At 39.5% G+C, this 230686-nt stretch carries 208 protein-coding genes, 4 tRNA genes and 1 other RNA gene (1 of these 213 only partly in view); 109 read left to right on the forward strand and 104 right to left on the reverse strand.

Annotated elements, in window-relative coordinates; genetic code table 11:
- Positions 1-237 precede the first annotated feature (237 nt).
- The 6 genes from BGO42_RS16475 to BGO42_RS16500 form a co-directional block, all read right to left on the reverse strand.
- The gene (locus BGO42_RS16475; RefSeq protein WP_286749533.1) at positions 238-450 is read right to left on the reverse strand and encodes a hypothetical protein; all 213 of its coding nucleotides are present in this window, start codon (positions 448-450) and stop codon (positions 238-240) included.
- A gap of 172 nt (positions 451-622) precedes the next feature.
- Entirely contained in the window at positions 623-1240 is a 618-nt protein-coding gene (locus BGO42_RS16480; RefSeq protein WP_273243747.1) for a DUF6705 family protein, read from the reverse strand.
- Between the two features lie 125 nt (positions 1241-1365).
- Positions 1366-1986 carry a DUF6705 family protein gene (locus tag BGO42_RS16485; RefSeq protein ID WP_177735704.1) on the reverse strand — a complete coding sequence of 207 codons (621 nt, stop codon included), beginning with the start codon at positions 1984-1986 and terminating at the stop codon, positions 1366-1368.
- An 11-nt stretch (positions 1987-1997) separates the two neighbouring features.
- Positions 1998-3539, reverse strand: a complete 1542-nt coding sequence (locus BGO42_RS16490; protein ID WP_273243749.1) for a hypothetical protein — start codon at positions 3537-3539, stop codon at positions 1998-2000.
- 509 nt (positions 3540-4048) lie between these two features.
- On the reverse strand, positions 4049-4282 hold the full coding sequence (locus BGO42_RS16495; protein WP_286749534.1) for a hypothetical protein: 234 nt from the start codon (positions 4280-4282) through the stop codon (positions 4049-4051).
- A 17-nt stretch (positions 4283-4299) separates the two neighbouring features.
- Positions 4300-5466 carry a THUMP domain-containing class I SAM-dependent RNA methyltransferase gene (locus BGO42_RS16500; protein WP_273243751.1) on the reverse strand — a complete coding sequence of 389 codons (1167 nt, stop codon included), beginning with the start codon at positions 5464-5466 and terminating at the stop codon, positions 4300-4302.
- A 187-nt stretch (positions 5467-5653) separates the two neighbouring features.
- On the opposite strand from BGO42_RS16500, the gene BGO42_RS16505 reads away from it, so the two are divergent.
- The 7 genes from BGO42_RS16505 (at position 5654) to BGO42_RS16535 (ending at position 10054) form a co-directional block, all read left to right on the forward strand.
- Positions 5654-6385 (forward strand): class I SAM-dependent methyltransferase, encoded by a 732-nt coding sequence (locus BGO42_RS16505; protein WP_273243753.1) that lies wholly within the window; start codon positions 5654-5656, stop codon positions 6383-6385.
- Between the two features lies 1 nt (position 6386).
- Entirely contained in the window at positions 6387-7085 is a 699-nt protein-coding gene (locus BGO42_RS16510) for a ZIP family metal transporter (RefSeq protein ID WP_273243754.1), read from the forward strand.
- Positions 7086-7220: 135 nt separating this feature from the next.
- Positions 7221-8036 carry an N-acetylmuramic acid 6-phosphate etherase gene (gene murQ / locus BGO42_RS16515; protein ID WP_177735716.1) on the forward strand — a complete coding sequence of 272 codons (816 nt, stop codon included), beginning with the start codon at positions 7221-7223 and terminating at the stop codon, positions 8034-8036.
- A gap of 21 nt (positions 8037-8057) precedes the next feature.
- Positions 8058-8285, forward strand: a complete 228-nt coding sequence (locus BGO42_RS16520) for a DUF6095 family protein (RefSeq protein ID WP_177735718.1) — start codon at positions 8058-8060, stop codon at positions 8283-8285.
- Between the two features lie 2 nt (positions 8286-8287).
- Positions 8288-8863 carry a DUF1572 family protein gene (locus BGO42_RS16525; RefSeq protein WP_273243757.1) on the forward strand — a complete coding sequence of 192 codons (576 nt, stop codon included), beginning with the start codon at positions 8288-8290 and terminating at the stop codon, positions 8861-8863.
- A complete protein-coding gene (locus tag BGO42_RS16530) occupies positions 8860-9231 on the forward strand; it encodes a DNA topoisomerase IV (protein WP_177735722.1) in 372 nt (123 codons plus the stop codon). Before BGO42_RS16525 ends, BGO42_RS16530 begins: the two co-directional genes overlap by 4 nt.
- Positions 9232-9283: 52 nt before the next feature.
- Entirely contained in the window at positions 9284-10054 is a 771-nt protein-coding gene (locus BGO42_RS16535; RefSeq protein WP_177735724.1) for a TerC family protein, read from the forward strand.
- A 32-nt stretch (positions 10055-10086) separates the two neighbouring features.
- Here the strand turns inward: BGO42_RS16535 and BGO42_RS16540 are convergent, their stop codons facing one another.
- From BGO42_RS16540 to ychF, 6 genes are all read right to left on the reverse strand, one after another.
- The gene (locus tag BGO42_RS16540) at positions 10087-12732 is read right to left on the reverse strand and encodes a DNA gyrase/topoisomerase IV subunit A (protein WP_177735726.1); all 2646 of its coding nucleotides are present in this window, start codon (positions 12730-12732) and stop codon (positions 10087-10089) included.
- 40 nt (positions 12733-12772) lie between these two features.
- Positions 12773-14629 (reverse strand): DNA topoisomerase IV subunit B, encoded by a 1857-nt coding sequence (locus BGO42_RS16545; RefSeq protein ID WP_177735728.1) that lies wholly within the window; start codon positions 14627-14629, stop codon positions 12773-12775.
- A gap of 107 nt (positions 14630-14736) precedes the next feature.
- A complete protein-coding gene (locus BGO42_RS16550; RefSeq protein WP_177735730.1) occupies positions 14737-15042 on the reverse strand; it encodes a hypothetical protein in 306 nt (101 codons plus the stop codon).
- A 6-nt stretch (positions 15043-15048) separates the two neighbouring features.
- Positions 15049-15735 (reverse strand): TIGR02117 family protein, encoded by a 687-nt coding sequence (locus BGO42_RS16555; protein ID WP_273243761.1) that lies wholly within the window; start codon positions 15733-15735, stop codon positions 15049-15051.
- 75 nt (positions 15736-15810) lie between these two features.
- Entirely contained in the window at positions 15811-16338 is a 528-nt protein-coding gene (locus BGO42_RS16560; protein WP_273243763.1) for an NADPH-dependent FMN reductase, read from the reverse strand.
- Positions 16339-16450: 112 nt separating this feature from the next.
- A complete protein-coding gene (gene ychF, locus BGO42_RS16565) occupies positions 16451-17545 on the reverse strand; it encodes a redox-regulated ATPase YchF (protein ID WP_273243765.1) in 1095 nt (364 codons plus the stop codon).
- Between the two features lie 182 nt (positions 17546-17727).
- On the opposite strand from ychF, the gene BGO42_RS16570 reads away from it, so the two are divergent.
- Complete coding sequence (locus BGO42_RS16570) at positions 17728-18267, forward strand: hypothetical protein (protein WP_273243767.1); 540 nt, start codon at positions 17728-17730, stop codon at positions 18265-18267.
- Between the two features lie 46 nt (positions 18268-18313).
- Here the strand turns inward: BGO42_RS16570 and BGO42_RS16575 are convergent, their stop codons facing one another.
- Positions 18314-18664 (reverse strand): 4Fe-4S dicluster domain-containing protein, encoded by a 351-nt coding sequence (locus BGO42_RS16575; RefSeq protein WP_177735740.1) that lies wholly within the window; start codon positions 18662-18664, stop codon positions 18314-18316.
- Between the two features lie 60 nt (positions 18665-18724).
- On the opposite strand from BGO42_RS16575, the gene BGO42_RS16580 reads away from it, so the two are divergent.
- The 7 genes from BGO42_RS16580 to BGO42_RS16610 all read left to right on the forward strand — a co-directional run bounded on the left by BGO42_RS16580 (position 18725) and on the right by BGO42_RS16610 (position 23813).
- Positions 18725-19783: an acyl-CoA reductase gene (locus tag BGO42_RS16580; RefSeq protein ID WP_273243769.1), complete on the forward strand. Its 1059-nt coding sequence runs from the start codon at positions 18725-18727 to the stop codon at positions 19781-19783.
- Positions 19784-19849: 66 nt separating this feature from the next.
- Entirely contained in the window at positions 19850-20251 is a 402-nt protein-coding gene (locus BGO42_RS16585) for an LNS2 domain-containing protein (protein WP_177735744.1), read from the forward strand.
- An 8-nt stretch (positions 20252-20259) separates the two neighbouring features.
- Positions 20260-21330, forward strand: a complete 1071-nt coding sequence (serC, locus tag BGO42_RS16590; RefSeq protein WP_273243771.1) for a 3-phosphoserine/phosphohydroxythreonine transaminase — start codon at positions 20260-20262, stop codon at positions 21328-21330.
- A 23-nt stretch (positions 21331-21353) separates the two neighbouring features.
- Positions 21354-22319 (forward strand): D-2-hydroxyacid dehydrogenase, encoded by a 966-nt coding sequence (locus BGO42_RS16595; protein ID WP_177735748.1) that lies wholly within the window; start codon positions 21354-21356, stop codon positions 22317-22319.
- 49 nt (positions 22320-22368) lie between these two features.
- A complete protein-coding gene (locus tag BGO42_RS16600) occupies positions 22369-22926 on the forward strand; it encodes a DUF937 domain-containing protein (RefSeq protein WP_273243774.1) in 558 nt (185 codons plus the stop codon).
- Positions 22927-23028: 102 nt separating this feature from the next.
- On the forward strand, positions 23029-23475 hold the full coding sequence (locus BGO42_RS16605; RefSeq protein ID WP_273243776.1) for a DUF6146 family protein: 447 nt from the start codon (positions 23029-23031) through the stop codon (positions 23473-23475).
- A 32-nt stretch (positions 23476-23507) separates the two neighbouring features.
- Positions 23508-23813 (forward strand): DUF6787 family protein, encoded by a 306-nt coding sequence (locus BGO42_RS16610; protein ID WP_177735754.1) that lies wholly within the window; start codon positions 23508-23510, stop codon positions 23811-23813.
- A gap of 27 nt (positions 23814-23840) precedes the next feature.
- On the opposite strand, the gene BGO42_RS16615 is transcribed toward BGO42_RS16610, so the two are convergent.
- Together BGO42_RS16615 and msrA are read right to left on the reverse strand one after the other, a co-directional pair.
- Entirely contained in the window at positions 23841-24134 is a 294-nt protein-coding gene (locus BGO42_RS16615; RefSeq protein ID WP_273243778.1) for a hypothetical protein, read from the reverse strand.
- A gap of 46 nt (positions 24135-24180) precedes the next feature.
- A complete protein-coding gene (msrA, locus tag BGO42_RS16620) occupies positions 24181-24825 on the reverse strand; it encodes a peptide-methionine (S)-S-oxide reductase MsrA (RefSeq protein WP_273243780.1) in 645 nt (214 codons plus the stop codon).
- Between the two features lie 161 nt (positions 24826-24986).
- Here msrA and BGO42_RS16625 point away from each other — a divergent pair, with 161 nt between their 5' ends.
- Positions 24987-25649, forward strand: a complete 663-nt coding sequence (locus tag BGO42_RS16625) for an ABC transporter ATP-binding protein (RefSeq protein WP_177735760.1) — start codon at positions 24987-24989, stop codon at positions 25647-25649.
- Positions 25650-25686: 37 nt separating this feature from the next.
- Positions 25687-26451: a TIGR02757 family protein gene (locus BGO42_RS16630; RefSeq protein ID WP_273244131.1), complete on the forward strand. Its 765-nt coding sequence runs from the start codon at positions 25687-25689 to the stop codon at positions 26449-26451.
- A gap of 127 nt (positions 26452-26578) precedes the next feature.
- Here BGO42_RS16630 and BGO42_RS16635 read toward each other — a convergent pair whose 3' ends face one another.
- The 3 genes from BGO42_RS16635 to BGO42_RS16645 form a co-directional block, all read right to left on the reverse strand.
- Positions 26579-28048, reverse strand: a complete 1470-nt coding sequence (locus tag BGO42_RS16635; RefSeq protein WP_273243783.1) for a serine hydrolase domain-containing protein — start codon at positions 28046-28048, stop codon at positions 26579-26581.
- A gap of 152 nt (positions 28049-28200) precedes the next feature.
- Positions 28201-29142, reverse strand: a complete 942-nt coding sequence (locus BGO42_RS16640) for a helix-turn-helix domain-containing protein (protein ID WP_273243785.1) — start codon at positions 29140-29142, stop codon at positions 28201-28203.
- A gap of 319 nt (positions 29143-29461) precedes the next feature.
- Positions 29462-29926: a glycosyl-4,4'-diaponeurosporenoate acyltransferase CrtO family protein gene (locus BGO42_RS16645; protein ID WP_273243787.1), complete on the reverse strand. Its 465-nt coding sequence runs from the start codon at positions 29924-29926 to the stop codon at positions 29462-29464.
- 491 nt (positions 29927-30417) lie between these two features.
- Here BGO42_RS16645 and BGO42_RS16650 point away from each other — a divergent pair, with 491 nt between their 5' ends.
- The 6 genes from BGO42_RS16650 to rlmH all read left to right on the forward strand — a co-directional run bounded on the left by BGO42_RS16650 (position 30418) and on the right by rlmH (position 36756).
- Positions 30418-31473 (forward strand): HEAT repeat domain-containing protein, encoded by a 1056-nt coding sequence (locus BGO42_RS16650; RefSeq protein WP_177735766.1) that lies wholly within the window; start codon positions 30418-30420, stop codon positions 31471-31473.
- Positions 31470-32924: a glycosyltransferase family 2 protein gene (locus BGO42_RS16655; RefSeq protein ID WP_177735768.1), complete on the forward strand. Its 1455-nt coding sequence runs from the start codon at positions 31470-31472 to the stop codon at positions 32922-32924. Before BGO42_RS16650 ends, BGO42_RS16655 begins: the two co-directional genes overlap by 4 nt.
- Positions 32911-34173 (forward strand): YaiO family outer membrane beta-barrel protein, encoded by a 1263-nt coding sequence (locus BGO42_RS16660; RefSeq protein ID WP_273243790.1) that lies wholly within the window; start codon positions 32911-32913, stop codon positions 34171-34173. The genes BGO42_RS16655 and BGO42_RS16660 overlap by 14 nt, the downstream gene beginning before the upstream one ends.
- Positions 34174-34277: 104 nt before the next feature.
- Complete coding sequence (locus BGO42_RS16665; RefSeq protein ID WP_177735772.1) at positions 34278-34661, forward strand: response regulator transcription factor; 384 nt, start codon at positions 34278-34280, stop codon at positions 34659-34661.
- 69 nt (positions 34662-34730) lie between these two features.
- Positions 34731-36212 carry an XAC2610-related protein gene (locus tag BGO42_RS16670; protein WP_273243792.1) on the forward strand — a complete coding sequence of 494 codons (1482 nt, stop codon included), beginning with the start codon at positions 34731-34733 and terminating at the stop codon, positions 36210-36212.
- A gap of 70 nt (positions 36213-36282) precedes the next feature.
- Positions 36283-36756 carry a 23S rRNA (pseudouridine(1915)-N(3))-methyltransferase RlmH gene (rlmH, locus tag BGO42_RS16675; RefSeq protein WP_177735776.1) on the forward strand — a complete coding sequence of 158 codons (474 nt, stop codon included), beginning with the start codon at positions 36283-36285 and terminating at the stop codon, positions 36754-36756.
- On the opposite strand, the gene BGO42_RS16680 is transcribed toward rlmH, so the two are convergent.
- Positions 36750-37394, reverse strand: a complete 645-nt coding sequence (locus tag BGO42_RS16680; RefSeq protein WP_246297010.1) for a hypothetical protein — start codon at positions 37392-37394, stop codon at positions 36750-36752. The two genes, rlmH and BGO42_RS16680, sit on opposite strands and share 7 nt — an antisense overlap.
- A gap of 3 nt (positions 37395-37397) precedes the next feature.
- A complete protein-coding gene (gene folP, locus BGO42_RS16685; protein ID WP_273243795.1) occupies positions 37398-38219 on the reverse strand; it encodes a dihydropteroate synthase in 822 nt (273 codons plus the stop codon).
- A gap of 111 nt (positions 38220-38330) precedes the next feature.
- Between folP and BGO42_RS16690 the strand changes: the two genes are divergently transcribed.
- The 6 genes from BGO42_RS16690 (at position 38331) to BGO42_RS16715 (ending at position 44031) form a co-directional block, all read left to right on the forward strand.
- A complete protein-coding gene (locus BGO42_RS16690) occupies positions 38331-38873 on the forward strand; it encodes a DUF1599 domain-containing protein (protein WP_177736454.1) in 543 nt (180 codons plus the stop codon).
- A gap of 61 nt (positions 38874-38934) precedes the next feature.
- Positions 38935-40035 (forward strand): BT_3928 family protein, encoded by a 1101-nt coding sequence (locus BGO42_RS16695; protein ID WP_273243797.1) that lies wholly within the window; start codon positions 38935-38937, stop codon positions 40033-40035.
- A gap of 12 nt (positions 40036-40047) precedes the next feature.
- Entirely contained in the window at positions 40048-41124 is a 1077-nt protein-coding gene (locus BGO42_RS16700) for an ABC transporter permease (RefSeq protein ID WP_273243799.1), read from the forward strand.
- Between the two features lie 60 nt (positions 41125-41184).
- On the forward strand, positions 41185-41685 hold the full coding sequence (locus BGO42_RS16705; RefSeq protein ID WP_273243801.1) for a TlpA family protein disulfide reductase: 501 nt from the start codon (positions 41185-41187) through the stop codon (positions 41683-41685).
- A complete protein-coding gene (gene tpiA, locus BGO42_RS16710; protein ID WP_273243803.1) occupies positions 41685-42437 on the forward strand; it encodes a triose-phosphate isomerase in 753 nt (250 codons plus the stop codon). Before BGO42_RS16705 ends, tpiA begins: the two co-directional genes overlap by 1 nt.
- Before the next feature lie 151 nt (positions 42438-42588).
- Positions 42589-44031, forward strand: coding sequence for a hypothetical protein (locus tag BGO42_RS16715; RefSeq protein WP_273243805.1), 1443 nt, complete (start codon positions 42589-42591; stop codon positions 44029-44031).
- Positions 44032-44136: 105 nt separating this feature from the next.
- Here the strand turns inward: BGO42_RS16715 and BGO42_RS16720 are convergent, their stop codons facing one another.
- The 14 genes from BGO42_RS16720 to BGO42_RS16785 form a co-directional block, all read right to left on the reverse strand.
- A complete protein-coding gene (locus tag BGO42_RS16720) occupies positions 44137-44841 on the reverse strand; it encodes a hypothetical protein (RefSeq protein WP_273243806.1) in 705 nt (234 codons plus the stop codon).
- The gene (locus tag BGO42_RS16725) at positions 44831-45442 is read right to left on the reverse strand and encodes a hypothetical protein (RefSeq protein ID WP_273243808.1); all 612 of its coding nucleotides are present in this window, start codon (positions 45440-45442) and stop codon (positions 44831-44833) included. The genes BGO42_RS16720 and BGO42_RS16725 overlap by 11 nt, the downstream gene beginning before the upstream one ends.
- A gap of 36 nt (positions 45443-45478) precedes the next feature.
- Positions 45479-46375 carry an ATP-grasp domain-containing protein gene (locus BGO42_RS16730; protein WP_273243810.1) on the reverse strand — a complete coding sequence of 299 codons (897 nt, stop codon included), beginning with the start codon at positions 46373-46375 and terminating at the stop codon, positions 45479-45481.
- 208 nt (positions 46376-46583) lie between these two features.
- Positions 46584-46979 (reverse strand): ExbD/TolR family protein, encoded by a 396-nt coding sequence (locus BGO42_RS16735; protein WP_177735794.1) that lies wholly within the window; start codon positions 46977-46979, stop codon positions 46584-46586.
- On the reverse strand, positions 46979-47683 hold the full coding sequence (locus tag BGO42_RS16740) for a MotA/TolQ/ExbB proton channel family protein (RefSeq protein WP_177735795.1): 705 nt from the start codon (positions 47681-47683) through the stop codon (positions 46979-46981). The genes BGO42_RS16735 and BGO42_RS16740 overlap by 1 nt, the downstream gene beginning before the upstream one ends.
- Positions 47684-47861: 178 nt before the next feature.
- A complete protein-coding gene (gene secDF, locus BGO42_RS16745; RefSeq protein ID WP_177735796.1) occupies positions 47862-50819 on the reverse strand; it encodes a protein translocase subunit SecDF in 2958 nt (985 codons plus the stop codon).
- A 139-nt stretch (positions 50820-50958) separates the two neighbouring features.
- Positions 50959-51894: a malate dehydrogenase gene (mdh, locus tag BGO42_RS16750; RefSeq protein ID WP_273243813.1), complete on the reverse strand. Its 936-nt coding sequence runs from the start codon at positions 51892-51894 to the stop codon at positions 50959-50961.
- A gap of 152 nt (positions 51895-52046) precedes the next feature.
- Positions 52047-53987, reverse strand: a complete 1941-nt coding sequence (gene gyrB, locus BGO42_RS16755) for a DNA topoisomerase (ATP-hydrolyzing) subunit B (protein ID WP_177735798.1) — start codon at positions 53985-53987, stop codon at positions 52047-52049.
- A gap of 219 nt (positions 53988-54206) precedes the next feature.
- Complete coding sequence (gene asnB / locus BGO42_RS16760; protein WP_273243816.1) at positions 54207-55826, reverse strand: asparagine synthase B; 1620 nt, start codon at positions 55824-55826, stop codon at positions 54207-54209.
- A gap of 273 nt (positions 55827-56099) precedes the next feature.
- Positions 56100-56354 carry a DUF6576 domain-containing protein gene (locus BGO42_RS16765; protein ID WP_177735801.1) on the reverse strand — a complete coding sequence of 85 codons (255 nt, stop codon included), beginning with the start codon at positions 56352-56354 and terminating at the stop codon, positions 56100-56102.
- Positions 56355-56383: 29 nt separating this feature from the next.
- Positions 56384-58012, reverse strand: a complete 1629-nt coding sequence (locus BGO42_RS16770; protein ID WP_273243818.1) for an amidohydrolase — start codon at positions 58010-58012, stop codon at positions 56384-56386.
- An 11-nt stretch (positions 58013-58023) separates the two neighbouring features.
- On the reverse strand, positions 58024-58473 hold the full coding sequence (locus tag BGO42_RS16775) for a hypothetical protein (protein ID WP_273243820.1): 450 nt from the start codon (positions 58471-58473) through the stop codon (positions 58024-58026).
- A gap of 125 nt (positions 58474-58598) precedes the next feature.
- Positions 58599-60353, reverse strand: a complete 1755-nt coding sequence (locus BGO42_RS16780; protein ID WP_273243822.1) for a porin family protein — start codon at positions 60351-60353, stop codon at positions 58599-58601.
- A 41-nt stretch (positions 60354-60394) separates the two neighbouring features.
- Complete coding sequence (locus BGO42_RS16785) at positions 60395-63409, reverse strand: tetratricopeptide repeat protein (protein ID WP_273243824.1); 3015 nt, start codon at positions 63407-63409, stop codon at positions 60395-60397.
- Between the two features lie 195 nt (positions 63410-63604).
- Between BGO42_RS16785 and BGO42_RS16790 the strand changes: the two genes are divergently transcribed.
- From BGO42_RS16790 to BGO42_RS16810, 5 genes are all read left to right on the forward strand, one after another.
- On the forward strand, positions 63605-64288 hold the full coding sequence (locus tag BGO42_RS16790) for a cell division ATP-binding protein FtsE (RefSeq protein ID WP_177735810.1): 684 nt from the start codon (positions 63605-63607) through the stop codon (positions 64286-64288).
- A 6-nt stretch (positions 64289-64294) separates the two neighbouring features.
- Positions 64295-65026, forward strand: a complete 732-nt coding sequence (locus BGO42_RS16795; protein WP_273243826.1) for a glycosyltransferase — start codon at positions 64295-64297, stop codon at positions 65024-65026.
- Positions 65019-66326, forward strand: a complete 1308-nt coding sequence (locus BGO42_RS16800) for a hypothetical protein (protein ID WP_273243828.1) — start codon at positions 65019-65021, stop codon at positions 66324-66326. Before BGO42_RS16795 ends, BGO42_RS16800 begins: the two co-directional genes overlap by 8 nt.
- Before the next feature lie 108 nt (positions 66327-66434).
- Entirely contained in the window at positions 66435-67319 is an 885-nt protein-coding gene (locus tag BGO42_RS16805; RefSeq protein ID WP_273243830.1) for a glycosyltransferase family 2 protein, read from the forward strand.
- Between the two features lie 8 nt (positions 67320-67327).
- Positions 67328-68251 (forward strand): glycosyltransferase family 2 protein, encoded by a 924-nt coding sequence (locus tag BGO42_RS16810; protein WP_273243832.1) that lies wholly within the window; start codon positions 67328-67330, stop codon positions 68249-68251.
- Here the strand turns inward: BGO42_RS16810 and BGO42_RS16815 are convergent.
- Both BGO42_RS16815 and BGO42_RS16820 read right to left on the reverse strand, forming a co-directional pair.
- Positions 68237-68647, reverse strand: coding sequence for a sugar 3,4-ketoisomerase (locus tag BGO42_RS16815; protein WP_177735820.1), 411 nt, complete (start codon positions 68645-68647; stop codon positions 68237-68239). The genes BGO42_RS16810 and BGO42_RS16815 overlap by 15 nt on opposite strands.
- Positions 68640-69485 carry a glycosyltransferase family 2 protein gene (locus tag BGO42_RS16820; protein WP_273243834.1) on the reverse strand — a complete coding sequence of 282 codons (846 nt, stop codon included), beginning with the start codon at positions 69483-69485 and terminating at the stop codon, positions 68640-68642. The genes BGO42_RS16815 and BGO42_RS16820 overlap by 8 nt, the downstream gene beginning before the upstream one ends.
- Before the next feature lie 44 nt (positions 69486-69529).
- On the opposite strand from BGO42_RS16820, the gene BGO42_RS16825 reads away from it, so the two are divergent.
- Positions 69530-70684 carry a glycosyltransferase family protein gene (locus BGO42_RS16825; RefSeq protein ID WP_273243836.1) on the forward strand — a complete coding sequence of 385 codons (1155 nt, stop codon included), beginning with the start codon at positions 69530-69532 and terminating at the stop codon, positions 70682-70684.
- A 19-nt stretch (positions 70685-70703) separates the two neighbouring features.
- On the opposite strand, the gene BGO42_RS16830 is transcribed toward BGO42_RS16825, so the two are convergent.
- The 5 genes from BGO42_RS16830 to BGO42_RS16850 all read right to left on the reverse strand — a co-directional run bounded on the left by BGO42_RS16830 (position 70704) and on the right by BGO42_RS16850 (position 76877).
- Positions 70704-72518, reverse strand: coding sequence for a S8 family peptidase (locus BGO42_RS16830; protein WP_273243838.1), 1815 nt, complete (start codon positions 72516-72518; stop codon positions 70704-70706).
- A gap of 2 nt (positions 72519-72520) precedes the next feature.
- Positions 72521-73450 (reverse strand): hypothetical protein, encoded by a 930-nt coding sequence (locus tag BGO42_RS16835; RefSeq protein ID WP_273243840.1) that lies wholly within the window; start codon positions 73448-73450, stop codon positions 72521-72523.
- A gap of 82 nt (positions 73451-73532) precedes the next feature.
- Positions 73533-74783, reverse strand: a complete 1251-nt coding sequence (locus BGO42_RS16840; protein WP_273243842.1) for an O-antigen translocase — start codon at positions 74781-74783, stop codon at positions 73533-73535.
- Positions 74784-74805: 22 nt separating this feature from the next.
- The gene (locus tag BGO42_RS16845) at positions 74806-75903 is read right to left on the reverse strand and encodes a DegT/DnrJ/EryC1/StrS family aminotransferase (protein WP_273243844.1); all 1098 of its coding nucleotides are present in this window, start codon (positions 75901-75903) and stop codon (positions 74806-74808) included.
- The gene (locus tag BGO42_RS16850; RefSeq protein ID WP_273243845.1) at positions 75900-76877 is read right to left on the reverse strand and encodes a GNAT family N-acetyltransferase; all 978 of its coding nucleotides are present in this window, start codon (positions 76875-76877) and stop codon (positions 75900-75902) included. Before BGO42_RS16850 ends, BGO42_RS16845 begins: the two co-directional genes overlap by 4 nt.
- Positions 76878-77012: 135 nt before the next feature.
- Here BGO42_RS16850 and BGO42_RS16855 point away from each other — a divergent pair, with 135 nt between their 5' ends.
- Entirely contained in the window at positions 77013-78803 is a 1791-nt protein-coding gene (locus BGO42_RS16855; protein ID WP_273243847.1) for a T9SS type B sorting domain-containing protein, read from the forward strand.
- Here BGO42_RS16855 and BGO42_RS16860 read toward each other — a convergent pair.
- Positions 78800-79411 carry a trimeric intracellular cation channel family protein gene (locus BGO42_RS16860; protein WP_177735836.1) on the reverse strand — a complete coding sequence of 204 codons (612 nt, stop codon included), beginning with the start codon at positions 79409-79411 and terminating at the stop codon, positions 78800-78802. The two genes, BGO42_RS16855 and BGO42_RS16860, sit on opposite strands and share 4 nt — an antisense overlap.
- 40 nt (positions 79412-79451) lie before the next feature.
- Positions 79452-80195 (reverse strand): RDD family protein, encoded by a 744-nt coding sequence (locus tag BGO42_RS16865; protein WP_177735838.1) that lies wholly within the window; start codon positions 80193-80195, stop codon positions 79452-79454.
- Positions 80196-80222: 27 nt separating this feature from the next.
- On the opposite strand from BGO42_RS16865, the gene BGO42_RS16870 reads away from it, so the two are divergent.
- The 17 genes from BGO42_RS16870 (at position 80223) to BGO42_RS16950 (ending at position 102038) form a co-directional block, all read left to right on the forward strand.
- Positions 80223-81203: a stage II sporulation protein M gene (locus BGO42_RS16870; RefSeq protein ID WP_273243850.1), complete on the forward strand. Its 981-nt coding sequence runs from the start codon at positions 80223-80225 to the stop codon at positions 81201-81203.
- Positions 81187-82131: a hypothetical protein gene (locus tag BGO42_RS16875; RefSeq protein ID WP_273243852.1), complete on the forward strand. Its 945-nt coding sequence runs from the start codon at positions 81187-81189 to the stop codon at positions 82129-82131. The genes BGO42_RS16870 and BGO42_RS16875 overlap by 17 nt, the downstream gene beginning before the upstream one ends.
- Complete coding sequence (locus BGO42_RS16880; RefSeq protein WP_177735844.1) at positions 82112-82873, forward strand: DUF4129 domain-containing protein; 762 nt, start codon at positions 82112-82114, stop codon at positions 82871-82873. The genes BGO42_RS16875 and BGO42_RS16880 overlap by 20 nt, the downstream gene beginning before the upstream one ends.
- Positions 82873-84066 (forward strand): DUF4350 domain-containing protein, encoded by a 1194-nt coding sequence (locus BGO42_RS16885; RefSeq protein WP_273243854.1) that lies wholly within the window; start codon positions 82873-82875, stop codon positions 84064-84066. Before BGO42_RS16880 ends, BGO42_RS16885 begins: the two co-directional genes overlap by 1 nt.
- A 1-nt stretch (position 84067) precedes the next feature.
- Entirely contained in the window at positions 84068-85087 is a 1020-nt protein-coding gene (locus BGO42_RS16890) for an AAA family ATPase (RefSeq protein ID WP_177735848.1), read from the forward strand.
- Between the two features lie 37 nt (positions 85088-85124).
- Positions 85125-86456 carry a DUF58 domain-containing protein gene (locus tag BGO42_RS16895; protein ID WP_273243857.1) on the forward strand — a complete coding sequence of 444 codons (1332 nt, stop codon included), beginning with the start codon at positions 85125-85127 and terminating at the stop codon, positions 86454-86456.
- Between the two features lie 25 nt (positions 86457-86481).
- Complete coding sequence (locus tag BGO42_RS17975; RefSeq protein ID WP_177735852.1) at positions 86482-87699, forward strand: porin family protein; 1218 nt, start codon at positions 86482-86484, stop codon at positions 87697-87699.
- A gap of 164 nt (positions 87700-87863) precedes the next feature.
- Positions 87864-88661: a TrmH family RNA methyltransferase gene (locus tag BGO42_RS16905; RefSeq protein WP_273243859.1), complete on the forward strand. Its 798-nt coding sequence runs from the start codon at positions 87864-87866 to the stop codon at positions 88659-88661.
- Positions 88662-88679: 18 nt separating this feature from the next.
- Positions 88680-90224 carry a serine hydrolase gene (locus BGO42_RS16910; protein WP_273243862.1) on the forward strand — a complete coding sequence of 515 codons (1545 nt, stop codon included), beginning with the start codon at positions 88680-88682 and terminating at the stop codon, positions 90222-90224.
- 128 nt (positions 90225-90352) lie between these two features.
- Positions 90353-92572, forward strand: coding sequence for a RelA/SpoT family protein (locus BGO42_RS16915; RefSeq protein WP_177735858.1), 2220 nt, complete (start codon positions 90353-90355; stop codon positions 92570-92572).
- Between the two features lie 188 nt (positions 92573-92760).
- Positions 92761-93210, forward strand: coding sequence for a Fur family transcriptional regulator (locus tag BGO42_RS16920; protein ID WP_177735860.1), 450 nt, complete (start codon positions 92761-92763; stop codon positions 93208-93210).
- Between the two features lie 59 nt (positions 93211-93269).
- Positions 93270-94541, forward strand: a complete 1272-nt coding sequence (locus BGO42_RS16925) for an adenylosuccinate synthase (protein ID WP_273243865.1) — start codon at positions 93270-93272, stop codon at positions 94539-94541.
- Between the two features lie 127 nt (positions 94542-94668).
- On the forward strand, positions 94669-96324 hold the full coding sequence (locus BGO42_RS16930) for an OstA-like protein (protein ID WP_273243867.1): 1656 nt from the start codon (positions 94669-94671) through the stop codon (positions 96322-96324).
- Positions 96325-96372: 48 nt separating this feature from the next.
- Positions 96373-97560 (forward strand): aspartate aminotransferase family protein, encoded by a 1188-nt coding sequence (locus BGO42_RS16935; protein WP_273243868.1) that lies wholly within the window; start codon positions 96373-96375, stop codon positions 97558-97560.
- A 118-nt stretch (positions 97561-97678) separates the two neighbouring features.
- Positions 97679-99082: a tetratricopeptide repeat protein gene (locus tag BGO42_RS16940; protein ID WP_273243870.1), complete on the forward strand. Its 1404-nt coding sequence runs from the start codon at positions 97679-97681 to the stop codon at positions 99080-99082.
- A 72-nt stretch (positions 99083-99154) separates the two neighbouring features.
- Entirely contained in the window at positions 99155-99907 is a 753-nt protein-coding gene (locus BGO42_RS16945; RefSeq protein WP_177735870.1) for a shikimate dehydrogenase family protein, read from the forward strand.
- A gap of 241 nt (positions 99908-100148) precedes the next feature.
- Positions 100149-102038 carry a DUF349 domain-containing protein gene (locus BGO42_RS16950; protein WP_273243872.1) on the forward strand — a complete coding sequence of 630 codons (1890 nt, stop codon included), beginning with the start codon at positions 100149-100151 and terminating at the stop codon, positions 102036-102038.
- Between the two features lie 43 nt (positions 102039-102081).
- Here BGO42_RS16950 and BGO42_RS16955 read toward each other — a convergent pair whose 3' ends face one another.
- From BGO42_RS16955 to proS, 7 genes are all read right to left on the reverse strand, one after another.
- Positions 102082-102222, reverse strand: coding sequence for a hypothetical protein (locus BGO42_RS16955; protein ID WP_273243874.1), 141 nt, complete (start codon positions 102220-102222; stop codon positions 102082-102084).
- An 11-nt stretch (positions 102223-102233) separates the two neighbouring features.
- Positions 102234-104033, reverse strand: a complete 1800-nt coding sequence (gene typA, locus BGO42_RS16960) for a translational GTPase TypA (RefSeq protein ID WP_177735873.1) — start codon at positions 104031-104033, stop codon at positions 102234-102236.
- A gap of 145 nt (positions 104034-104178) precedes the next feature.
- Positions 104179-104433, reverse strand: coding sequence for a 30S ribosomal protein S20 (gene rpsT, locus BGO42_RS16965; protein ID WP_177735875.1), 255 nt, complete (start codon positions 104431-104433; stop codon positions 104179-104181).
- 42 nt (positions 104434-104475) lie between these two features.
- Positions 104476-104547, reverse strand: a tRNA-Glu gene (locus BGO42_RS16970).
- 43 nt (positions 104548-104590) lie between these two features.
- Positions 104591-104662, reverse strand: a tRNA-Glu gene (locus tag BGO42_RS16975).
- 43 nt (positions 104663-104705) lie between these two features.
- Positions 104706-104777, reverse strand: a tRNA-Glu gene (locus BGO42_RS16980).
- A gap of 91 nt (positions 104778-104868) precedes the next feature.
- The gene (proS, locus tag BGO42_RS16985; protein ID WP_273243878.1) at positions 104869-106347 is read right to left on the reverse strand and encodes a proline--tRNA ligase; all 1479 of its coding nucleotides are present in this window, start codon (positions 106345-106347) and stop codon (positions 104869-104871) included.
- A gap of 101 nt (positions 106348-106448) precedes the next feature.
- Between proS and BGO42_RS16990 the strand changes: the two genes are divergently transcribed.
- From BGO42_RS16990 to rimO, 3 genes are all read left to right on the forward strand, one after another.
- The gene (locus tag BGO42_RS16990; protein ID WP_177735879.1) at positions 106449-107534 is read left to right on the forward strand and encodes a hypothetical protein; all 1086 of its coding nucleotides are present in this window, start codon (positions 106449-106451) and stop codon (positions 107532-107534) included.
- A gap of 32 nt (positions 107535-107566) precedes the next feature.
- Complete coding sequence (locus BGO42_RS16995; protein ID WP_273243880.1) at positions 107567-109093, forward strand: OmpP1/FadL family transporter; 1527 nt, start codon at positions 107567-107569, stop codon at positions 109091-109093.
- Between the two features lie 154 nt (positions 109094-109247).
- Positions 109248-110564, forward strand: coding sequence for a 30S ribosomal protein S12 methylthiotransferase RimO (gene rimO / locus BGO42_RS17000; RefSeq protein ID WP_273243882.1), 1317 nt, complete (start codon positions 109248-109250; stop codon positions 110562-110564).
- Positions 110565-110736: 172 nt separating this feature from the next.
- Here the strand turns inward: rimO and BGO42_RS17005 are convergent, their stop codons facing one another.
- Positions 110737-111141: a DUF1573 domain-containing protein gene (locus BGO42_RS17005; RefSeq protein ID WP_177735887.1), complete on the reverse strand. Its 405-nt coding sequence runs from the start codon at positions 111139-111141 to the stop codon at positions 110737-110739.
- Between the two features lie 169 nt (positions 111142-111310).
- Here BGO42_RS17005 and BGO42_RS17010 point away from each other — a divergent pair, with 169 nt between their 5' ends.
- Positions 111311-112570, forward strand: a complete 1260-nt coding sequence (locus tag BGO42_RS17010; RefSeq protein ID WP_273243883.1) for a sensor histidine kinase — start codon at positions 111311-111313, stop codon at positions 112568-112570.
- On the forward strand, positions 112570-113259 hold the full coding sequence (locus tag BGO42_RS17015) for a response regulator transcription factor (RefSeq protein WP_273243885.1): 690 nt from the start codon (positions 112570-112572) through the stop codon (positions 113257-113259). The genes BGO42_RS17010 and BGO42_RS17015 overlap by 1 nt, the downstream gene beginning before the upstream one ends.
- A 16-nt stretch (positions 113260-113275) precedes the next feature.
- Here BGO42_RS17015 and BGO42_RS17020 read toward each other — a convergent pair whose 3' ends face one another.
- The gene (locus BGO42_RS17020) at positions 113276-114619 is read right to left on the reverse strand and encodes a T9SS type B sorting domain-containing protein (RefSeq protein ID WP_273243887.1); all 1344 of its coding nucleotides are present in this window, start codon (positions 114617-114619) and stop codon (positions 113276-113278) included.
- A gap of 221 nt (positions 114620-114840) precedes the next feature.
- Here BGO42_RS17020 and BGO42_RS17025 point away from each other — a divergent pair, with 221 nt between their 5' ends.
- The 3 genes from BGO42_RS17025 to BGO42_RS17035 all read left to right on the forward strand — a co-directional run bounded on the left by BGO42_RS17025 (position 114841) and on the right by BGO42_RS17035 (position 119990).
- The gene (locus tag BGO42_RS17025) at positions 114841-116871 is read left to right on the forward strand and encodes a tetratricopeptide repeat-containing sensor histidine kinase (protein WP_273243888.1); all 2031 of its coding nucleotides are present in this window, start codon (positions 114841-114843) and stop codon (positions 116869-116871) included.
- Positions 116871-117632, forward strand: a complete 762-nt coding sequence (locus BGO42_RS17030) for a LytR/AlgR family response regulator transcription factor (protein WP_177735901.1) — start codon at positions 116871-116873, stop codon at positions 117630-117632. Before BGO42_RS17025 ends, BGO42_RS17030 begins: the two co-directional genes overlap by 1 nt.
- 96 nt (positions 117633-117728) lie before the next feature.
- Positions 117729-119990, forward strand: coding sequence for a T9SS type A sorting domain-containing protein (locus BGO42_RS17035; protein WP_273243891.1), 2262 nt, complete (start codon positions 117729-117731; stop codon positions 119988-119990).
- A 63-nt stretch (positions 119991-120053) separates the two neighbouring features.
- Here BGO42_RS17035 and BGO42_RS17040 read toward each other — a convergent pair whose 3' ends face one another.
- The 4 genes from BGO42_RS17040 to rpmH form a co-directional block, all read right to left on the reverse strand.
- Entirely contained in the window at positions 120054-122252 is a 2199-nt protein-coding gene (locus BGO42_RS17040; protein ID WP_273243892.1) for a B12-binding domain-containing radical SAM protein, read from the reverse strand.
- An 82-nt stretch (positions 122253-122334) separates the two neighbouring features.
- Positions 122335-123291, reverse strand: a complete 957-nt coding sequence (locus BGO42_RS17045; RefSeq protein WP_273243894.1) for an ion channel — start codon at positions 123289-123291, stop codon at positions 122335-122337.
- Positions 123292-123456: 165 nt separating this feature from the next.
- The gene (gene carB, locus BGO42_RS17050; RefSeq protein WP_273243896.1) at positions 123457-126309 is read right to left on the reverse strand and encodes a carbamoyl-phosphate synthase large subunit; all 2853 of its coding nucleotides are present in this window, start codon (positions 126307-126309) and stop codon (positions 123457-123459) included.
- 102 nt (positions 126310-126411) lie between these two features.
- Positions 126412-126573, reverse strand: coding sequence for a 50S ribosomal protein L34 (gene rpmH, locus BGO42_RS17055; protein WP_026979292.1), 162 nt, complete (start codon positions 126571-126573; stop codon positions 126412-126414).
- A gap of 259 nt (positions 126574-126832) precedes the next feature.
- Between rpmH and BGO42_RS17060 the strand changes: the two genes are divergently transcribed.
- Together BGO42_RS17060 and BGO42_RS17065 are read left to right on the forward strand one after the other, a co-directional pair.
- Complete coding sequence (locus BGO42_RS17060; RefSeq protein ID WP_177735931.1) at positions 126833-127348, forward strand: DUF2892 domain-containing protein; 516 nt, start codon at positions 126833-126835, stop codon at positions 127346-127348.
- A 149-nt stretch (positions 127349-127497) separates the two neighbouring features.
- Positions 127498-128199: a TlpA family protein disulfide reductase gene (locus BGO42_RS17065; protein ID WP_273243908.1), complete on the forward strand. Its 702-nt coding sequence runs from the start codon at positions 127498-127500 to the stop codon at positions 128197-128199.
- Here the strand turns inward: BGO42_RS17065 and BGO42_RS17070 are convergent.
- Positions 128196-129092 carry a lytic transglycosylase domain-containing protein gene (locus BGO42_RS17070; protein ID WP_273243910.1) on the reverse strand — a complete coding sequence of 299 codons (897 nt, stop codon included), beginning with the start codon at positions 129090-129092 and terminating at the stop codon, positions 128196-128198. The genes BGO42_RS17065 and BGO42_RS17070 overlap by 4 nt on opposite strands.
- 9 nt (positions 129093-129101) lie before the next feature.
- A complete protein-coding gene (locus BGO42_RS17075; RefSeq protein ID WP_177735938.1) occupies positions 129102-129773 on the reverse strand; it encodes an alpha/beta fold hydrolase in 672 nt (223 codons plus the stop codon).
- Between the two features lie 147 nt (positions 129774-129920).
- Here BGO42_RS17075 and BGO42_RS17080 point away from each other — a divergent pair, with 147 nt between their 5' ends.
- A complete protein-coding gene (locus BGO42_RS17080; protein WP_177735940.1) occupies positions 129921-130202 on the forward strand; it encodes a GNAT family N-acetyltransferase in 282 nt (93 codons plus the stop codon).
- Between the two features lie 57 nt (positions 130203-130259).
- Here BGO42_RS17080 and mtaB read toward each other — a convergent pair whose 3' ends face one another.
- Positions 130260-131588: a tRNA (N(6)-L-threonylcarbamoyladenosine(37)-C(2))-methylthiotransferase MtaB gene (mtaB, locus tag BGO42_RS17085; protein WP_273243913.1), complete on the reverse strand. Its 1329-nt coding sequence runs from the start codon at positions 131586-131588 to the stop codon at positions 130260-130262.
- A gap of 170 nt (positions 131589-131758) precedes the next feature.
- On the opposite strand from mtaB, the gene BGO42_RS17090 reads away from it, so the two are divergent.
- The 4 genes from BGO42_RS17090 to BGO42_RS17105 all read left to right on the forward strand — a co-directional run bounded on the left by BGO42_RS17090 (position 131759) and on the right by BGO42_RS17105 (position 135943).
- Positions 131759-133378, forward strand: coding sequence for an ABC transporter substrate-binding protein (locus tag BGO42_RS17090; RefSeq protein ID WP_273243915.1), 1620 nt, complete (start codon positions 131759-131761; stop codon positions 133376-133378).
- A 59-nt stretch (positions 133379-133437) separates the two neighbouring features.
- Complete coding sequence (locus BGO42_RS17095) at positions 133438-134109, forward strand: response regulator transcription factor (RefSeq protein WP_177735947.1); 672 nt, start codon at positions 133438-133440, stop codon at positions 134107-134109.
- Between the two features lie 2 nt (positions 134110-134111).
- Positions 134112-135404 carry a sensor histidine kinase gene (locus BGO42_RS17100; protein ID WP_273243916.1) on the forward strand — a complete coding sequence of 431 codons (1293 nt, stop codon included), beginning with the start codon at positions 134112-134114 and terminating at the stop codon, positions 135402-135404.
- An 86-nt stretch (positions 135405-135490) separates the two neighbouring features.
- Positions 135491-135943 carry a PepSY-like domain-containing protein gene (locus BGO42_RS17105; protein WP_177735955.1) on the forward strand — a complete coding sequence of 151 codons (453 nt, stop codon included), beginning with the start codon at positions 135491-135493 and terminating at the stop codon, positions 135941-135943.
- A gap of 58 nt (positions 135944-136001) precedes the next feature.
- On the opposite strand, the gene aspA is transcribed toward BGO42_RS17105, so the two are convergent.
- The 3 genes from aspA to BGO42_RS17120 form a co-directional block, all read right to left on the reverse strand.
- Positions 136002-137393 (reverse strand): aspartate ammonia-lyase, encoded by a 1392-nt coding sequence (aspA, locus tag BGO42_RS17110; protein WP_177735958.1) that lies wholly within the window; start codon positions 137391-137393, stop codon positions 136002-136004.
- Between the two features lie 151 nt (positions 137394-137544).
- The gene (locus BGO42_RS17115) at positions 137545-138720 is read right to left on the reverse strand and encodes a GlmU family protein (protein ID WP_177735961.1); all 1176 of its coding nucleotides are present in this window, start codon (positions 138718-138720) and stop codon (positions 137545-137547) included.
- Between the two features lie 106 nt (positions 138721-138826).
- Entirely contained in the window at positions 138827-139078 is a 252-nt protein-coding gene (locus BGO42_RS17120) for a type B 50S ribosomal protein L31 (protein ID WP_177735964.1), read from the reverse strand.
- Positions 139079-139315: 237 nt separating this feature from the next.
- On the opposite strand from BGO42_RS17120, the gene BGO42_RS17125 reads away from it, so the two are divergent.
- From BGO42_RS17125 to BGO42_RS17145, 5 genes are read left to right on the forward strand one after another with little or no spacing between them, the layout of a single operon-like run.
- Positions 139316-139846, forward strand: a complete 531-nt coding sequence (locus BGO42_RS17125) for a DUF4199 domain-containing protein (RefSeq protein WP_177735967.1) — start codon at positions 139316-139318, stop codon at positions 139844-139846.
- Between the two features lie 8 nt (positions 139847-139854).
- On the forward strand, positions 139855-140811 hold the full coding sequence (locus tag BGO42_RS17130; RefSeq protein WP_177735970.1) for a glycosyltransferase family 2 protein: 957 nt from the start codon (positions 139855-139857) through the stop codon (positions 140809-140811).
- 32 nt (positions 140812-140843) lie between these two features.
- Positions 140844-142571 (forward strand): phospho-sugar mutase, encoded by a 1728-nt coding sequence (locus BGO42_RS17135; RefSeq protein WP_273243920.1) that lies wholly within the window; start codon positions 140844-140846, stop codon positions 142569-142571.
- A gap of 2 nt (positions 142572-142573) precedes the next feature.
- Positions 142574-144400, forward strand: a complete 1827-nt coding sequence (locus BGO42_RS17140) for an ABC transporter ATP-binding protein (protein ID WP_273243921.1) — start codon at positions 142574-142576, stop codon at positions 144398-144400.
- A 10-nt stretch (positions 144401-144410) separates the two neighbouring features.
- Complete coding sequence (locus BGO42_RS17145) at positions 144411-145115, forward strand: hypothetical protein (protein WP_177735979.1); 705 nt, start codon at positions 144411-144413, stop codon at positions 145113-145115.
- Between the two features lie 3 nt (positions 145116-145118).
- On the opposite strand, the gene BGO42_RS17150 is transcribed toward BGO42_RS17145, so the two are convergent.
- From BGO42_RS17150 to BGO42_RS17160, 3 genes are read right to left on the reverse strand one after another with little or no spacing between them, the layout of a single operon-like run.
- Positions 145119-145841 carry a hypothetical protein gene (locus BGO42_RS17150; protein ID WP_177735981.1) on the reverse strand — a complete coding sequence of 241 codons (723 nt, stop codon included), beginning with the start codon at positions 145839-145841 and terminating at the stop codon, positions 145119-145121.
- A 47-nt stretch (positions 145842-145888) separates the two neighbouring features.
- Entirely contained in the window at positions 145889-148360 is a 2472-nt protein-coding gene (locus tag BGO42_RS17155; RefSeq protein WP_273243923.1) for a TonB-dependent receptor, read from the reverse strand.
- Positions 148344-150062 (reverse strand): M23 family metallopeptidase, encoded by a 1719-nt coding sequence (locus tag BGO42_RS17160; protein WP_273243925.1) that lies wholly within the window; start codon positions 150060-150062, stop codon positions 148344-148346. Before BGO42_RS17160 ends, BGO42_RS17155 begins: the two co-directional genes overlap by 17 nt.
- A 190-nt stretch (positions 150063-150252) precedes the next feature.
- On the opposite strand from BGO42_RS17160, the gene BGO42_RS17165 reads away from it, so the two are divergent.
- The 4 genes from BGO42_RS17165 (at position 150253) to rny (ending at position 152622) form a co-directional block, all read left to right on the forward strand.
- Positions 150253-150543: a coiled-coil domain-containing protein gene (locus BGO42_RS17165; protein ID WP_177735987.1), complete on the forward strand. Its 291-nt coding sequence runs from the start codon at positions 150253-150255 to the stop codon at positions 150541-150543.
- A gap of 8 nt (positions 150544-150551) precedes the next feature.
- The gene (locus BGO42_RS17170) at positions 150552-150845 is read left to right on the forward strand and encodes a cell division protein ZapA (protein WP_273243926.1); all 294 of its coding nucleotides are present in this window, start codon (positions 150552-150554) and stop codon (positions 150843-150845) included.
- Between the two features lie 55 nt (positions 150846-150900).
- A non-coding RNA gene (ssrS, locus tag BGO42_RS17175) (6S RNA) lies at positions 150901-151006 on the forward strand.
- Between the two features lie 50 nt (positions 151007-151056).
- Positions 151057-152622, forward strand: a complete 1566-nt coding sequence (rny, locus tag BGO42_RS17180; RefSeq protein ID WP_177735993.1) for a ribonuclease Y — start codon at positions 151057-151059, stop codon at positions 152620-152622.
- 81 nt (positions 152623-152703) lie between these two features.
- On the opposite strand, the gene xerD is transcribed toward rny, so the two are convergent.
- Entirely contained in the window at positions 152704-153603 is a 900-nt protein-coding gene (gene xerD / locus BGO42_RS17185) for a site-specific tyrosine recombinase XerD (protein ID WP_273243928.1), read from the reverse strand.
- An 89-nt stretch (positions 153604-153692) separates the two neighbouring features.
- Between xerD and BGO42_RS17190 the strand changes: the two genes are divergently transcribed.
- On the forward strand, positions 153693-154280 hold the full coding sequence (locus BGO42_RS17190; RefSeq protein WP_273243930.1) for a porin family protein: 588 nt from the start codon (positions 153693-153695) through the stop codon (positions 154278-154280).
- A gap of 52 nt (positions 154281-154332) precedes the next feature.
- On the opposite strand, the gene BGO42_RS17195 is transcribed toward BGO42_RS17190, so the two are convergent.
- From BGO42_RS17195 to BGO42_RS17205, 3 genes are all read right to left on the reverse strand, one after another.
- Positions 154333-154881 carry a porin family protein gene (locus BGO42_RS17195; protein ID WP_177736002.1) on the reverse strand — a complete coding sequence of 183 codons (549 nt, stop codon included), beginning with the start codon at positions 154879-154881 and terminating at the stop codon, positions 154333-154335.
- 241 nt (positions 154882-155122) lie between these two features.
- Positions 155123-157582, reverse strand: a complete 2460-nt coding sequence (locus BGO42_RS17200; RefSeq protein WP_273243932.1) for a T9SS type A sorting domain-containing protein — start codon at positions 157580-157582, stop codon at positions 155123-155125.
- A gap of 150 nt (positions 157583-157732) precedes the next feature.
- Positions 157733-158320, reverse strand: a complete 588-nt coding sequence (locus BGO42_RS17205; protein WP_273243934.1) for an outer membrane beta-barrel protein — start codon at positions 158318-158320, stop codon at positions 157733-157735.
- Positions 158321-158492: 172 nt separating this feature from the next.
- Here BGO42_RS17205 and BGO42_RS17210 point away from each other — a divergent pair, with 172 nt between their 5' ends.
- The 3 genes from BGO42_RS17210 to BGO42_RS17220 all read left to right on the forward strand — a co-directional run bounded on the left by BGO42_RS17210 (position 158493) and on the right by BGO42_RS17220 (position 162127).
- Positions 158493-159047, forward strand: a complete 555-nt coding sequence (locus tag BGO42_RS17210; RefSeq protein ID WP_177736010.1) for a porin family protein — start codon at positions 158493-158495, stop codon at positions 159045-159047.
- Positions 159048-159154: 107 nt separating this feature from the next.
- On the forward strand, positions 159155-159568 hold the full coding sequence (locus tag BGO42_RS17215; RefSeq protein ID WP_273243935.1) for a type II 3-dehydroquinate dehydratase: 414 nt from the start codon (positions 159155-159157) through the stop codon (positions 159566-159568).
- Positions 159569-159643: 75 nt separating this feature from the next.
- Positions 159644-162127 (forward strand): DUF5686 and carboxypeptidase regulatory-like domain-containing protein, encoded by a 2484-nt coding sequence (locus BGO42_RS17220; RefSeq protein WP_273243937.1) that lies wholly within the window; start codon positions 159644-159646, stop codon positions 162125-162127.
- Positions 162128-162171: 44 nt separating this feature from the next.
- Here the strand turns inward: BGO42_RS17220 and BGO42_RS17225 are convergent, their stop codons facing one another.
- The 4 genes from BGO42_RS17225 to BGO42_RS17240 all read right to left on the reverse strand — a co-directional run bounded on the left by BGO42_RS17225 (position 162172) and on the right by BGO42_RS17240 (position 165354).
- Positions 162172-162942 carry a sulfite exporter TauE/SafE family protein gene (locus BGO42_RS17225; protein ID WP_273243939.1) on the reverse strand — a complete coding sequence of 257 codons (771 nt, stop codon included), beginning with the start codon at positions 162940-162942 and terminating at the stop codon, positions 162172-162174.
- Between the two features lie 67 nt (positions 162943-163009).
- Positions 163010-164317 carry a UDP-N-acetylglucosamine 1-carboxyvinyltransferase gene (gene murA, locus BGO42_RS17230; RefSeq protein ID WP_273243940.1) on the reverse strand — a complete coding sequence of 436 codons (1308 nt, stop codon included), beginning with the start codon at positions 164315-164317 and terminating at the stop codon, positions 163010-163012.
- Between the two features lie 14 nt (positions 164318-164331).
- A complete protein-coding gene (locus tag BGO42_RS17235) occupies positions 164332-165057 on the reverse strand; it encodes a DUF4290 domain-containing protein (RefSeq protein ID WP_177736020.1) in 726 nt (241 codons plus the stop codon).
- A gap of 12 nt (positions 165058-165069) precedes the next feature.
- Positions 165070-165354 carry a DUF493 family protein gene (locus BGO42_RS17240; protein ID WP_177736467.1) on the reverse strand — a complete coding sequence of 95 codons (285 nt, stop codon included), beginning with the start codon at positions 165352-165354 and terminating at the stop codon, positions 165070-165072.
- 147 nt (positions 165355-165501) lie between these two features.
- On the opposite strand from BGO42_RS17240, the gene BGO42_RS17245 reads away from it, so the two are divergent.
- The 5 genes from BGO42_RS17245 to BGO42_RS17265 all read left to right on the forward strand — a co-directional run bounded on the left by BGO42_RS17245 (position 165502) and on the right by BGO42_RS17265 (position 170077).
- The gene (locus BGO42_RS17245; RefSeq protein WP_177736022.1) at positions 165502-166041 is read left to right on the forward strand and encodes an AAA family ATPase; all 540 of its coding nucleotides are present in this window, start codon (positions 165502-165504) and stop codon (positions 166039-166041) included.
- Between the two features lie 63 nt (positions 166042-166104).
- Positions 166105-167997 (forward strand): RecQ family ATP-dependent DNA helicase, encoded by a 1893-nt coding sequence (locus BGO42_RS17250; RefSeq protein WP_273243943.1) that lies wholly within the window; start codon positions 166105-166107, stop codon positions 167995-167997.
- The gene (gene fmt, locus BGO42_RS17255) at positions 167997-168944 is read left to right on the forward strand and encodes a methionyl-tRNA formyltransferase (RefSeq protein WP_273243944.1); all 948 of its coding nucleotides are present in this window, start codon (positions 167997-167999) and stop codon (positions 168942-168944) included. The genes BGO42_RS17250 and fmt overlap by 1 nt, the downstream gene beginning before the upstream one ends.
- Positions 168945-169122: 178 nt before the next feature.
- Positions 169123-169398 (forward strand): HU family DNA-binding protein, encoded by a 276-nt coding sequence (locus tag BGO42_RS17260; protein ID WP_136402359.1) that lies wholly within the window; start codon positions 169123-169125, stop codon positions 169396-169398.
- 118 nt (positions 169399-169516) lie between these two features.
- Positions 169517-170077 carry a YqgE/AlgH family protein gene (locus BGO42_RS17265; RefSeq protein WP_177736029.1) on the forward strand — a complete coding sequence of 187 codons (561 nt, stop codon included), beginning with the start codon at positions 169517-169519 and terminating at the stop codon, positions 170075-170077.
- On the opposite strand, the gene BGO42_RS17270 is transcribed toward BGO42_RS17265, so the two are convergent.
- A complete protein-coding gene (locus BGO42_RS17270) occupies positions 170074-170913 on the reverse strand; it encodes an aminotransferase class IV (protein WP_273243948.1) in 840 nt (279 codons plus the stop codon). The two genes, BGO42_RS17265 and BGO42_RS17270, sit on opposite strands and share 4 nt — an antisense overlap.
- 52 nt (positions 170914-170965) lie before the next feature.
- Complete coding sequence (locus tag BGO42_RS17275) at positions 170966-171358, reverse strand: START-like domain-containing protein (RefSeq protein ID WP_177736033.1); 393 nt, start codon at positions 171356-171358, stop codon at positions 170966-170968.
- Positions 171359-171506: 148 nt separating this feature from the next.
- Between BGO42_RS17275 and BGO42_RS17280 the strand changes: the two genes are divergently transcribed.
- The 7 genes from BGO42_RS17280 to BGO42_RS17310 all read left to right on the forward strand — a co-directional run bounded on the left by BGO42_RS17280 (position 171507) and on the right by BGO42_RS17310 (position 179516).
- Positions 171507-171580, forward strand: a tRNA-Met gene (locus tag BGO42_RS17280).
- A 455-nt stretch (positions 171581-172035) separates the two neighbouring features.
- Complete coding sequence (locus BGO42_RS17285; protein ID WP_273243951.1) at positions 172036-173328, forward strand: SIR2 family protein; 1293 nt, start codon at positions 172036-172038, stop codon at positions 173326-173328.
- A 3-nt stretch (positions 173329-173331) separates the two neighbouring features.
- The gene (locus tag BGO42_RS17290) at positions 173332-175071 is read left to right on the forward strand and encodes an ATP-binding protein (protein ID WP_273243952.1); all 1740 of its coding nucleotides are present in this window, start codon (positions 173332-173334) and stop codon (positions 175069-175071) included.
- Between the two features lie 2 nt (positions 175072-175073).
- Complete coding sequence (locus BGO42_RS17295) at positions 175074-176921, forward strand: AAA family ATPase (protein ID WP_273243954.1); 1848 nt, start codon at positions 175074-175076, stop codon at positions 176919-176921.
- A gap of 3 nt (positions 176922-176924) precedes the next feature.
- The gene (locus BGO42_RS17300) at positions 176925-177941 is read left to right on the forward strand and encodes an HNH endonuclease (protein ID WP_273243956.1); all 1017 of its coding nucleotides are present in this window, start codon (positions 176925-176927) and stop codon (positions 177939-177941) included.
- Positions 177941-178657: a hypothetical protein gene (locus BGO42_RS17305; RefSeq protein ID WP_273243958.1), complete on the forward strand. Its 717-nt coding sequence runs from the start codon at positions 177941-177943 to the stop codon at positions 178655-178657. Before BGO42_RS17300 ends, BGO42_RS17305 begins: the two co-directional genes overlap by 1 nt.
- 4 nt (positions 178658-178661) lie before the next feature.
- The gene (locus BGO42_RS17310) at positions 178662-179516 is read left to right on the forward strand and encodes an abortive infection system antitoxin AbiGi family protein (protein ID WP_286749589.1); all 855 of its coding nucleotides are present in this window, start codon (positions 178662-178664) and stop codon (positions 179514-179516) included.
- A 131-nt stretch (positions 179517-179647) separates the two neighbouring features.
- Here the strand turns inward: BGO42_RS17310 and BGO42_RS17315 are convergent, their stop codons facing one another.
- The 11 genes from BGO42_RS17315 to BGO42_RS17365 form a co-directional block, all read right to left on the reverse strand.
- The gene (locus tag BGO42_RS17315; protein ID WP_273243962.1) at positions 179648-180463 is read right to left on the reverse strand and encodes a hypothetical protein; all 816 of its coding nucleotides are present in this window, start codon (positions 180461-180463) and stop codon (positions 179648-179650) included.
- A 4-nt stretch (positions 180464-180467) separates the two neighbouring features.
- The gene (locus BGO42_RS17320) at positions 180468-181463 is read right to left on the reverse strand and encodes a hypothetical protein (RefSeq protein ID WP_273243964.1); all 996 of its coding nucleotides are present in this window, start codon (positions 181461-181463) and stop codon (positions 180468-180470) included.
- Between the two features lie 245 nt (positions 181464-181708).
- On the reverse strand, positions 181709-182209 hold the full coding sequence (locus BGO42_RS17325; protein ID WP_273243966.1) for a hypothetical protein: 501 nt from the start codon (positions 182207-182209) through the stop codon (positions 181709-181711).
- A gap of 89 nt (positions 182210-182298) precedes the next feature.
- On the reverse strand, positions 182299-182502 hold the full coding sequence (locus BGO42_RS17330) for a hypothetical protein (protein WP_273243968.1): 204 nt from the start codon (positions 182500-182502) through the stop codon (positions 182299-182301).
- A 114-nt stretch (positions 182503-182616) separates the two neighbouring features.
- The gene (locus BGO42_RS17335) at positions 182617-183366 is read right to left on the reverse strand and encodes a hypothetical protein (protein WP_273243970.1); all 750 of its coding nucleotides are present in this window, start codon (positions 183364-183366) and stop codon (positions 182617-182619) included.
- 103 nt (positions 183367-183469) lie between these two features.
- A complete protein-coding gene (locus BGO42_RS17340) occupies positions 183470-184144 on the reverse strand; it encodes a hypothetical protein (RefSeq protein WP_177736036.1) in 675 nt (224 codons plus the stop codon).
- On the reverse strand, positions 184141-185796 hold the full coding sequence (locus BGO42_RS17345; protein WP_273243972.1) for a hypothetical protein: 1656 nt from the start codon (positions 185794-185796) through the stop codon (positions 184141-184143). Before BGO42_RS17345 ends, BGO42_RS17340 begins: the two co-directional genes overlap by 4 nt.
- A gap of 2 nt (positions 185797-185798) precedes the next feature.
- The gene (locus tag BGO42_RS17350) at positions 185799-186413 is read right to left on the reverse strand and encodes a hypothetical protein (protein WP_273243974.1); all 615 of its coding nucleotides are present in this window, start codon (positions 186411-186413) and stop codon (positions 185799-185801) included.
- Complete coding sequence (locus BGO42_RS17355) at positions 186413-186949, reverse strand: hypothetical protein (RefSeq protein ID WP_273243976.1); 537 nt, start codon at positions 186947-186949, stop codon at positions 186413-186415. Before BGO42_RS17355 ends, BGO42_RS17350 begins: the two co-directional genes overlap by 1 nt.
- A gap of 16 nt (positions 186950-186965) precedes the next feature.
- Positions 186966-188177 (reverse strand): ankyrin repeat domain-containing protein, encoded by a 1212-nt coding sequence (locus BGO42_RS17360; RefSeq protein WP_273243978.1) that lies wholly within the window; start codon positions 188175-188177, stop codon positions 186966-186968.
- 94 nt (positions 188178-188271) lie between these two features.
- On the reverse strand, positions 188272-188838 hold the full coding sequence (locus BGO42_RS17365; protein ID WP_273243980.1) for a hypothetical protein: 567 nt from the start codon (positions 188836-188838) through the stop codon (positions 188272-188274).
- A 737-nt stretch (positions 188839-189575) separates the two neighbouring features.
- Here BGO42_RS17365 and BGO42_RS17370 point away from each other — a divergent pair.
- The 3 genes from BGO42_RS17370 (at position 189576) to BGO42_RS17380 (ending at position 199005) form a co-directional block, all read left to right on the forward strand.
- The gene (locus tag BGO42_RS17370) at positions 189576-193601 is read left to right on the forward strand and encodes a RemA C-terminal-like gliding motility protein (protein ID WP_273243982.1); all 4026 of its coding nucleotides are present in this window, start codon (positions 189576-189578) and stop codon (positions 193599-193601) included.
- A gap of 82 nt (positions 193602-193683) precedes the next feature.
- Entirely contained in the window at positions 193684-198225 is a 4542-nt protein-coding gene (locus tag BGO42_RS17375; RefSeq protein WP_273243983.1) for a DUF8202 domain-containing protein, read from the forward strand.
- 96 nt (positions 198226-198321) lie between these two features.
- Complete coding sequence (locus BGO42_RS17380; protein ID WP_273243985.1) at positions 198322-199005, forward strand: carboxylesterase family protein; 684 nt, start codon at positions 198322-198324, stop codon at positions 199003-199005.
- Between the two features lie 37 nt (positions 199006-199042).
- On the opposite strand, the gene hisS is transcribed toward BGO42_RS17380, so the two are convergent.
- Complete coding sequence (gene hisS / locus BGO42_RS17385) at positions 199043-200416, reverse strand: histidine--tRNA ligase (RefSeq protein WP_273243987.1); 1374 nt, start codon at positions 200414-200416, stop codon at positions 199043-199045.
- A 243-nt stretch (positions 200417-200659) separates the two neighbouring features.
- Here hisS and BGO42_RS17390 point away from each other — a divergent pair, with 243 nt between their 5' ends.
- Positions 200660-201901, forward strand: a complete 1242-nt coding sequence (locus BGO42_RS17390) for an ABC transporter permease (RefSeq protein WP_177736065.1) — start codon at positions 200660-200662, stop codon at positions 201899-201901.
- 5 nt (positions 201902-201906) lie between these two features.
- Here the strand turns inward: BGO42_RS17390 and prmC are convergent, their stop codons facing one another.
- Together prmC and BGO42_RS17400 are read right to left on the reverse strand one after the other, a co-directional pair.
- Positions 201907-202761: a peptide chain release factor N(5)-glutamine methyltransferase gene (gene prmC, locus BGO42_RS17395; protein WP_177736068.1), complete on the reverse strand. Its 855-nt coding sequence runs from the start codon at positions 202759-202761 to the stop codon at positions 201907-201909.
- 1 nt (position 202762) lies between these two features.
- Positions 202763-203248 (reverse strand): GNAT family N-acetyltransferase, encoded by a 486-nt coding sequence (locus BGO42_RS17400; RefSeq protein WP_273243989.1) that lies wholly within the window; start codon positions 203246-203248, stop codon positions 202763-202765.
- Between the two features lie 141 nt (positions 203249-203389).
- Between BGO42_RS17400 and ribD the strand changes: the two genes are divergently transcribed.
- From ribD to BGO42_RS17415, 3 genes are read left to right on the forward strand one after another with little or no spacing between them, the layout of a single operon-like run.
- Positions 203390-204433, forward strand: coding sequence for a bifunctional diaminohydroxyphosphoribosylaminopyrimidine deaminase/5-amino-6-(5-phosphoribosylamino)uracil reductase RibD (gene ribD / locus BGO42_RS17405; protein ID WP_273243991.1), 1044 nt, complete (start codon positions 203390-203392; stop codon positions 204431-204433).
- Positions 204426-205025, forward strand: a complete 600-nt coding sequence (locus BGO42_RS17410) for an HAD family hydrolase (RefSeq protein WP_177736078.1) — start codon at positions 204426-204428, stop codon at positions 205023-205025. Before ribD ends, BGO42_RS17410 begins: the two co-directional genes overlap by 8 nt.
- A gap of 9 nt (positions 205026-205034) precedes the next feature.
- Entirely contained in the window at positions 205035-205643 is a 609-nt protein-coding gene (locus BGO42_RS17415; RefSeq protein WP_273243993.1) for an IMPACT family protein, read from the forward strand.
- 16 nt (positions 205644-205659) lie between these two features.
- Here BGO42_RS17415 and BGO42_RS17420 read toward each other — a convergent pair whose 3' ends face one another.
- Complete coding sequence (locus BGO42_RS17420; protein ID WP_177736084.1) at positions 205660-206070, reverse strand: acyl-CoA thioesterase; 411 nt, start codon at positions 206068-206070, stop codon at positions 205660-205662.
- A gap of 192 nt (positions 206071-206262) precedes the next feature.
- Here BGO42_RS17420 and dnaA point away from each other — a divergent pair, with 192 nt between their 5' ends.
- Genes dnaA through BGO42_RS17435 form a run of 3 tightly spaced genes read left to right on the forward strand, consistent with a single transcriptional unit; the run spans position 206263 to position 208884 of the window.
- Positions 206263-207690: a chromosomal replication initiator protein DnaA gene (gene dnaA / locus BGO42_RS17425; protein WP_177729791.1), complete on the forward strand. Its 1428-nt coding sequence runs from the start codon at positions 206263-206265 to the stop codon at positions 207688-207690.
- A 4-nt stretch (positions 207691-207694) separates the two neighbouring features.
- Entirely contained in the window at positions 207695-208162 is a 468-nt protein-coding gene (locus BGO42_RS17430; RefSeq protein ID WP_177729793.1) for a low molecular weight protein-tyrosine-phosphatase, read from the forward strand.
- A complete protein-coding gene (locus tag BGO42_RS17435; protein WP_177729795.1) occupies positions 208159-208884 on the forward strand; it encodes an SAM-dependent methyltransferase in 726 nt (241 codons plus the stop codon). The genes BGO42_RS17430 and BGO42_RS17435 overlap by 4 nt, the downstream gene beginning before the upstream one ends.
- Here the strand turns inward: BGO42_RS17435 and BGO42_RS17440 are convergent.
- The 5 genes from BGO42_RS17440 to dapF form a co-directional block, all read right to left on the reverse strand.
- Complete coding sequence (locus BGO42_RS17440; RefSeq protein WP_286749596.1) at positions 208881-209555, reverse strand: peptidoglycan-binding protein LysM; 675 nt, start codon at positions 209553-209555, stop codon at positions 208881-208883. The genes BGO42_RS17435 and BGO42_RS17440 overlap by 4 nt on opposite strands.
- A 64-nt stretch (positions 209556-209619) precedes the next feature.
- Positions 209620-210621 carry a DUF2279 domain-containing protein gene (locus tag BGO42_RS17445; RefSeq protein ID WP_273244000.1) on the reverse strand — a complete coding sequence of 334 codons (1002 nt, stop codon included), beginning with the start codon at positions 210619-210621 and terminating at the stop codon, positions 209620-209622.
- Between the two features lie 3 nt (positions 210622-210624).
- On the reverse strand, positions 210625-211665 hold the full coding sequence (gene mltG, locus BGO42_RS17450) for an endolytic transglycosylase MltG (protein ID WP_177729799.1): 1041 nt from the start codon (positions 211663-211665) through the stop codon (positions 210625-210627).
- A 13-nt stretch (positions 211666-211678) separates the two neighbouring features.
- Positions 211679-212209: a GNAT family N-acetyltransferase gene (locus BGO42_RS17455; RefSeq protein ID WP_273244003.1), complete on the reverse strand. Its 531-nt coding sequence runs from the start codon at positions 212207-212209 to the stop codon at positions 211679-211681.
- 19 nt (positions 212210-212228) lie between these two features.
- A complete protein-coding gene (gene dapF, locus BGO42_RS17460; protein WP_273244005.1) occupies positions 212229-213014 on the reverse strand; it encodes a diaminopimelate epimerase in 786 nt (261 codons plus the stop codon).
- Positions 213015-213214: 200 nt separating this feature from the next.
- Here dapF and BGO42_RS17465 point away from each other — a divergent pair, with 200 nt between their 5' ends.
- The 3 genes from BGO42_RS17465 (at position 213215) to BGO42_RS17475 (ending at position 217255) form a co-directional block, all read left to right on the forward strand.
- Positions 213215-214609, forward strand: a complete 1395-nt coding sequence (locus BGO42_RS17465) for a trypsin-like peptidase domain-containing protein (RefSeq protein ID WP_273244007.1) — start codon at positions 213215-213217, stop codon at positions 214607-214609.
- Positions 214610-214747: 138 nt separating this feature from the next.
- A complete protein-coding gene (locus BGO42_RS17470) occupies positions 214748-216199 on the forward strand; it encodes a glyceraldehyde-3-phosphate dehydrogenase (RefSeq protein ID WP_177729807.1) in 1452 nt (483 codons plus the stop codon).
- Positions 216200-216292: 93 nt separating this feature from the next.
- Positions 216293-217255, forward strand: coding sequence for a D-2-hydroxyacid dehydrogenase family protein (locus BGO42_RS17475; protein ID WP_273244009.1), 963 nt, complete (start codon positions 216293-216295; stop codon positions 217253-217255).
- Positions 217256-217403: 148 nt separating this feature from the next.
- On the opposite strand, the gene BGO42_RS17480 is transcribed toward BGO42_RS17475, so the two are convergent.
- Positions 217404-219668, reverse strand: a complete 2265-nt coding sequence (locus BGO42_RS17480) for an aconitate hydratase (protein ID WP_177729811.1) — start codon at positions 219666-219668, stop codon at positions 217404-217406.
- A gap of 343 nt (positions 219669-220011) precedes the next feature.
- Positions 220012-221127: an acyltransferase family protein gene (locus BGO42_RS17485; protein WP_273244012.1), complete on the reverse strand. Its 1116-nt coding sequence runs from the start codon at positions 221125-221127 to the stop codon at positions 220012-220014.
- A gap of 36 nt (positions 221128-221163) precedes the next feature.
- Between BGO42_RS17485 and BGO42_RS17490 the strand changes: the two genes are divergently transcribed.
- The gene (locus tag BGO42_RS17490) at positions 221164-222300 is read left to right on the forward strand and encodes a hypothetical protein (protein WP_273244014.1); all 1137 of its coding nucleotides are present in this window, start codon (positions 221164-221166) and stop codon (positions 222298-222300) included.
- Between the two features lie 82 nt (positions 222301-222382).
- Here BGO42_RS17490 and BGO42_RS17495 read toward each other — a convergent pair whose 3' ends face one another.
- From BGO42_RS17495 to BGO42_RS17515, 5 genes are all read right to left on the reverse strand, one after another.
- Positions 222383-222751, reverse strand: coding sequence for a hypothetical protein (locus BGO42_RS17495; protein WP_273244016.1), 369 nt, complete (start codon positions 222749-222751; stop codon positions 222383-222385).
- Positions 222752-222802: 51 nt separating this feature from the next.
- A complete protein-coding gene (locus BGO42_RS17500; protein ID WP_273244018.1) occupies positions 222803-223756 on the reverse strand; it encodes an AAA family ATPase in 954 nt (317 codons plus the stop codon).
- A gap of 81 nt (positions 223757-223837) precedes the next feature.
- Complete coding sequence (locus BGO42_RS17505) at positions 223838-225205, reverse strand: peptidylprolyl isomerase (protein WP_177729822.1); 1368 nt, start codon at positions 225203-225205, stop codon at positions 223838-223840.
- On the reverse strand, positions 225189-226040 hold the full coding sequence (locus tag BGO42_RS17510; protein ID WP_177729824.1) for a hypothetical protein: 852 nt from the start codon (positions 226038-226040) through the stop codon (positions 225189-225191). The genes BGO42_RS17505 and BGO42_RS17510 overlap by 17 nt, the downstream gene beginning before the upstream one ends.
- 3 nt (positions 226041-226043) lie before the next feature.
- Entirely contained in the window at positions 226044-228011 is a 1968-nt protein-coding gene (locus BGO42_RS17515; protein WP_273244021.1) for a peptidylprolyl isomerase, read from the reverse strand.
- A 245-nt stretch (positions 228012-228256) separates the two neighbouring features.
- Between BGO42_RS17515 and BGO42_RS17520 the strand changes: the two genes are divergently transcribed.
- Together BGO42_RS17520 and BGO42_RS17525 are read left to right on the forward strand one after the other, a co-directional pair.
- Positions 228257-229846, forward strand: a complete 1590-nt coding sequence (locus BGO42_RS17520; RefSeq protein WP_273244023.1) for a peptide chain release factor 3 — start codon at positions 228257-228259, stop codon at positions 229844-229846.
- A gap of 172 nt (positions 229847-230018) precedes the next feature.
- Positions 230019-230255, forward strand: coding sequence for an Fjoh_0651 family PID-CTERM protein (locus BGO42_RS17525; RefSeq protein ID WP_273244024.1), 237 nt, complete (start codon positions 230019-230021; stop codon positions 230253-230255).
- 37 nt (positions 230256-230292) lie between these two features.
- Here the strand turns inward: BGO42_RS17525 and BGO42_RS17530 are convergent, their stop codons facing one another.
- A complete protein-coding gene (locus BGO42_RS17530; protein WP_273244026.1) occupies positions 230293-230514 on the reverse strand; it encodes an Fjoh_0651 family PID-CTERM protein in 222 nt (73 codons plus the stop codon).
- A gap of 60 nt (positions 230515-230574) precedes the next feature.
- Positions 230575-230686: the 3' portion of a beta strand repeat-containing protein gene (locus BGO42_RS17535; RefSeq protein ID WP_273244028.1), read on the reverse strand. It continues 3077 nt past the right edge of the window; 112 of the gene's 3189 nt are visible here — the last part of the coding sequence; its start codon lies beyond the right edge, outside the window; its stop codon occupies positions 230575-230577.

A 230686-nucleotide genomic window follows, 5' to 3' on the forward strand; every position in this document is an offset into this window, starting at 1 on the left:
ATCTAATTTATTTTGTTGTAATTTTCTTATATATTTTAAATTATTTAAAATTTTTCATACTTTTTTCAAGTCTACCAACAAATCATCACTAATAATTACAAATAAAACACCCGTTAAAATAACTGTTGTATTTGCTTACAACACCTCATAAATTCACAATACGTTATATTAAATCCATAAAAAAATCCCGACAGTAGTACTATCGGGATTTTATATCGCTTTAAAAGCCCTGGCTTTTTATTTAATCTCTCGGATACCTTTTATAAAAATCCATTTCATAAAAAGTTTTTCGCCGTCATTGGTTTTAACAGCCTGAAATTTTGGTGCCAGCAAGGTTGATACTACAAAAGCCGTAACCGGAATCCAGAATCCCTGCAGGTTGGTATAGGCGTCTATTAAAAAACGAAACAATATAAAACAGCAAATCCTGTTAAATCCAAGTGCCGACAAACGGTTCAAAATACTTTTGAGTGTCTTTAAAGTAGTAACGTATTTTACGGTCTTTTTGGGTGTTTACAGTATAACGATCTTTTATAGAAACGATTTTTTCCTGTGATGTACACGAAAATAAAAACAATACCAATAAAAATAGTAATCTTTTCATCCGGAGTAATAAGAATTTCTAATTCACCTTTGTTAATGTGACGTTGGTCGGTATTGTAAATGTTTTTGGCTGATCCATCCCACGCATTCCTTGGGGTAAGGTAACTTTCCATTGTGCCGTATTTGGATTAGCAGGATTTATTCTCATATCCAAATCTCCCATTACTCCTGTTGGATATGCAGGATTTACCGGGCCGGTAACGTCAAAAATATTCCCGTTCATAATATGAGGTTGGACTGGCTGATTTGCTATTACTATAGTCGGCCATGGTGTAATTGAATTGCCAATGTTTTTTTGTGAGGTATAAATTATCTGCTCGTTCGGCTGACCGTAATTTTGTACAAGCTTGTAATGCCCTCGCAATTCGTCTGTATAATATTTCGGGGCTTCCTCAGTATAATCAACTTTGGTTTCTTTCCAGAACCGTATAACAAAGGTTTGATTGGCGTTCTGGTAAATCCATGTGCCGATAAATGGCGTAAAATAGTTGTTGATGTCCTTGTAGTAATAAATGAATAAAGAGCTTTTTTTGAAGTTCGGATTATAGTGTTGCCGCATTTCTTCCACTTTTTCTACTTGGGCATAAGAGAAAGAAGCAACAAATAATAGCAAACCAAGACTGAATATTTTTCTCATGGTGTATATGTTTAATTTGGACATGGTTTTTTAATTATGTTTGATGTCTTGCTTTCAAGTTCCAGTTTTTGGAAATATTTCATCAACTTTAAATAGCTCAAAAAATTTGGGCTAACTTTATATATCTAATTGACCTTTGTTAATGTGACATTGGTTGGTATTGTGAATATACCTGTATTAGCCGAATTATGAAGACCGGACGGAAGTGTAATATTCCATTGCGCGCTGTTTGTATTGGATGGGCTGATACTCATTTTAAGTATGCCTTTTAAACCAAGTGGATTATCATCCGTATAAGGTGTATTCACGTCATAAATAGTACCATCCAAGAGATATTGTTGTAATGGCGCACCAAATATAATCGTCACCCAAGGGGTTATTGAATTTCCTGCATTGATTTGAGATGTATATATGATTTGTTCATTTGTAGCCCCATAATTTTGAACCAGTTTGTAATGTCCGATCAATTCATCCATGAAATATTTTGAATTACCACTGGATTGATAAAGTACCTTTTCCTGCTTAGTGAATTGCACAACAAAGGTTTGACTGCCGTTTTGATAAATCCACTTACCTATGAATGGAGTAAAGTAATCATTAATATCCTTATAGTAATAAGTGAGCAGAATACTCTTTTTAAAATTGGGATTGAAATATTGGCTAATTGCTTCAATTTTTTCCTGTTGTGCCTGTACGGACAAAGAAAAAAGAAAAAACAACACACTAAATTTAAATATTTTTTTCATAATTGAATATTTTAGTTGGAACAAGGCTTTTTAATAATATTTGATGTTTTGCTATCAAATTCCAGTTTTTGAAAATCTGAAAATGTTGCATCAACTTCAAATAAATTAAGTCCTAACTTGGCTTCTTTTATAAACTCTAAAAATGATTTTTTATCATCTTCGACATTTGAATTTACTTTAATGGTTCCATTGGCTCCATAATATTTTTTAAATAGTTTTTCCATTTCTGCAATTTTTTTCATGTCCAGTATGGTTCCTTGTGCATTGGTGCGTGGATACCTAAAACTGTCAATACAGAGTGTGCAATCAATTGTAAGAGCATATCTTGTTCCATCTGCTGTTATAACATAGAAAACAAAATCACCTGTATCAATTTTATCATTTTGTACCAAGCGACTTAAAACAGCCATATCATCCCACGAAAATATAGAATATGTGCCGTTTCCATTTCCTCCGTATGCATCATGCGTATGTGCCAGCATCACGTATTTTTGACTTGGATTCATATTAATATCAATCATACCGCCAATACCCTGCGGAATTGTCTGTACGGGATTGGATGTTTGTGTTGTTGCTGATTTATCAATAAATATGCCGTTTTCGTTACTTTGTGATGTTGTTCCTGCAAGGTCGATAAGTTTTTCTTTCAGGTTCGGAAATTTTTCCAATTGCTTCGTAATCGTTTTGCATCCTGACGGTGGAGCAGTACTTTCAATTTCGTCTAATATGGGTGTTGTTACAACTGGAGGATTTGTATTGCTATTACTACCTCCGCTTCCGCCGCCGGAATGACCACCCCCGGTATTTCCACCTGTTGAGCCGCCATCACCACCCAAGCCGCCGCCGCCAAAACCACCGTCCCCCGAACCACCTGCACCACTATTGCCGCCACCGCCTATAGACATACTGCAATCCACAGTCGTAACTGAAAAAAGGTGACTTGAGTCATTGCAATACTGTGTAGCTACATGCGGTTCTGTTGACCCTCCTGCTGTCCATGCCTGATTGCACATCCAAACAGTTGCCGTTACGCAATTTAATTCTTTTGCAGTTGGCGTGATGTCATATTCAATCTGCTTAATATTGACCGTGCCTTTGAAATGAAAAGAATGATGTTCCTCACTTGGTGTTAATGGTACTGTAGGTGTGTATTTGACAAGATACGCATTCGCCTGATTCAATGAATCCATACTAATGACAAGGTTTTCAAAAAAAGTGGGATTGCTGATTTCGCGTTTGATCTGAAATGTATAGGTGGTATATGCATCGTCCTGAATCACTTTAGCAATATCAGGCATAATCGAAAATCCGTGTGCATCTTCCATAACAGTTTTTTCGATACTTCCTTTTTTCTGTTTCCCTTTATTTAGTTTTGAAAGGGCTGTAATAAATTGTTCTTCTTTCAGCAGCATATCAAACGTACTGTTTCTTATGCTTAGCTTTTCCTGATAGCTTTTCTTGTTGATTGCATCCCGTTCCAGTTCGCAACCGAACAGGACAAATACAATCAAAATCATTACAGGAAAACAGGCGTGTAATTTTCTATGGCTCATTTTCTTAAATTATTAATAATCGCAAATATTATGTTTCTCCAGATAAAAATATTTATGGCTTTCCGTAAAATGTTGCAATACGTATAAAAATACGTATTTATAAGCATGCGTCTTACGGACTTTTGGTGTTTTATTTACGGATATTGATGCTATAAAACGATGTATTTATGACCTGGATTTTCGGTTTAGCTCTAAAAAGAAATAATTTAAAATGCAAAACGGATATATCGGTCTATACGTGTCTATAGTAACCAGTCTGTATGAAGTTGAGGGTGATACAAAACAATTCGCCTCCTGCCAGTATTAAAATCAGTCAGGTTAAGAATAAAAACCCGATTATAAAAAGTATCGGGGTTTTCGTTTGAATAGAGTAATGAATAATTTCGATTGTCTTCAATAACATTTCAACATATAATTACAAACTATTTATAAAAAGTTTTGAAGATAAAAACAAAAATCCCGACAGTAGTACTATCGGGATTTTATATAACTTTAAAAGCCCTGGCTTTTTATTTAATCTCTCGGATACCTTTTATAAAAATCCATTTCATAAAAAGTTTTTCGCCGTCATTGGTTTTAACAGCCTGAAATTTTGGTGCCAGCAAGGTTGATACTACAAAAGCCGTAACCGGAATCCAGAATCCCTGCAGGTTAGTATAGGCGTCTATTAAAAAACGAAACAATATAAACAAAACAGCAAATCCTGTTAACTGAAATATAAAAGCTTTTACTTGTGGTTTCATAGCCATACTATAGGTTTTTATTCGTTATTCTGATTTTGAAATTTTGTTCTTTTACTGCCTTCATACATTTCATATTTTACGAAACGGGTTTCCAGCTTACCGTTAAACAGCTTGATTTTACGCGAAGGTTTTAAACCTACGAATTTCAGGGCTTCAATATTAGCGGTGATAAACCAGGCGTGTGTTCCCGGGTAATTTTGCTTTAAGGTATCGCCGATTTCCCTGTAAAAACGTTCCATGTCGATATCCAGTCTTTCGCCGTAAGGCGGATTGAACACCATGTGCAACGGTCCGCGGGTTTCTTTTTCGGTTTCAAAAAAGTTTGCCTGCGAAATGGTTACATAATCATCCAGGTTGGCATTGATGATATTGTCTTTTGCTTTGGCAACTGCCGAAGGCGCCTTGTCGTATCCTTTGATTGTATAATGAAATTCCCGGGTTTTTTTCATCAGGGAATTCATAATCTGATCGAACAAATCATTGTCCCAGTCATTCCAGCGTTCGAAAGCAAATTCCTTACGGTTAATGTTTGCCGGAATATTACAGGCAATCATTGCTGCTTCTGCCACTATGGTACCACTACCGCACATCGGGTCTAAAAAATCGCCCTGCCCTTCCCAACCGGAAAGCAACAGCATTCCTGCTGCCAGTACTTCATTGATAGGAGCAATATTCGTTGCGGTCTTGTATCCTCTGTGGTGTAACGAATCCCCGGAACTGTCTAAAGCAACCGAGCACTGGTCGTTTTGAATGTGAATATTAATTCTCAGATCCGGAAAATCCTTGTTGATATTCGGACGTTTTCCGAATTTTTCACGAAACTGATCCACAATAGCATCTTTTACTTTCAGTGATACAAACTGCGAATGGTTAAAATAATCCGAATGCAGGGTTACATCCACAACAAATGCCTGGTGAACAGACATATACTGCGACCAGTCAACACCCTGAATTCCTTTGTACAGACTCTGTTCGTTAAACGCACGAAAATGATAAATCGGTTTTAAAATCTTTAAAGCCGTGCGCAACGCCAGGTTTGCCTTATATAGGAAGCCTTTATCTCCGACAAAACTAACCATACGGGTTCCCTGTTCCACTTTCTGCGCTCCAAGAACCGTTAATTCTTTGGCTAATATTTCTTCAAAGCCAAAAAAAGTTTTGGCTACCATTTTAAAGTCTTTCATTCTCTACTAAAATTCCTATAAACAAATCATAATTTCAAAATCAAATACTGCAATTTTGGAATTACATCCGCAAAAATACACTAAATTTGTTGGCTTGTGTAAAACTTATTACACTTTCGTTTACCACACTCAATAATTATTAATTTTAATTAGTACGCTGATTAAACTATTTTGAAATTCTAAAAAAATGCAAAAAGATACAACTACCTGGTATGCTTCCTGGTTTGACACCCCTTATTATCACATACTGTATAAGGATCGTGACTACTCTGAAGCGCAAGTATTCATGGATAACCTGACCCACTACCTTAACCTGCCGGAAAATGCTAAAATCCTTGATTTAGCCTGCGGTAAAGGACGTCATTCGGTTTATCTGAATCAGCTGGGTTATGATGTGACCGGAGCCGATTTATCCGAAAACAGCATTAAAAGCGCTTCCCAATACACCAACGACACGCTGCATTTTCAGGTACACGACATGCGCCTGCCTTTTGAACAAAAATTTGATGCTATTTTTAATCTTTTTACCAGCTTCGGCTATTTTGAAAGTGATGCCGACAACCTGACTACGCTACAGGCAATTAAAGACAGCTTATCGGAATATGGTTTTGCCGTTATTGATTTTATGAACGTAACACATGTGGTCAATAACCTGGTGCCGGAAGAAATAAAAACAGTGGAAGGCATCGATTTCCACATTCAGCGTTATGAAAAGGACAATCATATTTATAAAGAAATCCGCTTTGAAGACAATGGCGAACAGTTCCATTTTACAGAAAAAGTAAAGGCACTTACACTTGCCGATTTTGAAGCCATGATGGAAGAAGCCGGTATATTCTTACTGGATGTATTTGGCGATTACAAACTGCGTAAATTTTTAAAAAACGATTCCGAACGACTTATAATGATTTTCAAATAATATGCTATACTTAATTCCTTTACTATCGGTAATTATAGGGTATGTTGCGGCAACCTTTTTCCGTCCGAAAAATAAACAGAATCTAAAGTTATTATTAGCGTTCAGCGGCTCATTCCTGCTGGCGCTGACGGTTTCCCATTTGCTGCCGGAAGTTTATGAAGCCAGCAACCATGCCCACGAAGGCCACGATCACGCCCACAGTCCTGTCGGGATTTTTATCATGATCGGGATTGTCTTCCAGATCGTACTGGAATATTTTTCGAAAGGTGCCGAACACGGGCATGTTCACGGACATGAAACCATGCACCACATTCCGTGGTCGTTATTCATCAGTTTGTGCTTACACGCCTTGCTGGAAGGTTTACCGGTAAGCCATCACCATGATCTAGCCTGGGGAATTGCCATTCACCATTTCCCGATAGCGATTATATTAACCACCTTTTTTATCAATTCGCACCTGAATAAAACGGCCATCTTTATTTTCATGATGGTATTTGCCTCCATGACACCACTGGGAACCCTTTTAGCAGGATATTTACCGTTTATCAGCGAATATTACAGTCAGATTACCGCTATTGTAATTGGTATCTTATTCCATATTTCGTCCACTATTATTTTTGAAAGCAGCGAAGGCCATAAATTCAATATGGCTAAGTTAACGGCCATTATATTAGGGATAATCCTGGCTTATTTTATGTAAATTTGATAACTGGTAATAAAAAGGCAATAAGCAATAAATAAAAGGCAAAAGCAATAAGCAATGGGCAAAGGGCAATTAACCCTCTTGTTAGCCTGATCAATAAAATATAGCAATACTATTAATTTCGTTTCACCAATGTCATTTACACGCATCACCGAGCAAGCTTCGAAATATGAACATTTAGAAAAAATGTCCGTTTCGGAATTACTGACAAACATCAACAACGAAGACAAAACCGTTCCTTTGGCTGTTGAAAAAGCCCTGCCGCAAATTGAAGTTCTGGTAACCGAGATTGTTGCCAAAATGAAAAACGGCGGCCGTTTGTTCTACATAGGTGCCGGAACTTCCGGCCGTTTGGGAATTGTGGATGCTTCCGAATGTCCGCCAACTTTTGGCGTTCCTTTCGACCTGGTCATCGGATTAATAGCCGGTGGCGACACTGCGATCCGGAAAGCGGTGGAGTTTGCCGAAGATGACCGCGAACAGGCCTGGAAAGACCTGTCAGAATGGAACATGACCGAAAACGATGTCGTGATTGGCATTGCCGCTTCGGGAACGACTCCTTATGTAATTGGCGGCCTGGAAAAATGCAATCAGCTGAATATTACCACCGGATGCATTACCTGCAACCAGGGAAGTCCTTTAGCCGAAACGGCAAAATTTCCTGTTGAAGTTGTTGTAGGGCCGGAATTTGTTACCGGAAGCTCCCGTATGAAAGCCGGTACTGCACAGAAACTGGTTTTAAACATGCTTTCTACCGCAACGATGATTCAGCTGGGCAAAGTGAAAGGCAATAAAATGGTGGACATGCAGCTGAGCAATCACAAATTGGTAGACAGAGGTATCCGGATGATTATGAGCGAGATTAATGTTACCTATGAAGAGGCGCAAAAACTGCTGGAAGAACACCAGAACGTCCGCAAAGCCATTGACAATTACAATCGTATTTAGCGAAACTTAACACACAAAATCATGCATACCAACAAAAAAGTATTAAGCAGAGGGATCCGGTATCTGGCCGGAGCCTTACCGTTACTGTTTTTAGGACCTGTTATTATCAACAGCTCTTTTAAAAATCAAAATAATCCCTTGTTTTATCCGGTACTTGGTTTGGGGATTTTAGTTTGCATTACCGCAATGTGGTTTATGTTTTTGGGACTGCGAACCATTACCAGCAGCATGTTTGATAAAGAATCATAATCATGGAAATCAACAGCAACTATCTGGAAAGTGTCAAAAAACAGTTTCTATACTACAAGACTATAGGCGAAAAAGCCATGGAGCAGCTGGAACCGGAACAATTCTTTGTTTCTTTAAATGACGATACCAATTCCATTGCCATGATTGTCAAACATCTTTCCGGCAATATGCTTTCCCGATGGACCAACTTCCTGACCACTGATGGGGAGAAAGCGTGGCGCAACCGTGATGAAGAGTTTGAAGAATCGGTTATGACCAAAGAGGAGTTACAGGCAGCCTGGGACAAAGGCTGGAATTGCCTGCTCGACACTTTAAACAGCCTGCAGCCGGAACAGCTTTCGGAAATTATCTACATCCGCAATGAAGGGCATACCGTTACGGAAGCGATCAACCGTCAGTTAGCCCATTATCCTTACCATGTTGGACAAATTGTTTTTTATGCTAAAATGCTGAAAAAAGGAAACTGGGACAGTCTTTCGATTCCTAAAAACAAATCCAACGCCTATAATGCCGAAAAATTCTCCAAAGAGAAAACCATACGAAACTTTACCGACGAAGAGTTAAAAAAATTACAATGAAAAAAATAGCACTACTTTCTTTTATTATTGTTTTTGTTTCCTGCTACAATCAGGAACGTAACTGCAAGGATTTCCGAACCGGAAAATTTGAATTTTCCCAGGAAATAGACGGCAAACACATGACATCCGTATTTGAAAGAACCGACAGCCTCCAAATCGAGACCTTTAATGGAAAAACCGACACGGCTTCCGTTCGCTGGACCAATGATTGTGAATTTGTCCTGCAAAAACTGCATCCGAAGAACATGCAGGATAAAAAAGCCATCAGTATGAAAATACTGACTACCAGCAACAAAGGCTATACTTTTGAGTACTCTTTTGTGGGCGATCCAAAAAAACAGAAGGGAACTGTAACAAAAATCGATTAATTTACGTTTAACAGCTGTATTTTAAACCAAAACCAAATAACAAAAAACTAAAATGGAAGTATTCTTAAATCCGGATGCGTGGATCGCTTTATTAACTTTAACATTCCTTGAAATCGTATTGGGTATTGACAACATTATCTTTATTTCGATCGTTACCGGAAAATTACCGGAAGAGAAACGAAAAAAAGCTACCCGGATCGGATTGTTCTTAGCCATGTTCATGAGAATAGGCTTATTATTCGGGATCACGTTGCTAATTGCCATGAAAGAACCTTTATTCAGCGTAAACTGGGGCTGGTTTAACGGGCATTTTACCGGTCAGGCGCTTATTTTATTATTAGGAGGTTTATTCCTGATTTATAAAAGTACCAAAGAAATCCATGAAAAAGTGGACCATAAAGGGGAAGAAGAGCACAACATCAAAACGGCTGCGGCCAAATCGTTTGGAAATGTTATTTTCCAGATATTACTGATTGACCTTATTTTCTCTGTAGACAGTATCCTTACTGCTGTAGGAATGACAAACGGTCTTAACGGTGCCTTAGTTATTATGATTACTGCGGTAATTATCTCTGTCGGGGTGATGATGCTGTTCGCAGTTCCTGTTGGAAACTTTGTGAACTCAAACCCTTCCATTCAGATTCTGGGACTGGCATTCTTAATCCTTATCGGTTTTATGCTGATCACGGAAAGTATGCACTTATCGGAGGCTACATTAGCCGGACAGCACATTGGTGCGGTTCCGAAAGGCTACCTCTATTTTGCCATTGCTTTCTCGCTGGCAGTAGAATTTGTCAACATGAAAATCCGCAAACGCAAATAAAAAATAAAAGCCCTCAATTGAGGGCTTTTTTATTAGTCTAACGTCAGCGTAATCTGACCGTCGTCTTCCAATTGTACATTTTCATCCGATAAATCTTCTTCGCCGCGAACTTCAATCTCTTCCGGGATTTCTTCCGCCGGCGGATCATACGGCAGCGATTCCAGCAGGTTAACCTGTTTGAGCTTGTCTGTCGTTAGCTGGTTCCCTAAGGCTTTTATACCTTTTACCGCAATGAACTGCTCCAGGTCGATCGTCTGGTTCTCTTTCTGAACACCTTTTACTTTTGCAAAAACAATCTCTGCTACCGGTCTGTAATCGGTCGAAACAATTTCCAGCTGCGAGTTAGGATGCTCGGAAATAAACACCTCTTCTTTATTTTCGTTTTCAATCAGGAATCGTTTCACATAATAGCGTTCCTTTTCGCCGTCATAATAAATTGCCGAAACCGGTTTTTTAGGAACCCATTTTTCGAGTACCACCATATCTTCATCAAAATGCGTGGTAAGCTCCGGTACGATGGTTTTTAGTTTTCCGGACTGATTGATGATCAGCAACCGGTCATTCGGACGGAATTCTCCTAAAAGCTCTCCCCTGCCATCGACATTCAATCGTTGTACGGTATCGTCAAACCAGATGCGTCGCGGTTTTAAGGTGGAAATGCCCTTTTCTTTCAGTTCTATTTTTTTAATCGGATATTTGGTAACGGTATTTCCTTTACTGCCCCGTCCTTTTATGGTCAGGGTTGCAAAATCCAGATCGAATTTCAGTTTTTTAATACTGCCCACCTGACGCAGCAATACAGTCACTACTTCGGCCTCTCCATTCGGATTGTGGGAGAAGTACAACACCTGCGATCCTTTCGTTTCATTCGTTAGATCATACATTTTATCACGGGTTACCCCGGAAACATTAAAACGTTTCACATAGGAAGGCCCGGATTTACCATCGCGGTAAATCATGTTGTATATTGTCCTTTTATCGTTTTTGTCGAATACCGCCACGTGAATAATGTCTTTCCCGATAAACTTTTTATCGTCTACTTTGGAGATCATCATGTTACCGTCGCGAAGGAAAACAATCACATCGTCAATATCGGAACAATCCGCAACATACTCGTCTTTTTTAAGTCCGGTACCAATAAACCCTTCTTCACGGTTTACGTATAGTTTTGTATTTCGAAGCACTACTTTCGTAGCTTCAATGGTGTCAAAACTGCGAATCTCGGTCTGGCGTTCTCTTCCTTTTCCGTAACGCTCTTTTAATCGGGTAAAATAGGCAATCGTAAAATCGATCAGGTGTTCCAGATCATATTTTACCTGTGCGATATCTCCTTCCAAAGCTTCGATCTTTTCCTGTGCTTTGTCAATATCGAATTTCGAGATACGCTTGATCCGGATTTCCGTTAAACGAACAATATCTTCTTCGGTTACCGCGCGTTTCAAATGGGTAACGTGTGGTGCCAGCCCTTTATCGATGGCTTTAATCACACCATCCCAGGTTTCTTCTTCCTCAATTAAACGGTAAATCCTGTTTTCGATGAAAATACGTTCCAAAGAAGCAAAATGCCATTGTTCCTCAAGTTCCTCCAACTGAATTTCCAGTTCTCGCTTGAGTAATTCTACCGTTCTGTTTGTTGAGATTTTCAACATTTCAGAAACACCGATAAATAACGGCTTGTTATCCTGGATCACACAGCCTAAAGGCGCCAGAGATGTTTCACAGCCGGTAAAGGCATAGAGCGCATCAATTGTTTTATCCGGTGAAACACCCGGCGGAAGATGGATTAATATTTCAACATCGGCAGCCGTATTGTCTTCAATTTTTTTAACTTTTATCTTCCCTTTTTCATTCGCTTTTAAAATACTGTCAATCAGTGTTGTGGTATTGGTCGAAAAAGGAATCTGGGAAATAACCAGTGTTTGTTTGTCTAATTGTGAAATCTTGGCACGTACGCGTACACGCCCGCCCCTAACACCATCGTTATAGGCCGACATATCGGCGATACCTGCCGTTGGAAAATCCGGATACAGGGTAAACGGTTTTCCTTTTAATATTTTTATCGAAGCATCGATCAGTTCGTTAAAGTTGTGCGGCAGTACTTTTGTAGAAAGACCTACGGCAATACCTTCACCACCCTGCGCCAGCAGCAACGGGAATTTTACCGGTAAATTGATCGGTTCGTTACGACGTCCGTCATAGGACAGCTGCCAGTGGGTAATTTTTGGCGAATACAATACTTCCAATCCGAATTTACTGATACGGGCTTCAATATAACGCGAAGCTGCCGCACCATCGCCGGTCAGGATATTTCCCCAGTTCCCCTGCGTGTCGATCAGCAAATCTTTCTGACCAATCTGTACCATCGCATCACCAATACTCGCATCTCCGTGAGGGTGATACTGCATGGTATGCCCTACCACATTGGCAACCTTATTGTAACGCCCGTCATCCAGCTCTTTCATAGAGTGCATGATACGGCGCTGTACCGGTTTAAAACCGTCTTCAATTGCCGGAACTGCACGTTCCAGGATAACATAGGAAGCATAGTCCAGAAACCAGTCTTTATACATTCCGGTTACTTTCGTAATCGTATCGTTATCAGTTGTTTCCTGATTATTATAAAACTGTTCCCCTTGTGACTGCCCTTCTTCTATTGGATCTAAATTTTCTTCGTCCATTTATATGCTTAATTCAAAATTGAAATTTGAAACTCGATTTTTATTTATCCTCAACCACGTCCAATTCTACTTTCAGGTTTTTAATGATAAATTCCTGACGATCGGGTGTATTTTTCCCCATATAGAATTCCAGTAATTTTTCTATGGATGTTGCTTTATCCAGCATTACCGGATCCAGACGGATGTCTTCGCCGATAAAGTGTTTGAACTCATCCGGAGAAATCTCTCCCAATCCTTTAAATCGGGTTATTTCCGGTTTCGGTTTTAATTTTTCTATCGCGGCTACCCGTTCGTCTTCACTGTAACAATAAATTGTTTCCTTTTTATTACGCACCCGGAATAACGGCGTTTGCAGAATATACAAGTGTTCCGCTTTAATCAGTTCGGGAAAGAATTGCAGGAAAAACGTGATGAGCAGCAAACGGATGTGCATACCATCGACATCGGCATCGGTAGCAATTACAATGTTGTTGTACCGCAGGTCGCCCATATCTTCTTCAATGTTCAAGGCTGCCTGAAGCAGGTTGAATTCTTCATTTTCGTATACGATTTTCTTAGTCATCCCATACGAGTTCAGCGGTTTTCCACGCAAACTGAATACCGCCTGCGTATTCACATCCCTTGATTTGGTGATGGAACCCGATGCGGAATCTCCCTCCGTGATAAACAGGGTACTTTCCAGATAACGCGGATTTTTAATATCGGTTAAATGCACGCGGCAATCGCGTAGTTTACGGTTGTGCAGACTGGCTTTTTTCGCACGGTCCTTGGCTAATTTCCGGATTCCGGAAAGTTCTTTACGTTCTCTTTCCGCCTGTAGAATCTTGCGCAGTAACAAATCGGCTACTTCCGGGTTTTTATGCAGGAAGTTATCCAGGTTTGTTTTTACGAAATCATTGACATAGGTACGTACCGACGGTGAATTTGGCCCCATATCGGTCGATCCCAGTTTGGTTTTGGTCTGCGATTCGAAAACCGGCTCTTCAACTTTTACCGAGATAGCCGAAACAATGGATTTCCGCACATCGGACGCTTCAAAGTTTTTATTGTAAAATTCTTTGATCGTTCGCACAATAGCTTCACGGAAAGCTCCTAAGTGGGTTCCTCCCTGAGTGGTATTCTGTCCGTTTACGAACGAATAGTATTCTTCTGAATATTGTGTTTTACTGTGGGTTAATGCGACTTCAATGTCATCCCCTTTTAAGTGGATGATCGGGTAGATCATGTCTTCTTCCGAAATGGTTTCTTCCAGTAAGTCTTTCAGACCGTTATCCGAATAGAATTTTTCGCCATTGTAAATAATGGTTAATCCGGTATTCAGGTAACAGTAGTTTTTAAGCATTTTAACAATATACTCGTTACGGTACTTGTAATGCTTGAATATGGTTTCATCCGCAATAAAGGACACTTTTGTTCCTTTGCGTTTGGTTGTTTCTACAATCTCTTCTTCCAGCGTTAAATTTCCGGCAGAGAATTCGGCTGCTTTCTGCTGGTTGTCGCGGACAGATTCCACGCGGAAATAGTTGGAAAGGGCATTTACGGCTTTGGTACCAACCCCGTTCAGACCTACCGATTTCTTAAACGCTTTGGAGTCATATTTTCCCCCGGTATTCATTTTCGAAACAACATCGACCACTTTACCCAATGGAATCCCACGACCATAATCGCGTACCGTTACCATTTTGTCCTTTACCGTGACTTCAATGGTTTTTCCGGCGCCCATTACAAACTCGTCGATACAGTTGTCAAGAACCTCTTTCAGAAGAATATAAATACCGTCATCAGGTGAAGATCCGTCCCCAAGTTTTCCGATATACATTCCGGGACGCATACGGATATGCTCTTTCCAATCGAGTGAACGTATATTGTCTTCGGTGTACTGATTTTGCTCTAGCATAAAGAAATTTTGGATTTTCTGCTAATATAGCATTTCTGCCGAAAAAATGAAAGAGCGCAGCAATAAAGTTATCAAACAGAATTTGTAAACAACTGATTCTCTGACAATCAAAAAAGCTTCAGATCAAAAGCTACTAAAGATAGTATAAATATTACAAAACAGAATAAAATCGGAATTCCCGCAAGCAAAATCCATAGCATTTTAGGTTTTACCTCATCCGATTTTGCAATTTCCAGCGTTGTGGTCACGGAAGCAAAAACCGAAAGAAACAACAAGGCATATCCTAAATAAACACCTGTTTTATGTATCCAGTTGTACTTTATGTTATATTGAAAATCTGCGCCCAGAAAATACGCGATAAAACTGGCTATAAACAGCAACAGTATGTTTCTGATATTTTTTTTAAATTTCATAGTATATTAGTTATAATGGCAAAATATTCCCTTGTCATAAACGGTCCACCAGCTTGCCTTCTGCCGTGCCGCTTTTAAAGCATTATTTGCCCAGGTATTACAGGTATAAAACAGGTTATAAGCACCGTTAGCTTCATAAAAAGCATCGTTTTTGCCGTAGCTCCGATGCTGTATCCAGAGTACTTTTTCGTTCGCATCCCGCTGAAAACTACCGGCAATATAAGCAACCAGCTGCCGATAATCTTCTTTGGACAGCATTATCTTTTTACAGTCTTCCCCTTCCATCATTTTCTTATAAAAAGTGGTGTGCATAGCCGAACTTCCCAGGTTAAAAACAGCATTAAAAGCCGTACCGGCTTTTAAATCGGACCATTCGGGCGTATCCAGGTAAAACCCTTTATCACCCCATCCGAAAGCCAGGTAATTCATAATACTATCCTTAGATCTGGTTTGCCGGAAAGACACTTCTTTTGTCCAGTCCCTGACCTCATTTTTTACCGGTACCACGATATCCGTATGCACCCCATTGGTCAGTATATAAACAGCGATATCCCGCTGTCCGTTAGCCGCTTCCGTATCGTTAACAGTAATCCGGGACAATACCAATACTGCTATGACATACAGCAATAGAAATCCTGTGATTCCGGCAACTGTCCAGCCCAAAATCCTGAGGCATTTTTTAAATACAACCATTCCTGATAAAAATCCGGTTTTGTTAATACTATTTCACTATTACAGGAAATACTATCAAATTAAAGACCATTTCTATTAAAAACTGAATTCTTTTACAATGTCTTTAATCTGGTTATCAAACAACGGATTGGAGATCTGCTTTTTATCTACATCGAAATTTTCATAAAAACCCGGTAATGAAAATGTTGCCACGATATTGGCGCCATATCTCGGCAGGCTGTTTTTGGCTATTTCCAATACACTTGCCCCACCTCTTGCACCCGGAGAAGTCGCCATGAGCAAAACCGCTTTTTGCTGAAAAACATCTTTAAGCTGACGGGAACTCCAGTCAAAAATATTTTTAAACGCTACGGAATAATTACCGTTATTCTCGGCCAGTGAAACCACGATCATTTCTGCAGAAGCCAGCTTCTCCAAAAAATCCGTTGCCAGTTGCGGCTTCCCTATTTCCTGCTCTAAATCGACACTGAATACCGGCAGGGCATAATCGTTTAAATCAAGTACCTCAACAGTTGCATCTTCAAACAAATTTGCAACATAGGTTACCAGTTTCTTATTTATAGAGTTATGGCTGTTACTGCCAGCGAAAGCGATAATTTTCATAGGTATATTTTTTTCCGTCTAAAATTACTAAAATTAGCCATACCGATTTCAGCAGACGCCATAAAAAAAGCGAAACAATTGTTTCGCTTTTTATCTTATTTTACTCCGTTAATTAGACATTAAATCTAAAGTGCATTACATCACCGTCTTTAACGATATATTCTTTTCCTTCCACTCTTAATTTTCCGGCTTCTTTTACTTTTGATTCCGAACCAAAGGCTACATAATCATCATAAGCAATAACCTCAGCACGGATAAATCCTTTTTCAAAATCAGTGTGAATTACTCCGGCTGCTTTTGGTGCCGTGTCCCCCACGTTGATCGTCCAGGCACGTACTTCTTTAACACCAGCCGTAAAATACGTCTGCTGGTTTAACAATTTGTAAGCCGCACGGATCAATACTGACGAACCCGGTTCTGTTAAACCTAAATCTTCCAGGAACATTTTGCGTTCCTCATAGCTTTCCAATTCTGTAATATCCGCTTCCGTTCCTACTGCCAGAACAATAACCTCCGCATTTTCATCCTTTACCAGTTCTCTAACCTGATCTACATAACTGTTTCCTGTTGCCGCAGAACCTTCGTCTACATTACATACATATAAAACCGGTTTTGCCGTAATCAGCTGAAAACCTTCCATTAAAGCCTCCTCATCATGATTTTGCGGTACAACTGTACGGGCAGATTTCGCTGCCAATAATGTTTCACGGATCCGGGTTAGCAATGCTTCCTCAACCTGCGCTTCTTTATTTCCTGTTTTTGCTGCTTTTTTTACTTTTTCCAAACGTTTTTCAACGGTATCCAGATCTTTCAGCTGCAATTCGATATCAATTGTTTCTTTGTCACGGATAGGATTTACATTACCGTCTACGTGAACGATATTATCATTGTCAAAACAACGCAAAACGTGTATGATCGCATTACACTCGCGGATGTTTCCTAAAAACTGGTTTCCTAAACCTTCTCCTTTACTGGCTCCTTTTACAAGACCGGCAATATCCACAATATCCACTGTAGCTGGCTGTACACGCTCCGGCTTCACTAATTCCTCCAATTTTTCCAATCTCGGGTCCGGAACATTTACCACACCGATATTCGGTTCAATAGTACAAAACGGAAAGTTAGCACTTTGTGCTTTTGCATTCGACAAACAATTGAATAAGGTTGATTTCCCAACATTAGGTAATCCTACGATTCCAGCTTTCATGTATATGAGTTTTTAAAAGTCTGCAAATATATTGATTATTAGCCAAACTTCAACCTACTTTTATTTTAACATTTTATTGGCAAAAAAACGTTTTTTTATAAATTTTTTAATGCAAATTGTTTAATATTTCCGTTTTTAAAGCTTATATTTGTTAAATAGTAACCTTAAAATAAAAAAATATTATGAAAAGATCAATTTTAAGTTTAATAATACTATTCTTCTCTGCGGGTATATACGCCCAAAACACAAATGTTCAGTCTGAAGTTAAAACAACCGTAAGAACAATAAAGGATTCTGAAGGCGAGAAAAAAATCGTTAAAACCGAGGAATTAGAAAAAGTTCAGGATGTTGAATTAAAAGATGCCAATTCCAAATCTTTAAACAAAGAGATGCAGTTAGGACCAACTCAGGTTGTTTCTAAAGTTAAAGTTACTGTTGACGGTGTTACCCGTTATGTAGATGTAGACCGCTCTGCTTATTACACCTACAAAGGACAGAAATACCAGGTATTGCTTGATAAAGTGGGATACACTATTATCAATCCGGATACCAAAAAACAGTTGGCAGTTCTTAGAGAAACGTCTAACAATACGTATATTGTAAAAAATAAAAACAAAATTTCCATTGGCCATTTTGATGCCAACGGTGATTTGATCATGGAAACATACGATGAAAAAGCCGATACGGTAACGTTTGAAAAAGCAGAAATCATTCGTAACTAATCCGGAAAGCATAAAAAAAGCCTCAAGAAATCTTGAGGCTTTTTTTTTATTCGTTATGCAAAAAGGATTGTCGCTGTAAAAGTGTTTCATCACTTTCCACATGGTTATCATCCGGAACACAGCAATCCACCGGACATACTGCCGCACATTGCGGTTCTTCGTGAAAACCTTTACATTCCGTACATTTGCCCGGAACAATATAATATATATCATCCGAAATGGGCGTCTGTGCTGCTTCCGCATCCACTTCTGTTCCGTCCGGAAGCACTATTTTACCGGTTAATTTGGTACCGTCTTTATATCTCCAATCGTCTGCCCCTTCATAGATAGCCGTGTTTGGACACTCAGGCTCGCAAGCCCCACAGTTGATACATTCGTCTGTTATAATGATTGCCATAGCTAATTTTATTATTTTTGCACAAAATTACAATCAAAACCATTCATAAACAAGCCACTCATGACACAAAGCGATAAAAAAACAAGTTTTATTGAATTAGGAAAGTTTTTAAATCAGTTTTCGATAAACGGAAATGAGCAAAAACCGAATGTGAAGAACAACGCCTTATTCTATGATAACTTTATCACACTAATTGAATTATCGCAATCCCATAATGGCTGGTTCACTCCGGAACAGGTTTATTTTGCAATACAGTCATGGGCAGAAGCCCTGACCGAAGAACAGCTTGACAAATGGTTGTCCCGCTATGATTTCACTGCCGTAAAACCCAAAACGGTGGGCTTAATTCTTGCCGGAAACATTCCGCTGGTTGGCTTTCATGATTTCTTGTCGGTTATCCTGTCCGGCCACAAGGTTTTGATTAAAACATCATCCAACGATCAGAAGCTGCTTCCTTTTTTAGCCGGTTATCTGATTGCCATACAGCCGGAATTAGCCGATTATATCACTTTTACAGATGGGAAACTGGAAAATTTCGATGCGGTAATCGCTACCGGAAGCAACAATACGGCCCGTTATTTTGAATACTATTTTAAAGACAAGCCGAGCATCATTCGCAAGAACAGAAATTCCGTTGCTATTTTAAACGGAAAGGAAAGCAAAGAAGACCTGATCGGGCTTGGTGAAGATATTTTCCGTTATTTCGGCCTGGGCTGCCGTAACGTTTCGAAATTATTTGTGCCGAAAGACTATGATTTCACGCTTTTCTTTGAAGCCATGTATGAATACAGGGATGTTATCTATTATGAAAAATACACCAACAATTACGATTATAACAAGGCGGTTTTTCTGATGAGCGGCTTCAAACTTCTGGACAATGAATTCCTGACAATCAAGGAAGATTCCAGCTATGCCTCTCCTATTTCGTCTGTTTTCTATGAATATTACGATTCCATTGCTGCTTTAACAGAGAAACTCAACTCCGAAAAAGATCAGCTTCAGTGCATTGTATCAAATAGCATTATTGAGGATAGTGTTATTTTCGGGCAAACCCAGAAGCCTAAACTTTGGGATTATGCAGATAATGTGGACACGATTGCTTTTTTAATAAAAATCTAACTTTCTCGTTTTCTTTTGTGATTAAGATTATTTTTTTTAGGAAATTTACAGTCTTAAACACACTCAATGCAACTAGAACACAAAAACAATGTTAGTCCTGTACTCAAAGACGGGATTAAGAACTATCTCATTGATATTGACGGTACCATTACCGACGATATTCCCAATGAAGAACCTGAAAGAATGGAAACTTGTCTTCCTTTCCCGGATGCTCTTGAAACAATCAACAAATGGTATGATGAAGGTCATATTATCTGTTTTTTCACCTCGCGCACCGAAGAACACCGTGAGGTTACGGAAAAATGGCTGATAAAGCACGGTTTTAAATACCACAGTATCCTGATGGGCAAACCCCGGGGCGGTAATTATCACTGGATTGATAACCATCTGGTTAAAGCCACCCGTTACAATGGTAAATTTACCGATTTAGTAGACAAAGAAGTCGTTATTCAAGTTTTTAAAGATTAGTTTCCCCAATGAAAAAACACAATTACAGCGCAGGTCCCTGCATTTTACCACAAGAAGTTTTTCAAAAAGCATCACAAGCCGTTTTAGATTTTAACAATACCGGCTTATCCATATTGGAAATATCCCACAGAAGTAAAGAATTTGTTGCCGTTATGGAAGAAGTAAGGGCTTTGGCTCTTGAACTTTTAGGCTTACAGGGAAAAGGCTACCAGGCTTTGTTTTTACAGGGCGGTGCCAGTATGGAATTCCTTCGCATCCCGTATAACCTGATGAAAGTAAACGGAAAAGCATCCTATCTGGATACCGGTACCTGGGCAAGCGGCGCGATTAAAGAAGCCAAAGCTTTCGGAGAAACGATTGTCACAGCGTCTTCAAAACCGGAAAACTACAATCATATTCCCAAAGACTATACTATTGCTGCCGATTCGGATTATTTTCACTGTACCAGCAACAATACCATTTTCGGAACCCAAATGAAAATGTTCCCGGAAACATCGGTTCCGGTGGTATGCGACATGAGTTCCGATATTTTTTCCCGTACAATCGATTTTTCAAAATTTGACCTGATTTATGCCGGCGCCCAGAAAAATATGGGACCAGCCGGAACTACTCTGGTTGTTGTTAAAGAAAGTATCCTGAACCATACCGGCCGGGCCATTCCTAATATCCTGAACTATCAGCAGCATATCGACAAGGAAAGCATGTACAACACGCCGCCGGTTTTTTCTATTTACACTTCTTTATTAACACTGCAATGGCTTAAAAACCTGGGCGGAATCAGCGCTATCGAAAAAGTAAATGAAGCCAAAGCCGCTTTATTATATGGCGAAATAGACCGCAATCCGTTATTTAAAGGAACGGCAGTTACCGAAGATCGTTCGATCATGAATGCGACTTTCCTTCTGGAAAATGACACGCATAAAGAACTTTTCGACAAACTGTGGAAAGAAGCCGGAATTTCCGGATTAAACGGTCACCGCTCCGTAGGCGGATACCGTGCTTCCATGTACAATGCCCTTCCGCTGGAAAGCGTACAGGTTTTGGTAGACGCCATGAAAGAATTAGAAAGAATCGCTTAAAAAAATTAACGACATTATTTACAATGAAAGTATTAGCTAATGACGGCCTTTCGCAGAGCGGTATTGACGCTTTGGAAAAAGGAGGCTTTGAAGTAATCACAACAAAAGTTGCACAGGAACAGGTTGCTAATTACATTAATAAAAACGAAATCGACGTACTGCTGGTTCGCAGCGCGACAAAAGTACGCCAGGATATTATCGACAATTGCCCGACGCTTAAAGTGGTGGGCCGCGGCGGTGTAGGTATGGACAATATAGACGTTGCCTATGCCCGCGAAAAAGGAATACACGTTATCAACACACCCGCTTCTTCTTCGGAATCTGTAGCAGAACTGGTATTTGCACATTTATTTTCCGGCGTTCGCTTTCTTCACGATGCTAACCGGAACATGCCGCTGGATGGCGACACTCAGTTCAATAACCTAAAAAAGGCGTATGCAAACGGAATTGAACTACGTGGCAAAACGATCGGTATTATCGGCTTCGGCCGCATTGGCCGTGAAGTTGCCCGTATGGCTTTAGGTTTGGGTATGAAAGTGATCGCAACCGATAAATATGTGGATGAAGCGACCATTAAAGTGGACTTTTACAACGGTCAGTTTATCAATGTGGACATTGAAACCGAACCGATTGAAGATGTTCTGAAACATTCCGATTTTATCAGCCTGCATGTACCGGCTCAGGATACCTATGTTATCGGGAAAGCAGAATTTGACCTGATGAAGGAAGGTGTCGGCATCATCAATTGCGCCCGTGGCGGTGTGATCGATGAAGTCGCTTTAATTGATGCTTTGGATGACGAAAAGGTGCTTTTTGCCGGATTGGATGTTTTTGAAGAAGAGCCTACTCCTGCTATCCAGGTTTTGATGAATCCTAAAATTTCACTGACGCCCCACATTGGTGCGGCTACCATTGAAGCGCAGGAACGCATCGGTACCGAACTGGCAGAACAGATTATCAGTTTATTAAAAACAAACTCACAATCTTAACAGAACGTTTTTTTGTTTACATTTGATAACCAACTATAAATCAAACGATATGCTTGAACAATTAACCCAATTAGTACAGCAATACGGAGGCAATGCCATTGTAAAAAACAATGCCGTTCCTAACGAATTAAACGAAAGCGTGATGGCTGAAGCCGGCAGTTCTATTTTTTCGGGATTACAGAAAATTGCTTCCGAAGGCGGAATTGACCAGTTAGCCGGTTTGTTCCAGGGCAACAATGCTTCGTCCGGTTCCAATCCTGTTGTTCAGAAATTATCCGAACAGTTAACCGGCGATTTAGGCCAGAAATTCGGTTTGAGTACCGAAGCGGCTTCCGGTGTGGCAGGCAGTTTGATCCCTAATGTATTAGGCTCCTTAGTGAACAAGGCGAAGGATCCGAATGAACAAGGGTTTCAGATTTCGGATATTGTTAACGCTATTTCCGGCGGAAACGGCAGTTCCGGTTTGATGGACGCCATCTCAAAATATGGCGGGCAATTTGGCCTGGACCAGAATAACGACGGAAAAGTCGATATGAGCGATGCCATGGCTGCTGTTAGTAAAAAAGGCGGTATTGGCGGACTTTTAGGAAAATTGTTCGGTAAATAAGCAAAACACATACGTTTCAAAAGCCTGGCATACGCCAGGCTTTTTTGTTAAAAAAATAGCGTTTCCGCATCTTTTTGGTAACTTTATAGGAAATTCTGTCTTATGAAAAACTTTGGTATCATCGGAATTATCGTTTTATGCATTGGCGTGTTCAGTTGCAGTACACCCAGGCAGCCTACCGGAATATCCCAAACCGGAACTGTCGCAGCTGCAGCGAACAACGACACGATTCGTATTGCTAATGACGAATTGCAGTATGAAATCATCATTATTGATCCCGGTTTTAATTCCTGGCTGATCGGCAGAGCGAAACCGAGAGGATTTTACACCCAAAGCTATCTGGAAAGCCGCAACATTCCGTGGGTAACCGAATGGAATACCCATGTGATTTCCCCCAGAAGAGGACAGGAAGATTTATTCCAGATGGCTATTGATTACAGAAGCGGTACCGATTACGGCTATGAAGTGAATTATATGCTTTATAATTATTTAGTCTATTTCCAATTAAAAAACAATATTCGGCTTGGAGTCTTTGCTCCGCGACCATAAAAGTTGTATTTTTGAGCCTATTTCTAATAGCCATGGAAAAATTAAAACAGCGATGGGGTGTTTCCTCTAACTTTCAGATAGTCATCATCTTTATTGTATTTGCGATAACCGGATCAACAGCGTCTTATCTTTCAAAACCGTTAGTAGAATGGCTGGGTATCACCAAAGACAATTTAACGCCGTGGCTGTACTGGCCTTTGCGGCTTATCATCATACTTCCGGTTTATAAAGTACTGTTGGTGATCATTGGAACGCTCTTCGGGCAGTTTACTTTTTTCTGGAATTTTGTAAAAAAAATGCTCCGTCATATGGGACTCGGGTTCCTTTTCAAACAATAAAAAAGAGGCTTTGCAGCCTCTTTTGTTTTATTCCTGTTTTTTAATCATATACGTATAAATCCACGTGAGTGTAAATGTGGGAATAAAGTCCAGTCCGGGCATTAACTCTTCAACAAAAGCAAAGATACCTCCTACGGTTCCCACGGTTCCTTTATACATCCTTGCCAGCAAAAATCCGGCTACAGGCGCCCATGCGATGTCTACAAATTCTCCCAGAAAAGGAAGTAAATACGTCATACAGCCGATGGCATCAAACAAAATGCTGAGCATTAGTTTCTGCTGTTTGCTGTCGGAAGCCGTTTTAACCTGAATATCAGACATTTTATAGTATTAATTTACAGTTAATAACGCAAATTCGATGCCAAAATTATTTCAGCTTCGACGGATAGTTTTTGCGGAGCTTTTCCAGCTTCGGATTAATGACTGCCATACAGTACGGCTGGGACTTATTCTGGTTGTAATAATCCTGATGGTAATCTTCTGCCGGATAGAAAATACCGGCTTTGGAAATGGCAGTTACCACGTTTTTACCATAAATTTTCTGGTCATTCAGCAGTTTTATAAAATTTTCAGCCGCATTTTTCTGCGCTTCGCTGTTATAGAAAATCTCACTTCGGTACTGCGTACCCACATCGGCACCCTGACGGTTTAATGTTGTGGGATCGTGCGTAGCAAAAAACACTTCCAGAATATCGTCATACGAAATCAGCTTAGGATCGAAGGTAATTGCAATGGCTTCCGCATGTCCGGTTGTTCCGGTGCAGATTTCTTTATAGGTTGGATTTTTAAGGGTGCCGCCGGTATAGCCGGAAACCACTTTTTTCACTCCTTTTAACTCCAGAAAAACAGCTTCTGTACACCAGAAACAACCTCCGGCTACCGTAGCCACTTCTAATCCTTTTTGTTCATCCATAATTTCAATTTCTTTGTTTTTTTCTGCTGAAAGTTTTTTTTCTTTGGATTGACACGAAACCGCCGTCAATGCAAATAATAAGGCAAAAATACTTTTCATAACGTTACTTTTTATCAAAATTAACCAATTAAAAAATCCAATTTTGTTTGTTAACGAAACTTTATGTTCGCCGGCTACCGGTTTCCATATCTACGGAATAATATCCCTGTTTAGATTTCTTTTTACTCAAAATCTTTGTTTCTTTGTACAAATTCCAGAAAATGATACAGGCAAAAAACATTCATAAATATTACGATAAACTTCATGTATTGAAGGGTGTGGATTTACACATTCAAAAAGGAGAGATTGTTTCCATTGTTGGGGCTTCCGGTGCCGGAAAAACGACCTTATTGCAAATTTTAGGCACCCTGGACAAACCTACTGTTGAAAGCGGAACTTCGCTGATTATCAACAATGAGGAGGTTTTAAAAATGAATGACAAAGCACTTTCCAGATTCCGCAACCTGCAATTGGGCTTTATTTTCCAGTTCCATCAGCTGCTGCCGGAATTTACAGCTTTGGAAAACGTTTGTATTCCCGCTTTTATTGCCGGAAAAAACAAACAGGAAACAGAAGAAGAAGCGACCAAATTGCTGAATTATCTGGGATTGTACCACCGCATGCACCACAAACCGGGAGAACTTTCCGGCGGGGAACAGCAGCGTGTTGCCGTGGCCCGTTCGTTAATTAACAAGCCTGCCGTTATTTTTGCCGATGAACCTTCCGGAAACCTGGACACTCATTCTGCCGAAAACCTGCACCAGCTTTTCTTTAAGTTACGGGATGAATTCGGACAGACATTCGTTATTGTTACCCACAATGAGGAACTTGCCAATATGGCCGACCGGAAACTCGTGATGGTCGACGGTTTAATCAGTAAATAGCCTTCAAATGTCGACAATCAATACCGGTACATTGCCTATGGATTTTTTGGAATTGCAGTCTTTTTTAAACGAAAAGGTGGCTTTATACAACAATCCTGATTTTATTGAAAGCGATCCGGTGCAGATCCCGCATTTATTTTCGCTAAAAGAAGATATCGAAATTGCCGGCTTCCTGAGTGCTACCATTGCCTGGGGAAACCGCAAAATGATCATTAAAAATGCGCACCGCATGATGGAACTGATGGGCAACTCGCCGTATGATTTTATCATGAGCCATACCGATGAGGATATCGCAAGGCTTGAGAGCTTTGTGCATCGTACCTTTAACGGAAAAGACTTTGGCAGTTTTGTAAAAGGATTGCAGCACATCTATAAAAATCATGGCGGTCTGGAAGCTGTTTTTTCAAAAAATCAGGAAGAAGACAGTCTGCAAAAAAGCATACACGAATTCAAAAAAGTTTTTTTTGAAATAGAACATTTGCCACGATCACAAAAACACATTTCCGATCCGTTAAACAATTCCGCAGCCAAACGCATCAACATGTACCTGCGCTGGATGGTTCGCCAGGACAATAAAGGTGTCGATTTAGGAATATGGAAAAATATTCCGCCTGCTAAACTTTCCTGTCCGCTTGACGTACATTCAGGAAACGTAGCCCGGAAATTAGCCCTGCTTTCGCGAAAGCAAAACGATGGTAAAGCATTGGCAGAACTCGATTTAAATCTTCGAAAAATGGATCCTCTGGATCCTGTAAAATATGATTTCGCTTTGTTTGGATTAGGCGTTTTTGAAGGGTTTTAACAATACAACAAAAGACTTAAACAATTACGTTTAAGTCTTTTAGAAATAAAACCAAAATCACTCAATGAGCGTTTTATACGCCATAAAAACATAACAAAACGCTCATTATCAAATCTTGGTGCAACAGTTATTTTACTTTAGCATCCAGTTCAACTTTAGCATTCAGATTATTTCTTGTTAAAATAACGGAATGTGGTTTTCCATTATTGAATTCGAACTTTAATACGTTCGGATAATCTACAATTTTAAATAACCCGTTTTTCAGATAAAGCAATTCATTATCATTTTTTCCTTTAAAATGTTCTAAAATTGGCGATTCAACATAAAGACGGTTATTTCTTTCTACTATTTTGGTTTCCATTCCCTGCTGGTAAAGGAAATCGTCATACGTTCCGATTAGTTTTTCTTTTAAACTCAAGGGTATTTCCTGAGTCGCTTCATCAGGCGTTTTATTGTTCCAGTCCATCAGTGTCAGAATCTTTCTTTGAGTATGATTCATCACAGGAATACGATTCGGTTTTTCACCATTCGCAAGAAACACAAAGCCGTTTCCATCTGTCATAGTCGCAAAAACACTACCTCCAACTCCGGTATTGGAACCGTTACACATAAACCAATCGTAATTATTATAACCACCGGACTTTTGCCAGCCGTATCCCCAGCCGCCAACAGCATTTTTTAAAGCGGTTACTTCCGTTACTTTTTTTGCAACACTATGAGAAATCACTTTGTTATTTTTATTGCGCAAAGCATTTTGTATCTCAATAGCAAGTTTTGCTAAATCACCCGGTGTAGACCATAATCCTGATGCTGCAACTTGCGGCGTGATTGGCAAGCCTGTTTTAATAACTTTTCCATCTTTATCGTGAACCATCGCTACATTTTTCAGAAATCCATTCTCATCAGGCTGTATCATTGTTGTATTTTTCAGACCAAGAGGTGAAAAAATATAGGTTTGCGCAAGTTCCGCAACAGGTTTCTCAAAAGTGTCTTCTAACGCCATCTGGATAATTACATAACCGCCGCCGCTGTAATTCCAGTCGGTTCCGGGCGTAAACAGGAATTCAATTTCTTTATTATACCTTGGTATCTGTCCTAAAAGACTTTGTTTTATGGTTGGAATTGTTTCCCCTTCATAATGGTCTTCAAATCCACTCTGACTTGTGCCCGCTGTATGATTAAGAAATTGTCTCCAGGTTGGGCTATTATTTTCAGTAAACCTGCTTTTTGGCAAATGCCAGCGTTTCAGGTAATTGTCTATAGGAGTGTCTAAATTAATTAATCCTTTCTCTTCCAGTATATGACAAAGAAGTGCTGTTACTGGTTTTGCAATTGATGCTGTAGAAAATGCCGTGTTTTCATCGATCTTTTCTTTAGAATCAATTGATTTCACCCCAAATTGACTGGAATAGACAATGTTATAATTTTCAAAAACAACAAGGCTAAATCCTGCCAGTTTATATTTCTCCAATTGCTGTTCAATTTTCAAACTATCGGTAAGAAAGCTATAGTCCCGTTTTTTTGAGGATCCTATATGGGTCGTTTGACATCCGGAAATTATTACTAAGAGAGTCAGTAAATAAATAGTTGTTTTCATTGTATCGTGTTTTAGTTAAAATTTTATTTCGATACAAATATGTGGCGGAAACGAAAACTATGCGACCGAATAAAAACAGTCGAACGCATTTGTCCGGAAAAATAAGTACGAGTAACTCAAAACAACCGTACGAATAATTACAAAAACCTGTTTTACAAACCCTTACGATAAGCCGTAGGTGTATTACCGGTGTGTTTTTTAAAAGCCGTATTAAAAGAAGATTTGGAATTAAAACCTACATGGTACAGAATTTCTAAAATAGTCAGCTTACTTTTTGTAGCATCTTTTAAAATTTCCATCGCATTCTCGATGCGATAGGTATTCACGAAATCGTAAAAATGCTGTTCTAATTTATGATTGATTAAAAGCGACAACTCCCGGACAGGAATTTCAATATCTTTAGAAACATCCTGAATTGTTAAAGAAGGATTGAGAAATGGTTTTTTTTCAAGCATATACTTCTTTAATTTAAGCAACTCTTCATCATACTCTTTTTCATTTACCGTTACCTGCTCACTCTTTTTTTCTTCCGAAATGATATCCTTGACCAGTTTTAGTTTTGAATCTATATTCCGGAACAAACCGGGATTGTTCAGTGCTTTATATAAGTACCAGCAAATGATAAACAGCTGGAATAACAAGAGTCCGATTCTGATCCACTCGGAGATGTTTGGATAATCCGAAAATTTAAAAATGTTTTTTACAAGGGTAATCAGGTATAAAACAGTCAGCACAATCGTAAACTGAAACAACCAGTTATAGGAATTGATGTTTGTGCCGGCATTATTTTCAAGATATAGTTTTTTGGTTTTTCGTAATATCATAAAAACGGCAATCATGTATACCACAACCTGAATATGAAATAGAATATGCGTGAGCTGTAGTTCGATCATATCCTGACGATGCTTCAGAAAACTAATTTTAGAAGCAAGGTCTACCGTGTAAAAACGAGGCAGCAAAATTCCATTTACAATTAAAAACGGAAGCAGGTGTATTGCATCTTTTGGCTTAAGCTTAAAATCGGAATAACTAACCGATAACACATACAGATAAAAAACAGGAAGCTGCAGAAACGCAAATGTATTTTTAAGCATGCCCGGATTTGAAGGATTATTAACCACTAAGCTTAATAAAGGATCAATGCTATCCAGTGCGGTTAGTAGTAAAAAAACAGCAAAAAGAGTGTTACTTATCTTGTGCTTTGTTTTCACTGTAAGCAGAAAAAAGACAAGAAATAATGAAATGAACAAGGAGATTATCGTCACAATAATTAATACATTAATCTTATCATTCATTTTTTATTTTAATATTAAAAGGTTCATAAATATTGTTAGCGTTGCCGTTTGGCGATGTAGCGGAAACCGGTGTTAATTTGTACAAATGCTTAACAGAAGTACTCCTACCTCCTGCCGGCTACAGTTTTCCCATCAGTTTGTCAATTCTTCTTTTATTTTCCTGTTGCAATAAAGACGGATATAAATTCATCAATATATTAACGATCATAATAACCAAGCCAAATAAGTAGTAGGAATTCCAGACTTTCACTAAGGCGAAAACAGCGACAAAACCAAATCCGATTAAATGGTCTATTTCAGAAATGGTCATTTCATTCCGTAAATTATTTAATTCGGTCTTTTCAATTTTCTTTTTCAGCTTCAGTTTCTGATTGAAAAATTTAAAAAATGTATTCTTTACAATCCACTTGAAAATGCCAAGTCCAATAAACTTGTTCCATTTTTCATTTTCAATGAAATTCAGATTTGACAGGCTTTTATTGTAGTATTCCGTTTTTCTTAAAACAGCATTTACAGCCATTCCCACTATCCAGGAAATAAACGTTATGGCAATACCAAATGTCAGATATTTATATATCATCATTTTAAAATTGAAGCTAATTTATATACACCAAACAACGCTTCCTGTAATAAACCCATTCGTGCGATAGATTTATAAAGGTTCCTGCGTTTTATTGTTCCAAAAATATTCAAAAAAAAAATGGAACTCATCAAAAGGCATCTTTTATTTATAAATATTTTTCGTACTTATATTTGTATAAATATTACGATCAATCAAGGATTTATCTTGCTTTACAACAAATTGAAATGTTCCGGAATTGCCTCTATATTGATCCGTTTAAAAGTGGTAATATCTAAAAAACCGTTTCATCTGTAACAAAGCCTTTTCTTAACTCACAATATATTCACAAATAAGTAAAATCTTTCAATTTCATATTTTCACCAACGGCAGTATGTCTTATTCATTTCCAGTAAAATAGGGCGTTCCGCTGTATAATTCAGGGCTTTTTAGAAAATTTTAACGCCGGAAAACGCTAAAATTAACTATCTTTGCCGCTCACCTAAATTATTAGTTTGGAAGTATTTAAATACTATTTAATTAACTTTTTAGTCCCCGTTTTAGTTCTGTTTCTTATTATTGTAATAACGGTAACGATAAGCGATCGTATTGCCTATGGCTATAACCGGCAGTACCGGAAAGCCATAAAACAAAAGATAAACGATTTCCTGACGGAGCTGCTTTTTACCGATGCCGAAAACTACGACAGCCGGATTGCCGCTTTTAAAAAAGAAATCCCGTTTCGCAAGGCCTGGTGCAAAAGTATGGTGACCAACTGTATCATTGAACTGAAACAAAACATCAAAGGCGAAGTAACCGCTCCAATCCTGGATATTTACAAAAGTTTCGGCCTGCAGCATTTCAGCAAAAAGCTGATTCACAGTAGCCGCTGGTATGTGAAATGCAAAGGAATTTACCATTACCAGATCCTGGAATATGAAGAAGGAGAAAATTACGTTAAAAAATTCCTGGATCATAAAAACACGATACTGCGTTCGAATGCCTTTATCGCTTTTATTTCCCTGACTTCAAAAAAACTGGATTTTTTAAGCACCTATCCATACGAGATCTCGCTTATTGATGAGCTGAAAGTAATGGACCTGCTCCATCATAAAAAGTTCCCGATTCCTAAAAACATCAAGGACTGGATTACGGCCCAAAACCCATCTATCGTGAAATTAGGCATCCGTTTTATGGTGTATTACAACTATACAGCAGAACAGGAGGCATTATTGGAATTACTGAACTCCGAAAATAAAATGATCCGGCAGGAAGTTATTATTGCCATCAAGGAACTGTATCTTCTTGAAGCCGAATCCAGGCTTATCGATCTGTTCGGCAGTGAGGATAATGCTAATAAAATTGCCATTTTGCAGACTCTGGCTGTTATCGGCAGTTCCAAAACCATTGCCTTTATAGACGATTACCTGCACCGATCCATTAATGCCGAAACAAAAATACACGCCGTAAGAACATTGGATGCAATCGATTCTTCTTACCTGAAATCAAACTTCAAAGAAAATTTTGAGGTCATTAAAATTAAAAAACACGTTAAAAACCCTTACCTATGATTTCGAGAGTTTATTTGGAGATTTTCGAAAATTTCTACGAAACATTTGTCGCGGTTTTTTCGTCCAGTTATATACTGTTTTACCTCTTTCTGGCGATATTGTCCTATTTTGCCATTAAGAAACACCTTAATGCCAAATATTTTATTCATGACGATTTATTGGTAAAATCCAATAACATGATTGGTGTTTCGGTAGTGGCTCCGGCTTATAATGAAGGGGCTACCATTGTTTCCAATGTAAAATCCCTGCTTTCCCTTACCTATCCGAATTTTGAGGTGATCATTGTAAATGACGGCAGTAAAGACGACACCTTAGAAAAACTCATCCGTGAATTTCAGCTTGTTAAGGTCGATTTTTACTATGAAGAAAAAATAAAAACCCAGAAAGTTTACGGCCATTACAAATCTACCAACCCGATTTATTCCAAATTGCTGGTAGTGGACAAAAAGAACGGAAAAAGTAAAGCCGATGCTTCCAATGCCGGGATTAACTCTGCCAAGCATCCGCTATTCCTGTGTACCGATGTGGATTGCATTTTAAAGAAAGACACCATTATCAAGCTGGCAAAACCGTTCATGGAAAGCAAGCGTAAAGTGATCGCAACCGGAGCCGGTATCCGGATTTCCAATTCCTGCGAAGTAAAAGACGGTTTTCTGGTTAAAATCCATTTCCCGACCAATTGGTTCGCACGTTTCCAGGAGCTGGAATATGTTCGTGCATTCCTGTTCGGAAGAATGGCCTGGAGCCAGATTAACGGGCTGCTGCTTGTTTCCGGCGGACTGGGGATGTTTGACAAGGGAGTTGCCGTTGCAGCCGGCGGTTATTGGCACAAATCACTGGGGGAAGACATGGAGTTAATTACCCGTATGCGTAAGTATATGTATGACACCAAACAAAAATTTGCCATCAAATACATTCCGGAATCCCTTTGCTGGACCGAAGTTCCGGCTTCTGCCAAGGTGCTGATCCGCCAACGCAGCCGATGGGCAAGAGGACTGGTTCAGACCCTTTACATTCACCGCACCATGTTTTTCAACCCGAAATACGGAAGAACCGCTTTCCTGGTACTGCCCTATTTCTTTACGTTTGAGTTCATGGTTCCCATCCTCGAAGTTTTGGGTATTTTCTCATTATTAATAGGCTTTTACATCCTGGATATTGACTATATTTTTCTGTTTTACATTACTTTATTTGTATATTTATTCTATCTGATACTAACCCTGGTTTCTATCTTTTTAGATGAAATATTGTATCGCAATTATGCCAATTTAAAAGAGATACTGATCCTGATCGGAATGGCTTTTATAGAGCCTTTTGCTTACCATCCGGTAAACATTTATGCTTCCCTGAAAGGATATTGGCAATTTTTCAGACAGAAAGAACAAAAATGGGGTGATATGCCCCGACTGGGTTTTAAAAGTGAAACAACAAAAGAGCATGAAACAAACTAAATTTTTCAGGATACTTTTTATAACTGTTTTTATTTTCACAGCCGGTAAAACCATGGCTCAGAAAATCGATACAGACAGTTTACTGGCGCGTACCGCCAAAGAAATCAATCCGAATAAAAATTATACCGAAGCCATCCGAAAAGCGCAATTGGGAATCAAATTAGCGCCGGATTATCTCGATTTCCATTTATTACTGGGACGCGCTTACCAGCTGACGCAGGCAGTTGACAGTGCCCGGTTTTACTATCAGCACGTGCTTGCCAAAAATGAAAAATATGAAGAGGCTTTCGGCTACCTTACGCAATTGGAGATCGATGCCAGGAATTACACCGCTGCCGAAAAAGTAGCAGACCGGGCAATCGAACTGTATCCGGAAAATAAAAATTACTATTTAAAAAAACTGGCCATCTACCAGTTACAAAAAGAGGATGACAAAGTTCATGATTACCTGAAAGTGCTGGAAAAGAAATTTCCTGCCGATGCCGGTATCAGACAGCAGTTATTCCTGATGGACACCAAGAACAATACAGACCGCATTGGTGTGAATTACAGCCTGACTGTTTTTGACCGTGCCGGTGTAGGTCCGTGGCACCTGGGAAGTTTGCAATACATCCGGGAACGCAAATGGGGCTCACTGATCGGACGGGTAAATTATGCCAATCGTCTGTCTGAAGGCGCTTCCATAGCCAACGGTGTACAATATGAAGGGGAAACCTATTTCTTTACCGGAAAGAATGCCTATTCCTATGCCGGAGTGGCCTATAGCGACGATATCGTTTTTCCGAAATGGCGACTGGGTTATTCTTTTTACTACAACTTTAAAAAAGGCTGGGAGGCTGATTTAGGCATCCGCTACACCCAGACCATAGACGAAAATCTAAAGGCTGCCGTTATTGGTGTCGGCAAATACCTGGGCTCCTACTGGCTTAATTTAAGAACCTATATTCAAAACCAGGACAGCAAAGTATACCCGGCTTTTACGCTGACTTCCCGTTACTATTTCAATACGCGATTTGATTATGCCACCGTGTTACTGGGTTACGGTACTTCTCCGGATGAACGATCCATACAAGGGCAGCTGGAACAGCGGATTGCGTTGAATTCCTATAGAATCGGAGCCGGCTATTACCGCGTTTTCGGGGAGCATTACCTGACCGGCATACTGGTAAATTACAACAACCAGGAATATGCACCGGGACGGAAACAAAACGAAACCGAAATCAACTTTAGCCTGCAATATCGTTTTTAATGCACTAACATTATGTTAATTAACAAAAAAGCGCCCTCCTTTACGTTAATTAGCTATATTTTTGCAAAAAATAAAACCACAATTATTTTTAACAGATTTACCCCATGAGTTCTGTAAAGAAAATCTTAATTGTCGAAGACGACAATCTTACTATTAATATCCTTGAGTTTATCCTCAGAAAAGAAGGTTACAGCCTGACGATAGCCAAAGATGGTGCTGAGGCTATTGAAAAAATCCCGTCCTTACTACCCGATTTAGTCATTACCGATGTAATGCTTCCTTTTAAATCCGGGCTTGAGGTTACTAATTTTGTAAAAGAAAACTACAAAAACATTCCGGTTATCATCCTTTCCGCTTTAGGAGAAGAAGAAAATACGGTTACCAACGGTTTCAAGTTAGGAGCCGACGATTTCATTGCCAAGCCATTCAATCCGAAAGAACTGATCCTTCGTGTTAAAAGACTGATTATCATTGAGGCGGAACGCTAATTCTTAGCATTTACAGTACACTAAAAGATTCCTTTTTAGTATCTTTATAGTACTATATCCGTAAATGCCATGAAATCATTTTTATACTCATTCTGCCTGCTTTTTATTGCCTTTTCCGCTTTTTCTCAAATACCCGCTTCCGGGATTTACCGCATTCAGGAATTAAGTGCTGTTCCTTCTAAAAAATCCGTCTATCGCGATTATACTTCGGTTACCTATAATGCCATGCACATTCCCGGTTTTACAGAAGCAAACATTCAGCATGCCATAGTAGCGGTAGATTCCCTTAAAAAACAATTAAAGATCCTTTTTATTATTGATCCGGAAGTTCCGTATGACGGACAGACCGATCTGGGATTTGCCACATTAAAAGACGGCAGTCAGCAACAGTTACATTACACCCTGGGAGGTCTTTATACCACACTTAAAGACACCACACTGACGAATTATTCCGCCGACCAGAACTTTAATTATCACTATTGGCGCGACGCCTGCTATTTCAGGCTTTATCCAAATACTTTCCGGATCGGAGCCTGCCGGGTTCCGCTGAAAAAAGGGGACTATTACGACCAAAACAATACACTTGTACAGACAATCACTCAGGATACGATTGTCACGCCAAAAGGCAAAACGGTCGAACAGCGTTACCACCTGACGATCAACCAGCCTACCGAAAAATTCGAACAACATACCGGTTTCAATCACCGTTTTATTGATATCCTCAGAAATAACGATACTCTTCAAGTGCCGGTATACCAGCACCGCAGCAATACCGGACCTAAAATCGGCAGTCTTAAATACGGTGACTATATGGCTGTAAAAGAAGCCGATGACGATTGGTTCAGCGTGAGTACGTTTACGCAAAAAACAGAATGGGATGACAGTCCGGTAGGGCGATATTTATATGATCAGCAACCGCAATACCGCAGCTATTTAGTGGAAACAAACGGCTATATCCTGAAAGATGACATGTACCCTTCACACTGGGTTGTTCAAAATGAAAAAACAGCCGATTATTATTTCTTTGTCAACACCACGACAGATACCGCCGAAGAAGACATGCTGCTTCCTATTGCGATCAAAGTAATGGATACCAAAACCAACAAACGGGTACAGCAATTCGACATCGCATGCGGAATCAGTTATTCCGGAGAGAACATCAGCGGATTTATCCGTTTAATCGATTGTAATTTTGACGGTTATCCCGATATCCTCACCAACGCTTACACTGGCGGAGCCGGCCCGAACAATACCTCCAACATCTTTATCTTCAATCCCAAAACCAAACAGTTCGAATTTGATGAAATCCTTTCCTACTTACCGCAGTTGCAGATTGACAGCAAAACCAAAACAATACTATCTTTTTACCGGGCCAGTGCCGGAACTCACGGAACAGAGCATTATAAATACCGGAACGGAGAACTGGTCAAAGTGTACTTCTATGAAGAATCCTTTTCCCTTTCTGAAGATAACACCCTTGAGATAACAGAGGAAAAACTGGTTAAAGGCAAATGGATAAAAGCTGCCAGAAAAGTTCACATCACGAACTAAACCAACGATTTTACAGCAGGAATATGGTTCAAGACCAACTTCTTTATATTTTTGCAGAAATACCGCTAAAATGAATATAAAGCTTCTTGCTATTGGCAAAACCGACAACAAGTCCCTGCAGATTTTAATTGACGATTATATCAAACGTTTGTCGTTTTATATCAAATTTGACCTGGAGATCATTCCGGATATCAAAAATGTTAAAAACCTATCGGAAAGCCAGCAAAAAGAAAAAGAAGGTGAACTGATATTAGCGCGGCTTTCGGCAACCGATCAGCTGATTTTACTGGATGAAAACGGGAAAACGTTTTCCAGTGTCGGTTTTTCCGAAGAGTTGCAGAAAAAGATGAATTCCGGTGTTAAAACCTTAGTATTCGTTATTGGCGGTCCTTACGGATTTTCCGAAACAGTTTACAAAAAAGCACAGGGAAAGATATCGCTTTCTTCCATGACCTTTTCGCATCAAATGGTGCGCCTGTTCTTTATTGAGCAATTGTACAGGGGTTTTACCATTTTACGCAACGAGCCGTATCACCATCAATAAACATACTCCTTAGCCGAAAACGTAACATTGTTCAGTTTTAAACCAGCCAGGAATATTTTATCGGTTATATAAAATTCATACGGTAGTTCTTTGTCAAAATGCAGGTAAATAACAATGGGTTTGTCACTGTAAAAATGCTGCAGGCTTTCCTTAAAGGTTGACAGTTTCAAATCACTGCCGTTACAGGTCAGCTTATTGTGTTTGTCAAATCTTACAATCAGAGTAGCCGCCTGCTGGTCTTCAAATTCTTTTTGTTTTTCCAGAGAATAAACCACTTGGGTAAAAGGAATAAACGCCATATTCTTACCGATACTATCGGCATACGAATAATAGTTTTCCTTTTTGTCTTTACCGCTTTGCTGCCCTTTTCTGTTTTGCAGTTTGATCACTTCCGGCAGCACCTGTTTCAACGGAAGACGCTTGTCTACATTGAACACCCAGTTTGTAGTGGAAATAATGGTCTGTTTGTCTACTTCGGCTATCGTATCGTTGCCTTTCTTCTGAAATAAAATATAAATCGGAGAAATATCTTCGATATCCTTAACCAGTGTTGTATTCGATTTGGGTAACAAAATCTCTTTGTCCTTTCCGCAGGACAACAACATCAAAAACGCTAAAATCATTCCGTATTTCATCATATCTTATTGTATTTTACCAACCAGTTGTATGCATTCCATTGCTTCTTTAACATCGTGAACCCTCAGAATTTTTGCTCCTTTCAGCAGGGAAACCGTATTCAAAACGGTGGTTCCGTTCAGTGATTCCGCTGGAGTAGTATCCAATGTTTTATAAATCATCGATTTCCGGGATATTGCCGATACTAAAGGTAATTCTAAAATCCGGAATAATTCCAGTTTTTGCAGTACTTCATAATTTTGTTCCACGGTCTTGGCAAAACCGAAACCGGGATCGATAATAATATCGTTTATACCCAGACTTCTGGCCCGGGCTATCCTTTCGGAAAAATACAGCAGTATTTCCTTAACAATATCGCTATATTCCGTTAGCGAATGCATCGTTTGCGGCGTACCCCGCATGTGCATCATGATATACGGAACCTGTAAGGCTGCCGCCGTTTCCAGCATTTTTTCGTCCAGCAAACCGCCGGATATATCGTTAATGATTGCAGCACCATGTGCCACACCTGCTTCGGCTACTTTAGCCCGGAAAGTATCGATCGAAAGTATTGCTTCCGGAAACCGGCTGGTAATTAAACGAACCACCGGAACAATACGGTCAATTTCTTCCTGTTCTGTTACAAAATTGGCATTCGGACGGGACGAATAGGCACCGATATCAATAAACGTTGCACCTTCAGTAAGCATTTTATCTACCTGATTTAAAAAATCAGCGTCGCTTTTATATTTTCCACCGTCAAAAAACGAATCGGGCGTACTGTTTAAAATCCCCATACATTTCGGGGAAGTCAAATCAATAAGTTTACCTTTACAGTTGATTGTCATTTAATTACAATTTGATTTCAGGAAAGAAAGGCCGTTCCGGATTTAGTATTTCCTTTCGTCTGAAAAAAATCCTTATTTTTGAAAAAATTATCATACAAAGATATACAGAAAATGAGCAATACTTCTCAGGAATTTGATAAGGTTATTACAATTTGCAGAAATCTATACAGCAATAAAATGAAAGATTACGGAAGTGCGTGGCGCATATTGCGTTTGCCTTCCCTGACTGATCAGATTTTTATTAAAGCCCAGCGAATCCGCAGTCTTCAGGAAAATGAGGTTCGAAAAGTCAATGAAGATGAAACCTCTGAATTTATCGGAATCATCAACTATTCGATTATGGCTTTGATTCAGCTGGATTTAGGCGTTGCCGACCAGCCGGACCTGGATGTTGACAAAGCGGTTGTCCTGTATGATGAAAAAGTAAAGATCTGCAAAGAACTGATGGAAGCCAAAAATCACGATTATGGTGAAGCGTGGCGCGATTTGCGGGTGAGCTCGTTAACCGATTTGATTTTACAGAAACTGCTGCGTGTGAAGCAGATTGAAGACAACAAAGGTAAAACTCTGGTTTCCGAAGGTATTGATGCCAATTACCAGGACATGTTGAACTATGCTGTTTTTGCGTTAATCCATTTGGGAAAAGCAGCTTAAAACGGATGGCTTTACAATGCCTTCCAAATCCAACCGAATACACTAATTTTTAGATACCGTTATGAAATATTTAGTTTCCTTTTCACGCCTGTTCGTCGGCATTTTATTTATCATATCCGGCTTAATAAAACTAAACGACCCAATGGGGTTTTCCTTCAAGCTGGAAGAATATTTTGCTGAGAATGTCCTGAATATGCCTTTCCTGATTCCCTACGCTTTAATCATTGCCGTTTTTGTAGTGGTTTTTGAAGTGGTTCTGGGTGTCGCGCTGCTTCTGGGCTTTAAACCGAAATTTACCATGTGGAGTTTGCTGCTCATGATTGTCTTCTTTACTTTCCTGACCTTCTACTCTGCTTATTTCAACAAGGTAACCGATTGCGGTTGTTTTGGAGATGCCCTGAAACTGACACCGTGGGAATCCTTTACTAAAGATATTGTACTGTTAGTATTCATCCTGATTTTATTCTTTAACCAGAAACTGATCAAACCGTTGTTTAGCAGTACTGTTGGTGCACTAACCGTATTTGTGAGCTATTCGCTGTGTTTGTTTATGGGTTATTACGTACTGAACCATTTACCGTTAAAAGATTTCAGAGCCTATAAAGTAGGAACCAACATTCAGAAAGGAATGGAAATTCCGGAAGGCGCTCCGCAATCAGTCTATGAAATGAATTTTGTATACAAAGTAAACGGAGCGGAACAGACTTTTACAGACAAACAGCTGATGAGCCTGCCGGCCGGTGCCGAATTTGTTCGTCGTGACGATAAACTGATCTCTAAAGGATACGAACCGCCTATTCACGATTTTTCCATTGAAAAAGACGGGGAGAATTTTACCGAAGCCATGCTGAACGAGCCAAAACTGATTATGTTTATTTCTTATGATCTGACCAAAGCAAATGCGGAAGGCTTAAAAAGAGTGGAAGCATTCTCTAAAGAAGCGGCAGCAAAAGGCTATAAAGTTATTGGTATGACTGCTTCAAATGATGAAACCATCCAAAAAGCAAAAGCCGATAACAAATTAACGTTTGACTATTATTTCTGTGATGGTACCGCTTTAAAAACGATTGAAAGAGCAAACCCGAGCATTGTTGTTCTCGAAAAAGGAACCATCGTACAGAAACTGCACTGGAATGACATTGCCGATGTTGTTTTGAAATAAAACAGCATTTACATGATACAATACCTGTTCCATAAAATCGGATATGCACTGTTAACACTTTTCGGAGTGATAACAGTCATATTCTTTTTATTCAATGTCCTGCCCGGCGATCCGGCACGAATGATGCTCGATCAGAATGAAAATTCAGAGCAGCTGGCACTGGTTAAAAAGAAATACGGTTTCGACAAACCGGTTGGAACACAATACCTTTACTATCTGAACGACTTGTCCCCCATTTCGTTTCACAGCAAAAACAGCGATGAGTACACCTTCCTTTCCGAAGGAAAATACAATGCTGTTTCCCTGTTTGCCATTGGCAGCAACCAGGTGGTTTTAAAAACCCCTTATTTAAGGGAAAGTTTCCAGAAAAGCGGAAAAAAAGTATCGCAGGTTATCGGAGATACCCTGCCCAATACGGTAGTTCTGGCTTTCTTTGCCATTGTGATTGCGATCGTTATCGGGATCATACTGGGTGTGGTTTCCGCCATTTATAAAGATACCTGGCTGGACCGTTTTATTGCTTTGGTGAGCACTTTAGGAATGAGTATTCCTTCTTTTTTCAGTGCTATCTTATTTGCCTGGTTTTTTGGTTTTCTGCTGCACCGCTATACGCATTTAAACATGACCGGAAGCCTGTATGAAGTAGACGATTTTGGAAACGGAACTTATATTCAGTGGAAAAACATTATACTGCCGGCTGTTGTTTTAGGAATCCGCCCTTTGGGTGTTGTGATTCAGCTGATGCGAAACTCTTTACTGGAAGTCATGAGCCAGGATTACATCCGTACCGCCCGCGCCAAAGGTTTAAGTGAAATCCGCATTATCCGGAAACACGCGCTGAAAAACGCTTTAAACCCGGTGGTTACCGCTATATCCGGCTGGTTTGCCTCCATGTTGGCCGGAGCCGTTTTTGTCGAATATATCTTCGGATGGAACGGCCTTGGAAAAGAAATTGTTGATGCCCTGAATACCCTGGATTTACCGGTAATTATGGGTGCTGTTCTGGTTATTGCGGCAACTTTTGTCGTGATCAACATCCTGGTAGACATCATTTATGCTTATCTGGATCCGAAAATCAAATTACAATAACATTTTCTTCACATAAGATTTTATACTTTTATAGCTGAAATAAATTTTAAACCCCATTTTATGAGAAACATAATTGCCTTCGTTTTAACTTTGTTTATGACAATTGGCTGTACCAATGCACAAACACCGAAAGAATTCTCCAAAGAGAGTCTGGATTACAAAATGGTTACCCCGGAGGGTAGCGAGATCAGCTTTAAAGATGTTTTAAAGAAATACAAAGGCAAAACCGTAGTGGTTGACGTTTGGGCTTCCTGGTGCCCGGACTGTATTAAAGGCATGCCGAAAGTGGTGAACCTACAAAATGAATTTACAAATGTAGTGTACCTTTTCATTTCTGCCGATAAAACACCGGAAGCCTGGAAAAAAGGTATTGAAAAATACAATGTAAAAGGAGAACACTACCTGTTAACCGACGGTATGAAAGGTGCTTTTGGCAAATCGATAAAACTGGACTGGATTCCCCGCTATATGGTAGTGGACAAAAAAGGAAAAATTGCGTTATTCAAAGCTATTGAAGCTGACGATGAAACGCTGATTACGACATTAAAAACTTTAAAATAATGAGACATAGTATTGTTGCAGGAAACTGGAAAATGCACAAAAATGCATTTGAAACCGAAGACTTATTAAACGAATTAATCGACAAACTTCCTGCTGATAAAGAGGTAGAGATTATTGTTGCGCCAACGTTTGTAAACCTGGCTTCGGCCGTGCAACATTTAGAATTCACCAATATTGGCGTGGCTGCACAAAACATGCACCAGGCAGAAGGTGGTGCTTTTACCGGCGAAATTTCTGCCGACATGTTAAAAAGCATCGGTGTGAGCACCGTGATACTGGGGCACTCCGAAAGACGTGCTTATTTCCATGAAACGGATGCGTTATTAGCCAATAAGGCCGATACAGCCTTAAAACACGACATGCGTATTATTTTTTGTTTTGGAGAAGAACTAAAAGACCGCCAAAGCAAGCAGCATTTCAATATTGTTGAAAACCAGCTGAAAGACGGTTTGTTCCATCTGGATGCCAAAGCCTGGGAAAACATTGTACTGGCTTATGAGCCGGTTTGGGCTATCGGAACCGGAGAAACAGCAACACCGGATCAGGCTCAGGAAATGCACCAGTTTATCCGTCAGACCATAGCCGACAAATACGGCAAGGAAGTGGCAGAAAACGTATCTATTTTGTACGGTGGCAGCGTTAAACCGGAAAATGCAAAAGAAATTTTCTCGAAACCGGATGTAGACGGCGGACTGATTGGCGGTGCGGCATTAAAAGCTGACGATTTTGCAGCGATAGCCGGCGCGGTATAAAGACCACTCAAAATACAATATTAAAAAACACTCGTTATTCGCGAGTGTTTTTTTTTTCGTTATTTCTACATATAAATCAATATGTTATGAAATTTTATATCCTATATTTGGTGCTTTAGTTATTATCCTCAATTAATCCTAAAATCCAAACATGAAAAAAATTATTCTTCTCCTTCTTTTATGCCCCCTGATTTCTTTTTCCCAAAAGATCAAAACAAAAAAAGACCGTGTTCAGATTGATGAAAAAGAAGTTGCCATCCTGAAAGACCAGGTTCGTGACCAGTATGAATTATTCGACTTAAACGGCGCAAAACAATTTACCGTGGAATACAAAGGTATGTCGGAAGGGCAAACCATTATCAACCAATGGCTGCTTGTTACTTCTGCCGACGGTTCCCAGCAAACAGAAATCCCTTATGAGGTATTGATCAATTCGTTGAGCCCAACGAAAATAGTACTGCATTTACTAACTGCTAAATACGGCTTATTTGACGCTAACGGTTTCAACAAACAGAAAATAGAGGCTTTCTTTGCTACCAAAAGAGAAAGCATCAGCGATAAATCCCTGAAAGCAAAAGTAGAAGCGGTGGCTTCCAAAAAAGACAAACAGGATAAAATAGCTCGATACAAACCATTTGTTAAAAACGACGGTACGATCCTTTTTGGCGGAACAGCCGGTACCACTATTGTAGGAAAAGCAATTTCGTCTGGCTATACCGCTTTTGGCAGCAATAACACCATCAGCATTTACGATCTGGACAACGTTCTGGTGGCGACGGCTAATGCTACCGGTAATGCCAATAATGATGTAAACGTAACCCTGTTTAACGACAGTAAGTTTACCTATCAGGCAGAAAAGCGTTTTGGATCGGATAATACCATTTTCATCAAAGACCTTGTAGGCGAACTGGTTTACCGCGATATTACTTTAGGACATCAGGCGAAAACCTACAACCGCAACCTGATGAATGAAAAAATAAAGCTGGCGAAAGACCGGAGTAAAAACATTTACAACGTGAAAGGGTATGCCATTGATGAAAAAGGGGTAAAATACAGCGGTACGTTAACCGCCCAGTTTGAAAAACTGGATATTAACCAGACCGGCGATACACAGGTAGTGGATGCTATTGACAATTATGGTAAAAACGTTTCGGTTAAATACCTGAATGAAAAAGGAAAAGAGCGTACCATTACCCTATCGGCAAAAGACAATACTACATTTTATGTTATCAATGAAGACGGTACTGAAACCCGTTACCAGGGCATGAAAGTAAAAGGGGATGCCATGAAAAAGTTATCGAACGCGATGTCATTGGGTTTTAACAATGCTTATTTCTACAAAACCTTATACACCAGTAAAGACAACACTCTTTTGGTGGATCCGGTTGAAGAAGACCGTTTTGTAATCCGGTTAAAGAACAAGGATGTGGGTCAGATGATCGACAAAAGAAACAACGATAAATTGTCGACAGAACTGGCAGAATACCTGTCCGGTTGTAAAAAGTTAGCTGCAGAGATTAAAAATGGTGCTTTTGATTTGAAAAACACAGAAAATCTTATTAATATTGTTAACGAATACAATGATTGCAAATAAAAAATTAACACCCTCCTGAAAAACGCCCGTAAATACGGGCGTTTTTTATTAAAAATACAATTTCATTTATCGGAATTTCAGAAAACAAAAACCCTCGTTCCCTATTTATTCTGAGAAAAGGAAGAACGGTTTTTCAAAAGGGTTTTTCATCTGAAAATCTGCCGGCGGCAATGCGGCTTCCTTTTTTGTTTTATACAAGGCTATATTTTTTAGTGTAACGGCACCGTTAACCGCAAAACCAAATTTCCCTCCTGCTTTAAGAATCGCAGCCGCATCGGTATACACTATTACCGCTTCGTTATTAAGCCATACAAACAGCTGGTTTCCGGCTTTTTGAATTTTCCAGCCCAGCCAGCGGTATTCCATCAGGAATTTCACCTTGGGAAGTTTCCCGATATTTCCGGTACTTTCAATATATCGTGTTGCAGGATGCTTATACAGCGAACGATCTTCTATCGCTACCCGATCTTCAAGCTGGTTTAACAATATCCCCACATATTTTTCTTCGTGAAGGTTGGCAATCACTTCAAACAAATAGGCATTTGGATCGACTAAGGTCGAAAAGGTCAGGATATAATTCTCGGGTAGTGTTTTATTACTGACTAATATTGCCCACTCTTTGTTACGGGTTCCGATAACCGTCCCTTCTTTAACCTGCCAATCGCCATTTACTGTATTCCATTTTTTGCTAAGCTGCTGCTTTGTAAAGTTTTCCTGAAAGACACTCCTGGTTTGTGCTCCGGTGTTCTGTAAACCGGTAATCGCGAGTATCCAAAACAACAGGACGGTAATTTTATTGCTATTTTTCATTTTCATTGGTATTGTTATATCTTACCGGTCTAACCAGGTATTTTTCTGCAAATGTGGTGATATCAAAATCTTTAAAGCTCAGGGTACCAAATTGCGCTTTCACGATATTACCAACTTCCGGTGAGTAGAATGCTTCCAGATATAACATTCCGTCTTTTTGATCCGGGCTGAAAACAGCAAAAAACTGACCTTTATTGAATACGTTGTAAAAGATAACGACATCCTGACCCGCACGCCCTAATCCGCCTCCTGTACCGCCAAAAGATGGCATCGGGCGGTATTCCCTGTTAAACATCTTATCATTGCTTGCAATTTCTTTCAATTCTCCGTTTACAAGCTGTAACAGCAGGGCTTTTGCTCCGCCTCCTTCCCTGACCTGTATGGACAGGTAGTAATCCTGAAAATCACGCGGTGTGTATTTCAAGCAAGAAAGTCCAACATAACCTTTTGCGATATGCCTGTCAAGCATTGTTTTTATACTTTCCTGTCCCCGTGTTTTATTTACGGTACCCAAAAGCATCGCTAACAACAATAGTTTTCCAGCACTTTTTGAAAATGCTGACGGAACACTAAAAAAGCTGTTCCTGATTAGTTTCTTCATCTTCATTATTCTTTTCTTTATTCATAAACTATTTCGCTATGACAATGCCATTAGCGCTTCATAATACAATGCTAAGCCTTCCTGATGTTTTTCCAGAAACAGGAACGGTTCGATCAGTTCCAATTCCATTAACAAAAAGGTTCCGTTTGCAATAATACCATCCACACGGGCATACAGGCATCCTTTTGCAAATTTATCGACATATTGCTGTGCCGTTTCAATGTACTGTTTATCGATTGCCTCGTCATGGATCGTGCCGCCGTAATAATGCTGTATTCTAAAGTCGCCCGACTTTGGTTTTTTTACAATACAATGGCTGTATTTTCCGTTAAAGAACAAAAAGGACCACTCGCCTTCCGTCTGGATTTCTTTCATAAAAGGCTGCGCAATAAAAGCTTCCTCCGCTAACAGGGCATGACCGTCTTTCTGGATCGACGCACAATTTTCCGGAGTAATCACCATCGTATTTTTCGCTCCGGCACTGATGCAGGGTTTGAAGATAATTTTATCAGTGTTAAAGTGTCTGAAAAACATTTCAAAATCCGGTTTTTCTCCTTTTTCTATAAAAAGAGACGGAATAACGCCGAGCCCGGCAGCGGCAATATCGTTCAGATAATGTTTGTCGCTATTCCATTTTACAACGGTGTACGGATTGAGTATTTGTATGCCAAGGTTGTGCAACCGGTCTAACCAGGCTGTAAATTCCCGGATCTTGTCGTGATAGTCCCAGGGCGCTTTCAGAATAACCGTTTTATAATCTGCCCAATTCACCTTAGAATCGGTCCATATTTCGCGGGTAATATCCAGCCCTTTTTCCTGCAGATAGTGTAATAAAAGTGTGTCTTCATCTGCAACATCTGCCGTTATATAGCGTTGCTGAATTTCATAACAAACGTAAGCTATTTTCATATTGTCTTCCTTAATAGTAAGCATTAAACGGAGTATTGTATGGTTTTAAACACTGCCATACGGCTACCTGTCTCCACCTATAAAGTTCTGACATTTTTTGCTATTTTATACGTTTTTTCTATAAAAAAGCGGTTTCAGGATATGCATTTAACGGAAGCGGTTTCCGGTTCTGTAACAGAAAAAAAAGGATACCATTCTAAAATAAAAAAATCCCGTTTAAACGGGATTTTCTTTAGCTTTTTGCTGTGGCAATTACAAATTTGAGTTTGTTCCGCACACCTATCTGTAACAAGTCCACCAGGTCCTGAACCTGTAAATTATACGGTATTCTTACTACTATGGTCTGTTCTTTCTGTGTCCCAAGCTTTTCCAGCAGCTTTGTTTCCAGTTCCTCAAACGGCACTTCCTGTTTGTCTACAAAATAGTGCTTGTCTTCGGTTACGGAAAGGCTGATAAACTGCTTGTTCGTTGTTTCTTTTGCTTCTGCTTTGGGCAGCATCAGATTGATAACATTCGGATTTGCCAAAGTGGAGATAATCAAAAAGAACAACAGTAAAAAGAACATAATATCACTCAAAGCAGAGGAAGCTACTTCGGCGTGAAAACGTCTGTTTCTTTTAATTCTCATTATTTATTCGGCTGTTGAATTATATTAATAAACTCTAATCCCTGACGTTGTACATTTAATGAAAAATGGTCGATCATCATATTGAAAAAGTGATAGGCTGCATACGCAATAACCCCAACAATTAATCCTAAACCACTACTGATCATTTTTTCATATAAACCACCTGAAATATTACCGATACTGATATTTTCAGTAATGGAGATCGTATAGAAAATTTTAATTACCCCGGAAATCGTTCCGATAAATCCTAAGATTGGCGCAATACCGGCTACAATACCCAGGTATCCTAATTTCTTTTCCATCAACCCCATTTCAATATTGGCGCTTTTTTCAATGGCCAGATCTATTTCATTAATCGGACGCCCGATAGTGTTCACCCCATTCTTAAGAACGGTTCCGTAGGCTGTATTTGATTTTTCACAGATCATCGCTGCCGACTGTATATTACCGGAGTTCAGCTGGTATTTTAATTCATTAAGCAACGAATTGTCCATTTTGGTTTGCTTCTTAATGTATAAATATCGTTCGATGATGATATAAAGTGTCAGGAAGAAAAGAATGAAAATGGGAAGTACCATGACCCCGCCTTTCATGATCAGCTGGAAAAAATTAACCGATTCAACCGCTGTATTGGCTACTACTGGTTCATTTACAACTGGTTCGGCGGAAACAGGATTAGCTTGCAATAAAAAATTAAAAATCATGTTTTATAAGTCGTTTTATTTGGGTTAAATATAAGTATTTGCTTTTTAAAATAGCAACTACTATACCATAAATAACGAAATTTAATGCCAAAGCGTATTTTTCCGTTTAAAAAATTTCACATACAAAAAGAGCCCGTATAAAACGGGCTCTTCTATTATTGATAAACGGAATACGTTATTATTCTTCCGTTTTGTTGTGACGAACTTCAATTTCTTCTCTTTCTTTCTTCGTAACCGTATCACAAAGAACCGGTGTAGCGATGAATAATGAAGAATAAGTACCCACTGTAATACCCACTAACATTGCAAAGATAAATCCACGGATTGACTCACCTCCGAAGATGAACATGATTAACAATACCAAGATCATTGTTAAAGATGTATTGATTGTTCTGGACAATGTAGTATTAATAGAGGTATTTACGATATCGTTGAAATGTCCTTTCGTATTACCTGCGATATACTCACGTACCCTGTCGAATACAATTACGGTATCGTTCATCGAGTATCCGATTACTGTTAGAATCGCAGCGATAAAGTGCTGGTCCATTTCCATGTGGAATGGCATGAATTTATAACAGAAAGAGTAGATACCCAATACGAAGATAACGTCGTGTGCTACCGCTGCAATAGCTCCTAATGAGTACTGCCATTTTCTAAAGGAAACCATTAAGTAAAGGAATACAATTGCCATTGATCCTAAAACTGCCCAGTAAGAGTTTGTTTTAATATCGTCTGAAACTGCCGCACTCACTTTTGAAGCCTGTAATACCCCGATTTTCTTACCGTCGAAAGTATTGATGAATTTGTCATACGTTAAGTCCTGAGAATAGTATTTCTTCAAGGCGTTGTATAATTTTTCATTTACTTCTTTATCAACTTCAGAACCGGTTTCCTGTACTTTATATTTCGTTGTAATTTTCAGCTGATTTGCATCACCGAATACTTTTGCTTCCGCACTACCAAAAACTTCTTCTTTCGATAAAGCATCTGCAATTTCAGAAGGCTCAATTACTTTTTCAAATTTAACCTGGAATGTTCTACCTCCTACGAAGTCAACACCTTCATCCAATCCGTTAATCGCGAACGACACACAGCTTAATACCACTACTAAACCAGAGAATAAATATGTCCATTTTTTAATTCCTAAGAAATCGAAATGGAAGTTTGTAAACCAGTTTTTAGTAATTGATGTTGAGAAATGCAATTTATCACCTCGGCTAACGCTCCAGTCTAATAACATTCTTGTAATGAAGATCGACGTAAATAATGAGGTAATAATACCAATTAATAATGTTGTAGCAAATCCTTTAATAGGTCCTGTTCCAAAAATCAATAGTACTAAACCGGTAAGGATGTGTGTAACGTTTGCATCGGTAATAGACGACATTGCTCCTCTCCATGTGAACGAGAACCGAACGGCTTCATCTAACGATTTTCCAAGCCTTAACTCTTCTTTTGCTCTTTCATAGATAATGATGTTCGCATCCACTGCCGTACCCATCGTTAATACGATACCTGCAATACCCGGTAAGGTTAATACCGCACCTAAGCTTGCTAAAATTCCGAATAAGAACAATAAGTTAACGATCAAAGCAATGTTTGCAAACCAACCTGCTTTTCCATAATAGAATACCATCCATAGGGATACTAATAATAAACCTACTAATGAGGATGTAATACCGTTATCGATAGCTTCCTGTCCTAATGACGGACCTACCACTTCCGATTGTACAATTTCTGCAGAAGCCGGTAATTTACCTGCTCTTAAAATGTTTGCTAAGTCTTTTGTCTCAGCTACGTCGAATACACCTGAAATTTCAGAACGTCCTCCTGCAATTGGTCCTGAAGATACTCCCGGAGCAGAATAAACGATGTTATCTAAAACAATCGCAATATTACTTTGTTGTGTATATGCTTTTCCTGTTAGTTCTTCCCATTTTCTTGCACCGGTTGCATTCATCTGCATTGTTACAGACGGGCGACCCATCTGGTCAAATGATTCTCTTGCATCCGTAATAACACCACCACTCATTGGAGGAATACCTTCTCTGTTTGCTTTTAAAGCATACAATTCAATTACGTTTGGTGATTTAGGGTTTAATTTACCCCATGCAAAACGAACATAACGTTGCTCTGCCGGTAATAAAGAACGGATATCATCTCTTTTTAAATAAGAGTTGATTTTTGCAGTATCTTTAGGATTAAAGTAAGCCAATACCGGGCTTCCCTGTTGTCCTCCACCTACAGCCAAATCCAATAAAGGATTGTTTCCTTTTTTAGCTGCTGCAGAATCTTTTGCTTTATTGGTTAACAATGAATCGATATCTGAAGTTTTTGGTGCTTCTTTCGTTTCAACTGTTGCTTTTTCTGTTTTTTTCAGTACTTCATTAGCTGCTAAAAGGAAGTTTCCGATTTCGTCAGACTTGTATGTTTCCCAAAATTCTAATTGTGCAGTACTTTGTAATAATTTCTTAATACGATCTACATCTTTTGCTCCCGGAAGCTCTACTAAGATTCTTCCAGATTCTCCTAATTTCTGGATATTAGGCTGTGTTACTCCAAATTTGTCGATACGCTCTCTTAATACTCTAAAAGCACTTTCTACAGACTCGTCAACTTTTTTTCTAAGTACTGTTTTCACCTGAGCGTCGGACATATCAAATTTGATTACATCACTTAAATTTCTGTTTCCAAAAATTTCCGGTGAAGCCAATTTTGTTGTTCCGTTTGCCTCTTTGTCAAAAGCAACGAAGAAAGCATCCAGATAACTTTGGTTTCCTTCTCTGTTTTTAGTTGCTTCAGCAATCGCTTTATTGAAAACTGGATTTTTTGAATTATTCGCCAATCCTTTCAATACGTCTTTAACTGAAATTTGAAGAATTACGTTAATTCCTCCTTCAAGGTCAAGACCTTTGTTAATTTGTTTAGCTCTTACTTCATCAAAAGTATGACCTAAAAAAACTTTTTCTTTACTAATAGAATCAAGGTAAGACAATTCTTTCTTAGAATCGCCATTAGCAAACGCCTTAGCCTTGCTCTCGATATTATTGGTAACAAATGTGAAGGAAAGTTGGTAAATACTTACCAATGCAAAAAGTATTGCAAAAAATTTAATGAGTCCTTTATTCTGCATTATTACTAAAAATTAATTATTCATTTTTTTCAAAAACGAGCAAATATATAATTTACCAAAAGATTAACCAATTAATTTGCTAATATTATCAAAAAAAAAGACTGCTTTCGGCAGCCTTTCGGTATTTATGAATGAATGTTTATACTAAAACTGATTTTAAATCGGCGTTCATCGCACGAACCGCATCGGCACTCTTGGCAAAAAGTGCTTTTTCGGCATCATTTAATGCGATATTCACAATTTCTTCTACACCGTTTTTACCGATGATACACGGAACACCGATGCAAATATCCTGCTGACCGTATTCTCCTTCCAGATATACCGAACAAGGAATCATTCGCTTCTGATCATTCAGAATACTGTCTACTAAAAAGGCTACAGAAGCTCCCGGTGCATACCAGGCAGATGTTCCCAGCAATCCTGTTAAAGTCGCTCCGCCTACCATAGTATCGGCCGCAACTTTATCCATCACATCCTGAGCTAAAAAGTCGGAAACCGGACTACCGTTGTAAGAAGCCAGACGGGTTAACGGAATCATCGTCGTATCGCCGTGACCGCCTATTACCATACCCTGAACGTCATTTGACGGCTTATCCAAAGCTTTGGACAAATAATATTTAAAACGGGAACTATCCAGCGCACCACCCATACCAATGATTCTGTTTTTTGGCAATCCGGTAGCTTTCAGCGTTAAATAAGTCATCGTATCCATAGGATTGGAAACCACTACAATAATGGTATCCGGAGAATATTTCAGTACATTTTCCGCAACCGATTTTACAATCCCTGCATTAATCCCGATTAATTCCTCACGGGTCATTCCCGGTTTTCTAGGGATTCCCGAAGTAATCACCACAACATCACTTCCTGCTGTCTTCGAATAATCGTTTGTACTTCCTGAAACTTTTGTATTAAATCCTGTTGTTGTGGCGCATTGCATGATATCCATCGCTTTACCTTCGGCAAAACCTTCTTTGATATCCAAAAGAACCACTTCGCTTGCAATTCCTCTATAAGAGATAACGTCCGCACAAGTCGCTCCTACATTACCTGCGCCCACTATTGTTACTTTCATAATATTCTAAATAAGTATTAAATTAATATGTTTTTATTGAGAAAACCAATATACAAATTTTATGTACGCAAAACACATAACCCCAAAAAAATACCGGTTTTTTTAAACAAAAAAGGATGTCATTTTCTGACACCCTTTTTTCTATTCTTTCACTAAGCATCAATCTTAGCGTAAACTGCATTTTTCTCAATAAATTCTCTACGAGGCGGTACTTCATCACCCATCAGCATCGAGAAAACCCTATCGGCTTCCGCCAGACTGTCAATAGATACCTGACGCAGCGTACGGAATTCCGGATTCATGGTTGTTTCCCATAATTGCTCCGCGTTCATCTCTCCAAGACCTTTATAACGCTGGATATTGGTTCCACCGTTCATTCTTTCTGAAATTTCATCACGCTGTGCATCCGTCCACGCATATTCTTTTTTGGTCCCTTTTTTCACCATATATAAAGGTGGGGTAGCAATATATACATAACCGTTTTCGATAAGCTCCTTCATATAACGGAAGAAGAACGTTAAAATAAGTGTAGAAATGTGACTACCATCAACGTCGGCATCACACATGATCACTACTTTATGGTAACGTAATTTTTCAAGGTTCAACGCTTTACTGTCTTCAGCAGTACCAATGGTCACCCCTAAAGCGGTAAATATATTTCGGATCTCTTCGTTTTCAAATACTTTGTGATGCATTGCTTTTTCAACGTTCAGGATCTTACCACGCAATGGTAAAATCGCCTGGAAAGCACGGTCACGACCTTGTTTTGCCGTTCCACCCGCCGAGTCTCCCTCGACAAGGAATACTTCACATTTTGCCGGATCCTGCTCAGAACAGTCGGATAATTTACCCGGTAATCCGCCACCGCCCATAACGGTTTTACGCTGCACCATTTCACGTGCTTTTTTAGCAGCATGACGTGCCTGTGCAGCCAAAATTACCTTCTGAACAATTATTTTCGCATCATTAGGATTTTCTTCAAGATAGTTTTCCAACATTTCTGCTACCGCCTGACTTACCGGCGAAACCACTTCTCTGTTTCCTAATTTTGTTTTGGTCTGTCCCTCAAACTGAGGTTCCGAAACTTTAACCGATACAATTGCTGTTAATCCTTCACGGAAATCATCCCCGGAAATTTCGAATTTTAATTTTTCTAATAATCCGGATGCATCCGCATATTTTTTAAGGGTTCTTGTCAAACCGCTTCTAAATCCCTGTAAGTGCGTTCCTCCTTCGTGTGTATTGATATTGTTCACGTAAGAGAAAATGTTTTCAGAATAGCTGTTGTTGTAAATCAGCGCCACCTCAACCGGAACTTCTCCCTTATCGGTTTCCATACTGATCACATGCCCGATAATAGGCTCTCTGTTACCATCTAAAAACTTAACAAACTCTTTTAAACCTTCTTTGGAATGAAACGTTTCTCCGGCAAAATTCCCGTCTTTATCCGTTTCTCTTCTGTCAGTAAGTGTGATTGTGATTCCTTTGTTCAGGAAAGACAATTCACGCATACGTGCCGCCAAAGTATCATAAGAGTACTCTGTTGTTTGTGTAAAAATGGTTCTGTCCGGTTTGAAGGTAACGATAGTACCTCTTTTTTCGGTTTCCCCTATTTGTTTAACCGGGTAAACGGCTTTACCTCTTTCGTATTCTTGCTCGTATATTTTTCCTTCTCTGTGAACAGTTGCACGCAAATGATCGGATAATGCATTAACACACGATACCCCAACCCCGTGTAAACCTCCGGAAACTTTATAGGAATCTTTATCAAATTTACCTCCTGCACCGATTTTCGTCATGACAACTTCCAATGCAGAAACACCTTCTTTCTTATGAATATCAACCGGAATACCACGACCGTTATCTTCAACGGTAACGGAATTATCTTCGTTAATGGTTACGTGTATAGTATCACAATGTCCAGCTAATGCCTCATCGATCGAGTTATCCACAACCTCATAAACCAAGTGGTGAAGACCTCTCGTTCCTACATCGCCAATATACATTGAGGGACGCATTCTAACGTGCTCCATCCCCTCAAGGGCCTGAATACTGTCTGCTGAATAATTGTTTTTCTTTACTTCTTCGCTCATAATTTATTTTCTAAAAAATGTAATTTTTCGTCTAACGAGCAAATATATGAAAACGCAGAGGATAATACACTAAAAATAACCCACATTAGGGTGTAAGTTATCAACAAAAAGGGTTTATAATCCTTAAAAAAGTCCTGTATTCCGCAATTCCCGAAATAAAAAAACGCCGGCAAATTACCGGCGTTTTTCAAACAAACAAACTAATCACATATGAAAAGATCATACTTCGGCTTTTACCGTTGCAATCGTAGGATCGGCTTTAACGTGAGCGGTATTCGCCCGTCCGCTCGGATCCTGATTTTCCTGCCATTTCGGTATCCATTTACGAACTGTTTTAGCAGCACTCGCCTGAGGGAAATGCTTGTGAAAAATGGTTCTGTAGAAATACGCTTCTTTGGTGGCCGGTGTGTTGTGCGGAAACAATTCCGCGGCTTTTTCCATTTCCTGATCGGTTACCCGGGCAGAACCGTAAGCAATCAGCTTATCGATCCAGTTGTAGCCCACCCCGTCTGAAAACTGTTCTTTCTGACGCCATAAAACACTTTCCGGCAGATATGGTTTTTCAGGAGTATCAAAGGCTTTTCGCAAAATGTATTTTTCAACACCGCCATAGGTCGCCGGTTGTTTTTCTTCCGGTTTTATTTTGATGGCAAGGTTTAAAAAGGCTTTGTCTAAAAACGGCACTCTCGCTTCCAGTCCGTGTGCCATGGTCGACTTATCCGCTCTCAGCAAATCGGCAGTAGCCAGTTTCTGAACTCTTTCAATCGTTTCTTTCTGAAAATCCACAGCCGAAGGCGCGTTCCGGAAATACAGGTAGCCCCCAAAAATCTCATCGGCTCCTTCTCCTGACAGCACTACTTTGATCCCTTTTTCGGTTATGGCTCTGGAAAGAAAATACATAGGCGTACTGGCTCTGATGGAGGTCACATCATACGTTTCAAGATGCCAGATCAGGGTATCCAGTATTTCAATTCCTTCTTCTATGGTAAAATAGATTTCATGGTGTTCGGTTCCGAGGTATTCCGCTACCGCTCTTGCTGCAATTACATCGGGTGCATCGGCATCCAGCCCGATCGAAAACGAATGCAGTTTTTGTCCGCCGGCTTCCTGTATCAGCCGGGAAGCGATGGATGATGTCAGCGAGGAATCCAAGCCTCCGGAAAGCAATACACCTATCGGCACATCACTCATCAGTCTTTTTCGAACCGCTTCCGTCAGTGTTTCGCGGATTGCTTTTAAATCCAGTTTTTCAACCGCTTTGGTATGGTCTTCCCATTGCGGCTGATAGTATTTTACAAACCCGGTTTTAGGGGAATAATAATGTCCCGGCGGAAAGGCGGCAAACGACTTGCACTGGTCTGCCAATGCTTTCATTTCGGAAGCAAAATAGATCGCCCCGTGTGCATCAATCCCGTAATATAACGGCTTTACGCCCAGCGGATCACGCCCGGCTATAAAATCATCGCCATCAATAACCACAAAGGCAAAAATTCCGTCGAGCATATCGCAAAATTCATAGCCGTATTCTTCATAAAGATGTACAATCACTTCCGAGTCGGAAGTTGTGCGGAAAGTATGGTGCTTTAAAACAGTATCACGCAGTTTCTGGTGATTATAGATTTCCCCGTTGTGAACCATCCACGCCGAACCGGTTCCCTGAATGGGTTGTTTTCCGGTATGCAAATCGACAATCGACAAACGCTCATGACTTAAAAAATGTCCTTTTTCGGTAAGGTGTAAATCACTTTCATCCGGTCCGCGATGGGACATTCTTTTCGACAATTGCTTTACCAATGCCGCTTCTGTCCCTTTTCCTATAACTGCTAATATCCCGCACATAACTTTATCTTTAATTGGTTATTATTACGAAACAAAATTGCCTTTATTAGTTTTAATTAAAAAGTAAAAATAATTATATAGTTATAATTTAAAACCAAAATAAGGTATTTAGAGTTAAATCAAAACATAAAGCATTCTTTACGGTGTGTTTTGATTATAGATTATAATTTACTCCTGCCCGGTTCCGGGTTCACTTTAGTGTTTTTAAAATCAAAAAGCCCGGACAATCGTCCGGGCTTTGGCTATTACGGGGTTATTTTCCGTCAAAAGGATTTATTTTAATGTTTTGGAATAGTCTTCCAGCAGCTTCTTTTCGTCCGCATGGAGCGACTCCATTCCTTTCCGGCTTATTTTTTCAAGTATACGGTCGACTTCTTTTTGTTTGCGTACTTTTTCGGCATTATACCGTTCGTCAATGGTATAGTTCCGTTCCTCCGTATGCTGTTTCACAGAAGGATTTTCTTTATTTTTCTTCATAAAGAAATAGGTCACGCCCGAAAAAATCAAAATGATCGTTAATGTTATCATGTCTTTTGTAAATAAAATAACCGCACAATTTATTTCACCTGTTTTCCTTGTACAAAAGTGTTTACAGGTTGTACATACGGAATTCCGTCAATATCCATGGTCATAATGTCCACATCAAAAATAACAAAGTCCGCCCATTTTCCTACTTCCAGGCTTCCTTTTTCGTTTTCTTCAAAATCCGAATAAGCCGCCCAGATGGTCATTCCTTTTAAGGTTTGCTCCCTCGTTAGCGCATTTTCCATCTGAAATCCGTTATCCGGAAAGTTTTTCAGGTCTTTACGCGCCACTGCGGCATAGAACGTGTACATCGGGTTTACTTCTTCAATCGGGAAATCTGTTCCCAAAGCTATCAATCCGGCTTTTTCAAGCATGGTTTTATAGGCATACGAATATTTCAGCCGTTTTTTCCCCAACCGGTCTTCTGCCCAGTACATATCGGAAGTGGCATGCGTAGGCTGCACGGAAGGAATGATTCCCAGCTTAAAATAGTCGAAATCCTGTTCTCTCATGATCTGGGCATGTTCTATTTTCCAGCGGCGATCCGGTTTTCCTTCCAGTACTTCTTTATAGATTTTCAGCAATACCGTATTGGTAGAGTCGCCAATAGCATGGGAATTCATCTGGTAATCGGAACCGGCAATTTGTTGGGCTATTTCCCTGATGGTCGGAATTGGCGACAGCAATGCTCCAAATTGTTTCGGCTTGTCGGAATATGGCAGGTGCAAACAGGCTCCTCTGGAACCCAATGCGCCATCGCCCATAAATTTAAACGAACGGACATTCAGTTTGTCTGTTCTATAGATTCCCAATTGGGTATAATGGTCCACATTTTCGCGGGTAGCCATTACCATTGCATAAATGTTGATGTCCAGAATTTTTTCCTGCTGCAGACTGTCGATCAAATCAATCACTTCCCGTTCCAATCCGGCTTCGTTAATGGTGGTCAGCCCGTATTTGAACATTTCTTTCTGAGCATCTACCAGAGCGCTGATCTGCGTTTTACGGGAAGGTTTCGGAATAATTGCCGAGATCAGTTCCATCGGGTTGTCTACCAGAATCCCGGTGAGTTTACCGTCTTTTATTTCGATCTGTCCGCCCTGGGTTTTGGTTTTGGTTGTAATACCTGCCAGTTCGAGTGCTTTGCTGTTAACAAGCATGGCGTGTCCGTCAATTCTGGTGAGCACAACCGGTATATCGGGAAAGTGTTTATCCAACAGTTCTTTTGTTGGAAACTCCTTTACTTTCCAATCGTTCTGGTCCCATCCTCTTCCCAGAATAAAGGTTTGTTTTTTCTCTTTTTGAAAAGCCAGGATACGGTCTATAATTTCCTGATAGCTTTGCGTTCCTCTCAGGTTAACCGCCTGCATGTTCATCCCCAGTCCGTAAAAATGGGCATGCGCATCATAGAATCCGGGATAGATGAATTTATCTTTGGCAACGATGACTTTCTTGGCACTGAATTTTTTAGCGATATCCGCTTTGTTTCCGATTGCAATTATTTTTCCGTCTTTTACCGCTAATGCTTCCGCCAATTGGAAGTCTTTATTTACCGTATAGATCTTCGCATCCGAAACAATTAAATCGGCTTCCTGCTTTTTTTGCGCATTTACCAGGGTTGTGACTGCACAAAAGGCAGCTATAATGTATTGTATCTTCATTCTTATTTTATTTATGCCACACTTTCGATAGTGTACCGGGAAGTATTGATTTCAAAGGTTTCGCCAACGGCTCCGCCCATCAGTTTATTCCCTAAAGGCGATTGGGGTGAAAGGGCAATAACGGTCGTGCCGTCTATGGTTATTTTGGGCAGTGCCGCACTCATAAACAGGTACATTCCGTTTGCTTTAATCAGGCTCCCTACAGTTATTTTAGCGGTTACCAGTGTACCGTCTATTTTTTCAAGGATGGCTTTCTGGCTGATGGCTTCCTTGAGTTTTGCACTTAATTTTTCCTGTTCCAGATGCATCATGGACAGGGCGGTTTCGTGTTTGTCTCCTGCAGATCCTTTGGCATCATTTTGTGCATCTTCTGCCAATCCGGAAATCATGTCCCGAAAAACATCGATTTTGTCCTGTAATAAAACGATATGGTGTTGGAGTATTTTTTGTTTGAATGTCATTTTCAGGTATTACGGTGAAATACAAAGAAACAAAATATCTGATTTATTTTCAGGGAATCGCTTTAAAAACAAAAGTCCTGTAAAGCATCGTGCTTTACAGGACTTTCCGTAGTATATTTTCCGGTTTAGAAATCGAATTTGTAGCTTGCCCCGATCAGGAACTGGAATCCCTGTACCGGATAGTTCAGCCAACGCTGGTAATTCTGGCTTGCCAGATTATTCGCTTTCAGATAACCCGTAAGGCGTTGGTTGTGTTTGTAACCTACGTGGGCATTTAAGTCAAAATAACTATCCAGTGTTACCGTTTTAACTGTAGGCTCCGTTAGAGCGATGTCATTGTACAGGAACTGGTCTTTGCGTTCTCCAACAAAGAATATGTTGGTTCCGGCATACCATTTTTCAGTGATATTAAAATCGAAATCGGCTCCTACTTTAACTGCAGGCATATTCCATGCTTCCTGCAAATCGGTTGTAAAACTGTTGAAGGTACCGTTAATACCAAATGTTACGTTTTTAGAGAAGTCCATTTTCAATTCCCCGAAGAAGCTGATGGTTTTTAGCTTATCGTAAACCACTCCAAATGAGTTTCCGTACACATATCCTTCGGTATTGGTGTTCGCAGTGTCGTAAATATTGCTGGTAAAAAAGGCTTTATCATCGTCACTTTTATAGGAACCTCTCACGTTATAGGCTACATTATTTGCCAGTTTTCCTTTTAATCCCACATAGATATCATATTGCTCACTTGTGGGTGCAATAACTAAGTTAGGAGCTACAAACTGGTTTTCGCCTACAAAATCGGCATAGGTGTTTTGTTTTAATCCGCCTTCCGCTCCGGCATAGGCAATCATTACATCGCCAACAACTTTATAGGATGCTTTTACCTGCGGATAAATATAGAATTTACCTTCACTTTCGTTATTCAGTTTACCAACATTGTAAAAAAGTCCGGCACCGGCCTGTACCGAAAGGTCGCCCTGCTGCAATAAGATACTTGGCTGTACTCCAAAATTCAGGTAGCTGTATTTCATTTCGCTTTCCGGAAGGTTGTAATAGTCTTTTTCAAAATTTCCGCCCACATAATCCACTACAAAATCGGCTTTGAATTTCTGGTCTTTGAAGTCAAAGTCAATTGACGGCTTTACAAAAAAGCGGTTTTCCGCACTTCCTTTGGCATCCCAGAATCGTTTGAATTGTAACGATGCTTCGTTGAAGTAGCTGTCTTTCATGCCCAGTCTTGCGCCCAGAGTTAGTGTTTGGTACGTTTGCTGTACATTCACACCGGCCATTGCCGCTTCATCAAACGGCAGGAAATCAGTTGGCAAGCCATACCAATTGTACAGTTGATGCTGGTACCCCAGATCGGCATTCCAGTTAAAATCCCGCTGCTTGCTTCCGTAAGTAAGGTCCAAAGATGTTTTGGAATATTTGTCATCCAGAATCACATCTTTAATACCACCCTGTGAAGACAGGTGGCGGAACATTCCGGCCACATATTCGGTATTGCTTAGGTTCTTCGTTACAAACAATTCTCCGTTCACCGTAGCGTAGTTTCCAAAGCCCAATGTAGCGTAGTTGTTGTACAGTTTTTCTTTTTGCGCTTTGTCCACACCTGCCGCTTTTCCTTTGGATGGCGTAAAAGTGGACGCTACCGGAAAAGAGAAAATGTTGTACTGGATTTCTTTTTTCTGAGTATTGTCTTCATCCTCAATTGTCGGGGTTTCCTTTACTTTAAAAGCATCCGATATTGTAGGCGTATAGGGTTTTACTACGTTTACCACTTCTGTTCCCAGGTTTTCATCTTTTTTCTGAGCAAACAGGGCTTGCCCTCCTGTTAAAAGTAGTATTACTGCGATTTTATATTGAAATGTCTTTGTCATATTTTGAATATTTACTATTAAGACGCTGTTTTTTTACAGGCTTAATTGGTAATTGATGAGTTACGTTTTGCTTCTTCCGACTTAATAAATGTTAGTTCTTTATTGGCTTCATCCACTACATCCTGGTAATTGGCGAAGTTTTTCACCACGCTTTCCAGTATGTAGGTTGCCTGGAAACTGTCTTTTAATCCGTAAAAGTTCTTAGCCATAATAATCAGTCCTTTTGCTCCAAAATATTTGTATCCGGAATAGTCTTTCGCCAGTTTCTGAACAGCAGTATTGGAGGCTTCAAATTTTCCGTCTTTGTTTTTAAAGTAGGCATCATAATACAAGGCTTCCGCTGCCAGTTCTCCTTTGGCAATGGTCAGCAATTTTGCATAGGCTACTTTTGCTTTTGTCTCATCATTGGATTTGATAGCCGAACGTGCCACGATAATCTGGGCATCACTTTTAATTCTGTCTTCTATTTTGGAGTTTGCCAAAACTTTATCGGCATAAATTACCGCGTTCGGATAGTCTTTTTGCTCGTAATATGACTTCATCAGGTTGGATTGGGCAAAAGTGACGTTTTGCGGGAAGTCTGCTTCCGTTTCCAGTCGTTTTAAAACCGGAATCGCTTTTGCGTAATCGTTTTTCTTCAATACGATTTCCGATAGTCTTGCCAGGGATTGTTCGGTAAATTCGTTACGGGATTTTCCAATTACATATTCGTAGTTTGGAATGGCGTTATTGCCTAAACCTTCGGCAAAATAAGCCTGTGCCAGGTAGAAATTGGCTTTCAGGGCCGAAATTCCGTTCGGGAAATTCGCCAGATAGCTTGTAAATCCGGAGATTGCCGGTTTCAGGTTGTTTTGCAGGTATTGTTTTTCGGCTGCTTCATAGGATGTTTTATCCAGATCGGCATCGGTTACGTCCACAAAATCCAGTGTTTTTACCCAGGTTGCATATTCGTCTACTTTTCCGGTATCTACATAGATCAAACGGGCGGTGGAAACGGCTTCCAATGCTTCCGGTGTTCTCGGATATTCGGCAACTACTTTTTTCAGTTTTGTTAATGCCTGCTGGTCTTTTTCGGCGTTATAGTAAATCAGTCCCTGTCTTAAGATCGCTTTTGCAGCATACGAACTGGTTTTATAATCCGTAATCAGGCGCTCGTATGCCTGCAGCGCTTTATCGGTATTGTTAAGCGTTACATAGGTATTTCCTGACTCATACAGGGCATCATCGGCATATTTAGAATTTGGATAAGCTTTTAAAAAGGCGTTCAGTTCTTCTACTTTTTTATCATTTCTGGAAACAAATCCGTATGAAATGGCTTTCTGGAAGTAGGCATAATCCGCATCCACACTTTTCAGGTCGATTACCTTATTGTAGGCCTCCATAGCCGGCCAGTATTTTGTTGTCACGAAATAGCTGTCACCCATTCGCAGATAGGCGTCATTTAAACGAACCTTATCGTCTTTGGCCATATTGATGTATTCCTGGAAGTATTTTGCCGCCTGTTCGTATTCTTTCGTTTTGAAATAGGTATAGGCTAAATCGTAATTGGCATTTTTATATTCGGGTGTGCCTTTTGCTTCCGCACTCCCTAAAAACTGTTTAAAACTGATCAATGCCTCACTAAACTGATTCAGCACATATTCCGTTTCCGCTTTCCAGAAAGTTGCCCGTGTGGTAAATTTAGCATCTCTTTGTTCTGCGATTGATTTTTTGAACAGCGCCAGCGCTTCATTGTAATTTCCGTCTGTATACAGCTCCAATCCCCTGTAAAACGTTACTTTCTGATACGCCAGTTTGTTTTCCGGAGTTTTGCTCTTTTCCAGCAGTACCAAAGCTTCTTTATAGTTTTTGGATGTGATATACGAGTTGATCAGCAGGGATTCTATTTCCTGTTTATAGGAAGTATTCGGGTATTTGTTCAGATACGCCATCAGTACTTCCGGCACACTTTGGTACGGGTTCCCGATATCGTAGCTCAGTTTGGCATAATTCAGATAGGCATCTTCCTGGATCTTGGTATCAAATTCCATTTCGGAGGCATTTTTGAATGCATTTAAGGCCTGTTGTTTTTTATCGGTTTTCAGATAACTTTCTCCCAGATGGTAGTATGCATTTTGCGCTACGACATCCTGGCCGTTGATGATTTTATTGAACTGCGCAATGGCATTTTCATAATCTCCGGCTTTGTAATAGGCATACCCCAGCTGGTAAAAATCGGTGTTGTTCCACTTCCCTTTTTTTCCTTTGTATTCCAAAAGGTACGGAAGGGCTTTATCATACTGTTTCAGGTTGAAATAGCTTTCGCCGATAATTTTGGACAGTTCGGATTTTTCGTTGGCATCCGATTTTGACAATTGCGGGATACCCAGATCGATCGCTTTCTGAAAATTGCCCAGTTTAAAGTTCATATCCGACTGAAAGTAGGACATTTTCTCTTTGTATTTATCTTTATCGGCTACCTGGTCGAAATACTGATTGGCATCTTTATAGTTATCCGTTTCATAGGCCATATAGCCTAAATAGTACTTCGCCTGCGAGCCGTATTCTTTGGAATTAACCACTTTATTGAAGTATTTTTCGGCTTCTTTTTTATTTTTTGCGGTGAAATAGCTGTATCCTTTCTGGAAATTGTAGCGTTCCTTATCGCTTACTGTCATGGCATTTTCATCCACTTTATCAAACCATTTCAATGCCTGAACATAATTTCCCTGGTCAAAATAATAATGGGCCACTTCAATATAGGCCTGATTTTGTTTGGTACTCGTTGGATAGTCTTCTACAAAATCTTCCATTAACTGGTCTGCTCCTGTCTGTTCCAGTCGAATCGCACAATTAGCGCTGTAGTAAGCACAATCCGCTTTTACATCGGTGTTTGCATTGTTGCTTTTCACCCGGTCAAAAAGAATCTGAGCCGCCTGATATTGTTTGTCTTTATAAAGCGTTAACGCTCTTTGATAATCGACTAAATCATGGGTATAGATGTTGGATTGTTGTGCAGCAAGATTCATTGCACCTAATGTGAGAGAAATAAATAACAGCCTATCTAATTTTCGCATTGTTTCTTTTTTTAAAAATCAAATATATCAAAATATACTTGTATTAACGTGGGTCTACTTTTGTTTATTGCAAGAGTTTCCCACAAAAACCAAACCAAATAAATTCTTTCAAAAATAAAATCGGCTTAATTTTTATTTTAAATTTTGATTGAGTATGTTTACTTATTACTTTTACCAAAATAAAACATTCTGATTATGTCGCAAACGATTCTTTCCCTAAAAGATGTAACTATTTATCAAGAAAATAATGTGGTTTTAGCCAATGTGAATCTCGATGTAAAAAATGGTGATTTCATTTATATCATTGGAAAAACAGGTTCCGGGAAAAGTAGTTTTATGAAAACGTTATATGCCGATCTGCCTTTAACGGAAGGTGAAGGAACGATTGTAGACTATGATCTGAAGACTTTAAAAGAGAAAGATATTCCTTACTTAAGACGTAAGTTAGGCATTGTTTTCCAGGATTTCAAATTGCTTCCGGACCGAAATGTTTTTGACAATCTTGAGTTTGTTTTAAAAGCAACCGGCTGGATTGAAAAAGAGGAAATGCGGGTACAGATTGATGAAGTGCTGGACAGAGTGGGCATGAAAAATTTCAGTAAAAAAATGCCGCATCAGTTATCCGGAGGAGAGCAGCAGCGTATTGCAATTGCAAGAGCATTGCTGAATGATCCGGAATTAATCCTTGCCGATGAGCCTACCGGAAATCTGGATCCTCAAACGAGTGTGGAAGTGATGGAAGTTTTAAAGAAAATCAACCAGAACGGAAAAACAATCCTGATGGCTACCCACGACTATGCTTTATTGATGAAATACCCGTCTAAAACACTGAAATGTGAAGACCAAACGTTGTTTGAAGTAGTTCAGAGAACGGTTTAAAATATCATGAAGATACCCAAAGCATTATTGATAATCCCGTTTTACAATGAAAGCGAGCGCATTGCAATACATGACTATACCACGGCCTTTCAGGAATATGCTTCAACCGATTTTTTATTAGTTAATGACGGCAGTACCGATACTACTGCTTCCGTTTTAATGGCTTTTCAGCAGGCATACGCTAATGTGAGTACACTGCTTTTGCCGGAAAATGCCGGAAAAGCAGCAGCAATCCGCACCGCTGTTCTGAATGCGCCAACGGATCAATATGCCTATATCGGTTATCTTGATGCCGATTTAGCCACACCCATAATGGAACTGATTAAAATGCTTGCCTTTGCCGGTGAAAATCCGGAGTATCATTTTATTATGGGAAGCCGTATTAAAAAAATGGGAAGCCAGATTGTACGCTACCAGTACCGTCATTATTTCGGACGTGTTTTTGCAACAATTGTCAGCAATTTTATTTTAAAAACGCCCATTTACGATACACAGTGCGGTGCAAAAATAATCGAGCAACAGTTAGCCGTACAATTATTCGAACAGCCGTTCCTGACCCGATGGCTTTTTGATGTGGAACTGCTTTTACGGTATAAAAAAGGGAATAAAAATTTCACCAACCAGGTATATGAATACAGTTTAAATACCTGGATTGAAAAAGGAGCCAGTAAAATTACCCTGAAAGATTTATTCGGCTTTCCTTTTCAGCTGCTCAAAATTTACCAAAAATATGATTAAAAGGCTTTTAAATCTTGCTTTAAAAAATCCCGTTAGTGCTTTGATCCTGTCGGGTATTTTAATCCGTATTTTTATTATCAGCCTTTACCAGCACATTACCATATTTCCCGATTCTGAAGGGTATATCGAATTAGCCAATCTATTGGCAAACAACCAGCTTTCCGGTTATAACGGACAAAGAAGCCCGGGATATCCGTTGCTTTTGGTATTGGCCGGAAATAGTTTAAGTCTTACCGTTTTACTGCAATTTATACTTGGTATTTTCAGCTGCATACTGGTTTACAGGAATGTACTGCTTTTAAAGTTCAGCCCTGAGAAGTCGTTTTTTATAGCACTGTTCCTGAACAGTATTTTACATGTACTTTTTTATGAAACGGCAATCCTGACCGAATCCCTCACTTTTTTCGTAATCACGTTGATTTTCTATATTTTCCTGAAGTATTTTTTTGAGAATTGTTCGTTAAAAATGATGTTTTTGCTGAGCTTTTTGTTTGGTTTCCTGGTACTGATCAAGCCTTTTTATTTTTTCCTGCCTTTTCTTTTTTATGCTTTTTCTGTACTGAAAGGTTTTACACTCCGCCGGATCATCAACAAAAGAATCGTTATCCTGATCTTTCCGCTGATGTGTTTCTTCGGCTGGTCCTATGTCAATAAAATCAATACCGGTTATTTTGTTCCTACAACCTTTTACGGCATAAACATTGCGCAGAACTGTGTGCATTTTGCCGAAAAAACGCCTGATAAATACAAAACAATCCGCGATATCTACGTGAAGCACCGTGAGATCGCCAAAAAAGAGAACAAAGATGTTTCGATGAGCATCTGGTATGCTTACGACGAGCTGATTGCCACGACCGGTTTATCTTTTGTTGATTTATCCTATCAGTTAAACGAATTCAGCAAAGAAGCCATTCGCGACAATCCGAAGGAATATTGCTACCAGGTACTGGTTTCCTGGGCCGATTTCTGGAAAGTAGATATGTACTGGAATTACCGCGATTTTAAAGTTCCTTATTCCAACAAGTTTTTTATTAGCATCTGGTATATCCAAAGTACGGTATTGCAGTTCCTGAAAATTGCTTTTATACTGCTCATTCCCGTTCAGCTTTATAATTTCCTGCGCAACCGGAAAATAACACATGAACTGGTAATTACCCTGATCATTTTATGTACATCAATCCTGCAGGCAATTGTAACCTACGGAACGAATGCAAGGTTCAGCTATCCTTTTGAGTTTTTAATGGTACTGGTCGTGTTTTTGTATTTCGAGAAAAAGAAGTTTAAAATCAAAGCCGGATAATCCGCAATAGCGTAAAGTCTTATCGGCAGCCTGTTCTTTCTCTTTTAGTGGCCCGGATTATTAAAAAAAGTCCTTTATTTGTAAAATTATCGTCCATTACCATTCATCATGCTCTCAATACTTATCCCAATATACAATTATGATATCAGCAAATTAGTTGACGCTATTGCCGGACAGGGAAAAGTCATGAATATTCCCTTCGAAATAATCGGTTGGGATGATTGTTCCAATGATGAAAACAGTACCGCTAAAAACAGTTCTTTAGCAGACAAATATTCTTGTTTCCGTTATTATAAAAATGAGAAAAACTTAGGCCGTACGTACACCCGTAATTTACTTGCTGAAAAAGCAGAATACAACTGGCTATTGCTGCTTGATGCTGATGTATTGCCGGTTTCGGACACTTTTCTGCTAAACTATATCAATGCGATCAGTAAGTCTAACGATGTGGTTTTCGGAGGCTACCAATATGCCCGTACACATGATGATGCCGCAACACACCTGAGATGGAAATTCGGTACTTACCGGGAGTCGCATACTGCTATTGTCAGAAATGAACGGCCTTATCATTATATCTTTTCCGGAAACCTGATGATCCGCAAGGCTGTTTTTCGTTCGATAGCATTGCCCAATGAGAATTTTTACGGTATGGATAATTATTTCTCCTACCAGCTCTACAAACAGCAGCGAACTGTTTTTCATATTGACAATCCGATATGGCATTTAGGATTAGAAAAAAATGAGGTGTTTTTCTCGAAATCACTGGAATCCGTTAGAATACGAAAACACTATCTCCCTGAGTTAGCCGGGAATGAAGATATCAATTCGTTATTGAAAAACTACCGCATGCTGAAACGTTTTTACCTTGACGGCATTGTTAAATTAGGCTTTTTGCTTACGGAACCGCTGCTAAAAAAAATGATTTTAGGGAAGAAATCAAACCTGTTCTGTTTTGACTTATACCGTTTGGGTTATATTTGTTCTTTAAAGTGATTCCGGGCATGGCTTTTTTTTCGATAATCATACCGCTCTACAACAAACAGGACTATATTGAAAACACCTTAAAAAGTATTTTCAATCAGACCTTTACTGATTTTGAAATCATTATTGTTAATGACGGCTCTACCGACAACAGCTATAATCTTGTCCAATCACTATCCGATAAAAGGATACGATTATTTTCTACTGAAAACCGCGGTGTTTCTGCGGCCAGAAATTTTGCCATGAGCAACGCTACAGGAGAATATTTTGCCTTTATGGATGCCGATGATTTCTGGTATCCGCAGCATCTGGAAAAAATTGCCTATACCCTATCAAAATACAATCACCTGAGCGTTTTTACGACCTTACTGGAAGTGGAAACCCGAAATGGTGTTTTTCCCGGCAATTATACTCATCTTTCCGAAGCCGAAATCCAGGAAGTCGATTTATTTGAAACCAGTCTTGCCCGTACTATTCTATCGGGTTCTACAACTGTTATCCATAAAAATGTCCGTCAAAAAATAGGCCCTTTCAACGAACAGTTGTCTAACGGTGAAGATACCGAGTACTGGATCCGTATAGGATTTAACTATAAAATAGGGGTTTACAATGCCATTACCGCCCGGCACGTTTATGTATCCGGAAGCTTGTCCCATCATACCTTTGATATGAAAAAGCATTGCCATTTTGAGCAGTTTGCCGAAATGGAAAAAAATAATCCGCCGGCCAAAAAAATGATCGATATCAATCGTTTTTCATTAGCCCTTCAATGCAAGATCAATCGGGACATTGAAAACTACCGCATGCTGACAAACAGCATTAACAGGGAAAGTCTGTCGGCGAAACAGCGTTTGTTGCTGCGCCTTCCGCCGCAAATATTAGTTTTACTACAGCAGTTCAAAGGGTTTCTGGAACGAAAGAATATCCGTTTAACGGCTTTTTGATTCCAAAAAGTCCTTGTATTCGCGTATATAATCTTCTTCGGCAAAAACATCGGAAGAAACCACCAGGCATATTGCTCCTGAAGAAAAATTTTCCAGTTCACGCCAGATACCTTCCCGGATCAGCAGGCCTTTATCCGGTCTGTTTAGCGTTACTTTTTCCTTGTGACTGCCATTATCCAGAACCACGTCAAAACTGCCGCTAAGCGCTATTAAAAACTCTTTTTGCTCAATATGCGAATGTCCGCCGCGATATGCCCCGCTCGGAACATCAAACAGATAATAGATACGCTTTACTTCAAACGGTACCGTGTTTTTCTCAATAACCGCAAGATTCCCTCTGGGGTCTGTTATTTTAGGAATATCGATAAATACTGCTATGGGTGTATTCTTATTCATATACTTTATCTGCTTTCGTATTAAGGAGAAATTTATAGTCTTTAATTCCTCTTAAACCTACTAAAAATTTTGATTTAATCTGTGCTAATGGGGTATAATTTTTCCGGATCAGGAAGAACATATACTTTAGAAGATAGTAATAGGCGCCAAAACCAAACCGTTTGTAAAATCCGGCCATTTTCGCATAGATCAGCCTGTCGGAAGCCACCGCATCACTGGAAGAATAACTTTCATGCACAACAATGGTTTCCGGGCAGAAAAACAGTTTCAAACCGCTATAAAATGCCCGGCGAAGAAAATACAGCGTTTCGGCATCTTCAAATTTTGCTCCCAGACCAAACCACTCGTTATACACACAATTCTTTGCCTGTAGCGCCTCCCGGTTTGCCGTAACTTCAATGGACAGTATTTTATTGAGCTTCCGGCTGTTCAGTTCCTTCCCTTCTGCCGGGTATTTACTGTACAGTTTACCCTCTTTGGTCTGGGTCCGGAAACAGATAATGGAAGCTTCTGTATTGTTATTATAAGCCTGAATGATCTTTTGCTGAAAATTTTCCGGGTAAATCACATCGTCATCGGCAATCAGCACAATTTTTCCAAGCGCGTTTTGAAGTGCCAGATTACGGCTTTTTGAAAGTCCTCTTTCAAACGAATTGATCACCCTTACATTTGGATAATCGGAGTGTAGCAAACAGTTTTCATCCGTCTGATTAACAATCAGCAGCCGAAAACCGGTATAAGAAGCAAACGGAAACAGCTGATTTAAGAAATCCAGTGAATTGCGATTCATCGTGGCAATCAAAATTTCTAAATCTTCATTTTTAAATGCGTTCTCCAATTTGTTTTTATATTTACACAAATATAAAAATTTCTACATCGGTAATGAAAATACTTTTAATTGGCGAATACAGCCGGCTTCACAATTCTTTAAAGGAAGGACTGTCTGCTTTAGGACATGACGTTACTTTAATCGGTTCCGGAGATAATTTCAAAAATTATGATGTAGATTTTTCGCTCCGCGCTCAGTTTACAACCCGTTATTGGGTAGTCCGGAAATTCAAGAATGCGGTTTACCGGTTTACCGGTTTCGACCTGGAAAAGACCGAACGGGCCATCCGCTTTTATTTTCTCCTGCCCAAACTAAAAGGTTTCGACCATATTCAGCTGATTAATTCCGATGCGCTTGAAACACATCCCAAAGCAAGTTTATGGCTGTACAAAAAGTTGTTCTCCCAAAACAGGAACAGCATTTCCCTTTTGGTTTGTGGTGATGAAACAGCTGTGAACGACTATTTGCTTAAAGACGAACTCCGCTATTCGGTATTAACCCCCTATCTGCAAGACCGTTCGTTACAAAAACAGTTCGCATTTTCTTTAAAATACACCCGTCCCGATTACCGGAAAGTATTCAACTGGCTGACAACTCATTGCAATAGCATAATTGTTTCCGACATGGATTATAAGATTCCGATGGAAGCAATGCAGTATTCCGTTGCTTTTATTCCGAATCCGATCAATACCGATACCCTTTTATTCCGGGAAAACGAGATCAGCGGCAAGGTGGTCATCTTTTTAGGGATCAACAGGCTCAGTTATATCAAAAAGGGCATTTCCTATTTTGAAGAGGCATTGGCTATTATTCAACAACGATTCCCGGAACAGGTGGAACTGCTCATTACCGAAAACGTTCCTTACAGTACCTATATCAATTCCTATAACCGCGCCCATATCGTACTGGATCAGGTTTACGGATTCGACCAGGGATATAATGCTTTGGAAGCGATGACCAAAGGAAAAGTGGTCTTTACCGGAGCCGAAACAGAGTTTACTGCCTATTTCCACCTCCATGAAAAAGTAGCGATCAATGCAACGCCTGATGTTGACGAGCTCGTAAATGAATTAACCTGCCTGATCCAAAATCCGGAAGAGATTAGCGCAATTGGAAAAAGAGCCCGTTCTTTTATTGAAAAGGAGCACCATTATAAAATGATTGCTGAAAGGTATATTTCCGAATGGAAAAAAAAGAAAGAGAAGTAAATTACTTCTCTTTCTTTCATTATTTTTTCATGAATTTAATTGTTTCATTATAACTATCACCCAGCATTTTTACCAAATACATTCCGGCAGATAAATTAGAAACATTTACGTCAAAAGTTGTCCCCTTTTGTACAGAACTGTAAACTAATTTTCCATAAATATCATAAATTTCTAAAACAACTTCCTCTTTTGTTTCTGAACTTAAACTAATTGTAAAAGAGCCGTTATTTGGATTAGGGTATAAATTAGTTAAGTTTCCTAATCCTGTATTTACATTTTTATCAAGATTACGCTGTTTTGGATTTATTTGTGTTGGCACATTACAGATTTCATTAACAGATTTCACTTTCAAGTCAACAAATCCTGTACTACCTGGATAATAATCGCCACTTAAAATTTCAATATTATTTCTAGAAGTAAAATCAAGTGTTGCATTACCGGTGACATAATTATCCTGCATCTTAATTTTATAAGGGGCTGTCCTTAGATTAAAATCCCATCTATCAATTATTCTATTCTTTACCTCAACCGTCCCCAAAGGTAATCCCATATCTTTTGCCATTTTTACTGCTTGGTAAGCATCTAATCTTCCTGCTCCTAATCTCCCTAAGTATGGTAAGTTATCTGGAATCGTATCATTTTTAAAAGCTGTCAATTTTAAAATACTTTCAATTTCATCTGGAAAAAGACACGGATTAATCCCAAACATTAAACCAACGGTACCGGTAACCATAGGTGCAGAAAAAGAAGTTCCTCCTCCATAAGCATAAGTTGCCGTATTATTTGAATAGGCCCCTCCGGTTAATATGTTTCTACCTGGAGCTGATAAATCCACATTAATATTATGGGTTCCGTTATAAGGAGGATATGGGTTCAAATGTACATCTTTCCAGTTTTTAGGCTCCGTTCCCGCTGTACCAATATTAAATTCATGCCCAACAACTGTTACAGAAATAACATGATTTAATGATGCCGGATAATGATCTATATCCGGGCCAAGAGAACAGCTATGCTGTCCATTACCAGCAGCAGCAACAAGTACAACTCCACTATTCCAAACCTGATCAATTATTAATTGCCCATATTGAGACTCTAAAGGCATTTTATTACAGCTCCCCCAACTCATATTAATGACTCTTGCTCCACTATTTGCGATAGGGATAAGTGCTGAAAATCCCTCCCCAGATTTTATAGTTGCGTTAAATCCCATCGCTGCCATCCCGATACCATTATCTGTCGCCGCGCCAGCAATTAGTCCTACCTGCGTTCCATGTCCCATTGATAAAGCTGAAGGATTGGATCCAATTACATTAACGCTTTTTCCCAACAGATCTTCATGGCTCACGTTCATCTGTTCCGCTATACCAATAGCCACATTATTTGCCTTAGAGATGTCCCAAGCTTGGGGAGCACCAACAAAACTAAGTTCTGGCTGTGCCATCGCAGAACTTCCAGAAACCACCATATCATTTGGAATATACAATAGTTCAATAGGCCTTATCGCTTCATGTCTGCCAAAATAACTACTGTAATCAGCTTCAATTTTTTCAATTAAAGCAGGATTGCACCCAATTACATATACAACTTTCAGTAATTCGCTATTTGCTCCTGGAAACGCCAGTTTAAAATCCGTTACTGTATAATTGCTGAATAATTCTGTTAACGTTACATCTTTAAAGTTTAAAGAGATTTTTCCATTTTGTGCAATTACTTTAGGTACATTATTGAGATTCGGAATCTCAAGATAATAAGCCTTTATTTCTTTATCGCCTTGTGAATATAAATCTGAGGTAATAAAAAATATAACTAAAAATATTAATAAATGCTTTTTCATGATTAGTCTTTCTTTAATTGACTTTTCACAGCTTGCAATTCTTTATTCATTTCAATTATATACAAAGTAAGTTCCTCTACTTTTTGCAGTAATAATTTATTCATCTCACCTAATTCTATTCCATTTTCTTCTACCTCTTTAGCAGATGGGATATCTTTTAAATGTCCTTTTTCTTTAATATGTTTTTCCACTTGTTGCAAAGTAGGTAAATTATAATCCGACTCAAAAACATAATCTGCCCAAGTAGTATATACTTTTACCCTATGTGCTCTTACGGCTCCATTAACCGATAACCTGTAAGTATCAACACCATCAGTGAAATTACTAGACCCAATTCCTATATTAGCATCAGTTAATATATTCCCTTCAATTTTTGAGCTTCCTCTAACCACAAACTTATGTTGTGGCAAATAATCTCCAAAACCACCTATCACTACTCTCGAATTTGTCTTAGGAAAATGCATATATACATTATCATTTCCATCTTCAAAAATTTTCATTGTTTCCTGTTGCGCTTTATTCAACATAATCATCTGGGTATTCCCGCCTGTTTCAGCAATAAATCGGTACCTTCCAAAATTACCTCTATCTTCTATACCAAAATAAACCGACGATTTAGTATCAAAATTGGATTTAGGAAAATCAAAATATTTTAATGTTCTCCATGTTGTAGATCCGTTAACCAATTGACCAAAATTCAATACAGAAGATTTATAAAATCTTTCATCTGCATTTATAAAGTTTTGTCCGTCAGGTAAATTTTGATCTGCAGTCACTGAAGTGGCTCTAACATTTCCAATCACCTCTAATTTTGATTGAGGAGAAGTAGTTCCTATTCCTACGTTTCCATTGATTGGAAAAACATTATTCTGTGCTTTCAAAACCGATACAGACAACACATAAATCAAACTAATAAGTAAATACTTTTTCATTTTTTTTTATTAAGGTTAGTATCACAAATAAACTTAATATTTCAAACAAAAAGCACAAAATGAGAATATTTATACATTAATATTAGCGTTTATTCCTAAAATAAACACCCAAAACACATAAATAAACAAAATACGTTATCGTATGCCCTATAACCACTCCTTTGATGCCAAAAGCGTTGATACAGTAAATGCTGGCGATATAAAGAATCAGCAGTGAGGTAATCTCGGTAATAATAAAATCCCTGGTGAGCTTTTTTGCAAAAAACTGCATACCCAGGATGAGCGAAGCACCTTTAAAAAAGTCACCGGCCAATTGCCAGAAAAACAATTCGGAAACCGGTTTAAAATCAGCTGTAAACAGCAGGGTAATCAGAAAATCCTTTAACCCGTAAACCAGTAACAGTCCTAAACCAAACAACGGCATAATGGTTTTATAATAGCTCCAAAACACTTTTTTCGTTTCGGTATTATTTTGTGCTTCAACCAGTTTCGGCAAGAAATACACCGACAATAAAGTCCCGATAAACATTAAATAATAGGACGATATCCGGCTTATTGCTTCCCAATATCCGGCTTCTTTGATCCCAATCGTTTCAATAACATTATTCCGTATTGCCAGATACACCAAAGGTCCGGCAAAGCCCGAAACCAATGTCATTAAAGTATAAGACGACATTAACCGGATAACTCCGGAATCAAATGACCGGTAAGTTATATTTTTCAGAAACGCATATTCTTTATTGATGTAATAAAACGAAACGAAAAACAGTAAAGACGGTGTGAGCACAACCGACAATAAAGCCCCGAAAGTCCGGAACTGGCTGATCAGCACTACAGATAACAGCAATCCGATCAGGTTTCCGAATATTGCGATATAAATCACCCGTTTAAACTGCCCCAGACCATTAATGATCGAAACCAGCAATACATTCACTATATACCAGGGCAAGGCCAATGCCAGAACCTTAAAAATGGCTTTATATTGAAAACTGCTTCCAAACAAACGGGTATTCCAGTAATCTGCTCCGAAAAACAAGAGTAAGCTGATTGCCAATGCGGTAAACACCAAGGTTATAAAAACCGTTGAAATGATCTTTTTCAGCGCCTCATTATCCGCTTTATTTTCGGCTACATATTTTACCGTTCCGTTTTGAAATCCAAGGGTAGCAACCGTTTCTATTGACGACAGGAAGTTCCGGAGATTCCCCACGAGCGCCATGCCGTTCGGGCCTACGAAAACAGCAATAATTTTTGAAGTAATCAGTCCTATGCCTATTTTCAATAATACGCTGATGCTGTTTAAAGAGGTTACTTTAAACAAGGTGGACTTCAATATTTCTTTGTTATACCGCAAGCTAATATTGGTTTAACATCTGAATAATATGTGTAATCTCCGTATCGGTCAAAGCCGAATGGAGCGGGATACTCAAAACTTCCCGGTGTATTTTTTCGGTGATCGGGAAAGACAAACCATGAAACTGCGGCAATGCTTTTTGCTGATGCGGCGGAACCGGATAGTGTATCAGTGTACCGATACCGTTTTCCTTTAAATATGCCGCCAGCATATCCCGGTTTGCTGTTTGCACAACAAACAGATGAAAGGCATGATTTTCAGAACCGTCATAATAAGGCAACGCAATTTTCGGGTTGTTAATCTCCGCCAGATAGCGCTTTACGATTTTTCTTCGTTGCTGATTTTCGGCATCAACAGCAGGTAATTTTATATTTAAAACGCCGGCCTGCAATTCATCCAAACGGCTGTTTACGCCTATAAAGTCGTTGATATATTTCACTTCCGAGCCGTAATTACGTAAAGCGGAAATCATCTTAGCCAGGGCTTCATCATTTGTAGTAACCGCACCGGCATCGCCCAAAGCGCCCAGGTTTTTCCCAGGATAAAAACTAAATCCGGCAGCATGACCGATATTACCCGCTTTCTTTCCGTTTAAAACGGCACCATGCGCCTGGGCTGCATCTTCAATGACCAATACGTCATGCTGTTCCGCAAGTTCCATAATCCGGTTCATATCCGCCAATTGCCCGTACAGGTGAACCGCTAAAACGGCTTTCGTTTTCGGGCTGACCGCTTTTTCCATCGCTATCGGGCTGATGTTGTATGTATCCGGATCGGGTTCTGCCAATACCGGAACCAGATCCGCCTGCAAAACAGCTAAAATACTGGCGATATATGTATTCGCCGGTACGATAACCTCATCCCCTTTCCGGAGTTTTCCCAATTCGATATACGCTTTTAAAATAAGCGTTAAAGCATCCAGTCCGTTTCCAACGCCTATGCAGTATTTCACACCGCAGTAGGCTGCAAAACCGGCTTCAAATGTTTTCACTTCATTTCCTAAAATATACCATCCGCCTGCTAAAAAAGATTCGAATTTCTCTTTCAGAAGCGGTTCATAAGGCTGGTTTATTTTTTTGAGATCTAAAAACGGTATCATATTAGTACGTTGTCAAGATTAGAAAAATTGGCGGTATTCACTTTATAGAAATTCTGAACAATCGTTCTGGCTCCAAAACTTTCTTTCCAGAAGGATAAGCCCTGATTGATATTTTTCCCCTGGTTTTCGTTGGAAATACCAAAATCAAAATAGTTTTTATTATGGAACACGCTTGTCAGCAAATAGTGGTGCAGGAAATCCAGGCTACCCGACTCATTTTTAGTTTCATTACCCGATATATATTGCAGATGCGCAACTTCCGGTGTTTCAAATACGGTAGTTCCGGCTACAAGCTGCTCTCCGGAATACACATTAAACTGCCGGATATTCTGAGGGAATTTCGCCTGTAAACCGGTTATTTCTTCCAAAGAATGCACAGGTTTTGCGCCGTGTTTTTTTTGCAGATTGGGTACCAGTATTTCGTTCCAGAACGATTCAAAACCGGTTGTTTCTTTTACTATCAATTGATTTTTCACCCCTTTTGCCACTCCTTCTTTCCTTCCTTTATCCAATCTGACCGGGTTGTTCATCTGTATTACCGCCATACTGTCTCTTCGAATCAGTTCGGCTTCAGTCAGAAACAATATGTATTCCAGTTCTTCCGAAGGATATGCCGTATAAATGTGGGGCAGTATTTTTAAATAAAGTGTGGCAATCCCGTTTTCATGCAGAAATTGTAAAACCGCTTTAAAGATCTTCAGGATTTTTTCCAGTTTCAGTTTATCGGAATAAACCAGTCCGCCATAGGTTAACCCCTGATGGGAATGCAGTACATTACCGGTAATATTAGCCGGCAAAACAGCAACAAGTTTTTCTTTTTCGAAAACCAATAAGGAATGGTCTTCAAACCGGTCCTGATGGTATTCCATAAAATCACGGTGAAAAAGAAATGTGGCATTCTTGGCCTGATTTATAAAATCATTCCATGCAATAAAATCTTTTTTACTGTATTTTCTTATAATGTAATTTTCCACGCAAGTCCTATAAACTTTGGAAATGTACTACTTTTTTATGAATTTTTTGTTTTAGAATTCATCCATTTTACAACATATTAGTATTTTGGTATTCAAATAATTAGTATTTTTAGAACCATTTAATTGCTAATTAAAATGCCGGTGATAAGACAATTACACCTTATTATCTTATTTCTTTCCTTGTTTTTACCTGATTCCGCAAAGAGTCAGGACATCAGTCTGTACCATCAATTCAACGGACGTTATGACTTTACATTTATAGGCAATACCCTGAATCCGCAGGAGAATTCTTTTCAGACTGTTCCGGCGGTTTATACCACCTCATCGGCCAGTTTAAATTTAGCACCCGGAAATAGTATTAAAAAGGCATATCTGTATTGGGCAGGCTGCGGTCCGGGAGATTTCAACATCAAATTAAACAATCAACCCATCACTGCCGACCGGACATTCAGCCATGAAAGAACCACATCGGGGATTACATTGGGCTATTTCAGCGCTTTTAAAGACGTGACCACATTGGTACAGCAGTCCGGAAACGGCGAATATACTGTATCCGACCTGGATGTATCGGACTATATCGCTGCTCATTTTCAGCGAAAAACAAACTTTGCCGGCTGGGCCATCATCATTGTTTATGAAAACAGCAGTCTCCCGTTAAACCAGTTAAATATTTATGACGGTATGCAGGCTGTTCCGGACATCATTAACATTACCCTTTCCAGCCTGAATGTAATTGACAATCAAAATGCCCGGATCGGGTTTTTAGCCTGGGAAGGCGATAGGGATATTGCTGTGAACGAAACCCTGCGCATTAATGGTAATGTACTGAGCAATCCGCCTTTAAATCCGGCAAACAATGCTTTTAACGGCACAAACAGTATCACCGGCAGTTCCGTGCTTTACAATATGGATCTGGACATTTATGATATTCAGGACAATATTCATGTGGGCGATACCACAGCAGCTATAGAACTGACTTCCGGCCAGGATTTTGTAATGGTAAATGCCATCGTTACCAAATTAAACAGCCAGCTTCCCGACGCTACGGTAAGCATTGACGATATTGGCCTGACCTGTAATTCCAGAGCGGTAACCATAGATTTTACCGTTTACAACCTGGAAAGCACCAATGCGCTGCCGCAGGGAACCAAAATTAAGATCTATGCCAATGACAATCTGGTTGGTACTTTTGCCACCCTGCACGCTATCCCGGTAGACGGACAGGAAAGCCAGTTGGTAACCGTTCAGATTCCCGAAACCGTTTTTTCGCCTTTCGATTTGAAAATCGTGGTAGATCCGGATGAACAGGTTATAGAAATTAACGAAGACAACAATACTTTCCACACCAGTGTTACAACAATCATATCGCCAAAAATCAATACTCCGGAGCCTTTAAAAGTCTGCAATAAAGGTATGGGTTCCGGTTATTTTGATTTTTCAGATTATGAAAATATCGTCAAAACCAATCCCAATCAGACTGTCAGCTTCCATGAGAGCAGTGCCGATGCGGAAAATAACATCAATCCGATAACAAATACGTTTCATTATTTTGTAGCCCATGCCCCTAAAGAAATCTTTGTGCGCGTTACAGATGAAAACTGCCACACCATTACTTCTTTTACACTAAACACCTATAACTGCCCTCCTAACGTCTATAATGCCGTATCGCCAAACGGAGACAATCTTAACGACACCTTTTTTATTGACGGGCTGCGTAATATCTTTTTGAATTTTGAGCTTTTTATTTACAACCGATGGGGTAAATTAGTATGGAGCGGCAATCATGCTTCCGATGACTGGAGCGGTTTTATTAAAGACGGCGTAGGACATCAACTGGCTCCGGAAGGAACTTATTTTTATATCTTAAAACTAAACGACCCGGATTATCCCGATGCGTTAACGGGGTATTTATACCTTACGCGTTAGCGGTTTTCCTTGTGCTCCAGAGTGGGCAGCGACCATTGGAATTTTACAGCCATTAACCGGATAACGATAATCACAACGGAAGTGGTCAGATACAACACATCCTCGGCTACATTCCATTTTTTTAAAAGAAAGAAAACAACACCGCCAATAATACAAATGGTAGCATAAATCTCTTTTCTGAAAATTACCGGAATGTCATTGCACAGAATATCCCGGATAACACCGCCGAAACAGGCTGTCATCGTACCCAAAGCGATACAAATAATGGGGTGAAGATGGATCGCAATCCCTTTTTCGAGTCCGATTAACGTGAAAACACCCAAACCGACCGTATCAAACAGGAATAAAGAAGTTCTTAATTTGTCCAGACTTTTCCGGAACACTAAGGCTAAAAAATACCCTAAGGTAATCATGTAAACATAGTCCAGATTTTGCATCCACCCTACAGGCGTGCGTCCAATAAGGACATCCCGCAGCGTACCGCCGCCAACAGCGGTAACAAAGGCAATTATAAAAACACCAAACGGGTCCATTTTTTTATTCATTGCCGTTAAGGCTCCGGATAAAGCAAAAGCCATAGTCCCTAAAATATCAAGTAGCTGAAACATTCTTTTCTTTTTATTATTCTTTGATAAGCACCAATACTGCCTACATATTACGGGTGTAGTAGTTGTAGTCTTTTAAAATTGTTCGTATAAAATCACTGTCGTTCCCGGACTGGCTTTTTATTCCGGCAACCGATTCCACTTTTTCCCTTAATTTGTATATAATATTAAAGTCTTGCCCGCGTAAAGCCGCTTCAAAGGTTTCTTTAATAATCCGGACGTCATTATCCGAAAGTTTGATCACCAACGGATATGTCGGCACATAATCGTTATCGATTTCCTGCAGGATCGTATGATTGATATTGACATTTTGCTTTAAGCTGATCACCGCTGTTCCGGCAGCCATATCGCCCAACCGCTGGTTCTTTTTAGTCGCTACAATTGCAATCAGCCCGATAAGGCCGTATCCGATACTGAATTCTACAATACGAAAAAGCCAGCGCATTAAGTAATCGCCAAAACCAGCCTGATAGCCGTCAATCTTAATGACTTTAATTTTCAGGATCTTTTTACCGAACGTCTGCCCTTCCATCAGGCTTTCCTGTAGTAAGGAATACAGCATTACCGGCAGTGCAAAAAGCATGATCACAGCTCCTTTCGTCCACATATCCGCATTTCTCAGAAATTCACTAATGCCCAGCCAGTAAAAAAAGATATAAAAAACGGCAATACCATACGCTATTTTAATAACCGTATCCAGAATTTGCGCAACAATCCGGTCACCCACGGAAGCAGTCCTGAAACTTATATTAACATTTTGCGTAGTAACTATTGATAATTCTGACATATTTTATATTTTAGCTGTTTGTGAATTATGAGAGAAGTTGCGTTTATAAAACAAAATAAAGAAAAATGGCTTGAATTTGAGCAAGCAATCTTCGGTAAATCTAAAAAAAATCCGGATGAGCTGGCCAGTTTGTATATTCATTTAATGAATGACCTCTCCTATGCACAAACGTACTATCCTAAAAGCAAGACCGTTGTTTACCTGAATTACCTGGCTTCTCAGATATACCAGAAAATTTACAAGACCAAAAGAGAAGAAACGAACCGGCTGGTTTATTTCTTTAAAACCGAAGTTCCGTTACTTGTTTACGAATACCGCCGTTACCTGCTTTATGCCTTTATCCTGTTCTTTATGAGTGTGGGTATCGGAGTGCTTTCGGCTCAAAATGACGCTACTTTTGTACGACTGATACTGAGTGATGGCTATGTCAATCAGACCCTTGAAAACATAAAAGACGGAAATCCCGTTGCGATATACAAAAGCGGCAGCAACTGGTCGACCTTTATCGGGATCACCATAAACAACCTGATGGTGGGCATGCGCTGCTATATTTACGGGATCTTTGCCGGTATCGGTACCTTTTTTGTACTGATCCAAAACGCCATTATGCTGGGTTCTTTCCAATACTTTTTTTATCAGGAAAAAGTATTTTGGGAAAGTGTACGCGGTATCTGGATTCACGGCGCAATGGAAATTTTTGGTATCGTGATCGAATCAGCCGCCGGTTTTATTTTGGGTGCCAGTATCTTATTCCCGAAAACGTTCTCCCGACTGAATTCTTTTAAAACCGGTTTTAAAAACAGTCTGAAAATATTCCTGAGTACGATTCCTTTTACCATCGCAGCAGGATTTCTGGAAGGTTTTATTACCCGTTATTCCATCGATATGCCCAGAGCATTGAATGTCCTGATCATTGTAGGCACGCTGGCGCTTATTTCATATTATTACCTGATCTATCCTTTTATTCTCCATAAAAAACACCATAGAAAACATGTTCCAACTTTTTAAACGAAGAAATTTCAGTGAATTTGTAGGTGACACGTTTACCTTTTTTAATCTTTACGGGAAACATTATTTCAAAAACTACCTTATCATAAACGGCGGCTTACTGCTCATTTTATTAGTATTGGTTTATTTTGTGTCGCAAATTTTCTTTGAAGGATTTTTTTCCAATATAAGCACCGGATTTTCAGACAACCAGCTGGATGCCATTATCAATAACAATATCGGATTGTTTATCGGCTCCGGAGCCTTCGCAATGATACTGATCCTGCTCATCAGCTTACTCAGCTATACTTATCCTGTAGTCTATTTAAACCTGTCTGAGAAAAACACTGCTTTTTCAACAGGGGATATTGTTAATGCCATTAAAGCCAAAACCGGTAAGGTAATAACCTTTTTCCTGGCCTCACTGGTCATCGTCTTCCCGCTTCTGGCAATCGGGCTTGCCCTGTGTTTTGCCCTGATCTTCATTATCATCGGGATACCGATAATCATGATTTTTATCCCGGCTTTTATCAGTTGGTATTCGTTAAGTTTTTATGATTACCTTTCAACAGACAACGGTTATTTTGAATCCCTGGGAAGAGGATGGAAAATGATGCAGCCGAAAATATGGCATGTGGTTGGCTCCACCATCATCATGTATATCATTATACAGGTCGCTATGGGAATTATCACCATGATTCCTTACGTTATGGGTGTTGCCTCGATATTTACAGATCTGGATAATCCCAATGCCGTACCGAATCCCGAAAAATTTTCCTTTTTTATGATGATGATGGTTCTGGTAATGGTACTTTCCATTTTACTGAACTTTATTTTTCAGAATCTGCTTCTCGTTAATCATGGCATCGTTTATTATAGCCTCCGGGAAGAATCGGAAAACAATACCCCAAAAAGTGAAATTGATTTGATTGGAACAGACCGTGAATAAATTCATCGCATACATATTACTTTTCTTTCTTTGCTTACCGCTTTCGGCACAACCGAAAACCGGAACGAATGCTGCTGTGGTAAAAGAAACAGCTCCGGTTCGGATCGATTCTTCGGTGACCACAATAATACCGTTTAAAAAAGATTTTAAAGAACATTACCAGGGCGACGATTTTCAGTATGAAACAATTGTAAAAGAGCCTACCGTTTGGGATAATTTTAAAGCCTGGCTGCTGCATTGGCTTGAACGCATCTTCTCCTCAGGCATAAATGGCAGAAACTTAACGGCTTTTGAGATCATCGTTAAAATCCTGGTTTTTGCAATCATTATTTTTATCGTTTACCTGATCGTTAAAACAATCCTTAACAAAGAAGGGAAATGGATTTTTGGAAAATCATCCAAAAAGAAAATTACCACGGCCAATATCACGGAAGAAGACATTCACAATATCGATTTTCAAAAAATGATCCGCGATTCCAAGAACAAACAGGATTATCGTCTCAGCATCCGGTACTATTACCTGTGGCTGCTAAAACGACTGTCTGACAGAACGCTGATAGAATGGGACATCGAAAAAACCAATTCCGACTACCTGTATGAACTTAAAGACGAAAAGCTCCGCCAGGATTTCAAATACCTGTCGTATATCTATGACTACAGCTGGTATGGTGAATTTGAGCTGAATGAAGCGGTATTTGAAAAATCGGAAAAAGCATTCGTAAACACAATAAATTCCATCTGATGAACAGGACACTGAAAATATATATCGCATTTTTGGTACTGATTATCGCTGGAATAATCGCTTTGGATACCAACCGGTCAAAACCGATCAACTGGGCACCAACCTATGCCACTCAGGACAAAATTCCGCTGGGTTTATATGTCCTGGATCACGAGATCAAAGATTTATTTCCCAAACAGAAGATCGAACGTTTCGGGACTTCCGTTTATGAATATTTTGACCCGAAATACAATTTTGCCGATTCCACCTATAACGCCAAAGGAACCGTCCTGATCATTGCCGAAGGAAGTGATCTTGACCCGACTTCGACAGATGAATTATTATATTTTGTCGATCACGGAAATACGGCTTTCCTGAGTATGAAAAGCTTTCCGGAAAAAATTGCCGACACTTTAAAATTCAGCCTGGAGAGCGATTTTGCTTTCGCAGATAAAATAAAATTCAGCCTGACCGCTAAAAATGTCAGACAGCAGTCATTTGAGTTCGACAGAGGAGCCGGCTCCGTATATTTTAATTCCATTGACACCTTAAGTACCCAGATATTGGGTTATCAGGAAACCAATGCCGTAAAAACGGTTAACTTTATCAAGGTACCTTATGGAATGGGTTATTTTTACCTGCACACACAGCCCACTGCTTTTTCAAATTACAGTTTGCTGAAAGGCAACAATGCGGCTTATTGTGCTGCAATACTGGGAAAAATCCCAAAAACAGGAAGCCTGTACTGGCAGTCTTACAGCTATAACGACAACAATATATCCAGCTCACCGATGCGCTACATCCTGAGTCAGCCCGCTTTAAAATGGGCCTGGTATCTTTTCCTTATCGGCATGCTGATCTTTATGATTTTTAACGCCAAACGCCGCCAAAGAGTCATCCCGATCAAAATACCACTGCAAAATACCACTGTGGATTTTACAAAAACAATTGGTAATTTGTATTTACAGGAAGGCAATCACCACCTGATCATTGAAAAAAAGATCATTTATTTCCTTGAAAAAGTGCGCAATGACTATATGTTGGATACTTTTGATTTAGACGAGAATTTTATACAGCGCCTGCATCAGAAAACAGGAAAGGACAAAGCCCTGATCGAAAATGTTGTCCGATTGATCAAAAAACACAGAAATCATTTAGAAAGCTCCCAAAAGGACGTTATCGAAATCAGTAAAGCAATAGAAAAATTAAAGTAATATGGATACTTTTGACAATAATCACACCGAGCAAACCGAACAAACTGAAAATGTAAATTTCGGGACACGACTGGATCTTACCGCTCTTTTAGAGAGTGTAAACAATATTAAAAAAGAATTGGGAACGGTAATTGTCGGTCAGGAAAAAATCATTGACCAGCTTTTAGCCGCGATCCTTTCCAACGGTCACGTTTTATTGGAAGGTGTTCCGGGCGTTGCCAAAACAATTACGGCAAAATTGCTTTCCAAAACGCTGGATCTGGGTTTCAGCCGCATCCAGTTTACACCGGATTTAATGCCTTCTGATATTTTAGGAACTTCTGTTTTCGATTTGTCAAAATCGGCTTTTGAGTTTAAAAAAGGACCTGTTTTTTCAAATTTCATCCTGATTGACGAGATCAACCGTGCCCCGGCAAAAACACAGGCGGCACTTTTTGAAGTTATGGAAGAACGCCAGATAACCATTGATGGCAAAACCTATGTCCTGGATACGCCGTTTTTGGTAATTGCAACCCAAAACCCGATTGAACAGGAAGGTACCTACCGTTTACCGGAAGCACAGCTGGATCGTTTCCTTTTCAAAATCAATATTGATTACCCTAATCTGGACGAAGAAATTGCCATTATTCAACGGGAGAATGTATTGCAGGACCGAAACAAACTGGAATCGGTTAAACAGGTGGTCATTAAAAGCGATATCCTGAATTATCAGAGCCTGGTAAAACAGATTATCATCGAACAAAACCTGATCGAATACATTGCCAAAATCGTGATGAATTCCCGTGAAAATGCCTTTTTATATCTGGGTGCTTCTCCCCGTGCTTCCATTGCCATTTTAAACGCTTCGAAAGCTTTTGCTGCGCTTCGCGGACGGGATTTCGTAACGCCGGAAGACATCAAAGAAGCCGCCATACCGGTATTACAGCATCGTGTGGTCGTTACACCGGAACGTGAAATGGAAGGTATTACCAGTACCGAAATTATCCGACAGATTGTCGATACCGTTGAAATTCCGCGATAAACCTTAGTTTCGTTTTTTAATTTATACAGCAGCAGCCTTGAATTTCTTTAAAAAGTTATACCTCAACAATCTCTTTTTCTATATTCTGTTAGGAATCATAGTAAGCTTTGTGCTGGCCTATTTTTTCCCGGCCCTGTATCGTGCCTGCTGGCTGTTCCTGCTCATACTGGCTGCTTTTACCGGTATTGACATCCTGCTGTTATTCACTGCCAGACAAAACATAAAGGCCTCACGGCAAGTTCCGGAAAAACTTTCTAACGGAGACGATAACACCATTACCATAAAACTGAGAAACGACTATTCTTTTCCCGTTTCCCTGAAAATAATTGATGAAATCCCTTTTCAGTTCCAGGTTCGCGACTTTGAAGTTAACCGAAAACTGCTTAGCAGTCAAAAAGATCAGTTTCAGTATTTTTTACATCCAACGGAACGCGGAGAATATTTTTTCGGCAACCTGAATATCTATGTTGCCTCGCCTTTGCGATTAATCTCCCGCAGGTTTGCCTTCGATCAGCATCAGCAGGTTCCTGCTTATCCTTCGTTTATCCAGCTGCGCAAATATGATCTGATGGCTTTTTCCAACAACTTATTCCAGTATGGTGTCAAAAAAATACGCCGTATCGGGCATACGATGGAATTTGAACAAATCAAGGAATACGTACAGGGTGATGATATCCGGACGTTAAACTGGAAAGCCACAGCCAAAAGAAATCAGCTAATGGTCAACCAGTTCCAGGATGAAAAGTCACAGAACGTCTACATGGTGATCGATAAAGGCCGTGTGATGAAGATGCCTTTTAACGGCTTAAGTCTGCTGGATTATGCCATTAATGCCACACTGGCTTTATCAAATGTCATCTTAAAAAAACACGACAAAGCAGGAATGCTTACTTTTTCCAAAAAGATTGAAAACCGCGTTATTGCAGAGCGCCGGCAGTCGCAAATGCATCTGATCATGGAATCGCTTTACAATATCAAAACCGATTTCTTTGAAAGTGATTTCAGCCGGTTATATGTGGATATTAAGAAAAATATCAGCCAGCGAAGCCTGATTGTCCTGTATACCAATTTTGAAACACTGGATGGCTTGCACCGCCAGCTTCCATACCTTAAAGGAATTGCCAAAAGCCATTTACTGGTTGTGGTATTCTTCAACAATACCGAATTAAACGAATTAATCAATAAGAACATCACCAATGTTCAGGATGTTTACGACCAGACTATCGCTGAAAAATTTGCTTTTGAAAAGCGTCTGATTGTAAACGAACTTAAAAAATACGGTATCTATTCTGTTCTAACCCAGCCGGAACACCTAACCTTAGATACCATCAATAAATACCTGGAAATTAAATCAAGAGGAATACTATAAATAACAATTAAATTAAATCTAAACCATGAAAAAAATTTTAGCAATTACATTACTGCTACTTACAAGCGCTTCAATCCATTCTCAGATACATTTTGAAAGTGGCTACATCATTAGAAAGAACAATGAAAAAGTTTCTTGCCTGATTAAAAATTTAGACTGGAGAAACAATCCTAAAGAGATCGAATACAAATTAGGCGACAATCCGGAAATTAAAAAAGAGAATACCACTACCGTCAAAGAATTCGGATTAACCGGCCATAAAGTAAAATTTATCAGTGCTACGGTAAAACTGGATCGTTCTTCGGAAAAATTGAATTCTTTGGGCAGAGACAGAGCGCCACAGTTCAGTACCGAAAATTTATTCCTTAGAGTACTTCTTGAAGGCGATGCCAATTTATACCTTTTTGAAGATGAAAATGCTTATAAATTCTTCTACACCCATAACAATTCGGAAGTAGAACCGCTGATTTTCAAATCTTTTTTAAATACAAATTTAGAAATAGACACTAATGACCAGTACAAGCAGCAATTGTGGATGGATTTAAAATGCGAGGGTATCAGCATGAAAGATGTGAACGTACTGAAATATGAAAAAAACAGCTTAATTTCTTTCTTTGAAAAATACAACAAATGTAAAAACCCTGCTGCAGCAGAAGCTACAAGCTTTAAAGAAGAAATTGTACGACCAAATCCTTTCCATATGTCAATCAGACTTGGTTTAAGCAATTCCATCCTTAAAACGGAAAGTATTGCCACGCAATATGGTTATCCGAATATTGACTTTGGAAGCAAAATTTCGATCCGGATCGGGGCTGAATTTGAATATGTATTGCCATTATACCGTAACAAATGGTCCATTATAGCAGAACCTAGTTACCAGTCGTATAAATCGGATGCTACAACAGCAGACGGAAATCATACTGTAGATTACAAATCTTTTGACATTCCGGTTGGTGTGCGTTATTATTTATTCTTAAACGATGACTCTAAAATGTTCTTCAATGGAGTATTCAGTTATAATATCGATTTAGGATCGAAATTAAACTATACGATTTTCAGAAGACCATTGGAAGCAGACGTTAAACCGGACTATAATTTTGCCATCGGTGTGGGATACAAATTTAAAGACCGATACAGCTTTGAGCTGCGATATGCCTTAAATCGTGACTTAACCAATGAAGACCGTGTTTGGGAGAACAAATTCAACTCAACCTCTTTTATTTTAGGATATAAATTATTCTAAAAAATACTATCCTATAAAAGATACCTGTTATTCCTCCGGGTATCTTTTTTTATGAAAATCCTTACTTTACAATAACTGTATGTAAAAAAATATCATTTTGTGATTTTTTTAGTCTTAAAAATCAAAATATAGTTAAATTTACCATCCATTTAAGTGACCAGGCATTGAAACAAATAAGCAGTATTCAGAATCCTTTTATCAAGTCTTTAGTACAATTACAGGAAAAAGCAAAAGCACGAAAGCAATCCGGAACCTTCCTTATTGAAGGGCAAAGAGAGATCATGCTGGCTCAGAAAGGCGGTTATGCAATACAGACGGTACTGTTTCTGCCCGACATTATCACTCCGGAAGAAATCTACCGGCTAACCCATACGGATATCGAGATTATTGAAATCTCCAGAGAGGTGTACCAAAAACTGGCCTACCGCGACACTACCGAAGGTATTATTGCTATTGCCGAATCTAAAAATCTGGCTTTATCCGCTTTAAAATTAAAAAAGAACCCGTTGATTCTTGTGGCGGAAGCGCCTGAAAAACCGGGAAATATCGGTGCTCTTTTGCGCACAGCAGATGCAGCCAATCTTGACGCCGTTATTATCGCCAATCCCAAAAGCGATCTATACAACCCGAACATCGTTCGCTCCAGTGTGGGCTGTTTGTTTACAAGACAGATCGCTACCGGAACGACAGCAGAAGTAATTGCTTTTTTGCAGGAAAAAAATATTGCCATATATTGTGCTACCCTGCAGGATTCCACTTCCTATCATACCCAGGATTTCACCACGGCAACCGCGTTAGTTGTGGGAACAGAAGCAACCGGTCTTACCGATGACTGGCGAAACGCCAGCAAGCAAAACATTATCATCCCGATGCAGGGAGAAATTGACTCTATGAATGTATCCGTTGCTGCTGCCATTCTCATTTTTGAGGCCAAAAGACAACGAGGATTTAATATTGAATAAAAAAATTAACCATTTACTATGAATAGATTTTTCTTTTTACTGTTAACAAGCTTTTCGATTGGTGCCCAGATTACGACACCTGAAATCGACGAATTGGTAGACAAAACACTTACAACTTTCGATGTACCCGGAATTGCCGTAGCTGTAGTAAAAGACGGAAAAATAATCCATTCTAAAGGATATGGTGTCAAATCCATCATTACCAAAGAAAAGGTAGATGAAAATACCCTTTTTGGTATTGCCTCAAACAGTAAAGCTTTTACCAGTGCCGCTTTGGCAATCCTGGTAGATGAAAAAAAACTGGACTGGGATGACAAGGTCAAAAAATACATCCCGGAATTTAAAATGTATAACGATTATGTGACCAATGAATTCACCATTCTGGATTTGTTGACACACCGCAGCGGTTTAGGCCTTGGCGCAGGCGATTTGATGATCTGGCCGGACGGTCATAATTTTACGCCTCAGGATATCGTGAACAACATCCAGTACCTGAAGCCGGTTTCCGGTTTCCGTACAAAATACGATTACGACAACCTGTTATATGTTATTGCCGGAGAAGTCATTGAAAAAATAAGCGGGCAAACCTGGGCGGAATTCATAGAACAACGCATCATGAAACCCCTTGCCATGAACAACAGTGTGGGTACCTGGTCCCGGTTAAAGGACACCACCAACACGATAGTTCCCCATGTGCCTATTGACGGAAAACTACAGGTGATCAAACGCTATAAAAGCCCGATACTGGACGCTGCAGGCGGAATTTATTCCAGCGTGAACGACATGAGCAAATGGGCTATGGTACAATTGCAAAAAGGGAAATACGGCCCGAATAAAGAAAAGCAATTGTTCAGCGAAAAAGAACACACCGAGATGTGGACGCCGCAAACCATTTTACCCAATAATACCACGCCTCCTTACAATACTTTATTCAAAGCCTACGGTTTGGGCTGGCAGTTAAACGACGTAAAAGGAAAATTACAGGCTTCCCATACGGGCGGACTGGAAGGTATTGTAACCCAGGTTACCTTAATTCCGGAATTACAGCTTGGCATTATCGTATTCACAAACCAGCAATCCGGTGCAGCTTTCAATGCGATTACCAACACTATTAAAGACAGCTATCTCGGCATTCCCTATATTGACTACGTGACCAAATACAGCCATCAGAAAATGTCCAGCGAAGCCGAAGCGGATAAAGTAACCGATGAAGTATGGAGTACTGTCGTAAAAAACAAAAAAGACAAAAAGATCAAAATCGATGATAAAAAGCTCATCGGTACCTATAAAGACAACTGGCTGGGTGAAATTTCGATTGAGAAGAAAGACGGAAAACTATGTTTTATCTCCAAACGCTCTCCTCAGTTATCCGGTGAAATATTCTTTTATAAAGACAATACTTTTGCCGTGAAATGGTTTAACCGCTATTTCCATGCCGATGCTTTCATGTACCTGACTTTCGATAAAAACGGGCAATTAAACAACATTAAGATGGATGCCATATCGCCGTTAACCGATTTCAGTTACGATTTCCAGGATTTAGACTTTAACCGTATCAAATAACACCAAAGCACTCTTTTCAGGGTGCTTTTTTATTCCTTCAGGCTTTAACGTATTTTATCGAACAATCGGAGTTTCCCTCTTGCAAAAGTCAATTCTTTACATTAAATTTAGGAATTGAATGAATTGTTATGACAGAGATTGATTTAGAACAAGAAAATAAAGCCATCGCCCGCGAATACAAGGAACTTCTTCGCATTAGTTACCAAACCCTTACCGAAGAAGACAAAAAACTGATACGCAAGGCTTTTGACGTTGCTGTTGATGCCCATAAAGACCAGCGTCGCAAATCGGGAGAAGCCTATATCTTCCACCCTATTGCCGTTGCTAAAATTGTGGCCTCCGAAATCGGTCTGGGTGCCACTTCCATTGCCGCTGCTTTAATGCATGATGTAGTTGAAGACACAGACATTACCGTTGCCGATATCGAAAAGATGTTCAATCCGAAAATTGCCAAAATTGTTGACGGATTAACCAAAATAGCAAAAGTAAAAACCGATCAGGAAATTTCGATGCAGGCGGAGAATTTCCGTAAGATGCTGCTGACCTTAAACGATGATGTCCGGGTAATTTTAATCAAAATTGCCGACCGTTTGCACAACATGCAAACAATGGAAAGCATGGTCGATTACAAACAGGCCAAGATCGCTTCCGAAACCCTGTACATATACGCCCCTTTAGCGCACCGTTTAGGACTTTACAACATCAAAACCCAGCTTGAGGATTTAGGACTAAAATATACCGAACCGGATGTTTACATGGATATTGTAAGCAAAATGAAGGAAACCAAAGAAGAACAGGAAGCCTATATCAAGTCCATTTCCGAGATCCTGAAAAAATCCTTAGACGAAGAAGGAATAGAATACACGATGAAAGGCCGTCCCAAATCCATTTACTCCATCCGGAGAAAAATGCTGGTTCAGGGCGTTACCTTCGATGAAGTATACGACAAATTCGCCCTGAGAATCATCTACAGATCCAAACCACAGGAAGAGAAATTCCTGGCCTGGAAAATCTATTCCATAGTGACCGATCACTACCGCCCGAGCCCGAGCCGTTTGCGTGACTGGATTTCTTCTCCCAAATCAACGGGATATGAAGCCCTGCACATTACCGTGATGGGGCCAAAAGGCCGCTGGGTGGAAATTCAGGTGCGAAGCGAACGTATGGATGAAATCGCCGAAAAAGGATATGCAGCCCATTACAAATACAAACAGGGCGCTACGGAAGAAAACGGGTTGGACGTTTGGCTAAACCAGCTGAAAGAAGCACTCGAAAATTCCGAAACCAATGCTGTTGATTTTGTAGAAGACTTCAAACTCAACCTGTATTCCAAGGAAATATACATTTTTACGCCAAAAGGAGAAATCAAATCCCTGCCCAAAGGCGCCACTTCGCTTGACTTTGCTTTCAGCATTCACTCCGAAGTGGGCATTCACACCCGTGGTACCCGGGTTAACGGTAAATTAGTACCGCTCAATCACGTATTAAACAGCGGTGACCAGGTAGAGATCATCACCTCGCCGAACCAGAAACCCAGCCCGAACTGGCTGGACTATGTGACCACATCGCGCGCCCGTAATAAAATTAAAAACGTACTCAACGAGAGTACCAAAAAAATTGCCGAAGACGGAAAAGAATTACTAACCCGAAAATTGAGACATTTAAAGATTGCTTTAAACGAGTCCTCAATCAACGAACTGGTAAACTACTTCAAACTGCAAACCAGTCTGGATCTCTTTTACCGTGTGGGTGCCGGATTAATAGACAACCAGCAGCTCAAAGATTTTGCGGCACAAAAGAACAATACGTTAATCAACTTTTTCAAAAACAAAATCAAGCGTTCGCCTAATGTTCCGTCTGAACAAATACACCGCAACGAGATCATCAAAAACTATGACCTTTTAGTTTTTGGAAAAGAACAGGATAAATTAGATTACAAACTGTCCACCTGCTGCAACCCTATTCCGGGTGATGATGTATTTGGCTTTATCACCATTAACGAAGGTATCAAGGTTCACCGGAAAGACTGCCCGAATGCCATCAGTCTGCAATCCAATTTTGCCTACAGGATTATTCCGGCCAAATGGATTGATTCGTCACAGGAAGAATTTAAAGCCGTGATCAAGATCACCGGTATGGACACTTTAGGACTAACCAATGAGCTGACAAAAGTTATCTCCAACCAGATGCACGTGAACATCCAGAGCATTGCGCTGAGCGGAGAAGCCGGAATATTCAACGGACAGGTTACCGTTGTGGTACAAAACAATACCATCCTGAAAAAATTAATTGACAATATTAAGAAAATAGACGGTATTGAAAAGGTAACACGCGTCCACAAAAATTAAACTACAAAACGATTCGTATTCTTAAAATAAACACCTGGATTCAACACCAGGTGTTTATTTTTATGATTACGCCTTCCGGTTTCGTTAATAAAAAACTAAAATTTTCACCTCAGTCAACATTACTTTACGAAAACTTTAATCTCCAAAAAATAAAACTTATCTTTGCGGGTATTTCATATTAAACCATAATGGAAAATAATAAAAATCAAGAAATTGTAAAAAACGTATTCACGAAATATCTTGAAGAAAAAGGGCATCGCAAGACGCCTGAGCGCTATGCTATCTTACAGGAAATTTACGACAGTGCCGAGCATTTTGACATTGAATCGTTATACATCAAAATGAAAAATAAAAATTATCGTGTGAGCAGAGCAACGCTTTACAACACGATCGAATTATTATTGGAATGCGGTTTAGTGAGAAGACATCAGTTTGGACAAAATCAGGCACATTACGAAAAATCGTATTTTGACAAACAGCACGATCATATCATCATGACCGATACCGGTGAAGTGATCGAATTCTGTGATCCAAGAATACAGACGATTAAAAAAACCATCGAAGAAATTTTTAATATTGAAATCCACAACCATTCTTTATACCTGTATGGTCAGAAAAAGAAACATACGGAAGAATAATTTTTTCACACGCATACGACAAATAACTATATAAACACAAAACAACAAACAACAACGGAATGACTGTAGATTTGCTACTAGGATTACAGTGGGGAGACGAAGGAAAAGGAAAGATCGTTGACGTACTCACTTCAAAATACGACATTATTGCTCGTTTTCAAGGCGGACCAAACGCCGGACACACATTAGAATTTGACGGAATTAAACACGTTTTGAGAACCATCCCTTCCGGGATTTTTCACCAGAACTCCATTAACATTATCGGAAACGGTGTTGTTATTGATCCTGTCGTTTTCCAAAAAGAACTGGAAGGTCTGGAAAAATTCAACATGGATATCAAATCCAGATTGATTATCTCCAGAAAAGCACATTTAATTTTACCAACACACCGTTTACTGGATGCTGCTTCGGAAGCCTCAAAAGGTAAGGCCAAAATCGGTTCCACCCTAAAAGGGATCGGACCGACCTATATGGACAAAACCGGAAGAAACGGATTAAGAGTAGGTGATATTGAATTGGCAGATTTTAAAGAACGTTACCGGACTTTAGCAGACAAGCACGAAGCGATGATTTCGTTCTATGATGTAGACATGCAGTACAACCTTCAGGAACTGGAAGACGAGTTCTTCGAAGCGGTTAAAGTATTACAGACACTAACTTTTGTGGACAGTGAGGAATACCTGAACAAAGCCATGAAAGAAGGAAAATCCATTTTGGCTGAAGGCGCTCAGGGATCACTTCTGGATATTGATTTCGGAACGTACCCGTTTGTAACGTCTTCCAATACTACTGCTGCCGGAGCCTGTACCGGATTAGGAATTGCTCCTAACAAGGTAAAAGATGTTTTCGGTATCTTCAAAGCCTATACAACCCGTGTTGGTAGCGGACCTTTCCCGACAGAACTTCATGACGAAATCGGTCAGACAATGGCCAGAGTTGGTAATGAATTCGGTTCGGTAACCGGAAGAGCACGTCGTTGCGGATGGTTAGACCTGGTAGCTTTAAAATATGCCGTTCAGGTAAACGGGGTTACCCAGTTATACATGATGAAAGGCGATGTACTTTCCGGATTTGACACCTTGAAAGTATGTACCGGATACAACTACAAAGGCGAAGTAATCGACCATTTACCTTACAACATCGAACCGGAAAACGTAACACCGGTATATGTTGAGAAAAAAGGATGGAAAGCAGACCTGACCGGAATGACTTCATACAAAGAATTACCATCAGAATTAAAAGAATATATTGAGTTTATAGAGAAAGAGGTTGAAGTTCCTATTAAAGTGATTTCGGTAGGACCGGACAGAACCCAGACAATTCATAAATAATCCATAAAAACGCTCTCATCCGGGAGCGTTTTTACTTTTTAACCCTTCTTTATTTATTTAATAAATTATTCTTAATTAAAAATCCTATTCGTAGATTTTACTTAAATTTGGCACAAAATTTCACACTTTGAAGCAATTATTTTTATTCCTTATAAGTTTCAGCTTTTTGTGCACAACGGTTACTGCACAGCAAAAAAAAACCATCCAGATCATCCATACTGATTTTACCGACAGTAATCAGAATGAAATACCGGGTGCTTCAATTCTTACAGGAAATGTTCAGGTGGAACACGATGGTGTTTTGATTAACTGCAACAAACTCTACTTCTTCAAAGATCAGAATTATGCCAAAGCCTTTGGTAATGTGGTTATGAACCAGGGGGATACCATTTATATGAACAGCCGTTATGCCGAATACAACGGCAATGAAAAGTTCGCCTATGCTTCGGGCGATGTTTCACTGCGCTCTCCGGAATCTACCTTAACAACCGACACCTTAAATTTTGACCGGAATACCCAGCAGGCATTTTACAACTCTTACGGAACGATTATCAACAAGGAAAATACCCTGAAAAGTAAATCCGGACGTTATTATTTAAACGAAAAGAAATACCAGTTCCTTACCGCTGTTACCGTAACCAATCCGCAATGCGTCATCAAATCCAATCACCTGGACTTTTTCGACAATTCCGGGCATGCCTATGTTTTCGGGCCTTCTACGATTACCAGCAAAGAAAATGTCATCTATACCGAAAGGGGATTTTATGACACCAAAAAAGATATTGCCACTTTAACCAAAAATTCCACGATAAAATACAACAACCGACTCATCAAAGGCGATAAGATATTTTATGACCGGAAACGGGAATTTTCTTCTGCCACCGATAATGTCAAGATTACCGATACCATTAACAAAATGATCATCAAAGGTCATTATGCGGAAGTCTACAAAAACCAGGATTCCATGTTTATCACAAAACGGGCCATTGCATCCAGTTTTGTTGAAAACGATTCGGTTTACATTCACGCCAAAAAGCTGATGATTACCGGAAAACAGGGAGAACGTATCATTCGCGGTTTCAGCAATGCCCGTATTTACAAAACGGATATGAGCGGAAAATGCGACTCTATTCATTCCAACCAGAAAAAAGGATTAACCCAGATGATCGGAAGACCGGTTCTCTGGAACAATGAAAACCAGATGACCGGTGATGTAATTCATCTTATCGGAAACAACCAAACCGAAAAACTGGATTCCCTGAAAGTATTGAATAATGCTTTTATTGTCCAGAAAGACACCCTTGGCACCGGATACAACCAGGTTAAAGGACAGGATCTGTTCGGCAAATTCAAAGACAACAAACTTTCCACTGTTGATTTAATCAAAAACACGGAAAAGATATACTACATGTATAACGACAAAAACGAGCTGGAAATGATCGACAAAGGCGTAAGCAGTAAAATACACCTGGAACTCGAAGACAACAAGATCGTTTCCATGACTTCCATTGTTAATCCGGAGAGCGAAAGCTACCCACCCGACCTGTTTCCGGAAAATGCCCGGAAATTAAGAGGATTCGTGTGGCGCGGAGACGAGCGGATAAAATCGAAAGAAGAGATCTTTCCACCGGAAGAGAATCTCATCGATGAAAAGATTCAGAAACAAAGTGCTGCCAAGGATCTGGAAAATGAAACACCGATGGAAGCCCGTAAAGAAACGCTTGAATATGGCAAACCGGTAAAAAAAGAGAACGCCAAAACAACGAAGAAGACGAAGAAATAAACCAGCAATTGCGGTTTCAAAAATCGCAGCTGACAATGCAAGAGTATCATGATTAAAGATTTCCATAAATACCAGGCACAAACCTCTCCCTATCCATTGGGAATGGAAGTGTCCCACGCCAAAGGTGCTTACATTTACGACACCAGCGGAAAAAAATATTTAGATTTCGTAGCCGGCGTTTCGGCCTGCACATTAGGACACCAGCATCCGCGCGTAACCAACGCCATTAAAGACCAGCTGGACAAATATGCCCACGTAATGGTTTATGGAGAATATGCACAGGATCCTGCTGTTGCTTTATGCAAATTGCTGGCAGCAAACATGCCGGAACAGCTTAACAAAACATACCTGGTTAACTCCGGAACGGAAGCCACCGAAGGCGCTTTAAAGCTGGCCCGGCGGGTAACCGGAAGAAGCCAGCTTATTTCCTGTTTTAACGCATACCACGGGAATACGATGGGTTCGATGAGCGTTATGGGATTTGAGGAACGCAAACAGGTTTTCAGACCTTTAATTCCGGATGTGGATTTCATCACCTTTAACAACGAAGAAGACCTGCAAAAAATAACCACCAAAACTGCCGGAATCATCCTGGAAACCATTCAGGGTGGTGCCGGATTCATACAGCCTTATGACGGATTCCTGAAAAAAGTCCGCGAACGTTGTGATGAAGTTGGTGCGATGATGATACTGGACGAGATCCAGCCCGGTTTCGGAAGAACCGGAAAACTGTTCGGCTTTCAAAACTACGATATCGTTCCGGATATTGTGGTAATGGGCAAAGGTATGGGCGGCGGAATGCCTGTGGGCGCTTTTACAGCCAATGAAAAACACATGGACCTGCTGAGCCATGATCCTAAACTGGGACACATCACCACTTTTGGCGGGCATCCGGTAATTGCCGCTGCCTGTCTGGCAACCTTACAGGAACTGGTGGAAACCGACCTTATGGAACAGGCACTCGAAAAAGAAAAACTTTTCAGAAAACTACTGGTACATCCGCTTATCAAAGAAATTCGCGGAGAGGGCTTAATGCTGGCTCCCATGACAGAAAGTCCTGAAATTACCAATAAAATTATCTTTAAATGTCAGGAAAAAGGACTGATCTTATTCTGGTTATTGTTTGAAGGCTGCGCTATTCGCATTACTCCTCCGTTAACCCTTACAAATGCTGAAATAGAAGAAGGGTGTGGCATCATTATTGAAGCTATGAATGAAGTAATGAACGAAGGCTAGAGAACACGGTAAAAAACAAATAATTGTTAATTAAATTGTTCACAACAAATAGCTTTCATTTCTAAAAAGCAAATAAACCTTTCCTAATTTTAATAAGGATAATTTAAACAAAAGGAGTATGAATTTGAGTCACGAGGAAGAAGAAAATAGTTTATCCTTATCAAAGTTCGAATCAATGTTGAAAACCAACAAGGTATTCTTCTTTGACTCCGAAGAGTTTGAAGATATCATTCTTCATTATCTCGATACGGGTAAAATTAATTTAGCCAAAAAAGCCCTTAAACTAGGCTTGGAGCAGCACCCAAAATCCACCGGTTTAAAACTGGTTCAGGTAGAACTTTTAGTTTTTGACGACAAACTTGAAATAGCCGAAAAATTATTAAACGATTTGTATGCTATTGAACCGACCAACGAAGAAATCTACATTCAGAAAGCCAACATTTATTCCAAAAAAGATCAGCACGACAAAGCCGTTGAACTTTTAAAAGTCGCCCTTAAATATACCGATGATTATGCGGATGTCTATTCGCTGATTGGTATGGAGTACCTGTTCATGGACGATCTGGAAATGGCAAAAGAGAACTTCATTAAATGTCTTGAAAACGACACAGAAGACCATTCTGCCTTATACAATGTCGTGTACTGTTTTGATTTCCTGGATCAGAACGAAGACGCTATAAATTTCTTAAACGGGTTTATTGACCGCAATCCGTACAGCGAAGTGGCATGGCACCAGCTCGGACGTCAGTATTACACCGTAAAAAATTATGAACAGGCCGTTCGTGCCTTTGATTATGCCACCCTGATTGACGATAGTTTTCTGGGTGCTTATTTAGAAAAGGCAAAAGCTCTGGAAAAATTAAAAAAATACCAGGAGGCCATCGATTGCTATAACATTACCATGGAGCTTGACGATCCTACTTCCTTTGCCCTGTTGCGCATTGGAAAATGTCACGAGCGTCTTGGCAATACCGATATTGCTTTACAGTTTTACCTGAAAACGGTACATGAAGATCCGTTATTGGATAAAGCCTGGATTGCGATCACCGATTTTTATATCCGTCAGAAAAATTTCCAGAAAGCGCTGTACTATGTTAACAAAGCTATTGGAATTGACAACGAGAACAAATTGTACTGGAAACGCTACGGGGCGATCAACAAACAATTAAGCTTCTTTGAAGAGGCCGAATACGGCTACCGAAAAGCGGTTGAGTTTGGCGATTACCAGTTAGACACCTGGTTGTTCTGGGTAGACATCCTTCAGTTTTTAGGAGAATTTGAAAGTGCTGTACAAACCTTATTACAGGCTTCCGAATATTTCCCGGAAGAATATGAAGTAGAATACCGTCTTGCCGGATTATACTATATGCTGCACGACGAGGCAAAAGGAAAAGTTCACCTTAGCAACGGTTTGCGCTTAAACTTCAACAACCGCACTGTATTGGAAGAACTGTTCCCGGTGGTGTGGAACACAAAAACAATACAATCTCAAATAGAGAAGTATCAGAAATTAAACGGATAATCCGGTTCCAAATACCACTTTTTCCTATTATCTTTACGGTTAATTATTGTATTAATTGACCGTTTTTTTATTATGAAAAAATTAAAGAAAAGGAGATTTGGATTGCTCGGAAAGAATATCAGCTATTCTTTTTCAAAAAAATACTTTACCGAAAAATTTTCAGTTTCCGGATTAGAGAATTGCAGTTATACCAATTTTGATGCTGAAACCATCAATGACTTCCCGGCCATCGTTTCCGGTACAAAAAACCTGAAAGGAATGAACGTTACCATTCCTTATAAAGAAGCCGTTATTCCTTTTCTGAAAAAAACATCCAAAAATGCCACCCTTATCGGCGCTGTCAACACCATACGGTTCAACAAAAAAGGAGAAGCAAAAGGATACAATACCGATTTTTACGGTTTTAAAAAATCGCTAAAACCCTTACTGAAAAAACACCATAAAAAAGCATTGATCTTAGGAACCGGCGGCGCCAGTAAAGCCATTGCTTTTGCGCTGCAGAAATTAAAAATAGAATACGATTTTGTTTCCCGCAATGCATCGGAATGCGAGTTTTCCTATTCCGAGCTGAATCAGGATGTTTTTAACGAATACCAGATTATCATCAACACCACACCACTGGGCACTTTCCCGAATATTAAGGATTGTCCGGAACTGGATTATACGCTTTTTACCGATAAGCACATCGCTTTCGATCTGGTCTACAATCCGGAAGAAACCGAATTCCTGCGTCTTGCAAAAGAACAGGGCGCCAAAACCAAAAACGGTTACGACATGCTGGTCTTTCAGGCAGAAAAGGCCTGGGAAATCTGGAATAACAAATAAAACAAAAGGCTGTCCGGACAGCCTTTTGTTTTATACGGCTGTCACGGTCCGGTTAACGCCTCTGCCCAGCATTCCTTTTATAGTCTCCTGATAGTCATCATCTTCCAAAAGCACGAAAAATAAGGCGTTATTCTGCTATTTAAACAGAAAAATAAGCACTTTTAGGTAACTTTCTTTTGAATTATCCACTTGCTTTTAGTATCTTTCCACTCAATTTATGTTAAACTTAAGCATTTCAACAATGTTAGAAGAAAAGAATGATAACCTGCCGGAGGCAGATGGACAGGAACAAATTACAAACGAGGAAAACGTTCCTACCGTAAATCAATCCGCAATTGAAGCGATTGAAAGTACGAATGCAGAAGAAAGCGAAGACGCTTCTATTTCTGAAGGACACGATATCCCAATGCTCAACTATGAAGCAATGTCAATGGAAGAATTGACAGCGGAACTTGAAAAATTAGTTTCGAATGAGAAAGTAATGTCCATCAGAAATCACGTCGAAGAGATCCGTAAAGATTTTATGGCGAAATACACGCATTTTATTGATGAGAAGCGTGACGAACACAGCCATGACAACAATGGAGATGTTTCGGATTTCGATTATCACTTTCCTTTAAAGAACAAATTCGACAATATCTACAATAAATACCGGGATTTTAAAAATCAGCACTTCAAACAGCTGCAAAACAATTTAAAAGGCAATCTTGATAACCGTCTTGCAATTATTGAAGAACTAAAAAGCCTGATCGACAATCCTGCCGAAAGCATTCAGGAAACTTTAAAAACAGTTAATGAACTGCGTGAGCGCTGGAAAAACGCCGGACCAATACCACGGGACAAATATAACCACGTTTGGAACAACTTCCATTTTCATATTGAGCGTTTTTACGATCACCTGCATCTGGACAGAGAAGCCCGCGACCTGGATTTCAAACACAATCTGGAGCAAAAACAGAAAATCATTGCCCGTGTTGAAGAACTGGTTAATGAAAGTGATGTTTCCAAAGCATTCCGTGAATTACAATCGTTACACAAAATCTGGAAAGAGGAAATCGGACCGGTATCGCGTGAGCACCGTGAAGAATTATGGAACAAGTTTAGCGACTTAACCAAACAACTACACGACAAACGGGAAGCCTTATTAGCGAAGGCAAAAGAAAAAGAAGAAGAAAACCTGATCAGGAAAAGAGAAATTATCGCTCAGATTGACGGTATCGCTAACGAAAAGATAACAGCACACAGTGCCTGGCAGGGTCAGATTGACAAAATAGAAAGCCTGAGAGCCGCTTTCTTCCAAACCGGAAAAGTTCCGCTGGAAGTAAACGAAGACACCTGGGCGGCTTTTAAAAACGCCGTACGCAATTTTAACGCTCAGAAGAATTCTTTCTACAAAGACATTAAAAAAGACCAGCAGGACAACCTGAATAAAAAACTGGCTTTAGTGGAAAAAGCGAATGCCTTGAAAGAAAATGAAGATTTCAACGCTACGACGCCAATCATGAAACAGATCCAGGAAGACTGGAAAAAAATAGGTCATGTGCCTAGAAAATACTCCGACAGCGTATGGAAAGATTTTAAAGATGCCTGCAATCATTATTTTGACCGCCTGCACGCCAAACGCAACGAAGCAAACTCCGAAGAGATTGAAGCTTTTGATAAGAAAAAAGACTATCTGGAAAGCCTGAAAGACTTCCAGCTAAGCGGTGAACACAAAACCGATCTGGACGCTATCAAATTACACATAGAGAACTGGAAAACTTTTGGAAAAGTACCGCATGCCCGCAGACATATCGAAGGCAAGTTCAACAAAATACTGGATGCCCTGTTTGACAAATTAAGCTTATCTAAAAAAGAAGCGGAAATGGTTAAATTCAACAACCGTTTGGAGCAGCTGGCAGAAAGTGACGATTCCAGAAAATTAGAGAATGAGCAGATCTTCATTATGCGTAAGATTGATGAAGTACAAGGCGAAATTTTCCAATTGGAAAATAACATCCAGTTTATCTCGAATGCCAAAGCCGACAATCCATTTGTAAAAGAAGTTTACAAAAACATCGACCGCCACAAGGAAGAATTAAAAACCTGGAAAGACAAGCTGAAACAAATCAGAAGCCTGAAACAGGAATAAAACAAAAAGCCGGATATTAATCCGGCTTTTTTATTTCACAACCTTATTTCCCGCCATTCCGTCCGTTTTCTTTTCCGTTAGCATTACCGTCAGCAAAACGTATAAAAACAATCGTACCGGAACCGTAAACAACCACAAATAAAAAAGCCGCTTTAAAAAAGCGGCTTTTTTTATGATATGACAACTATTATTAGTTTAGTCTATTTTGAAACGTTTTCTATCGTTTTCGTTTAAGTAAATCTTACGTAAACGGATCGATTTTGGCGTAACTTCAACATACTCATCTTTCTGGATATACTCCAAAGCTTCTTCTAATGAGAATTTGATAGCAGGAATGATTCTTGCTTTATCATCTGCTCCTGAAGAACGTACGTTTGTTAATTTTTTCGTTTTGGTAACGTTAACAACCATATCATCACCACGGGAGTTTTCACCAATTACCTGTCCTTCATAGATATCCTCGTTAGGATCTACGAAAAACTTACCTCTGTCCTGTAATTTATCGATAGAATAAGGAATTGCTTTTCCGTTCTCCATAGAGATCAAAGATCCGTTTGTACGTCCAGGAATCTCTCCTTTGAATGGTTGGTATTCCAGGAAACGGTGTGACATAATTGCTTCACCGGCAGTAGCTGTAAGCAATTGATTTCTCAATCCGATAATACCACGGGATGGAATATTGAATTTAATGATCATACGCTCCCCTTTTGGCTCCATGCTTAACATTTCACCTTTACGAACCGTTACAAATTCTACCGCTCTACCGGAAACGTTTTCTGGTAAGTCGATTGTTAATTCCTCGATCGGCTCACATTTAGCACCATCAATTTCTTTGATGATTACCTGTGGCTGACCAATTTGTAATTCATATCCTTCACGACGCATTGTTTCAATCAATACAGACAAGTGCAATACACCACGACCGAAAACTAAAAATTTATCGGCACTGTCTGTTTCATTAACACGAAGTGCTAAGTTTTTCTCTAATTCTCTGTTTAATCTGTCTTTAATGTGACGGGAAGTTACAAACTTACCTTCTTTACCAAAGAACGGAGAGTCATTAATTGTGAACAACATACTCATTGTTGGCTCATCAATTGTAATAGACGCTAAAGCTTCCGGATTTTCAAAATCAGCAACAGTATCACCAATTTCAAATCCTTCAAGACCTACGATAGCACAAATATCTCCTGCCACTACCTGCTCTACTTTCTTTCTTCCGATTCCTTCAAAAACGTGTAATTCTTTAATTTTAGATTTGATAATCTTACCATCTCTTTTCACTAAAGATATATTCATTCCTTCTTTTAATTCTCCTCTTTGTAAACGACCGATAGCGATACGTCCTGTAAAGTTAGAGAAATCCAAAGAAGTGATTAACATCTGCGGAGTACCTTCAGATACTTTCGGGCTTGGAACGTGCTCCAAAACCATATCCAATAAAGGCTCAATGTTTTCAGTCTGATTTCTGAAGTCGGTTGACATCCAGTTATTCTTTGCAGAACCATAAACTGTAGGGAAGTCTAACTGCCATTCCTCAGCTCCTAATTCAAACATCAAGTCAAATACTTTTTCATGAACTTCTTCCGGAGTACAATTCTCTTTATCAACTTTGTTAACTACCACACATGGTTTTAAACCTAAATCGATTGCTTTCTGCAATACGAAACGAGTTTGCGGCATTGGTCCTTCAAAAGCATCCACCAATAACAACACACCATCCGCCATATTTAATACACGTTCTACCTCACCACCAAAATCCGCGTGGCCTGGAGTATCGATAATATTAATTTTGGTTCCTTTATAGGTAACGGATACGTTTTTAGAAGTGATGGTAATTCCTCTTTCACGTTCTAAATCGTTGTTGTCAAGAATTAAATCTCCTGTGTTCTCGTTTTCACGGAACAACTGACAGTGATACATAATTTTGTCAACCAATGTTGTTTTACCGTGGTCAACGTGAGCGATAATTGCAATGTTTCTAATAGAAGTCATAAATAATTTTTGTGGGTGCGAAATTACAATTTATTTTTTATATAAACACACTAATTTTTAAGCAGTTAGCAAAAAATAACAAAATGATAACAACAAAAAAAGCCCTCATGAAAGAGAGCTTAGTTATATTTCTGTCTAAACAACCTTATGCTAATTTAGCAACGTGCTTAGTTAATTTTGATTTTAAGTTAGAAGCTTTATTATCATGGATAATATTCTTCTTAGCTAATTTATCAATCATTGATACTACAGCAGACAACTTAGCAGAAGCCTCTGATTTATCAGTTGCAAGACGCAAAGCTTTGATTGCGTTACGAGTTGTTTTATGTTGGTATCTATTTAATACTCTTTTCTTTTCGTTGCTTCTGATTCTTTTTAAAGCTGACTTATGATTTGCCATTTTCTTAAATTGATTTAAGTCTTTTTACATTTCTTTTTTTCGTAGTCCGTAGGGGAATCGAACCCCTGTTACCAGGATGAAAACCTGGCGTCCTAACCCCTAGACGAACGGACCATTTTGTTTCAATAAATTTCGTATTAACCGCGTAATACTTTCGTAGTCCGTAGGGGAATCGAACCCCTGTTACCAGGATGAAAACCTGGCGTCCTAACCCCTAGACGAACGGACCGTAATCTCAATAAAAACCGTATTAATCGCTTAATACTTTTTTGTAGTCCGTAGGGGAATCGAACCCCTGTTACCAGGATGAAAACCTGGCGTCCTAACCCCTAGACGAACGGACCTTTATTGCTTTATTGCGGATGCAAAAGTACAACATTTTTCCAATCTCGCAAGAACAACTTTATTTTTTTTTACTTTTTTTTCACTTTTTTTCTAATAAGCCTTGGCAAACAGCACTCTACCTTTTGAAGGAGAACCTGTAAAAACACAAATTCCTTCCTCTTCTTTACGATCTAACGCGATACAACGTATTGTTGCCTTCGTAAGTTCTTTAATGCGTTCTTCGGTAGCAGCTGTCCCATCCCAGTGTGCAGACACGAATCCGCCCTTGTTTTCAAGAACCTCTTTAAACTCCTCAAAACTGCTCACTTCCGTGATATGCGTATCTCTGTAATTCAGGGAACGGGTAAACATTTCCTCCTGGATTGTCTCCAACAGGTTCTGTAAATACCCGGCAATACCTTCTTTAGAAACCACTTCTTTTGTTAAAGTATCCCGTCTTGCCACTTCGTAAGTTCCGTTTTCCAGATCATTCGGACCAATAGCAATACGCACCGGCACTCCTTTCAATTCGTACTCATTGAATTTCCATCCCGGTTTATGCGTCGTTCTGTCGTCATATTTAACCGAAACCTTCAATTTGCGCAATTGCTTCACCAGGTCATTAACCTGAGCGGAAATCGCCTCTAATTGCTCATCGGTTCTATGTATAGGCACAATCACCACCTGGATAGGCGCTAAATTTGGCGGTAAAACCAATCCGTTATCATCGGAATGCGTCATTACCAAAGCCCCCATTAAACGGGTCGAAACCCCCCATGAAGTACCCCAAACGTGCTCCAGCTTTCCTTCGGCATTTGAAAACTTAACATCAAAAGCTTTAGCAAAATTCTGTCCTAAGAAATGGGAAGTTCCTGCCTGTAACGCTTTTCCATCCTGCATTAAAGCTTCAATACAATAGGTTTCTTCTGCTCCTGCAAAACGTTCTGTTTCCGTTTTCACTCCTTTCACAACCGGAATGGCCATAAAGTTCTCTACAAAATCAGCATACACATCCATCATCTGTACTGATTCTGCCAGCGCTTCCTGTTTGGTAGCATGAGCGGTATGCCCTTCCTGCCATAAAAACTCTGCCGTACGCAAAAACAAACGGGTTCTCATTTCCCAACGCACCACATTTGCCCATTGGTTTATCAATAACGGTAAGTCACGGTACGATTGCACCCAACCTTTATAAGTACTCCAGATAATAGCTTCACTGGTAGGACGAACAATTAATTCCTCTTCCAGTTTTGCATTCGGATCTACTATTAATTTTCCTTTATTCTCAGGATCGTTAGTCAGCCTGTAATGGGTTACTATCGCGCATTCTTTCGCAAATCCTTCTGCATTTTTCTCTTCTGCTTCAAACATGCTCTTCGGAACAAACAAGGGGAAATAAGCATTCTGGTGTCCAGTCTCTTTAAACATTCTGTCTAATTCTGCTTGCATTTTTTCCCATATAGCATAACCGTAGGGTTTAATAACCATACACCCTCTAACACCGGAGTTCTCCGCTAAATCTGCTTTGACAACCAGTTCGTTATACCATTTCGAATAATCTTCCGATCGTTTTGTTAAGTTCTTACTCATTTTTATCAGTTTGGCACAAATATTGTTTAACTTATTTTAACTAAATAGTTTGGCAAAACTAACTATTTTTGTGTTGTCCAACAATAAAAATACCTAGAGATATGAAAACTTATTACCTATCCAACAGAAAAATATCCATTTACGCAGTAATTGGATTAGTCGGACTTTTGGCTTCGTCCTGTGGCTCCTATCAAAACTCGTCTTATTATGACAATGACGGGGTTTACGGTTCAGAACGACCAAGAAGAGAATACAACAACAGATACAGTGAGCAAAACATGGCTCAGTCGACCAATTACAAAGATTATTTCAGTGACCTTCAAAAAGACGCTAATAACGGTATTTTTACAGATGTGGACAGCTATACATCACAAGGTCAGGACTCTGTTTCCAATTACAATAATAACAACAATCAGAATCAATATGCCAATACAACCGGGTATGCCGGCTGGGGCGAAAATTCAAGCAATATAACCGTTAACGTTTACAACAACGATCCCTGGTACTGGAACAGAGGTTACTGGAATTCCTGGTATACTCCTTACTATGGCGGTTACTACGGCTCCGGATGGGGCTGGGGCGTTGGTTTAGGATGGGGATGGAATTCCTGGTACGGTCCAAACTGGGGCTGGGGATGGAACTCCTGGTATGGCCCGGGATGGGGTTGGAACAACTATTACTACGGAAACGGATGGTATAACGGTTACTACCGAAATGACAGAGTGTACAATGCTGGTCCGAGAGGCGGTTCTGCTTACTATAACGGAAGATACAACAACGGTACCTATGGCACCCGAAATTATTCATCCAGCAGAAATGTAGACTTTAACAATACCCGTAATTACAATAGCGGTACCCGAAACTATAACAGTGGCACCCGTAACTATAACAATACCGGAACCAGAGATTACAACTCCGGCGGAACCCGTAATTACAACAATAGCGGCACAAGAGATTATAACACCAATTCCGGCACCCGAAACTATAACAACAGTAACAGTTCCGGAACCCGTAACTACAACTATAACAACTCCAGCAATAACAGCGGAACGCGTAACAACAACTATTCCGCTCCATCGAGAAGCTACAATTCCGGAGGAAGTTTCGGAGGCTCCAGAGGTGGCGGAAGCTACGGCGGTGGCGGTGGTGGAACCCGATCCGGAGGCGGCGGAGGCGGCAGACGTTAATAATTCCCTATAAGCTATAAAGTCAAAATCCCATGAAAAAACATATAGTAACAGCTATTGTTGCCTTATCGGCAACAATAGCATCAGCACAAGAGCTAGCTCCTGCAGACGGATTGCGCTATGCGATTGACAATCTAAACGGTACAGCACGATTCCGCGCGATGAGCGGTGCTTTCGGAGCTGTTGGAGGTGACCTCTCTGCGATTCACGTGAATCCTGCCGGTGGCGCCATATTCAATTACAATACCGCTACCGTTACCCTGAGCAGCTACAACACTAAAAACAATGCCCGTTATTTCGGCACGAACACTTCCGACAACAAAAGTACCCTGGACCTGAATCAGGCAGGTGGTATTTTTGTATTCGACAACCATAACCCGAACAGCGGATGGAACAAATTTACCTTTGCCATTAATTATGACAATGCCAATAATTTTGACAATGCCATTACTTTCAGAGGTACCGGAAACCGTTCTATAGACCAGTATTTCCTGAATCAGGCTAACGGACTGCCCGTAGGCGTTATCGACAACAACTATCGTTACGACCAGCTGTCTTTCCAGGATCAGCAGGCATTATTAGCATACCAGACGTATATTATCGACACCAGTACGCTTCCGCTTGATCCAAACAACCCGAATTATATTTCGGGCGTGCCTAACACCGGCAGCTATGCCCATACCAATTATGTTTCCACAAACGGCTACAACGGTAAACTGGCTTTCAACTTTGCAACGTCTTATAATGACAAACTTTATCTGGGTATTAACCTGAATGCTCATTTTACCGATTATACCAAAAATTCAACGGTTTACGAATCAAACAACGGCCCTGTTAATACCGATCCGGGAAGAGCTACAGTACGCCAGATCCAGTTTAACAACGACATGCACACTTACGGAAGCGGATTCTCTTTCAATTTGGGTGCTATTGCCAAAGTAACCGACGAATTACGTTTAGGAGTATCTTACGAATCGCCTACCTGGTACCGTTTGACCGATGAATTAGCGCAAAGTATTTCCACGAATTACACGACAAACAATTCCGGAACAAACACAGCGGGATATGCATCGCTAAACCCGAACATCATTAACGTTTACCCGACCTATACTTTACAGACTCCTGGTAAATTCACCGGAAGTTTAGCGTATATCTTTGGCAAAACCGGATTGATCAGTTTTGATTACGGTGTAAAAGATTACAGCAATATTGCTTTCAAACCGAACAACTCCTATAACAGTTCTTTAAACGATATTTATTCCAATACACTTCGCAGTGCACAGGAATTCCGGGTGGGTGCAGAATATAAAATCAAACAGATAAGCCTTCGCGGCGGGTATCGTTTTGAACAAAGCCCATACAAAAACGAACAGGTTATCGGCGACTTAAAAAGTTATTCCGGAGGTATCGGTTATAACTTCGGCTCTGCCCGTTTAGACCTTTCCTATACGCATACCCAAAGAGATATGGATGTTTCCTTGCTTTCCAGCATGACCGATTCTGCAAGAGTGAACAGTAAAATAAACAACATCAGTCTTTCTTATACCATAGGTTTTTAAAAATAAACCCTGAAAAATACCCGAAAGCCGCTCACAAAGCGGCTTTTTCATTGAATAATACGCTTAGAACCAAACGAAATCTTCATAAATTTTATAAAACGATGATGCTTCTAATTATAAAAAGCGTAATTTTGCACTCCAATTTTACAATTATATGAGAACCAAGTCTTTAAAGAAAAACAAAATCAATGTAATCACTTTAGGATGTTCAAAAAATGTATACGACAGTGAAGTTCTGATGGGGCAGTTAAAAGCCAGCGGAAAAGAGGTCGAGCATGAAGCACCTAAAAATGATGAAGGGAACATTATTGTAATCAACACCTGTGGATTTATCAATAATGCAAAAGAAGAATCCATCAATACGATTTTGGAATACGTTGACAAAAAAGAACAAGGTATTGTAGACAAAGTTTTTGTTACCGGATGTTTGTCAGAACGTTACCGTCCGGATCTGGAAAAAGAAATCCCGGATGTGGACCGTTATTTCGGAACAACCGAATTGCCCTTATTATTAAAAGCTTTAGGAGCCGATTATAAACACGAATTATTAGGAGAACGTTTAACCACTACTCCGAAGAATTTCGCCTATTTGAAAATTGCCGAAGGTTGTGACCGTCCCTGCAGTTTCTGTGCGATTCCTATCATGAGAGGAAAACACGTTTCCCAGCCAATTGAAAAACTGGTAAAAGAAGCAGAAGGTCTGGCTGCCAAAGGCGTAAAAGAACTGATCCTGATCGCTCAGGATTTAACCTATTACGGTCTGGATCTATACAAAAAAAGAAACCTTGCCGAATTACTGGAAAACCTGATTAAAGTAGAAGGTATCGAATGGATCCGTCTGCATTATGCATTCCCGACAGGTTTCCCGATGGATGTTCTGGATCTGATGAAAAAAGAGCCAAAAATCTGTAATTATATCGACATTCCGTTACAGCACATTTCCGATAACATTTTAAAATCGATGCGTCGTGGTACCACTTATGAGAAAACGACCAGACTTTTAAAAGACTTCCGCGAAGCCGTTCCGGGAATGGCTATCCGTACCACACTGATTGTGGGATATCCAGGAGAAACGGAAGAAGACTTCCAGATCCTGAAAAACTGGGTAGAAGAAATGCGTTTTGAGCGTTTGGGCTGTTTTTCTTATTCGCATGAAGAAAACACGCATGCTTACCTGCTGGAAGACGATGTTCCGGAAGAAGTAAAACAACAGCGTGCTGCCGAGATCATGGACATTCAGGCGCAGATTTCATGGGATTTGAACCAGGAAAAAATCGGACAGACTTTCCGTTGTATCATCGACAGAAAAGAAGGCGGTTATTTCATTGGCCGTACCGAATTTGACAGCCCGGATGTTGACAACGAAGTTTTAATTGACGCCACACAGTTCTATTTAAAAACCGGTGATTTTGCAACTATAAAAATCATTGATGCTACCGAGTTTGACCTATACGGAGAACCGGTACAATAAGATCTCACAATAAATAAAAACCGCCTGTAAAATTTACAGGCGGTTTTTTTATAACCTCAACTCAAAATATAATTATCAGGAACTGCCGGCATCCGGCGGTTCAAAAAAGAAAACAGTTTAAAGTAACTAACCCCTTAAACTGTTTTACAACATTAAATCTAATAATTATGAACTAGATAACAGTTCCTTTGAATACCAACACTTTTGGTGCCTCTTCAGCATTTGTAGTAACTGTTACTGTTTTTGTAAATACTCCTTTAGCAGCAGCATTGAAAGTAGCTGTAATTTTAGCTGTTTCATTTGGAGCTACCGGAGATTTTGTATAATCTGTAGCTGTACATCCGCAAGAAGCTTTTACATTTGTGATGATTACAGCTGTTTTTCCTGTGTTTTTAAATTCGAAATCAATTTTTACTGGTTTCCCCTGAGGAATTTCACCCAATTCAACTGTTTCTGCTTTCCATTGTACCGGAGAACCAACAATTGTTTTTACCGTTTCAGCCGTTTTAACCGGGTTAACAGAAAAAGACATTAAACCTAATGTTAAAGCCAAAATTGAAAGTTTGATAATTTTCATAATTTTTTATTTTATATGGTTATTTATAGTTTTGATTACCTGATTCAAATGTATTTCAGTCTTTTTAAATCAGCTGTTAACCGTTTTCAAATGTTTGTTAACGACTTGTTAACAGCGCGAAAAAAGTTTTTTTTTCAGTAATATTACACTTCTAAATCTATCGTATATTTTGAAAATAAACCGGTTAAACAGTATCATCATCCTCGGACTCATTGCTATAGTAGGTATTATTATAGCACAATTGCTTTGGACGAAAGAAGCTTTTAATTTAGAAGAGAAAAAGTTTACCCAAAAAGTACACATCGCCCTTTTAGAAGTAGCCAAAAAACTATATGAAGGGAAAAATCACGAATTACCGGCCAACAGCCCCATTAATAAAGTATCCAACGATTATTATATTGTTAATGTCGATAACGACTTTGAACCGGAAATTCTGGAATATTATTTAAAAACCGTTTTTAAGAAATTCAATATCGCCACCGACTTTGAATATGCAATGTACAATTGCGAAAGCGACGAGATGGTTTACGGGAATTATGTTGCCCTTTCCGATACTTCAAAAAAAGAAAGCTCCGTTTATTTCCCGAAGCACAAAAACCTGGTCTATTATTTTGCCATCCGCTTCCCGAATGAAACCTCCTACCTGTTCAGTTCGTTAAAATTCTGGTTCATGCTCTCTTTTGTCCTGATCATTATTTTAGTGGTCTACGTCTACTCTATTTTTACCTTATTACAGCAAAAGAAATATTCCGAATTGCAGCGTGATTTTATCAACAACATGACCCATGAGTTTAAAACACCGCTGTCGTCCATCCTGATTGCTTCCAATTACCTGAGCAAACAGGAACCGATACTACAGGATGAAAAACTGGAAAAATATGCGACCATTATTATTGATCAGAGCAAAAAGCTCAACCATCATATCGAGAAAATATTAAATATCGCCAAATCGGACGACACGCCTTTAAAGCTGAATAAGAAGCCTATTGCCGTTGCCGCGATCCTGTCTGACGTGATTGAAAACACCCGGCTGCGCTATCCGGATGTTCGCATAATCGTGAATAATCCGGAAACAGCACTTGTTATTTATGGCGATGAATTCCATTTCACCAACATTGTTTACAACCTGATCGACAATGCCGTTAAATACTGTGAAGGCACTCCTGAAATCATCATTTCCATTACCAAAGAAGCGCAAAAGATCCGGTTGGAATTTGCCGATAACGGGATTGGGATCTCTCAAAAGAATATTTCCTTTATATTTGATAAGTTCTACAGAATTCCGAGTAAAAAAAGCAATGAAGTAACCGGTTTTGGTCTGGGTTTGTATTATGTCAAAAAAATATGTAAACTGCACCACTGGAAAATCACAGCCAAAAGCAACCTCGAAAAAGGAACTGTCATAACCTTATTAATACCTGAAAATTAATGTCGAAATTCAAAATTCTTTATGCCGAAGACGATGAAACGCTTGCTTTCTTAACCAAAGACAATCTGGAGTTAAACGGTTATGCCGTAACCCATTGTCACAACGGAGAGCATTGTCTGGAAGCTTTCAGGAGCGGATCTTTCGACATCTGTATTTTAGATATTATGATGCCGAAAATTGACGGTTTTGAACTGGCTGTGGAAATCCGGAAAATCGACCACCACATCCCGATTATCTTCCTTTCCGCCAAAACACTAAAAGAAGACCGCATCAAAGGACTTCGCCTGGGCGCTGATGATTATCTGGTAAAACCTTTCAGTATTGAAGAGCTATTGTTAAAAATTGAAGTGTTCCTCAAACGCTCACAAAAGAAAAGCATACCCGAAAAAGAACGCTATACCGTTGGCGGTTTTGAATTTGATGCCGACAACTATTCGCTGGTAAAAGCCGATAAAAAAACGGTTTTAACACAACGCGAAGCCGAACTGCTTAAACTATTCCTGGACAATAAAAACACCGTTTTAAAAAGAGAGCAGATCTTAACATCGCTCTGGGGAAATGACGACTATTTTATGGGCAGAAGCCTGGATGTTTTTATCTCCCGCCTGCGAAAAATACTATCGGAAGAAAAAGAAATCGGAATTGAGAACCTGCACGGCATCGGTTTTAAATTTACCGTTAAGGAATAAACCGGTCTTTTGCTTCTTACCGCTTTAACGAAAAATGCCCGCTCACTTCTTCGATAATGTTGTTATCGTTGTATTGCGCTACAAACCAATAGTCGTTTTCCGGCAGTGCTTTGCCGTTATGGGTACCGTCCCAGCCTTTCCCGTCCGGAGCAATATGCGTTATGAATGCTCCCTTTTGATCAAAAATCTGGATGATGACCTCTTTTTTCCCTGATAACGAAGGAATATTCCAGACATCGTTATAACCGTCGCCATTGGGTGTAAAATAAAGCGGATAATCCAACAGCAAAAGCCGTTTTACAGCCGTGCGGCAGCCGGAATTGTCTTTTACCCTTACAATATACCCGCCGCCGCTCACATTTTCAAAAAGATTACTTTCCTGATAACCACTGTTGCCCAATTGGTATTGATAAACACTTTCCCGCAGCATGACAATTTGAACAGCAAACAGATTTACTCCCGTTATTCTTGTCCTGATCCGGGCAATAACCGGTTCATAAGCCGTTTGCAGTACAATTGTATCGTTAACAGCCTTGCAACCCGATTCGAAATTCAGTACCTCAACACGATACATTCCCGGGCGGTCTGCTGCAACAGCTCTCCCCACGGCGGCCGGAATGACCGTTCCGTTATAAAACCATTTAAAGGCATGTGCTTCTTCCGGCAAACCGGAATCAAGAAGAACCGTCCTGACGGTATTATCGTTATTATCAATACAGATAAAAGGATTTGAAACACTCCATATAACCTGCGGTGTTGCGCCTATGATCACTTCTGCCGTTAATTTCCCGGTAGAACAGCCCTGAACGCTGAACCCTTCAATAAAATAGATCCCGGAAAGGCTCACAACAGTATTTTCCAGAACAGTCGTACCGTCTGTATCATAAAAAACATATTCCAAACCCGGAGTTGCCGTGTTTAAGGCATCTCTCAGTTCCACCGAATGACAATCGTATAACGGAATATCGATTAGTTCCAGTTCTGGGATTTCCGGAGCTTTACTGATCGTTACCGGAAACAGCCCGGAAACCGAACCGTCCATTTTCCTGACGATTACGCTGTATATTCCCGGCAAAAGATTCGGAAAGATATTATCCGGTGAATAGCTCAGTCCGCCGTCTATGGAATATTCCAAAGCAATGGTTGCGATGATTATGCTTCCGGTCTGCCATTCACAGCTGGGCTGCACGACCACTATTTCCAAAGGTTCCCTGTCTGTTCCCCTGCTGACATTCCGGTTGTGTTCCCACAACGGATAAACACTCAATATGTTTGCTTTCATACTACCAAAACAAGGCAGTAACCAAACAAAAAATAACCCGATCAGGGTTTTACGGCTGATAATGAATAAAAATGGCATATACTAACGTTTTATACCATACAAAATGAAACATTTTTTCAATACACACCTTAAAAACTACCTACTCAAAATTACACAACTGCTAAAAAAAGTTGCAGCACTCCTTTTCAAAAGCCCGTTTTACAGCACTTTTCCCAAATCCTAAGTCAAAACGATCAAATTCTAATTCACATCTGCTCAGGTCGCAACTTATTTTATATTTGCATATAAAGATTCTCAAAATGCATTATACCCCAGCTAAAGCAACCCAAAAGCCATTTTTACGAATCGCCGTTGCCGCGTTTTTGCTACTGAACGTGCTGTCTTCCGGATTTGCCCAGGAAAATACGATTCCGGAACTGAAATCCGGTTTAAAAACGGTCAAAACGGACACTGCCAAAGTCACTATTCTCAATAAAATAGCCCATATATTCCGGGAAAGCAACTCCGACTCCACGCTTTTTTATGCTAAAAAAGCCGCGGCACTGGCGCAAAAAAACGGCGATCATTACGGTCTGGCCATCGCCTGTATTAATATTGGCAATGCCAACATTATCAGCAGTAATTATGCCGAGGCACTGAAAAATTTTGAACAGGCCAAAGCACTTTTTACCGACCTGTTAACCCATCCGGCGGCAACGGCCGTAACCCAAAACCAGATTAGGAACGGTCTGGCAAGATCCTACGGCAGCTGCGGCATTGTCTATTCCGAACAGAACGACTATTCCAATGCCTTACAGCATTATTTTAAGGCTTTAAAAATGTATCAGGAAACCGGGGAGAAAAAAAGCATTTCCAAAGTGTACAACAACATCGGGATTATCTATAAGGTTCTGGAAGAAAACAACAAGGCACTCACCTACTTATCGAAAGCCTATGCGCTGCAAACGGAAATGGGAGAAGAATCGGCTCCCGTAACCTTAATGAATATCGGAACGATTTATTTCAAACAGAAAAAAGACAAGCAGGCTTTACAACATTACAATACCGCCATGTCCCTTTTTGAAAAAACAAACAACAACAGAGGGAAAGCATTATTGTTCAACAACCTGGGAGAATTCTACTGCAGCCATCAATCGTATGCTAAAGCGCTGGATTTTTACAACAAAGCCATGGTTTTGTATACGGAACTGGACAATAAAATGGGAACAGCTTCTGTACAATACAACATCGGGACACTTTATCTGGAACAAAAAGACCTTTCAAAAGCATTATCCTACACCTCAGCATCGTTAATGACCGCCCGAGAGATCAACATGCTGGCACAGGTTAAGTCCTCCGAAAAACAGCTGAGTGATATTTATGCTTTACAGCAGGATTACAAAAATGCTTTATCGCATTATAAAGAATATGTTGCTGCCAAAGACAGTATTGACAATAAAGAAAACACCAAAAAATTACTCCGCGTAGAGCTGAATGCCGAGTTTCAGAAAAAAGAGGCTTTACAAAAAATTGAAATGGAGAAAAAGGAAGCCGTATTAGTGGAACAAAACAAAAGCCATAAACTATTTACGCTGTTCTCTGTGATTGGTACCTTATTGCTGTTGGGGCTGATTTTCGTTACCTACAACAGATTGCAGATCAAACGCCGTTTAACCCTGCAAAAAGAAGTAGCCGAATACGAACAAAAAGCACTGCACCTTCAAATGAACCCGCATTTTGTTTTTAACTGCCTCGGTTCCATATCCAGCTTTATTGTTCAGAACGGTACGGATTCTGCCATAAAATATCTATCCAAATTTTCCAAGCTAATGCGCCTCACCCTGGAATATTCCAAAGGTTCCCTGATCCCGATCGACAAAGAGATTGACAGCCTTCAGAATTACCTGGAACTGGAACAATTGCGCTTTAATAAAAAATTTGATTTTGCCATTACAACAAGTCCGCTCATCGAGGACGATATGGCTTTACCGCCTTTATTGATCCAGCCGTTTGTCGAAAATGCCATTCTTCACGGCCTGGTGCCCAAACAGGGAAGCGGTAAAATCGAGATCAGTTTCAATGTAGAAAATAACCAGTTGGTCTGCAGCATTACCGATGACGGAATCGGTATTTCCAAATCGAAAGCCATGAAGGAAAATTCCGTGACCGCACACAAATCGATGGCTTTGGAGATCACCAAGAAAAGACTGGAAATGATGGAAGCCACAACATCACAGTCGGCACACGTAAGCATTTCCGACTTCCTGGATGAGAACAAAGAACCTTACGGGACCAGGGTGGTTATTTACCTGCCCATTCAATACACTTCAGACACTAAAATCAGAATCTAATGATAACAGCACTATTAATCGACGACGACAAACATTTACGAAAAGGCATGAAAAGCCTTTTGAACCGCTACGCCTCCGAAATCACTATAATCGGGGAAGCCGAAAGCGTAAAAACAGGCATTATCGCACTCGAAAAATACAAACCACAGGTTGTTTTCCTTGATATCCATCTGTCGGACGGTACCGGGTTTGACATCCTGGAACAGGTTGCCAAAACCAATGAAAAAACCACCTCCCATATTGTTTTTATTACCGCTCATGAGCAATATGCCTTAAAGGCTTTTAAATTCAGCGCGCTGGATTTCCTGCTAAAACCGGTTGATCCCGAAGAGCTTCAAAAAGCGGTACTAAAGGTAAAAGACGCTATGGAGAAAAATACGTCTTTTGCCCATATTGATCTACTGCTGGAAAATATCCGCAAAAAAGTAGACAATTTTAAACGAATCGCGCTTTCGACCTCTACCGGCATTCATCTTTTCGACATCAGCGATATTATCCGCTGTGAAGCCCAGGACAATTATACCAAGTTTTATATCAAAGACCATAAAACGCTGCTCATTTCCAAAACACTGAAAGAGTATGAAGAACTGCTCACCCAGCATGGCTTTGAGCGCATTCACCAGTCGCATTTAATCAACCTTGCCTATCTGAAATCGTATATCAAAAATGACGGCGGCTATGTGATCATGTCCGACAACAGCAACCTGCCTATTGCACAACGCAAAAAAGAAAGGCTCCAGGAACTGATTAAATCATTCTAAATCAAATTCTAAGTCATAATCGTCGAATTCTTAATCATCCAAAATGTATCTGCAATAGCTCCTAATTTTGAGAAACAAACCAACCCCAATACATTTATGAAAAAAACTTTACTCTTTCTATTGCTATACTCCGGTATCGCATCTGCCCAGATTGTAACCATTCCGGATGCTAATTTTAAAAATAAGCTGATTGCATCGGGAATAGATACAAATAACGACGGGAATATCCAGCTAACGGAAGCTCAGGCCGTAACGAACTTAAATGTGACCAATGCGAACATTGCTTCTCTTACCGGTATCGCAGCATTCACCAATTTACAGACACTTAGCTGTTCGGCCAATAACCTGACCACCTTAGACATCAGCAGCTTAGCAAATCTGGTTAACCTGATTTGTTTTGACAACAATATTACAGCGATCACTGCGGTAGCTTCTCCTAATCTTAAAACGCTGTCCTGTTATAACAATGCCTTAACCAGTATTGATCTTTCGCTGTTTGTAAATTTAGAATTCCTGTCCATCAAACACAATCAGCTAACCGTTTTAAATACAACCGGCCTGACGGCACTGCGCCATCTGGATGCCGGCTTTAACAACATGACCAGCATTACCGTTGCAGACAAGCCCAACCTGGTTACGCTTTATTTAGGTTATAATCAGCTGACTTCTGTTACCCTGACAAACCTTCCGCACGCTTATAAAATCAATGTTCAGGACAACCAGCTTACTTCCCTGGATCTGTCATCCTGCGCTTATGAGCCTTACCTGAATAATGTTTCGAATGCTTCGGTATATGATATTGGCTGTAATAATAATTTAGGGTTAATCTATATCAATTTAAAGAACGGCTTCCCGAATCCGCAAGTAGAACTGATGTCTTCCAATTTAGCCGATCTGCCGCAATATATCTGTACGGACGAAAACGACACCATTATTGCAAACAATACCTGGTACAATACCGATTCACAGTTTTCAACCTATTGTAATTTTACACCGGGCGGCAATTACAACACCATCACCGGAACATTAACATACGATGCTAATAATAATGGCTGTGATGCTAACGACGGCCTGTTCCAGAATATCAAAGTAAGTATTAATGACGGAACAACTTCCGGAGCTACTTTTAGCAATAGCAGCGGTAATTATACTTTTTATGTAACGCAACCGAATCTGACACTGACACCTCAGTTTGATTCTCCTTATTTTACCGTTTCTCCTGCTGCAACAGCAACAGTAAACTTCCCGGTTAACAACAATTCCACTCAAACACAGGATTTCTGCATTACTGCCAATGGGGTACATCCGGACCTGGAAATCGTACTCAGCCCGGATAATGATGCCCGACCGGGATTTGACGCCTATTACAACCTGGTTTACAGAAATAAAGGAACAGAAATAGCATCCGGCACCATCAACCTGGCTTTTGACGATACCCTTATGGATTTTATGTACAGTAACCAGGCCGCCACACCAGCAACCGGTTCGCTATCCTGGAATTACACCAACCTGTTACCATTTGAAACACGCATTATAAAAATAGGATTTACCATTAATACTCCTACTGCCACGCCACCGGTTAACAGCGGTGATAACCTTCCTTTTACAGCAACAATCAATCCGGTTACAGCCGACGATACTCCGGCAGACAATGCTTTTGTATTGAACCAGCTGGTCGTGAATTCTTTTGACCCGAATGACAAAACCTGTCTGGAAGGCAATCGTATTGCCCTTACAAAAGTGGGCGATTACCTGCACTATAACATTCGTTTTGAAAATACCGGTTCTGCTTCCGCTATTAATGTAGTGGTAAAAGACATGATCGATTTAGACAAGTTGTATATTAATTCTTTACAGGTGCTGTACAACTCCCATCCGGTTAACACACAAATCAGAGGCAATAAGGTAGAATTCATTTTTGAGAACATCAACCTTTCTTCTGCCAATCTGTATCCGGAAGGAGCCCATGGAAATATCCTTTTCAAGATAAGATCCAAAAACAACCTGGTTATAGGGGATGTGATTACCAATGAAGCCGCTATCTATTTTGACTACAACCACCCTATCAACACGGATGAAGCCCGTACAGTGGTTGAAAATCTTTTAGGAGGTCAGGATTTCACTATCGATAAAAGCATCAGTATTTTTCCAAATCCTGCCAGCGATATCCTGAATATCAAAGCAGACAACACTATTAAATCCATCCTATTGTATGACCTGCAGGGAAGACTTTTAATGACCAGTCTTCACAATGCAACAGAAACGTATTTAAACATCACTGATAAATCTTCCGGAATATACCTCATTAAAGTTATCTCCGAATCCGGAAGCAAAATCGAAAAAATTGTGAAGCAATAAAGTGTGTTAATTACGGTTAATTAAGTGTGACAAAAGCGCCAATCCTGAGGATTGGCGCTTTTATTATAGGACCAGTAGTCCGAAGTCCCGAAGCGTATTGATTGGCTTGGAGTACCAGAAGAGTTCGAAATCTTCCTTATCCGAGTTTTCATAATCACTTTTCACTTCGTTAAACGTAAATACTTTGGTATTCGCTACCGAAATTTTAGGCAGCAGCTCTTTCAGCCAGTCGGCTTCTTCTTTATTTACCTGTATTGTAAAGCTTTCTTTTTTATCGTGAAAAGTCAGGCTTGCCATTTCAAACTGTCGTCCTTTTTTGTTTTTTGTAAAATAGGAAACTGCCGGCTTCCCTCCTGTCCATACGATCTTGGCGCTGGATTTTACGGTAAAGTTATCCTCATCCTGCAATGCATTGTAGATATAATCGTGGGGAACTTTCGTTCGCGGTATTTTAAATTCAAACCAGTCCTGCAACGGGTAATCAAAACAAATCCCATGCATATAATTGAACAGGGATTTTTTCAGTCCGAAACTAAACCGGTCGTGATCGGTGCCGGTTGTATCGATATGTACAATATCGTTATTGGCAAAAGAACCAATGGTATCCGTTTCTTTCTGTACGCCAAATTTTTCAGGATACATTCCAACCGGGCTATGAGCCGTCATTGCAAACTGATGCCAGAATCCGGATTGCAGGATTCCTAATTCAAACAATTGGCGCACCATTTCCAGGCTGTCTATTGTTTCCTGGGCTGTTTGCGTAGGGAAACCATACATCAGGTAAGCATGTACCATGATACCGGCTTCGGTAAAATTGCGGTTCACTCTTGCCACCTGCGCCACGGTTACTCCTTTCTGGATCAGTTCCAGCAAACGGTCCGAAGCAACTTCCAGTCCGCCGGAAACGGCAATACAGCCGGAAGCTTTTAGCAACAGGCAAAGGTCTTTGGTAAAACTTTTTTCAAACCGGATATTCGTCCACCAGGTAACTGCCAGTTTTCGTTTCAGGATTTCCAGGGCTACCGCTCGCATTAATGCCGGCGGTGCAGCTTCGTCTACAAAGTGAAACCCGTTCTGTCCTGTTTGCGCCATCAGTTCCTCCATTCTGTCAACCAGCATTTTGGCGGCAATTGGTTCGTAAACCTTTATATAGTCTAATGATATGTCACAGAAAGTACATTTTCCCCAGTAGCAGCCGTGCGCCATCGTCAGCTTATTCCAGCGTCCGTCGCTCCACATACGGTGCATCGGGTTCACGATTTCAATAACCGAAATGTATTTATCAAGCAGTAAATCGCTGTAATCCGGTGTTCCTACTTCGGATTGTTTATAATCCCGGCAGGCAGGATTATTGATATAGGTTACTTCCCCGTCCGATAAGACAAACGTCCGTTTCAGGGCTTCTTTCGGCAATTTGCCTTCCACATAAGCGATCATGTTTTCCACCGGCGCTTCTCCGTCATCCAATGTTATAAAGTCAAAGAATTCCATCACCCTCGTATCCGTAAGGGAGCGCAATTCCGTATTGGGAAAACCGCCGCCCATGGCTACCTTGATTTCCGGATGGTGCTTTTTTATCCATTGTGCGCAACGAAAAGCACTGTACAGATTTCCGGGAAACGGCACTGAGAAAGCCACTATTTCCGGCTGAATCTCCTGTAGTCTTTCCTCCAGAAGCTGTAAGGTGATCTGATCGATATAGGTGTATTCCTGCTGAAGCGTGGCATGCAGTTCGTCAAAAGAATTGGCGGAACGGCCTAAGCGTTCTGCATAACGGCTAAAGCCAAAATGCGGATCGATACATTCCACTATCAAATCTGAAATATCTTCCAGATAGAGCGTTGCCAGGTGCTTCCCTTTGTCCTGTGTTCCCATCGTACCAAAAGCCCAGTCCAGTTCTTCCAGCTGTGCAAAGCGGGACGCTTCCGGAAGGAAATCTTCCTGGCAGATCAAATGGGATAAGGTTGGATTTTTCCCTTGCAGGAATAAGATAACCGGATCAATCGTCTTGATATATTCGTCCTGTAAAGCAATAATACGCTGACTGTTTTCAGAATATTGCTGTGCTTTGCCTTCAATTTCGGCAAACAGGCGGATAAGTCCTTCTTTGGAAAACAATTTCAGGATCACTTCGATACCCAAATCCGCCTGGAAAGAGGAGATATTTTTGGTATTCAGAAAACCTTTCACATAAGCTGTTCCCGGATAGGGTGTGTTGAGCTGTGTAAAAGGCGGTGTGATTAGGAAAATTGTTGTCGGCATCTTTACGTTACTTCATTGAGACTGCAAAAGTATCACATTTTTAAAAATAAATCAGCTTTATCAACGATACATCAACGGCTGCTTATAATGCCACCGTTTCTATAGCGTTTAGTTTGTCGACATACAAAACCGTTTCCTGATTTTCATGATCGCCGGAAAACATTGGCAGGAATTTCGCGCCATAGACAATCTCCTTAAAAGTATAAGATGTTCGTTTAACAACCGTAGTACTGAACATATCGTCGAAAACCTTGATAAAAACCAGTACTTCACCCTGTTGTTTTTCAAAGTCTTCTTTACTAAAAGCCGCCAGCGGACTGCTCTCCGTGATAGGGTGCACCAGAGTCCAGCTCAGCGTCAGCATATTGATCTTATCCAGTTCCAAATCCAGCGTAAAGAATTTATTTACTTTCTTTCCGTCTTCTTCAAAATTCAGCCCTAACGTAACTTTTGCTTCCGCTTCCATCAGGTTGGTATTTTTATAAGGTGTTAGCCGGATCATTAAGGCTTTGGAGTCTTTATAGGGAGCAATTACCGCAATATCCGAAAAACGGACCAGTGCTTTCGGCTTACTGAATCTTCCGTAAAACAAGCCGGTCGCTATGGCAAAGCTCAGCAATCCGAACAGCGCTTCCACGGAAGCGACAAAACTGGAGGCAAATCCGGTCGGACTGATGTGTCCGTAGCCCACAGTCGTAAAAGTCTGTGCACTGAAAAAGAATGCCTGACCGAATTGATTGAGCGGTGTGACGGCATTGATACCCTGCAGGTGTTCCACCCCGATGCCATAGTAAATACAGGCAAAAAGAAAATTAACCGCCAGGTAAAAGGCAAAAATGATAAACATGAATTTCCAGCGCTTCACTTCGATCATTGCATGGTACCAGCTTATTTTTTCTGCCCGTCCGATACCGACTTTCCTCACATTCGCATTTCCGTTTTTATTTACAAAACGCCCGGCATAACCGGAGGCATTCACTCCAAAGCCGGTGTTCTCATCCGCTTTAGCCCTGGAATTTATTTTCTTTAGAAAAGCCATAAGGTATATTTTAAGTAAAGCTAAAAAAAATCCGATTTCCACTATTCGGGAAACCGGGATAATTTTCACATTGCCGTACATCCATTCCGGCAATTATCCGTTTTTGTCATATTCCAATAAAAAAAGTCCCGATAAATCGGGACTCTTCAAATATATATTGTCGTATTATTTACTTAAATACATTTTTCTTCTGGAGTACAATTCGTAGAACTGATCGTCTTTCAGGTCATCGATAAACAAGATGCTTTCTCCTGTGGATTTCATTTCCGGTCCTAAAGCTTTGTTTACATTTTTGAATTTGCTGAAAGAGAATACCGGCTGCTTGATGGCATATCCTTTTAACTGCGGGTTAAAGGTAAAGTCGGTTACTTTCTTTTCACCCAGCATTACTTTTGTCGCATAATTTACATACGGCTCCCCATACGCTTTAGCGATAAAAGGAACGGTACGGGATGCTCTCGGGTTTGCTTCAATGATGTATACGGTATCGTCTTTAATAGCGAACTGTATGTTGATCAGACCTACTGTTTTTAGTGCCAGGGCAATTTTGTGGGTATGGTCTTTGATTTGCTGCATCACAAACTCTCCTAAGTTAAAAGGCGGTAATGTCGCATTACTGTCTCCTGAGTGGATTCCGCATGGCTCGATATGCTCCATGATTCCGATGATGTACACGTTTTCTCCGTCGCAGATAGCATCTGCTTCCGCTTCAATAGCTCCGTCAAGATAATGGTCTAACAACAGTTTATTATTTGGAATTTTACGTAGTAAATCCACCACGTGCTCTTCCAGTTCTTCTTTGTTGATAACGATCTTCATTCCTTGTCCTCCCAATACGTAAGATGGTCTTACCAATAAAGGGAAGTCTAATTTATCGGCTAATTTTGATGCTTCGTCTGCACTTTCTGCTACTCCAAATTGCGGGAAAGGAATTTTTAATTCTTCCAGTAATTCCGAGAAACGTCCTCTGTCCTCAGCCAGATCCAGTGCATCAAAACTGGTTCCGATGATTTTAACGCCGTATTTTGACAGTTTTTCAGCCAATTTCAAGGCTGTCTGCCCGCCTAACTGCACGATCACCCCTTCCGGTTTTTCATGACGGATAATGTCGTAGATATGTTCCCAGAAAACCGGTTCGAAGTACAGTTTATCAGCCGTATCAAAATCGGTTGAAACCGTTTCAGGATTACAGTTAATCATGATGGTTTCATAACCGCATTCTGCTGCTGCCAATACACCGTGTACACAGGAATAATCGAATTCGATCCCCTGTCCGATGCGGTTTGGTCCCGAGCCCAGTACAATTACTTTCTTTCTGTCGGTTACAATACTTTCATTGTCTACATAACGGGTTCCGTCTGCTTTTTCAATTTCTGCCTCAAATGTAGAGTAGTAATACGGTGTTTTTGCCTTAAACTCGGCCGCACAGGTATCTACCAGTTTGTACACACGTTTTACACCCAAATCCTCACGAAGTCTGTAAATCTGGCTTTCCAGACAGCCTAACATGTGTGCGATCTGTCTGTCGGCAAATCCTTTTTGTTTTGCTTCCAGCAACAGTTCTTTGGATAAGGTATCGATATTGTATTTTGAAATTTCTTTTTCTAAAGCATACAGTTCTTCATATTGTTTTAAGAACCACATGTCAATTTTGGTAATCTCATGAATTCTGCTCAATGGAATTCCCATGGCAATCGCATCATAAATCACGAATACACGATCCCAGCTGGCGTGCGTCAGCTTATCAATGATCTGATCGTAATTGGTATATCCTTTTCCGTCTGCACCCAATCCGTTGCGTTTGATCTCCAGCGATTGTGTTGCTTTGTGCAATGCTTCCTGGAAAGAACGCCCGATTCCCATTACTTCTCCTACGGATTTCATCTGCAATCCTAAGGTTCTGTCGGCTCCTTCAAATTTATCGAAGTTCCAACGCGGTATTTTTACGATTACATAATCTAATGTAGGCTCAAATAAGGCCGATGTTGATTTTGTAATCTGATTTTCCAATTCATCCAATGAATATCCCAATGCCAGCTTGGTTGCAATTTTAGCGATCGGATAACCGGTTGCTTTTGAAGCCAATGCCGAAGAACGGGACACACGCGGGTTAATTTCAATGGCAACAATATCTTCCTTTTCATCCGGAGAAACGGCAAACTGCACATTACATCCTCCTGCAAAGTTTCCGATGCTGCGCATCATCAAAATTGCCATGTCACGCATTCTCTGGAACGTTCTGTCTGATAAGGTCATTGCCGGAGCAACGGTAATACTGTCGCCGGTGTGGATACCCATCGGGTCCATATTTTCGATCGTACAGATAATCACGACATTGTCGTTTTTATCCCGTAACAATTCCAATTCATATTCTTTCCATCCCAAAAGTGCTTTATCAATCAACACTTCGTGGATAGGTGACGCTTCCAGTCCTCTTGTCAGCAAATCGTCGAAATCCTCTTTTTTATGTACAAAAGCGGCTCCGGTTCCTCCTAAGGTAAAGGACGGACGGATTACCAGCGGAAAGCCGAATTCCTGAGCAATTTCTTTTCCTTTAAGGAATGAGTTTGCTGTTTTTGCCGGCGCTACCGGAATTTCAATTTTTTCTAAAAGCTGTTTGAACTGCTCTCTGTCTTCTGTAACATTAATGGCATTGACATCAACACCAATCAATTTTACATTAAAATCCTGCCAAATTCCTTTTTCGTCTGCTTCCAGACATAAGTTCAACGCTGTCTGTCCACCCATAGTCGGTAAAACAGCATCGATCTGCGGATGCGCTTTAAGGATTTCTATTATTGATTTTGTAGTTAGTGGTTTTAAATAAATATGGTCCGCCATGGAAGGATCCGTCATGATCGTTGCCGGATTTGAGTTAATCAAAATAACTTCAATTCCCTCTTCACGAAGCGATCGCGCCGATTGTGATCCGGAATAGTCAAACTCGCAGGCCTGACCGATAACGATAGGTCCTGAACCAATAATTAAAACCGATTTTATTGAATTGTCTTTAGGCATTGTGTTGTGTTGTATGTAGTTGTATTTATTTTTAACGAAAAGATATAAAAAAAGGCGTTACCATGAATTAGTAACACCTTTATTAACGATTTTAATAAATCATTATTTTTTATGTCTTGGCTCAGAAGAAACCGTTAACTTATGTCTTCCTTTAGCTCTTCTACGCGCTAATACTTTTCTTCCGTTAGCAGAAGCCATTCTTTCCATGAAACCGTGTTTGTTTCTTCTTTTTCTTTTTGATGGTTGAAACGTTCTCTTACTCATTGCTTTTTATCTTTAAATCGTGTTTTTAAAATAACAGGTCAGCTTTGAAAATTCTGTCGCTTCAAAACCGAGTGCAAATATACAAAGACTTTTATTTCTGACAAGTGCTTTTAAAAAAATATTTTAAATTCCTTTTGATAATATTATCTTTTAAGCAATTCTGCCTGCTATATCAAGGTTTTTTAACCTTCTTTGAACAAACTTATTTCGCCTGCTCATTTCATTTTATTACATTTGCAAACCTAAATACAAAAATACTATGTTTCACAGAAATATCAAACTAATCTTAGCTGCATTAATCATTGCATTAGGAATCTGGCAATTCACCGAAAACAATATTGGAAACGGTATCTTTTTAATACTTTTTTCCTCCATCTTTATTTTACTATATTTCAAAAACGAATTCATATTATTAGCCTTTTTAAAACTTAGAAAACAGGATTTTCCAGGAGCACAAAAATGGCTTTCCTATATTAAAAACCCGGAAACTGCTTTAATTAAAAAACAACAGGGGTATTACAATTATCTACACGGATTAATGGTTTCGCAGACAAATTTATCGGCGGCTGAAAAGTATTTCAAAAAAGCGATTGAATTAGGTTTAAACATGGATCAGGATTTAGCTTTAGCGAAATTAAACCTTGCCGGAATTGCAATGACCAGAAGACGAAAACTGGAAGCGACCAATCTTCTTAACGAGGCTAAAAAACTGGACAAACAGAACATGCTGAAAGACCAGATTAAAATGATGAAAGATCAGATGAAAAAAATGTAATAACATTTTGATTATCAAAAATATAAAACGCCTTTTCGGGCGTTTTTTTTATGCCCGGCACGCAACCAAACGGTTTTAGGAACATCTTATAGTCAGATACGTTTATTTACGGCAAAAAATGCCTAACTTTACTACTTAAAGCGTTGGTTATGAAGAAATTTTACGTAACAAACATAGCTTTACTTCTCCTATCTTCTACAGTTCCTGCTCAAGATAACGGCACTATTTTGTTTTCGTATACCCTGCACAAAAACATCCGGCTGTATTCTAAAAAATCCGATTTAGCCTATACCAAAGGTGATATTGACCGGGGTACTTTTCTTTTTGATTCTCTGGTTAAGAACCAATTAACCGGAACAACATTCGACAATTTCAGCTTTAAGCGCCTCAAAAAAAGCCGCCTGTACTTAAACAGCATTAAAAAACCTGTATTCCTGATTACGTATGCCTCGTGGTGCGTCCCGTCTAAAGGAGAAATTCCGGCCTTAAACAAACTGGCACAGCGATACGGAAAAGACATCCAGTTTATTGTGCTGTACTGGGACCGTAAAAACAATATTAAGAAGATTGCCAAAAAATTCAACAGCCGCATTGAAGTGTGCTATGCCCACGAAACCTACAACAAGGATGCTTACCTGGTATCGACCCTGAAACATACTTTAGGTTTTCCTACATCTTATTTTCTGGATGAGAATTTAAAAGTAGTCAATATCAAGCGCGGCGGTGCCATCCTTACCGAAAAAGCAACCTTTGCCAAAGCGCTTGATTTAAACTACAGAACATTCCAGGAGGGACTGAGCTGCCTGCTCATCAATGTCGATTCCCATTCCCAAAGACTGGCTAAGCACTAACGCTTATAGCCTTCCAAAGGGATATCGATGGTATATTTTTTATTCGGAGCTACGACCAGTTTTTTATCGCGAAGCCACGGATTGTGAATTTTCAGGATCTTATAATTAATGCCCTGCTCTATCGCAAACAAGGCCAGGTCATCAATAGTAGCCGTCACCTCAACCTTTTTTACCGGTATTTGCTGATACAATACCTCTTTAGGCAAATCATAGCCGTATTTCACCTGGTTCTTCATGATTTCTTTCAGGGCTAAAATCCTGAAAACATAACGGGATGTTTCATCATTTAAAAGCAAATCGTAATAATCCGTTACTTTCTGACTCTCGATCTGCTTGTTCACGCCGTTCATACCGCCGTTATAGGAAGCCGCAGCCAGCGTCCAGTTACCAAATTTATCTTTAGCCGAAAGCAGGTATTTACAAGCCGCTTCCGTTGATTTTTCCAGATGGTAACGTTCGTCTACATATTCGTTCACTTCCATTCCTTTTTCTTTGGCTGTTTCCGGCATAAACTGCCATACGCCACGCGCTCCCGCAGAAGAAACGGCATTTACCAATCCGCTTTCAATAACCGCCAGGTATTTAAAATCATCCGGAACACCATACTGTTTCAGTATCGGCTCAATTACCGGAAAAGCCCTGTTGGCTCTTTTAATCACCAAAGCAGTTGTTGCATGCAGGTTCACATTTACCAGCAATTCCCTGTCCAGTCTTTCTTTTACATCCGAAAGCGACATCGGCACCTGTTCGCCGGCAAAATCAATATTAGCCGGTAAATACACATGGTTCTTTACATCTACTTCCGTTCCGGTTCCGGTGGAGGTCCAGTGGATTAAAACACCACTGGTTATTATTACTGCTGCTACTATAGCCGTTCTTTTGATTCTGTTCATTTTGCTTTTTTATTTTTTTACATTTCCTTCTACAATCAGAGAAGGTAAATTACTGTTTAACCACCTGAATTTATTCAGTATCATCACATGTGTTCCGCCTTTAATAACAATAGCATCCTGTATGTTTTTTATTGGAAACACCTCGTCGGCATCACCGTGAATGTGAATCACCGTTGTGTCACACTCTGTCCGGCTCCAGGTAACCACCTGTTCCAATGCCCAGTCCAGATAGCGTTTATCCCTCATGGACAAAAACTTCTCGTACAGCTTTATCCGGCCTTTTGCCGTTTCGCCAAAAGCATATTTTGCCAGTACTTCAATATTCCCGAACAAACTCGTCGGAACCAGTTTGTAAGCTCTGGTTGTTTTTGCAAGTTTGATGCGTTTCGGAAATTCAATCTTTGTTTTAACACTGGATATAATGATCGTTCGTCTAACCGGAATTATTTTCGCTATTTCCTGCACCAGTATCCCGCCAAAGGAAACACCCACCAAAACAGGCTGCGCTTCCGTTATTTTTTCAGCCATCCGTTTCGCATAGGATTGCAGGCTTTCTTTAGGCTCCGGCAAAAACCATTCCAGTAAATGCACTTCAAACTGATCTTCCGGTAATTGGATATGTTCAAATATAGATGGATTGGCGGCCAATCCGGGCATAAAATAAACAGGTATTTTACTCATTATCTGATGTTTTAACGCTTTACTAACGCAAATTCTGATGATTTTTTCCGAATTTTGCATAAAAATAATTCATTCCGAATGATTTTACAATCTCATTTCGCTTTAAATTATTATCAATTTATTTCTTCGATATGAATACACTACATTATGGAAATTAAAGACAACGAATTATTAAGACAATTCGAGAATCACACCGAAACCGGGCTATTAGCCGTTGAATATGCTATTCAAGAACGAAAATTATTTTTAACCAAACTCAATCATGCCGAAAATCAGGATCCCGAATCCATCAATGAGTTTTTAAAAAGCGTTATGTCCATTGCCGAAGAGAGAAAACTTCGTGTCGTACCCACACATCCCAAGATTACTTCTTTTTTTAGAAAAAATCCGGTTTACAAGGAATTGCTTCCGCCGGGAATTAAAATATAAAACATTAAAAAAGCTCGTGTTGATCACGAGCTTTTCTTTTATCTTAAAAACCGGGGTTTATACCGGGACATTCCGGAATTCCATACGAACCATTCCGTCTTCGTCAATTTTAGTTAAGCGTATATCGTGCAGCGTATTAACCAGTTCCGGATTCCATGGCGTTTTCACCTTTACATAGTTTTCTGTAAATCCATGGATATAGCCTTCTTTATTTTCTCCTTCAAACAACACGGTACGGTTGGTTCCCAGCTGGCTTTCATAGAACGCTCTTCTTTTTTTAACCGATAGCCCTCTCAGCATTTTACTTCTTTTGCTTCGCACATTCATCGGCACCACACCTTCCATCATGACCGCTTCGGTATTATCCCTTTCCGAATATGTAAACACGTGCAGATAAGAAATATCCATTTCATTCAGGAAGTTATAGGTTTCCAGGAAAAGCTCATCTGTTTCACCCGGAAAACCAACAATAACATCCACCCCGATACAGGCATGCGGCATCACTTCCCGGATTTTAGCAACACGGTCCTGATACAATTCCCGCAGGTATCTTCGTTTCATTTTTTTCAATATCGTATTGCTTCCGGACTGTAACGGAATGTGAAAATGCGGCACAAAAGTTCTGCTTTTCGACACAAAATCAATCGTTTCATTTTTCAGCAGGTTCGGCTCGATAGACGAAATACGCAAACGTTCAATTCCCGCTACTTCATCCAGTGCCTGCACCAATTCGTAAAAAGTATGTTCGTGTTTTTTATTCCCAAACTCTCCTTTTCCATAATCCCCGATGTTAACACCGGTAAGCACAATCTCTTTAATGCCCTGTTCCGATATTTCTTTGGCGTTTTTCAGCACATTATCCATCGTATCGCTACGGGAAATCCCTCTTGCCAAAGGAATCGTACAATAGGTACATTTATAATCGCAACCATCCTGAACTTTCAGGAAAGCACGCGTTCTGTCGCCAATGGAATAACTGCCCACATAAAAATCGGCATCTTCAATCTCACAGGAATGCACTTCTCCCATGTCGTTTTTGGACAGGTCGTTGATATAATCGGTAATCTTAAATTTTTCGGTGGCACCCAAAACCAGATCCACTCCATCCACCGCAACCAGCTCTTCCGGTTTTAGCTGGGCATAACAACCCACAGCCGCCACAAAAGCTTTATCGTTATTCTTAAGTGCTTTTTTTACAATCTGCTTGAACTGTTTGTCTGCATTCTCTGTTACCGAACAGGTGTTAATCACATAAATGTCGGCGATATCCTCAAAATCCACACGATCAAAGCCTTCGTCCTGAAAACTGCGCGCAATTGTTGATGTCTCTGAAAAATTCAGTTTACATCCCAACGTATAAAAAGCAACTTTTTTTCTGTTTTCCATAATGATAAGCTACTTATGAAGTAGTAACTTTAGTTATATTTACATCTTTTTAAAAAAGAGTTTGCAAATTTACATACAAATTTCGGTTTGGTAAAATCCATAAGGACATTTGTATAGCTAATTCACAACATATTAAGACTTTACAAGAACAGCACCGTATTTTTTATTTAATGAAATCAATAATCTTTTACATATCAACATTTTGCCTTTCCCTTTTCCTTGTTTCCTGCGGAAAAAACAGCACCGAAGGAAAAGAACATCTGGTTTTCCGGTATAACGAAAGTGCAAATGTGAGCTCCCTTGATCCGGCTTTTGCCAAAAGCCAGGCAATCATCTGGCCTTGTAATTTACTTTTTAACGGATTGGTGCAACTGGACGACAGTTTGCACATTCAACCTGACCTTGCCAAAAAATGGATGATTTCCAATGATGGAAAAACCTATACATTTACCCTGCGAAACGATATTTACTTTCATAAAAACAGTCTTTTCGGAAAAGACAGCACCCGCACCGTTAAGGCTTCCGATTTTGAATACAGCCTGAAACGACTGCTGGATGAAAAAGTAGCCTCACCCGGCGGATGGATCTTGCAAACGGTGGAAAGTATGCAGGCAAAAAACGACAGTATTTTTGAAATCCGGTTAAAAAAACCGTTTCCTGCTTTCTTAGGTTTATTATCGATGAAATATGCATCGGTAGTTCCGAAAGAGATAGTTGACACACCGGGTTATGACTTCCGGGCAAAACCGGTTGGCACCGGACCTTTCCGGTTAAAACTCTGGGAAGAAAACGTAAAACTGGTACTGCGCAAAAATCCGCTGTATTTTGAAAAAGATGAAAAAGGCGTATCGCTTCCGTACCTCGAAGCCGTAGCGGTCACTTTCCTGCCGGACAAACAAAGCGGCTTTTTACAGTTTGTCCAGGGAAAACTGGATTTTGTTTCCGGTCTGGATCCTTCCTATAAAGACGAGATCCTCACCCAGGACGGCACTTTACAGCCCAAATATAAAAATGATGTCAACCTGATTACCGGTGCCTACCTGAATACCGAATACCTTGGCTTCCGAATGGACGGAACCGACAAAACAATTCTGGACAAACGCATCCGCCAGGCGATGAATTACGGTTTTGACCGTAAAAAGATGATCCTTTACCTCCGAAACGGCATGGGTACGCCGGCAACCAGCGGAATCATTCCGGCCGGATTACCGGGTTATAACCATCAGCAAGGATACGATTACAATCCAGTAAAAGCAAAACAGCTGATCTCGGAATACAGGAAAGCGACCGGAAATACCAAACCGACCGTTTTTTTAACGACCAATGCGTCTTATATTGACATTACCGAATACCTGCAGCGGGAATGGCAGAAAATCGGGCTGGACGTCCAGGTCGATGTCACGCCGCCGGCAACATTGCGCCAGGCGATTGCCACCGGAAAAGTTAGCTTTTTTCGCGCCAGCTGGATAGCCGATTATCCCGATGCCGAAAATTACCTTTCCCTGTTTTACAGTAAAAACTTTGCCCCGAACGGCCCGAATTATACCCATTTTAAAAATGAGGCATACGATGCGCTATACGAGCAGGCTTTTTTAGAAACCGACAACGAAAAGCGCTATGCTTTATACCAGAAAATGGATGCCATCATTATTAATGAAGCGCCCATCATTCCTTTATTCTATGACAGAGTAGCCCGTTTTACGCGCAAAAATGTACAAAACTTAGGAATTAATCCTTTAAATTTATTACAGCTGAAAAGAGTAAAAAAGCTACCGCCGGACAATTCCTAATTCTTTCCGAAATTCCGGATTAGATTGCCTCCATTTATTTAATTTTTATAAGCAAAAGGATGAAAATTCTAATAATAGAAGATGAAAAAGGGCTTCGAGAAGTCATACAGCAATCGCTCGAAAAAGAGAAGTTTATTGTTGAAACTGCGGCGACATTTAACGACGGACTGGACAAACTGGGCAGTTATGATTATGACTGTGTTGTGGTGGACATCATGCTTCCGGACGGCAACGGTCTTGATTTAATTTCGGAAATCAAGGCAATTCATAAAAAAGAGGCTATCATTATCATTTCGGCCAAAGATGCGGTAGACGATAAAGTAAAAGGGCTGGACATTGGCGCCGACGACTACCTGAGCAAACCTTTTCACCTGGCAGAATTACACGCGCGTATCAAATCGGCGATACGCAGAAAAAGCCATAACGGCGATACGCTGCTACGCTGGAACAACATTTCCCTATCACCGGAGCAACGCCTGGTAAAGGTAGACAACGAAGAGCTAACGCTAAACCGGAAAGAATTTGACCTTTTGTATTATTTTATCATCAATCCGAACCGCCTGATCAACAAAACCGCCCTGGCGGAATATGTATGGGGTGATTATATCGACCAGGCAGACAATCTGGATTTTGTGTATTCCCAGATCAAAAACCTGCGTAAAAAATTAAAAGATGCCGCTGCCGAGATAGACATACAGGCTGTTTACGGCATCGGTTACAGAATGAGCTAAACATGAAACTTCAGGTCTATACATTACGCTATCTGCTCATTGCCTTACTGGGTGTTATCGCACTTTGGGCAAGCCTTTTCTATATGGTTATCCTGGAAGAAGTGTATGACAATATAGACGACGGCCTGAAAAACTCCAAGCTGCTGATTATCCGGAAAGTGAATGAAAACCCGAAGTTTTTAACGAATTACGAATCGGAAATCAACCAGTTCACGATAAAACCACTGCCCAAAGGCAATTACCCGGTTTACAATGACGACGACGATGACGATCCTAACGATGTGTTTGTAAATTCCCATCAGTATATGGAATATGACGACGATTACGAACCGGTACGCCTTTTAAAAACAATGTTCATTGCTGCCGACGGCAATCCGTATGCGCTCACCATCAGCGCTTCCATGGTGGAAGAGGATGAATTGCTCGAAGACCTGATGGCAGCGCTGATCGCTTTGTATATCATGCTGGTCGTGAGTATCATTGTTATTAATTATTTTATTTTAAAAAGAGTATGGAAATCCTTTCATGCGTTACTGGAAAAGCTTCGAAATTTCAAACTGGGAACCGGAACCGCTTTTACGGCACCACATTCCCCTATTGACGAATTTAAAGTACTGGGCAAGGAACTGGAAGGACTGTTACAGCGAAATGAAGCCACCTATGCGAGCCAGAAACAATTTATAGAAAATGCTTCTCACGAATTACAGACTCCGCTGGCGATCAGCATCAACCGCCTGGAATTGTATGCCGAGAACAATCTTTTAACGGAAGCCCAGATGGACGATATCGGGAAAATAACCGACACGCTTTCCCGTCTGGTCAAACTGAACAAATCACTGCTGATGCTTTCCAAGATTGAAAACAAACAGTTTCCGGATGAAGAACGCATTGATTTTAATGACCTGACGGCTAAAATTGTATCCGATTTTGAGGATTTTGCCGATTTCAAACAGGTAACCATCAGCATCACCCAACAGGAACCGTTGCTTTTCACCATGAATAAAGGACTGGCTGTAACCTTACTCAGCAATCTTATCAAAAATGCCATCCTGCACAATCACACCAACGGTACTGTAGCCATTTCGCTTTCCCAGAACCAGCTGAGTATCCGGAATTCGGGCACAGAAAAGGCACTGGATGCCAATTTTATTTTTAACCGGTTTTCCAGACACAGTACAAACGAGCATTCCACCGGCTTGGGCTTAGCCATCGTAAAATCAATTATTTCGACCTATAATCTAAAAATTTGTTATAAATTTGAAGAAGGACATGTTTTTACGATTACGTTCCCCTAAATAAATAAAAAACATTTTTCCGGTTTTTCCCAATTGTTTCCTAATTCCGATTGTAATCTTGTATCAAATATTAAAATCAATCAAATATGAAAACATTATCAAATTTCCGTTTTGCAAGCCTTATTATTTTATTTACGCTTTTTACAGGAGTAACAGCAAATGCTCAAAAATCGAACATCACACTGTCTCAGTTACCGGCTACCGCGCAGGATTTCCTGAAGAAACATTTTCCGAAGCAAACGCCTAATTATATTTTAAAAGACGAAGAGACGTTCTCTTTGGATTATAAAGTACAGCTTGCTGATGGTACCGAAATCGAGTTTGACCGAAAAGGCAACTGGGAAGAAATTGACGGAAACGAAAGACCTATCCCAAACACTGTAGTACCTGCTACGATTGTAACGTATATCCAGAAAAACTACAAAGGGGCTTCGATTGTAAAAATCGACAAAGGTACCTGGGATTATGAAGTGGATCTGGACAACGGTCTTGAATTGAAATTCAACAAAAGCGGTGAATTCCTTAGAATTGACAAATAATAACCGCTTCCTATAAAAAAAGCCTCATCTTTTGATGAGGCTTTTTTATGACCCGGATTTATCGTTTGGGTGCCAGCATGTTTTCCGGATTTAAAATATCATCCAGCTGTTCTTTGGAAAGGATGTTGTGTTCCAAAACCAGATTATACACGCTTTTACCAGATTCTAAAGCTTCTTTGGCAATCTTGGTACTATTTTTATACCCGATATACGGATTTAATGCGGTTACTATACCAATGCTGTGCAGTACCATTTCGCGGCAATGCTCCACATTTGCCGTAATACCGTCAATACATTTAAGACGCAGTGTGTCCATACCGTTCGCCAGTAAAGCCATCGATTCCATAATGGCATAGGTTAACACCGGCTCCATAACATTCAGCTGCAGCTGACCTGCTTCGGCAGCCATCGTTACCGTCAGGTCGTTCCCGATAACACGGTAACAAACCTGGTTCATCACTTCCGGAATTACCGGATTTACTTTCCCCGGCATAATGGACGAACCCGGCTGCATGGGCGGCAGGTTGATCTCATTAAATCCGCAGCGCGGTCCGGAAGACAGCAAGCGCAAATCGTTACAGATTTTAGAAATTTTAATGGCCATTCTTTTCAATGCCGAAGAATAGATCACATACGAACCGGTATCCGGTGTGGCTTCAATAAGGTTAGGTGCCGAAACAAACGGATGCCCGGAAACTTTCGCCAGATTCTCCGCACAAAGCTCGGCATATCCCGGAACGGCATTCAATCCGGTTCCAATGGCTGTCGCTCCCATATTGATTTCAAAAAACAACGCCGAATTTTGGTTTAACCGGGCAATTTCCTCTTCCAGGTTTGCCGCAAACGCTTCAAATTCCTGCCCTAAGGTCATTGGAACCGCATCCTGTAACTGGGTTCTTCCCATTTTTAATACCGTTTTGAACTCCTCTCCTTTTTTACGGAAAGCAGCAATCAGTAATTTTAAATGTTCAATTAACTGGATATTGGCATTTATTGTGGCTAATTTTATCGATGTCGGATACGCATCATTGGTTGATTGCGAAAGGTTAACATGGTCATTTGGAGAACAGTACTGGTATTCGCCTTTCTGGTGTCCCAACAGCTCCAAAGCCCTGTTGGCAATCACTTCGTTAATATTCATATTTGTCGATGTTCCGGCACCACCCTGAATCATGTCGATTGGAAATTCCTTGTCGAACTTCCCGTCTATCACTTCTTTGGCAGCCTTAACAATCGCCTCTTTTAATTTCTCTTCCAATAGTCCCAATGTAAAATTGGTTTCGGCAGCAGCCCATTTCACATAAGCCAGTCCTTTTATAAATTCCGGAAACTGATACAGCTTCACGCCCGAAATATGAAAATTATCAATCGCTCTTTGGGTCTGAATCCCATAATATGCATTTTCAGGAACGTTTAAGTCCCCTAACAGGTCGTTTTCAATTCTATACATTTTATGCTATTTTTAGTATTAAAATTACATTAAAGGTACTTTTTATTTTAGAGATACTTCTTTATGAATCGTTAAATTTACAGCCATAAAATAAAAAACCACAACCGTTATTACAGTTGTGGTTTCCTATTTTTAAGGTCTTACTATCCTATTATTCTTTTCGCCATTTTTTGGTTTCCTCAAATACGTGTTCTAAAATTGCCGCATCCTGTTCTGTGAATTCCACATTGCGTCTTGACATTACAATTTTAGCCGTATCAAAAGCTTTTTTGGTGATATAGGTGGTAAAACCGGCGGCTCCGCCCCAAGAGAAACTCGGCACGAAATTTCTCGGGAAACCGCTTCCGAAGATGTTTGTACTCACCCCCACAACCGTTCCGGTATTGAACATGGTGTTGATCCCGCATTTACTGTGATCGCCCATCATCAATCCGCAAAACTGTAATCCGGTTTTAGCAAATCCTTCCGTTTCATAGCTCCACAGTTTTACTTCTTCGTAATTGTTCTTTAAATTGGAGTTATTACTATCGGCACCAATATTACACCATTCTCCCAAAACCGAATTTCCTAAAAATCCGTCATGTCCTTTATTCGAATAGCCAAACAGTACCGAATTATTCACTTCTCCTCCAATTCTGGAGTGCGGCCCAACAGTTGTTGCACCATATACTTTGGTAGCCAGTTTTACCTGTGCTTCTTCACAAAGAGCAAACGGACCACGAATAACCGAACCTTCCATTATTTCAGCATTTTTACCAATATAAATAGGACCGGTTGCTGCATTTAATGTTACAAATTCCAGTTTGGCGCCTTCTTCCAGGAAAATATTTTCCGGCGCAATGACATTCACACTCTTTGGAATGGGCTGTGATGTTCTGCCTTCGGTTAACAATTCGAAATCTTCACGAAGGGCAATATCGTTTTTCTGGAAAATATCCCAGGTGTGTTCTATTTTGATACAATCGTTTGTGTATTCGATAATTTCATACGAATCAAAATCTACTTCTTCCTGAGTATCCTGCGTATAAAAAGCGATTACGTCATCCTTGTGAAAAATAGCCTGATTCGGTTCCAGATTCACCACCATTTCCGTCAGTATCTCATTGGGCAAAAAGGAAGCATTAATCATAATGTTCGCTTCCATTTCCACCATAGGGAATTTTTCCATTAAATATTCCTCCGTTAAGGTGGTCGTAGTGTACCCCAGGTGTTTTTCCCATTTTTCTCTAATGGTCAGAATCCCGATTCGAATATCGGCTACCGGACGGGTAAAAGTAAACGGAAGTAACGCTTCGCGAACCGTTCCATCAAAAAGTATGTAGTTCATTTGTATCTGTTCAAGATTAGAATGTACCAAAGTTACAAAGTTTCGGTCAGATAAAAATAAAAAAAGCCTTCCGGAATGGAAGGCTTTCTTATTTTTTGAACACTTATTATTTACTAAATTTAGCGTATTTGTTTTTGAATTTATCAATACGTCCTGCAGTATCGATAAGTTTAGATTTACCTGTGTAGAAAGGGTGAGAAGTTCTGGAGATCTCCATTTTGTACACTGGGTATTCAACACCATCAACTTCGATAGTTTCTTTAGTTTCTACTGTAGATTTTGTGATGAAGATATCTTCGTTAGACATATCTTTAAACGCTACTAATCTGTAATTTTCTGGGTGAATTCCTTTTTTCATGATAAATCTTTATTTGTGGCTGTAATCCGTTTTGAAGCTTCTATTTTTCAAAAAGGTATAAACGTCTCACAACTTTTTGTTTATAAACTTTTTTATTTTCAGGTTGCAAATGTACAACTAATTTTGAAATATCAAATCTTTAGCTCTATTTTTTTAAGTAGCTGCCTGCTATATTTTTTAGCTATCCTATAAAGGTAATTCTTATATTTGTAAATTAATTAACCTAAACCAAAATTTATGAATAGTATCATTAAAAAAAACGGGATTAATTTCGGCCTGATAATGGGTATCTTTTCCATTTTAGTAACAACTCTGATATACGCTATCGACATTTCTCTATTTGTGAATCCGATGATTGGCATTTCAAGTATTGTGATATACCTGATTCTGGGAATATGGGTTGTTTCCAAAACAAAAAAAGAGCTTAACAAAAGTATCACTTTTAAAGAGGCTTTTACCGTTTATTTTTTAGCGGCCGCTATAGGAGCAACGCTTTCTGTAGTATTCAATATTATTTTATTTAATTATATCGATCCTGCTGCTAAAGACACTATTCGCCAGCTGACTATTGATTATACGGTTGACATGCTTAGAAAATTCAGTACTCCGACTGCAACGATAAAAGAAACGGTTGAAAAATTAAAAGAATCAGACAACTATAGTATTGTAAGCCAATTAAAAGGTTTGGTATTCAGTCTTGTTTTCAGTGCCATTTTCGGAGCAATTTTAGCACTGATTTTTAAGAATAGAACCAATACTTTAGAATAATAAAATAAATGAATTTATCCATTATAATTCCTTTACTAAACGAAAGTGAATCACTTCCGGAATTGCATTCATGGATTTCAAAAGTTATGACTGCCCACCATTACTCCTATGAAGTTATCTTTATAGACGATGGCAGTACCGACAGTTCCTGGCAATTGATTGAGCAGTTAGCTGCCCGGAATCCGAATGTAAAAGGAATTCGTTTTTTACGAAATTACGGAAAATCGCAGGCGCTGCATGCCGGTTTTGCAAAAGCAGCCGGTGATGTTATCATCACTATGGATGCCGATTTGCAGGACAGTCCTGACGAGATTCCCGAATTATACAATATGATTACCAGCCAGAACTACGATTTGGTTTCGGGCTGGAAAAAAAAGCGCTACGACTCTGTAGTAGCCAAAAATTTACCTTCAAAATTATTCAACTGGGCTGCCCGAAAAACATCGGGCGTTCAGTTGAACGATTTTAACTGCGGACTAAAAGCCTATAAAAACATCGTTATTAAAAATATTGAGGTTTCGGGCGAAATGCACCGCTATATTCCGGTTCTGGCAAAAAATGCCGGTTTTGGAAAAATTGGTGAAAAAATCGTTATTCACCAGGCCCGTAAATACGGATCGACAAAATTTGGTATGGAACGTTTTATCAACGGTTTTCTGGATCTGATTACCATCTGGTTCTTATCCCGCTTCGGAAAACGCCCGATGCACCTTTTCGGCGCTTTAGGAGTTTTAATGTTCCTGATCGGTTTTTTATCGGCCGGATACATTGGTTTTATAAAGCTTTACAGGCTGTACCACCATCAGCACACCATTTTAGTAACCAGCAATCCCTGGTTTTATATTGCGCTGACTACGATGATTATCGGAACACAACTGTTTTTAGCCGGATTTTTAGGCGAAATTATTCTCCGTACCAAAAACAATGAAGAGCGGTATAAAATTTCCAATGAAGTGAATACCTGATTCTTGTTTACAAACTTTAAAGTTGAACAGCAATGCACATTGAACAAAACATATTAGATAAAGTAAATGTCTGGTTAACGCCAACATTTGACAAGCATACCCAGGAAAAAATCAAAGAAATGATGACTTCGGCTCCGAAAGAGCTGGAAGACAGCTTCTACAAGAACCTGGAATTTGGAACCGGAGGAATGAGAGGGATTATGGGCGTAGGAACCAATCGTATCAATCAATATACCTTAGGGAAAAACACGCAGGGATTATCGGATTATCTGAAGATTTCTTTTCCGGGTGAAGCCCTTAAAGTTGCGATTGCCTATGACTGCCGCCACAATAGCGACACTCTGGCAAAAGTGGTTGCCGATGTTTTTTCTGCCAACGGAATTAAAGTGTATTTATTTTCAGACATGCGTCCCACTCCCGAATTGTCTTTTGCGGTGAAACATCTTGGCTGTCATGCCGGAATTGTACTGACCGCTTCACACAATCCGCCGGAATACAACGGGTATAAAGTGTACTGGCAGGACGGAGGTCAGCTGGTTCCACCTCAGGACAAGGAGGTCATTGAAACCATTGAAGCACTGAATTACGATCAGATCCGTTTTGAAGCCAATAACGATTTAATTGAATATATCGATACCGCCATTGATGATGCTTTTATCAATAACGCTATCGAAAATGCCAGTTTCAACACTCCGGCTACGGCAAAAGACAAGCTGAAAATAGTTTTTACGTCCCTGCACGGAACGTCTATAAAATTAGTTCCGGATGTTTTGGAAAAAGCCGGTTACCCTCATGTTGAGATCGTTAAGGAACAGGCCGAACCGGACGGGAATTTCCCAACGGTAAAATCACCAAACCCGGAAGAACCGGAAGCTTTAACAATGGCTATGGCACTGGCCGAAAAGACAAATGCCGATATTGTTATCGGAACCGATCCGGACAGTGACCGTTTAGGCGTTGCCGTTAGAAATACCGTAGGCAAACTGATCTTATTAAACGGTAACCAGACCATGGTGGTTATGACCCATTTCCTTTTGAAACAATGGCGAAAACAAGGCAAAATAACCGGAACCGAATTTATTGGTTCTACCATCGTATCCACACCAATGATGCTGGAGTTAGCTTCTGCCTATGGCATTGAATGCAAAGTAGGACTTACCGGATTCAAGTGGATCGCAAAAATGATCAAAGACTTCCCGGATCAGAAATTTATTGGCGGCGGCGAAGAAAGTTTCGGTTTTATGGTGGGCGATGCCGTTCGCGATAAAGATGCCGTTACCGCTACGTTACTGGTTTGCGAAATTGCCGCTCAGGCAAAAGAAAGAGGCGCTTCCCTATATGAGGAACTGCTGCAGATGTATGTTGATTTTGGCTTCTATAAAGAACATTTAATTTCAATCACGAAAAAAGGTATTGAAGGCGCTAACGAGATCAAACAAATGATGGTTGCTTTACGGGAGAATCCGCTAAAAGAAATTAACGGAGAGCGCGTGGTTTTTATTGAAGATTATCAAAATTCGACAACAAAAAATCTTTTTACAGACGAAACAGGAACCTTGAGTATTCCCAAATCGAATGTTTTAATCTATTATCTGGAAGACGGTAGTAAAATTTGTGCCCGCCCAAGCGGTACAGAACCAAAAATAAAATTCTATTTCAGCGTAAATGCTGCCATAGAAAGCATTGATGATGTTGTTGAAGCTGAAGCATTCCTGGACGACAAAATCAAGAATATAATATCAGGAATGAATTTATCTTAAAAATGACTTACTTTAAACAAATATTCCGCTTTGCGATTCCGTACTTAAAATATGCGTACCTGAATATTTTATTCAACGTACTGTATGCCTTATTCAGTACTGTTTCGTTTATGGCATTAATTCCAATGTTATCGGTTTTATTCGGTGAAACCAAAAAAGTTACCGAAATACCGCAATACACCGGAATTGAAAACATTAAAGCGTACGCAGAAAATTATTTTAATTATTTCGTCACCACCACCTCCGAAGCCAAAGGCCTGGATTATACACTGGGTGTACTGGTAGTGATCATTATCTCGATTTTCTTACTTAAAAACCTGTTCAATTATATGGCACTTTTTTTCGCAACCTTCCTTCGAAACGGAATGCTGCGCGATTTAAGAAATGCCATGTATAAAAAAGCAGTGGAACTGCCGTTATCGTTTTTTTCAGAAAAAAGAAAAGGCGACACCATATCCCGAATCACCTGGGATGTGGCGGAAGTACAGGGCTCCTATTTATCCATCCTGGAATTAATTATCAAGGAGCCGCTAACGATTATCTTCACGATTGTTGCCATGCTGGTGATCAGCGTTAAGCTAACCATTTTTGTATTTATTTTTATTCCGGTATCGGGTTTTATCATCTCTCTGATCGGAAAACGTTTAAAAAAGCAGTCCTCTGTAGCCCAGCAGGAACAGGGTTTCTTTCTTTCCATTATTGAAGAGACCTTAGGCGGACTGAAAGTGATTAAAGGGTTTACAGCCGAAAGTTATTTCAATAAAAAATTCAGTACTTCGACCGATCGTTATTTTGAACTTTCAAACAAAATCATGAACCGTCAGAATATGGCTTCCCCGGTGAGCGAATTCATGGGAATCATGGTCATTGCGATTCTTTTATGGTTTGGCGGACACATGGTTTTAGTAGAAAAAACGTTATTAGGCGCGCAATTCATCGCCTATATGGGACTTGCCTACAACATTTTAACGCCAGCCAAAGCGATTTCCAAAGCTTCTTACGATATTAAAAGGGGTAATGCTGCTGCAGAACGTGTGCTTGAAATTTTAGAACAGGAGAATCCTATTGAAAATAACGCCAAAGCGATTAAGAAAGATACCTTTGAAGACAAAATAAGCATCCAGAACATCAACTTCCGCTATGAAGAGGAGAATGTACTGAAAAACTTCTCCCTTGAAGTGCCGAAAGGAAAAACCATTGCTTTGGTTGGACAGTCGGGAAGCGGAAAAAGTACTATTGCCAATTTGCTGACGCGTTTTTATGACGTACAGGAAGGTTCTGTAAAAATTGACAATATCAACATTAAAGATTACGACCTGCATTCGCTGCGCGGTTTGATGGGACTGGTAACCCAGGACAGTATCTTGTTTAACGATACCATTAAAAACAACATCCTGTTAGGAAAACTGGACGCTACCGATGATGAAATCATTGCCGCTTTAAAGGTTGCCAACGCTTATGAATTTGTAAAAGATCTTCCTAACGGTATCGAAACCAATATCGGGGACAGTGGTAACAAATTATCCGGCGGACAGAAACAGCGTTTATCTATTGCCAGAGCCGTATTGAAAAATCCTCCGATCATGATCCTGGATGAAGCGACTTCCGCATTGGATACCGAAAGCGAAAGACTGGTACAGCAGGCACTGGAAAACATGATGCAGAACAGAACTTCGGTTGTTATTGCCCACCGTTTGTCTACGATTCAAAAAGCAGACATGATCGTGGTAATGCAAAAAGGAGAAATTGTAGAACAAGGTACCCATGACTCGCTTTTAGCCTTAAACGGTACGTATTCCAAACTGGTTATGATGCAGTCCTTCGAATAAAACATTTTTAATGTACAGAAACGCTCCGAACATAACGCTTCCTGAAGATCCGGATACTATTATCTGGAAATACCTGGACTTGTCGAAATTTCTGGATTTACTGCTGTATCAAAAAATGTTTATGTCGCGTTCCGATAAGTTTGAAGATCAGTATGAAGGTACTTTTAGTGAGCCGACTTTTGAAGAGATTAAAAAAATAGCAGAAAACAATCCTAAATTTCTGCAATACTATAAGTCACATCGTGAAAATGTCGTTATCAGCAGTTGGCACACCAACGAATACGAATCTTTCGCGATGTGGCAAATTTTCACCAAAAACAACGAAGGTTTAGCCATCCAGTCTACCATCGGCAGGCTTAAAGAAGCGCTGGCTCCGGAAAAGCATTTTGAGCAGTATATTGGCGAGGTGAATTATATTGACTATAAAAAGGAGTACATTCCTTTTGACGATGCCTTCTTCCCTTTTTTGTTTAAAAGAAAAAGTTTTCAGTATGAAAAGGAAATCCGGATCATTTCGGATCTTACCTCCCAAAAAATGTCCATTAATGAAGGTTTAAAGATAAATGTAAACATCAACACCCTGATTGAAAAGGTTTACATTCATCCTAAATCGGAAAACTGGTATAAGAAACTGGTAATCGAACTGGTTACCAAACTCGGTTATGATTATATTACGATTGAAAAATCGGATCTGGAAAGCGATATCCTGATTTAGGTTTTATATCGGCATATATTCTTCTACTTTCCACTCTTTATCCAACAGGTTTACATAAAAATAGTGTACGGTATCTTTTTTATCGAAAGCGCCATTCTTATTGATATCCTCAATGGTTCTGAAATAAAGCCTGTTCTGAACTTCCACAATATTCCAGTCCAATAGTTCCTGTAAATCGTCAGACAGTTTGGTAAAGTTCGTTCCGTTAATATTACTCACGTATAACGCTTTAATATCATTTGCATCTACTTTATTATCACGATTCGTATCGGCATCTACCAACGAATAAACCAGGATCTGTTTTTTGGTTTTATCAGCGATTGTATTAAGATAAGTAGCTGTCTGAATCTGAATCGCCTTGTCCGTTAACGAATGTAGCGCGGTAGAGTCAATGTGCTGAAATTTTAGATTCTGGAAATAACCGGTAATTTCAAAACGGTTGTAATTTGAAATCGCATAGCTCACCGAGTTGGTTTTACTGGAACCATAACTGCTGCTTGGCCCGTCGTATACACGGATATCGCCAATAGCATGGATCAGGTATTTGGTTCCCTCCATATAAATGGGCAAATCGGCTATCTTAATCTGAGAAGAATCCCTTTTCACCTGACCGTTCACAGCACTTTTAGCTTCTTCATAAATTACTTTAGGTTTTTTGACTTCCTCTTTACAACTTATAAAAAGAAACGACAAAAGCAAAACGGCACATGTTACAATCTTTTTCATCTTCTGAAATTAAATGGTCATTCAAATATAAAACTTTTAAGCTGGAACTACAATCTTACATTCAACTTTAAATTAAAAGTTCTTGTGGTCATATAATTCGGGATTCCGTACTGGCTTTTTGTATAAACATCGCGAACCCAGGTATTGGTAATCGCATTCTGATTATTGAACAGGTTAAAGATTTCAAAGCCCAGTGTAAACTCATTAAATGGTTTTAGCCAGGTTTTAGCAGATTTTATATTTGCATCTTTAAATACATACGAAAAACCGGCATCTGCTCTTCTATAGTCTTTTAAACGCAGCTGGTAGTCATACGGATCGGCATAGGCAGGAGAACCGCCCGGAAGTCCGGTATTGTAAATCATATTCAGGTACATTTTCAGGTTCGGAATCGTAGGCATATAATCCTGGAAAAGCAATCCGAATTTTAAACGCTGGTCGGTTGGACGGGCAATATACCCTTTTCCATCCTGATTTTCTTCTGTTTTCAGGTATCCGAAACTGAACCAGGATTCCGTTCCCGGAACAAACTCGCCATTCAGTCGGAAATCGGCTCCATACACATAGGCTGTGGCGTCATTATTAGCACTGTAACGAATCCGCACATTATCAATGGTATAGGTATTCACATCTGTCAGGTTCTTATAATAGGCTTCCGAAACCAGTTTAAACGGTCTTCCCCACATTTTAAAACTGTAGTCGTTACTCAACACGATATGTACGGACTGCTGCGCTTTCACATTGGGCTGTACCACACCATTAGCATCCCGCAATTCCCTGTAGAAAGGCGGCTGGTGGTATAATCCTCCCGATAAACGGAAAAGCATGTCCATATCCCAATCCGGTTTTATGGCAAACTGCGCGCGCGGGCTAATTACAAACTGGCTGTCACCATCGGTAATATTATCACCGGAAACCTGCCACTGATGTGCTCTCACTCCGGCATTCACCCAAAACTGGCTACTTCCCATTTCGCCACGGTAATTCCATTGGGCATACCCTGAAAAACGGTTGATCTTCACAAAGTTTGTCGCTCTGATGTTCTGATAAGGCGCTAGCGGCCCGGTATAAGGTGTGTATGGCTGGTCGTGCGGAATACCCAAAACAGGCGCCGGCAATGAAAAACCTGCCGAATCGATCGCTTCCCACTCCACTATTCTGTCCCGGATATCTTCACGGGTATATTTAAGCCCCCATTCTACCTGGTGGTCACTTTCTTTAGGAGCGTGAAAACCTTTTACTTCTGCATTTACAATTAATGCATCCAGATCGTTTCTGGCATGGCTCAGCTGCGAACCGACACCACGGGAATACACCACATCGCCAAAAGTATCCGAACCAATGTTACTGTCTACTTCTCCCAAAGCATATTGTGCCTGTATATCAAAATGTTCCTGTTCCTGTGTGTGGTAGGTTGAACCGATAAATTTCAGTTTGAATTCGTCACTCACCTGATAAACCGATTTGATAGCGCCGAAAAGGGTCAGATAACGGTCCTTCTCCTGTCCGTCATAAAAAACCTGCAAGGCTATAGGATTGTCTATTGTTCCAAAATTCGTCTGACGTGAGATCGGCTGATAGTTGTAACGGTTTTGCGATATATTTCCCAAAAAACTCCATTGCCATTTTGTAGAAGCATCGAAATTAACCAAAGTCTGAACATCCACAAAGGTAGGCCGGAAGTTTGTTTCCGTTTCCTGGCTTTTTACCAGCAGGCTGTTGTCGCGGTAACGCACTCCTGTAATACTGCTCCATTTCTGGTTTTTGGAAACCATATCCACTGTGGCACTTCCGCCTAACAGGCTGGCATCCAAAGCTGCCTGGAATTTCGTTGGTCTTCTGTAAGTAATATCTAAAACAGACGATAATTTATCGCCGTATTTTGCCTGGAAACCTCCGGCAGAGAAATCCACATTTTGTACCATCTCGGTATTGGTAAAACTCAATCCTTCCTGTTGTCCGGAACGAATCAAAAACGGACGGTATACTTCAATTTCATTTACATAAACCAGGTTCTCATCGTAGTTCCCGCCGCGAACCGCATACTGGGTACTCAGTTCATTGTTCGAATAGACGCCGGGTAATGTTTTCAGGATGTTTTCAATTCCGGCATTAGCTCCCGGTATGGTTCGTATTACTTCCGGTGTAATTACCGTTATCCCTTCTACTCTTTTTCGTCCGCCACCGGTAACAATCACTTCTCCCAATTGTTCCTGACGCTGATTTAAAACCACATTGAGTTCATAATCTTCGTTGGGTTTCAATTCGATAACCGTTGTCGCCTTTTTATAGCTCACATGCGAAATTTCTATTGTTATTTTCTGATGTGCGGGTATCGTTATCTGAAAAAAACCGTTGGCATTCGATTGTGAAGAGGCAGATCCGGCTTTTATAGTTGCTTTTTCAATAGGCTTATTGTTTTCATCTAAAAGAATTCCTTTTACACGTCCCGTTTGCGAATAGGAGGCATAACCAATAAAAAAAACACAGATAACAAGGAAATTAATTATTTTTCTCAAGTGGGGTAGTTTTTAAATTTCTAAAAAAATGAGTTTCAAAGGTAGTAGAATTTCCAATATTATCAGAAACAATAATTTTTAAATCATTCCGTCCTTCATCATAAATCATATCGCTTAAATCGTGTACTAACAATTTGGTTTTGTAATCATATTTCATCAGTATCCATTTGCCGTTCAGGTAACCGTTGTATTCTTTTATACCCGACAAATCGTCCTGAATGTAAACACTAATCGTGTCCAGCTTATCAATTGTACTTCCTGTTGCGAAATTCGGTTTGTAGATTCGCGGTCCGGCGGTATCCGTCATCAGAAGGAATTTACCCAGATCTTTTGTTTTTATCGAAAACAGGTTGCCTTTTCTGGTTGTTGTAAAATATTCTGCTTTGGCACCATCCATCCGGGCAATAAATGTTTTTTTCTGATCCAGGTTGGGAATCCCGCTCACATCAAAGGTTATCGTAATGTTGTTATGTGCCGGCACCGTATCGTCATGCAGGTCAAGCACATTGTCTTTCACATCAAAGTTCAGGTAAAAATCATCGTAAAAGGCATTTGCCGGAATAAAAACGGAAATATTGTCCCTGGTGTAGTTATGATCGTTACTGGCTTTAATAAAGTAAGGCGTTTTAACATCTTCCCTTAAATACTTTGCTTCCAGGCCGGAATAGGCAATCGGAATATTGATAATTGTTTTGTTGTTATTAAAATCGGACACTTCAATTCTATAGGTAAAATTGTCCCCGTCTTTAACGCTGATCTGTCCGTTTTTAACGTTTCCGCTAATAATCGAAAAAGGGTAACTGTTTTTGTAAAACAATTTCTGATAGCGCTGCTTGGTTCTTTTATACCTTTCGTAGTCGATGAAGTTATTGATATAGCGCGATTCGTCAAACGAAAAGGCATCAAACTGGTAACCGTACAGCCTGGTTCCGTTTAAAAAAGTTTCCACTTTATAAACCCCGTTTTTACTGTAGTTGTTATCTGAAGTATCGTAAGCATCCAGCGCAAAAGCAATGTCGCCTTTGGCAGCAATTTTACCGGCAAGATAGGTTCCGTCTTTTTGCAGCGAAAGCGCAATGACTATCGGACGCTGCGAAGCGTTAACCACGGCATCATCGCTAACCGAATAGGCCACGATACCGTTTACGGATGGCGCTTTGGTATCGACCAGTTCCTGATTTAACCCGAACAAAAGCGGATTGAGTGTTTTTTCTGTTTTGGTATCCCGGTATTCAAAATGCAGGTGCGGTCCGCCGGAACCTCCGGTATTTCCGGAAAAAGCGACCAGATCACCTTTAACAACCGGTAATTCGGCTGCTGTGGGGAAAAATTCCACTTCAAATTTTTTCTGGGTGTATTGCCTCTTTTTTACATATTCTCTGATCTTGCCTTCGTAGGCCGACAAATGCCCGTAAACGGTAGTAAAACCGTTCGGATGGGTAATGTAAAGTGCGTGACCGTAGCCAAATGTAGAAACTTTTATCCGGGAAATATAGCCGTCTGCCACTGCAAAAACGGGCAATCCGATGCGCTGCTGTGTTTTATAATCCAATCCGGAATGAAAGTGATTGCCTCTTAATTCTCCAAAAGTACCGGAAGAGAACAACGGAATGTTCATCGGCGATCTGAAATAATCTTTCGGATATTGATTCTGGCTAAAACAACATAAAAAGGGGAACAGTAAAAATAACAGCAGTCTCATAACTCGAATTTAGGCTAATATAATAAAAAACAAATATAAAACAATTCGAAAATACCGCAAAAACTTAACTAACTATAAAACAATTTATTATCAAAACCCGCTAAAGTTTTTCGTTTTTTTTAGTAAAACTATTGGGTTTTTTCATCAGGAATACTAACTTTGTAAAATCATATAATGAAATTAGTCTGCAATGAATGGATTGTCGGAAATTATTGATTCTCTTGAATATAAATTTTCCAAGCTTATCGTTAAAATCGAAGGGCTGGAAAAATTAAACCAGGAGTTACGCAATGAAATATCGAAATCAACAGCGCTAATCAATCGCCAGAAAGAAGAAATTACCGTATTAAAAGAACAATACGACAATTTAAAAATGGTGAATTCATTATTGGGCAGTGAAGAAAATAAACGAGAAACGAAACTCAAAATAAATTCATTAATACGCGAAATTGATTATTGTATAGCACAACTTTCTGATTAGAAAGCCTTATGGATGACAAGCTAAAAATAAAAATATCAATTGCAGACAGGGTATATCCGCTAACAGTAGATTATGCCCAGGAAGAAGGACTCAGAAGTGCTTCCCGCAAGATAGATACAATGATCAAGCAATTTGAAGAAAACTATGCCGTGCGCGATAAACAGGACGTTTTAGCCATGTGTGCCTTACAATTTGCTTCGCAGGTAGAACAAAAACAGATTGACAAATCAGTTGATTTTCAGGAAGCTTTTGAACGCCTAAAAAACATGAATGAAAAATTGGATTCGATTCTGTCTAAATAAATCACGTTCTTTAAAATAGATTAAGATACTGCCTACATTAGTACCTATTTGATAAACTCAACACTAACAAATTAAAATGGGTGAATCATCGTTTCTAAAGCAAGCTGTCCAGAACAGATCCTTGAACAACGAGTTAACTCAAAACTTGTCTTTACGAGTTTATGCAATAACCCTAATGTAGGCTTTTTTTATATATAATTTTCAACATACTATGAGCACAACATTGATAATAATTATTTGCTGTATCGCAGGAACAGGGATAGGTTTTGGAATTGCAAAATATTTAGAAAAGATCAATGCTTCGACATTGATTAAAAATGCAAAAAAAGATGCCTCATCCATCCTAAAAGACGCAAGAACAGAAGGGGAAGCCCTAAAAAAGGATAAGATCCTTCAGGCTAAGGAAAAGTTCATTGAATTAAAAGCAGAACACGAACAGGTAATTTTAGGTCGCGACAAGAAAATTGCTGAAGCAGAGAAAAGAACACGCGACAAAGAATCACAAGTATCAAACGAATTAGCAAAAGCCAAAAAAGCTAACGAAGAATTAGAGACCAAAACTACAGATTACAACAACCGTATTGACGTATTAGACAAAAAACAACAGGAGATTGAAAAATTACACAAAAGCCAGGTAGAACAGCTTGAGGTAATTTCCGGTCTTTCTGCTGATGAAGCTAAAAATCAATTGGTGGAGAGTCTGAGAGCTGAGGCAAAAACCAGCGCAATGTCCCACATTCAGGAGACTATTGAAGAGGCTAAATTAACCGCACAGCAGGAAGCTAAAAAGATCATCATCAGCACGATTCAGCGTATCGGAACAGAAGAGGCTGTAGAAAACTGCGTTTCTGTATTCAACATTGAATCGGACGATGTAAAAGGTCGTATTATCGGACGTGAAGGCCGTAACATCAGAGCATTAGAGGCTGCTACCGGAGTAGAGATCATCGTTGATGATACTCCTGAGGCAATCATCCTTTCCTGTTTTGACCCGGTTCGCCGTGAAATTGCCCGTTTGGCATTACACAAACTGGTAACAGACGGACGTATTCACCCGGCACGTATTGAAGAGGTGGTGGCTAAAACCGCTAAACAGATTGACGATGAAATCATCGAAGTTGGTAAACGTACCGTTATCGATTTAGGAATTCACGGATTACACCCTGAATTGATCAAAATTGTCGGACGTATGAAATACCGTTCTTCTTACGGACAAAACTTATTACAACACTCCAGAGAAGTGGCAAAACTTTGCGGTATCATGGCAGCCGAATTGGGCTTAAATGTAAAACTGGCAAAAAGAGCCGGATTACTTCACGATATCGGAAAAGTACCGGAAACAGAAAGCGAACTTCCGCATGCTATCTTAGGGATGCAGTGGGCTGAAAAATACGGTGAGAAAGAAGAGGTATGCAACGCTATCGGAGCACACCACGACGAGATCGAAATGAAATCGTTAATTGCACCGATTATCCAGGTTTGTGATGCTATTTCAGGAGCAAGACCAGGTGCAAGACGTCAGGTACTGGATTCTTATATCCAGCGTTTGAAAGATCTTGAAGATATCGCTTACGGATTCAACGGTGTTAAAAACGCTTATGCTATCCAGGCCGGTCGTGAACTACGTGTTATTGTAGAGAGCGAGAAAGTGAGCGACGAAATGGCTTCAACACTTTCTTTTGATATTTCTCAAAAGATCCAGACAGAAATGACCTATCCGGGTCAGGTAAAAATTACCGTTATCCGCGAAACAAGAGCGGTAAATATTGCCAAATAACAAATCGCATTCACTTTACATTAAATGATAAAAAAAGCATTTCAAAATTTTGAAATGCTTTTTTATTTATAATCGGTACCGTTATTTTCGGGGATGGAATGCATGCAGTACTTTCGAAAGATGTTTCCGGTCCAGATGCATATAGACCTCGGTAGTTGTTATCGACTCATGTCCGAGCATAATCTGGATCGAACGTAAGTCGGCCCCGTTTTCCAGCAAATGTGTCGCAAAGGAGTGCCTGAACGTGTGCGGGCTGATTATTTTATTGAGATTTATTTTCACGGCCAGGTCTTTAATTATCGTAAAGATCATCGCCCGCGTGAGCTGCCCTCCTCTTCTGTTCAGGAACAAAGTATCCTCAAATCCTTTTTTGATCTGCTGGTGGTTCCGGATGCCTTCCTGATAGAACACAATATATTTTTGAGTAGAAGCCCCGATCGGGACAAAACGCTGTTTATTTCCTTTACCGGTAACTTTAATAAAGCCTTCGTCAAAAAAGAGATCCGAAATTTTCAACCCGACCAGTTCCGAAACCCGCAAACCGCAGCTATAAAGCGTTTCCAGCATTGCCCGGTTGCGTTCTCCTTCATTTTTGGACAGGTCAATCGCTTTTATTAACGCATCAATCTCAATAGTGGAAAGCGTGTCCGGTAATTTTCTCCCCACTTTGGGGATTTCAATCAGTTCCAAAGGTGTTGTTTCCCGGTATCCTTCAAAGATCAGATAATTAAAAAAGCTCTTTAATCCCGAAATAAGCCTTGACTGCGAACGGGCATTAACCGTTCCGGAAATGGCATATATAAATTCCTGTATCGTCAGTTCGTCGATATTTACCGGAGAAATGCTCAGACCGCTCGTTTCCAGATAGGCCAGCAGCTTTTCAATATCATAAACATAGTTCATGATGGTATTCTCTGACAATCCTCTTTCCAATTTCAAATACGCCTTATACTCATTTATGTAAGATCTCCAGAGTGTCATAATTTTTAAACTGCTTTAAATACTGCCCTGTTAAAATCCAGATTGGCACGATTTCTGGATAAAGTTATTAAACTTAAAAATTTAACCTTATGAAATTAGTAAATTTTTTGCCCGCCGGTTTATTATTTTTAGTAACACTAACAGCAGCCAATGCCCAGGAAAAAGCCAGTTTTGGTATAAAAGGAGGTTTGAACTACTCCACCGTTACACAAGGTAAGTTTGAAGAAGGCCCGGATGCCAGAACCAGTTTTCACATTGGTGTTGTTGGCGAAGTCCCCATTGTTCCGAACATATTTTCGATCCAGCCGGAAGTACTATACTCCCAGCAGGGTTTTGAAAGCAATGTAACACTATTGGGAAATACCTACACCACCACTCACAAAATTGATTATTTAAACATTCCCGTTTTAGCAAAATTATATCTTGTTAAAGGGTTAAGCCTGGAAGCCGGTCCGCAATTTGGTTTTAAACTGAATGAAAGCCACGACAGCGACAACAGTTCCATCACAACCAACGAAGTCAACAAGTTTGACACCGCTTTGGCACTGGGAGCTACCTTTAACCTGTCTGGCGGTATTTTTATCTTTGGCCGCTACACCTACAGCTTAAATGAAGTGGTAAAAGACACCGATGCCAAGAACAAGGTATTACAAGCCGGAATCGGTTTTAAATTTTAAAAAAGAAAACCTCCCAATGGGAGGTTTTTATTGGGCAGCATTTTTTTAAATACTATAGGAATTTATAACCTACAGATACCTGGAAAACACTATTTTTTCGGCTTTGATCTCCTGATTCCTTAGCCAGGTTTGTTAAGCCTAAATTATATCTTCCCTGAAAGAAGATACCTTCTTTTAATTCATAACCAATACCAGCGTTAAAACCAAAGTCAACCGTATTGAATGTATCTTTTACATCCACCGACTCTAATTTTGCACTCATTAAGAAACCAACCTGTGGTCCGGCTTCAATACTGAATCCGTCTGCAACATAATATTTCGCCATAATCGGAACATTGATGTAATCCATTTTTAACGACACATCTCCCTCACCTTTTGCCCCCTGAGAAGAGTACAAAACTTCCGGTTGAACCGCAAATTTATCTGCAACTTTTATTTCAGCCAATGCCCCAACGTGAAAACTGGTTCTTGTTTTTCCACCATCCAGGTTAGTGATTGAAGATAAGTTTAATCCGGCTTTAGCACCAAATTTAACTTCTTGTGCATTAGATGCAAAACCGAAAGCCATTAAAGCCACGGCAGAAAGTAATACTTTTTTCATACGTAATAATTTTTTACAAGTTTGTCTAACAAAAATATAAAAACTTACCAATTATCAAATTAAAAAGCAAAAAAACACACGAATACCCATGTTTAACGTTAAAAATACAAACAAAAAAACCTCCTTTTGTGAGTTTTACAATATAATCTGCTTTTATACAACAATTTGCTAGATATTGATAGCCAGCATAATGCATAAAGCCTCCCAAAAGGAGGCTTTATCAGGTATTGTTTTTATCCGGTTATTCGATAGTAAACTTGATACTTTTCAAAACACCGGTAGCATCTTTATAGGTTAACATATAGATCCCTGTAGCATATCTGGAAACATCCAGTGCAAGTTCGCTGTTCTTTTCCGAACCGGAACCCGGTTGAAAAGTATAGACTGTTTTACCAAACGAATCAATAACGGAAAGAATTTCACAATTATTAACGGCAATATTCAGTTTATCTTTAGCCGGTACAGGATATAGTAACGGTTTAGTATTTCCCTTAACTTCTTTTAATTCTCCCAATAAAAGCGCATCATCAGCAGCAACTTTACCACTCACGGAGTTTCTGTTATTTTTATAGCTGTTTGCTGCACAAATAGTAGCCAGTTCTGCCTGTGTTACCGGAACAACTTTATTGGTTGGTACAGCCGGATTAGCACCGTTTTGAGCCGCATAAACCTGCGCATCTGTTATATAATTAGATCCCGTCATATTATAACCGGCCGGAGCCGCTTTGATGGCTACCGGGTAAGTTACCACATACAATACATTTTGCGCATCCGGATTATCCGTACGCTTTAAATTCAGGATAAACTTAAGCTTAAACCCTTTAACTCTTGGCGTTAAGAAATCATCTTTAGGCGTTACAGAATAAGGATTAACCAATGTTGATGTATTGTATCTAAAATGGGATGTACTCAGGAAACTAAAACTATTGGATGTCGGATCGTTCTGCTTATAGCTAAAAGGTCTTGATCCGCCGAAATCCCAGTCACACGGGCCAATAGAAGAACTATAGCATGTAAACTGCTGGAATGCTGACGCAAACTGATTGTATTTTAAACGTCTCTTACCACTACCGCCCGGTGTATTGGCAACAGTGTACAGGAAGGAAAAGGAATAATCATTTTTATAATTATTAATTCCAATGGCTTTATAGGCATTTTGAAAAATCGCTCCTTCATCATCTACAACAGGACCTTTGGATGTTCCGGCAATGTCCTGCCCGTTGTCCATATCCACATCAACATTGATCACCTTAGGACTCGGAAACTGTCTTGAATATTTAATTGAAGGTTTTTCATATTCTACCATCAGCATGACTTCGGCATCCTGTAAAATCAGTCCGCTTGCCGGGTTAATTGCATATTTAAGCGCATCGCCGGATAACTTATAATTTCTGCTGGTAAAATCATATTTATTCTTTATCTCCCAATATTCTGTTTTATCAAAATTACCAACGGTCTCTCTGTTAATAAACTCTTTCTGAACCTTGGTTTCCGTATAATACATAACCGGTTCATTAATTAACGAAAACACTCCTAATGTTTCATTATACAATGGTTGTCCGCCGATAGTTCCCGCCAGCGTGTTCTGTTTTTGAGAACCCGGCAACCCGATAGTCTGATTGTGCATCGGATCCTGTGTTGTGATCGATCCTTTAATGGCTACATCCAGGTTTACACTCAAAGGAGCAAGCTGTAACGGACCATTACCGCTGCCTCCGCCTCCAAAAAGACCGGAAAGGAACTTAACTCCTTCACTTACATAAGGAATCGCTTTTAAACCGGCTTTCATGAATTGGTTATTTTTCATAAAATTACCAATCGAGTTGATCGCATTGATCGTGATACCTCCGTCTGCAAGGTTCTTATAAATTTTTTCGTAATCTTTTGTAAATGACTCAATTCCCTTATGAGCTTTCATCATTTTACTATTGATATTGTTGGCAGTCTTCCAGAAATTTCCATCGGAAGCAGCACTACCCTGTCCCTGCGATATAGACGAAATTGTTCCGGTGATTTTCCCGGTCAATTCTACCGAAGAGTTGCTGATTAGCTCCGAATAAAGCAATAATCGCGATGATTCTGTAAAGCTACAGGTACAAGGATCATAATTCATTTTAAAGTCGGCATACGCCCAGGAATTATTATCGTTGTAGAACTTCAGCGCCGTACTGAAGGAAGGATTTTGGATATGCGGCGTATCCAATGTTTTTTCATTATAGGCCATATCCAAAAGATTGGTCTGAAAACCTGGTGCAAATTTCAATGTTAACATCGCTCCGTTATAGTTAACATTGCGACACCATTTCACCAAAATTCGCATCATGCCCGTATATTTATTATACATCATGATGTACGTATGCTCCGGACGGGCGGCCAAAGGGACATTATTATTATCATATCCCATATTGTAGGCAACCATTTCCCAACCGTTTTCCGGTTTCATATCTTTAGTCAAAGACAATGGCAGCATTTCCAGCTGGTTCGATCCGAAAGGATTGGGTGTTGCAGCGTTTGGATTGCAAAAGGAATTGATGGGATAGAAAGGATTGGTAGTAGCCCAATTAAAAAAGTTCAGGTAATTGGATTGCTGGGGATTAACAGGGTTTGCCGGATTGGTAGAAATACCGTTGGGAGGGCAAAAACTCTGGGCAAAAAGTAAATTCGTAACAAAAAGTATTGGCAATGTAATTTTTAATTTCATTTTAATAATAATTTTACTGTTAAAAAAATAAATCTCTCCAAAAAAAATCTCCTGATTCTCAACAGAATAGGAGGCAATAAGTTCCAAAAAACTCTTTAAGTATAAAAAAACCTCCCGAAAGGGAGGTTAATCTATAAAATCTAAGTCAGATTAGAATTTGTAAACTACACCAAACTTAATGCTTGATAAGTTAAGGTTTAAATCGAAAGTGTTTTTCGCTTCTGCACCATCAACATCAGCTTTAGCACTGTTGTAAGATAAGTTACCAAAAGTAGCTTCTAAAGCGAAGTTGTTAGATACGAAATAGCTTAAACCTGGTCTGAAACCGATATCGAATGTATTAACTTTTGTATCAGTTAATTTATCTTTACCCATCCAGTACTCAGCTCCTAGTTCTCCGAATAAAGAGAATTTAGTTGCAGGAGTAGTGTAATATCTACCGAAAACACCTACTTTGAAAGTATTTTGATCTAAAGTTGTAGCAACTTCATTTTCTTTTTTCAAAGTTTCGTATCCGATTTTAGCACCAATTGCAATATTGTTAGTTACAAAGTAAGCTGCTTTAGGGCTGATGTCGAATCCGTTTTCTTTAACATCTCCTTGTTTAGCAGAATTAACTCCTACTGAACCAGAAATAAAAACATCTCCTTTAGAGAAACCTTCACCTTTAGCTTCTTCTTGTGCATTAGCAAATCCGAAAGCGAATACTGCTGCTACTGTTAAAATAATCTTTTTCATGATTGTTTTGTTTATTAAAATTAACGGGACAAATGTATAAAAAAAACTATATCGCAATCATGACATTTGTCCAAAAGAAATCAATTTTAATACTAATTTTCATAAAAAAACGTTATATATTTGATAAGCAATATATTACAAGAATATTAAAAAAACCTTAAAATCTACTTTTATGAAAAAAAACCTCTTGTTTTTAGTATTATTCACCTTTTTTAGCACTCCTTTTTATGCACAATTGCTCCAGTTTGGAGTAAAAGCCGGTGTAAATTTTTCGAATTTTACCGGAGGTGACATCGAAGGCTATGACTTCAAAACCATAACCAGCTATCATGCCGGAGTGGTTGCAGAAGTAAAAATTCTGGAAAATTTTTCAATTCAGCCGGAACTTTTATATTCCACTCAGGGAGCCGAACTAAAAGGACTCGGAGAACAGATCAAAAGCGAGCTGGGTTATATTTCCATCCCCATTCTGGCGAAGTTTTATCTAACCAGTAATAAATTAAGTCTTGAATTAGGTCCGCAGGCATCCTTTTTAGTAAGCAAACGCAATGAATTCAGCGGTAGCGATACCAAATCCTTTGATTTTGCTGTTGCCGGAGGTCTGGGCTATAAAATAACCAACAGTATATTCGTTCAGGGCCGCTATGCTCTCGGACTAACCGAAGTTTCTAAAGATGCTGATGTGAAAAACTCTACAATTCAGTTTTCTTTAGGATATTTATTTTAACATCACTCATATGTTAGTTAGTAAAGCCATTCTCCAGGGAATGGCTTTTTTATTCCGGACAGGCAGCAGAATCGGATTTTTCTGTATTTTTACAAAAACTGTATCCCATGAAACTCATCATCATCAACGGCCCTAACCTGAATCTTCTTGGCAAACGCGAACCGGAAATCTACGGTTCCCAGTCTTTTGAAGATTATCTTGAAATCCTGAAAAAAAACTTCCCGGATGTCACACTGGAATACTACCAGAGCAACATTGAAGGCGAGCTTATTTCTAAAATTCAGGAAAAAGGATTTGACTATGACGGTATCATCTTAAACGCCGGAGCCTATACGCACACCTCCATAGGCATTGGCGATGCGATTAAGGCCGTAACCACACCGGTTATAGAAGTTCACATTTCCAATACATTCTCCAGGGAAAGCTTCCGCCACCAATCCTATATTTCTCCAAATGTAAAAGGCATCCTGATCGGGTTTGGCTTAAAAAGCTACGATCTGGCAATTCAATCTTTTTTATAACGCCATGCAACCATTTTTTGTTTTAAATCGTCTTATCAGATAAGACACCTTATCAACAGCCTTAAATTACATTACATGAAGAAAACAATTACCCTGCTTACCTTATTATTCTCTACCGTTTTGTTAGCACAAATCAGAGGAAAAGTGACCACAGCATCCGGACAGGCCCTGCCTTATGCCAGCGTTCTTATTGAAAACACCTATAACGGTACGTCAACGAACGACAGCGGGATGTATGAACTGAATGTAAAAGAGAAAGGAAAATATACAATTATCTTTCAGTGCCTGGGTTTTAAAACCAAAAAGGCTACCGTTACCGTTTCCGATTTCCCATACACCATGGAAAACATTGCCCTTGAAGATGAAAATTTCACGCTTAACGAAGTAGTCATTAATAATAAGGAGAATCCGGCTTATCCGATAATCCGGAATGCGATAGCCAGCAGAAAAAAGAATATGGCCAAAACGGATAAGTTTGAAGCCGATTTTTATTCCCGCGGTATTTTTCGCGTTAAGGACATGCCTAAAAAAATTCTCGGACAGGAAGTGGGCGACTTTAACGGTTCGGTCGATTCCACCGGAACCGGTATTATCTACCTTTCGGAAACGGTTTCCAAAGTAGCTTTCGAAAAACCCAACAAGCTTCGGGAAGAGATCATCGCTTCCAAAATAAGCGGAAACGACAACGGTTTCAGTTATAATACCGCCCGCGGTACGCATTATGATTTTTACGAAAACTATGTGAGCCTCGGCATTAACATGGTTTCCCCTATAGCCAATAACGCCTTAAACTATTATAAGTACACACTGGAAAGTACTTTCTTTGACAATTACAACCACCTGATCAACAAAATCAAGGTTACTCCAAAAAGGGATAAAGAACCTGTTTTTGAAGGATACATTTATATTGTAGAAGACAGCTGGGCCATTTATGCGGTAGATTTTGACATCAAAGGCTACAGAATGCAGCAACCGGTTATCGAAACCATGAAACTGACACAGAGTTTTACCTACAATACCCATTCTGCCATCTGGGCAAAAAACATACAGACCATGGATTTCAGTGCCGGCTTTTTTGGCGTGAAATTCACCGGAAAGTTCACCCATGTATTCAGCAACTATATCTTTAAAGACCAATTTGAGAAAAAAACGTTTTCTAACGAAATCGTAACGATTCAAAAAGAAGCGAATAAAAAAGACAATGACTACTGGAATACTTTCCGTCCGGTTCCGTTAACCGAAGAAGAAGTTACCGACTATAAAAAGAAAGACAGTATTCAAACCTTAAGAACATCAAAAGTATACCTGGATTCTATTGACGCCAAGAAAAATAAATTCCGCCCATCAGACATTCTTCTGGGCTATACACACCGCAATTCCTTTAAAAAAGAAACCTACAACTACGATGGTATTTTAGACATTACCTCATTAGGCTTTAATACAGTTCAGGGATGGAATCTTGGTTCCGGCTTTTCCTATCGCAAATGGGATCAGGAAACCGGAAAATCAACCTACATTGGCACCAAACTGAACTATGGCTTTGCAGAAGACCGTTTGCGTATAACCGGTTCTTTCACCCACCATTTTAATGCCACGAACTATGCTGTACTGGACATTAGCGGCGGAAGCAGTATCGAACAGTTTAACCCGGAAAACCCTATCAGCAACCTGCTCAACTCTATGACCACTTTATTTTTCAAAAACAACTTTGCAAAATACTACAACAAAGAAGCGATCCGCATAAGCTACGGCCAGGAGGTTGTTAACGGTGTAACACTTACCGGTAAAGTAGAATATTCCGCCCGAAAACCACTGTTCAACAATACCGATTATGTATTGCTCAAACGGGATAAAGACTACACGTCCAACAATCCGTTACTACCGGAAGACAATACGGTTGCTCCGTTTGAAAAGCATAATCTTGTAAAAGCGTCCTTATCCACCCGAATCCGCTTCGGACAAAAATACATCACCAGACCGGACAGAAAGGTAAATATCCCGAATGATAAATATCCGTCCCTGTTGCTAACGTATGAAAAAGCATTTGCCGGCAGTGCCGACAACTATAATTATGATTTGCTATCCGGTGCCGTTAATTATGGCAAAACATTAGGAAACAAAGGTGATCTGGGAATACGCTTAAAAGCCGGTAAATTTTTCAATGCCGATAATATTTCATTTATCGATTACAAACATTTTAACGGCAACCAGACCCACATCGGGACCACAGACCGTTACCTGAATGTTTTCAACCTGCTTCCTTATTACTCAAACAGTACTAACGATGCTTATCTGGAAACACATATCGAGCATAATTTCAACGGTTATATCATGAATAAAATTCCGTTGTTAAACAAACTGCAATGGAACCTGATTGTTGGTTTCCACCAGATCAATACACCAACAACAAAACCTTACCAGGAATTCACTGCCGGATTTGACAATATAGGATGGGGCAAATTCCGTATGCTTCGCGTGGATTACGTCCGTTCTTATCAAAACGGATTCCAGACAGACGGTATCGTTTTCGGATTAAAATTCCTTAATATTATTGACTAAAAATCAAAAAGCCGGATAATCTCTTATCCGGCTTTTTGATTTTGCTATTTTTTCATAAAAACATCATATCCAAAACGGATCAGGGTTCCGATCACGACTATTAAAAAGAAAATCCGGATAAAACCATTTCCTTTATTGATCGCCAGTTTAGCACCAACCCAACCGCCCAAAGCGTTACAGGCAGCCATTGGCAGCGCAACCATCCAAATTATCTTTCCTTTCAGCAAAAACAGGCAGATCGATCCGAAATTTGTTGCCAGGTTTACCATTTTAGCATTTGCGGAAGCGTGTAAAAAATCAAATCCCAATAAGGAAATAAAGGCTACCACAAAAAAACTTCCGGTTCCCGGACCAATAAACCCGTCATAAAATCCCACAACCACACTTATTAGTGCGGCATAAATTACCTGGCGTTTGTAACTGAGTGTCTTTTCCTGCCGCTGTCCGAAATCCTTTTTCAGGAACGTATAAATCGCCAGAAAAACAAGTACAGCCAACAATAGCGGTTTCATAAAATCATTGCTCACCATCGTTAACAGGGTAGAACCCGCAAAAGCCGCTAAAAATGCCAGACCAGCCATTAACAGCAATAACCGCCAGTTCATCGTGACTTTTTTCAGGTACTGATAGGCCGCAAAACTGGTGCCGCTGAAAGCCGGGATCTTTAACGTCCCTATCACTGACGACACGGCATAATTGGGTAATAAAACCAGCGCTATAGGTGTTTGTATCAAACCGCCGCCGCCAATAATGGCATCGATAAACCCTGCGGCAAAAGCCGCCAGGCAAAGAAACAGTAAGGTCGTTATTTCCATGGTTTTAAAAAGAAAAGAGCTAAATTCTAACAGAACTCAGCTCTTCAATATTATTCTTATCTAAATATTAAACGCGTACTATTTTGGCTCCAATCGCTCTTAAACGCTCGTCGATTTTTTCGTAACCGCGGTCAATTTGTTCAATGTTCTGGATCGTACTGGTTCCTTTTGCCGATAAGGCTGCAATTAAAAGGGAAATTCCGGCACGGATATCAGGAGAAGACATTATGGTCGCTTTTAACTGCGATTTGAAATCATGTCCGATAATCGTCGCTCGGTGCGGGTCGCAAAGAATAATTTTCGCTCCCATATCGATCAGTTTATCCACGAAGAACAAACGGCTTTCAAACATTTTCTGATGAATCAGCACTTCTCCTTTTGCCTGTGTTGCCACAACAAGGATGATACTTAATAAATCCGGTGTAAATCCAGGCCATGGTGCATCGGCAATAGTTAATATTGAACCGTCAATATCCGTTTTAATTTCATATCCGTCAACGTGAGCCGGTATGTGAATATCGTCACCTCTTCGTTCCAGCGTAATTCCTAATTTACGGAAAGTACCTGGAATCACTCCTAAATTATCCCAGCTAACATTTTTGATCGTAATCTCACTTTGGGTCATCGCTGCCAGACCAATCCAGGAACCGATCTCGATCATATCCGGAAGGATTCTGTGCTCACAGCCGCCAAGCGCTTCAACACCTTCAATTTCCAATAAGTTAGATCCTACACCGTGAATCTTGGCGCCCATAGCGTTCAGCATTTTACACAACTGTTGTAAATATGGTTCGCAGGCTGCGTTATAAATGGTTGTTTTTCCTTCTGCCAAAACAGCGGCCATAACAATGTTTGCCGTTCCGGTTACCGAAGCCTCATCCAGAAGCATGTAGGCTCCTTTTAGTCTTTCGGCTTCCACGCCATAGAAATGGTCTTCTTTATTGTATCGGAATTTTGCTCCTAAATTGATGAATCCTTCAAAGTGGGTATCCAAACGACGGCGTCCGATTTTATCACCTCCCGGTTTCGGAATATATCCTTTACCAAAACGTGCCAATAACGGCCCGACAATCATGATAGATCCTCTTAATGCTCTTCCTTCATCTTTAAAAGCAACCGACTCCAGATAGTTTAAATTAACGTCATCTGCCTGAAAAGTATAGGCATTCGGTCCTATTTTCTGAATCTTAACACCTAAATTCCCTAATAACGTAATCAGTTTGTTAACGTCGATAATATCGGGAATATTAGAAATCGTTACTTTTTCAGGTGTAAGCAACACCGCACACAAAATTTGTAATGCTTCATTTTTTGCTCCCTGAGGGGTTATTTCTCCTTTTAATTTTATACCTCCTTCAATTTTGAATGTTCCCATATGGTAAAAGAAAATTACGCTTTTCGGTTATTATTTTTATTGTTATTGTTGTTACTATTTTTCTGATTGGTGAAATTTTTATTGCTGTTCGCATTTCCGCCATTCTTTTGTTTGCTGCCAAATTGTGTTTTGTTGGACTGCTTTTTGTTCACCCGCATTAGATCGGTTGTATTTGAAAGCTCCTCATCTGTTTTCAGCAGGTTAATTTTACCTCCGGACAGTTCATACAGGTGTTCAAAAATAACTTCATCCTTCACACTATCCTTATTCCAGCTCAGGTAGGACTTTTTCATGTGGTTGGCAATAACCATAATCAAAGCGTTTTTCAGCTCTCCTTCTTCCCATTTATTAGCAACATCAATCATGTACTTGATATTATTTCCGTAGAAACGATATTTCGGGAAATTCTGAGGATAGGCTAATCTGTCCGGCTTCTGATTCAATACTTCTTTATTCGGAATCGGATACGGCGAATCTACATCCAGTGTAAAATCGGACATTATAAAAAGCTGATCCCATAATTTATGCTGGAAATCCGGCACATCTCTCAGGTGCGGGTTCAAACTTCCCATTACCGTAATGATATATTTTGCCGCTTTGTTTCGTTCGTCCCTGTCTTCAATTACCGTTGCCTGGTTGATCAGTTTCTGCAAATGACGTCCGTATTCCGGAATAATCAAATGCGGGCGCTCGGCATTGTATTCAAGAAAACCAATAGCTTCTTCTGGGCTGTACTTCATTCTTTTTTGAATTTATAAAGAAATAATTCCTTCAATTTTTGATAGTTCAAGATACTTATCAATCACGCTTTGTGCGCTGTTCATTGTAACATTAATGGACACACTGGTATATTTTCCCGTTTTGGATTGACTCGTTTGTATAACGGCTCCTACTCCGTCGAAAGATTTCTCTATTATCGCCACTTTTTCAGTATCGGTAGGGACAATAAATTTAAACAAATATTCTGAAGGCCAAAGTGTTGAATTGGTTAATTCTTCTTTAAGTCTGTGGTAAAATTCTTCTGTTTTCTTATCCATCTTCATACAAAATAAAAGCAAATATACATTAGAGTTATGAATTATGAAGCATCAAACTGGATAAATCCGATAACTCTGAAATTATAAATTAAAAACTATTCTTTTGATTAAACAAAAAAATGTAAATTTGCGCCTTATTTTTAAAAAGTGAATAAGGAAATTGTTGTTATAATTGGAGGACCGGGTTCGGGGAAAACCACACTTATTGATGGTTTAACGGATAGAGGATATACTTGTTATCCTGAAATTTCCCGTGAGGTAACTTTAGAGGCCCGTAAACAGGGAATTGAACAACTCTTCCTGGAAAGACCGCTGCTTTTCAGCGAATTACTGCTGGAAGGAAGAAAAAAACAATTTGTCAGTGCAACCAATGAAGCAGCTGAGATTGTTTTTCTAGACCGCGGTATTCCCGATGTACTGGCTTATATGCACTACATTGGCGATGCTTATCCCGCTTTTTTCGACAACGCCTGCAAAGAACACAAATATTCCAAAATTTTCATTCTTCCACCCTGGGAAGACATTTACATCAGCGACGATGCGCGCTATGAAAACTACGAACAGGCTGTTTTAATCCACGAACACCTTGTAGAAACCTATGAAAAATACGGCTACAATCTAATCGAAGTGCCAAAAGACACTGTAGATAGCAGAATTCTTTTTATATTAGACAAACTTTCAAAATAATTACGAATCAGGCACGGCAATACTTTCCGGTATTGACGCAGCAGGACTCCTAACATTTATTTGATGTCTGAAGCTCTAAAAACTCTTCAAAAATATTGGAAGTACGACAGTTTTCGGGATCCTCAGGACATGATTATTCAGTCTGTCCTTGACGGAAAAGATACGTTTGCACTATTGCCAACCGGAGGCGGAAAATCGATTTGCTTTCAGGTTCCGGGCGTTATGCTGCCGGGCATCTGCCTTGTTATTTCCCCTTTAGTGGCCCTGATGAAGGACCAGGTACAAAACCTGCAAAAAAGAAACATTAAAGCAATTGCCCTAACCGGCGGAATTTCGTCCGATGAAATTATCGACCTGTTAGACAACTGCCAGTTTGGAAACTACAAATTCCTGTATGTTTCTCCGGAACGACTGCAATCGGACTGGATTATCGAAAGAATCAAAGGACTGCCAATTAACCTGATTGCCATTGACGAAGCGCATTGTGTTTCCCAATGGGGACATGATTTTCGCCCGGCCTATCTTAAAATTGCAACTTTAAAAAGTTTTTTTCCAAAAGTTCCTTTCCTGGCACTGACCGCATCGGCAACCGAACGCGTACAGGAAGACATCTGTAAAGAACTGCTCCTGGACAATCCCGTTCTTTTTAAAAAATCCTTTGTCCGGGAAAATATCGCCTATATGGTCTTTGAGGCCGAAGACAAATTACACCGGATAACCCAGATGCTGACCAAAAATCCGGGGCCATCCATTATTTACGTCCGCAACAGGAAATCCTGCCACGATATAGCCGCACAGCTCACCTCGCTGGGATTCCGTACCGCTTTTTATCACGGCGGATTATCCACCAAGGACAAGGAACGGCAAATGCAGCTCTGGATGGAAGAAAGCGCACAGGTGATTATTGCCACCAATGCTTTCGGAATGGGCATTGACAAGCCCAACGTTAAAACGGTAATCCACGTTCAGCTGCCCGAAAATCTTGAAAATTATTACCAGGAGGCCGGAAGAGCCGGAAGAAACGGTGAAAAAGCGTTTGCGGTTACCCTGATCGCACCTTCCGACATTGGCACCACCAAAAACCAGTTTATAGAAGTACTGCCGGACAAAACTTTTTTAAAGGAAGTCTATATCAAGCTCAACAATTATTTCCAGATTGCATACGGCGAAGGCTTTAACGATTCCTTTTCGTTCAATCTGAATCATTTTTGCCTGCATTATAAATTCCCGGTTTTAAAAACCTTTAACGCCCTACAGTTTTTAGACCGCCAGGGCGTGATTACCTTATCGGCGACTTTCTCCGAAAAAGTGACCATCCAGTTCCTGTTACCCAGCAAGGAAATCATCCGGTATATCAGCCTGAACAGTGCAGACGAAGCGGTTATTGTTGCTGTTTTGCGGAATTATCCGGGTGTTTACGACATGGAAACCCCTATTAACAGCAGTTTGATCGCCCGTAAGGCAGGCACCTCTGAAGATACCGTTTTTCAGATTTTAAAGCGTTTACACGAAAAAGAAATCATCAGCTTTAACAGCCAGGCAAACGACAGCCAGCTCACTTTTAACGAAGTACGGGAAGACAGCCTTACCATTAACAGGCTTTCCAAGTTTTTAGAAAAGCAAAACGACCTGAAAATTGCCCAATTTGAAGCGGTTGTTGCCTATATGACCGATAAAAAACTATGCAAGAGCCGTTTTATTTTAAACTATTTCGGCGAGCAAAACACTATCGATTGCGGCAGCTGCTCCGTTTGCATCACCAGAAAGAAAGCTCCGTCCGATCCTGTAGCCACCGCAAAGGAGATCGTGGCGCTTTTAAAAAATAGTCCGCTAACGTCAAGAGAAATTGAAAACAGGCTTAATTTAACGCCGGAGGAAACTATATTTGCAATTCAGCTGCTACTGGAATACAACAGCATTACCCTAAACACTAAAAATCAATACCTTTTAAAATAATGAATACGCTACGAATCGTTTTTATGGGAACTCCCGATTTTGCAGTCGGAATTCTGGACACTATATATCAAAACAATTATGAAATTGCCGCTGTAATCACAGCTCCGGACAAACCTGCCGGACGCGGGCAAAAATTAAAATATTCTGCCGTAAAGGAATATGCATTAGCAAAAAACCTTCCGATACTGCAGCCGACAAATTTAAAGGACCCGTCTTTTTTAAGCGAATTAAAAAGTCTGAATGCCAACCTGCAGATTGTGGTGGCTTTCCGGATGCTGCCGGAAGCAGTATGGAAAATGCCAAGCCAGGGGACTTTTAACCTTCATGCCTCCCTGCTGCCGGAATACCGTGGTGCTGCCCCGATTAACTGGGCAATCATTAACGGTGAAACCAAAACCGGAGTGACTACTTTTTTCATTGATGATAAAATCGATACCGGTGCTATGATTTTAAGTTCCGAAACCGAAATTGAACCCAATGAAACTGCCGGCGAACTGCACGACAGGCTGATGCACCTGGGAAGCGACACCGTGATCCGGACTTTACAGCAAATTGAAAAAGGCGACGTTACCACAACCATACAGGCCGAAAGCAGCGACATTAAAACCGCTTATAAACTCAATAAAGAAAACTGCAAAGTAGACTGGAGCAAAAAAGGAGAAGAAATTCACAACCTGGTAAGAGGTTTAAGCCCCTACCCGGCTGCCTGGTGTTTTATAAACGACAAAGAACAGGAATGGAACGTAAAGCTTTATGAGACTTCTTTTGAAGCGGCAAACCATGATTTTGCTGCCGGAAAGATTCTGGCAACAAAAAAAGATTTAAAGGTCGCTGTACAAAACGGTTACGTTCAGATTCACCAATTACAATTTCCCGGAAAGAAGCGAATGAAGACATCCGAACTCTTAAACGGAATTGTTTTTTCTGAAAACGCAATCGCTTCTTAAGTGGCGTAAACACTAATATTTGCAAAAATTTGAGAAAAACAACTAAGTTTATTAACAATCGTACTTAGTTATCAACATTTTACCGTAAAAACAGTCAAAAGACTTGTGTAATTGGGAAATCCACATAATTTTGTAAGACAATTAATTAATTTTAACCAAACAATTAATAACTAGAATTATGAACAAATCAGAATTAATCGATGCAATCGCTGCAGACGCAGGTATTACTAAAGCAGCTGCTAAATTAGCTTTAGAGTCTTTTTTAAATAATGTTGAAGGTACTTTAGCTAAAGGTGGAAGAGTATCTTTAGTAGGTTTTGGTTCTTGGTCAGTTTCTAAAAGAGCTGCAAGAGAGGGAAGAAATCCTCAAACAGGAAAAACGATCAAAATTGCAGCTAAAAATGTTGTAAAATTCAAAGCTGGTGCTGAATTAGAAGGTTCTGTAAACAAATAATAATTTGTTAGACAAAAATAATAAAACCTCTCGTTGAGAGGTTTTTTTTATGCATTAAACGATTTTTTTTTGACCGATTCTATTTTTTTTGTTAAATTTAATTCTAAACTCTCAGGAAATGATTTCAATTAAGCCTCAAAAAGGAAATCTGCTCATTGCAGAGCCTTCAATTATAGGAGATCTTTCATTTAACAGATCCGTGATATTATTAGCCGACCACAACAGTGACGGTTCGGTAGGATTTATTTTAAACAAACCGCTGGGATATTCCATACAGGATTTAATCCCTGAAATCCATTCGAATTTTAAGATCTACAACGGCGGTCCGGTTGAGCAGGACAACCTGTATTTTATCCACAACGTTCCTGAATTAATTACCAACAGTATTGAAATTTCCAATGGAATCTATTGGGGCGGCGATTTCGAGTTAACCAAAGAACTGATCAACGCCGGAAAGATAAAAAAAGGGAATATCCGTTTTTTCCTGGGCTATACCGGTTGGGATATCCATCAACTGGAACACGAACTTGAAGAAAATTCCTGGATTGTGAGTGAGAACAGTCACAAAAATAAAATCATTGGAAAATCCACTGTTCACTTCTGGAAAGAAAAAATCATGGAGCAGGGAGGCGATTACTTAATCTGGTCCAATGCTCCCGAAAATCCTGTATTAAATTAATTCAAACGGATAAAGGCGTTTAGCTTTTTAACCAAATCTGCTGAAAATCCTGTTTTATAGTCCTTTTTACGGTATTTCGTGATGGGCTGAACACCTTTTATCACATTCGTAAGAAACAACTCGTCTGCCTTCTGTAAATCGAAAGGAGAAATAGATTGTTCCACCACTTCCAGTCCTTCCATTTTTCGGGAAAGCGCCAGCACCTGTTTGCGCATGATACCGTTCAAACATCCGTCTGCAATGGGTGGTGTAATTAATTTGCCATCCATCAGCATAAAAAGATTTGCCTGCAGTGCTTCCACCACATTTTTCTCATCATTCATCACCAGGCAGTTTTCATAACCGTTTTCATAAGCAAAAATACTTCCGGTTATCTGCACCATCCTGTTCGTACTCTTTAAAGTCGAAAACAACTGCTTGGTCACATAGGCATCCTTAAACAATTCTACTTCATAAGCCGCAGCATCAAAAGCATACAGTGCATTTTCAAGCGGCTCGGCAGTAACAATAAAAGCCACTTCATTGGTTTTAGGCAGGTAAAAGCCGCCATTTTCCCGGAATACAGAAAAACGCACCCTGTAGGAAGCGGCCTGCTCTTTTGTTTTCAAAAGTTCCAGCACCTGTGTTTCAAAATATTCCATCGTAAAGTTCATCGGAAGATCCATACGAAGGATTCTTGTGGAAGCCATTAACCGAAAATAATGATCTTCCAGGAAAAGAATTTTATTATCTAATACTTTCAACGTTTCAAAAACGGCATCGCCATACAGAAAACCTCTGTTTTCCTGAATCTGAATCCCCGAATTTTCAACTATTAAACCATTATAATTAATCATAAAAAAAGCCCTGATTTTATTTCAGGGCAAATATACTTTATATAAACCGAAACTACACAGAACCGATTACATGTTTTAAATCGGAAATCTGATTTTCCCATAACAGCTTTGCTTCGTGCAAATCGCCATGTTCGGCAAAATCAACAACCATTAACGAAACGTCTTTTGTAATTTCATCTTCCAATATGCGCAACTCAAAATAATATTCGCTATCCTTATCATTATCATCAACCCAGCGGAACTTCACTTTCTCACCTGACTTTTTTGAAGCCAGCCGTGCTTTCTCCTCAGAATCATCCCAAATGAAGGTAAAAAACTCCCCTCTTGAGTTTACATTATCTGCAAACCATTCTGACAAACCGGAAGGCGTTGAAATATATTGATACAATAACTGGGGGGATGACATTATAGGAAATTCTAATTCGTATTTTACTTTACCTTCCATATATTAAATTTTTCGGAAATATATAGAATAATACATACAAAAAAAAAGAATTTCAGAAAAAATATTTTTTTTAAAAATATATTTGGAAGCTTCGAATTTAGTCTTATATTTGCACCCGCATTCAAGGATGTAACACGAAAGACGAAATGGCGAGGTAGCTCAGTTGGTTAGAGCGCAGGATTCATAACCCTGAGGTCACGGGTTCAACTCCCGTCCTCGCTACAAAAAAAATTCCGTAACACGCTTTTAATTAAGTAGTTACGGATTTTTTATTTAAAATTTTCCCGACATCTTCCCGACAATTTGATTTTACCTAATTTTCATTTATTGGTATATACTTTAATAATAAGCTAAATTTCAAATCACTCACCCTCTCTTCTTTGAGATTTATAAGCTCAAAAACATTAATACTCACATATTAAGGTGTTACATTTATTACTATTGAACCTTTATATCTGTTTTTTTTAAATCTTTAAACGCATATGTATAATTCAAATACAGCTCAATCGCAACTATTAAGTAAAATAGATAAGGATTAGTAATATAAAATAACATCGTATTTATTGATCACATAATTATTACAAATAAGATTAATTAAGTTTAAGAAAATTATAGAATATTTTACAATTAATACTTACAAAAATTTCCTAATTTGTAACCATAAATAATATACTATTATGAGAGAATTTATATATATGAATGGTAAAAAATCTGTTGAAATAGAGTATATAAAATCAGATCAAGAAGGAGTTGACGAGTTTATTGATTGTGATGTATATCTTGACAAGATCAAACATAAGTTTGACGAAGGAACTTCATATCAGAATAAATTAAACTTTGGAATAGAAAAAAAAAGAGACAAATACGCTGAATTCCTCAATAATCAGTTTGAAAATTTGATTGTGCTTACAGGTGCTGGTTCATCTGTGGGCATTGGAAAAGATATTCAGATTGGTGAAGACATTAAAGAACGAAAAGGGAGATTATTATCACATCTTTGGGATGATGTTAAAGAAGAAATATCAGAAGAAGTTCTTTATAAATTTTGCCAATTAGTAAAATATGAAGATAAATTCATTGAAAAAGAAGGGGAGGAAGAACAATATGTGAAAAACTTAGAAAAACTCCTCTCATTAGCTAATATTTCAAAAAATTACGTTGAACATAACCCAGCTGAAGGTGAAGACAAAATAGAGATAGAAACCATTATTGAAAAGATAGAAGAGATTATAAAAAGAAATTGTACTCTAAAATTACCAGATAATGCACCTCATACCCTTTTTATTGAAAAAATCACGAAACGTAAAGTAACACTTCCAAGAGCAAAAATTTTTACATTAAATTACGATACATTATTTGAACAAGCTGGACGGAAGAAAAACTTTACAATTATTGATGGGTTTTCTTTTTCTCTTCCAAGAACTTTTAGTGGTAGAAATTTTGAACTAGATATTGTATCACGAAACTTAAGTCGTGTAAAAGAAGAGGACAATTTTATCCAAAAAGTTTTTCACCTTTACAAACCACATGGTTCTATTGATTGGACTAGAGAAGACAATCAAATTACTCAAAAAGAAGAGCCTAAAAAATCATTAATGATTTATCCAAAGGACAGCAAATATGAGAGTTCTTATGAACAACCATACTTTGAAATGATGTCTCGTTTTCAACAAAACTTAAGAAATGAAAATACATTGTTAATTTGTATTGGTTTTAGTTTTAACGATAAACATATTGTGACTGCTATCATTGAAGCATTAGAACAAAATCCAGGATTTCAACTAATGGTAGTTAATAAAGGCATTGATAATTGGTCAAAATCTTTTAAACCAATTTTCGAAGCATCAAAAGTTCATAATAACATAGTGTTGATAGATGAAGTTTTTGACGAATTTGCAAAATACTATCCTGATTTAAAATCATACAACCAAGAAGATATTAAAAAGATTATTCTCAATGTAAACAATTAAAATATGAGTAATAATCCATTTAATCACAGTCATTTTATTGGTTATATAAACCAAGTTACACCCCAGTATGTAAAAGTTCATTTTCCATCATCAGTTTTAATGAAATCATTTATTTTCTATGGTGAAGAATTAAAAGGAGGTTTAGTTGGAAATTATGTAGTTATAGAAGGAGAAAAATATGGCTTTTTAGGTAAAATTCTAGAACTAAGTTTACCTGAAAAAGAGCGACTTGAGTTAAGTGAAAAGTCGTTTAATACTAAAGAATTTCATCCAACTGGAAAAATTGAAATACTACTCTCATTTGAACTTTTTGAGCCTGCTAATATTGATAAAGGATTAAATTCATTACCAATGATTGGAGCAAAAGTATTCATTTGTTCTTCTGAATTTATAAATGGATACTTTAAAGGTTTTGGAGTGAAAAAAGAGCATCGAGGAACAGCACCAGTAATTGAATTAGGGAGATTGACTTATGATAAATCAACAATAGTTGAACTATCACAACAAGCAATATTTGGACGGCATTGTGCAGTAGTTGGTACTACTGGAGGAGGAAAAAGCTATACAGTAAGTAAACTTTTGGAAGCATTAAAAATTAATAATAGTAAATCCATTTTAATCGACGCAACAGGAGAATATTCAAGTTTGAATGAAGATCCTAAAGTTTCAAATACAATTATTGCAACTTCATCTTTTTTCCCCTATTCAAAATTAACTATTGGAGACTTATTTGTTTTATTTAGACCTTCTGGTCAGGTGCAACAGCCTATTTTACTTGAAGCAATAAAATCATTAAAAATTGCTTACTGTTTATTAAGAGATAAAGACAAATTTCCACATACAATAGTTGAGCAACGAGTAACATTCAAAATAAAAGATAAAGATTTGATAATTGAAAATGGTTGTGTTGTTAAATCTGGAAATGAAACAAGACCATTTAACAATGCTCATTACATTTATAAAACAGAAATTGAAGATGATAATTCAAGTTTTTTTGACATAAATAAATTATCCCAGCAAATAATAAATGAATGTCATCAAATAAATGGAGATCGTTGGCAGAGTTTTCAAGACGCACGGAATTTTGGGAATAGTACTAGCTTAATTATGAGGATTAATAATACTATTAATGATTCTGATTTTAAAAAAATGTTTGGCTTTAATTCTATTGAAGATGAAGTAGATATAATAGAAATGATTGAAATTTTTCTAAAGGACAATGATAAATGTATATTAAGAATAGGCTTTGAAAATGTACCTTTTAATTTTCAATCCAGAGAGATTTTAGCAAACGCTATTGGTAAATATTTATTAAATAAGTCAAGAATAGACACATTCAAAGAAAAACCTTTAGTTTTATTTATTGATGAAGCACATCAATTTTTAAATAAAAAAGTTAAGGACGAATATTTTGAAACTACTGAATTAAGTTCGTTTGATAGTATAGCCAAAGAATGCAGAAAATATGGGTTATTCCTTTGCATTGCTACACAAATGCCTAGAGATATTCCAAATGGCACATTAAGTCAAATAGGAACTTTTATAGCACATAGATTAATCAATCATCAAGATAAAGAAGCAATTGCAAACGCTTGTTCTTCGGCTAATCGTGATACATTATCGTTTTTACCTGTATTAGGTTCGGGCGAGGCAATTTTAATGGGAGTTGATTTTCCAATGCCTGTGATGTTAAAAGTGGAAAAACCAATTATTAAACCAAAATCTGAAACACCCCTTTTTTAAGAATGGAAATACTATATGTGTATATTGATGACTATAAAATTTTAAAAGAAGCTAATGTCAATTTTGGAAGTGAATATTTCTTTAATTATTCAAAAGAAACTAATTTATTAACTTATAAAAAGAATGAAACCTTCATAGAGGGATTTTATAACATAGATTATAACAGCGAATCAAAAATCAAGAACCTATGTTATCTAGTAGGAAATAATGGAGCTGGCAAAAGTACTGTCTTAGAATTTATTAGAGAGAACTTTTCAAAAGGATTGAATATAAGAGACGAAACAATTGTAATTTACAAAAAAGAAAATGAGTTACATTGTATTTCAACGATAAAGTTTAAGCAAGAAGTAGCTTTAATAAAGCCTGATTTTACGGAGATTTTAAGTAAACCTGAAGATCAGATGGGTTTTGATTTCGGTTACGATAAAAGAGGATTAGAAGATTTAGACATTATTTTCTTTTCAAATATTTTTGACGGGAAAATAAGTAGTAAAAGAAAAGGATTGCATGATATTTCAACTAATTGTTTGGTTGTTGATGATCATGATTTTTATGTTAAACAAAAATTAATTGAAAAAGATACTGATACATTGTCAATTCATTTCTCTCAAGAAGTTTATAGACAATTTAATTTTTTGAGTTCAGAATTAAGAGAAAAGTTTCATCTTTTTAAGATTCCTGAATATCTCTTTTTGAAAGTTGAAATTAATTCTAAATCGATAGATAGTTTTGAATTTTCAGATAAAAAGACAAACCGTATCTATACATCATATAAAAGTGATCTACTCGGACATATTTTAGAATTAAAATCAGATATAAATGATTCATTAAAATGTTTCATTTCATTGATAGTTTTAAACTTAATTAAAGAAATATCATCTTCAAATCATCCAGAATCTGGTTTTGAAATGGATTTTTATCCAAATACAAGTCTTAATCAGGACAGTAACTTTGATCTTGTAATTCAAGAATATTTGAAATCAATTAAAAAGCAACTGGGGAAATTAATATATAGAATACCTAGAATTGAATCTCTTTTAGAAAAAAATGCAAGTCTAATTGAATTCATTTTTCAAAATAAAGAAAGTTTGATCAATTATTATCCTGATAAAAGCAAACCTCTTTTCTTTATCTCTATTAAATCAGAAGACACTATTAAGAATTTTTTCAAATTGTATAATGATTCAGTTACTATTAATCCATATGTATTTTTCAATTTTGAAGGATTCAGTTCTGGGGAACGATCAATTTTGAATATTTTTTCACGTTTTTATGATTTAGTTGTTCAAGATGAAAAATTTCAAAATCTTTCGAATGAAATTTTGATTTTAATGGACGAGCCAGATTTGTATCTTCATCCTACTTGGCAGAAAAAGTTGAATAAATTTTTGATTGAATTTCTACCAATAATTTTCAAAGAAAGAAATTTACAAATAATAATCACATCAAATTCTCCATTACCTTTAACAGACGTGCTTTCCAACAATGTTGTTTTTTTAAGATCTAATGAGAGTGGAGATGAAAAAGTAAAAAAACAAATTGAAATAAAAGATAACTTAGATAACTATATACCAACTTTTGGTCAAAATATTTATAGTCTTTTTAAAGAATCTTTTTTCTTAGAGCAAGGTCTAATGGGAGATTTTGTTAATCTAAAACTTAATGAATTGGCAGATTTTTTGAATAAAGACAATATAGAAAATGAGTTTTGGAAAAAAAATTCTTTGACTGTAATAAATAATATTGGAGAACCTATTATAAGAAATAGCTTTCGACAATTATATTTCAAAAAATATAATGATGAAATAGATAATGAAATTAAAAGATTGCAGGCAATAAAAAAGAAGTAAGAGATGATTTCAATAAATGAAAAGAAAGTATCTGATAGATTCAAAGATTTTGAAAAAAAAATTAACACCCTTGACAAAAAAGCAATTAGTGCATTAAAAAAACAAAAAGAGTGGTACAATTTAGATCCAAATCAACTTAAATGGATTAATAGTATAATTGAATTTATAGAAAGGGAAAAAATAGGGTTAATTGATATAAGTTTTGAAAAGCTTAAAGAGGTTGTTGATAAGTTTGAAACTGTTAAAAATGGTGATGTTTTGGTAGATAGACAAGTTCGGAAAAATAAAGCTAGAGTCATTAGAAAAAAATTTAAAGATGTAATTATTGACGCACTTAATTATGAAGATCTTAAAAATAAGCTTTTCAAAGAGTTTTTTTCTGAAATTGATATTAAAACTTGTGTTTATTGTAATTCACAATATGCAATAACAATAGAGAAAACAAAAAATGATTTTCAAGCTAGGTTTCAATTTGATCACATATATCCACAAGAAAAATATCCACATTTGTCAATTTCAATATTGAATTTAGTTCCATCTTGTTCAACTTGTAATAATGTAAAAAGCTCTAAAGAGTTGGAGTTTAAACCTTATACTGATGGTAAAACTTCAAAAGATTATGGTTTTGTTTTAGATAAAAAAAGTGTTATTAATTACTTTACTACTTTTAATAAAAGCATAATACAGTTTAATTTCACAGATTCAGATTATAATTCTCAATTGAATGATACTTCGCTTGAAAATAATTTTCAGATTAGTAAAATATATAATGAGCATAAAGACATTGCGGAAGAGATTATTTTGAATTCTTATGTCTATAATAATATTCATGCACAAGATTTAAAAGATTTTATTAAATCTAAAATGCCTAATAATAAGATTCCTTTTGAAAGATTATTTATAGGCAATTATTTGGATAATGATGATCTTTTAAGAAGACCAATGGCGAAGTTTACCAAAGATATTTTCGATGAAATTCAAATATTGAAGTCTGATATTGATAAAAAATTAAAAATCTGATGAAGTCTAAAAGAGGGAATTGTCATTTATGTGGTGAATTTAAAGAGCTTACTTTCGAACATATTCCACCAAAATCAGCAAATAACGATAGACCAATATTGATTCAAAAACATGAGCATTTATTTGATAAAAAAAGTTTTGTTTATGGAAAATCAATAAGAAGTAATCAAGGAGCTGGGGCGTATTGTTTTTGTGAAAGTTGTAACAATAATACAGGTACTTGGTATGCAAGGGATTTTTCATCATTTGTAAGTCAAACAATTTCTTATTTTCAAAGAGTTAAAAATATAAAAAGGCACAATCTAATTGAGCTCGATTTCAAACCATTGAATGTAATAAAACAAATTTTCACAATGTTTTTAGCTATTGATCATTCAGGATATTTGAGAGATGATAAAGAGCTTATTGATTTTATATTGAACAAAGAAAGTAAGTTCCATCCTAATAAATATCAAATCTATTTATATAATACATTTTCAAATAAAAAAAGATTATATGGAATTCAATGGAATAATTTTAATGGATATATGTGTACACATTCTGAAATTACGTTCAGTCCGTTCGGTTATTTTTTAGCGATTGACTCTCCTCCTCCAGTTAATACAATGACAAATATATCAGACTTTAGCAGTTTTGATTTTAATGAACAAAAAAAGTTCATTATGCCATTTATATATTTAAAAACTGACAAAATGTTCCTAGGTGAATATGAATAAAAACATGGATACAAATATTAGCGCGCGCACACTATTTCACTTTACAAGCAATAAAAACACATTGTTAAGCATTTTAAAGAATGGATTTTATGTAAGATATAGTCTTGAAAATTTTGAAAGTTTAATTAATGATAAAGCGGAAATAGTTTTTCCAATGACATGTTTTTGCGACATTCCTTTATCACAGGTTAAAAGGCATACAAGCACCTATGGTAAATATGCTATTGGATTGACAAAAAAATGGGGGATGAAAAATAAAATTAACCCAATAATATATACCTATCCAAATTCTGCGACTACTTCAATACTTAATGATGTTTTTGGGAATATTGAAAATTTTTTTGATATAGAAGAAGAGGAATTGAAGAAGTTCAAGCTTAATCGGAGTGCAGAAATTGTTTATGAGAGAATGAATGATAGAGAGAATAAATTTTCAAAAAGGGTTGAAGATGTGAATTCTAAATTATCTCATTTTATTCGTTACATAAAACCTTACGAAGGAAAGTTTTACAGAGATGGAAAGTATCTTGAAAACCTTGTAAGGTTTTATGATGAAAGAGAATGGAGGTTTACACCATCAAGAGAATTTTTATTCAGTAAAGGAATGAAGGATAGTTATAAAAGTGAGTATTTTATTGATCCTAGAAAAAGGAGAGCATTAAATATGAAGCTTGCAAAGCATATTAAACTTCATTTTGAACCAAATGATGTTAAATTTATTATAGTAAATCGCGATAGTGAAATTCCTGAAATGCTGAAAAATCTTGAAAATATTTTTGGAAAGACAGCCTCTTCAGATGATTTAAAATTACTTGGTACAAGATTAATTTCATTGGAACAGATTTTAGAAGATTTATAATCAAATAGACAATAAAATTGCTTTTAAAATTAAATGCTGAAAAAAATATTCTTGATCTATATGAAAATGGAATGATTTATATGAATACCATTGAGTATTTTAAGAAGATTGAGGGAATTGATAAGATTAAATTAATCTTTAAGATAAAAAGGGATTCTTTTTTTCTTAAACTGAATAGTTTTATATTCTTCTCCTAATACTGGGTTGTCAAATTGAATTAAAATTTGTTCAATTATTTCTTTGTTTTCAAAATTCCTTATGAAACAGATTCTTTTAGAGATAATTCTTTTATAATCAAATGTTTTAGTTTTTGATTGTTCTTCATCAATAAACGGAGATTTAAACCCTATATGAAATGGATAATTAACTTTCTTAAACACGAAATTATCTTTAAATGAGTTAACAACTTTCATGGTTAAAAAGGAATTATCTGTATCATTCTTTTTCTTTATCTCATCTACTGATACTAATTGTAATTCATTTAGGCTATCCAATTTTAATTCCCAAACTTGCTTTAAGTCATTGTTTTCGAAAGTAATTTCTCTATCAACTAAATTTTTCTTAGTTCTCTTTCCAAAATAGAAATTATTAAAGAAAAAAGCATTTGGGTATTTCCTATCAATTAAATAAGAATCTTCTTTGTCATAAACATATCTGGAAGGTGTAGATGTCACATATAAAACCTGATTATTTTTTTTAATGATTAAATATTGAATTTCAATTAGAGAATTCTCTTCCCCAGCTATATTGTTAGTCTCCTTAGTTAGTTCATTACCTAAAAATTCATTTTCTTGAGAATATAATTTTCTTATATATATATCATCAACTTCATCGATAGAAAAACAATCATTTGACTCATTATTGTTGTAATAAAATGCTCTTCCACAATTACAAAATGTAATTAGAACCAGAATTAGAATCGAAAAAAATAATAATCTACTTTTCATTATTTTAGTTTTTAAAACCATTATTGATTAAATATGAAGAAGGTTCAATTGTGAAATTTCTACCATAGGGAACTAAATGGAAAGAGTTACTAATTAACCAATGTATAAGGTGTTGACCGTCATAACCTATAGAATTATAATAAGCAAATGCTAAACCATAGCCATTATTTTCATTATTCGATTGAATATTGAATTTCCAGAGACTTTTATTGTAATATTTCTGATTAGTGTCCTTATAATCAACATTTGAGGTATTTAAACTATTACTTAATTCAAAAGAGTTTTGAGTAAATCCAGTAAATTTTTGATAAGAAAGCTCAAATTGATAAGATTTAAAAGAGGTTAATTGTCCATTGCCATGACTGTATGATAAAATACCTCCGCCTGTGTAATATCTATCTTTGCCATCCCCAGTTTTCGTATATTGGAAAGGAGTACCATCATTATAATATGAAAATTGAACACCTTCTCCAAATAAGAAATTTAAAAATCCTATTCTCTGAAAGCTTTTATTTCCATCTGTTGTAAAAGCGAAATTTGTTCCTAAGGAAGCAGAATAATTATAAGGATTTTGCAATGAAGGGATTGCAAAATCTGAAAAATATCTTAGAGGTACATTTCTAGTAAGATTAATATTTTCGGATTTATAGAATGAACTAAGTTTCCCTGTCGTTAATGTGAATGCGAGAATAGCATCTAATGTTAATTTTCTTGCATCAGGTCTGCTATCACTTCCTAAGCCACCATTATAAAATTGAATTTCAGTATTAGCTGAAGGATAGAGTTCATCTACTATCCATCTTCCAGCAATTCCAGCACTTGTTGAAATTCTAAAATTTAAAAAAGGTTCTTGATGTTTTGGGTATCTAAACTCAATTTTAGCTTTTACTGTAGCTCCATACTGAAATCGATTAATCAAAGTGCTAGATTGTGAGTGCAAAAAAAATGGAATAAAAAGAAACAAATAATAAACTTTTAATTTCATAATCTCAAAATTCATTTGTTTAACTTGTTGTTTTCAATTAACTATATTTTTAAGTATTCCGATAAACGAGATAAAGAAAAAATATATTTATGTCTTGATATTTAATAAATTAAATTTAATAAATCAAACAACACAAAGCAATATAAATACAAGAAATTAACTACAACAGAATAAACGTAATTGTTCTAATAAATAAAATGAACACTACTTGATCTGATAACAATATGAGTTTTCAAAGAATACCTTTTTTAAAATAAATATTAATCATATTTTTTTATTAAGTCAAGGTACAACTTTTCATAATTTTCATCATTATACAGAACTTTACTTTCATTGTAATATTTACCATGAGTTATTTTAAAAAAGTCTTCTGTAATTTCTTTTTGTAGAAAAATTTTGGGTATAACATCAAAAGTGCCTTTCTCAAAGTTATTGGATGCTATATACTCTAAATGTAAATTTAAATTGTCTTTGTTTACAATTTTAGCAATACCAAAATCAAAAACGCCGTAGTTGCCAATTGTTACACGATTAAAACTATCTATTTCTAAATTTTCATTTAGAATTTCAAACACATCAGTAAATGTTTTTGAAAGTTCATCCTCGAATTTTAATAACTCTTTAATATCTCTATAAATGCCAACAATTAGTAAAAGCGACCAGTTTAACAGCATTTCCTCATCCATATTAGTTCCCATAACATTTGAATATGAAAAATGAGTTTTCTTGCTCAAAAAAGCATAACTAGTAAGGTAATCCATTCATATCCATTTCGTTTTTATCACACCTTTCGAAGGACTTGATTTTTCTTTAAACATAAACGTCATGCTCCGCTCCGGTTTCTTTTTAACTACCAATTGCAGTATCCCTTTATTGAAGCCTTTGTTCCGATCTGTTTCAGACAATAATCGTTTATGTTTTTTGCTATATATTCAATGAACATTTCCCCGAAAGTTATCTTCATCATTCCGGCTGGCTTTTTTACCTGATGAAAGTCTTTTAGTTCCAGAGCTTTCTTTTTGCTCCTGCCCGATTGTAATTGCACGCTATTCATGTGTTTTTTATTGATTTTCGTAAAACTTTATATACCATTCTTAGGATAATTAATCCGGATACTTAGTATCTGACACCAACGTTGTCAATCTTATTTTTTGTTTTCGAACGAAATTTAGTCGCCTTTGCTTGCTGCAACGACCGTTTCGATAAATTCGTCCATCTGTTCGAGTTTTTCGTTTTCACCATTTTCTTCATATTGGACGCGCATCGAACGCAGGACATTCAGGAACTTTTCGAAAACATGTTCCCGGATGATCGGTGAATCGACTACTTTGTACAGACTGCGTAACATCCAGACACGGTTGTATTCCGTACGCGACATCACGACGTAAAAGCCCTGAGCCATTTCTACTGACCAATCGCGCAATTCAGTCAGAATTCGAGCTGCGCCAAATTGACCGGAAGCGATACTGTCAAAAAACGCCTCGATTTCTTCGAACAATCCGGCCGATGCTTCGTCATTTTGTTCCTTGAAAAATTCTTTGAGCGATTGTGCCGCGGTCTGCGCATTGATATAAACATTTCCGGACGGATAAATAAACCCAGAAAGGTCGATTTCGCCTCCGTAAATCCCGTCAATAAATATTGCAAGTCCCCGCAAGTGATGTCCGACGTCCTCATGGGACAGATATTCGCTATACCCTGGTAATACTTCCATAAATTTATCGAGAGCGGCGTTCCAATCTTCATGTTCCGCCCATCGCTCGATCAGGAAAACAGCACAGGTGCGTTCGATCATCTCGTGGTCCAGGTCGGCACTGGTGAGTGAATTGTTGCGGTAGCTGTCGAGGAAAAGATCGATTCCGCTGAAATAACCCTGGAGCGAATCACTTTTGAGTAATTCAAGTATTTGTTCTTTCATATATTCAGTTTAGGATAGTTTTCACTTATGTTGTAATCGAAGTACAACGCGTCGGGGTCGGTTTGTTTACCCTGAACTTCAGACGCGTTGTATTTTGATACCCTTAATTTTTTGTTTTTTTGACAATCTGTTCCATTAAAGCTTGCTGAAATTGCTCTTTCGGTAGTTCTTTTGGAATCGCAAACAATCCGTAGACAACATTACCGTACTTTATTCTGTCCGGAAAATCCTCTTCGAGGTCGATTATTGTACGTATTGTATAATTTTCGTCAAGTAGAAACGGCAACTGTCCGTCATAGATCTTTGCAATCCTGATTCCATCACTTTTCGTACCCATCGCTTTCGACATGTGTTCGGCGATTGCATTGCCTCCGTACATACTGTTCATGTTAACGAGTACGAAATTTTTGTCTACAGCCAGATCGAAACGCATCAGTTCGTAATTCGATTCATCCGGTTTTGGAAGCTTGAGCTGGTACTCCGAAGATTTAACCAAACTGTCGTTCGAATCCCAAACCGAAATTTTATAATTACCTGTCGGAACTTGCTGAATAAGCGATTCGTCCGGTTTGATTTTACTGTCGATGGTGTATATTTTCTCCAGTTTCCCGTCGGCCATTATTTGTTCAAAAGTCACGGATCGCAATTCTGTTCCCGTATTCATGAATTTAATAGCCTGAGTTGGCCCGGTGCTTCCGTTTTGAATATAATAAATTACATAGGCGATGGCTATTAAAGCGATAAACGCCAGGCAGCCGATTTTAAAAAATTTTTTCATAATTTTCGAAGTAAGTCACGTTCCCATTCTGCATCAATGGGCGTATTAAAATGTTTTTGTGTTATATAAGTATTTCTTGTGTAACCTGAGACGTCTGAGTCGCCTGAAACGAGTTTCCATCTGTCGTAATCGATTTCCGTTGGGATATAACGTGCGATTAGTTTTGGTTCGCCGTTAATTTGTGCCAGTATAAAACAATCGTCCAACGTCATATCTTTCGGATTGGCGGCCGACAGGTAGCATACCCATATTTCTTTGTAATGACGATGGTCATACTGTACGATTTCATACAGGTAACGCGGTTTTGGTTGTTCGTTTTCAGATGTCCGGACTTTTTCCCACCCGAAATCGATTTCGCTATAATAACCCCTTGTTAAATCCGTCATCGCGTGTAATTGGTCCTTCATGGAAGTGTCGTTAGAGCGCAAGGCTTTGGCTTCGATTTTGATGAAATCTTCTAAAAAATTACTGGCGCTATCCATTTTGGTGCGCCTGTCGTTTTTGTGATATTCATAAAAAGCCCATTGGTCTTTAAGTACTTCGTTCAACACGTTCCAGCCTTGTCTTTGCGACAAGTCGATCGCATATTGCCACGAGGCTTCCACAAGGTCCAAACGTTTTGCAAGACCCGCCCAATAGGCCGCAGCTATCAAGGCGTTCCAGCAGGATTCGGCATCGTTGTATTCTTCATCAAAACGCTTTGCAGCCATCCAGTGGTGCTCTCCTGCGTATTGTTTGCCTTCGATCAGGCTTGTAGCTTCATACAGCGGATGGCTGGCTACTTCTTCTGGCAAAAAACCTTCATGATCACGAGCTGAATTGATCGAGAGGCTCACGCCCCACATCATGCTTTTAGATTCACCATAGTGGTATTCATATTTTTTGAAGCCCATCTCATCGCAGTCCAATCCCAGCGGCATGCGCGCATACTTCCAAAGATGCCAATACTGCTTTTCCATTTGAGTTTTATTCTTAGGCTCCAGATCGTAAGCCCGTTCCGTGAGCGCACTACGCACGTATGCATTCCAGATACCATAGTCTTCCTCCTGGAATTCGGGTAGGAATTTCTTGTCGGCAATTAACTGAGCGAAAAGATCGAACGCTTTTTTGTGTTCGGGCGTGTCGTAATAATGGTTCCAGAAATCACAGAAAAAAACGTCACGGTTTTTCTTTGCTTTTTTAAAACGCTCCTGATTTTCCTCATCCAACAGATAGGACTTGAGAAAATCGAGGTCCCCTTCTCCCAGATAATCAAAAAGCGGTTTCGACTGACTGATCGCGACATCCAGGTTAGATTTTAAAGCTTTGATTGCGGTAGCGGTTTCCATCAGTTTTAGGTATGCCATTGGAATCATCGCTTTTAGGTTGGGGGCCTGGGTGATGGCAGCCACATCACTGTAAAACCCGGTATAAACCTTTACCACGGGTTCGTCTTTCAAAGACGTCATACGAGGCGAAAGCGACACCGCTAAGGTGCTGCCGGATGCCGGTTCGAACGCAAAAGGAGCCAGAAACCAGAATCCGTTTTCAAACATGCGCATCTGTTTGAGCAGACTTCCCCTCCTGTTGAATTCGATTTTTAATGCCTCCCGGGTTTCCTGTCCTTCATACAGGCGACTTAGGTTGGCTTGTAAGCTATTTAACTGTATCATTTTTAGGTCGATTGGTGGAATTGACGCAGTAAACGCGTCTTTGGCGAATAGTACAGGTTGTACGAACCATAGACTTCATCGTCGTAAAGTGTAGCGATGTATTCCATCACCTCGCCGTTTTCATCTTTAAAGATGTCGAGCGAATAATCGGTTTTGCGCACATTATCCTTTTCGTAGGTGGTTTGATCCCAAATAGGTTCCCCTCCCATGTAAATGCTTTCGCTTTTTACCGATTTGTCGACTTCGAAATAGATCGGTTCCTCTTTGTATCCGTAAAAATTGTCCTCCATTTCATCGGCACACCATTTGAGAAACTTCTCATCGAAATCCGAGATCGGGGTTTCGCTGTACGATACAATTTCGTATTTGTTGTCAGCGGTAAGCCTGAAATCGGCATAATCCAGAAAAACCGGCGTCACGATAAAATGGAACACAAGACCGGTGAATTCCGGTTTTATAAAATGCCCCGGAATACTGTATTGCGGCAACAGGATTTGCTGTTCGAAATGTTCAGGCTCGGCAAGGACGTCTGCGGGTTTCGGAAAAGAGACGATTATTTTACTCAGGTCTTCCGGCTGGGCAACCTGCCTAAGTCCGATGGGTTTTGATCTTGCCATTACTTTGATTGTAAATTGTTACCGGATATGCTTTGAAGCGCTTGTCTGACTTCGTGCACGAGTTTTGCATTCTGCTCTTTTTCGCCTTTGAGTAATATCAATTTCAAAATGGCAACCAGGATAATCCCCGGAATAAGAGCAATCAGACCACCCAAACCGGCAGCGATTTTATGTCCCGGCAAAAACGCAAGCGGTTCGATATTGTTGTAACCCATATACGCACCGATCGCCAAAAACAAAAGCAGCACCGAATATGTGATCATGTTACCCATTTTGGATGATTCGCTCACATCGAGTTTCAAGACATCCCGAGTTGATTTTTCCCATTTCAAACCGACAGCGGCTCCTATTTTGTTGCCTTGGCGCACTTTTATTTCGTGTGACCAATTTTTGTCCGCATCCGTGAAATCATCAGCAGAAATGGCGTAGGACAAACCGAATTTAGATTGAAGTATTGATTTTATGTCGTTTGCTGCTTGCTTCAACGCTGTGTTTGTGTTTGCGTTGGGATCTATTTTATAAGTAATATTTTCCATGTTTTCAGGAGCTTATTTATGCTTTCGGTTTTATTTTTTTCGGAGTTAGCAGTTTCGCAATTTCGGCGTCGTTCCAATGTTCGGCTACCTCTTTTGCGGTGATTCCGGGAGAAAGCGGTCCCAGACCTTTGGTACTTCCGACAGAAGTGTCAAGACCGGCTTTAACCAGGATTTTAGCCATTTCGGCAGGTCCGCCAATATCGCCCAGGTAATGCCCGGCTGTCCATCCGTTTTCGTCGACTGCATTTATGTCCTGTTCCGGGTGGAGTTTGAAAAAGGCTTTCAACCCGTCGAGGCGTTTGCTGCGTGCGATATAATGCAAGGACGCGATTCCTTCATTGTTCTTAATTTCAAAAGACGCGTCTTTTTTGGCCAATGCCGTCATCACTTCAGGCTCTCCTACAGAACACGCCATGATCATTGGCGTATTGCCGTTGTTACCACGGGCGTTTACGTCTGCACCTTTTTTGATCAAATATTGGGCAAGATAGATGCATTCCACATAGTTGCGATGCTGGGTTGGTCCCCAAGAATATCCGGAGATGTCGTATTGATCCATAAGCGAAAGCACACGTCCCTTTTCGTTTGCCCCGCCATTGAACGGTTTTATATAGCGGAAACAGCCATTGTCTATCTGGTATTTCACGTGTATACCGGAATTTGTTCCTTCAGATTCCCAATGTTCCACTTTGGCTTGTCCCATACGCAGCAAAACGTTGAGTAAAGGTGAAAATCCGAAATCATCCAGAGAATTTACGTCTGCACCGGCGTCGACAAGTCGCCATCCTATCGCATAACTACCAAAAGAAGCAGCTACGTTCAAGGCCGTTTTCTGTTCCTGATCTCTGGCTTCGATCGGGGCTTTTTTGATTTCAGGCAGGTCGAGTATTTCGAAAAAGTTGTTTGCCGCAGCGACGTGTAGTACCGTTCCGAGGCTGGAAGTCACCACGTCGAGTTTAGCGCCGTTGTCAATTAGATCCCGTACGACATTTAGGTGTTTGTAAGCTGCCGCTAAGTGGATCGGATAAAACGATTGGTTGTCGGCCACGTTCGGATTAGCGCCGTGTTTGAGCAAAAGCTGTACGATTTCGCGATGGCCGTTTGCCGCCGCGCAATGCAAAGCGCCTGAATTTGGTCCCATGGCACTTGCATCTGCCCCTTTGGCGAGCATTTGCTTTACAGTTTCCAGATCACCCGCTTCAGAGGCGATTACGAGTTCTTTGTTCATATCCATATTTGTTTTTTGATTGGTTTGGTTGTTCAAATGGAAGCCCCGGACAGCATTTTTATCCGAGGCCTGAAAAAGTAAGATGTATTTGAAATTATTTTGCCACAGTAGCTTTTGCTGCTTCGTACATTAACTTAACATCATCAGTACTGTAATCCGTGAATTGGTCAGGAGATTGGTCGTGGCTCATTCCTTCCTGTATAACAACGGAAGACTGGCCGGTGGTTACGCCATAAGTGAATGCCAGTTTACCTTCATTGTTCTGTTTCACAAAACCGGTCGGGTCTTCGGTCACGAATTTGTCAAAGCCAGGATTCATTTCCTTATCGCCTGTCATTTCCTTGATTAGTCCTACCGATTCTTCAGCATTTCCTTCGCGGATCGAAAAAGTCAGCTTGAACAATTTTCCGCCGTACACGAAGATTTCACCTTCTGTAGTGCTTTTAATAACTTTTGCATCTTTCGGAGCTTTTGTCACAACAGGAATTCCGTAGCTGCTCAAATCAAGATCGACGAATTCAGCGAATACCAGCGGTTTTTCAGGAGCAGCGGTTTCTTCTGTTGCAGCTGCTGCACCTTCAGATTTGCTACCGTTGCAGCTGTAAGTCGTGATGGCAAGCGTCGCGATGGCTGCCAAAAGAAGGGATTTTTTGTTCTTCATGTTTATTATTATAGTTTTATTGGTTTCGGGTAAGCTTTTTTAAAATGAATGCGGGAATCTTTATGCGAATCGTGCCTGAACAATAGCAGCTATTGTTAATTGAATAAAAATCTATCGGGCGTTAAAAATTACCCTTAACAAAAATAGGAAAACTCCTATAACAAAATGCAATGAAAATGTGAAATATTTATTTAATCCTTAACAGCAATAAGCTGAATATGACAAATCCGAAAATTTACCATCACATTCATTATTATTAATAAAATGTAAGGTTTCTTTTTCCTTCTCTTTATTTCTACATTTCTACATCTAAAGAATTCAGAAATTTCCTGCGGAAAATACAATATAAAATTAATTCAGCAAAATAGTTGTATGTAAAAAGCAAACCGCTGCTAATCCGCCGATATACGTTTACAAAACAATCAGCTTCTTTTTTCAGGAAAAATTTTAGCTGCCTTTTAATTTATCACTTTGTTAATTTTCACTGAACCTTAAAATTCTTTTAAAAATCCAACACAACATGCTAATTACCTACAATTTGTAATAACAAAATGTTATAAATAAATGATGATTTTTATCATTTGTTTAATCATAAATTAACCTTAAAATAACGATTAGTCACTATTTAAGATAAAAACAAAAAGATTTAATATCATTTTATTTAATAAACAATAATTAATTAATAAAGTTATGTTAATTTTTTTTCATTAATTTTGAAGACCCAAAAGCCCAATTATATGAAAAAAACTACATTAATAATTTTATTATTATTAGTATTAACTACTGTATTTGCCCAAACCGAACCCAATCTTAAAAAAGCACAGAATTATTTAAACACTAAAGGAGAAGTAATCTTCACTTTTAAAGCTGCCAATCAGCAACAATTTAAAAAATTAGCCGGCTTTTTATCTATCAGCCACAAACGAGTAGACCCGCAGGACTTAAAAGTCGAGGCTTATGCCGACAAAGAAGCTTTTCAAAAATTCCTGAAATACAACATCCCTTTTGAAGTTAGTACGACTGATAACGAGATTCCTTCAGAAGAAAACAAAAGCGCCCTGGCTCCAAATGCGCAGTGGGACACCAGTTGGGATGCCTACCCTACTTACTCCCAGTATGTCGCTAAAATGCAATATTATGCCACCACCTATCCAAACCTTTGTAAACTGGAAAACATAGGCAGTACTCCAAATGGACGAAATCTATATATCTTAAAAATATCCGACAATTGCCAGAGCGATGAAGCAGAACCGGAATTTTTCTATTCTTCTTCTATGCACGGGGATGAAATAACCGGCTTCCCTTTAATGATGCGGCTTATTGATTATCTGGTTACCCGTTACGGAACCGATACCGAAGTAACGAATCTTGTCAACACAACAGAGATCTATATCAGTCCGCTGTCCAATCCTGACGGCTCCTTTAAAACCGCCGGTAATGACGTAATGAACTCTGCCGGTAATGCTGCAACCCGTGCCAATGCAAACGGCAGGGATTTAAACCGTAATTACCCCGATCCGGTAAACGGACTGCATTCGGACACCTTTGCCTACCAGCCGGAAACATTAGCTTTTTTAGCTTTTGAAAAAACGAGAAATTTTGTATTGGCCGCCAACTTTCACGGTGGTGTAGAAGTCGTTAACTATCCGTGGGATGCTTATTCTTCGCCCAATCACCTGCATCCGCATGACAATCACTTTAAGTTTATTGCCAAAAACTATGCACAGTCCTGCCAGACGGCAAGCAACAACAACGGCTATATGGACGATGTATTTGCCAGTCAGTTTCCGGGAACCACAAACGGTTCTCTCTGGTACACCGTTAGCGGCGGAAGACAGGATTACAACAACTACTTTATGCACAATAAAGAAGTGACCATTGAAATTTCGACAACAAAATTCCCGGCTTCTTCCGAACTTCCGAATTACTGGAATTACAATAAGCAAGCCTTTTTAGACTATATCAAACAGGCCAATTACGGTTTGCAGGGAAAAGTTACCGATGCTTCCGGAAACCCGATAAGCGCAAAAGTATACATCAGCAACTACGATTTAAAAGGCGCCTGGGTAAAAACCGGCACCTTACATGGCGATTACTACAAACTATTGATCGCCGGAAGCTACAATGTTATTTTTGAAGCGCCGGGCTATACATCGCAGACAATAGCGGTAACCGTAACCAATAACAACACCACGGTTTTAAATGTACAGATGGTGGCTGTAACGGCAGAACCCGCCATAAACAATGCAACGATCTGTAAAGGAAAAACTGCCAGTCTTACCACTGCCGACAGCGGAACCATCAGATGGTATGACACCGCAAACAGCACTACCGCTTTAGCTACCGGAAGTTCTTATACCACACCTGTATTAAACGCTTCAAGATCCTACTTTGCAGAAAGAGAAATACCTTTGGCAAACATCGGCCCTGCCAGTGCCACCGGAACCGCTACCGCAAAAGCTACCGTTGCAAACAAATACCTGACTTTTGACTGTACCAAACCTACAAAACTAAAATCGGTTGCGATTAAAACCAGTGCTACCGGAGAAATCATGGTAGAATTACAGGATAGTTCCGGAGCAATGCTGGAATCCAAAATGATCCGTATAACGGCAACCGGAGAGCAGGACATAGACCTGGATTTTTTCCTTCCGGCACAAAACAACCTTCGCTTGATTTCAAGAGAAATTAACGGTTACAATCTTACTGTTGCCACCAGCGGAATTACCTACCCGATGTCTAACGGAACCGTTTCGATAAAAAGCAACAGCGGAACCGGTACCTTTTTTCAGTTCTTTAACTGGAAATTTGCCCCGGCAAAAAGTGCCCGGAAAGAAGTACAGGTTATTGTAAAACCCGATCCGGCCATCACCACTCTTACTCCAGACACCGCTCTTGAAGGAGGTGCAAATTTTACACTGACCGTAAACGGAACAAATTTTGTAAACGGCGAATCGATCATCCAATGGAACGGTGTGAACAAAACAACGACTTTTATCAGCAATACCCAATTATCGGCTACAATCCTGGCGGCAGATATTGCAAACGACGGAACGGTTCCGGTAACTGTTTTGAACAACTGCAACAATTATGTATCACCGGTAACCAATTTCACGATTCAGGGAGTACCGTGTGCAACCACCACAACATGGAGTGGCAGCAGCTGGAATAACGGCGCTCCGAATAACGATGTTCATGCCGTTATCAACGGAAACTATACCTCATCGGCCAATCTGGAAGCCTGTTCTTTAACCATCAACGGAACCGCAACGGTTACCGTTCAGTCCGGGCATAACTTTATAATCACCAGAGCCGTTACGATTGCTTCGGGTGCCAATCTTGTTATTCAGAATAATGCCAATCTGGTACAGCTTGAAAACAGCACCAATACCGGAAATAGTAATGTTTACCGGAATAGTGCTCCGGCCATCCGTTTAGACTATACCAACTGGTCCTCACCGGTAGCGGCACAAAACCTGCTGGCTTTTTCACCACAAACGCTGACCAACCGTTTTTATGTTTACAATCCTTTAAACGGTTCTATCGGCGCTTACGAAACCATTAATCCGGCTACAAACCAGTTTACGGCAGCCAAAGGCTATCTGATACGCACACCAAACAACTGGAGTACAACTCCTGCGGTTTTCCCGGGACATTTCACCGGAGTGCTGAATAATGGTGCGATCAATATCAACGCCGTTAAAGGAACCACTACCGGCTACAATTTAATTGGTAACCCTTATCCGTCTACTATTAATGCTGTAGACTTTATCAATGCCAACATCAGCGGCACCGGAACAATTAACACGACTATTGACGGCAGTCTGTATTTCTGGACACATGCCACGCCGTCTAGTCCGACAACCGGTTTATACCCTTTAAACAACTATGCTAAATTCACAAAATTAGGCGGTACCGCTGCCCAAGCCGGCGGAGCCACACCAAACGGAATCATACAGGTCGGACAGGGCTTTATTGTGAATGCGGTAACCAACGGAACGGTTTCTTTCAGAAACAGCATGAGACTCATTAACAATGCCAATCAGTTCTTTAAAGTAAACAACCTGCCTGCCTTTACTGCAGACGAAACCATTGAAAAACACCGTATCTGGCTGAATTTAAGCGGCGATAACGACGCTTTCAGTCAAATCCTGATCGGGTACATGACCGGAGCAACCAACAATATTGACTATGGAATAGACGCCAAAGATTTCGGAACTGCCGGTGCTTCCTTATACAATGTTATTAACGATGAAGCCTATGCCATTCAGGGCCGTGCCGTGCCTTTTACCGAGAACGATATCGTTCCTTTAGGAATTAACGTTCCGGCAGCCGGAAATTACACGCTTTCCCTTGATCACTTTGACGGTATCTTCACGGACAATCAGGTCATTTTTATTAAAGACAACGTTTTAAATACTGTACACAATCTTAAAACCGGTAATTATACTTTCGCTGCAAACGAAGGGACATTCAACAACCGGTTTCAATTAATCTTTAAAAACAGCATCTTAGGCACTATAGATCCTGCTGCCGATAACGGAACAATCAGCATCAGCAAAACCGACGGTGTTCTTACGGTAAAATCGTCTAAAGAAAATTTAAAATCAGTTGCGGTTTATGACTTATTAGGAAGAGTCATTTACCAGGCTGACAATATTGACACACCGCTATTTACGGCCCATTTAATGACAAGCAAAGCCGTTTTATTAGTGAAAGTAATTACCCAGACCAATCAACCCATTTTTAAAAAAGTAATCTAGATTATTTGGCTCTTTCCACTAGGAGCCAAATAAAATTATTAACAATCCATCCTCTACAAAATGAAAAAAACTACTTACAACTATGAAAGCAACAATGACCACATTAGTAAAACACTTACTGATTGTAGGACTTAGTTTTCTTCCCAATTTTTTATCGGGACAGACCACACAATTACAGCAGGAAAACTTTGAATCAGCAAGTACCTGGACAGCTTCTGGCGCTACCTTTACCACAACCAATGCCTACAACGGCACTTACAAAGCTGTCATCCCGGTTAATGGAAGTTCCATTACCTCGCCTGTTATTAACACGACAGGCTACAACAAAATCGATGTTCGCTTCTTTGTGAAAAGCAACAATGCAAACGCCGGTGACAAAATAACGCTGCAATACAGGGATAATTCCCTTGCCTCATGGTCGGACGTCAGAGTTGTCGAAAAAGGAACCCCAAGCGGAATCTCCTATAGAGATATCAATGACAACACCAATTACCATGCGCTTGTCGGAACTATTTTTTCAACCAGCTCCACATTTGCCGCCACCTCGCAATTCCGTTTTGTAACCACATCAGGATCTTCTTCCCGGCAGTTTTACATTGACTACATCACGGTTAGCGGTACAAAAGACAATACCATTGCTACCGGACCCGGCGGCATTACCAGCAATCTGGAAATGTGGCTGAGAGCCGACCTGGTAGACGGGGTCACTATCGGTACCGACGGTGCAAACGTGAACATCTGGACCGACAAAGGAAAAGGTCACGATGCCAAAGTTATTGACGCCACTAACGCTGCCCTGACCGTAAAACCTGTCTACCGAAATAACGCCTCCAAAAATATCAACTTCAATCCGGTGGTTGAGTTTGGCAACACGCCTTCCGCATCGGCATCCAATTATACCTATTTATCGAACAAAGCCGAATTACAGGGAACATCCGGTTTTTACAGTAACGATCTCTTTATTGTAGTCATTAACGACAACCCGGCTTCCCTTGTATCCACTTCATCCAGTGTCGATTTATTCTGTTCCCAGTCCCCGGCTTCGACCACTTATGCCAAAGATGGTACCGGAATTGGTTTCGGACAGTATTCTATCCGTCTTGACAATGAAGTAGTAAGCTACTGTATTGGTACCACGCCGGATCCCGTAGATCCCGATGTTAATACAAGAGGATATGGTCTGGCCCAGGTAAACGGAACCTTTTCCGGCGTTAACATCATCAACAGCCGGCACAACAGCACCAATACCAAACAGGAATTACACAGCAATGCCCTGAGCATATCCAATACAGAAGTAGGTACGCCTGCCTGGGTTGCAGTACAAAACAAAAGATTCTGGCTGGGCAGAAGCCAGCTTTTTGATGGTAGTTTCGGCGGCAGGATTGCAGAAGTAATCTCCTATTCTGCCCGAAAAAATGACGCTACAGAACGCAACCGAATTGAATCCTATTTAGCCATTAAATACGGTATCACTTTAGGCACTAACGGTACCAGTCAAAACTATGTGAACTCTGCCGGTACGACAATATGGAACATCGCACCAACAGGATTCAATTATGACATTGCCGGAATCGGAAGAGACGATGCCGCTCAATTAAATCAGAAACAATCCAAAAGTATAAACTCCGGAGCGGTCATCACAATGGGACTCGGAGATATCTTTACGACCAACGCTGCAAACACCAATACTTTTGGCGCCGACAGAAGATGCCTTGTATGGGGCAGTAACGGACTTGCGATGACCAACAGCGGTTCTCCGGTAACCGTAAGTTTCGGTCCTTCAACCGTTACCACCTCAACGGATGTTACCAATAAAAAATGGAAGGTTGTGGAAACCGGCGGTGATGTTGCTACCGTTAAGGTTTCGCTGGCTACAACAGATCTGGCCAGTTTACCGGCTCTATCCGGAAACGATGCCTATGTAATGATCGTTGCCAGCGATGCGGCATTTACAACCGGCGTAGAAACCGTTTTCCTGAACACAAACGGAGCCAATCAGGAATGTTTTTACGATTTTGACGGTACAAAATATATTGCGTTTGGTGTAGCCCACGAAGTAATTGCGTCCAGACACATTACTATTGACGGCGTTGATGATGCCGTAAAAGTAAGCAACGCAAACGACCTTACTGGAGCTTTCAGTATCATGGTATGGGCAAGACCTACAGGAGCGAACACTGCGCTTTCCGACAAAACAATTGTTTCCAAACACAACGGAACAACCGGATATCGTCTGGTAATACAAAACGACAATAAAATCAGAATGGAGTGGAACGGAAATTCTTTGGTTTCCAACACCACTTTACCGAATAACGAATGGCACAATATTGCCGCAATTTATAATTCCGGGACGCTGTCCTTATACATTGACGGTGTTTTAGACAAATCCGGAAGCATAACGGCACCAACGGCTACAACAAGCATCTTTACCATCGGTGCCGAATACAGAAGTAAAAGCAGTACCGTAAATGTGTTTAAAGGAGACATAGACGAACTGCGTTTCTGGAACAGAGCCATTACTTTAGCCGAGCTGCGCTTTATCATGAATCAGGAGATCAATAACTCCGGAGCCAATACGATTGGTAAAATTATGCCATCTACGGTTACCAAAAACGACATCAGCGCACTAACATGGGCGAGCCTGACCGCTTATTATTCGATGAATACCTACATTGGCACCCATATTAATGACGATTCTGTAAACAACAACAGAGGAAGTCTGGTTACTCCGGATAAAACCGGTGTCAATACCCAGACAGCACCAATGCCTTATGACAGTGCTGCCAATGGTCTTTGGTCGGATACCGCAACATGGACTAACGGAACCACCTTTGCCTTACCGTCGGCATTGTCGATAATAGACAACAGCACGACCATTGACTGGAACATTGTGAGAACCTCACACACCATTACTTCCAATGGTAACAAAACGCTGTTAGGGTTCTTTGTAAACGCCAATACCGTTAATGCTGCCAACGATTCCAAAATAGAGGTCAGTCACTTTTTAAGGCTAAACGGAAAAATTGACTTACAGGGCAAATCCCAATTGGTACAAACCTATAATTCTGATCTTGACCCTACCAGTTCCGGTTCTATTGAACGCGATCAGCAAGGACAGAAAAGCATTTACAACTACAACTACTGGTCGTCACCCGTTGGCGCGATCAACAGCACGACCAACAACAATAATTATACGGTAAATGGTGTTTTAAGAGACGGAACAAACACCGCAACACCAGTTGCCATAAACTGGGTAAACGGTATGGACGGTTCCACAGGAACGCCAATTAACCTGGCAAGACGCTGGATTTATAAATTCCAGAACCTTTCTGACCTTTATGCAAACTGGACACAAATATTCGAAACCGGAATATTGGCACCTTCAAACGGATTTACCATGAAAGGCAGCGGAACGGCTACTGCAACGCAAAACTATGTGTTTGTCGGAAAACCATACAACGGCAGAATAAACGGCACCGTTTCGCCCAACAATATTAATTTAAGCGGAAACCCTTATGCCTCAGCTTTAGATGCCCAACAGTTCATTACCGATAATGCTGCTGTTATTAACGGATCGATTTACTTCTGGGAACACTATCCTACGAACAACACCCATGTATTGCTTCAGTATCAGGGCGGTTATGCCACCCGGAACTTTTCTGGCGGAACACCGCCGGTAGCGCCGTTTGGCATCAGCGGATTAGGATCCAGCGCAAGGGTTCCGAACCGTTATATCCCGGTTGGGCAGGGCTTCTTTATACAGGCAAATGCTACCGGAGGAACTATTGTGTTCGACAACAACCAAAGAACCTTTGTTAAAGAAGATGCCCCAACATCGAACATCATGTTTAAAAACGCTTCCGGCGCCAATACCCAGATGTCGGCTTCAGATCATTTTAACGACAATACGAATGACAGTACTACCGCCGAAGACACATTTGCCAGAATACGTCTGGGCTTTACTTCCCACAATGGTAATCACAGACAGTTATTGCTTGCCTTTATGGAAGAACATGCAACAGATGGATGGGATTACGGTTACGACGGCATTGTTCTTGACGACGATTTAGTACAGGATATGTTATTCCTTCTGGACGATAAAAAATTAGTTATCCAGGGTGTCGGTTACTTCAATGCGAGCGCTATTTACCCGTTATTGGTCAGAACCGATGTTGCCGGTGAAGTAAAATTCATGATCGATGAACTGGAAAACTTTAACCCGAATCAGCCTATCTATATTTATGACAACGTTACAAATGGATACCATGATATCCGAAATGCTCCTTTTGCTCTTGAAATTCCGGCAGGAGAAAACACAAGCCGTTTTTCATTACGTTTTGAAAAACAAAAACTTGCCGTTACAGAATTTGACTGGAGCGCGGTTAAGATGACTTACCTTCAGGGGAACAACCAGATTAAGATCAATAACGAGCTTACAGATGGCACCCGTATCGAAAAAGTAATGCTTTACAATATAACAGGACAGCTGCTTGGCACGTGGAAAACAGACAACATGGACCAGCAGGAAATCCTGCTGCCGGTTCGCAATGTAAGCACCGGTACCTATATTATAAAAGCTGACACAAACAAAGGTTCGCTCAGCCAGAAAACAATCATCAGATAATAAAAACAGCAGCCCCGTTTTGGGGCTGTTGTCATTTTTAGATTTTAATTCTGCTTTAAAAAAAGTAACTTTGTCTTTCTATATATTTTTATCCGCATGAAAGCCTGTTTTTTATTCCTTCTTTGTTTTTGCTGTATATCCCTTTCACACGCACAACTTCAAGCCATTACCGATCAAGCCGATTATCCGTTCTACATTCACCTTCCGGAACAGGAAGTACTGGACAATAAAGCCCCGGTTATTCTCTTTTTGCATGGCAGAAGTTTATCCGGTACCAATCTGGAAAGAGTGAAACGATACGGCGTACTGAAAGCAATAGAAAACGGGAAAAAGATTCCGGCCATCGTTGTTGCCCCGCAGCTGCCTTCCGGTCCCTGGAATCCGGATAAAGTATTGAACGTACTCGAATATGTACAGCAGCATTACAATACTGATTTGTCCCGCGTTTATGTATGCGGTATGAGTCTGGGCGGTTACGGAACCATGCATTTTGCCGGAAAATATGCCGATAAGATCACGGCAGCTGTAGCGATATGCGGCGGCGGAAATGTAAATGATGCCTGCAAACTGGCAACGATCCCGCTTTGGATCCAGCATGGCAACAAGGATTTTATCGTACCGATTTCGGAGTCGAAAAAAATTGTAAAAGCAATCAAAGCCTGCAAACCGGATGCCGATGTAACCTTTACCGTTATCCCCGGAGGCAATCACAGCAATGTGGAGAACATCTTCCGAAAAGACGAAGTCTACGACTGGATGCTGAAACAGGTCAAAAAATAATATCAAACAAAAAAGGCTATCTCACGATAGCCTTTTTTTAGTATTGTAATATTGTTTTCAGTTCTTCCAGACTTACTTTTTGCTGTTCGCCTGAACCCAGGTTTTTCAAAGCAAACTGGTTGCTTTCAATTTCCTCGGCACCTACAATCACAGCATACGGAATGCCTCTTTTATCGGCATGTTGAAACTGCTTTCCGATTTTTGCATTACTAGGGTATAATTCCACTTTTATACCGGCTTTGCGCAATTGCATAATCGCTTTCATCGAATATAATGCTTCTGCATCGCCAAAGTTCAGGAATAAGGCTTTAGAAGTAGCGGTAACCGTTTCCGGGAACAGGTTCAATTCTTCCAGTACCAGGTAAATACGATCCAGTCCGAAAGAGATTCCCACGCCACTCATATTTTTCAATCCGAAAATTCCGGTCAGGTCATCATAACGACCGCCACCGCCAATGGAACCCATCGCAACGGTTTTCGGGGCAGCCACTTCAAAAATAGCTCCCGTATAATAGTTTAGTCCTCTTGCCAGTGTTACATCCAGGTCCAGGATTGCTTTATCCAGACCTAATGCCGCTACGTTATCACAAATAAACGTCAGCTCTTCCACTCCTTTCATACCTTCTTCCGAAGAAGCCAATAAGGCTGCCAGTTTGGTTATTTTCTCCGAAATCGAACCGGTGAAATTAAATAACGGCTGTACTTTTGCAATCGCTTCCTCCGAAATGCCTTTACCGGACATTTCTTTCTTTACTCCGTCTTCCCCAATTTTGTCCAGTTTATCCAAAGCCACCGTAAAATCAATAAGCTTGTCTTTGGCACCGATCACTTCAGCAATACCGGACAGGATTTTCCGGTTGTTGATTTTTATTGTCACCCCTTCCAGTCCCAAAGCCGAAAACACACTGTCATACAACTGTACCAGCTCCACTTCCTGCCATAATGAGGTAGAACCAACCACATCGGCATCACACTGATAAAACTCTCTGAAACGGCCTTTCTGCGGCTTGTCTGCTCTCCATACCGGCTGGATCTGGTAGCGTTTAAACGGGAATTCTATTTCATTCTGGTGTTGCACCACATAACGGGCAAAAGGAACCGTTAAATCATAACGCAGGGCTTTTTCCGAGATTTGTGCGGTAAGTTTCAAACTGTCTTTCGCCTCTAAAAAAGCCTCATTTGCTTTGGCTAAAAAATCGCCCGAATTCAAAATTTTAAAAATCAGCCGGTCCCCTTCTTCGCCATATTTCCCCATTAAGGTTTCGGAATTTTCAAAAGACGGTGTTTCAATAGGCTGAAAGCCGAATTTTTCGAAATTCGATTTGATGATCGAAAAAATATAATTACGCTTTGCCACCTCAATTGGTGAAAAATCACGGGTCCCTTTCGGTATACTTGGTTTTTGTGCCATTTTTAGAATTGAAAATTTAATTTAAACTGTCCAGCTACATCTGAAAAAGCGTCGTTCTTTTTCACTACACTGCAAATATCTTACTTTTTAAAATTATCTTCATCCATTTTCAATAAAATACTGTGATAATTTATTCAGGAAGCAGTTCCCTGTTTTACAACTCCCTTTCCCGCTTTTAATATTCTTCCTACTTTTCCAAAAAAATATGTAACAAAAGCTGTACTTTAGTGACAAATTAGCATTATGCTTGGACTATTCAGAGAAAATACTAAAATTGCTTTAGACGCAATTAAAAGTCAGTTACTTCGTACGATATTAACCGTAATGATCATAGCCATCGGGATTACCGCACTTGTTGGAATACTTACCGTGGTTTCGGCATTGGAAAACACCATTGCGAAAGATTTCGCATCCATGGGTGCCAATACCTTTTCCATCAGTCAGTATGATTTATCCTCACAGATCAACAACCAGAATTCCAACCAGAAAATCAATCCGATTATCAGCTATCCGGAAGCCCGTGCTTTTCAGGAAAAATACAAATATCCTTTATCGACTTCTTCCCTTTCGTTTACCGCCACCACCAAGGCCGAAGTAAAATATGAAGCGCAAAAAACCGACCCGGAAATAAGCATCGTAGGTGTTGATGAGAACTTCCTGCCTAACAAAGGACTGGAAACCACAAGAGGACGTAACTTTACCGGATTTGACATTAAAAACAATAATTATGTCTGCATTTTAGGATCCGATTTCGAAAAAGGACTTTTTAAAGATATCAATGCCATAGACAAAACCATATCCATTCGCGGGGCCAAATTTAAAGTAATCGGGATCCTGAAAGAAAAGGGATCCACTTTTGGCAACAGCCAGGATTTACGGGTATTGATTCCGAATCAGATTGCCCGTTCCATCTTTTCGGCTCCCAACATCAACTACGATTTAAGTGTGATGATCGGGCAGAAAGAAATGATCAACCAGGCGGTTGATGATGCCATTATTACCATGCGAAAAATTAAAAAACTCAATCCGGTAGAAAAGAATAACTTCGGGATTGAGCGCAGTGACGATCTGATAAACACCTTACTTTCCAACACCCAGTTTTTAGGCTATATCGCCTGGGCTGTCGGGGTAATTACCATTTTTGGTTCCTCAATCGCCCTGATGAATATCATGTTGGTTTCCGTTACCGAAAGAACCCGTGAAATTGGCGTGCGAAAATCATTAGGAGCCAAAAGAAGTACCATTGCCTGGCAATTTTTTACCGAAACCCTGGTAATCGGTCAGTTGGGCGGATTAGTCGGTATTATCCTCGGAATTTTGGTTGGTTTCGGAATATCCGCTGCGATTAAATTCAGCTTTGTGATTCCGTGGCAGGCTATTTTTGCCGCCTTTGCCACGACTTTCCTTGTAGCTATTGTTTCCGGATTGTACCCGGCCATCAAAGCATCCAAACTGGATCCGGTAGAAGCTTTACGGTACGAATAATCCGTTTACAGTATTGCTTTTGTCATGCGGTCATTGCCGTAAATATCCTTACGCAGTTCTCCGTTTTTAAAATGGTATTCCTTTAGCAATGCCAGCATTTCCGGCCCGAGATACTGATTGATCTCGAAATACAGCTGCCCGCTTTTTACCAAATGCTGCGCGGCTAATTCCGTGATTTTGCGGTAAAAAAGCAACGGGTCATGGTCTTCAACAAACAAGGCTAAATGCGGTTCAAATTCCAATACGTTTTTGTTTATTTCCTCTTTTTCCAGGTTTCTCACATAGGGCGGATTGGACACGATAATATCAAACTGTTCCGGCAACATACTGGTTTCAAGAATGTTTTTGTGTAAAAACACCACGTTTGCCTGGTTTTGCCTTGCATTCCGTCTGGCTACTTCCAGTGCTTTTTCGGAAACATCGATTGCAAATACCCGGGCCTGCGGCAGCTTTTTAGCCAGCGAAACGGCAATACAGCCACTGCCTGTTCCGATATCCAATATTTTAAGCGGCTGCTCTTTGGGCAATTCCGAAACGGATTGCAGAATCCACTCCACCAGTTCTTCCGTTTCCGGACGCGGGATTAAAACATTTTCATTCACATAAAAAGGCAGTCCGAAAAATTCGGTTTCCTCAAAAATATACTGAATCGGTTTTTCCGCTTTCAGCTGATGCAGCACTGTTTCCCATTGCAGCAGCTGCATGGCATCCAGTTCAAAATCGGCTTTCAGCACCATATCCACCCGTTTCATCTGGTGAAAAGCGTCTAAAATGATATAGAAAAAGCTTTCGATCTCTTTTTCATCATAAAGAGCCGATAGTTCTTCTTTAAAATAATTGCGATAGTCTTTGATTAGCATCTTATAAATCTTTAAGCATCCATACCGGACAGGAGTTATGACCGGTATCTCCCAACGGAGCCTCCAGATACCGGAATCCGGACTTTACATATAATTTCCGGGCAGCCGTCATGTTTGGAAGTGTTTCCAGATAACATTGTTTAAAGCCGAAAGCTTTTGCCTGTTCCAGGCACTTCCCGATCATTTTTGTTCCCAGCCCCAAACCTCTGGACACGGGTAAAAAATACATTTTTTGCAGCTCACAAATCGTGGCCGCTCCATTTTCCAATGGCGCAATTCCGGCACCGCCAATAATCTCCCCGTCTTTGACAACCAGGAAATAAGCCGACTGCGGAGTCGCATACGTTTCAAACATCCTGTCCAGGGAAGCATCGGCATAAGCCGTGCCTACTTTAGGCACTTCATGCTCCACTAATACTGTTCGTATTAAGGCTGCGACCGCCTCATTGTCATTTTTTTGAATTTCCCGTATCTCGATTGTATCCATTTTTAAGGAATAGTTTATTTTTGCAGCTTCCGGACAACAGGAATACTGTTCGATTTGTTCAAAATCAGGACGAATGTAAGCAGCTTCCCTGACAGTTCATAAACATTTAGAATAATTTTACAAATTTAATACGATACGCTTTTGAACACCCATGAATTTTACATGAACCGCTGTGTTGAATTGGCTAAAAACGGTTTGGGCACAACATACACCAACCCTTTGGTGGGCAGTGCTATCGTATATAATAATGAAATTATCGGAGAAGGGTGGCACCGGAAAGCCGGCGAACCGCATGCCGAAGTGAATGCGGTAAACTCCGTTAAGGACAAATCCCTTCTATCCAAAGCTACTATTTATGTGAGTCTGGAACCCTGTAGTCATTTTGGCAAAACACCTCCCTGCTGTGATCTGATCATTCAGCATAAAATCCCCAACGTTGTCATCGGCACCATTGATCCGTTTGCCAAAGTTGCCGGAAACGGCATCAAAAAACTGATCGAAGCCGGTAAAAATGTTACCGTTGGCATACTGGAGGACGCCTGTAACGAGCTCAACAAACGTTTTTTTACATTCCACCAGAAAAAGCGCCCGTATATCATCCTGAAATGGGCAGAAAGCAGTGACGGTTTTATTGCGCCGGAAACCAGAGCGGAGCAAAAACCGGTATGGATCTCCAATGTATATTCCCGCCAGCTGGTTCACAAATGGCGCAGTGAGGAACAGGCTATTTTAGTGGGAACCCAAACCGTTATTGACGACAATCCCAAACTGGATGTAAGGGACTGGACCGGTACAAATCCTGTGCGCATCGTGCTGGATAAATCCGGAAGGATTCCGGAAGATTATTTTGTAAAGGACGGCAGTGTAAAAACCATAATCATCACGGAAAATCAAAATTTAAAAAATTCTACATCAGTTTTTTTCGAAAATTGTATCTTTGATAATACGCTCCCTTTTTCAATTGTATCGATTTTACAGCAATACGATATTCAATCCTTACTTATTGAAGGAGGAAAGCAAACGCTGCAAACCTTTATCGACGCAGGATTATGGGATGAAGCACGGGTTTTTAAAGGCGCTGTAACACTGCAAAGCGGCACAGCAGCACCGTTTATAACCGGTACATTACAAGAGAAACAGACGATACTAAACGACGAACTTCTAATTTTCACACACAATGATTGATACTATCATATTCGATTTTGGCAATGTTTTTATTAATCTGGCAGAAGAAGCCCCTTTTGAACACATGCGAAAATTAGGACTGGTTTGCTGGAACGAAGATTTAGACAATCTGAACAAAAGATATGAAAAGGGAAAAATCAAAGAAGCTGATTTTTTCAACGGTCTTCATAAATACATCCCGAACAAAGATTTAAAAGAGATCCGCGATGCCTGGAATGCCATACTGCTGGATTTCCCGCTTTACCGTCTGGAGTTTTTACAGCGTTTATCGTCGCAGTACCGTTTATTCCTGTTGAGCAATACCGATGCTACCCATATTGAAAAATTTGAAAGCAAAGTGGGCGAAACATTCAGCCGCGAGTTTTACCAATGCTTTGAAAAGGTGTATTTTTCGTTCGAAATAGGCCTTAGAAAACCCGATCCGGAAATCTTCAACTACATCATCAAGAAACACGAGTTATCCCCTAAAAGAACCCTTTTTGTGGACGACAACAAGCACAATACCGAAGTGGCCGCCAACCTGGGATTAAATATCTGGAACCTGCAGGTGGGTAAAGAAGATGTTGTAGATTTGCTGGATAAAAAATGGTAATTAACAGCATTGGAAAAAGACACATACAAAACCTTAGCCATTCCGTCCGAAGAAATCCTCTACAAAGAAAAAAACAGTAAATTTTTCGGCTATGCCTTTCCTATAGCAACAGAAGAGGATGTCAAACCGATTCTGGAAGATCTCCGGAAGCAGCATCATGCCGCGCGGCACTGGTGTTATGCCTTTCAGACCGGAACCGAGAAAGTATACTTCCGTGCCAACGACGACGGCGAACCCAATAACTCGGCAGGAATGCCCATTTACGGTCAGATACAGTCGTTTGACGTAACAAACGTACTCATAGTAGTCGTACGGTATTTCGGTGGCGTAAAACTCGGCGTAGGCGGTTTAATATCCGCTTACAAAACAGCTGCCCAGATGGCGCTGGAAGTTTCCGAAATAACCGAAAAGACAATCGACATTCATTACCTCATTCGTTTTGATTATAAAAACATGAACAAAGTGATGCGGGTTATCAAAGAAAAAAATCTGGACATTATCGCCCAGAAAATGGAAATGAGTTGTGAGATTGAAATCGCTACGCGCAAAAAAAATGCCGAAATGATTTTCGACATTTTTTCCAATCTTTATGAAGTAACTATTCTTGAAAAAGAGTAATTTTCAATGTTGCTTTTTAGCTTTCAACAAACGCCGTTAACTTTTCGGTAACATACGCCGGAGGCAAAGTCGGCTTTCCGGTTTTCATGTCTACAAACACCAGAATGGAGTTCCCCGTTGTTAATAACTCACCTGCTTCATTGTAGATTTCATAGTCAAATTCTATCTTAACAGAGGTCTGACTTTTGAATATTGTTTTCACCGTTAGCAGGTCGTCATAAAGTGCCGGTTTTTTGTAACTCATGCTCAAAGAAACCACCGGAAGCATAATTCCGTTTTCTTCCATCCATTTATAAGAAAGCCCAAGGTTTCTAAGCCATTCCACACGTCCCATCTCAAAATACTGTGCATAATTTCCGTGATAAACCACTCCCATCTGGTCTGTTTCGGCGTATCGGACACGAACCTGAAATTGATAATCTCTCATATTAATTTTTTGTTAATTTATTTTAAAAACATTTTTAAATGTACTTACAATATTTTTTTCATAAAATCAATACACGTTATATTTTTTTTTGAAAAAAATTGTCCACATATTTGTCTTCCCAATTTCAATGAAAGTATCTGACTTACTTTTTGAATTCAACTTTTTAAAAAAACATTAATTATGCCCGAATATATGAATAAAACTGCGCAATCGGTATGGGAAAACTGTCTGTCATTCATAAAAGACAATATTCAGGATCAAGCATATAAAACTTGGTTTGAACCTATCAAAGCTGTTGAGCTTACTGATAACGCATTATATATTCAGGTACCTAGTAAGTTTTTTTACGAATGGCTGGAAGAACATTATGTAAAATTGCTCAAAGTTGCCTTAACAAAAGAACTTGGAGCGAGCGCAAAGTTACTTTATAAAATTAAAATGGAAAACACTTATGGCAATAAACTACCATTCACGGAGCAGCTGCCAAGTGTTAGTCGTCCGCCGGTAAAACCACAGGAAGTTGACGTACCGATTCAGAATAAAAATCCGGAGTTAAAAAATCCGTTTATCATACCGGGAATCCGCAATGTAAAAATCGAATCCCAGTTAAATGCCAATTACAGTTTCGACAATTTCCTGGAAGGGGAATCCAACCGTCTGGCCCGTTCTGCCGGTATGGCTGTTGCCAACAAACCGGGCGGAACTTCTTTTAATCCGTTATTGCTTTTTGGCGGTGTCGGATTGGGAAAAACCCACCTGGCACATGCTATTGGTGTGGAGATCAAAGAGAAGCATCCGGAGAAAACCGTACTGTATATTTCGGCAGAGGTTTTCACACAACAATATATCGATTCGGTTAAAAAGAATACCCGTAACGACTTCATTCACTTCTATCAGTTAATTGATGTACTGATCATTGATGACGTGCAGTTCCTTTCCGGAAAAGCCGGAACACAGGATGTATTCTTCCATATCTTTAATTATTTGCACCAAAACGGAAAACAGGTTATCCTTACTTCCGACAAAGCACCTGTGGACATGCAGGATATTGAACAACGCTTACTTTCCCGTTTTAAATGGGGATTGTCTGCCGAAATTCAACAGCCGGATTATGAAACCAGAACCGCTATCTTAAAAAATATTTTATACCGCGACGGTGTGGAAATGCCGGACGAGATTGTAGAATATGTAGCCAAGAACATCAAAACCAATGTCCGTGAACTGGAAGGTGCCATCATTTCATTGATCGCACAATCTTCTTTCAACAAACGGGAAGTAACTACCGAATTAGCCAAACAAGTCGTTGAGAAATTTGTTAAGAATGTAAAACGCGAAGTTTCTATTGATTATATTCAAAAAGTGGTTTCCGATTATTTCCAGTTGGACATCGAAACTTTGCAATCCAAAACCAGAAAGCGTGACGTGGTTCAGGCAAGACAGCTGGCAATGTTTTTCGCTAAAAAATTCACAAAAGCTTCTTTAGCCAATATCGGATCACAAATTGGCGACAGGGATCACGCAACCGTTTTACATGCCTGTAAGACTGTTGACAATCTTGTTTCTACCGATAAGCAATTCAAAAAATACGTAGACGATATCCACAAGAAGTTATCCTTATAACAGCATGCCTATAAAGATTTTAATGGTTTGTCTGGGGAACATCTGCCGCTCCCCGCTGGCTGAGGGAATTTTAAAAAGTAAACTTCCCCGGGAATCTTTTTTTGTAGATTCTGCCGGAACCGGAGGATGGCATGCCGGAGAACTTCCCGACAATCGTTCTATACTGACCGCAAAAAACAAAGGTATTGATATTACCGACCAGCGGGCCCGTCAATTTAAGTTATCCGATTTCCAGAACTTTGATTATATCTTCGCCATGGACAATTCCAACTTTAAAGACATTATCCGCCTGGCTCCTGACGACACTGCAAAATTAAAAGTCAAACTCATTTTAAATGAGCTTTATCCCGGTGAAAACATCGCCGTTCCCGATCCTTATTATGGCGAACAAAACGGTTTCGAACAAGTTTACAATTTACTGAACGATGCCTGCGATATTATTGCCGACAAATTAAAAAACCAGCACTTATGAAACCAACCGCTCTTTATGGCAAGTTATACCTGATACCAACAACTTTAGGAGAAATGAATCCCGAAGATGTGTTACCGCAAACCATAAAAAGAAGCATTGATTTCATTGATTATTATATCGTTGAAAATGAAAAAACCGCCCGCCGGTTTATCAAGAGCGTACATGCCGAAAAAAAACAGCCGGATTTAAAAATCTCCGTACTGAACAAACACACCGAAGCTTCCGAGCACAATGCCTTTATACAGCCGCTTTTAGAAGGTCAGAACATTGGTTTAATGAGTGAAGCCGGTTGTCCCGGTGTAGCCGACCCCGGTGCGGCCATTGTAAAAATCGCTCATGAAAAAGGCATTCAGGTTGTTCCTTTAGTAGGTCCATCATCCATTCTTTTAGCAATCATGGCTTCCGGAATGAACGGGCAGAGTTTTGCCTTTAACGGTTACCTTCCGATTGACAAATCGGAGAAAAAACAAGCCCTGAAAAATTTTGAAAAGCTGTCACACGATAAGAACCAGTCGCAATTATTTATTGAAACACCTTATCGCAACAACAAGCTGATGGAAGATTTGTTACAGATTCTGCAGCCCAGCACACATCTTTGCATTGCCTGCGATATTACCCTGCCTACAGAGTTTATCAAAACCAGAACAGTGAACGAGTGGAAAAAAAATAAGGTCGATTTACATAACCGACCTTGTATTTTTATTATTCATAAAATGAATTAATTCATCTTTACTTTTGCATCCGGATTGGCTACAATATTAGATGTATCGTATCCTCCAAATCGTTTCATATAACTTCGCAGTGAAGTTCCGAAACCGTCTGTAAATCCGTTTGCACCATTACTTCTCAAAAAGCTTTTTACAGATCCTGCACCACCCAAGTGTGCCGCAGCCAGAATTCCTGATTCTGTAATTTTCACGCCTTTGATCACTTTACCTTCGTAACGGTCAATCTCTTTTCGTAACTCCCATTTATTACGGGCCAGAAGCGCTTTAAAAGCTTTCTCCTGCATTTTAGGGTTTTTTAGAAACTCAGCAGCATTATAAATTCCAACCGTTCTCAGGGTGCTTTTCCCGAACTGGTATTTCCCCATATAACCAAAAGGGTTAACCAGGTCATACAGTCCTAATGACTCTTTCACAGCAATTGCCTGCTTGAAGCCTACATAAGATTTACCGGTAAAAGGGAAATTGAAAAATACTTTGCTTGTTTCTTCCTCTGTGGGAACTAAATACGTGATCACTTCATCATCCTCTACATGAAATCCTTCTAATTTTTCTACCTCGAAAGCTTTAAAACCAGAACTGATTAAGGTGATTAGGAGTATCAATCCTAAAAAGTAAGTCCATCTTTTTATCATACATTTTGATTTCTCAAGCGCTGTCACCGACATGAAATTTCCGTTTGCAAATATAAGACAAAAATTATAAACCTGAAAATCAGCATGTTAAACTTTTCTAAAAATAAAGCCAATGCCCGCGGAGCCTACTGAAGTCGCTGAGTTCCAAAGCGGGAGCCGGAATTTTCACGGTGTTTAAAATCGAGAAAACCGTTTTCAAAACCGGAGATTTTGTTTTAATTTTTTTGAAATCTATATCCAGACTAAATAAGATTTGACGATATCGCCGGCTTTCTGAAGCAAACTCGGGCGGTAAGGTTTCCGCTCTTCCGGACAGCATTCCTTCGGCACTATAGCCCACTGCAAAGCTGAGCCATTCCGGCAGCAGTTCCGTTTTGGTAAAGGCCTGTATATTTGCCGAAAGCCAGTACGTCTGCCCGTTATAATCCTTTAGCAGCTGTTCTTTTAAATCTTTCCCCAAAACATCCGGCCGCATCGCGGCATAACGGGTAGTATGAAATGAAAATTTCGGTGTGATGCGCTGTTCTTTCCACAGCAGTTCCTGCGACACATACAACAGGGTTCCGGAAGCATTAGCCACCACATCGCCCCAGGAGGCTCCCCATTCCTGAGAAAATCCGTCGAAGGTTTCCACAGCCGTTAAAAAGGCAAAGCCCAACGTGGAACCATATACTAACTGTTCTTTTTTGTCGGCACCACTCCATTCCAGCAACTCCGCCCCCATTCGTCCCATGTGGTAAGCCGTATAAACATGTCCCGCCTTATCCATCTGCATCCAGTCGCTGTTGTCGTTTTTAAAGTGAAAACCACTGCGCGGGTAATCTTTATACCACAATTGGTTCAAACCGATCAAAGCACCACCCAAAACAACTCCTTCGGAGGCATACACCAGCGTTCTTCTTTGTTTGTTGAGCGTATCGGAAGGAATCAAAAAGGACTGCGCCTGTACAGAACCGAAAAACAACAGCAGTAAAAAACAAACTGCTGCATTCCATCCGGACATCATTTTGCCTAAAACAAAACTTCCCGATAAATATCGGGAAGCCGTCAAAATTTCTTTTGATTTGTATGTTGTACTATTTTGCAGGTTGCTTTTCAAAAATTAACGATTGATGCCCTGTTTGGCAAGCCATTCCACATATTTCTTTTTGTTCACACCATGCTGTGCCAAAGTTGCCGCAAATTCATGGTATCCAAATTTTTCAACACTTGCACAGAAATAGATATAATCGTGTTTTTCGGCATTTAAAACCGCATCGATTGCGTTAATATCCGGCATCGCGATTGGCCCCGGCGGCAATCCTGTATGAATATAGGTATTATAAGGAGAGTTAATTTTCAGGTCTTCATACAGTACGCGTTTGATCACTCTGTCGAAATCACCGCTTTCTCTTTTTACTGCATAAATAACCGTTGGATCTGCCTGAAGCGGCATGTCTACTTTTAAACGGTTCAGGTAAACACCGGCAACCCGTGGTCTTTCGTCCACTTTTGCTGTTTCTTTATGTACAATAGCGGCTAATGCAGACACCTCCAATGGCGTTAAGTCCAATGCTTTTGCTTTTGCCAGGCGGTCTTCATTCCAGAATTTACGGTATTCCTTGATCATTTTATCGCGCACCTTGATTCCTGTGGTATTCCAGTAAAATTCATAGGTATTCGGGATAAACATACTCAAAACATTATCTTCTGTAAAACCGTTTTCTGCCATAAACGTAGAATCGGTAAAGGTTTTCATCAAAGTAATACTGTCCGGTTCAATCTGAGACGATAATCGCTGCACTAATTTCCCCAGGGATTCCTGATTGTTAAAAGCCATTTTCACCGGTACGTTTTTGCGTAAAGCTCTTACGATATCAAAGCTGCTCATTCCGTTTGTTAAAAGGAATTTTCCGGATACCACATTCTGATCGTACCCTCTTTTGGAAGCGACAAAATCAAAATATTCCATATTGTTTACGTAAGGCTCCAATATTTTCTGCACTTGCGGATAGGTCGCATCGGTGGGTACATATACAAAGGTTTCATTTTCCGAAAATTTAGTATTGGCAGAAAACACTTTATTATACAGTATATAACCATAAATCAAAGCGATAAATAGCAATACCACCGAAAAGATGCTGATAATTTTCTTTACTTTCAAAATAAAAATACGATTAAGATTGATGAATTAATTGATAAACTCCTTCATCGGTAAACCGGTTTTGGGTGCGAACCCAATCCTTTTTCACCCCGATGCATTGGAAGCCAAAAGTAGTAAAAAGCTGAATACTCGCTACATTTTCCTGACTAATATTTGCATACAATTGATGCAATTGCAATTGCTCAAATGCAAACGCAATCAGTAAGCGTAACGCCTCTTTTCCAACACCTTTACTCCGGTCTTCCGTGTTTTTTATAACGATCCCGATTCCGGCTCTCTGATTTTTCGGATCAAAATCAAACAAATCGATCAGGCCTATTGCTTTAAAATCATCGTTTTTACAAATCGCCAGCCGCAATTGTTTGGCTTCATAGATATCCTGCTGTGCATTTTCAAGATACTGCCGTATTAAAAAGCGGCTATAAGGGGTTTGCGTATTGCTTACTTCCCAAATCGCTTCGTCATTTTCGACAGCATACACAAATTCAAGATCTTCGGGTTCCAAAGCTCTCAGATAAATTTTATCTCCTTTTAGTGTTACCAACTGTTATTGCCTTAAAGTCTTATAAAAAATCGATTTCTCCTTTAAAAACCCGGGTAGCCGGGCCTTTTAGAAAAACCTGGGTAAAAAAGCCGTTTTTTTCCTGAAAGCTCACTTCCAGTTTTCCGCCTTCTACTTCCAGTTCAATCACAGAACCGGTTGTTTTTCCGGTTGCTTTCATGGCGATTGCCACAGCCGTTACTCCGGTTCCGCAGGAAAGCGTTTCATCTTCCACCCCTCTTTCGTAGGTGCGCACTGAAAATTTGTCCGTTCCCGTTTGGGCTACAAAGTTCACATTACTCCCCGTTTTTCCGTACAAATCGCTGTACCGGATCCGGGCACCTTCGTTTCTAACATCAAAGATCTTCAAATCGTCCACCAATTCCACGTGATGCGGCGAACCGGTATTTAAAAACACATGGTTTTCATGCTGCTCCACCGTATCCACATCTTTCATTTGCAGCGATACGATACCATTAGCCGCGATAGTTGCATGATGCAAACCGTCTGTCGCTATAAAAGTGGTCTGGTCGTTAATAAGGTGCAGTTCTTTTGCAAAAGCCACGATACAGCGACCCCCGTTTCCACACATGGAACTTTCGTTTCCGTCTGAGTTATAATACACCATACGAAAATCTGTCGATTCGTCATTTTCCAGCAGTATCAATCCATCGGCACCTATGCCAAATCTTCTGTCGCAGAGATATGCTACCAGTTTGGTATCATTTTTGGGAAATGTCAACTGACGGTTATCGATCATAACGAAGTCATTACCCGTTCCCTGATATTTATAAAAAGTTACTTTCATTTAGTATTTGAATATTAAATAAGGCTTTTGTGCAGTTGCTACAACGTTGCTTTTTTTGCTTTTATTACCACTAAGGTAGTGATTCACAAAAGTACAAATATTAATGACACGTTAAAGATTGTTAAACGGGCGTTAAACCCTTTTTTTGAATTCCTGAAGTTTATAATTTTACTGTTAAATAATTAAATATACCAGCGAATATGAAAAGATTATCAAGCTTATTATTAGTTTCACTGTTAAGCGGAGCTATTACTCTGGGAGCTTACAAAGTTTTATTTGATCGCAATTCTCCCAATGATTCCAGACTTTCTATCGCATCAGACAATTACACCAGAAATGTAAGTTTAGGAGCTGAAAACATGGATTTTACAGCTGCTGCCGAGAATGCGGTACACACTGTTGTTCACGTTAAAAACGTTTCGGTTTCCAAAATACCGTCAAGCCCGTTAATGGAGTTCTTTTACGGTTACAGAGGTGACCAGCAGCAAACGCAAATCGGTACCGGTTCCGGTGTTATTATTACGGAAGACGGTTATATCGTAACGAACAATCATGTGATCCAGAATGCTACCGAACTGGAAGTTACCTTAAATAATAATAAGACGTATAAAGCCAGATTAATCGGTACCGACAGTAAAATGGATATCGCTTTACTGAAAGTCGATGCCGATGAAAAGCTGCCGTATGCCACATTTGGAAATTCCGACAATCTTAAGGTAGGCGAATGGGTTCTGGCTGTTGGTAATCCGTATAACCTTACTTCAACAGTAACTGCCGGAATTGTTTCGGCCAAAGCCAGAAATCTTTCCAACAACGGCATTCAGTCGTTTATACAAACCGATGCTGCCGTTAATCCCGGAAACAGTGGCGGTGCGTTAGTGAATACCCGTGGTGAGCTGATCGGGATCAACACGATGATCTCTTCGGTAACCGGTTCGTATGTGGGGTATTCTTTTGCTGTGCCGTCTAACATTACCCGTAAAATCATTGAAGATTTAATGGAATACGGAAATGTACAACGCGGTGTACTGGGTGTTGAAGGAACCGATTTGAACAGTGCCGCTTCAAAAGAATTCGGCGTGAAACTGACACAGGGCTTTTACATCACCAATGTTTCTAAAAAATCCGGTGCGGAAAAATCCGGATTACGCAAAGGCGATATTATCGTTAAACTGGACAATCAGAATATCAATTCGTATGCAGATCTCTCCTCATATATCAACACCAAACGTCCGAATGATGTGGTGATTGCTGGCATTATCCGCGATGGCGACCGCAAGGATGTGAAAATCGAGCTTACCAAAAGAGAACTGCTGAATTATGAGTTTAACGGACTGGAGCTTGAAGACATTGGCGCTGCCGAAAAGAAAATGTTCAACATTAATTACGGGGTAAAAATAAAAGATGTAACCAGCGGCAATCTTCTGAAATATGCAAACGATTTAAAAGGCAGCATTATCTTAAATGTTGACGGTGCAAAAGCCACCGACATTGAAACGGTGTCCCGCGCTTTAGCCCGAAAAGGAGAAGATCAATCGGTTCGCTTAGAAATAATTACCAAAAAAGGAGTGCTTGTACAAGTCATCACCCAATAAAACAGAACCACAAAAACAAACCCGGCTTTTTAGTCGGGTTTTTAATTTTAAAAAACTTGTTTTTTCTAAAATAAATTCAGTAAAAATCAATACTTTTGCACCAATTTTACTAACAACACAATCTAACTTATTTACTTCATGAACAACAATAGTGCTGTATACGAAAAAGAGTTGGCTTTTCAGGCAGACAGAAGAAGAGCTGGCGTTGAATTTATCAAAATTATTAGCGACTTATGGTATGACAAATCAATTGAATTAGTTCTTTTCAGAAACCAATTGATCGACAGAAATGTAAGTGATATTATCAACTTACACGAATATGCAGGAGAATTTGTTCAAAAACCAATCAATATTTTCGATTCAGTAGAGATCGCAAGAGCTATCGAGTCTTTGGATTTACCACCTTCCCGTATTGATATTGGAAAACTTACTTATGAATATCATCTGGAAGATGATAAATATAACGATGCAACCGCTTTTGTTTTAGACAAACTGAAAAACGCAAAAGACACGCAGGACATCCAGCCGAAAGACGTTGTTTTATACGGTTTTGGCCGTATCGGACGTTTACTGGCACGTGAATTAATGTCTAAAATCGGTAAAGGACAACAATTGCGTTTAAGAGCTATTGTTACCCGTGATAAAAATGACGCTGTACTTCTTGAAAAAAGAGCTTCTTTATTGCGTTATGATTCTGTTCACGGTGATTTCGAAGGTTCTGTAATTGCTGATCCGGAAAACAATGCTTTGATTATTAACGGAACAACAGTACACATTATTACTGCCAATGCTCCGGAAGATATCGATTATACAAAATATGGTATTAACGACGCTTTGGTAATTGACAATACCGGTGCTTTTACAACAGAAGAAGCCCTAAGCCGTCACTTAACTTCAAAAGGTGCCGACAAAGTATTGTTAACTGCTCCAGGAAAAGGGGTACCGAATATCGTTTATGGTGTTAACCACAACGATTACAATCCGGATGAAGTAAAAATTTACTCAGCCGCTTCCTGTACAACAAACGCAATCACTCCTATTTTAAAAGCAGTAGAAGATACGTTAGGTGTTGTAAAAGGACACCTGGAAACAATCCATGCTTATACAAACGACCAGAATCTGGTTGACAACATGCACAAAAAATACCGTCGTGGAAGAGCTGCAGCTTTAAACATGGTTATTACCGAAACCGGAGCCGGAAGCGCTGTTGCAAAAGCATTGCCTTCTTTAGCCGGAAAATTAACATCCAATGCTATCCGTGTACCGGTTCCAAACGGTTCGTTAGTAGTATTGAATTTAGAGGTTGAAAAAGCAACTTCTAAAGACGGTGTAAACGACATTATGAAACAATATGCTTTAGAAGGGGAACTTGTAGAGCAAATCAAATATTCTTTAAATAACGAACTGGTATCGTCTGATATCGTTGGAACTTCTGCTCCTTCTATTTTCGACAGCAATGCAACTATTGTTTCTGCTGACGGGAAAAATGTGGTTATGTATGTTTGGTATGATAACGAATACGGCTATAGCCACCAGGTAATTCGTTTGGCTAAATACATTGCTAAAGTAAGACGTTACATGTACTATTAATAGTCGTTATTAACGAAATTTTATCAAACCGCCTCAGGATCCTGAGGCGGTTTTTTTTACCTTTAAGTTTCCTTATTCCCTAAAAATCATATCATGAAAATCATAATTCCAGACGATTATCAAAATGCCGTAATGCATTTGGATTGCTTTAAACTTCTTAAAGACCACCAGGTTGTTATTTACAATGAAACCGAACAAGATATTGATAAACTGGCGGCAAAATTTTCGGATGCCGATGCTTTGGTACTGATACGGGAGCGAACGGAAATTTCGGAAGCCCTGCTTTCCCGCCTGCCCAATTTAAAGCTCATCAGTCAAACGGGAAAAATATCGCATCATTTAGACCTGAATGCCTGCACCCGCCATAAGGTTGCCGTTGCGGAAGGTATCGGTTCGCCCGTTGCGCCTTCAGAGTTAACATGGGCTTTGATCATGAATGCCGTGCGCCAGTTGCCGCAGGCCATCCAGGCAATGAAAGACGGAAAATGGCAGGTCAACATCGGCAGTACCGTTCACGGTAAGACTATCGGGATTTGGGGTTATGGCAAGATCGGTAAAAAAGTAGCACAATATGCCCGGGCATTTGGTGCTACCGTATTGGTATGGGGCAGCGAAAATTCCCGGAATGAGGCTGTAAAAGACGGTTTCCAGGCCGCTTCCGGCAAGTCCGATTTTTTCCGGAATGCCGATATCATCACTTTACACCTGCGCCTGAACGATGAAACAACCGGAATTGTAACAGAAAGTGATTTACTGGACATGAAAAAGGAGGCTATTATTATCAATACAAGCCGGGCAGAGCTAATCGCGACAGGTGCTTTAGCAAGCGCTCTTAAAAAAGGACATCCGGGTTTTGCCGCCGTAGATGTTTACGAGCAGGAACCTGTTTATGATCCGGATTATGAGCTGCTGCAAATGCCTAATGTTATCTGTACGCCGCATCTGGGTTATGTTGAACAGAACAGTTATGAACTTTACTTTGAAAAGGCTTTTGAAAATGTTACTCATTATGCCAGCGGGAAGCCTGCGAATATTGTGAATCCGGAGGTTTTATGAGGAAGGAGGCGAAGTATGATATATGAAGTACGATATATGAAGTACGAAGTGTGAGGTGTGAAATATGAGGTATGAGGTTTTACCAAATTTTATATAAAAAAAGCGCTCCGAAATTCGGTGCGCTTTTGCTTTATACTATATCCTTTAATTATGCTTTTCCGGCAGCAATTAAGTTTAAGGCAGAACCAGCCACAAACCAGCCAATCTGACCCTGGTTGTAGGTATGATTTACCATGATGATATCTTTTGTACCGTCAGCGTGAACAAATTCTAATGTTAATTGTTTACCTGGTGCAAATTCTTTTAAGTCCAAGAAGTTGATCGTATCGTTTTCCTGGATTTTATCGTAATCTGCCTCGTTTGCAAACGTTAACGCTAACATACCTTGTTTTTTAAGGTTTGTTTCGTGGATACGGGCAAATGATTTTACCAATACCGCTTTCACACCTAAATGACGTGGTTCCATTGCAGCATGCTCACGGGAAGATCCTTCTCCGTAGTTATGGTCACCCACAACGATAGAGGGAACACCTGCCGCTTTATAAGCACGTTGTACCGCCGGTACTTCTGCATATTCTCCTGTTAACTGGTTCTTAACGTTATTTGTTTTTTGGTTAAAAGCATTTACGGCTCCAATCAACATATTGTTAGAAATATTATCCAGGTGACCACGGAAACGCAACCAAGGACCTGCCATTGAAATGTGGTCGGTTGTACATTTTCCGAAAGCTTTGATCAATAATTTTGCTCCGGTAATGTTTTCACCATTCCAAGGCTGGAACGGATCCAATAATTGTAAACGCTCCGATGTTGGCGAAACTGCTACCTGAACACCCGAACCGTCTTCTGCCGGTGCCTGGTATCCTGCATCTTCTACAGCGAATCCTTTTTTAGGTAATTCATCTCCTGTAGGCTCGTCTAACATTACTTCTTCACCGTCTTCGTTGATTAATTTATCCGTAAGCGGGTTAAATCCTAAATCACCTGCAATCGCTAAAGCGGTTACCAATTCCGGAGAACCAACGAATGCTAATGTATTCGGGTTACCATCGGCACGTTTAGAGAAGTTACGGTTGAAAGAGTGAACGATTGTATTTCTTTCTTCTTTTTCAGCACCTTCTCTATCCCACATTCCGATACATGGTCCGCAGGCATTTGCAAATACTGTTGCCCCGATTTTATCGAAAGTATCGATGAATCCGTCACGTTCGATAGTATAACGAACCTGCTCTGATCCCGGAGTGATTGTGAATTGTGCTTTTGTTTTTAATTTTTTATCCGCAACCTGTTTTGCCAATGACGCAGCACGGGCAATATCTTCATAAGAAGAGTTTGTACAAGAACCGATTAATCCGATTTCAACTTTTAAAGGCCAGTTGTTTTTCTCAGCCTCTTCTCTCATTTTTGAGATTGGCGTTGCCAAATCCGGAGTGAAAGGTCCGTTTAAGTGCGGCTCTAATTCTGAAAGGTTGATTTCGATTACCTGATCGAAATATTGTTCCGGATTAGCATATACTTCCGCATCTGCTGTTAAATATTGTGCTACTTTGTTTGCTGCATCTGCAACATCTGCACGTCCTGTTGAACGCAGGTAACGATCCATTGAATCATCATATCCGAAAGTTGATGTTGTTGCACCAATCTCAGCCCCCATATTACAGATTGTTCCTTTACCGGTACAAGACATTGCCGTAGCTCCTTCTCCGAAGTATTCCACAACAGCTCCTGTTCCTCCTTTTACCGTAAGTATTCCGGCTACTTTTAAGATAACGTCTTTTGGAGCCGTCCATCCTGATAATTTACCTGTTAATTTAACCCCGATAAGTTTTGGAAATTTTAATTCCCAAGCCATACCCGACATTACATCAACAGCATCTGCTCCACCAACTCCAATCGCTAACATTCCTAATCCACCTGCATTTACAGTGTGTGAATCCGTACCGATCATCATACCGCCCGGAAAAGCATAGTTTTCTAAAACTACCTGGTGAATAATACCAGCTCCCGGTTTCCAGAATCCGATTCCGTATTTATTGGAAACCGAAGAAAGGAAATCGAATACTTCACTACTTTGTGATTTTGCTCTCGCTAAATCCGTTTTTGCATCAACTTTAGCCTGGATCAAGTGATCACAGTGAACCGTTGTTGGAACGGCAACTTTATTTTTTCCTGCGTGCATGAACTGCAATAATGCCATTTGCGCAGTCGCATCTTGACACGCTACTCTATCCGGAGCGAAATCAACATAATCCTTACCTCTTGTAAAAGCTTGTGTTGGAGTCCCCTCCCACAAGTGAGAATATAAAATCTTTTCCGATAATGTTAATGGACGACCAACAAGTTCACGTGCTTTATCAACACGCTCAGCCATGTTATCATACACTTTTTTAATCATTTCAATATCAAAAGCCATACTATGAATAAGTTATGTTATTATTATGTTTGTTTTTTAAAAGTGGCACAAATTTAAGCAATCTTAATGAGAATTGAAAATTTTTAGCATTTCATTGATTTCAAAGAATTATTATTTATAAACATTCTATTTTACTGAATATTTTTCAACGAATTCAAGAAATAACACCAAAAAGCAAGAAATTCATATTTTTTTAATTTTATATTGTCAATTCCTAAAAAAAACAACTCATTTACTAATAAAACCCAAAATCCGCACGGTCATAAAAGCCTGTAAACAGGCTAAAATGAGTGTTTTTATCGCTTAAAATAAACGCAGAAAAATGTTTTTCGCAACCAATAATTTATTTCCGGAGTGCCATTAACGGTTTTTCATAATAACGATACAGCAGATAACTCAGTAAAAAAGTAATGCCGAGATACATTATTGTAAAAAGATGCAGCTGCCAGCCCACCAGAGCCGTGGTATCGATCCAGTATTTGAGTAATTGCAGGATAAGGCTGTAATGAAGCAGGTAAACGGAATATGAGATCAGGCTCACCAAAGTAACCGGTTTAAGCAGCCAGGCCGGAGCCGTTTTCCATCCGGACAAAACAGGCAGAAACAGCGCAAACGTGAGCGAGGTAACCGGCAAATAGAGTACGTTCCAAAAGAACGGATAGTCTGCAATCAGAATCCGGAAAAAACCTACTCCCACATACATCAGCACTATCAGCACACAACCTGAAGCAGCCATTTTTATCTTTTGCTTTGCCCAGAATTCCGGATAATTAAGAGACAGCCAGCTAAAGGCGGCTCCGATTAAAATGGAGTCTATCCTATAGATCACTACAGCTTTTAACGATACATTCCATTGGATCAGGGTTGTATTGGACGTCCAGCAGTAATATCCGATCTTGGTTCCTATAAATACGGCAATCAACCCTAAAACCACTGTTATAAAAAGACGGGATTTGTTTTTTCCCGGAATCAGTATAGCCGCAGCAAAAAGCGCCAGCACACTAATCAGATAAGCAAATTCTTCTACCGACAGGCTCCAAGATTCCGGAAAAAAGGCCGGCATGGTTGTGGCAAAGTTTTGCAGAAAAAGGAAGTAGTAACCGGCATGCGTCATTTGAAAACCAAACAACACCCCGATGCCGCAATTGAGCAGCAATACCAGGAAGTAATTGGGCAGTGTCCGGAACCATCTTCTTTGCAGAAAGTAAAAAACGGTTGCCCGGGTAAAGTCCGTTTGTAAAAACAAACGGTATAGAATGCCGCCAATCAGGAAGCCGCTTAACACAAAAAACAGTTCCACACCCCAAAATCCGAACAACGTAAAGAGCTGGGATAATATTTTCGGGCAATCCGGGTAAATCCACAATAAATGGCCACCTAAAACCATCAGGATTGCCGCAGCACGCATAACATCTAATCCGAAAACACGTTCCGTTCCGGTTATTTTAGTACCATTCATTTTATTATGTATTTTTGTTTTCTACCGAATGTAATTATGACAAAATCAAAGATATATAAATATACAGCAATCCTGGTATTCTCCGCTATAGTGGTGACCGGAATTGTATATTCCCAGTTATCCAACCGGCATAAAGCAATCGTAAAAACAAAGGCTTTGTATCTCACCGGATTATTAGACAGCAACTGGACGGTTGCCAGCGGCACACAGGAATACAACATGGTATCGCCTGCTTTTCTTATTGACGGTATTTACAAATCCATGGAAGGCCCGAAAGCCTCCCGCTATATCCAGCTGAATCAGACCGAAAAGTTGTTATGGATTAAAGGTTTCGAAGTACAGGCACTTGATGCCAATACCAATGCCGTACTATCCAATGATTATATCTGCCACATGAATGTTGACATCAATGATGTAAAGTATTACCATCACTGGCAGCTAAACGACCGCATTGGCAAACAATACCCGCGGCTCACGTCGTTATCGCAAGGACTGGAACGTTTTGATTTCCCGGAAGGTTACGGGGTTCCTGTTATAGGCAACGATTTTCTTTTTGTGACATCGCAGACCTTAAACCAGAATATTCCGGATATTTTTAAAAAGGTAAAGCACAAAATCACGGTTAAATATGATGCTTCCAAAAATCCTATAAAGCCTTTGATGAGCAAAACCGTTTTTATACAATTGCCTTTTGACAAGCATGATCCTTTTAAAGGTCCTTTGGATCCGGGAAGCAATCAGTGCATTCCCGTAGAGACCAAAAATCATACTTATGAAGACAAGAACGGAAACAAATTGTCCGGGCATTGGGTGATCCCCACCGGCGCTGCCACTTACCGCAGTTCTATTAAGGAACAACTGCAAATTCAGGATAGTGCCCGCCTGCATTTTTCTGCTCCGCACGTACACCCGTTTGCTACCGCAATCAGCATTTATGACAAGACTGCAAACAAGACTGTTTTTACCTGTAAGGTGACCAATTATAAAGATAAGATCGGGTTAAAAGCAATACAGCCATTCCGTTCCGAAACCGGTGTCTGGCTTTACGGCAATCACGATTATGAATTAGTTTTAAACGTGAACAATACCGCTGCTACAGAACAGGACATGATGGGCAGTATGTTTTTGTTTTTTCACGACCGGGAACTGGAACAGAAAATACAGCAACAATAAGCGGCAGAACGGTTATACCTGAAAACAGAAGAGCCTTTTCAAAAAGTATTGAAAAGGCTCTTTTATTTATTGCTATGTTGTTTTATAGTTTTACTGCTGCGTTATCGTCCTGACTAAAGTATTTAAAAATCATGACAGCCGATAATACTGCTCCGGCCAACGCCATCAAACCACCCACGGTTATCAATTCGATCGCTTTAGTCGTAACTTCCGGGAATTTCCGATAATCAGACAAGACCGCTAAAAAAAGTCCGAAGGAGATCAGGCCAACGGCTATTCCCAAAAAGACGCCAAAATATTTATTTTTAAAAATCACCTGAGCAACCATTATTGCGGTCACGATCAGCATTACATAATTAATTTCGCTCCTTACAATCAGGGTTTCGAAAAAAAAGAAAACAGCCAGTCCGATCAGTAAAAATTCCGGTAAATTTTTTAAAATATTTCTCATTTGACAACGTTTTTTGGTTAGTATATCAAAAACGTAATAAAAGTAAAAAAATTATATCAATTTATCAATAATCATTTCTTCCGTAATTCCTTCTGCATCAGCTTTGTAATTCTTAATAATACGATGGCGCAGAATTCCGGTTGCAACGGCTTTTACATCTTCAATATCCGGTGAAAACTTACCGTTTAATGCGGCATTTGTTTTAGCGGCCAGAATCAGGTTTTGCGAAGCACGCGGTCCGGCTCCCCAATCCAGATAGTTTTTCACGAAGTCTGTTGCCAATGCGTTATCAGGACGCGTTTTGCTCACTAAAGACACGGCATATTCAATCACGTTATCCGCTACCGGAATACGTCTGATCAGGTGCTGGAAATCGATTATTTCCTGCGCTGTAAATAATGGGTTTACCTGTACTTTCACATCTGTTGTTGTGCTTTTCACTACCTGTACTTCTTCTTCAAAGGTGGGATAATTCAATTTTACCGCAAACATAAAACGGTCCAACTGCGCTTCCGGTAACGGATAGGTTCCTTCCTGCTCAATCGGGTTTTGTGTTGCCAGTACAAAGAACGGCAGGTCCAGTTTGTAATGATGTCCGGCTATCGTAACCGATTTTTCCTGCATGGCTTCCAATAAGGCTGCCTGTGTTTTTGGTGGTGTACGGTTAATCTCATCGGCTAAAATTATATTTGAAAAAACAGGGCCTTTGATAAATTTAAAGGTTCTGCTTTCATCTAAGATCTCACTTCCCAAAATATCGGACGGCATCAAATCGGGCGTAAACTGAATCCGTTTAAATTCAAGTCCCAAAGCCTGTGAAATCGTATTGACCATTAAGGTTTTGGCTAATCCGGGAACTCCTACCAACAAGGCATGACCACCAGCAAAGATGCTTAGTACAATTTGATTAACTACTTCATCCTGGCCCACAATAATTTTAGCGATTTCCTGCTTAAGTGCTTTTTGCTTTTGAACCAAGTTCTGAATTGCTGCAACGTCTGACATGTTATTTTCAGGTATATATTAAATTAAAAAAGAGTTAGCTTTAAATTCATAAAACTAACTCTTTTAATTATTTTTTAAAAATTATTTTTTCAACCAATTATTCGTGAATTTACAATCTCTGTATTCTCCGTTAATTTTGATATAGGTTTCTTTAATTTTCTCATCAGTCCATTTTGCAATGGCTTTGATTTGTTTTTCTTTTAAGGCTAATTCTTTAATCTTGATATAGTCTTTAGCATAGTCGGCCGTGTGCTCGTCATAACGATTGGTAACCGTCATTAATTTGTAACACTTTGTTCCTTTATCGTCATTATCCACTAACGGCAAGGAAACTTTTCCGTCTTTTAAATCGGAAACCTGGCTGTATAACGTCGGATCCATTTTTGTTAATTCGAAACGGGTTTCCAATGTCCTTGGGTTAACCAGGATACCACCACTGTTACGGGTTTCTTTTTCATCTGAAGAAGAACGGGCCGCATCGGCAAAAGAGATCTCTCCGTTTACGATTCGCTGACGGATTTTTTCGATTTTTTCTTTTGCTTCTTTCATTGCATCGTCCGATACTTTAGGGATAATCAGGATGTGTCTTAAATCCAGTTCCTGCCCTCTGATTTTTTCAAGGTAAATAATATGGTAGCCGTACATGGTTTCAAACGGTTCCGAAATTTCACCTTCGGCCAGACTGAACGCCACATCTTTAAATTCTTTTACGAAAGCTGTTTTACGGGTCATTTTGTAGAATCCTCCGGTTGGAACGGAAGCTTTATCATCTGAAAACAAAACGGCCTTGCTGTAGAAACTGGCTCCGTTTTCCATAACGTCTTTTTTGATGTCTTTCAGCTGGTTGATCACCCTTTGTTTTTCGGCATCCGAGATTTTAGGTTTTACCACAATCTGGGCTACTTCCATTTCTGCTCCGAAAACCGGTAAATCTTCTTTTGGAATTCCTTTAAAGAAGGTACGCACTTCTTCCGGAGTGATTTCGACAGCATCAACAACTTTACGCTGCATCTGCGAAGTCAGCTTGTTCATTTTTACAATGTCGAAAAAGTAGGTTTTAAATTCTTCCAGATTTTTCTTGTTGTAAAATTTAACTACTTTATCAATAGAACCCACCTGCTCTACCATCTGGTCCAGCTGTGAATTCATAAAATCGTGTACTTCCTGATCGGTTACAACAATACTGTCCTGTATTGCCTGGTGTGCATATAATTTATCTTCCAATAGTTTACCAAACATTTCACATCTGGTAATGTTTTTAATGTCGATCCCCTGTGCCTGTAATTCGACAAATGTTTTGTCGATATCTGAATCCAAAACAACATATTCCCCAACAACGGCTACTACTCCATCAATCTTCTTTTTTGGACTTTTCTGCGCCTGTGCCGTTCCGAAGATGGCAACCGTCAATCCAAAAATAAAAGCCGCTTTTTTATTTATAAACTTCATATTTCTTATTTTTAATGGCATCATTAGTGATCTCTTTTTCAAATTTCTTAATGTATTCTAATTTCCTGTTGTTTAGTATTATTTGTTTTATTGTAGGGCTTATATAGTCGAAAGGCGCTACCTGATTGCGTTCCAGAACCTTATTTACTTTGACCAGATAAGCCGATAAACTGTCTTTATATTCATAGGAAATACCATCTGTAATATATCGATCACGATTATCAGGAGTAACGAACGGCAGGGCTTTATACACCTGGTTCATGTCTACCCAGACCGTATCGTTAAAAGCATAGCTTTTAAACTGTATGGTCATCGTCTCCAATGCCTTTTTATCTTCTTTTTTTGCCGAGTTAAAACGGCTTCTGATGAGGGCAAATTTAGGATTATCTTTTGTCAGATTAATATATTTTAACCGCACCAGGTTTCCTGTTGTTTTAAAGTTCTCTTTATTCGCCTGATAATAACGCAACAATTCGTCATTTGTTATGACCGTATCAATCGCCTGTTTTACGATTTGCTCAATATAGGCACCGGTGTACAGATCGGTTGTGTATTGTTTTATCAGTTCGTCAAAAGTTGCTTTTTGCTTGTCGCTCAAATTTACCTCAGCCGCATCCATCAGCAATGTTTTGGTCGCCCATCTGTCGATATAGCCTTTCACGATGGTCAGGCTGTCCTCTTTTGAGGTACCGGCAGGCACCAGGCCTTTTATCTCGTCAGAATAAAGATAGGAATCATTCACTCTGGCGATGGCTTCCGGTTTGTGCTTTGCTTTAAAATAATCACAAGACAAAACCGTAAGGGCTCCTAAAATTATTACGGCTACTTTTTTCATGCTTTATTGCTGCAACTCCTGCTTCACCTGCGTGAAAACATCTTTATTTACTTTTATCGTAAATTCTTTTTTCAGGTCGTCAACCCATTTGCTTTCCAGATATTGCTGGTAGTCATTGATTACTTTCCCTTTGGTTTCCTCAAATGTTTTTGCTCCTTTAGGCAGTTTTTTCGTTACCTGGGTGATAAAATAATAGTTCCCGTCTTTAAAAACATCCGAAAGTCCCAATTCCAGTTTCTGGTGTTTCGGCAAAGCATCGCTTCCTTCTTCGAACACACCCGATTTTACCATGATGGAAACTTTATTCTCTTTATTCAATTGCTCTTTGATGAAGTCAATTGATTTTTTCTTTTTTAAGAATTTCAAAGTCTGCTGAATGGCTTCTTCTTTTGTTGATGAGAATACATTTGCTTCCACTCTTGGGTTCCACTGGTAATCAGCCACATGCTTTTCGTAGAATGCTTTTAAGCCAAGGGTATCGGTTTTTGCCTTGTTCCAGATTTCTTTTTCCATTAAATCAAACAATAGCAATCCGTCTCTGTACTCATCCATTACATTGGCAAACTCCGGATTTTCTTTTTCCAGGTTGTCGTTATAATACGCTACCAACTGGTTCTGAATGAATTTACCGTATAACTGGTCTACAACTTTACCAATTGGTTTCAGACCCCATTTGTTTTTTTGCTGTGTATTGACAAATTCCAGGAAGTTCATCGCGGTAATGCCTTTTTCTTTGTTGATCACCAAAAGGTTTCCTTCCAGTTCTTTTGTAGCTGCCGGCACTTCCCATTCCTGAGTATAGAATTTATCGGTAACCAGTTTTGCCGCTTTGGCATATAGTTTTGCGTTTTTCTCTACAGCATATTTTTTGGTCAGCTTATCATTCAGGGAAGCATCGATCAATTTGGATCGGTCGTCTTTACGAACTCTGGATTCAAATTCCGTTTGCGTGTCTGCAAAGTCACGAACCGGGAATTTTTCGATCAGTTTTACGATATGCCATCCAAACTGACTTTGGAACGGTTCGGACACATCGCCTGAGTTTTTTAATGAGAAGGCCACATTTTCGAAGGCTTCCGAGCTTAGTTCTCCCGAACCGAAACGCTGTAAAAGTCCGCCTTTACCGGCAGAAGAGCGATCCTGCGAGAATTGCTGTGCCAGGGTTTCAAAGCTTTCACCCTGTTTTATTTTTTTGTAGATATCTTCAATTGTGTTTTTAACCGCTTCTCCTTCAATCGGGTTTTCAGCTTTCATCAGCATGATGTGGGCTACCGTTACCTGACCGCGGTTGTCCCGAATGTCGTTTACTTTTACCAGGTGGTATCCGAAACGGGTGCGGACCGGCATCGAAATTTCTCCTTTTTTGGTTTTGTAAGCAGCAGTTTCAAAAGGGTAAACCATTCTGAATACAGAGAAATACCCTAAATCTCCTTTGTTGTCTTTTGCAGACGGATCCTGTGAAAAACGGGCTGCCAAATCTCCGAAGTCTTCTCCGGCAATTGCTTTTTTACGGATATCCAAAGCCTGGTTGTAGGCTTTTAGCGTATCGGCAGGCGACGCATTTTCGTCAACATTAATAAGGATATGGGAAGCTTTTATTTCTTTAAGCGAGCGCTTGTAGGCTTCGTCTACCAGTTCTTTGGTAACTTTCGTATCTGTCATATAGTTTCTTGACAATTGCGTACGATACGATTTTAGTTCTGCAATATAATTGGCTTCATTCTGCAGGCCTAATTTATTTGCTTTCTGAATTTTGAGTTTGTAACCTAAAAAAAGATCCAGATACTGATCCAAATCTTTTTGTGATTCGTCTTTTACCAAATCAAGGTTCTTTTTATAGACTCTGCTAAATTCATCAGTATAAAAAGGATGATTATCAATATTGAAAAGCACTTTCTTTGTTTTATCCTGCGCATAAGAGAACGTATTCGCAGCAACAAAAAGACCTAACAGAACATGTTTTAATTTCATTCTTTTGAAATATTTATTTTCTTTAAAATTATTGTTTTTCGGGCAGTCCTTTAACAAGGATCTGGGGTAATAGTTGATTAGCAATCAACAAAAATAACAATTCAATTACATTATGCAACTATGCTTTTTACTATTAACAAAAAATTATCGTCGCATAAAGTAATATTAAACTTCTTATTTTTTTGGCTATAAAAGAAGTTTTCACAAATTATAGCTACTTTTGCAGCCATTAATTTTTGTTAAAAATGAGCTTTCAGAAAGAAATTCAACGCAGAAGAACCTTTGGTATTATTTCCCACCCCGATGCGGGTAAAACCACCTTAACGGAAAAACTATTATTATTCGGAGGGGCTATTCAGGAAGCAGGGGCTGTAAAAAGCAACAAGATCAAGAAAGGAGCAACTTCGGATTTTATGGAGATTGAACGCCAGAGAGGGATTTCGGTTGCCACTTCTGTACTTGCTTTTAATTATAAGGACAAAAAGATCAACATTCTCGATACTCCGGGTCACAAGGATTTCGCAGAAGACACTTTCCGTACGCTAACAGCTGTTGACAGTGTAATTGTTGTTGTTGACGTGGCAAAAGGTGTGGAAGAGCAAACGGAAAAACTGGTAGAAGTGTGCCGTATGCGTAACATCCCGATGATTGTTTTTATCAACAAACTGGATCGAGAGGGTAAAGACGCTTTTGACTTAATGGATGAAGTGGAGAAAAAATTAGGCTTAAAAGTTACTCCTTTGAGTTTCCCTATCGGTATGGGATATGATTTTAAAGGTATCTATAATATCTGGGAAAAGAACATCAATCTTTTTGAAGGAGACAGCCGTAAAAATATTGAAGAGACCATTGCTTTTTCGGACATCGCCAATCCGGAACTTGAAAAGATCATTGGTGAAAAACCGGCTAATAAATTACGGGAAGAATTAGAATTAATTGATGAAGTTTATCCGCCGTTCGACAGAAACGAATACCTGGAAGGAAAACTGCAACCTGTATTTTTCGGTTCGGCCTTAAATAATTTCGGGGTTCGGGAGCTACTGGACTGTTTTATTGAAATAGCACCGTCACCGCGACCAAAAGATTCCGATACCCGGGAGGTAAAACCCGATGACAATAAATTCTCCGGTTTTGTCTTTAAAATTCACGCCAATATGGATCCGAAACACCGTGACCGTCTGGCTTTTATTAAAATCGTATCGGGCGTATTCGAAAGAAACAAACCATATTTACACGTTCGTCTGGGTAAAAACCTGAAATTCTCAAGTCCGAATGCTTTCTTTGCCGAGAAGAAAGAGATCGTTGATATTTCCTATCCGGGTGACATTGTCGGCTTGCACGACACCGGAAACTTTAAGATCGGAGATACTTTAACAGAAGGAGAATTGATGAGCTTTAAAGGTATCCCGAGTTTCTCTCCGGAGCATTTCCGTTATATCAACAACGCCGATCCGATGAAAGCCAAACAGCTTGACAAAGGAATCGACCAGCTTATGGACGAAGGGGTAGCCCAGTTATTTACCCTGGAGATGAACAACCGTAAAGTAATCGGAACGGTTGGTGCCTTACAGTATGAAGTTATCCAATACCGTCTGGAGCACGAATATGGCGCTAAATGTTCCTATGAAAATTTCCCGGCATTCAAAGCCTGCTGGGTAAGACCGGATGATACTAAAAACGAAGAGTTCGCCGAATTTAAACGTATCAAGCAAAAGTTCCTGGCAAAAGACAAATACGGTCAGTTGGTATTCCTTGCCGATTCTGATTTCTCGATACAGATGACACAAAGCAAGTTCCCAACGGTTAAATTGCATTTCACCTCGGAAATGGATTAACACCTTACCGATAAACCAATAAAAAAAGCGTAAACCCTAAAAAAGTTTACGCTTTTTTATTTTTTGAACAATACGCACGTAAAATTTTACATTTTACAATCATTAAATTGACATAAAATCACAATATATTAACATTAATTTGTTTATTTTTATCGTCTCTTAACTAAAATTTATGCGTTTATTACATCAAAAAAAATGGTTTGTTGTCATTTTACTATTTTCTTATGTAAATTCTTTTGCTTCTTTTATAACAGCGAGTGAAGAAGAAGGCCCAAATGACCCTCCCGGTGATAGTGATCCGCCTGTTCCAATAGATAATTTTGCATTACTATTGCTCCTTGCCGCGATAGGAATAGGCTATTATTACCTGGTTTTCAAAAAACGCAGGAAGACGACTTATGATTCTTAAAAAATAAAAAGCCCGGTTAAATAACCGGGCTTTTTTATTATTTCAATTGTGCTGCTCTTCTTCTGTTGATCACAAAAAAAGCAAAAGCTATTGCAATGATCGTCAGCCATAACAAATATCCGTCAATTGGCACCGGAGTATCTGTAGGATTTGTATCGTCAGTATCACCGAAATCACCCGGCTCCTCTGCTGCAAACGCCATCACATCCAACAATAGTGTAAAAATAACGACGTAACTGTATTTTAATGTCTTTTTCATAGTCCTAATGTATAGTACAACTTTCGTGTAGTGCCGCAACACTACACGAAGTATTTTTTATTAATAAATTACTTTAACCGTTTTTGTTTTATTGTCTTCCGATTTTACCTGAACCAATAATACTTCATTCGCTGTAGTTAAATCCGAAATCACAAAAGAACCAGCGTTCACA

It is taken from the genome of Flavobacterium sp. 40-81, assembly GCF_001898245.1.
Taxonomy (GTDB): domain Bacteria; phylum Bacteroidota; class Bacteroidia; order Flavobacteriales; family Flavobacteriaceae; genus Flavobacterium; species Flavobacterium inviolabile.

Excerpts from the sequence above, each read along its gene's own strand:
- BGO42_RS16550 (WP_177735730.1), bottom strand. The coding sequence starts at position 15,042 with ATGAAATTTAAAAAAAATATCAGAAACATACTGTTGCTGTTTATAGCC.
- BGO42_RS17340 (WP_177736036.1), bottom strand. The coding sequence starts at position 184,144 with ATGAAAAAATTTTTTAAAATCGGCTGCCTGGCGTTTATCGCTTTAATA.
- BGO42_RS16635 (WP_273243783.1), bottom strand. The coding sequence starts at position 28,048 with ATGAAAACAACTATTTATTTACTGACTCTCTTAGTAATAATTTCCGGA.
- BGO42_RS17015 (WP_273243885.1), top strand. The coding sequence starts at position 112,570 with ATGTCGAAATTCAAAATTCTTTATGCCGAAGACGATGAAACGCTTGCT.
- BGO42_RS17360 (WP_273243978.1), bottom strand. The coding sequence starts at position 188,177 with ATGAACAAAGAACTCGTAATCGCCTCTGAAGCGGGTGATCTGGAAACT.
- msrA (WP_273243780.1), bottom strand. The coding sequence starts at position 24,825 with ATGAAAAGTATTTTTGCCTTATTATTTGCATTGACGGCGGTTTCGTGT.
- BGO42_RS17240 (WP_177736467.1), bottom strand. The coding sequence starts at position 165,354 with ATGGATAAGAAAACAGAAGAATTTTACCACAGACTTAAAGAAGAATTA.
- BGO42_RS16520 (WP_177735718.1), top strand. The coding sequence starts at position 8,058 with ATGCATACCAACAAAAAAGTATTAAGCAGAGGGATCCGGTATCTGGCC.
- BGO42_RS17215 (WP_273243935.1), top strand. The coding sequence starts at position 159,155 with ATGAAACTCATCATCATCAACGGCCCTAACCTGAATCTTCTTGGCAAA.
- prmC (WP_177736068.1), bottom strand. The coding sequence starts at position 202,761 with ATGCTAATCAAAGACTATCGCAATTATTTTAAAGAAGAACTATCGGCT.
- BGO42_RS16600 (WP_273243774.1), top strand. The coding sequence starts at position 22,369 with ATGCTTGAACAATTAACCCAATTAGTACAGCAATACGGAGGCAATGCC.
- BGO42_RS17115 (WP_177735961.1), bottom strand. The coding sequence starts at position 138,720 with ATGAACTACATACTTTTTGATGGAACGGTTCGCGAAGCGTTACTTCCG.
- secDF (WP_177735796.1), bottom strand. The coding sequence starts at position 50,819 with ATGCAGAATAAAGGACTCATTAAATTTTTTGCAATACTTTTTGCATTG.
- BGO42_RS17095 (WP_177735947.1), top strand. The coding sequence starts at position 133,438 with ATGAAAATTCTAATAATAGAAGATGAAAAAGGGCTTCGAGAAGTCATA.
- BGO42_RS16700 (WP_273243799.1), top strand. The coding sequence starts at position 40,048 with ATGATACAATACCTGTTCCATAAAATCGGATATGCACTGTTAACACTT.
- BGO42_RS17515 (WP_273244021.1), bottom strand. The coding sequence starts at position 228,011 with ATGAAATTAAAACATGTTCTGTTAGGTCTTTTTGTTGCTGCGAATACG.
- BGO42_RS17160 (WP_273243925.1), bottom strand. The coding sequence starts at position 150,062 with ATGAGACTGCTGTTATTTTTACTGTTCCCCTTTTTATGTTGTTTTAGC.
- BGO42_RS17335 (WP_273243970.1), bottom strand. The coding sequence starts at position 183,366 with ATGAAAGAACAAATACTTGAATTACTCAAAAGTGATTCGCTCCAGGGT.
- BGO42_RS16625 (WP_177735760.1), top strand. The coding sequence starts at position 24,987 with ATGATACAGGCAAAAAACATTCATAAATATTACGATAAACTTCATGTA.
- BGO42_RS17265 (WP_177736029.1), top strand. The coding sequence starts at position 169,517 with ATGATTTCAATTAAGCCTCAAAAAGGAAATCTGCTCATTGCAGAGCCT.
- BGO42_RS17035 (WP_273243891.1), top strand. The coding sequence starts at position 117,729 with ATGAAAAAAACTTTACTCTTTCTATTGCTATACTCCGGTATCGCATCT.
- BGO42_RS16785 (WP_273243824.1), bottom strand. The coding sequence starts at position 63,409 with ATGCGAAAATTAGATAGGCTGTTATTTATTTCTCTCACATTAGGTGCA.
- BGO42_RS17190 (WP_273243930.1), top strand. The coding sequence starts at position 153,693 with ATGAAATTAGTAAATTTTTTGCCCGCCGGTTTATTATTTTTAGTAACA.
- BGO42_RS17975 (WP_177735852.1), top strand. The coding sequence starts at position 86,482 with ATGAAAAAAATTTTAGCAATTACATTACTGCTACTTACAAGCGCTTCA.
- BGO42_RS17105 (WP_177735955.1), top strand. The coding sequence starts at position 135,491 with ATGAAAACATTATCAAATTTCCGTTTTGCAAGCCTTATTATTTTATTT.
- BGO42_RS16915 (WP_177735858.1), top strand. The coding sequence starts at position 90,353 with ATGACAGAGATTGATTTAGAACAAGAAAATAAAGCCATCGCCCGCGAA.
- BGO42_RS16540 (WP_177735726.1), bottom strand. The coding sequence starts at position 12,732 with ATGGACGAAGAAAATTTAGATCCAATAGAAGAAGGGCAGTCACAAGGG.
- BGO42_RS17495 (WP_273244016.1), bottom strand. The coding sequence starts at position 222,751 with ATGAGAAATATTTTAAAAAATTTACCGGAATTTTTACTGATCGGACTG.
- BGO42_RS16730 (WP_273243810.1), bottom strand. The coding sequence starts at position 46,375 with ATGCTTACTATTAAGGAAGACAATATGAAAATAGCTTACGTTTGTTAT.
- proS (WP_273243878.1), bottom strand. The coding sequence starts at position 106,347 with ATGAGTAAGAACTTAACAAAACGATCGGAAGATTATTCGAAATGGTAT.
- BGO42_RS16810 (WP_273243832.1), top strand. The coding sequence starts at position 67,328 with ATGGCTTTTTTTTCGATAATCATACCGCTCTACAACAAACAGGACTAT.
- BGO42_RS16800 (WP_273243828.1), top strand. The coding sequence starts at position 65,019 with ATGATTAAAAGGCTTTTAAATCTTGCTTTAAAAAATCCCGTTAGTGCT.
- BGO42_RS16510 (WP_273243754.1), top strand. The coding sequence starts at position 6,387 with ATGCTATACTTAATTCCTTTACTATCGGTAATTATAGGGTATGTTGCG.
- BGO42_RS16720 (WP_273243806.1), bottom strand. The coding sequence starts at position 44,841 with ATGAAAAATAGCAATAAAATTACCGTCCTGTTGTTTTGGATACTCGCG.
- BGO42_RS17275 (WP_177736033.1), bottom strand. The coding sequence starts at position 171,358 with ATGGAAGGTAAAGTAAAATACGAATTAGAATTTCCTATAATGTCATCC.
- aspA (WP_177735958.1), bottom strand. The coding sequence starts at position 137,393 with ATGTATAGAATTGAAAACGACCTGTTAGGGGACTTAAACGTTCCTGAA.
- BGO42_RS17505 (WP_177729822.1), bottom strand. The coding sequence starts at position 225,205 with ATGAAGTTTATAAATAAAAAAGCGGCTTTTATTTTTGGATTGACGGTT.
- BGO42_RS17370 (WP_273243982.1), top strand. The coding sequence starts at position 189,576 with ATGAAAAAAACTACATTAATAATTTTATTATTATTAGTATTAACTACT.
- BGO42_RS16910 (WP_273243862.1), top strand. The coding sequence starts at position 88,680 with ATGAATAGATTTTTCTTTTTACTGTTAACAAGCTTTTCGATTGGTGCC.
- hisS (WP_273243987.1), bottom strand. The coding sequence starts at position 200,416 with ATGGCACAAAAACCAAGTATACCGAAAGGGACCCGTGATTTTTCACCA.
- BGO42_RS17070 (WP_273243910.1), bottom strand. The coding sequence starts at position 129,092 with ATGAACAGAATCAAAAGAACGGCTATAGTAGCAGCAGTAATAATAACC.
- BGO42_RS16935 (WP_273243868.1), top strand. The coding sequence starts at position 96,373 with ATGATTAAAGATTTCCATAAATACCAGGCACAAACCTCTCCCTATCCA.
- BGO42_RS16615 (WP_273243778.1), bottom strand. The coding sequence starts at position 24,134 with ATGTCTGATATTCAGGTTAAAACGGCTTCCGACAGCAAACAGCAGAAA.
- BGO42_RS17145 (WP_177735979.1), top strand. The coding sequence starts at position 144,411 with ATGTACAGAAACGCTCCGAACATAACGCTTCCTGAAGATCCGGATACT.
- BGO42_RS17210 (WP_177736010.1), top strand. The coding sequence starts at position 158,493 with ATGAAAAAAAACCTCTTGTTTTTAGTATTATTCACCTTTTTTAGCACT.
- folP (WP_273243795.1), bottom strand. The coding sequence starts at position 38,219 with ATGACAATCAACTGTAAAGGTAAACTTATTGATTTGACTTCCCCGAAA.
- BGO42_RS17205 (WP_273243934.1), bottom strand. The coding sequence starts at position 158,320 with ATGAAAAAGATTATTTTAACAGTAGCAGCAGTATTCGCTTTCGGATTT.
- BGO42_RS16660 (WP_273243790.1), top strand. The coding sequence starts at position 32,911 with ATGAAACAAACTAAATTTTTCAGGATACTTTTTATAACTGTTTTTATT.
- BGO42_RS17150 (WP_177735981.1), bottom strand. The coding sequence starts at position 145,841 with ATGAAAAAGATTGTAACATGTGCCGTTTTGCTTTTGTCGTTTCTTTTT.
- BGO42_RS17030 (WP_177735901.1), top strand. The coding sequence starts at position 116,871 with ATGATAACAGCACTATTAATCGACGACGACAAACATTTACGAAAAGGC.
- BGO42_RS17480 (WP_177729811.1), bottom strand. The coding sequence starts at position 219,668 with ATGGCTTTTGATATTGAAATGATTAAAAAAGTGTATGATAACATGGCT.
- BGO42_RS16765 (WP_177735801.1), bottom strand. The coding sequence starts at position 56,354 with ATGATAACATTAACGATCATTTTGATTTTTTCGGGCGTGACCTATTTC.
- xerD (WP_273243928.1), bottom strand. The coding sequence starts at position 153,603 with ATGACACTCTGGAGATCTTACATAAATGAGTATAAGGCGTATTTGAAA.
- serC (WP_273243771.1), top strand. The coding sequence starts at position 20,260 with ATGAAAAAACACAATTACAGCGCAGGTCCCTGCATTTTACCACAAGAA.
- BGO42_RS17380 (WP_273243985.1), top strand. The coding sequence starts at position 198,322 with ATGAAAGCCTGTTTTTTATTCCTTCTTTGTTTTTGCTGTATATCCCTT.
- BGO42_RS17325 (WP_273243966.1), bottom strand. The coding sequence starts at position 182,209 with ATGGATTACCTTACTAGTTATGCTTTTTTGAGCAAGAAAACTCATTTT.
- BGO42_RS16695 (WP_273243797.1), top strand. The coding sequence starts at position 38,935 with ATGAAATATTTAGTTTCCTTTTCACGCCTGTTCGTCGGCATTTTATTT.
- BGO42_RS16885 (WP_273243854.1), top strand. The coding sequence starts at position 82,873 with ATGAACAGGACACTGAAAATATATATCGCATTTTTGGTACTGATTATC.
- dnaA (WP_177729791.1), top strand. The coding sequence starts at position 206,263 with ATGAATAAAACTGCGCAATCGGTATGGGAAAACTGTCTGTCATTCATA.
- BGO42_RS17465 (WP_273244007.1), top strand. The coding sequence starts at position 213,215 with ATGAAAAGATTATCAAGCTTATTATTAGTTTCACTGTTAAGCGGAGCT.
- BGO42_RS17020 (WP_273243887.1), bottom strand. The coding sequence starts at position 114,619 with ATGCCATTTTTATTCATTATCAGCCGTAAAACCCTGATCGGGTTATTT.
- BGO42_RS16485 (WP_177735704.1), bottom strand. The coding sequence starts at position 1,986 with ATGAAAAAAATATTTAAATTTAGTGTGTTGTTTTTTCTTTTTTCTTTG.
- BGO42_RS17430 (WP_177729793.1), top strand. The coding sequence starts at position 207,695 with ATGCCTATAAAGATTTTAATGGTTTGTCTGGGGAACATCTGCCGCTCC.
- BGO42_RS16680 (WP_246297010.1), bottom strand. The coding sequence starts at position 37,394 with ATGATGAAATACGGAATGATTTTAGCGTTTTTGATGTTGTTGTCCTGC.
- BGO42_RS17135 (WP_273243920.1), top strand. The coding sequence starts at position 140,844 with ATGCACATTGAACAAAACATATTAGATAAAGTAAATGTCTGGTTAACG.
- rpsT (WP_177735875.1), bottom strand. The coding sequence starts at position 104,433 with ATGGCAAATCATAAGTCAGCTTTAAAAAGAATCAGAAGCAACGAAAAG.
- BGO42_RS16740 (WP_177735795.1), bottom strand. The coding sequence starts at position 47,683 with ATGATTTTTAATTTTTTATTGCAAGCTAATCCTGTTTCCGCCGAACCA.
- BGO42_RS17440 (WP_286749596.1), bottom strand. The coding sequence starts at position 209,555 with ATGTCGGTGACAGCGCTTGAGAAATCAAAATGTATGATAAAAAGATGG.
- BGO42_RS17170 (WP_273243926.1), top strand. The coding sequence starts at position 150,552 with ATGGATGACAAGCTAAAAATAAAAATATCAATTGCAGACAGGGTATAT.
- BGO42_RS16560 (WP_273243763.1), bottom strand. The coding sequence starts at position 16,338 with ATGAAAATTATCGCTTTCGCTGGCAGTAACAGCCATAACTCTATAAAT.
- BGO42_RS17410 (WP_177736078.1), top strand. The coding sequence starts at position 204,426 with ATGATTGATACTATCATATTCGATTTTGGCAATGTTTTTATTAATCTG.
- BGO42_RS17220 (WP_273243937.1), top strand. The coding sequence starts at position 159,644 with ATGAAGAAAACAATTACCCTGCTTACCTTATTATTCTCTACCGTTTTG.
- BGO42_RS17310 (WP_286749589.1), top strand. The coding sequence starts at position 178,662 with ATGGATACAAATATTAGCGCGCGCACACTATTTCACTTTACAAGCAAT.
- murA (WP_273243940.1), bottom strand. The coding sequence starts at position 164,317 with ATGGGAACATTCAAAATTGAAGGAGGTATAAAATTAAAAGGAGAAATA.
- BGO42_RS17140 (WP_273243921.1), top strand. The coding sequence starts at position 142,574 with ATGACTTACTTTAAACAAATATTCCGCTTTGCGATTCCGTACTTAAAA.
- BGO42_RS17510 (WP_177729824.1), bottom strand. The coding sequence starts at position 226,040 with ATGAAAAAAGTAGCCGTAATAATTTTAGGAGCCCTTACGGTTTTGTCT.
- BGO42_RS17390 (WP_177736065.1), top strand. The coding sequence starts at position 200,660 with ATGCTTGGACTATTCAGAGAAAATACTAAAATTGCTTTAGACGCAATT.
- BGO42_RS16835 (WP_273243840.1), bottom strand. The coding sequence starts at position 73,450 with ATGAAAAAGTATTTACTTATTAGTTTGATTTATGTGTTGTCTGTATCG.
- BGO42_RS17355 (WP_273243976.1), bottom strand. The coding sequence starts at position 186,949 with ATGGAAAATATTACTTATAAAATAGATCCCAACGCAAACACAAACACA.
- BGO42_RS16555 (WP_273243761.1), bottom strand. The coding sequence starts at position 15,735 with ATGGTTGTATTTAAAAAATGCCTCAGGATTTTGGGCTGGACAGTTGCC.
- rpmH (WP_026979292.1), bottom strand. The coding sequence starts at position 126,573 with ATGAGTAAGAGAACGTTTCAACCATCAAAAAGAAAAAGAAGAAACAAA.
- BGO42_RS16890 (WP_177735848.1), top strand. The coding sequence starts at position 84,068 with ATGGATACTTTTGACAATAATCACACCGAGCAAACCGAACAAACTGAA.
- BGO42_RS17295 (WP_273243954.1), top strand. The coding sequence starts at position 175,074 with ATGGAAATACTATATGTGTATATTGATGACTATAAAATTTTAAAAGAA.
- BGO42_RS17490 (WP_273244014.1), top strand. The coding sequence starts at position 221,164 with ATGACAAAATCAAAGATATATAAATATACAGCAATCCTGGTATTCTCC.
- BGO42_RS17130 (WP_177735970.1), top strand. The coding sequence starts at position 139,855 with ATGAATTTATCCATTATAATTCCTTTACTAAACGAAAGTGAATCACTT.
- BGO42_RS17285 (WP_273243951.1), top strand. The coding sequence starts at position 172,036 with ATGAGAGAATTTATATATATGAATGGTAAAAAATCTGTTGAAATAGAG.
- BGO42_RS16535 (WP_177735724.1), top strand. The coding sequence starts at position 9,284 with ATGGAAGTATTCTTAAATCCGGATGCGTGGATCGCTTTATTAACTTTA.
- BGO42_RS17270 (WP_273243948.1), bottom strand. The coding sequence starts at position 170,913 with ATGATTAATTATAATGGTTTAATAGTTGAAAATTCGGGGATTCAGATT.
- BGO42_RS16990 (WP_177735879.1), top strand. The coding sequence starts at position 106,449 with ATGAAAACTTATTACCTATCCAACAGAAAAATATCCATTTACGCAGTA.
- BGO42_RS16770 (WP_273243818.1), bottom strand. The coding sequence starts at position 58,012 with ATGAAGATACAATACATTATAGCTGCCTTTTGTGCAGTCACAACCCTG.
- BGO42_RS16490 (WP_273243749.1), bottom strand. The coding sequence starts at position 3,539 with ATGAGCCATAGAAAATTACACGCCTGTTTTCCTGTAATGATTTTGATT.
- BGO42_RS16925 (WP_273243865.1), top strand. The coding sequence starts at position 93,270 with ATGACTGTAGATTTGCTACTAGGATTACAGTGGGGAGACGAAGGAAAA.
- BGO42_RS16715 (WP_273243805.1), top strand. The coding sequence starts at position 42,589 with ATGAAAAAAATTATTCTTCTCCTTCTTTTATGCCCCCTGATTTCTTTT.
- BGO42_RS17165 (WP_177735987.1), top strand. The coding sequence starts at position 150,253 with ATGAATGGATTGTCGGAAATTATTGATTCTCTTGAATATAAATTTTCC.
- BGO42_RS17060 (WP_177735931.1), top strand. The coding sequence starts at position 126,833 with ATGTTTCACAGAAATATCAAACTAATCTTAGCTGCATTAATCATTGCA.
- BGO42_RS17435 (WP_177729795.1), top strand. The coding sequence starts at position 208,159 with ATGAAACCAACCGCTCTTTATGGCAAGTTATACCTGATACCAACAACT.
- BGO42_RS16845 (WP_273243844.1), bottom strand. The coding sequence starts at position 75,903 with ATGATACCGTTTTTAGATCTCAAAAAAATAAACCAGCCTTATGAACCG.
- BGO42_RS16815 (WP_177735820.1), bottom strand. The coding sequence starts at position 68,647 with ATGAATAAGAATACACCCATAGCAGTATTTATCGATATTCCTAAAATA.
- BGO42_RS17485 (WP_273244012.1), bottom strand. The coding sequence starts at position 221,127 with ATGAATGGTACTAAAATAACCGGAACGGAACGTGTTTTCGGATTAGAT.
- BGO42_RS16530 (WP_177735722.1), top strand. The coding sequence starts at position 8,860 with ATGAAAAAAATAGCACTACTTTCTTTTATTATTGTTTTTGTTTCCTGC.
- BGO42_RS16735 (WP_177735794.1), bottom strand. The coding sequence starts at position 46,979 with ATGAGAATTAAAAGAAACAGACGTTTTCACGCCGAAGTAGCTTCCTCT.
- BGO42_RS17120 (WP_177735964.1), bottom strand. The coding sequence starts at position 139,078 with ATGAAAAAAGGAATTCACCCAGAAAATTACAGATTAGTAGCGTTTAAA.
- BGO42_RS16610 (WP_177735754.1), top strand. The coding sequence starts at position 23,508 with ATGGAAAAATTAAAACAGCGATGGGGTGTTTCCTCTAACTTTCAGATA.
- mtaB (WP_273243913.1), bottom strand. The coding sequence starts at position 131,588 with ATGGAAAACAGAAAAAAAGTTGCTTTTTATACGTTGGGATGTAAACTG.
- BGO42_RS16480 (WP_273243747.1), bottom strand. The coding sequence starts at position 1,240 with ATGAGAAAAATATTCAGTCTTGGTTTGCTATTATTTGTTGCTTCTTTC.
- BGO42_RS16690 (WP_177736454.1), top strand. The coding sequence starts at position 38,331 with ATGAGCAATACTTCTCAGGAATTTGATAAGGTTATTACAATTTGCAGA.
- BGO42_RS16645 (WP_273243787.1), bottom strand. The coding sequence starts at position 29,926 with ATGATGATATATAAATATCTGACATTTGGTATTGCCATAACGTTTATT.
- rimO (WP_273243882.1), top strand. The coding sequence starts at position 109,248 with ATGAGAACCAAGTCTTTAAAGAAAAACAAAATCAATGTAATCACTTTA.
- BGO42_RS17500 (WP_273244018.1), bottom strand. The coding sequence starts at position 223,756 with ATGTCAGACGTTGCAGCAATTCAGAACTTGGTTCAAAAGCAAAAAGCA.
- typA (WP_177735873.1), bottom strand. The coding sequence starts at position 104,033 with ATGACTTCTATTAGAAACATTGCAATTATCGCTCACGTTGACCACGGT.
- BGO42_RS17330 (WP_273243968.1), bottom strand. The coding sequence starts at position 182,502 with ATGAATAGCGTGCAATTACAATCGGGCAGGAGCAAAAAGAAAGCTCTG.
- BGO42_RS16525 (WP_273243757.1), top strand. The coding sequence starts at position 8,288 with ATGGAAATCAACAGCAACTATCTGGAAAGTGTCAAAAAACAGTTTCTA.
- BGO42_RS17100 (WP_273243916.1), top strand. The coding sequence starts at position 134,112 with ATGAAACTTCAGGTCTATACATTACGCTATCTGCTCATTGCCTTACTG.
- BGO42_RS17065 (WP_273243908.1), top strand. The coding sequence starts at position 127,498 with ATGAAGAAATTTTACGTAACAAACATAGCTTTACTTCTCCTATCTTCT.
- BGO42_RS17025 (WP_273243888.1), top strand. The coding sequence starts at position 114,841 with ATGCATTATACCCCAGCTAAAGCAACCCAAAAGCCATTTTTACGAATC.
- fmt (WP_273243944.1), top strand. The coding sequence starts at position 167,997 with ATGAATACGCTACGAATCGTTTTTATGGGAACTCCCGATTTTGCAGTC.
- BGO42_RS16805 (WP_273243830.1), top strand. The coding sequence starts at position 66,435 with ATGCTCTCAATACTTATCCCAATATACAATTATGATATCAGCAAATTA.
- BGO42_RS16775 (WP_273243820.1), bottom strand. The coding sequence starts at position 58,473 with ATGACATTCAAACAAAAAATACTCCAACACCATATCGTTTTATTACAG.
- BGO42_RS17530 (WP_273244026.1), bottom strand. The coding sequence starts at position 230,514 with ATGAAAAAGACATTAAAATACAGTTACGTCGTTATTTTTACACTATTG.
- BGO42_RS16575 (WP_177735740.1), bottom strand. The coding sequence starts at position 18,664 with ATGGCAATCATTATAACAGACGAATGTATCAACTGTGGGGCTTGCGAG.
- BGO42_RS17320 (WP_273243964.1), bottom strand. The coding sequence starts at position 181,463 with ATGAATTTTGAGATTATGAAATTAAAAGTTTATTATTTGTTTCTTTTT.
- BGO42_RS17520 (WP_273244023.1), top strand. The coding sequence starts at position 228,257 with ATGAGCTTTCAGAAAGAAATTCAACGCAGAAGAACCTTTGGTATTATT.
- BGO42_RS16870 (WP_273243850.1), top strand. The coding sequence starts at position 80,223 with ATGAGAGAAGTTGCGTTTATAAAACAAAATAAAGAAAAATGGCTTGAA.
- rlmH (WP_177735776.1), top strand. The coding sequence starts at position 36,283 with ATGAATATAAAGCTTCTTGCTATTGGCAAAACCGACAACAAGTCCCTG.
- BGO42_RS16595 (WP_177735748.1), top strand. The coding sequence starts at position 21,354 with ATGAAAGTATTAGCTAATGACGGCCTTTCGCAGAGCGGTATTGACGCT.
- BGO42_RS16545 (WP_177735728.1), bottom strand. The coding sequence starts at position 14,629 with ATGCTAGAGCAAAATCAGTACACCGAAGACAATATACGTTCACTCGAT.
- BGO42_RS16670 (WP_273243792.1), top strand. The coding sequence starts at position 34,731 with ATGAAATCATTTTTATACTCATTCTGCCTGCTTTTTATTGCCTTTTCC.
- BGO42_RS17235 (WP_177736020.1), bottom strand. The coding sequence starts at position 165,057 with ATGAAGTACAGCCCAGAAGAAGCTATTGGTTTTCTTGAATACAATGCC.
- BGO42_RS17080 (WP_177735940.1), top strand. The coding sequence starts at position 129,921 with ATGGAAATTAAAGACAACGAATTATTAAGACAATTCGAGAATCACACC.
- BGO42_RS17200 (WP_273243932.1), bottom strand. The coding sequence starts at position 157,582 with ATGAAATTAAAAATTACATTGCCAATACTTTTTGTTACGAATTTACTT.
- BGO42_RS16945 (WP_177735870.1), top strand. The coding sequence starts at position 99,155 with ATGAAAAAATTAAAGAAAAGGAGATTTGGATTGCTCGGAAAGAATATC.
- dapF (WP_273244005.1), bottom strand. The coding sequence starts at position 213,014 with ATGAAAGTAACTTTTTATAAATATCAGGGAACGGGTAATGACTTCGTT.
- BGO42_RS17260 (WP_136402359.1), top strand. The coding sequence starts at position 169,123 with ATGAACAAATCAGAATTAATCGATGCAATCGCTGCAGACGCAGGTATT.
- BGO42_RS16665 (WP_177735772.1), top strand. The coding sequence starts at position 34,278 with ATGAGTTCTGTAAAGAAAATCTTAATTGTCGAAGACGACAATCTTACT.
- BGO42_RS17225 (WP_273243939.1), bottom strand. The coding sequence starts at position 162,942 with ATGGAAATAACGACCTTACTGTTTCTTTGCCTGGCGGCTTTTGCCGCA.
- BGO42_RS16790 (WP_177735810.1), top strand. The coding sequence starts at position 63,605 with ATGTCGCAAACGATTCTTTCCCTAAAAGATGTAACTATTTATCAAGAA.
- BGO42_RS17125 (WP_177735967.1), top strand. The coding sequence starts at position 139,316 with ATGAATAGTATCATTAAAAAAAACGGGATTAATTTCGGCCTGATAATG.
- BGO42_RS16825 (WP_273243836.1), top strand. The coding sequence starts at position 69,530 with ATGAAAATACTTTTAATTGGCGAATACAGCCGGCTTCACAATTCTTTA.
- BGO42_RS16865 (WP_177735838.1), bottom strand. The coding sequence starts at position 80,195 with ATGTCAGAATTATCAATAGTTACTACGCAAAATGTTAATATAAGTTTC.
- BGO42_RS17195 (WP_177736002.1), bottom strand. The coding sequence starts at position 154,881 with ATGAAAAAAGTATTACTTTCTGCCGTGGCTTTAATGGCTTTCGGTTTT.
- BGO42_RS17005 (WP_177735887.1), bottom strand. The coding sequence starts at position 111,141 with ATGAAAATTATCAAACTTTCAATTTTGGCTTTAACATTAGGTTTAATG.
- BGO42_RS17250 (WP_273243943.1), top strand. The coding sequence starts at position 166,105 with ATGTCTGAAGCTCTAAAAACTCTTCAAAAATATTGGAAGTACGACAGT.
- BGO42_RS16950 (WP_273243872.1), top strand. The coding sequence starts at position 100,149 with ATGTTAGAAGAAAAGAATGATAACCTGCCGGAGGCAGATGGACAGGAA.
- BGO42_RS17420 (WP_177736084.1), bottom strand. The coding sequence starts at position 206,070 with ATGAGAGATTATCAATTTCAGGTTCGTGTCCGATACGCCGAAACAGAC.
- BGO42_RS16655 (WP_177735768.1), top strand. The coding sequence starts at position 31,470 with ATGATTTCGAGAGTTTATTTGGAGATTTTCGAAAATTTCTACGAAACA.
- BGO42_RS16705 (WP_273243801.1), top strand. The coding sequence starts at position 41,185 with ATGAGAAACATAATTGCCTTCGTTTTAACTTTGTTTATGACAATTGGC.
- BGO42_RS16725 (WP_273243808.1), bottom strand. The coding sequence starts at position 45,442 with ATGAAGAAACTAATCAGGAACAGCTTTTTTAGTGTTCCGTCAGCATTT.
- murQ (WP_177735716.1), top strand. The coding sequence starts at position 7,221 with ATGTCATTTACACGCATCACCGAGCAAGCTTCGAAATATGAACATTTA.
- BGO42_RS16630 (WP_273244131.1), top strand. The coding sequence starts at position 25,687 with ATGGATTTTTTGGAATTGCAGTCTTTTTTAAACGAAAAGGTGGCTTTA.
- BGO42_RS16875 (WP_273243852.1), top strand. The coding sequence starts at position 81,187 with ATGTTCCAACTTTTTAAACGAAGAAATTTCAGTGAATTTGTAGGTGAC.
- BGO42_RS16585 (WP_177735744.1), top strand. The coding sequence starts at position 19,850 with ATGCAACTAGAACACAAAAACAATGTTAGTCCTGTACTCAAAGACGGG.
- BGO42_RS17040 (WP_273243892.1), bottom strand. The coding sequence starts at position 122,252 with ATGCCGACAACAATTTTCCTAATCACACCGCCTTTTACACAGCTCAAC.
- BGO42_RS17525 (WP_273244024.1), top strand. The coding sequence starts at position 230,019 with ATGCGTTTATTACATCAAAAAAAATGGTTTGTTGTCATTTTACTATTT.
- BGO42_RS16640 (WP_273243785.1), bottom strand. The coding sequence starts at position 29,142 with ATGCTTAAAAATACATTTGCGTTTCTGCAGCTTCCTGTTTTTTATCTG.
- BGO42_RS17345 (WP_273243972.1), bottom strand. The coding sequence starts at position 185,796 with ATGATACAGTTAAATAGCTTACAAGCCAACCTAAGTCGCCTGTATGAA.
- tpiA (WP_273243803.1), top strand. The coding sequence starts at position 41,685 with ATGAGACATAGTATTGTTGCAGGAAACTGGAAAATGCACAAAAATGCA.
- BGO42_RS16860 (WP_177735836.1), bottom strand. The coding sequence starts at position 79,411 with ATGTTTCAGCTACTTGATATTTTAGGGACTATGGCTTTTGCTTTATCC.
- BGO42_RS16580 (WP_273243769.1), top strand. The coding sequence starts at position 18,725 with ATGACACAAAGCGATAAAAAAACAAGTTTTATTGAATTAGGAAAGTTT.
- ychF (WP_273243765.1), bottom strand. The coding sequence starts at position 17,545 with ATGAAAGCTGGAATCGTAGGATTACCTAATGTTGGGAAATCAACCTTA.
- BGO42_RS17350 (WP_273243974.1), bottom strand. The coding sequence starts at position 186,413 with ATGGCAAGATCAAAACCCATCGGACTTAGGCAGGTTGCCCAGCCGGAA.
- BGO42_RS17290 (WP_273243952.1), top strand. The coding sequence starts at position 173,332 with ATGAGTAATAATCCATTTAATCACAGTCATTTTATTGGTTATATAAAC.
- BGO42_RS17470 (WP_177729807.1), top strand. The coding sequence starts at position 214,748 with ATGAACAACAATAGTGCTGTATACGAAAAAGAGTTGGCTTTTCAGGCA.
- BGO42_RS17045 (WP_273243894.1), bottom strand. The coding sequence starts at position 123,291 with ATGGCTTTTCTAAAGAAAATAAATTCCAGGGCTAAAGCGGATGAGAAC.
- carB (WP_273243896.1), bottom strand. The coding sequence starts at position 126,309 with ATGCCTAAAGACAATTCAATAAAATCGGTTTTAATTATTGGTTCAGGA.
- BGO42_RS16495 (WP_286749534.1), bottom strand. The coding sequence starts at position 4,282 with ATGAAACCACAAGTAAAAGCTTTTATATTTCAGTTAACAGGATTTGCT.
- BGO42_RS16500 (WP_273243751.1), bottom strand. The coding sequence starts at position 5,466 with ATGAAAGACTTTAAAATGGTAGCCAAAACTTTTTTTGGCTTTGAAGAA.
- BGO42_RS16605 (WP_273243776.1), top strand. The coding sequence starts at position 23,029 with ATGAAAAACTTTGGTATCATCGGAATTATCGTTTTATGCATTGGCGTG.
- BGO42_RS16780 (WP_273243822.1), bottom strand. The coding sequence starts at position 60,353 with ATGACAAAGACATTTCAATATAAAATCGCAGTAATACTACTTTTAACA.
- asnB (WP_273243816.1), bottom strand. The coding sequence starts at position 55,826 with ATGTGCGGGATATTAGCAGTTATAGGAAAAGGGACAGAAGCGGCATTG.
- BGO42_RS17300 (WP_273243956.1), top strand. The coding sequence starts at position 176,925 with ATGATTTCAATAAATGAAAAGAAAGTATCTGATAGATTCAAAGATTTT.
- BGO42_RS17090 (WP_273243915.1), top strand. The coding sequence starts at position 131,759 with ATGAAATCAATAATCTTTTACATATCAACATTTTGCCTTTCCCTTTTC.
- BGO42_RS17400 (WP_273243989.1), bottom strand. The coding sequence starts at position 203,248 with ATGGATACAATCGAGATACGGGAAATTCAAAAAAATGACAATGAGGCG.
- mdh (WP_273243813.1), bottom strand. The coding sequence starts at position 51,894 with ATGAAAGTAACAATAGTGGGCGCAGGTAATGTAGGAGCGACTTGTGCG.
- BGO42_RS16995 (WP_273243880.1), top strand. The coding sequence starts at position 107,567 with ATGAAAAAACATATAGTAACAGCTATTGTTGCCTTATCGGCAACAATA.
- gyrB (WP_177735798.1), bottom strand. The coding sequence starts at position 53,987 with ATGAGCGAAGAAGTAAAGAAAAACAATTATTCAGCAGACAGTATTCAG.
- BGO42_RS17315 (WP_273243962.1), bottom strand. The coding sequence starts at position 180,463 with ATGAAAAGTAGATTATTATTTTTTTCGATTCTAATTCTGGTTCTAATT.
- BGO42_RS16795 (WP_273243826.1), top strand. The coding sequence starts at position 64,295 with ATGAAGATACCCAAAGCATTATTGATAATCCCGTTTTACAATGAAAGC.
- BGO42_RS17305 (WP_273243958.1), top strand. The coding sequence starts at position 177,941 with ATGAAGTCTAAAAGAGGGAATTGTCATTTATGTGGTGAATTTAAAGAG.
- rny (WP_177735993.1), top strand. The coding sequence starts at position 151,057 with ATGAGCACAACATTGATAATAATTATTTGCTGTATCGCAGGAACAGGG.
- BGO42_RS16830 (WP_273243838.1), bottom strand. The coding sequence starts at position 72,518 with ATGAAAAAGCATTTATTAATATTTTTAGTTATATTTTTTATTACCTCA.
- BGO42_RS17075 (WP_177735938.1), bottom strand. The coding sequence starts at position 129,773 with ATGAGTAAAATACCTGTTTATTTTATGCCCGGATTGGCCGCCAATCCA.
- BGO42_RS16940 (WP_273243870.1), top strand. The coding sequence starts at position 97,679 with ATGAATTTGAGTCACGAGGAAGAAGAAAATAGTTTATCCTTATCAAAG.
- BGO42_RS17365 (WP_273243980.1), bottom strand. The coding sequence starts at position 188,838 with ATGAAGAACAAAAAATCCCTTCTTTTGGCAGCCATCGCGACGCTTGCC.
- BGO42_RS17375 (WP_273243983.1), top strand. The coding sequence starts at position 193,684 with ATGAAAGCAACAATGACCACATTAGTAAAACACTTACTGATTGTAGGA.
- BGO42_RS16855 (WP_273243847.1), top strand. The coding sequence starts at position 77,013 with ATGCCGGTGATAAGACAATTACACCTTATTATCTTATTTCTTTCCTTG.
- BGO42_RS17475 (WP_273244009.1), top strand. The coding sequence starts at position 216,293 with ATGAAAATCATAATTCCAGACGATTATCAAAATGCCGTAATGCATTTG.
- BGO42_RS16920 (WP_177735860.1), top strand. The coding sequence starts at position 92,761 with ATGGAAAATAATAAAAATCAAGAAATTGTAAAAAACGTATTCACGAAA.
- BGO42_RS16505 (WP_273243753.1), top strand. The coding sequence starts at position 5,654 with ATGCAAAAAGATACAACTACCTGGTATGCTTCCTGGTTTGACACCCCT.
- BGO42_RS16570 (WP_273243767.1), top strand. The coding sequence starts at position 17,728 with ATGAAAAGATCAATTTTAAGTTTAATAATACTATTCTTCTCTGCGGGT.